The organism is Shewanella sp. MTB7, assembly GCF_027571385.1.
Taxonomy (GTDB): Bacteria; Pseudomonadota; Gammaproteobacteria; order Enterobacterales; family Shewanellaceae; genus Shewanella.
Genome location: NZ_CP085636.1, coordinates 1,902,734 through 2,133,419 on the forward strand (window position 1 = coordinate 1,902,734; position 230,686 = coordinate 2,133,419).

The 230,686-nt window shown below is 41.8% G+C and carries 200 protein-coding genes, 1 other RNA gene and 7 pseudogenes (2 of these 208 cut by a window edge); 120 read left to right on the forward strand and 88 right to left on the reverse strand.

From position 1 onward, the window contains the following. On the forward strand, window positions 1-454 hold the 3' portion of the coding sequence (gene hemH / locus HWQ47_RS07980; RefSeq protein ID WP_269970627.1) for a ferrochelatase. 578 nt of this gene lie to the left of the window's left edge; 454 of the gene's 1,032 nt are visible here — the last part of the coding sequence; its start codon lies beyond the left edge, outside the window; the stop codon is at window positions 452-454. A gap of 44 nt (window positions 455-498) precedes the next feature. On the opposite strand, the gene ruvX is transcribed toward hemH, so the two are convergent. From ruvX to HWQ47_RS08000, 4 genes are all read right to left on the reverse strand, one after another. Next, on the reverse strand, window positions 499-918 hold the full coding sequence (ruvX, locus tag HWQ47_RS07985; protein WP_269970628.1) for a Holliday junction resolvase RuvX: 420 nt from the start codon (window positions 916-918) through the stop codon (window positions 499-501). 83 nt (window positions 919-1,001) lie between these two features. After that, window positions 1,002-1,562: a YqgE/AlgH family protein gene (locus tag HWQ47_RS07990; RefSeq protein WP_269970629.1), complete on the reverse strand. Its 561-nt coding sequence runs from the start codon at window positions 1,560-1,562 to the stop codon at window positions 1,002-1,004. Window positions 1,563-1,599: 37 nt separating this feature from the next. Further along, on the reverse strand, window positions 1,600-1,929 hold the full coding sequence (gene yciH, locus HWQ47_RS07995; RefSeq protein ID WP_269970630.1) for a stress response translation initiation inhibitor YciH: 330 nt from the start codon (window positions 1,927-1,929) through the stop codon (window positions 1,600-1,602). A gap of 163 nt (window positions 1,930-2,092) precedes the next feature. Next, window positions 2,093-2,407, reverse strand: a complete 315-nt coding sequence (locus tag HWQ47_RS08000; protein WP_269970631.1) for a hypothetical protein — start codon at window positions 2,405-2,407, stop codon at window positions 2,093-2,095. A 171-nt stretch (window positions 2,408-2,578) separates the two neighbouring features. Between HWQ47_RS08000 and HWQ47_RS08005 the strand changes: the two genes are divergently transcribed. Continuing rightward, window positions 2,579-3,172 carry a DUF4136 domain-containing protein gene (locus tag HWQ47_RS08005; RefSeq protein WP_269970632.1) on the forward strand — a complete coding sequence of 198 codons (594 nt, stop codon included), beginning with the start codon at window positions 2,579-2,581 and terminating at the stop codon, window positions 3,170-3,172. Between the two features lie 246 nt (window positions 3,173-3,418). Beyond that, window positions 3,419-3,871, forward strand: a complete 453-nt coding sequence (locus tag HWQ47_RS08010; RefSeq protein ID WP_269970633.1) for a DUF924 family protein — start codon at window positions 3,419-3,421, stop codon at window positions 3,869-3,871. A 55-nt stretch (window positions 3,872-3,926) separates the two neighbouring features. Here the strand turns inward: HWQ47_RS08010 and HWQ47_RS08015 are convergent, their stop codons facing one another. Continuing rightward, window positions 3,927-4,805: a LysR family transcriptional regulator gene (locus HWQ47_RS08015; protein ID WP_269970634.1), complete on the reverse strand. Its 879-nt coding sequence runs from the start codon at window positions 4,803-4,805 to the stop codon at window positions 3,927-3,929. Window positions 4,806-4,889: 84 nt separating this feature from the next. Between HWQ47_RS08015 and HWQ47_RS08020 the strand changes: the two genes are divergently transcribed. The 3 genes from HWQ47_RS08020 to HWQ47_RS08030 all read left to right on the forward strand — a co-directional run bounded on the left by HWQ47_RS08020 (window position 4,890) and on the right by HWQ47_RS08030 (window position 7,035). Continuing rightward, on the forward strand, window positions 4,890-5,300 hold the full coding sequence (locus HWQ47_RS08020) for a PACE efflux transporter (RefSeq protein WP_269970635.1): 411 nt from the start codon (window positions 4,890-4,892) through the stop codon (window positions 5,298-5,300). A 210-nt stretch (window positions 5,301-5,510) separates the two neighbouring features. Next, window positions 5,511-6,086, forward strand: a complete 576-nt coding sequence (locus HWQ47_RS08025; RefSeq protein WP_269970636.1) for an OmpA family protein — start codon at window positions 5,511-5,513, stop codon at window positions 6,084-6,086. A gap of 124 nt (window positions 6,087-6,210) precedes the next feature. Continuing rightward, window positions 6,211-7,035 carry a mechanosensitive ion channel family protein gene (locus HWQ47_RS08030; protein WP_269970637.1) on the forward strand — a complete coding sequence of 275 codons (825 nt, stop codon included), beginning with the start codon at window positions 6,211-6,213 and terminating at the stop codon, window positions 7,033-7,035. A gap of 135 nt (window positions 7,036-7,170) precedes the next feature. Here the strand turns inward: HWQ47_RS08030 and HWQ47_RS08035 are convergent, their stop codons facing one another. Beyond that, complete coding sequence (locus HWQ47_RS08035) at window positions 7,171-7,818, reverse strand: trimeric intracellular cation channel family protein (RefSeq protein WP_269970638.1); 648 nt, start codon at window positions 7,816-7,818, stop codon at window positions 7,171-7,173. Between the two features lie 347 nt (window positions 7,819-8,165). Here HWQ47_RS08035 and ltaE point away from each other — a divergent pair, with 347 nt between their 5' ends. Then, on the forward strand, window positions 8,166-9,179 hold the full coding sequence (gene ltaE, locus HWQ47_RS08040) for a low-specificity L-threonine aldolase (protein ID WP_269970639.1): 1,014 nt from the start codon (window positions 8,166-8,168) through the stop codon (window positions 9,177-9,179). Between the two features lie 64 nt (window positions 9,180-9,243). On the opposite strand, the gene HWQ47_RS08045 is transcribed toward ltaE, so the two are convergent. The 3 genes from HWQ47_RS08045 to HWQ47_RS08055 all read right to left on the reverse strand — a co-directional run bounded on the left by HWQ47_RS08045 (window position 9,244) and on the right by HWQ47_RS08055 (window position 13,241). Then, entirely contained in the window at window positions 9,244-10,023 is a 780-nt protein-coding gene (locus HWQ47_RS08045; protein ID WP_269970640.1) for a hypothetical protein, read from the reverse strand. 75 nt (window positions 10,024-10,098) lie between these two features. Then, window positions 10,099-11,703: an alkaline phosphatase gene (locus HWQ47_RS08050; RefSeq protein ID WP_269970641.1), complete on the reverse strand. Its 1,605-nt coding sequence runs from the start codon at window positions 11,701-11,703 to the stop codon at window positions 10,099-10,101. Between the two features lie 29 nt (window positions 11,704-11,732). Further along, on the reverse strand, window positions 11,733-13,241 hold the full coding sequence (locus tag HWQ47_RS08055; RefSeq protein ID WP_269970642.1) for an alkaline phosphatase: 1,509 nt from the start codon (window positions 13,239-13,241) through the stop codon (window positions 11,733-11,735). A gap of 367 nt (window positions 13,242-13,608) precedes the next feature. Between HWQ47_RS08055 and HWQ47_RS08060 the strand changes: the two genes are divergently transcribed. Next, entirely contained in the window at window positions 13,609-15,150 is a 1,542-nt protein-coding gene (locus HWQ47_RS08060) for a BCCT family transporter (protein WP_269970643.1), read from the forward strand. Window positions 15,151-15,194: 44 nt separating this feature from the next. Here the strand turns inward: HWQ47_RS08060 and HWQ47_RS08065 are convergent, their stop codons facing one another. From HWQ47_RS08065 to HWQ47_RS08075, 3 genes are all read right to left on the reverse strand, one after another. Further along, window positions 15,195-15,998, reverse strand: a complete 804-nt coding sequence (locus tag HWQ47_RS08065; RefSeq protein ID WP_269970644.1) for a phosphate/phosphite/phosphonate ABC transporter substrate-binding protein — start codon at window positions 15,996-15,998, stop codon at window positions 15,195-15,197. A 4-nt stretch (window positions 15,999-16,002) separates the two neighbouring features. After that, window positions 16,003-16,218, reverse strand: coding sequence for a hypothetical protein (locus tag HWQ47_RS08070; RefSeq protein ID WP_269971696.1), 216 nt, complete (start codon window positions 16,216-16,218; stop codon window positions 16,003-16,005). 179 nt (window positions 16,219-16,397) lie between these two features. Beyond that, window positions 16,398-16,760 carry a cytoplasmic protein gene (locus HWQ47_RS08075; RefSeq protein WP_269970645.1) on the reverse strand — a complete coding sequence of 121 codons (363 nt, stop codon included), beginning with the start codon at window positions 16,758-16,760 and terminating at the stop codon, window positions 16,398-16,400. Window positions 16,761-17,152: 392 nt separating this feature from the next. Between HWQ47_RS08075 and HWQ47_RS08080 the strand changes: the two genes are divergently transcribed. From HWQ47_RS08080 to cspE, 3 genes are all read left to right on the forward strand, one after another. Then, the gene (locus HWQ47_RS08080; protein WP_269970646.1) at window positions 17,153-18,316 is read left to right on the forward strand and encodes an efflux RND transporter periplasmic adaptor subunit; all 1,164 of its coding nucleotides are present in this window, start codon (window positions 17,153-17,155) and stop codon (window positions 18,314-18,316) included. A 110-nt stretch (window positions 18,317-18,426) separates the two neighbouring features. After that, complete coding sequence (locus HWQ47_RS08085) at window positions 18,427-21,546, forward strand: efflux RND transporter permease subunit (RefSeq protein WP_269970647.1); 3,120 nt, start codon at window positions 18,427-18,429, stop codon at window positions 21,544-21,546. A gap of 687 nt (window positions 21,547-22,233) precedes the next feature. After that, entirely contained in the window at window positions 22,234-22,446 is a 213-nt protein-coding gene (cspE, locus tag HWQ47_RS08090; RefSeq protein ID WP_144040931.1) for a transcription antiterminator/RNA stability regulator CspE, read from the forward strand. 385 nt (window positions 22,447-22,831) lie between these two features. Here cspE and yiaY read toward each other — a convergent pair whose 3' ends face one another. Both yiaY and HWQ47_RS08100 read right to left on the reverse strand, forming a co-directional pair. Beyond that, the gene (gene yiaY / locus HWQ47_RS08095; protein ID WP_269970648.1) at window positions 22,832-23,980 is read right to left on the reverse strand and encodes an L-threonine dehydrogenase; all 1,149 of its coding nucleotides are present in this window, start codon (window positions 23,978-23,980) and stop codon (window positions 22,832-22,834) included. 288 nt (window positions 23,981-24,268) lie between these two features. Next, window positions 24,269-24,748 (reverse strand): YbaK/EbsC family protein, encoded by a 480-nt coding sequence (locus HWQ47_RS08100; RefSeq protein WP_269970649.1) that lies wholly within the window; start codon window positions 24,746-24,748, stop codon window positions 24,269-24,271. Window positions 24,749-25,023: 275 nt separating this feature from the next. On the opposite strand from HWQ47_RS08100, the gene HWQ47_RS08105 reads away from it, so the two are divergent. From HWQ47_RS08105 to HWQ47_RS08115, 3 genes are all read left to right on the forward strand, one after another. Further along, a complete protein-coding gene (locus HWQ47_RS08105; RefSeq protein WP_269970650.1) occupies window positions 25,024-29,235 on the forward strand; it encodes a collagenase in 4,212 nt (1,403 codons plus the stop codon). 222 nt (window positions 29,236-29,457) lie between these two features. Beyond that, window positions 29,458-30,576, forward strand: coding sequence for a TDT family transporter (locus tag HWQ47_RS08110; protein WP_269970651.1), 1,119 nt, complete (start codon window positions 29,458-29,460; stop codon window positions 30,574-30,576). Between the two features lie 138 nt (window positions 30,577-30,714). After that, window positions 30,715-31,095: a VOC family protein gene (locus tag HWQ47_RS08115; protein WP_269970652.1), complete on the forward strand. Its 381-nt coding sequence runs from the start codon at window positions 30,715-30,717 to the stop codon at window positions 31,093-31,095. Window positions 31,096-31,115: 20 nt separating this feature from the next. Here HWQ47_RS08115 and HWQ47_RS08120 read toward each other — a convergent pair whose 3' ends face one another. Together HWQ47_RS08120 and HWQ47_RS08125 are read right to left on the reverse strand one after the other, a co-directional pair. Continuing rightward, window positions 31,116-31,589 carry a LabA-like NYN domain-containing protein gene (locus HWQ47_RS08120; protein WP_269970653.1) on the reverse strand — a complete coding sequence of 158 codons (474 nt, stop codon included), beginning with the start codon at window positions 31,587-31,589 and terminating at the stop codon, window positions 31,116-31,118. Between the two features lie 466 nt (window positions 31,590-32,055). Then, window positions 32,056-32,523: a GNAT family N-acetyltransferase gene (locus HWQ47_RS08125; protein WP_269970654.1), complete on the reverse strand. Its 468-nt coding sequence runs from the start codon at window positions 32,521-32,523 to the stop codon at window positions 32,056-32,058. 269 nt (window positions 32,524-32,792) lie between these two features. Between HWQ47_RS08125 and HWQ47_RS08130 the strand changes: the two genes are divergently transcribed. From HWQ47_RS08130 to HWQ47_RS08150, 5 genes are all read left to right on the forward strand, one after another. Next, the gene (locus HWQ47_RS08130) at window positions 32,793-33,911 is read left to right on the forward strand and encodes an efflux RND transporter periplasmic adaptor subunit (RefSeq protein ID WP_269970655.1); all 1,119 of its coding nucleotides are present in this window, start codon (window positions 32,793-32,795) and stop codon (window positions 33,909-33,911) included. After that, a complete protein-coding gene (locus HWQ47_RS08135) occupies window positions 33,911-37,018 on the forward strand; it encodes a multidrug efflux RND transporter permease subunit (protein ID WP_269970656.1) in 3,108 nt (1,035 codons plus the stop codon). Before HWQ47_RS08130 ends, HWQ47_RS08135 begins: the two co-directional genes overlap by 1 nt. A gap of 446 nt (window positions 37,019-37,464) precedes the next feature. After that, entirely contained in the window at window positions 37,465-41,031 is a 3,567-nt protein-coding gene (locus tag HWQ47_RS08140) for a pilus assembly protein (protein ID WP_269970657.1), read from the forward strand. A gap of 26 nt (window positions 41,032-41,057) precedes the next feature. Next, window positions 41,058-41,363, forward strand: a complete 306-nt coding sequence (locus tag HWQ47_RS08145; RefSeq protein WP_269970658.1) for a TapY2 family type IVa secretion system protein — start codon at window positions 41,058-41,060, stop codon at window positions 41,361-41,363. Window positions 41,364-41,400: 37 nt separating this feature from the next. After that, entirely contained in the window at window positions 41,401-41,796 is a 396-nt protein-coding gene (locus HWQ47_RS08150) for an MmcQ/YjbR family DNA-binding protein (protein ID WP_269970659.1), read from the forward strand. Window positions 41,797-41,819: 23 nt separating this feature from the next. Here the strand turns inward: HWQ47_RS08150 and HWQ47_RS08155 are convergent, their stop codons facing one another. After that, window positions 41,820-42,929: a metallophosphoesterase gene (locus HWQ47_RS08155; RefSeq protein WP_269970660.1), complete on the reverse strand. Its 1,110-nt coding sequence runs from the start codon at window positions 42,927-42,929 to the stop codon at window positions 41,820-41,822. Window positions 42,930-43,886: 957 nt separating this feature from the next. On the opposite strand from HWQ47_RS08155, the gene HWQ47_RS08160 reads away from it, so the two are divergent. Together HWQ47_RS08160 and HWQ47_RS08165 are read left to right on the forward strand one after the other, a co-directional pair. Beyond that, the gene (locus HWQ47_RS08160; RefSeq protein ID WP_269970661.1) at window positions 43,887-44,309 is read left to right on the forward strand and encodes a GNAT family N-acetyltransferase; all 423 of its coding nucleotides are present in this window, start codon (window positions 43,887-43,889) and stop codon (window positions 44,307-44,309) included. Between the two features lie 344 nt (window positions 44,310-44,653). Continuing rightward, window positions 44,654-45,004, forward strand: a complete 351-nt coding sequence (locus HWQ47_RS08165; RefSeq protein ID WP_269970662.1) for a DUF6559 family protein — start codon at window positions 44,654-44,656, stop codon at window positions 45,002-45,004. 90 nt (window positions 45,005-45,094) lie between these two features. Here HWQ47_RS08165 and HWQ47_RS08170 read toward each other — a convergent pair. Continuing rightward, a pseudogene (locus HWQ47_RS08170) lies at window positions 45,095-45,286 on the reverse strand (group II intron reverse transcriptase/maturase); the annotation flags it as partial. A 581-nt stretch (window positions 45,287-45,867) separates the two neighbouring features. Here HWQ47_RS08170 and HWQ47_RS08175 point away from each other — a divergent pair. Both HWQ47_RS08175 and HWQ47_RS08180 read left to right on the forward strand, forming a co-directional pair. Then, a complete protein-coding gene (locus HWQ47_RS08175) occupies window positions 45,868-46,323 on the forward strand; it encodes a hypothetical protein (protein ID WP_269970663.1) in 456 nt (151 codons plus the stop codon). A gap of 182 nt (window positions 46,324-46,505) precedes the next feature. After that, window positions 46,506-47,522: an IS110 family transposase gene (locus tag HWQ47_RS08180; protein WP_269967860.1), complete on the forward strand. Its 1,017-nt coding sequence runs from the start codon at window positions 46,506-46,508 to the stop codon at window positions 47,520-47,522. Window positions 47,523-48,632: 1,110 nt separating this feature from the next. Here the strand turns inward: HWQ47_RS08180 and ettA are convergent. After that, window positions 48,633-50,297 carry an energy-dependent translational throttle protein EttA gene (gene ettA, locus HWQ47_RS08185; protein ID WP_269970664.1) on the reverse strand — a complete coding sequence of 555 codons (1,665 nt, stop codon included), beginning with the start codon at window positions 50,295-50,297 and terminating at the stop codon, window positions 48,633-48,635. An 841-nt stretch (window positions 50,298-51,138) separates the two neighbouring features. On the opposite strand from ettA, the gene glyA reads away from it, so the two are divergent. From glyA to HWQ47_RS08235, 10 genes are all read left to right on the forward strand, one after another. Beyond that, window positions 51,139-52,395 carry a serine hydroxymethyltransferase gene (gene glyA, locus HWQ47_RS08190; RefSeq protein WP_269970665.1) on the forward strand — a complete coding sequence of 419 codons (1,257 nt, stop codon included), beginning with the start codon at window positions 51,139-51,141 and terminating at the stop codon, window positions 52,393-52,395. 148 nt (window positions 52,396-52,543) lie between these two features. Beyond that, window positions 52,544-52,993: a transcriptional regulator NrdR gene (gene nrdR / locus HWQ47_RS08195; protein WP_269970666.1), complete on the forward strand. Its 450-nt coding sequence runs from the start codon at window positions 52,544-52,546 to the stop codon at window positions 52,991-52,993. Between the two features lie 46 nt (window positions 52,994-53,039). Further along, window positions 53,040-54,176, forward strand: coding sequence for a bifunctional diaminohydroxyphosphoribosylaminopyrimidine deaminase/5-amino-6-(5-phosphoribosylamino)uracil reductase RibD (gene ribD, locus HWQ47_RS08200; RefSeq protein WP_269970667.1), 1,137 nt, complete (start codon window positions 53,040-53,042; stop codon window positions 54,174-54,176). A 4-nt stretch (window positions 54,177-54,180) separates the two neighbouring features. Beyond that, entirely contained in the window at window positions 54,181-54,843 is a 663-nt protein-coding gene (locus tag HWQ47_RS08205) for a riboflavin synthase (RefSeq protein WP_269970668.1), read from the forward strand. Between the two features lie 78 nt (window positions 54,844-54,921). Continuing rightward, the gene (ribBA, locus tag HWQ47_RS08210) at window positions 54,922-56,025 is read left to right on the forward strand and encodes a bifunctional 3,4-dihydroxy-2-butanone-4-phosphate synthase/GTP cyclohydrolase II (RefSeq protein ID WP_269970669.1); all 1,104 of its coding nucleotides are present in this window, start codon (window positions 54,922-54,924) and stop codon (window positions 56,023-56,025) included. Window positions 56,026-56,133: 108 nt separating this feature from the next. Continuing rightward, on the forward strand, window positions 56,134-56,616 hold the full coding sequence (ribH, locus tag HWQ47_RS08215; RefSeq protein WP_269970670.1) for a 6,7-dimethyl-8-ribityllumazine synthase: 483 nt from the start codon (window positions 56,134-56,136) through the stop codon (window positions 56,614-56,616). Between the two features lie 8 nt (window positions 56,617-56,624). Next, the gene (gene nusB, locus HWQ47_RS08220) at window positions 56,625-57,029 is read left to right on the forward strand and encodes a transcription antitermination factor NusB (protein ID WP_269970671.1); all 405 of its coding nucleotides are present in this window, start codon (window positions 56,625-56,627) and stop codon (window positions 57,027-57,029) included. A 421-nt stretch (window positions 57,030-57,450) separates the two neighbouring features. Continuing rightward, complete coding sequence (gene thiL, locus HWQ47_RS08225; protein WP_269970672.1) at window positions 57,451-58,410, forward strand: thiamine-phosphate kinase; 960 nt, start codon at window positions 57,451-57,453, stop codon at window positions 58,408-58,410. Further along, the gene (locus tag HWQ47_RS08230) at window positions 58,410-58,904 is read left to right on the forward strand and encodes a phosphatidylglycerophosphatase A family protein (protein ID WP_269970673.1); all 495 of its coding nucleotides are present in this window, start codon (window positions 58,410-58,412) and stop codon (window positions 58,902-58,904) included. The genes thiL and HWQ47_RS08230 overlap by 1 nt, the downstream gene beginning before the upstream one ends. 640 nt (window positions 58,905-59,544) lie before the next feature. Continuing rightward, window positions 59,545-60,975 carry a hypothetical protein gene (locus HWQ47_RS08235; protein WP_269970674.1) on the forward strand — a complete coding sequence of 477 codons (1,431 nt, stop codon included), beginning with the start codon at window positions 59,545-59,547 and terminating at the stop codon, window positions 60,973-60,975. A 91-nt stretch (window positions 60,976-61,066) separates the two neighbouring features. Here HWQ47_RS08235 and dmpG read toward each other — a convergent pair whose 3' ends face one another. The 3 genes from dmpG to HWQ47_RS08250 are packed head-to-tail and all read right to left on the reverse strand — an operon-like array spanning window position 61,067 to window position 63,895. Further along, window positions 61,067-62,089, reverse strand: coding sequence for a 4-hydroxy-2-oxovalerate aldolase (gene dmpG / locus HWQ47_RS08240; protein WP_269970675.1), 1,023 nt, complete (start codon window positions 62,087-62,089; stop codon window positions 61,067-61,069). Window positions 62,090-62,116: 27 nt separating this feature from the next. Then, complete coding sequence (locus HWQ47_RS08245; RefSeq protein ID WP_269970676.1) at window positions 62,117-63,049, reverse strand: acetaldehyde dehydrogenase (acetylating); 933 nt, start codon at window positions 63,047-63,049, stop codon at window positions 62,117-62,119. A gap of 60 nt (window positions 63,050-63,109) precedes the next feature. Next, window positions 63,110-63,895: a fumarylacetoacetate hydrolase family protein gene (locus HWQ47_RS08250; RefSeq protein WP_269970677.1), complete on the reverse strand. Its 786-nt coding sequence runs from the start codon at window positions 63,893-63,895 to the stop codon at window positions 63,110-63,112. A gap of 202 nt (window positions 63,896-64,097) precedes the next feature. Between HWQ47_RS08250 and HWQ47_RS08255 the strand changes: the two genes are divergently transcribed. Further along, window positions 64,098-65,024 (forward strand): LysR family transcriptional regulator, encoded by a 927-nt coding sequence (locus HWQ47_RS08255; protein WP_269970678.1) that lies wholly within the window; start codon window positions 64,098-64,100, stop codon window positions 65,022-65,024. A gap of 74 nt (window positions 65,025-65,098) precedes the next feature. Here HWQ47_RS08255 and HWQ47_RS08260 read toward each other — a convergent pair whose 3' ends face one another. The 4 genes from HWQ47_RS08260 to HWQ47_RS08275 all read right to left on the reverse strand — a co-directional run bounded on the left by HWQ47_RS08260 (window position 65,099) and on the right by HWQ47_RS08275 (window position 69,452). Next, a complete protein-coding gene (locus HWQ47_RS08260) occupies window positions 65,099-65,857 on the reverse strand; it encodes a phosphocholine cytidylyltransferase family protein (RefSeq protein WP_269970679.1) in 759 nt (252 codons plus the stop codon). A 94-nt stretch (window positions 65,858-65,951) separates the two neighbouring features. Next, window positions 65,952-66,719: a CDP-alcohol phosphatidyltransferase family protein gene (locus tag HWQ47_RS08265; protein WP_269970680.1), complete on the reverse strand. Its 768-nt coding sequence runs from the start codon at window positions 66,717-66,719 to the stop codon at window positions 65,952-65,954. After that, window positions 66,716-67,897: a pyridoxal-phosphate-dependent aminotransferase family protein gene (locus HWQ47_RS08270; protein ID WP_269970681.1), complete on the reverse strand. Its 1,182-nt coding sequence runs from the start codon at window positions 67,895-67,897 to the stop codon at window positions 66,716-66,718. The genes HWQ47_RS08265 and HWQ47_RS08270 overlap by 4 nt, the downstream gene beginning before the upstream one ends. Before the next feature lie 631 nt (window positions 67,898-68,528). Next, window positions 68,529-69,452 carry a permease gene (locus HWQ47_RS08275; protein ID WP_269970682.1) on the reverse strand — a complete coding sequence of 308 codons (924 nt, stop codon included), beginning with the start codon at window positions 69,450-69,452 and terminating at the stop codon, window positions 68,529-68,531. A 227-nt stretch (window positions 69,453-69,679) separates the two neighbouring features. On the opposite strand from HWQ47_RS08275, the gene HWQ47_RS08280 reads away from it, so the two are divergent. Further along, entirely contained in the window at window positions 69,680-69,985 is a 306-nt protein-coding gene (locus tag HWQ47_RS08280; protein WP_269970683.1) for an ArsR/SmtB family transcription factor, read from the forward strand. On the opposite strand, the gene HWQ47_RS08285 is transcribed toward HWQ47_RS08280, so the two are convergent. Continuing rightward, complete coding sequence (locus tag HWQ47_RS08285; RefSeq protein WP_269970684.1) at window positions 69,982-70,548, reverse strand: redoxin domain-containing protein; 567 nt, start codon at window positions 70,546-70,548, stop codon at window positions 69,982-69,984. The two genes, HWQ47_RS08280 and HWQ47_RS08285, sit on opposite strands and share 4 nt — an antisense overlap. An 88-nt stretch (window positions 70,549-70,636) precedes the next feature. Then, window positions 70,637-71,383, reverse strand: coding sequence for a hypothetical protein (locus HWQ47_RS08290; RefSeq protein WP_269970685.1), 747 nt, complete (start codon window positions 71,381-71,383; stop codon window positions 70,637-70,639). Between the two features lie 134 nt (window positions 71,384-71,517). On the opposite strand from HWQ47_RS08290, the gene HWQ47_RS08295 reads away from it, so the two are divergent. Continuing rightward, a complete protein-coding gene (locus HWQ47_RS08295; protein WP_269970686.1) occupies window positions 71,518-72,087 on the forward strand; it encodes a MarR family winged helix-turn-helix transcriptional regulator in 570 nt (189 codons plus the stop codon). A 34-nt stretch (window positions 72,088-72,121) separates the two neighbouring features. Here the strand turns inward: HWQ47_RS08295 and HWQ47_RS08300 are convergent, their stop codons facing one another. Beyond that, window positions 72,122-74,359, reverse strand: a complete 2,238-nt coding sequence (locus HWQ47_RS08300) for an acyl-CoA dehydrogenase (protein ID WP_269970687.1) — start codon at window positions 74,357-74,359, stop codon at window positions 72,122-72,124. A 507-nt stretch (window positions 74,360-74,866) separates the two neighbouring features. Between HWQ47_RS08300 and HWQ47_RS08305 the strand changes: the two genes are divergently transcribed. The 12 genes from HWQ47_RS08305 (at window position 74,867) to hydF (ending at window position 91,687) form a co-directional block, all read left to right on the forward strand. Further along, window positions 74,867-77,134 carry a TonB-dependent hemoglobin/transferrin/lactoferrin family receptor gene (locus HWQ47_RS08305; protein ID WP_269970688.1) on the forward strand — a complete coding sequence of 756 codons (2,268 nt, stop codon included), beginning with the start codon at window positions 74,867-74,869 and terminating at the stop codon, window positions 77,132-77,134. A 799-nt stretch (window positions 77,135-77,933) separates the two neighbouring features. Further along, complete coding sequence (locus HWQ47_RS08310; RefSeq protein WP_269970689.1) at window positions 77,934-78,302, forward strand: hypothetical protein; 369 nt, start codon at window positions 77,934-77,936, stop codon at window positions 78,300-78,302. 105 nt (window positions 78,303-78,407) lie between these two features. Beyond that, window positions 78,408-82,388, forward strand: a complete 3,981-nt coding sequence (locus HWQ47_RS08315; RefSeq protein ID WP_269970690.1) for a response regulator — start codon at window positions 78,408-78,410, stop codon at window positions 82,386-82,388. 2 nt (window positions 82,389-82,390) lie between these two features. Further along, window positions 82,391-83,302, forward strand: a complete 912-nt coding sequence (locus tag HWQ47_RS08320) for a diguanylate cyclase (RefSeq protein ID WP_269970691.1) — start codon at window positions 82,391-82,393, stop codon at window positions 83,300-83,302. A gap of 83 nt (window positions 83,303-83,385) precedes the next feature. Beyond that, window positions 83,386-84,534, forward strand: a complete 1,149-nt coding sequence (locus tag HWQ47_RS08325) for a response regulator (protein ID WP_269970692.1) — start codon at window positions 83,386-83,388, stop codon at window positions 84,532-84,534. 495 nt (window positions 84,535-85,029) lie between these two features. Further along, window positions 85,030-86,262, forward strand: a complete 1,233-nt coding sequence (gene hydA, locus HWQ47_RS08330) for an iron hydrogenase large subunit HydA (RefSeq protein WP_269970693.1) — start codon at window positions 85,030-85,032, stop codon at window positions 86,260-86,262. Window positions 86,263-86,275: 13 nt separating this feature from the next. Beyond that, window positions 86,276-86,596: an iron hydrogenase small subunit gene (locus tag HWQ47_RS08335; protein WP_269970694.1), complete on the forward strand. Its 321-nt coding sequence runs from the start codon at window positions 86,276-86,278 to the stop codon at window positions 86,594-86,596. A gap of 14 nt (window positions 86,597-86,610) precedes the next feature. After that, entirely contained in the window at window positions 86,611-87,297 is a 687-nt protein-coding gene (locus tag HWQ47_RS08340; protein WP_269970695.1) for a cytochrome b/b6 domain-containing protein, read from the forward strand. A gap of 83 nt (window positions 87,298-87,380) precedes the next feature. After that, complete coding sequence (hydG, locus tag HWQ47_RS08345) at window positions 87,381-88,826, forward strand: [FeFe] hydrogenase H-cluster radical SAM maturase HydG (protein WP_269970696.1); 1,446 nt, start codon at window positions 87,381-87,383, stop codon at window positions 88,824-88,826. A 3-nt stretch (window positions 88,827-88,829) separates the two neighbouring features. Then, window positions 88,830-89,477 carry a hypothetical protein gene (locus tag HWQ47_RS08350; protein WP_269970697.1) on the forward strand — a complete coding sequence of 216 codons (648 nt, stop codon included), beginning with the start codon at window positions 88,830-88,832 and terminating at the stop codon, window positions 89,475-89,477. Next, window positions 89,449-90,495: a [FeFe] hydrogenase H-cluster radical SAM maturase HydE gene (gene hydE, locus HWQ47_RS08355; RefSeq protein WP_269970698.1), complete on the forward strand. Its 1,047-nt coding sequence runs from the start codon at window positions 89,449-89,451 to the stop codon at window positions 90,493-90,495. The genes HWQ47_RS08350 and hydE overlap by 29 nt, the downstream gene beginning before the upstream one ends. After that, entirely contained in the window at window positions 90,476-91,687 is a 1,212-nt protein-coding gene (hydF, locus tag HWQ47_RS08360) for a [FeFe] hydrogenase H-cluster maturation GTPase HydF (protein WP_269970699.1), read from the forward strand. Before hydE ends, hydF begins: the two co-directional genes overlap by 20 nt. Before the next feature lie 27 nt (window positions 91,688-91,714). On the opposite strand, the gene HWQ47_RS08365 is transcribed toward hydF, so the two are convergent. After that, a complete protein-coding gene (locus HWQ47_RS08365; protein ID WP_269970700.1) occupies window positions 91,715-92,467 on the reverse strand; it encodes a lipid A deacylase LpxR family protein in 753 nt (250 codons plus the stop codon). Continuing rightward, a complete protein-coding gene (locus HWQ47_RS08370; RefSeq protein ID WP_269970701.1) occupies window positions 92,458-92,712 on the reverse strand; it encodes a lipid A-modifier LpxR family protein in 255 nt (84 codons plus the stop codon). Before HWQ47_RS08370 ends, HWQ47_RS08365 begins: the two co-directional genes overlap by 10 nt. A 270-nt stretch (window positions 92,713-92,982) precedes the next feature. Between HWQ47_RS08370 and HWQ47_RS08375 the strand changes: the two genes are divergently transcribed. After that, complete coding sequence (locus HWQ47_RS08375) at window positions 92,983-93,405, forward strand: organic hydroperoxide resistance protein (RefSeq protein ID WP_269971697.1); 423 nt, start codon at window positions 92,983-92,985, stop codon at window positions 93,403-93,405. Window positions 93,406-93,445: 40 nt separating this feature from the next. Further along, entirely contained in the window at window positions 93,446-93,832 is a 387-nt protein-coding gene (locus HWQ47_RS08380) for a DoxX family protein (protein WP_269971698.1), read from the forward strand. Window positions 93,833-93,895: 63 nt separating this feature from the next. Here the strand turns inward: HWQ47_RS08380 and HWQ47_RS08385 are convergent, their stop codons facing one another. Next, entirely contained in the window at window positions 93,896-94,477 is a 582-nt protein-coding gene (locus tag HWQ47_RS08385) for a CBS domain-containing protein (RefSeq protein WP_269970702.1), read from the reverse strand. Window positions 94,478-95,120: 643 nt separating this feature from the next. Further along, on the reverse strand, window positions 95,121-95,978 hold the full coding sequence (locus HWQ47_RS08390; protein ID WP_269970703.1) for a WYL domain-containing protein: 858 nt from the start codon (window positions 95,976-95,978) through the stop codon (window positions 95,121-95,123). 230 nt (window positions 95,979-96,208) lie between these two features. Between HWQ47_RS08390 and HWQ47_RS08395 the strand changes: the two genes are divergently transcribed. From HWQ47_RS08395 to HWQ47_RS08410, 4 genes are read left to right on the forward strand one after another with little or no spacing between them, the layout of a single operon-like run. Further along, window positions 96,209-99,868 carry an ATP-binding protein gene (locus HWQ47_RS08395; RefSeq protein WP_269971699.1) on the forward strand — a complete coding sequence of 1,220 codons (3,660 nt, stop codon included), beginning with the start codon at window positions 96,209-96,211 and terminating at the stop codon, window positions 99,866-99,868. Continuing rightward, window positions 99,865-100,503 (forward strand): hypothetical protein, encoded by a 639-nt coding sequence (locus HWQ47_RS08400; RefSeq protein ID WP_269970704.1) that lies wholly within the window; start codon window positions 99,865-99,867, stop codon window positions 100,501-100,503. The genes HWQ47_RS08395 and HWQ47_RS08400 overlap by 4 nt, the downstream gene beginning before the upstream one ends. Continuing rightward, window positions 100,500-101,798: a hypothetical protein gene (locus HWQ47_RS08405; RefSeq protein WP_269970705.1), complete on the forward strand. Its 1,299-nt coding sequence runs from the start codon at window positions 100,500-100,502 to the stop codon at window positions 101,796-101,798. Before HWQ47_RS08400 ends, HWQ47_RS08405 begins: the two co-directional genes overlap by 4 nt. Further along, window positions 101,798-102,646, forward strand: a complete 849-nt coding sequence (locus HWQ47_RS08410; RefSeq protein WP_269970706.1) for a DUF7281 domain-containing protein — start codon at window positions 101,798-101,800, stop codon at window positions 102,644-102,646. The genes HWQ47_RS08405 and HWQ47_RS08410 overlap by 1 nt, the downstream gene beginning before the upstream one ends. A 221-nt stretch (window positions 102,647-102,867) precedes the next feature. On the opposite strand, the gene HWQ47_RS08415 is transcribed toward HWQ47_RS08410, so the two are convergent. Next, the gene (locus tag HWQ47_RS08415; RefSeq protein WP_269970707.1) at window positions 102,868-103,569 is read right to left on the reverse strand and encodes a hypothetical protein; all 702 of its coding nucleotides are present in this window, start codon (window positions 103,567-103,569) and stop codon (window positions 102,868-102,870) included. Between the two features lie 192 nt (window positions 103,570-103,761). On the opposite strand from HWQ47_RS08415, the gene HWQ47_RS08420 reads away from it, so the two are divergent. Beyond that, window positions 103,762-105,252 carry a hypothetical protein gene (locus HWQ47_RS08420; protein ID WP_269970708.1) on the forward strand — a complete coding sequence of 497 codons (1,491 nt, stop codon included), beginning with the start codon at window positions 103,762-103,764 and terminating at the stop codon, window positions 105,250-105,252. Window positions 105,253-105,382: 130 nt separating this feature from the next. Beyond that, the gene (locus tag HWQ47_RS08425; RefSeq protein WP_269970709.1) at window positions 105,383-106,009 is read left to right on the forward strand and encodes an inovirus Gp2 family protein; all 627 of its coding nucleotides are present in this window, start codon (window positions 105,383-105,385) and stop codon (window positions 106,007-106,009) included. A 54-nt stretch (window positions 106,010-106,063) separates the two neighbouring features. Here HWQ47_RS08425 and HWQ47_RS08430 read toward each other — a convergent pair whose 3' ends face one another. From HWQ47_RS08430 to HWQ47_RS08440, 3 genes are all read right to left on the reverse strand, one after another. Continuing rightward, complete coding sequence (locus tag HWQ47_RS08430) at window positions 106,064-106,624, reverse strand: tyrosine-type recombinase/integrase (protein WP_269970710.1); 561 nt, start codon at window positions 106,622-106,624, stop codon at window positions 106,064-106,066. A gap of 133 nt (window positions 106,625-106,757) precedes the next feature. After that, window positions 106,758-107,171, reverse strand: a complete 414-nt coding sequence (locus tag HWQ47_RS08435; protein WP_269970711.1) for a DUF2787 domain-containing protein — start codon at window positions 107,169-107,171, stop codon at window positions 106,758-106,760. Between the two features lie 176 nt (window positions 107,172-107,347). Then, on the reverse strand, window positions 107,348-107,689 hold the full coding sequence (locus HWQ47_RS08440) for a type IV toxin-antitoxin system YeeU family antitoxin (protein ID WP_269970712.1): 342 nt from the start codon (window positions 107,687-107,689) through the stop codon (window positions 107,348-107,350). Between the two features lie 47 nt (window positions 107,690-107,736). On the opposite strand from HWQ47_RS08440, the gene HWQ47_RS08445 reads away from it, so the two are divergent. After that, entirely contained in the window at window positions 107,737-107,946 is a 210-nt protein-coding gene (locus HWQ47_RS08445) for a hypothetical protein (RefSeq protein ID WP_269970713.1), read from the forward strand. A 267-nt stretch (window positions 107,947-108,213) separates the two neighbouring features. Here HWQ47_RS08445 and radC read toward each other — a convergent pair whose 3' ends face one another. Then, window positions 108,214-108,681: a RadC family protein gene (gene radC, locus HWQ47_RS08450; RefSeq protein ID WP_269970714.1), complete on the reverse strand. Its 468-nt coding sequence runs from the start codon at window positions 108,679-108,681 to the stop codon at window positions 108,214-108,216. Window positions 108,682-108,882: 201 nt separating this feature from the next. Here radC and HWQ47_RS08455 point away from each other — a divergent pair, with 201 nt between their 5' ends. Further along, entirely contained in the window at window positions 108,883-109,086 is a 204-nt protein-coding gene (locus HWQ47_RS08455; RefSeq protein ID WP_269970715.1) for a helix-turn-helix transcriptional regulator, read from the forward strand. 381 nt (window positions 109,087-109,467) lie between these two features. Here HWQ47_RS08455 and HWQ47_RS08460 read toward each other — a convergent pair whose 3' ends face one another. After that, window positions 109,468-109,659 (reverse strand): hypothetical protein, encoded by a 192-nt coding sequence (locus HWQ47_RS08460; protein ID WP_269970716.1) that lies wholly within the window; start codon window positions 109,657-109,659, stop codon window positions 109,468-109,470. Window positions 109,660-109,852: 193 nt separating this feature from the next. On the opposite strand from HWQ47_RS08460, the gene HWQ47_RS08465 reads away from it, so the two are divergent. The 3 genes from HWQ47_RS08465 to HWQ47_RS08475 all read left to right on the forward strand — a co-directional run bounded on the left by HWQ47_RS08465 (window position 109,853) and on the right by HWQ47_RS08475 (window position 113,378). Then, window positions 109,853-110,110 (forward strand): helix-turn-helix domain-containing protein, encoded by a 258-nt coding sequence (locus HWQ47_RS08465; RefSeq protein WP_269970717.1) that lies wholly within the window; start codon window positions 109,853-109,855, stop codon window positions 110,108-110,110. Window positions 110,111-110,464: 354 nt separating this feature from the next. Further along, the gene (locus HWQ47_RS08470) at window positions 110,465-111,139 is read left to right on the forward strand and encodes a hypothetical protein (RefSeq protein ID WP_269970718.1); all 675 of its coding nucleotides are present in this window, start codon (window positions 110,465-110,467) and stop codon (window positions 111,137-111,139) included. Between the two features lie 106 nt (window positions 111,140-111,245). Further along, window positions 111,246-113,378, forward strand: coding sequence for a TonB-dependent receptor family protein (locus HWQ47_RS08475; protein ID WP_269970719.1), 2,133 nt, complete (start codon window positions 111,246-111,248; stop codon window positions 113,376-113,378). A 140-nt stretch (window positions 113,379-113,518) separates the two neighbouring features. Here HWQ47_RS08475 and HWQ47_RS08480 read toward each other — a convergent pair whose 3' ends face one another. Continuing rightward, window positions 113,519-113,755, reverse strand: coding sequence for a helix-turn-helix domain-containing protein (locus tag HWQ47_RS08480; RefSeq protein ID WP_269970720.1), 237 nt, complete (start codon window positions 113,753-113,755; stop codon window positions 113,519-113,521). Between the two features lie 583 nt (window positions 113,756-114,338). Here HWQ47_RS08480 and HWQ47_RS08485 point away from each other — a divergent pair. Continuing rightward, window positions 114,339-115,664, forward strand: a complete 1,326-nt coding sequence (locus tag HWQ47_RS08485; protein WP_269970721.1) for a sensor domain-containing diguanylate cyclase — start codon at window positions 114,339-114,341, stop codon at window positions 115,662-115,664. Window positions 115,665-115,756: 92 nt separating this feature from the next. Here HWQ47_RS08485 and HWQ47_RS08490 read toward each other — a convergent pair whose 3' ends face one another. Then, the gene (locus HWQ47_RS08490; protein ID WP_269970722.1) at window positions 115,757-116,656 is read right to left on the reverse strand and encodes a LysR substrate-binding domain-containing protein; all 900 of its coding nucleotides are present in this window, start codon (window positions 116,654-116,656) and stop codon (window positions 115,757-115,759) included. 472 nt (window positions 116,657-117,128) lie between these two features. Here HWQ47_RS08490 and HWQ47_RS08495 point away from each other — a divergent pair, with 472 nt between their 5' ends. Further along, window positions 117,129-118,907 carry a flavocytochrome c gene (locus HWQ47_RS08495; protein WP_269970723.1) on the forward strand — a complete coding sequence of 593 codons (1,779 nt, stop codon included), beginning with the start codon at window positions 117,129-117,131 and terminating at the stop codon, window positions 118,905-118,907. Between the two features lie 102 nt (window positions 118,908-119,009). Here HWQ47_RS08495 and HWQ47_RS08500 read toward each other — a convergent pair whose 3' ends face one another. Next, a complete protein-coding gene (locus tag HWQ47_RS08500) occupies window positions 119,010-119,564 on the reverse strand; it encodes a beta-lactamase hydrolase domain-containing protein (RefSeq protein ID WP_269970724.1) in 555 nt (184 codons plus the stop codon). A gap of 172 nt (window positions 119,565-119,736) precedes the next feature. Here HWQ47_RS08500 and HWQ47_RS08505 point away from each other — a divergent pair, with 172 nt between their 5' ends. Continuing rightward, window positions 119,737-120,327 carry a TetR/AcrR family transcriptional regulator gene (locus tag HWQ47_RS08505; RefSeq protein ID WP_269971700.1) on the forward strand — a complete coding sequence of 197 codons (591 nt, stop codon included), beginning with the start codon at window positions 119,737-119,739 and terminating at the stop codon, window positions 120,325-120,327. Window positions 120,328-120,865: 538 nt separating this feature from the next. Then, a complete protein-coding gene (locus tag HWQ47_RS28060; RefSeq protein ID WP_442802092.1) occupies window positions 120,866-120,979 on the forward strand; it encodes a recombinase family protein in 114 nt (37 codons plus the stop codon). A gap of 581 nt (window positions 120,980-121,560) precedes the next feature. On the opposite strand, the gene HWQ47_RS08515 is transcribed toward HWQ47_RS28060, so the two are convergent. From HWQ47_RS08515 to HWQ47_RS08530, 4 genes are all read right to left on the reverse strand, one after another. Further along, complete coding sequence (locus HWQ47_RS08515; RefSeq protein WP_269970725.1) at window positions 121,561-121,743, reverse strand: hypothetical protein; 183 nt, start codon at window positions 121,741-121,743, stop codon at window positions 121,561-121,563. Between the two features lie 668 nt (window positions 121,744-122,411). Continuing rightward, a complete protein-coding gene (locus tag HWQ47_RS08520) occupies window positions 122,412-122,534 on the reverse strand; it encodes a class IIb bacteriocin, lactobin A/cerein 7B family (protein ID WP_269970726.1) in 123 nt (40 codons plus the stop codon). Between the two features lie 222 nt (window positions 122,535-122,756). Further along, window positions 122,757-124,910 (reverse strand): peptidase domain-containing ABC transporter, encoded by a 2,154-nt coding sequence (locus HWQ47_RS08525; protein ID WP_442802091.1) that lies wholly within the window; start codon window positions 124,908-124,910, stop codon window positions 122,757-122,759. After that, the gene (locus HWQ47_RS08530) at window positions 124,910-126,157 is read right to left on the reverse strand and encodes an HlyD family secretion protein (RefSeq protein WP_269970727.1); all 1,248 of its coding nucleotides are present in this window, start codon (window positions 126,155-126,157) and stop codon (window positions 124,910-124,912) included. Before HWQ47_RS08530 ends, HWQ47_RS08525 begins: the two co-directional genes overlap by 1 nt. A 421-nt stretch (window positions 126,158-126,578) precedes the next feature. Here HWQ47_RS08530 and HWQ47_RS08535 point away from each other — a divergent pair, with 421 nt between their 5' ends. Beyond that, window positions 126,579-126,773 (forward strand): hypothetical protein, encoded by a 195-nt coding sequence (locus HWQ47_RS08535; protein ID WP_269970728.1) that lies wholly within the window; start codon window positions 126,579-126,581, stop codon window positions 126,771-126,773. A gap of 61 nt (window positions 126,774-126,834) precedes the next feature. Beyond that, a complete protein-coding gene (locus HWQ47_RS08540) occupies window positions 126,835-127,008 on the forward strand; it encodes a hypothetical protein (protein ID WP_269970729.1) in 174 nt (57 codons plus the stop codon). 177 nt (window positions 127,009-127,185) lie between these two features. Here the strand turns inward: HWQ47_RS08540 and HWQ47_RS08545 are convergent. The 4 genes and pseudogenes from HWQ47_RS08545 to HWQ47_RS08560 form a co-directional block, all read right to left on the reverse strand. Then, window positions 127,186-127,739 (reverse strand): annotated as a pseudogene (locus HWQ47_RS08545) (IS6 family transposase); the annotation flags it as partial. Window positions 127,740-127,844: 105 nt separating this feature from the next. After that, a complete protein-coding gene (locus tag HWQ47_RS08550) occupies window positions 127,845-131,294 on the reverse strand; it encodes an Ig-like domain-containing protein (RefSeq protein WP_269970730.1) in 3,450 nt (1,149 codons plus the stop codon). Window positions 131,295-131,490: 196 nt separating this feature from the next. Further along, a complete protein-coding gene (locus tag HWQ47_RS08555) occupies window positions 131,491-131,742 on the reverse strand; it encodes an OmpA family protein (RefSeq protein ID WP_269970731.1) in 252 nt (83 codons plus the stop codon). A gap of 23 nt (window positions 131,743-131,765) precedes the next feature. Continuing rightward, a complete protein-coding gene (locus HWQ47_RS08560) occupies window positions 131,766-132,041 on the reverse strand; it encodes a hypothetical protein (protein WP_269970732.1) in 276 nt (91 codons plus the stop codon). A gap of 493 nt (window positions 132,042-132,534) precedes the next feature. On the opposite strand from HWQ47_RS08560, the gene HWQ47_RS08565 reads away from it, so the two are divergent. Genes HWQ47_RS08565 through HWQ47_RS08575 form a run of 3 tightly spaced genes read left to right on the forward strand, consistent with a single transcriptional unit; the run spans window position 132,535 to window position 135,120 of the window. Beyond that, complete coding sequence (locus HWQ47_RS08565; protein WP_269970733.1) at window positions 132,535-133,284, forward strand: EAL domain-containing protein; 750 nt, start codon at window positions 132,535-132,537, stop codon at window positions 133,282-133,284. After that, entirely contained in the window at window positions 133,281-134,513 is a 1,233-nt protein-coding gene (locus HWQ47_RS08570; RefSeq protein WP_269970734.1) for a DUF3440 domain-containing protein, read from the forward strand. Before HWQ47_RS08565 ends, HWQ47_RS08570 begins: the two co-directional genes overlap by 4 nt. Next, window positions 134,491-135,120 (forward strand): IbrB-like domain-containing protein, encoded by a 630-nt coding sequence (locus tag HWQ47_RS08575; RefSeq protein WP_269970735.1) that lies wholly within the window; start codon window positions 134,491-134,493, stop codon window positions 135,118-135,120. Before HWQ47_RS08570 ends, HWQ47_RS08575 begins: the two co-directional genes overlap by 23 nt. Before the next feature lie 75 nt (window positions 135,121-135,195). Here HWQ47_RS08575 and tsaA read toward each other — a convergent pair whose 3' ends face one another. From tsaA to modA, 4 genes are read right to left on the reverse strand one after another with little or no spacing between them, the layout of a single operon-like run. Beyond that, on the reverse strand, window positions 135,196-135,678 hold the full coding sequence (gene tsaA, locus HWQ47_RS08580; RefSeq protein ID WP_269970736.1) for a tRNA (N6-threonylcarbamoyladenosine(37)-N6)-methyltransferase TrmO: 483 nt from the start codon (window positions 135,676-135,678) through the stop codon (window positions 135,196-135,198). 41 nt (window positions 135,679-135,719) lie between these two features. Next, window positions 135,720-136,808: a molybdenum ABC transporter ATP-binding protein ModC gene (modC, locus tag HWQ47_RS08585; RefSeq protein ID WP_269971701.1), complete on the reverse strand. Its 1,089-nt coding sequence runs from the start codon at window positions 136,806-136,808 to the stop codon at window positions 135,720-135,722. Beyond that, entirely contained in the window at window positions 136,802-137,494 is a 693-nt protein-coding gene (gene modB / locus HWQ47_RS08590) for a molybdate ABC transporter permease subunit (protein ID WP_326515523.1), read from the reverse strand. The genes modC and modB overlap by 7 nt, the downstream gene beginning before the upstream one ends. Continuing rightward, on the reverse strand, window positions 137,494-138,279 hold the full coding sequence (gene modA / locus HWQ47_RS08595) for a molybdate ABC transporter substrate-binding protein (RefSeq protein ID WP_269970738.1): 786 nt from the start codon (window positions 138,277-138,279) through the stop codon (window positions 137,494-137,496). Before modA ends, modB begins: the two co-directional genes overlap by 1 nt. A gap of 173 nt (window positions 138,280-138,452) precedes the next feature. On the opposite strand from modA, the gene HWQ47_RS08600 reads away from it, so the two are divergent. The 3 genes and pseudogenes from HWQ47_RS08600 (at window position 138,453) to HWQ47_RS08610 (ending at window position 141,841) form a co-directional block, all read left to right on the forward strand. Next, the gene (locus tag HWQ47_RS08600; RefSeq protein ID WP_269970739.1) at window positions 138,453-139,238 is read left to right on the forward strand and encodes a TOBE domain-containing protein; all 786 of its coding nucleotides are present in this window, start codon (window positions 138,453-138,455) and stop codon (window positions 139,236-139,238) included. A gap of 308 nt (window positions 139,239-139,546) precedes the next feature. Continuing rightward, window positions 139,547-140,784: pseudogene (locus HWQ47_RS08605) on the forward strand (ISL3 family transposase). Window positions 140,785-140,805: 21 nt separating this feature from the next. After that, a protein-coding gene (locus HWQ47_RS08610) for an IS630 family transposase (RefSeq protein ID WP_443020111.1) occupies window positions 140,806-141,841 on the forward strand; the annotation gives its coding sequence in 2 pieces (ribosomal slippage) (window positions 140,806-141,264 and window positions 141,266-141,841; 1,035 coding nt in all). Window positions 141,842-141,856: 15 nt separating this feature from the next. Here the strand turns inward: HWQ47_RS08610 and HWQ47_RS08615 are convergent. After that, a pseudogene (locus HWQ47_RS08615) lies at window positions 141,857-142,253 on the reverse strand (DDE-type integrase/transposase/recombinase); the annotation flags it as partial. Window positions 142,254-142,295: 42 nt separating this feature from the next. Beyond that, window positions 142,296-143,180: a LysR family transcriptional regulator gene (locus HWQ47_RS08620; protein WP_269970741.1), complete on the reverse strand. Its 885-nt coding sequence runs from the start codon at window positions 143,178-143,180 to the stop codon at window positions 142,296-142,298. 100 nt (window positions 143,181-143,280) lie between these two features. Here HWQ47_RS08620 and HWQ47_RS08625 point away from each other — a divergent pair, with 100 nt between their 5' ends. The 14 genes and pseudogenes from HWQ47_RS08625 to HWQ47_RS08690 all read left to right on the forward strand — a co-directional run bounded on the left by HWQ47_RS08625 (window position 143,281) and on the right by HWQ47_RS08690 (window position 155,276). Beyond that, complete coding sequence (locus tag HWQ47_RS08625) at window positions 143,281-143,688, forward strand: thioredoxin family protein (protein ID WP_269970742.1); 408 nt, start codon at window positions 143,281-143,283, stop codon at window positions 143,686-143,688. Window position 143,689: 1 nt separating this feature from the next. Then, window positions 143,690-144,382 (forward strand): cytochrome c biogenesis CcdA family protein, encoded by a 693-nt coding sequence (locus tag HWQ47_RS08630; RefSeq protein ID WP_269970743.1) that lies wholly within the window; start codon window positions 143,690-143,692, stop codon window positions 144,380-144,382. An 11-nt stretch (window positions 144,383-144,393) separates the two neighbouring features. Continuing rightward, complete coding sequence (locus HWQ47_RS08635) at window positions 144,394-145,167, forward strand: haloacid dehalogenase type II (protein ID WP_269970744.1); 774 nt, start codon at window positions 144,394-144,396, stop codon at window positions 145,165-145,167. Window positions 145,168-145,281: 114 nt separating this feature from the next. Beyond that, window positions 145,282-145,412, forward strand: a pseudogene (locus tag HWQ47_RS08640) (helix-turn-helix domain-containing protein); the annotation flags it as partial. A 292-nt stretch (window positions 145,413-145,704) separates the two neighbouring features. Next, window positions 145,705-146,594 (forward strand): annotated as a pseudogene (locus HWQ47_RS08645) (IS982 family transposase). Between the two features lie 367 nt (window positions 146,595-146,961). Further along, complete coding sequence (locus HWQ47_RS08650) at window positions 146,962-147,513, forward strand: hypothetical protein (protein ID WP_269968414.1); 552 nt, start codon at window positions 146,962-146,964, stop codon at window positions 147,511-147,513. A 50-nt stretch (window positions 147,514-147,563) separates the two neighbouring features. Then, window positions 147,564-148,067 carry a hypothetical protein gene (locus HWQ47_RS08655; protein WP_269970745.1) on the forward strand — a complete coding sequence of 168 codons (504 nt, stop codon included), beginning with the start codon at window positions 147,564-147,566 and terminating at the stop codon, window positions 148,065-148,067. A 374-nt stretch (window positions 148,068-148,441) separates the two neighbouring features. Then, window positions 148,442-150,133: a TcfC E-set like domain-containing protein gene (locus HWQ47_RS08660; protein WP_269970746.1), complete on the forward strand. Its 1,692-nt coding sequence runs from the start codon at window positions 148,442-148,444 to the stop codon at window positions 150,131-150,133. 14 nt (window positions 150,134-150,147) lie between these two features. Next, window positions 150,148-150,909 carry a hypothetical protein gene (locus HWQ47_RS08665; RefSeq protein WP_269970747.1) on the forward strand — a complete coding sequence of 254 codons (762 nt, stop codon included), beginning with the start codon at window positions 150,148-150,150 and terminating at the stop codon, window positions 150,907-150,909. After that, window positions 150,906-151,451, forward strand: coding sequence for a hypothetical protein (locus HWQ47_RS08670; protein WP_269968417.1), 546 nt, complete (start codon window positions 150,906-150,908; stop codon window positions 151,449-151,451). The genes HWQ47_RS08665 and HWQ47_RS08670 overlap by 4 nt, the downstream gene beginning before the upstream one ends. A 79-nt stretch (window positions 151,452-151,530) precedes the next feature. Further along, the gene (locus HWQ47_RS08675; RefSeq protein WP_269970748.1) at window positions 151,531-152,616 is read left to right on the forward strand and encodes a hypothetical protein; all 1,086 of its coding nucleotides are present in this window, start codon (window positions 151,531-151,533) and stop codon (window positions 152,614-152,616) included. Between the two features lie 8 nt (window positions 152,617-152,624). Further along, a complete protein-coding gene (locus HWQ47_RS08680; RefSeq protein WP_269970749.1) occupies window positions 152,625-153,572 on the forward strand; it encodes an EAL domain-containing protein in 948 nt (315 codons plus the stop codon). Between the two features lie 57 nt (window positions 153,573-153,629). After that, window positions 153,630-154,613 (forward strand): OmpA family protein, encoded by a 984-nt coding sequence (locus tag HWQ47_RS08685; protein WP_269970750.1) that lies wholly within the window; start codon window positions 153,630-153,632, stop codon window positions 154,611-154,613. Between the two features lie 291 nt (window positions 154,614-154,904). Continuing rightward, a complete protein-coding gene (locus tag HWQ47_RS08690; protein WP_269970751.1) occupies window positions 154,905-155,276 on the forward strand; it encodes a hypothetical protein in 372 nt (123 codons plus the stop codon). 175 nt (window positions 155,277-155,451) lie between these two features. Here the strand turns inward: HWQ47_RS08690 and HWQ47_RS08695 are convergent, their stop codons facing one another. Further along, complete coding sequence (locus tag HWQ47_RS08695) at window positions 155,452-155,886, reverse strand: recombinase family protein (RefSeq protein ID WP_269971702.1); 435 nt, start codon at window positions 155,884-155,886, stop codon at window positions 155,452-155,454. 312 nt (window positions 155,887-156,198) lie between these two features. Between HWQ47_RS08695 and HWQ47_RS08700 the strand changes: the two genes are divergently transcribed. Continuing rightward, on the forward strand, window positions 156,199-156,477 hold the full coding sequence (locus HWQ47_RS08700; protein ID WP_269970752.1) for a hypothetical protein: 279 nt from the start codon (window positions 156,199-156,201) through the stop codon (window positions 156,475-156,477). A gap of 422 nt (window positions 156,478-156,899) precedes the next feature. Here the strand turns inward: HWQ47_RS08700 and HWQ47_RS08705 are convergent. The 4 genes and pseudogenes from HWQ47_RS08705 to smpB all read right to left on the reverse strand — a co-directional run. Beyond that, window positions 156,900-157,893 (reverse strand): annotated as a pseudogene (locus HWQ47_RS08705) (ISL3 family transposase); the annotation flags it as partial. A gap of 206 nt (window positions 157,894-158,099) precedes the next feature. Beyond that, window positions 158,100-159,293: an integrase domain-containing protein gene (locus HWQ47_RS08710; RefSeq protein ID WP_269971703.1), complete on the reverse strand. Its 1,194-nt coding sequence runs from the start codon at window positions 159,291-159,293 to the stop codon at window positions 158,100-158,102. 163 nt (window positions 159,294-159,456) lie between these two features. Further along, window positions 159,457-159,811: a transfer-messenger RNA gene (gene ssrA / locus HWQ47_RS08715) on the reverse strand. Between the two features lie 139 nt (window positions 159,812-159,950). Next, on the reverse strand, window positions 159,951-160,439 hold the full coding sequence (gene smpB, locus HWQ47_RS08720; RefSeq protein WP_269971704.1) for an SsrA-binding protein SmpB: 489 nt from the start codon (window positions 160,437-160,439) through the stop codon (window positions 159,951-159,953). 244 nt (window positions 160,440-160,683) lie between these two features. Here smpB and HWQ47_RS08725 point away from each other — a divergent pair, with 244 nt between their 5' ends. Then, window positions 160,684-161,115 carry an SRPBCC family protein gene (locus HWQ47_RS08725; RefSeq protein WP_269970753.1) on the forward strand — a complete coding sequence of 144 codons (432 nt, stop codon included), beginning with the start codon at window positions 160,684-160,686 and terminating at the stop codon, window positions 161,113-161,115. Window positions 161,116-161,168: 53 nt separating this feature from the next. Next, entirely contained in the window at window positions 161,169-161,501 is a 333-nt protein-coding gene (locus tag HWQ47_RS08730) for an RnfH family protein (protein ID WP_269970754.1), read from the forward strand. Between the two features lie 85 nt (window positions 161,502-161,586). Here HWQ47_RS08730 and HWQ47_RS08735 read toward each other — a convergent pair whose 3' ends face one another. Further along, window positions 161,587-162,090 (reverse strand): outer membrane protein assembly factor BamE, encoded by a 504-nt coding sequence (locus HWQ47_RS08735; RefSeq protein ID WP_269970755.1) that lies wholly within the window; start codon window positions 162,088-162,090, stop codon window positions 161,587-161,589. Window positions 162,091-162,572: 482 nt separating this feature from the next. Here HWQ47_RS08735 and HWQ47_RS08740 point away from each other — a divergent pair, with 482 nt between their 5' ends. The 4 genes from HWQ47_RS08740 to HWQ47_RS08755 all read left to right on the forward strand — a co-directional run bounded on the left by HWQ47_RS08740 (window position 162,573) and on the right by HWQ47_RS08755 (window position 168,035). Next, a complete protein-coding gene (locus tag HWQ47_RS08740; protein ID WP_269970756.1) occupies window positions 162,573-163,388 on the forward strand; it encodes an SAM-dependent methyltransferase in 816 nt (271 codons plus the stop codon). An 81-nt stretch (window positions 163,389-163,469) separates the two neighbouring features. After that, a complete protein-coding gene (locus HWQ47_RS08745) occupies window positions 163,470-163,676 on the forward strand; it encodes a hypothetical protein (RefSeq protein ID WP_269970757.1) in 207 nt (68 codons plus the stop codon). Window positions 163,677-163,998: 322 nt separating this feature from the next. Then, on the forward strand, window positions 163,999-165,774 hold the full coding sequence (locus HWQ47_RS08750; protein ID WP_269970758.1) for a tetratricopeptide repeat-containing diguanylate cyclase: 1,776 nt from the start codon (window positions 163,999-164,001) through the stop codon (window positions 165,772-165,774). Between the two features lie 785 nt (window positions 165,775-166,559). Beyond that, window positions 166,560-168,035: an HDOD domain-containing protein gene (locus HWQ47_RS08755; protein WP_269970759.1), complete on the forward strand. Its 1,476-nt coding sequence runs from the start codon at window positions 166,560-166,562 to the stop codon at window positions 168,033-168,035. 41 nt (window positions 168,036-168,076) lie between these two features. Here HWQ47_RS08755 and HWQ47_RS08760 read toward each other — a convergent pair whose 3' ends face one another. From HWQ47_RS08760 to HWQ47_RS08775, 4 genes are all read right to left on the reverse strand, one after another. After that, on the reverse strand, window positions 168,077-168,634 hold the full coding sequence (locus HWQ47_RS08760; protein WP_269970760.1) for a nuclear transport factor 2 family protein: 558 nt from the start codon (window positions 168,632-168,634) through the stop codon (window positions 168,077-168,079). A 39-nt stretch (window positions 168,635-168,673) separates the two neighbouring features. Beyond that, window positions 168,674-169,498, reverse strand: a complete 825-nt coding sequence (locus HWQ47_RS08765; RefSeq protein WP_269970761.1) for a zinc-dependent peptidase — start codon at window positions 169,496-169,498, stop codon at window positions 168,674-168,676. 66 nt (window positions 169,499-169,564) lie between these two features. Further along, on the reverse strand, window positions 169,565-171,142 hold the full coding sequence (locus HWQ47_RS08770; RefSeq protein ID WP_269970762.1) for a GGDEF domain-containing protein: 1,578 nt from the start codon (window positions 171,140-171,142) through the stop codon (window positions 169,565-169,567). Between the two features lie 158 nt (window positions 171,143-171,300). Then, window positions 171,301-172,680 carry an ABC transporter substrate-binding protein gene (locus tag HWQ47_RS08775; RefSeq protein WP_269971705.1) on the reverse strand — a complete coding sequence of 460 codons (1,380 nt, stop codon included), beginning with the start codon at window positions 172,678-172,680 and terminating at the stop codon, window positions 171,301-171,303. 562 nt (window positions 172,681-173,242) lie between these two features. On the opposite strand from HWQ47_RS08775, the gene HWQ47_RS08780 reads away from it, so the two are divergent. The 3 genes from HWQ47_RS08780 to HWQ47_RS08790 all read left to right on the forward strand — a co-directional run bounded on the left by HWQ47_RS08780 (window position 173,243) and on the right by HWQ47_RS08790 (window position 174,619). After that, window positions 173,243-173,464 (forward strand): DUF3820 family protein, encoded by a 222-nt coding sequence (locus HWQ47_RS08780; RefSeq protein WP_269970763.1) that lies wholly within the window; start codon window positions 173,243-173,245, stop codon window positions 173,462-173,464. Window positions 173,465-173,606: 142 nt separating this feature from the next. Further along, on the forward strand, window positions 173,607-173,909 hold the full coding sequence (locus tag HWQ47_RS08785; RefSeq protein ID WP_269970764.1) for an NrfJ: 303 nt from the start codon (window positions 173,607-173,609) through the stop codon (window positions 173,907-173,909). 203 nt (window positions 173,910-174,112) lie between these two features. Next, window positions 174,113-174,619, forward strand: a complete 507-nt coding sequence (locus tag HWQ47_RS08790; protein ID WP_269970765.1) for a GNAT family N-acetyltransferase — start codon at window positions 174,113-174,115, stop codon at window positions 174,617-174,619. 323 nt (window positions 174,620-174,942) lie between these two features. Here HWQ47_RS08790 and HWQ47_RS08795 read toward each other — a convergent pair whose 3' ends face one another. Both HWQ47_RS08795 and HWQ47_RS08800 read right to left on the reverse strand, forming a co-directional pair. After that, entirely contained in the window at window positions 174,943-176,676 is a 1,734-nt protein-coding gene (locus HWQ47_RS08795) for a bifunctional metallophosphatase/5'-nucleotidase (protein ID WP_269970766.1), read from the reverse strand. Window positions 176,677-176,784: 108 nt separating this feature from the next. Further along, entirely contained in the window at window positions 176,785-177,873 is a 1,089-nt protein-coding gene (locus HWQ47_RS08800) for a CNNM domain-containing protein (RefSeq protein ID WP_269970767.1), read from the reverse strand. Window positions 177,874-178,102: 229 nt separating this feature from the next. Here HWQ47_RS08800 and HWQ47_RS08805 point away from each other — a divergent pair, with 229 nt between their 5' ends. From HWQ47_RS08805 to der, 8 genes are all read left to right on the forward strand, one after another. After that, window positions 178,103-179,224 carry a bifunctional tRNA (adenosine(37)-C2)-methyltransferase TrmG/ribosomal RNA large subunit methyltransferase RlmN gene (locus tag HWQ47_RS08805; protein WP_269970768.1) on the forward strand — a complete coding sequence of 374 codons (1,122 nt, stop codon included), beginning with the start codon at window positions 178,103-178,105 and terminating at the stop codon, window positions 179,222-179,224. Window positions 179,225-179,257: 33 nt separating this feature from the next. Beyond that, window positions 179,258-180,046, forward strand: coding sequence for a type IV pilus biogenesis/stability protein PilW (pilW, locus tag HWQ47_RS08810; protein ID WP_269970769.1), 789 nt, complete (start codon window positions 179,258-179,260; stop codon window positions 180,044-180,046). Further along, window positions 180,046-180,981, forward strand: a complete 936-nt coding sequence (locus HWQ47_RS08815; protein ID WP_269970770.1) for a RodZ domain-containing protein — start codon at window positions 180,046-180,048, stop codon at window positions 180,979-180,981. Before pilW ends, HWQ47_RS08815 begins: the two co-directional genes overlap by 1 nt. A gap of 78 nt (window positions 180,982-181,059) precedes the next feature. Continuing rightward, on the forward strand, window positions 181,060-182,175 hold the full coding sequence (ispG, locus tag HWQ47_RS08820) for a flavodoxin-dependent (E)-4-hydroxy-3-methylbut-2-enyl-diphosphate synthase (protein ID WP_269970771.1): 1,116 nt from the start codon (window positions 181,060-181,062) through the stop codon (window positions 182,173-182,175). A 175-nt stretch (window positions 182,176-182,350) separates the two neighbouring features. Then, window positions 182,351-183,625 (forward strand): histidine--tRNA ligase, encoded by a 1,275-nt coding sequence (hisS, locus tag HWQ47_RS08825; protein WP_269970772.1) that lies wholly within the window; start codon window positions 182,351-182,353, stop codon window positions 183,623-183,625. A gap of 12 nt (window positions 183,626-183,637) precedes the next feature. Then, complete coding sequence (locus HWQ47_RS08830) at window positions 183,638-184,258, forward strand: tetratricopeptide repeat protein (protein WP_269970773.1); 621 nt, start codon at window positions 183,638-183,640, stop codon at window positions 184,256-184,258. Between the two features lie 11 nt (window positions 184,259-184,269). After that, window positions 184,270-185,457: an outer membrane protein assembly factor BamB gene (gene bamB, locus HWQ47_RS08835; protein WP_269970774.1), complete on the forward strand. Its 1,188-nt coding sequence runs from the start codon at window positions 184,270-184,272 to the stop codon at window positions 185,455-185,457. 162 nt (window positions 185,458-185,619) lie between these two features. After that, the gene (gene der / locus HWQ47_RS08840) at window positions 185,620-187,092 is read left to right on the forward strand and encodes a ribosome biogenesis GTPase Der (protein WP_269970775.1); all 1,473 of its coding nucleotides are present in this window, start codon (window positions 185,620-185,622) and stop codon (window positions 187,090-187,092) included. Between the two features lie 70 nt (window positions 187,093-187,162). Here der and dsdC read toward each other — a convergent pair whose 3' ends face one another. After that, the gene (gene dsdC / locus HWQ47_RS08845; RefSeq protein ID WP_269970776.1) at window positions 187,163-188,116 is read right to left on the reverse strand and encodes a DNA-binding transcriptional regulator DsdC; all 954 of its coding nucleotides are present in this window, start codon (window positions 188,114-188,116) and stop codon (window positions 187,163-187,165) included. A gap of 222 nt (window positions 188,117-188,338) precedes the next feature. Here dsdC and dsdX point away from each other — a divergent pair, with 222 nt between their 5' ends. From dsdX to HWQ47_RS08865, 4 genes are all read left to right on the forward strand, one after another. Further along, window positions 188,339-189,676 carry a D-serine transporter DsdX gene (gene dsdX, locus HWQ47_RS08850; RefSeq protein ID WP_269970777.1) on the forward strand — a complete coding sequence of 446 codons (1,338 nt, stop codon included), beginning with the start codon at window positions 188,339-188,341 and terminating at the stop codon, window positions 189,674-189,676. Window positions 189,677-189,698: 22 nt separating this feature from the next. Further along, on the forward strand, window positions 189,699-191,021 hold the full coding sequence (locus tag HWQ47_RS08855) for a D-serine ammonia-lyase (protein WP_269970778.1): 1,323 nt from the start codon (window positions 189,699-189,701) through the stop codon (window positions 191,019-191,021). Between the two features lie 357 nt (window positions 191,022-191,378). Further along, the gene (locus HWQ47_RS08860; RefSeq protein ID WP_269970779.1) at window positions 191,379-192,005 is read left to right on the forward strand and encodes a hypothetical protein; all 627 of its coding nucleotides are present in this window, start codon (window positions 191,379-191,381) and stop codon (window positions 192,003-192,005) included. A gap of 201 nt (window positions 192,006-192,206) precedes the next feature. Continuing rightward, complete coding sequence (locus HWQ47_RS08865) at window positions 192,207-192,755, forward strand: class IV adenylate cyclase (RefSeq protein WP_269970780.1); 549 nt, start codon at window positions 192,207-192,209, stop codon at window positions 192,753-192,755. Between the two features lie 95 nt (window positions 192,756-192,850). Here HWQ47_RS08865 and HWQ47_RS08870 read toward each other — a convergent pair whose 3' ends face one another. Continuing rightward, window positions 192,851-193,546, reverse strand: a complete 696-nt coding sequence (locus HWQ47_RS08870; RefSeq protein ID WP_269971706.1) for a class I SAM-dependent DNA methyltransferase — start codon at window positions 193,544-193,546, stop codon at window positions 192,851-192,853. Window positions 193,547-193,961: 415 nt separating this feature from the next. Here HWQ47_RS08870 and HWQ47_RS08875 point away from each other — a divergent pair, with 415 nt between their 5' ends. Then, window positions 193,962-194,426 carry a GNAT family N-acetyltransferase gene (locus HWQ47_RS08875; RefSeq protein ID WP_269970781.1) on the forward strand — a complete coding sequence of 155 codons (465 nt, stop codon included), beginning with the start codon at window positions 193,962-193,964 and terminating at the stop codon, window positions 194,424-194,426. 90 nt (window positions 194,427-194,516) lie between these two features. On the opposite strand, the gene HWQ47_RS08880 is transcribed toward HWQ47_RS08875, so the two are convergent. Beyond that, on the reverse strand, window positions 194,517-194,792 hold the full coding sequence (locus HWQ47_RS08880) for a potassium channel family protein (protein WP_269970782.1): 276 nt from the start codon (window positions 194,790-194,792) through the stop codon (window positions 194,517-194,519). Between the two features lie 349 nt (window positions 194,793-195,141). Between HWQ47_RS08880 and HWQ47_RS08885 the strand changes: the two genes are divergently transcribed. Beyond that, window positions 195,142-196,356 carry a hypothetical protein gene (locus HWQ47_RS08885; RefSeq protein WP_269970783.1) on the forward strand — a complete coding sequence of 405 codons (1,215 nt, stop codon included), beginning with the start codon at window positions 195,142-195,144 and terminating at the stop codon, window positions 196,354-196,356. Window positions 196,357-196,772: 416 nt separating this feature from the next. Here the strand turns inward: HWQ47_RS08885 and HWQ47_RS08890 are convergent, their stop codons facing one another. Together HWQ47_RS08890 and HWQ47_RS08895 are read right to left on the reverse strand one after the other, a co-directional pair. Then, a complete protein-coding gene (locus tag HWQ47_RS08890; protein ID WP_269970784.1) occupies window positions 196,773-197,468 on the reverse strand; it encodes a pirin family protein in 696 nt (231 codons plus the stop codon). Between the two features lie 36 nt (window positions 197,469-197,504). Further along, complete coding sequence (locus HWQ47_RS08895; RefSeq protein ID WP_269970785.1) at window positions 197,505-197,948, reverse strand: DoxX family protein; 444 nt, start codon at window positions 197,946-197,948, stop codon at window positions 197,505-197,507. A gap of 147 nt (window positions 197,949-198,095) precedes the next feature. On the opposite strand from HWQ47_RS08895, the gene HWQ47_RS08900 reads away from it, so the two are divergent. Then, window positions 198,096-198,989, forward strand: a complete 894-nt coding sequence (locus tag HWQ47_RS08900; RefSeq protein ID WP_269970786.1) for a LysR family transcriptional regulator — start codon at window positions 198,096-198,098, stop codon at window positions 198,987-198,989. Between the two features lie 6 nt (window positions 198,990-198,995). Here HWQ47_RS08900 and xseA read toward each other — a convergent pair whose 3' ends face one another. Beyond that, window positions 198,996-200,324, reverse strand: a complete 1,329-nt coding sequence (gene xseA, locus HWQ47_RS08905; RefSeq protein WP_269970787.1) for an exodeoxyribonuclease VII large subunit — start codon at window positions 200,322-200,324, stop codon at window positions 198,996-198,998. A gap of 120 nt (window positions 200,325-200,444) precedes the next feature. Between xseA and guaB the strand changes: the two genes are divergently transcribed. The 3 genes from guaB to tadA all read left to right on the forward strand — a co-directional run bounded on the left by guaB (window position 200,445) and on the right by tadA (window position 204,256). Continuing rightward, window positions 200,445-201,917 carry an IMP dehydrogenase gene (gene guaB / locus HWQ47_RS08910; protein WP_269970788.1) on the forward strand — a complete coding sequence of 491 codons (1,473 nt, stop codon included), beginning with the start codon at window positions 200,445-200,447 and terminating at the stop codon, window positions 201,915-201,917. Between the two features lie 129 nt (window positions 201,918-202,046). Next, the gene (guaA, locus tag HWQ47_RS08915; RefSeq protein WP_269970789.1) at window positions 202,047-203,624 is read left to right on the forward strand and encodes a glutamine-hydrolyzing GMP synthase; all 1,578 of its coding nucleotides are present in this window, start codon (window positions 202,047-202,049) and stop codon (window positions 203,622-203,624) included. Window positions 203,625-203,737: 113 nt separating this feature from the next. Beyond that, window positions 203,738-204,256 carry a tRNA adenosine(34) deaminase TadA gene (tadA, locus tag HWQ47_RS08920; RefSeq protein WP_269970790.1) on the forward strand — a complete coding sequence of 173 codons (519 nt, stop codon included), beginning with the start codon at window positions 203,738-203,740 and terminating at the stop codon, window positions 204,254-204,256. Window positions 204,257-204,499: 243 nt separating this feature from the next. On the opposite strand, the gene mltF is transcribed toward tadA, so the two are convergent. Beyond that, window positions 204,500-205,942 carry a membrane-bound lytic murein transglycosylase MltF gene (gene mltF / locus HWQ47_RS08925; RefSeq protein WP_269970791.1) on the reverse strand — a complete coding sequence of 481 codons (1,443 nt, stop codon included), beginning with the start codon at window positions 205,940-205,942 and terminating at the stop codon, window positions 204,500-204,502. 437 nt (window positions 205,943-206,379) lie between these two features. On the opposite strand from mltF, the gene purL reads away from it, so the two are divergent. The 4 genes from purL (at window position 206,380) to cydX (ending at window position 214,390) form a co-directional block, all read left to right on the forward strand. Next, window positions 206,380-210,261: a phosphoribosylformylglycinamidine synthase gene (purL, locus tag HWQ47_RS08930; protein WP_269971707.1), complete on the forward strand. Its 3,882-nt coding sequence runs from the start codon at window positions 206,380-206,382 to the stop codon at window positions 210,259-210,261. A 1,286-nt stretch (window positions 210,262-211,547) separates the two neighbouring features. Further along, entirely contained in the window at window positions 211,548-213,104 is a 1,557-nt protein-coding gene (locus tag HWQ47_RS08935) for a cytochrome ubiquinol oxidase subunit I (RefSeq protein WP_269970792.1), read from the forward strand. A gap of 14 nt (window positions 213,105-213,118) precedes the next feature. Further along, on the forward strand, window positions 213,119-214,258 hold the full coding sequence (gene cydB / locus HWQ47_RS08940; protein ID WP_269970793.1) for a cytochrome d ubiquinol oxidase subunit II: 1,140 nt from the start codon (window positions 213,119-213,121) through the stop codon (window positions 214,256-214,258). A gap of 15 nt (window positions 214,259-214,273) precedes the next feature. Then, window positions 214,274-214,390 (forward strand): cytochrome bd-I oxidase subunit CydX, encoded by a 117-nt coding sequence (gene cydX / locus HWQ47_RS08945; RefSeq protein ID WP_143563192.1) that lies wholly within the window; start codon window positions 214,274-214,276, stop codon window positions 214,388-214,390. A gap of 87 nt (window positions 214,391-214,477) precedes the next feature. On the opposite strand, the gene HWQ47_RS08950 is transcribed toward cydX, so the two are convergent. The 4 genes from HWQ47_RS08950 to HWQ47_RS08965 all read right to left on the reverse strand — a co-directional run bounded on the left by HWQ47_RS08950 (window position 214,478) and on the right by HWQ47_RS08965 (window position 221,431). After that, entirely contained in the window at window positions 214,478-214,753 is a 276-nt protein-coding gene (locus HWQ47_RS08950) for a TfoX/Sxy family DNA transformation protein (protein WP_269970794.1), read from the reverse strand. Window positions 214,754-214,916: 163 nt separating this feature from the next. Further along, window positions 214,917-216,920: a methyl-accepting chemotaxis protein gene (locus HWQ47_RS08955; protein ID WP_269970795.1), complete on the reverse strand. Its 2,004-nt coding sequence runs from the start codon at window positions 216,918-216,920 to the stop codon at window positions 214,917-214,919. A gap of 229 nt (window positions 216,921-217,149) precedes the next feature. Next, entirely contained in the window at window positions 217,150-220,218 is a 3,069-nt protein-coding gene (locus HWQ47_RS08960) for an efflux RND transporter permease subunit (RefSeq protein WP_269970796.1), read from the reverse strand. 79 nt (window positions 220,219-220,297) lie between these two features. Beyond that, window positions 220,298-221,431 (reverse strand): efflux RND transporter periplasmic adaptor subunit, encoded by a 1,134-nt coding sequence (locus tag HWQ47_RS08965; RefSeq protein WP_269970797.1) that lies wholly within the window; start codon window positions 221,429-221,431, stop codon window positions 220,298-220,300. A gap of 147 nt (window positions 221,432-221,578) precedes the next feature. On the opposite strand from HWQ47_RS08965, the gene HWQ47_RS08970 reads away from it, so the two are divergent. Then, a complete protein-coding gene (locus HWQ47_RS08970) occupies window positions 221,579-222,208 on the forward strand; it encodes a TetR/AcrR family transcriptional regulator (protein WP_269970798.1) in 630 nt (209 codons plus the stop codon). Between the two features lie 62 nt (window positions 222,209-222,270). Here HWQ47_RS08970 and HWQ47_RS08975 read toward each other — a convergent pair whose 3' ends face one another. The 9 genes from HWQ47_RS08975 to HWQ47_RS09015 all read right to left on the reverse strand — a co-directional run. Further along, the gene (locus tag HWQ47_RS08975) at window positions 222,271-222,840 is read right to left on the reverse strand and encodes a chalcone isomerase family protein (protein ID WP_269971708.1); all 570 of its coding nucleotides are present in this window, start codon (window positions 222,838-222,840) and stop codon (window positions 222,271-222,273) included. Between the two features lie 57 nt (window positions 222,841-222,897). Beyond that, window positions 222,898-223,377 (reverse strand): DUF2947 domain-containing protein, encoded by a 480-nt coding sequence (locus HWQ47_RS08980; RefSeq protein WP_269970799.1) that lies wholly within the window; start codon window positions 223,375-223,377, stop codon window positions 222,898-222,900. A gap of 172 nt (window positions 223,378-223,549) precedes the next feature. Next, entirely contained in the window at window positions 223,550-226,045 is a 2,496-nt protein-coding gene (locus HWQ47_RS08985) for a 6-hydroxymethylpterin diphosphokinase MptE-like protein (protein ID WP_269970800.1), read from the reverse strand. A 127-nt stretch (window positions 226,046-226,172) separates the two neighbouring features. Beyond that, window positions 226,173-226,712 (reverse strand): acyltransferase, encoded by a 540-nt coding sequence (locus tag HWQ47_RS08990; RefSeq protein WP_269970801.1) that lies wholly within the window; start codon window positions 226,710-226,712, stop codon window positions 226,173-226,175. 3 nt (window positions 226,713-226,715) lie between these two features. After that, on the reverse strand, window positions 226,716-227,474 hold the full coding sequence (locus tag HWQ47_RS08995; protein ID WP_269970802.1) for an oxidoreductase: 759 nt from the start codon (window positions 227,472-227,474) through the stop codon (window positions 226,716-226,718). Then, the gene (locus HWQ47_RS09000; protein WP_269970803.1) at window positions 227,468-228,166 is read right to left on the reverse strand and encodes an acylneuraminate cytidylyltransferase family protein; all 699 of its coding nucleotides are present in this window, start codon (window positions 228,164-228,166) and stop codon (window positions 227,468-227,470) included. The genes HWQ47_RS08995 and HWQ47_RS09000 overlap by 7 nt, the downstream gene beginning before the upstream one ends. Next, complete coding sequence (locus HWQ47_RS09005) at window positions 228,163-229,143, reverse strand: Gfo/Idh/MocA family protein (protein ID WP_269970804.1); 981 nt, start codon at window positions 229,141-229,143, stop codon at window positions 228,163-228,165. Before HWQ47_RS09005 ends, HWQ47_RS09000 begins: the two co-directional genes overlap by 4 nt. Beyond that, window positions 229,140-230,198 (reverse strand): nucleotidyltransferase family protein, encoded by a 1,059-nt coding sequence (locus tag HWQ47_RS09010; protein ID WP_269970805.1) that lies wholly within the window; start codon window positions 230,196-230,198, stop codon window positions 229,140-229,142. The genes HWQ47_RS09005 and HWQ47_RS09010 overlap by 4 nt, the downstream gene beginning before the upstream one ends. 1 nt (window position 230,199) lies before the next feature. Further along, on the reverse strand, window positions 230,200-230,686 hold the 3' portion of the coding sequence (locus HWQ47_RS09015) for an acetyltransferase (protein WP_269970806.1). The gene runs 152 nt beyond the window's last position; 487 of the gene's 639 nt are visible here — the last part of the coding sequence; its start codon lies off the right edge, out of view — the gene reads right to left on this strand; it ends in the stop codon at window positions 230,200-230,202.

Here is a 230,686-nt window from a genome sequence, read left to right on the forward strand (position 1 = left end):
TGCTTTAGTTGAGTCTATAAAACGTGATTTTGAAGCCAATGGTCAGCCGCAGAAATTGGTATTGTCATACCATGGTATGCCTGAGCGTAATTTACACCTTGGTGATCCCTATTACTGTTTCTGTATGCAGACAACTAAGCTGGTTGTTGAGAAGTTAGGACTGACTGACGACCAGTATATTGCGACTTTCCAGTCGCGATTTGGTAAGGCTAAGTGGTTAACGCCCTATACTGATGCGACAATGAGCTCACTTCCTGAACAAAATATTAAAGATATTGCGGTGGTATGTCCTGCTTTTAGTGCTGATTGTTTAGAGACATTAGAAGAGATAGCCGAAGAAAATCGATTGATTTTTGAAGAGGCTGGTGGACAGAAATATCGTTATATTCCGGCACTCAATGACGATGATCTGCATATTAAGATGATGGCGAACTTAGTGAGACCTTATCTTTGAAGCTAAAAAGGGAGCTTTGCTCCCATTGTAGATCTCTTTATTGCTTAGTATAGGCTTTCAAAATAGCTTTCTATGATCAATACCGCAGACATTGCATCGACTTGACCTTTTGTCAGGGCTTTATAGCCACCCATCTCGAACAGTCTGGCCTTAGCATCGGCAGTTGTTAGACGTTCATCTTGTGTCGCAACTTTTACTCCGAATCGACCATTTATTCTGTTGGCGAACTTTTTTGCTCTTTGGGTCATCTCTTGCTCCGACCCATCCATATTTAGTGGGAGGCCGACGACAACTAAGTCAGGTTTCCACTCTTCGATCAATAAGCCTATCTCTTCCCATCTTGGGATCCCATCGACGGCTTTTATAGACTGCAATGGGTTCGCGCTGCCAGTGAGTGATTGTCCTATCGCGATACCTATACTTTTAGTACCATAATCAAAGCCTAAAACTGTTTGTGAACTCATACTCTACTTCTTAGTTGTTTTTCTTAGCTGGGCGGCTTGGTAGCTATATTGATTAATATGTTGACCAAGTCGTTACGGATGGATTATGCGTGACCGGTTTGACTCGACAGCTGCCAGATATCAAAGCCAAGGGATTCGGTCGCTCGTTGCCATCTTTTATCAAAACTAATATCAAACAGTAACTCTTTTGTCGCAGGAGTAGAAAGCCAAGTGTTATCGGCGAGTTCTTGCTCGAGTTGATCTCGACCCCAACCAGCGTAGCCAAGAGCAACGATAAAATTTTCAGGGGCGGCATTACTGCCTAATGCGGTCAGTACGTCTCTAGAGGTTGTCAGCATAATCTCATCGGTTAAACGTTGACTATTGTTCCAGTTAGACTGAGGAGTGTGCAATACAAACCCCCGCTCTGGATTTACTGGCCCGCCATTGAGTACGGTTGAGCCTAGTGAGATCACTGAATCAGATTCATCATCGAGTTGCATCTGCTTTAATAGTTCGTTGACATCGATACCTATCGGCCGATTAATCATTATTCCCATGGCCCCTTTTTCATCATGTTCGCAAAGATAGATCACAGCGCGTTCAAAAAAAGTATCCTCAAGAGAGGGCATAGCGATTAACAAGTGATTTTGTAAACTGTCCATCTTTAGCTCCACAAAGGGATATTCAGGGTGTATTAACTTATCCACCAGCTAGTTTTACTTGGTAGTTTAGTTTTTCAAGTATGGTTTTAAGTTGTTCTCTATTGTCGGTTTGAACTTCAATATTAAACTCTTTAACCGTACCACCACAGCCACATTGTTTTTTAAGTTTTTGAGCTAAGGTTTTGAGTTCTTTTTCATTTAATCCTAAGCCTTTGATTATAGCTACACCTTTGCCTTTTCGACCTTTACTGTCTTTATGGATCCTGACAATACCATCGCCTATTGGCGTTTCTTGGGTCTCTTTTTCAGGGGCTATACGGCCAATATCGGTACTATAGACAAGTGTTGTGTTTGAATCTTTTTGCATGGGAGAGTAATTAATTAGCGACAATTAGACCGAGTTTAACAAAATGGTGAAACTTGTGGGAGTCAATCGCGAAGTTTAAAAGCAAAAAAGACCATGGGATGTGGTCTGGTACCTAAGACAACCTTGGAAATATAGGGTTCAGTAGGAACTTAGTGTGCTTAAACTAACTGTTCAAAGTCCCTATGATGATAGAGATCACTGTGATGAGAGCACAAGGGATCATAAATTTGTGAAATTTTGCTAAGACTATTGTACAAGCTGTCAGCACAAATCCGAATGAGGCCGCTGCATAGCTATTAGTTCCCTCTTGAAAAACCGTGAAGAGTAACCAGAGTAGAACAACTCCAAGTAAAATGAACAGACCTATATGTCCTAAGCTATCTTTGTTTGAGTTGGCTATGGTTTGTGTTGTGACATTTGCTGGGGTAAATTTGTACACTCCGGTCGCAATAATGAAAGCAGCAATAAACCAAAGCATTTGTAATCCTTTAAATTTAGTAATTGATAACCATTATCATTTGCATTAAGGGCTGAGTCAAGTTGAAATGGAACTGTTATGTCAATAAAATTGAGTTGTAAAAGATAACATTGCTAGATGGGATACAAATGTATTAATATATTTCACTTCATAGGATTTGACGAGGTTAACATGAAAAATGTTCAGTTAATTTTAGCAGTATTGTCACTAAGTGCGCTTAGCGCGTGTAGCTCAATGAGATCAAGTTCGGACTACGATCCGGCAATTAATTTCAGCGATATTAAAACTTTTGCTTGGGTTGAACAGAAATCTCAAGACAACAGTTACCATTTAGATGGCTTGATGGACCAACGTGTACGAGCAGCTGTAGATAAGCAGCTTGCACTTAAAGGCCTTAAGCTTACTAATGCTGAAACTGCCGATGTGCTAGTCAATTATTTAACTAAGGTCGATAAGAAGATTAATGTCGATACTTTTAATACTAACTATGGTTATAACCCCTATGGATATGGTTACAACCCATATGGTTATGGCTATGGTTGGGGCATGAGTCGTTCAATGAATACGCAAACTACGGTTCGTGAATATGAAGTTGGTACATTAATTTTAGATATGATCGATAGAGAGTCTGGCAGGTTAATTTGGCGTGGTACCGTTACAGATACCATTCGAAATGAAAATACACCAGGTGAGCGTGTAGGAATTGTTAATGAAGCTGTCTCTTCCATGCTAATGGACTATCCTCCTAAGCCAACGGCTAAATAGTGAGCTAGATTCATTCAATACAGTGTATAGGCGACCCCGTAAAGGTCGCCTTTTTTGTTGGTTATCAAGAGAAGATAAATAGTGTGTGACCGCCAATCTAGACTAAAGTCGAGCATCTAATAGCTTGTACTGAATGATACTCTCAAACCTCTTATATCAATCAGTATTATTTAAAAGCAGACTCAGAGAGAGCTTTTCCTGATACCTGTTTATAATTATTAGCTTATGTCAATTTAAGGTGGCCTTGTGGATCAGTTTTTAAATCAGTGGTTTAGTGAATATAACAAGGGTGAAGGGGTAGTTAAAAGTTCACTTTCGACTCAAACGCAGTCTCATTGGCGTGCCTTGTTAGATGAAGTTAAGTTAGGCAAGCTTAGTGATTGGCAGAAAACTCCGCCAGGTAGGATGTCGTTAATTTTACTTATGGGCCCAGTAGCACATTTACTGGCTGATAGTGAAGTGAATGAATTAAACCGACGTGCTAGAGATTTGTGTATACAAGGTGTCGATTTAGGTTTTGATACTCAGCTCGATCTTGTACAGCGCCGTTGTTTTTACGATCCACTTTTCTATTCTTCAGTGAATAAAGATAGAGAGTTACTGATCCGCCTGCTTGAAGGGATGGAGTCCCAAGTTGACGTTCCGGAAAAAACAGTGTGGTCTACTTGGTATGCACAAGCCTCTTTGCTTAATTCATAAGTGAAATTTCAGGTTTGAATGGTATTATTTTCAAACCTGTATTCCTTTCGTTCATTCACATCTTAAGCAGTCGTCGCAGTATGGTTCGTAAAGCATCGTTGGCTGCAAGCTGCACTGCGCTATGCTGTATTACATCGACATTTGCCTGCCAGCCCAGCTGTTCAAATTGTACCGGTACTTTACACAGTGTATTCGTTTCTAGCGCCTCTATAGCTAAGTGAAGAGGCAGTAAAGCCCAGCCAAATCCAGATTTAGCCAATTCCAATAAGACATAGTAATTATCAGCATACCAGACATCGGGTGAGTGGGCTTGGTTGAACCAAGTAACTTTTGAACCTACAGAGCTTATGACCAATTGTCTATGTAGCTTTAGGATATCAATGTGATTTGAACTCTCTTGAGCTAAAGGGTGAAGGGGACTGACCATGAGTTCAAATTCAACGGTTCCCAATGTTTCGAAGTCGATAGATTCTGGATATAAGTTGTCACTAAATACTAAGCCTGAAGTTGCCCTTTTATCTATAACAAGTTGGATGACATCTTGGCTCGAAGCGCAGAGAAACTCAAGCTCCAGCTCAGGGTAGGCTTGTTCAAGTTCAGGTAGTAACTTGATAAGGTTGGTATAGGGGATCCCTTCATCTATGGCTAGAGTGAGTTTAATTATTTCATCGGATTCTAGAGTATTGATTTGTTGGGAAAGTCGATGGTGTTGAGCGATCACGGCTTTAGCTTGTGGTAATAATTTTTGACCTCTAGCTGTTAATGTTGGATAACGACTCGATCGATCAAATAACTGAAACCCAGCATCTATCTCCATATTCATGATGTTTTGACTGACGGCTGACTGCACTTTACCTAGCTTGCGTGCCGCAGCTGAAAATGAACCGGATTCGACGGTAGCGACAAATGACGTGAGTTGCTCAATAGAAGGCATATCAGTAAAGCTGATGGTATGTGATTATCAATTATCATATATAGAGATGATAATGACTGCAAGTTACTTATTGGAGTCTAAGGTATGCAAACTAAAGAGAGAGTGTTTCACGCGATTATATTTGAGCTAATAGCGTTAGCTATCCTTATTCCGGCAGCCGCTATGTTTAGCAGTAAAGATGCGTCTTCCTTGATAGTTGTTGGTGTTGGCTTAAGTTTATATGCTGTAGTCTGGAATTATTTTTACAATATTTGGTTTGATAAACAGTTTGGTAGCGAGCGGGCAAGCAGAAGTTTATCGTTAAGAATAGGCCATACACTTGGATTCGAGTCTGGGATTATCTTTATTACAGTGCCATTGATTGCTTGGTTTCTAGGTATCAGTTTAGGGGCGGCGCTATTAATGGAAGCCGCTTTTCTTATCTTTTTCTTCTTTTATGCCATCATATTTAATTGGTGTTATGACAACATACGAAGCCGTCTGGTAGCGGGGTAAACTAGGGGATCTAAGCCATTATTTACTTTAACTGTTTATCTGAGCTTTTTTGGGTGTTTTATACTAGCTGTTTACGAATTTGCCAGAAGGTTATAAAATGGTTGCAATTCGTGAGGGTAATGTTGGGAATTGTCTATTTTACTTCCATGAGCTATATAGGGTTCATATAGGATTAATTCTTAGTGTGAAAACTTAAGTTAGTGGGTAGTTATGATAAAGCGTTCTGATGTGAGTTTTATAGTATCTGTAGGATTCCTATTAAGTTTTACTGCTTCGACGTGGGCTTGGGCAGATATGGATGGTGATGGGGTTCCTGATGTTAAGGATGCTTGTCCGCGAACAAAGGCAGATGTATTGGTCGATTCCACGGGCTGTAGCGGACTAGACGTGATTGATCGAGTTTGTTTACTGACTCTGGATAATAAGCTTTACCCAGAGACTTGTACTCAAGTAACTCCTTTGGTGCTGAATTTCGAGTTTGCTAAGGTTGATGTCATGTTTACTCAGTGGCAAGTGTTTACTCGTATTAAGTCTTTCTTATTACTGCATGATGTAAACCTCTGCTTACTGGGTCATACGGATTCAATGGGCGGTGAAGCGGGTAATATGCAGTTATCTTACTTACGAGCCTTAAACGTTAAGCAGATCTTAGTTGATGATTTAGGGTTTGATTCTGAACGTTTTGTTGTTAAAGGGATGGCTGATACTAGGCCAATCGCAAGTAATGACTTGCCCGAAGGGAGAGCTATGAACCGTAGGGTAGAACTGTTTGTCGAATTAGATTAATGCCTGTTATTTTTACAGATAATTATCAATCTGTTGTTTTGAATTAATTCATTAGTCGTATCTGATTAATGAATTTAAAATTAATAAGCCAAACTTTATTTGGCTAATTTGAGGGAGTAAATAAATGGAAAACTTGGAAGGTTTGTTTGAACAAGCACCAGATCTTATCGTGACATATGGCATGAAAGTGCTCTTAGCTATTGTCATTTTTGTTGTCGGTAAATACTTAGCTGGATTAGCTAAAAAGATAACCTGTAAGCTGTTACTTAAGAAAAAAATCGATGAGACAGTCGCCTCTTTCGTCGGGAATATGGCTTGGGGACTGGTACTAGTATTTACCATAGTGGCCACATTAGGTCAGGTCGGTATTCAAACTGCATCTTTGGTCGCTGTAATCGGTGCGGCGGGTTTAGCTGTGGGCCTTGCGCTTCAAGGATCACTGTCTAATTTTGCTTCAGGCGTCTTGATGGTGTTGTTCCGACCTTGCCGTGTAGGTGATTATGTTGAAGCGGCTGGTATTGCTGGTACAGTTAGTGAGATCACTATCTTTTCGACTAAGTTACTTACGCCTGATAATAAGCTCATTATTGCGCCAAATTCTGCAATGATGGACGGTACGATTATTAATTATTCAGCGATGGATACGCGTCGAGTCGATCTGGTCATTGGTGTCTCTTACGATGCTAATTTGGCTGATACTAAGAATATTTTGACTAAGATCGTTGAGAATAACCAGTATGTCTTAAAGGATCCTGTTTACACAATTGCCGTCTCTGAATTAGCGGACTCTTCTGTGAACTTTGTCGTACGTCCTTGGGTAAAAGGCAGTGATTACTGGCCAGCCTATTTTGAACTGCTAGAGCAGATTAAAATAGCCCTAGATGAAGCGAATATAGGTATTCCATATCCTCAAATGGATCTTCATGTGAAGGAAGCTCCAGCAGTATAATCCAATTGAGTTATCTGTTATGAGACACAAAAAGGTCGGCAATAGCCGACCTTTTTGTGTCTGGAGCGTTTAAAATTTTGGAGGTCAAAACATTTATGAGAATTACCATGGATAGAGCATCAGCTATGCAAGCATTTAATGTGAGGCACCATCGTGGCCATGCTCATATTGGTAGTCGAATTTAGGCATTCCCCAGCGAAATTTAATCGCTAACATTCTGAAGCTGAAGCCAAAGGATAGACAGATGGCTAAGTTAATCCATTCTGCCACTTCAAAAGACTTAAGACCGACATAGAGTGCCGCAGTGAGTAGTGCGACTAAAGCGTAAAGCTCTTTCTTAAAAATAAGTGGAACTTGATTACATAAGATATCGCGGATAACACCACCAAATACGCCAGTTACAAGCCCCATTACCACAGCCACAACTGGACCAAAACCTAACATTAAGGTTTTCTGTGCGCCTATGATAGAGAACACTGCTAATCCTAATGCATCGATAGCAAGAAACAACTTAGATAAGTAACGCATCACCGGGGCAATCAACACAGTTAGTAGCGATGCGAGCGCGATGGCAATGAGGTAGTGCACATTTTCAACCCAGATTAATGGGTAATTACCTAACATCATGTCGCGAAGGGTCCCACCGCCTATAGCAGTGGCGCAGCCAATAATGACCACACCAAATAGATCCATCTGTTTTTTTCCAGCAGCTAACGCACCAGTCATCGCTTCAGCAATGATACCGATAAGCCAGAGTAGGCTGATAAATTGAACTTCTTGCATTGAAATAGCCATCCTGAAAAAAGAGAGGGGATTTTGCATGAAAAAATGAAAAAACAAAATAGACATTTATTATTTATTTTGATTAGTTTATCTAATGATTTAAATAATAAATTATGCTTACATCTCTTTTGTTGTTAAGTTGTGACGTTGTTTATTGATAGATATACTAATCTTAACTACTTTATTGTTGTTTAAATCGTTGTTTGGCTGGTATTTTTATCTTAAAGTTTGATTTTGACTAATATGATGAACATGTTAAGCATCAGCTCTTTTAACGCTGGTACAGTGTTAGCAGTAAGGTTAGTATGCCTGTTCTTGAAAGATATTAACTCTTGTGAAGTGAGCTTATGATAGATTTTCGTAGCGATACCGTGACCATGCCAACGTCAGCAATGCGCAAGGCGATGGCCAATGCTGAAGTGGGCGACGATGTGTATGGTGATGACCCTTCGGTAAACCATTTAGAGGCAATGTCAGCCGAAATGTATGGTTTCGATGCTGCGCTTTTTACCTCTTCAGGTACTCAAGCTAACTTGTTAGCCTTAATGTCCCATTGTGAACGTGGGGATGAATATCTCTGTGGTCAACAAGCCCACAATTATAAGTTTGAAGGGGGAGGTGCGGCTGTACTTGGGAGTATCCAACCTCAGCCTTTGAATAATCAGGCAGATGGTTCTATCTTACTTTCAGAGATTAAAGCGGCGATAAAGCCCGATGATATTCATTTTGCTAAGACAAGGCTTCTTAGCCTAGAGAACACTATTGGGGGTAAGGTGCTTCCTCAAGAGTATTTGGCTCAAGCACAAACGTTAGCGTTCGATAATAAGTTGAAAATACATTTGGATGGCGCTCGTGTCGCTAATGCTGCAGTGGCGCAGAATATTGCGATTAGTGATATTACTCAGTATTTTGATTCAGTTTCTATCTGTCTATCTAAGGGATTATGTGCACCAGTAGGATCTATCTTATTAGGAGATGACCGCTTAATTGGTAAAGCTAGACGCTGGCGTAAAATGCTCGGCGGTGGAATGCGTCAAGCAGGGATTCTAGCTGCTGCGGCAAGTTTGGCTATAACAGATCAAGTTGAGCGTTTAGCTATCGATCATGATAATGCTCGTTATCTTGCTGAGCAACTCGCGAATGTAGATGAGTTAAGTGTCGATCTCTCTTTAGTGCAAACAAATATGGTCTATGTTCAGGTCGCCTCTGGAGTTGATGTTACTGTTCTTGCCGCTAAATTGAAAACAAATGGCATACTCATCAGTCCAAGTGCAACAGTCCGTTTAGTGACACATGCTGATATTAGTCGCCAAGATATCGATATCTTTATTACTGAGCTTAAACGTCACTTAATGTCATAAGTAAGCTGACGTTAATAAAGAAAAGTCTGCATCTGCAGACTTTTTTTGTTTGCGACTTCTAACGCTAATGTGAATGCCCACCATGATGTTTACCGTCTGAAATCGAGTTGCCATTACTGTCATAGAAGCCTAAACCTCCATGTTGGATAAAACCTTGAATGATCATTTTAGCGATAAAAGGGTCGGACTCACTGTCGCCGACGTCAGCAAAATCTAAGTCGTTGTACCCTTGGGTCAGCGCATTAACCTCTACATTGGTGATAGGGCTTGCTTCAACTAAGCGATAGGTGATGTTTCCTTGTCCCTGTTTTAATGTGAACTCGTAGGGAAGGTTGAGTGAATCTATCCATCTTAGCAAGATTTCGTGTCCGGCTTGTTGGCCTAAATAATGGCTCACTTGGAAACAGGAAACCTGACTGATTTCACCTCTCTTCAGTTGAGACTTTACCTTTGGCGATACTAAGTGAAATTGCTGCGCGAGGTCGTAGTTTATATTGAGCGAACGCAGATCGCTTGGTCGATAGGTAATAGAGCGGAGCTCTTGTGGGAAGTAACGGATATACTCACCTAAGCGATTCCAAGCTTCGAATGTGGTTGGTGAACGTTTATAGATCACTTGTTGTTGATTCTTTATCAACTGGATTTGTTGTATTGATGCCGCTCCATCTATTCCATTTGATCTCACTATGTCATAGCGCACATCAATACTGATTGGATCTAAATTGTCACAGATAAATGAGGTGGCTTTGGTATTGATTTGCTGTAACGTCTCACTATCTGAATGGGCAAAGCTGGTTTGGCTTATGACAAGTAAAAGGGCCGTAATAAGCAAAGAGTATTTCATAGAAACTCCACAGTGTTAATGTAAGGTTACTCAAAGATATTGAGTAACCTTAAGTTGGTATAGTTAGATTGAGACTTATTGAGCTGCTTCTGCTTTTACTACTAAATTAGCGGCGTGATTAATGACATGGAAAATATGGTTTTGCTCAACCGTACCCTGTATTAAGTGGGCCCCCGGGCCACTCGCAAATATTGCCACATCTTCACCAGCATGGGTTTCGCTCGACAGAGGGATAAGGGCTTCTTGATGAAAACCTGCGTTTTGAGTATCAACATAGTTAAGGTCAATCCGTCCAGCCTCTATAGGATAACCGTAACGCTCATCGCCGCCAGTGCTTAAGTTGGCGTATCCACGGCCATTAGTGTAACCAAGGGTGGTATAAGGTAAGCCATTACTGTCGGTTGAGTGAGTCACTCCAGCTAGACCCGATGAGTCATTGCCCTTAACTAGGCCAAGTATTGGATTGCCTCGTGTCGGGTAACCCGCAATGGTAAATACATGACTGTGATCGGCCGTGACCATCAATAGAGTATCCTTGCTTGAGGTTTTCTCCATGGCGACACGCACAGCTTCAGACAGTGCTATGGTGTCGTATAGGGCTCTTGCAGCATTGCCAGCATGGTGTGCATGGTCGATACGTCCCGCTTCGACAATGAGTACAAACCCTTTGTCATTCTTCTTTAGAATATCAATAGTTTTAGCTGTCATCTCTGCCAGTGAAGGTTCACCTTCTACGCCATCGAGAGTACGGTCAAAGTCATACTCCATATGGGATGAATTGAATAGACCAAGCGCATGGTCAGTGGTGGCTGGATCTATTGCTAAAAAACTATCTCTGTCTTCGACATAAGTTGAATTGGTATATTTTGCTGTCCACTCACTGGTGAGGTTACGGCCATCAAGACGTTTACCGTTTTTACCTTCGGCGTCAGTCAAGGTATTGGGGATAAAGGCGCGGCGCCCTCCGCCCATTACCACATTGATACCGCTGCCATAGCTAAAATCGATAAGTTGACTGGCGATATCTTTACAACCGTGAGTGACCGCTTCTGCAGGTAGGTCGGCATCACTCTCCCAATTACGTTCAGGTGTATGGGCATAAGTTGCCGCAGGCGTTGCATGAGTAATACGCGCCGTAGTAACGACACCCGTAGACAGGCCAGCTATCGCAGCAAGCTCCAATGAGGTCACTAGGTTTTGACCTGAAGTTGATGCACAGTTGCCACGAGTGACACCTTCGGCTTGAGATATGACACCCACATCGGTTTTAACGCCGGTAACCATGGCTGTCATGGTGCCAGCAGAATCTGGTGTTTGTCCGTCAACATTGTAGGTCTTAGTTAATCCTAGATGCGGCAAGGTTTCAAAAGACAGCGAGTTCTCTTCACCTGTTTGACCTTTTAGTTGACCATCGAGAATGCGCGCAGCAGTGACTGTTGATACACCCATACCGTCACCAACGAACAGGATGATGTTTTTGGCAGCGCCGGCTTCATTATTAACTGACGTGCCGGAAGTCTTAGCTACTTGGCGTTGGCCGTCTATGTACCATTCATTGACAGCCGTCCAGTCTTTACCATCGTTGCCATTATTACCCTTGCTGCCGTTATCACCGTCACCGCCACATGCAGCTAGACCAAAGATTGCAGCCATAGAGAGTACTAGAAGTTTCTTATTCATTTGTTGCTCCAAAATTGAGTACTGTTTGACTAGTATTTCGTGCCGTCAAGTGACTGGGCTTGATTGATGATATGGAAGATAACGTTCTGCTCGATAACCCCTTGCACAAGATGTGACCCCGGACCTGTGGCATGTAAGCTAATATCTTCACCTGCGTGAGTTTCGCTGCCCATTGGCACTAAGGCTTGTTGCATAAAGTTTTTATTCAGAGTATCGACAGAGCTGAGATCGTCGCGCTGTCCAATCACAGCCCCGGGGCCATTGGTGTAGCCTAATGTGGTGTAAGGTTTACCATCATCAGCAGTGGCAACATTGCCATCGACATTGTGCACCAAGCCTAAGATAGGGTTACCACGTTTAGGGTAGCCAGCGATGGTGAAAACATGGCTGTGATCTGCAGTGACCATGATTAAGGTGTCATCAGGATTTGTGTTATCAACCGCAGCCTGAACTGCATTTGATAGCTCAACCGTGTCCATTAAGGCACGATAAGCATTGCCCGCATGGTGGGCATGATCGATTCGACCCGACTCAACAATCAGGAGATAACCTTGGTCGTTCTTTTTTAAGATATCGATAGACTTAGTGGTCATCTCAGTTAATGAGGGCTCACCTGCTGCATCATCCAATCTGTCAGCTTCGTACTCCATATGAGAGGAGTTAAATAGACCGAGTAAATGATCCGTTGAGGCTGTGTCGATGGCATCAAAGCCAGCTTTATCCCACACGTAGGTGGCATTACTGTTGTTTTCAGTCCAGCTCTTTGTCAGATCGATACCATCGCTTCGTCTGCCCTTTTTGTCTTCACCATCTGTGACTGTGTCGGGAATAAAGTTACGGCGTCCACCACCTAGTGCGACAGAAAGTGCATTGGCTTCATCGCGCATCACCAGTTGATAGGCGATATCTTTACACTCATTAGCAACAGCTTCAGTTGGCAGGTTGCTGTTAGCTTCCCAGTTACGCTCAGGTGTATTTGAGTAGGTAGCGGCAGGCGTTGCATGGGTAATACGTGCGGTGCTGACAACTCCGGTAGAGAGGCCTTTAGCATTGGCTAGATCGATTAAGGTAATCAGTTCATTGCCTTTAGATGACAAACAGTTTGCACGTAGGCTAGTGTCGGAGACTGATAAGACGCCTGCTTTAGATTTAACACCAGTAGCAATGGCCGTCATGGTGCCTGCTGAGTCTGGGGTTTGTTGATTGGTGTTGTAAGTCTTTACTAACGCTGTATTGGGGAACAGCTCAAAGCTTAGAAAGTTCTCTTCTCCGCCCATGTTGCCTTGCTTCTGCTGCCCTTGAAAGATACGTGCAGCTGTTAAGGTTGAGATCCCCATACCATCACCCACAAAAAGAATGACATTTTTTGCCTTATCTTTGTTCTCTTGTTGTGTTTTTTTGACAAGATTAAGGGCACTGGATATAAACCATTCGCTGTCTGTTTGATTCGAGGGCAGTACGGCAGCATTGGCTGCCATCGTTACAGTTATAGTCACTAAGCTGCATGAAACCAGCGCAGCTATATTTTTCATATTCATCACTATCATCACCCTTATATTATTGAGGTCTGTTTTTGAGCCCAGTTAGTTAACGTGACGATAATCGGATATATATATGACGATGAGAGGACAAAGTGATGGCAGTTTTGTGACATAGAATATTACGCATTTAAGTGAAGCATTCATGTAGGCATGAAGTTGATTAGCATCATCATGGTATCTACTCATTAATATGACTCGCCCTCAATATTGAAATGAACTGACGATTAGAAGTTCTAACCTTAGCTGTGTATCAAAACCTGCGATAATATAAGGAGTGAATAAAATAAGTATAATATGCTAAAATCGCTGCGATTTTAATTTTAGCCTTAACGTTAACCTCTCCTAAATAAATTTAATTACTTCTATGAGAAAACCGTTTGTTCGTCCCAACGATTTATCGAATAAATTTAAGCTAAGAAATTTAAAGATTGTCTTGCTTAACCCTGCCCACCTTAGTAAAGAAGCGATTGGTTTTATCTCATGCCTGCTTTTGGCATCAATTTTTCTACTGTTTCCTGAAACTGCAGTGACCTTAGCGGCCAGCATCTCTGATCACGCAATCAAGGAGTTTGGTTTAGGGTTTATTGTGTTCCCCTCGCTGTTGGTGATTTTGTCACTTATTATCGCCTGCACCCCATTTGGTAAGGTGAGGTTAGGGGGCAAAGATGAAAAACCAGAGTTTGGTTTTCTCAGCTGGACGGCGATGTTGTTTGCTGCGGGTATGGGCTCAGGTCTTATTTTCTGGGGAGTGGCCGAACCTATCGTTCATTTTGCACATCCGCCAGCATTTGTGGCTGATACTTCATTGGTTTCAAATGTCGAAAATGCCAAAGATACAGCCTTGGCGCTGACTTATTTCCATTGGGGAGTGCATGCGTGGGCTGTCTACGCAATTTCAGGTCTAGTGATGGCCTGGTTTGCTTTTAATCGCTCAAGGAGCATGACTATTTCGGCGAGTTTTACCGATAAAGCCAAGGGGGGCAAATTTCAAGTGTTTGACTTTCTGGCTGTCATCGCCGTGATCTTTGGTGTTGCCGGAACCTTAGCCAATACCATCGCTTTGGTGCAAAGTGGTCTACAGCACTTAGTGCCTTGGGACATAGCTGGTTTGATATTTCGTTTAGTCCTGCTATTTGCGATTGCTTTGGCCTTTACTGTCTCTTCGACATTAGGGCTAGAGAAGGGCATTAAACAGATGAGTATTTTTAACTTACTGTTTGTCATTGCTATGCTCGTAGTCATCATTAGCTTGGTGGATCCTTTTGAGCTGGTGAGTACAGTGATCACCTCAACGGCCAGCTATTTAAGTTTACTCCCTTATCTGTCATTTTCTATCGACCCCGAGTCTCGCTCTTGGAGTGAGGACTGGAGTATTATTTACTTTGTTTGGTGGATAGCATGGGCACCTTTTGTGGGGCCATTTATTGCAAGGATTAGTAAAGGCCGCAGTGTGCGTCAATATTTACTTTGCACCATATTTGTCCCAACGATTACTACCATTATCTGGTTTAGCGCGTTCGGTGGCAGTGTGTTTGAGATGAGTATTCTGAATGATGTGATTGCAGCCACCAATAAAGATGTCACCTATGGTCTGTTTACCTTCTTTGAACATCTACCCTACGGCAACATATTGGCTTTGTGTGCGATTCTATTGTTGGTGACCTTTGTTATCACCAGTGCAGATTCTGCAATATTCGTCAGTGGTATGCTGACAAACAGTAACAAATTGCGCTCTAAATTGATGTGGAGCTTAACGTTAGTGGCGATCACTACAGCGTTAATATTGAAAAACGATATCAACCTCAATAAACAGATAGCCATATTAGGTGCTGTGCCATTTACGCTCATTTTACTGGCACAGACCTGTATTTTAATTAGAGAGGTGATAACCCATAAAAGGTACTGATGAGTCAGGTATAACAGATTAAGCAGACTGTTTGGCGTGATACCTTACTGTTTCCAGCTTACTCGCTGGGCTTGTTGAGCCATATGGCGAATAGAGTCGTAGTCACTGTCTTCATTTTTAGTGAAGTGAGATATCAGCACTGAGTCTAATATCTTACGACCTAATGGGTCTTGGTCCATGGTTAACATGGCCTGTCTCAGTGCTTGACGGATTGTTTGTGGAACTTGCTTTGAGATGATGAATGGTGGAAAGCCACTTGGTCCTAAGGTATCGATGATTCGAATCTTGGACTTTAACAAGGGATCTCTGGCTAGCTCTAATTCTAAAACCCAACTGTCGATGGCCGAAGCATCCACTAGACCATTAAGTAGCATCATAAGTGATTGCTGATGAGCACCAGATTCAATAATCTTACCCAAGTAGCTGCTATCCATTCCTTGTGCAGCCAGATGGCTTCTCATCAAATAGCTGCCTGAATGCGAGTTTGGCTCATTGTACGCCCAACTAGCGCCTTGAAGGTCAGCAAAGGTTTGTATGTGGCTGTTAATGGGAACCACAATGTCTGAATAATATACGGCCTGGTTTCGGTAACGGCTGGCTTTAAGTACGGGAGTGGCCAGTAGTTCAATATCACTATCGGGTTTATCAGCTTTCCAGGCGTAAGGCAGGCCGCAGATCCAGCAGATCTCTATCTCACCATTATCGAATCTTTGCTCTCTTTCTTGCCAACTGAGACCTAGGATGGGCTCTATAGAAAGCTGTAACTTAACCGATAGGTACTCGGTTAACGTGTTAACAAAAGGATCGGCGTTGCCCGCCATGCATGAGGTTAATTTTAACGTGTTCATTAGCTTAATCTTTTGTGCTTAGATCGTCATTTATAGATTTAACCGCGTCACGAGAGGCGTGACCGATAGCCTTAGTGACATCTCGGGTGGCGTGACCAATTTCGGTGGTGACTTCCTTGGTGCTTTGACCTATGGCTTTGCCAGTCTCTGTTAATTCAGCACAAGCAGATAGGTTAAAGATAACAGCAAATGTGAATATCAGATTCAATGTTTTTGTCATCATTTTTATTTCAGTGGGGAGTTAGTGGTGTAGATATTATACCAATCTTACTTTATCTGTGAGTAAAAATAGGGTGAAATGGTTTGCTATATTTTAATAGGGAAAGAGGTAAACCGCCTCTGCGTAGAGACGGTATTATAACTTTAAGAAATAAATGAATGCAGTTATAGAAATCAAGGTTAAACGTCAGCTATTTTATTACCATAATCCTCAATAAGATACTGCATTATCTCTTGGACAGAGGTGTCTTTAGTTTCATCGCCCATATAAATCTTAAACGTCACTATGGCGTGACCATCGCCTTTGAGTCGACTGGTTTGCATTGAGAAATAGGCACTTTCAGTGTCGGCTTCACGGACAACAAAACCATCTACTTCTAAAACTCGGTGGCCAGAACGATCATGCCATTTAGTCAGTCTATTTAAACCTATCTCACATGATTGATTGAATTCAACATGGTTTTGCCACGTTGTAGGGTGAGCGGGATCCTTTATGTGCGGGCATCGAACTGTATAGTTGTAAACATGAGAAATTGCTGTCATATGCTACCTACCTTTATGTGCGGATACTAATGCCATCATAGGCATTGCTTTTATGTTCGGTCAACTCTTAATTCGTCTTTACTTATTTCGAATATAGCTTGTTAAGACGTGTCCTCTATAAGCTGGTCTACTTCTTTTTTAACATGAGTTAATTGACGATATCCATGTGCTAGATCTCATTTTAGGTGATTGCTTTCTGCTTGGTTAATAAAGCGACAACTAATAAAAGGTTTTACGTTAATTATGCCCGATATTAAGGCGGTTGATGGCTTTTAACTGGTGCAATCTGTTGTTTTTGTGAAATAAATTTGTAAAGCAGTGTTAAAGGTATTGTTATCTTAGTATAATTTTCTAGGTTAATTATACGTTTACTCAATCTACCGGAGGCCTAAATGGTTGCTCGAACCGTTTCAACATTAAAGTGGTGCTTATTTCTCGTTTTGGGATTGCAGTTAACGGCCTGCGGTGAAGTGTCTGCACCGAAGCAAGCTATGTTACCGAGTGTGATTGTCAATACCGCTAAAACTGAAGAGATCCAATCTAAGACAGAGATAGTGGGTCGTACTCATGCGTCTGAAGATGTGATCATAAAATCTCAAATACAGGGACAGTTATTAAAGCGTGCTTTTGTTGAAGGTGATGATATCAACAAAGGTGATTTATTATTTGAAATAGATCCAGCCACTTATGCCGCTGAACTTGCTCAACATAAGGCAGTATTAAAACAAGCCTTCGCCTCACGTGACGTGGCAGTGATGAATTGGGAGCGAGGTCGTCGATTGTTGCCTGATGGCATGATAAGTGCGCAAGATATGGATGAGTTGACCACACGTAAATTGACCACTGCTGCAGGTGTTGTTCAGGCTGAGGCCGCAGTTCAAGGGGCTGAGTTGCAACTCAGTTATACCAGCATATATGCCCCAATCTCGGGTCGTATAAGCAATGCTAAAGTGAGTACCGGAGACATCATCAGCTCTAACTCTGAGATGGCAAGTTTAGTCCAACTCCAACCTATGTGGGTCAATTTTCAAGTTGCTGAGAAAGCGCTGATCAATGCCCGTGAGAATTTTGCAAAAGCAGCACAGAAAGAGATTGAAATTTCAGATATCGTCATTAGCTTGCGTCTTCCTAACGGCAGCCTTTTTTCTGAAACAGGCTATGTGGACTTTGTCAGTAACCGAGTCGATGCAGCGACAGGCACCTTGCCTATTCGTGCAACATTTAAAAATGAAGGCAAGCTGATGCTGCCAGGCATGTTTGTGACCCTAATCATTGAATCACCTGTCAAAGAAAATGCACTGCTTATCCCCCAGTCTGCTGTTCAGGAAGATCAACAGGGCCGTTTTGTGATGGTGTTAAATGATAAAGATGAAGTTGAAAAACGTATCGTTGAGTTAGGTGAGCGATTTGGTATTGATTGGCGCGTATTAAGTGGTCTTAAAGACGGTGAACGAATCGTGGTTGATGGGTTACAGAAAATTCGTCCAGGCATTCAGGTGAAGGCGGTTGAGCAAGAGATCATCCCTTTTAAAGAGTCTGCATCGGCTCCTCAATAGTCATCTATCAAGATAAGGTTACATCATGATTAGTGAATTTTTTATTGGCTCGGACTTAAGTTTGTCATTGTTTAGAGCTGCATTGGGATTAAAGGTGACAGGGGAATGTCATGATTAGTGAATTTTTTATCAATAGACCGAAGTTTGCTTTTGTCATTGCGATAGTGCTGACGATTGTAGGTCTTATCTCCATTCCTATTTTGTCGGTGTCAGAATTTCCGGAGATCGCTCCACCACAGATTAACGTTTCGACCAGTTATTCCGGTGCCAGTGCCAATATTGTTAAAGATACCATAGCTCAGCCGATTGAAGCTGAAGTCAACGGTGTTGAAGGCATGCTCTATATGCAGTCAAAGAGTGCCAATGATGGCAGCTACTCTTTGAGCGTGACGTTCGAGGTGGGTACAGATCCTGATATGGCTCAGGTTAAAGTACAGAACCGTGTTCAGCAGGCGATGCCAAGGCTGCCCGAAGAAGTAAAGCGTCAGGGCGTTAACGTAGAAAAGCAGAGTGCTAATATCTTGATGGTGGTGAACCTAGTGTCCCCCAATGAGACTTTTGATTCCCTGTTTATTACTAACTATGCGGGGTTGAATGTAACCGATGCGCTAGCACGTCAAGATGGTGTGTCTAAGGTTCAGGTGATTGGTTCGCTCGATTATGCGATCCGAATCTGGCTTGATCCTAACAAGATGGCGAGCTTGGGCGTGACCGCCAAAGATGTCATTGGTGCGCTGCAGGAGCAAAATATCCAAGTGGCAGCGGGCCGTATTGGCGCTGCTCCTGTGGATCCTGAACAACAGTTTCAGTACACACTCCAGACCAAGGGACGCTTGAAAGATCCTAAAGAGTTTAGGGATGTCATGATCCGCGCCAACAACGATGGTTCGAAAGTGATTGTTGGCGATGTGGCTCGTGTTGAATTGGGCTCTCAGACTTATGATGCACAAGGTAAGTTAAATAATAAGCCGTCGGCGATTATCGCTATTTATCAATCTCCGGATGCTAATGCACTTGATGTTGGTGAAGCGGTTAAAGCTGAGATGGCTAATCTGGCTGAGAGGTTTCCACAAGATCTTGATTACGAGGTGTTATACGACACCACTGAGTTTGTTGAAACGTCAATTGATGAAGTTGTGCAAACCCTGTTTATCTCGGTCGCACTGGTGGTCTTTGTGGTGTTTATCTTCTTGCAGGATGTTCGTTCAACACTTATTCCTGCCATTGCGATCCCAGTCTCCTTGATTGGTACTTTTGCCTTCTTGCTCGCCTTCGGGATGAGCATAAATACCGTTTCGTTATTCGCACTGATCTTAGCGATTGGTATTGTGGTGGATGACGCGATTGTGGTGGTCGAGAACGTTACGCGTCTAATGCAAGATGAGGGGCTTTCACCGAAAGATGCCACCATTAAAGCGATGAAAGAGGTGACCGGTCCCGTTATTGCGACCACCTTAGTCTTGCTGGCAGTGTTTGCGCCGACTGCGGTGATGCCTGGTATAACGGGCCAGATGTATGCTCAGTTCTCTGTCACTATCTGTATCTCAGTACTTATCTCATCAATCAATGCGTTGACCCTCAGTCCGGCGCTGTGTGCGTCGCTGTTACGACCACCGAAAAAGCACACTAAAGGTTTCCATGGAACCTTTAATAAATACTTTGAACGTGTGACAGGTAAATATATGTGGTTGGTTTCATCACTGACCCGTAAGCTTGGCTTAGTCTTAGTTGTTTATGCCTGTTTGATTGCGGCTACGGGAGGGATTGCGAAAATCTTGCCATCGGGTTTTGTTCCTATGGAAGATAAGAAAGCCTTCATGGTTGATATTCAGCTTCCTGATGGCGCATCTTTGAACCGTACAGAAGCGGTGATGAAGGAACTTGTTGAGCTGACGTTAGCTGAGCCGGGTGTTGAGAACGTTATTCATGCCAGTGGTTTTAGTATTCTGTCTGGTTCAGTGTCTTCTAATGGCGGCTTGATGATTGTTTCTCTCTCTTCATGGGATGAGCGAGACACGCCTGATATGGTCGAATCTGCCATTGTGGCTAAGTTGCAGGCTAAATATTTGGCGAATCCGTCGGTGAAGGCGATGGCGTTCTCACTGCCTCCTATTCCCGGTGTTGGTAGTGTGGGTGGCTTTGAGTTTGTACTGCAAGATACGCAAGGACGGACACCTCAAGAACTTGCTTCTGTGATGCGCGCTTTGATTATGAAAGCCAATGAGCAGCCTGAGATCGCCATGGCATTTAGTAATTTTCGCGCCGATGTTCCACAGATGTATGTGGATGTCGACAGGGATAAAGCGAAGGCGCTTGGGATATCGCTTAATGAAATATTTACCACTATGCAGACGATGTTAGGGTCTATGTATGTTAATGACTTCAATCGCTTCGGCAAAGTGTTTAGGGTTATTTTGCAAGCTGAAGGAGAGTTCCGTAATTCGGATCAAGATATCTCTAAGTTCTATGTGCGCTCTAACACTGAGGAGATGGTGCCGTTAAGTACGTTAGTTAAGGTGACGCCTATTCTAGGTCCTGATGTGATGAACTCTTACAATATGTTCAACTCCACGACCATTAATGGGTTTCCGGCAGATGGCTTTAGCTCAGGAGACGCTATCACAGCGATGGAAAGAGCGGCAAATGAAACGCTTCCTAGTGGTTACACTTTTGAATGGACGGGGCAAACCTATCAGGAAATTAAGGCCGGCAACTTAGCGCCATTGATTTTTGGATTGGCACTCATATTTACTTATCTATTCCTAGTGGCTCAGTATGAGAGTTGGACTATTCCATTTGCGGTTATTTTGGCTGTGCCTATTGCGGTATTAGGTGCATTTTTAAATATCTTGCTGGTGGGCTCAGATCTGAACCTTTATGCACAAATTGGTTTGGTGCTGCTGATTGGTCTTGCCTGTAAGAATGCTATTTTGATAGTAGAGTTTGCTAAACAGCTAAGAGAAGAGGGTAAGAGTATTCTCGATGCGGGGGAGACGGCTGCAAGGTTACGTTTCCGCGCTGTATTAATGACAGCATTCTCTTTCTTGCTTGGGGTTCTGCCTCTGGTGCTTGCTAGTGGTGCAGGTGCGGGCAGTCGTCGCGCGCTAGGTTACTCCGTATTTGGCGGTATGTTAGCCGCGACGATAGTAGGGACTCTGTTAGTACCAGTGTTCTACGTTATGATGCAGACCATGAGAGAGAAGTTCAAAGGTGAGCCTAAAGGACAATAGTGGCTGTTAAACTGATTTATTAGGGTTAGATTCAAGTAAGAAGATGCAAGTAAATCAGTGAAAGGGCTCGCTAAGTTGGCGAGCCTTTTTATTTCTCAGTCATAATGATACCAATCGGTATAAGAAAGTGATCTACTCAGAGTTTTTTTGGCAAACTAATTCAAGATGAATGGATGACAGAATGGTTACTCCCTTGTGAGGTCATTCAACGCAGAAATAGGCAGCCAAAAACACTCCTTACAGGCGAGTTTTAGCGCATCTGATGCTGTGTTAACGAGCTTAAACGTAGAGCAACTATGTTCCTCACTCGTTGCCTTGCCTCAAAAGCACTAAGATCTCGCTGAGCGATCACATCTTTATACCGATTGGTATTAATCATGAAATTCGACCTTTCAGAAATGCTTGAATGTACGATAGTGCAGCATGTGAGAATTTAAATGACTAAATACCAATTAATACTCTCTGTTGATGTTTACAAATAAAGAAATCGTGATACTATACTCATCGCTCTGTTGTAAGAGTTATTAAAGATAAGAATTAAGTAAAAGTAGAACCCTCAGTCAGATCTTCGCAAGTTTGTCTCGGTAGTGTGTTTCCCTTAGCTTCATCGTAATACTTAATAATTCAGCTTCTTAGCACATCGCATTTCAGCGATACTTTTTAATGAATTTATATAAGGGACACAAAATGTCTAATTCAACTACTGGTACTGTAAAATGGTTTAACGAAGAGAAAGGTTTCGGATTTATTTCTCAAGAGAATGGCGGCGCTGACGTTTTCGTTCATTTCCGTGCTATCAACTCAGATGGTTTCAAGACTCTTGCTGAAGGTCAGAAAGTATCTTTTGAAGTTGAGCAAGGTCAAAAAGGCCTTCAAGCTGCAAACGTAGTACCTATGTAATCTAGATTTTTCTAGACTATAAAAATTAAGACTACCTAAGGGTGGTCTTTTTTTTGTCTGGAATATTTATGCCTAACCACCATAGATGATAAAGATTAGGGATTGCCTAAAGTTTATCAATTATCACAGTGGTAGGCATTGGAATATAAAAAAGCCGAAGACTATTAAATAGTCTTCGGCTTTTTAGCTTGCTAATTCTTTGCAGGGAAATAGCGAACTAAGGCAGCTTACAACAGATGTATCACGGTGTGCTAGTGATTTGTCTGTTCGTTTTGATTTTTACAGTGTAAATATTAGCTGTAATCTTACCGATTAAGTTTAAGTTGCTACTGAATTAGTCGTTGGTAATTTACCTTGTTTGTTTAAATGTAACGTAATTTTCAGATTATAGTGCATTAGTAAAAATTTGGCAGATCTCTTCATGTGTCGCTTGTTTAGGGTTGGTAAAACCACAAGCATCTTTAAGCGCATTTTCAGCCAGAGTTGGAATATCTTTAGCCTTCACGCCTAATTTGGTTAAATTCTCAGGGATCTTTACTGCAACCGCCAGAGCTTTAATCGCTTCAATCGCAGCATTTGCACCTTGAGCATTGTCCATATCTGTAACATCAACGCCCATGGCTTTTGCTACATCTGTTAGGCGTTCTGCTGAGACCTGTGCATTGTATTGCTGAACGTGTGGCAACAATAATGCATTACATACCCCATGTGGTAAGTCATAAAAACCACCAAGTTGATGCGCCATAGCATGGACATACCCTAGACTTGCGTTATTAAATGCCATTCCTGCTAAAAATTGAGCATAGGCCATCTGCTCACGAGCATCGATATTCTGGCCATTATTAACAGCTTCAATTAAATGACCATGAATTAGCTCAATGGCCTTAATGGCACAGGCATCAGTAATCGGGTTGGCTGCAATTGAAACATAAGCTTCTATTGCGTGAGTGAGTGCATCCATCCCCGTTGCTGCTGTTAAACCAGCAGGCTTTGCCAACATGAGCTCGGGATCATTGACCGATAAAATTGGGGTTGTGTGTTTATCGACAATCGCCATCTTAATGTGACGACTTTCATCTGTAATAATACAAAAGCGGGTCATTTCACTTGCTGTGCCTGCAGTAGTATTAATAGCAACTAGCGGCAGTTGAGGTTTAGTTGAGACATCTAGCCCCTCATAGTCCTTGATGCTGCCGCCATTAGTGGCAACGAGTGCGATACCTTTTGCACAGTCATGGGGAGAGCCGCCACCTAAGGAGACAACAAAGTCACAACCATTGGCATTAAGTAGTGCTAATCCAGCTTCAACATTGCCCATGGTTGGGTTGGGTTGAACGCCGTCGAATACTGTTGAGATAATCCCTGCCGCACCGAGTTTTTCGGTGACTTGTCCAACGAGTCCAATTTCAACCAAAGGTTTGTCGGTCACGATTAATGCATGTCGAAATCCTAGTGTTTTAATATCTCCAATAGCTTCATCAACCGCATTTTGACCTAAGACGTTTACTGATGGGATAAAAAATTTAGCAGCCATAAATCCACCTTTTATATTTGAATATTTAAAATTGTAATAATTTATGGTAACTAAAGTACCAATCTTGGTTTACTAAAGGTGTGATCTACTTCTGAAAAATAACGGGAAACGTTTAGGGATTATCTTAAAATCAGATCCGGACTACTAAATTGGTTTTTTTATGACAACAAAACGGAATTTACACACTACTTTTAGAATGTGTATTAGGTTTATTGGTGAGATCATTGATAGTGAATGTGGAGGGCCTAGTCGTTAATCCGTTGTTGACTAGGCAATGTATAGATGAACTTAGTGGACGGTTTGATGACTGAATCTTAAGTGCTTTGAGTCTTTTATCAGGCGGATAAAGTCATCTCTGTTGATACGTAACAAGCTGTGGTGATCGCCTGCTTCTAGGTAAAGCTCTTTAGATTGAATCAGTAAGTCATCATAAACGGCTTCCATATTATAGGCGTTACCAAAAGGGGGAATCGCTCCTTTTTCACAATCTTCGAACATCTGATAGACGGTCTGCTCGTTCATAAGGTGTAGTTCTCGATTTAGTTTCTCTCCTAGCGATCCTAAGCTGATCTTATGATTGGCCAATAACACCGCCATCACTTTTCGTCCTTCGTGATCTTCTAAAATCACAGCTTTAGCTATTTGAGCAGGAGAAATCTTTGCCGCGATTGCCGAGCCAATTGAGCTGAAGCTATGAGAGTGAGAGATGAGATCAAAGTTCACCTCGTTATGGTTTAAGTATTCGTTTAAACGTACAGAAATAGTCATGGTTTAACCTCATAAAGACAGTATGACCTAACAATTATAGTCGCTTTTGCATCAATTCGATCTCGTTACGGCTATTTTTACAAGTGTATATTGGCTATTGTATTCAAAATGGTGTAAAACTGTTGGTGCCGTGTAACAAAATATCAACAAATTCAATGGGGAACATTTGACACTCCCAAAGCTGCAATGGAATGCCGCGAGTTATTGGGGGAAGTCATTAGGCGGTCGCAACCTAATGACAGGTGTCCTGAATTTGTAAAAAGGAAAATATCACTATGATAAGAACAATTAAAAAATTCTCTTTACCCCGATTGACTCGAAATAGGACTGCGCTTGCCAGTGCTATTTTACTTTCCATGCATGTTGGTGCAGTTCAGTCTGCTGAGATGTGCGGTGAGAAAACCTTACCTCGTCAAGGTTTAGTTCCTGCCAACCAAACCCACTGCATTACAGATTACGGTCACTATTTCTATGTCAACGTACCTTATGAAAACAGTGATGTAACTATCTCCACCTCAGGTGGTAGCTTCTCAGGTACAGATGCTGACATCACTTTATATGATGGTAGTGATTGGAGTGGTAACCAAGAACTTGTGAGTGCAACTGCAGGGACCAATGATGAGAGCCTCTCTTTTGTTTCTCGTGCAGGCGATCGTTACTTTAAAATCAATGGCAACATAGCGCAAACCAGTTTATTAGTGACGGTTTCAGGTGGTGATATTCCACCGCCAATGGGTGATTACATTGTTTTTGATACTCATATTCAAGTTGAGCTACCTGCATCTGCAATCTCATCTAAATCTCAATATGGGACGGCTATTGCGACTATTTTAGCGGCAACCTACAGTGACTTTGAAGGGATTGCTAGTGCAGAAAACGATCCTATCTCTGATGTGACCGATGCAGTGCATTATCTGGCCAGTGTTGATGATCTCAGTGATCCCGATCTGAACCAACTACTTTACTTTCTTGGATCTTACAAGTATTACGCGCCAGCAATGACAGAGGCTGAAGCATTAAAGTTAAATCATGCACTGCAAGCCGTGGCTAAGATGTCTGATTTTCTCAGTCCTGCAGGTGGGGTGATTCAGGAAGGGTTTGCTAGGGCTTTAAACAATTTCGAGCGTAATGCTGGTAGCGTTTACTATCAAGACCTATTACCGCACCTACTGGCCACTATTCAATATCACTCGCTTCAGAGTAACCCATTCGCGGCTAGTAACGCAGGCGACGCCATTATGGCTTTGATGGGCGCTATAGGTTCAGGGGCTTATTATGGTGATGCAACGACTAAAGCGGCTTTTAACAAGCGCATGTTAGACGTGCTCTCTGTAATGCGCTCATTTACTTTCTTAGGTGAAACCTCTCTAGATATGCGTTGGTCTGCTGAGGCGGATAAAAAGTGGGTTTTACCTCATAGCTTTATTGCGTTAGGCAAAATATCCAGTATCGCAACGGATGAGGCTAAAGCTCGATTTGATAGCACTGTCTTGGAAGTTCATGGCAAAGTCATTGCAGATATTTCAGTGGAAACCACAGAAACTATCGTGACTAAGAACTACCTTGAATCGGCTGGACGTCAGTGTGAAGCCAGCGATCCCCTATTTGGCTCTTGTGTGGTACCACCAAAAGAGGAGGATATCTTAACGGTAAACCATCAATGTACCGATAAGATCATCATTCGTGCTCAAGCGAGCATCAGCCAAGCCACGTTAGCGCAGTCTTGTGCCGACATGGCATTGCAAGAGTCAGAGTTTCATGCCTTTTTCAACACTGGCGGCGTGCCGGTGAGTGGCGATCAAAATGATACGATTGAAGTCGTGGCATTTGCTTCACCTGAAGATTATGAAAAGTATGCGCCCGAGTTTTTTGGGATCAGCACCGATAACGGTGGAATGTATCTTGAGGGGACGCCAGAAAATGTTGGCAATCAGGCCCGATTCATTGCCATGCAGTGTCCGGACACTTGGGTAGGGAGTTCGTGTCAGTATCAAGATCAAATCTATAACCTAAGGCATGAATTTGTTCATTACTTAGATGGTCGCTATATCAAGAAAGGCTCATTTGGTTCATTTGATTACAATGTTTCTTGGGCTGAAGGCATGGCTGAGTTTATGGCTAATGGCACTGAGCATCCTCGTACGGTCAAATCCGTTAAAGGTAAAACAATTCCGCCACTGTATAACTTGATATTTATGGCCTATGGCTTTGATGAGCTGTATCCATGGAGTTATTACGCCATGAGATACCTGTCAGAGGAGCATCCAACTGAAGTTGAAAGTATTACAACGGCGCTACAATCCGGTGATAATGCTGCCTATATCGAGGTACTTAAAGGTGTGGCTGCTCGAACTGAAGCTGGCTTTGAAGCCTTTGTTTTAGTGCAGTCAGAAGCCATTGCACCGCCTTTTGCAGTGATCCCTGCAGCAAATACCATAGGTTCTTGTGCCTTAACTCAACAGTATGCTCGTCATATTGATGCTGCGAAGACCGAGTATACGGTGACCAATACCACGGATACTCCCGTATCGTTGTTCTGGGTTGATAGTAATAAAGGGACGACGAATTTTGCGAAGAATTATAAGACGCTCAATTTAGGTGATACTTATGCTGCTACCACATGGAGTGAAGGCGACCGCTTAATGCTGAGTGACAGTAATATGAATTGTTTAGGTGTGGCAGTGATGCAGCCTGTGGCGAATGATTTTACTATTGATACAGCGTTAGTTAAAGATGTCGTGCCGGAAGTGATCCCTGAACAAGATACGCTCGGCAGCTGTGAATTGGTTAAGCCACATCTGATTAAAGGTGAGTCCCATCAGTTTACCATCACTAACACCACTGATTATCCGGTTCGTTTGTTCAGAATCGACAACCTGACCGGCAAACCTCAATATGCCAGTGCTGCCACTGGTTTTGATTTTGGTTATGGAACACTTAATCAAGGGGAGAGTTATACCTCCGACATTTGGTATGGCGATCGCCGCTTTATGTTAGCTGATGCGCGTCTTAACTGTTTAAGCGTAGGCGTACTCAATAATGCAACGGCGAACTTCACCATCGATGCCAACATCATAGCGAATGCGGCAGAACCTGAGGTCATCCCTGAGGCAAATACCATTGGCAGCTGTGATTTAATGCAGAAACACCTGACGGGGCCATTTGAGGCGGACTTTTCATTCACCAATAACAGCAATACGCCTGTTCGAGTTTATCGTGTCGATAATGAAACCGGTGAGTTGAGTGATAGCTTTGGCTTTACCACTTTAGTCAATGGCGAAACCTATGACAGTGCAACGACCTGGAAGTGGTTTGGTAACCGCCGTGCAGCAATCACCAATACCAGTGGTCAATGTTTAGGTGTGGCGGTGATGACACAGGAGGGAGTCGTTAATGAGTACCAAATAACCAATGAGCTTGTTGATGGCGGAACCAATCCTATTGTCGATACCGATGGTGATGGGGTTATTGATAGTGAGGATGCATTCCCGAATGATCCGACTGAGACCCTTGATACAGACGGTGACGGTGTAGGTAATAATGCCGATGCTTTCCCTAATGATGTAACAGAAACCCTTGATACAGACGGTGACGGCGTAGGTAATAATGCCGATGCTTTCCCTAATGATGCAACTGAAACCCTTGATACAGACGGTGACGGCGTAGGTAATAATGCTGATGCTTTCCCTAATGATGCAACAGAGACTGTTGATACAGATGGTGATGGCATAGGCGATAATTCTGATGCTTACCCTACGGATCCTAATAATGGTGTGGTACCACATTGCGGCGCAGCAACCATAAGTTCAGGTAAGTTAACTCTTGAGAAAGAGGAGTGTATTACTGGTGGCAAAGGCAGTTATTACGTTTGGGTCGAAGCTGATAATACCGACATCTATATCACGACAGCAGGTGGTGATGGAGATGCAAATATCTACTTTAATGCCGATACTTGGGCATCTTCGACAAATGCTCAGGCAAAATCCGAGTTAAGTGATAATAGTGAGAAGCTACATCTGGTGGCGAATCGTGGCTGGCGTTATATCAGTATCGATACCGCAACTAGCTACTCAGGTGTGACAGTGAAGGTGAGTTTAACGGATCTAGGAACGACACCCGTTGTGCCTCCAATTGATCCAGAGTTACCGAGTACACTTGCTGATATGTGCGCGACTCAGTCAGCACAAGATTACGGAAGCATAGCTAACGCGGCCCCAATTTGTGTTAAAAATGGCCGTTCATCTTTCTACATCAATGTGCCCGTCGGAACTGAAAGCTTGACTGCTGAAACTGGCCACGGTATGGGAGAGCTTGAGTTGTATACCGGAGAAAGTTGGCCAGATGCCAACCAAAATACTGGCAAGTCGGTGAACCCAGGTACGATAGAGAAGGTGGTTGTTCAACAACCAACTTCGGGTTGGTATTATATCTCAGTTCAAAGTATGCCAAGCAGTGAAGATGTGACCTTGAAGGTGACGCTCAATTAGCTTGTAGTATAACTCGATACTTGAGTGCGCTTTCACTAGAGACTATTTAGCAAGCGTTAAGAGCAAAAAAGTGAACTATTTCAGTTCACTTTTTTTATGTTTGTAATCAAAAAAAAGACTTAACTGGGCCAGTGCATTTAGCTATTTCGGCGCTGATTTAAAGTACATACTCGCTAAATTAGGTATAGGATGGGTTAACACTTATTTCGCGAGTAAAAATCTATGTCAACAGGCGATCAAGTAGAGTTAAGCAAGGAGATCGGTCCGAACTGGTTTGCATCAGTGATGGGGACTGGGATTATTGCTAATGCCGCAGTTGGCTTACCAATAGTTGGGGATAAATTAACCTACCTTGGGCTTGTTATATGGCTGCTAGCATCCGTTATGTTGGCTGTTATCTTAGTGTTGAAAATAGCACAAGCCATTATTAAACCTCATGTTATCAAACGTCAATTTAACGATCCTGTCATGGCTCAGTTTTTTGGTGCCCCTCCCATGGCATTGATGACCATAGCTGGGGGCTGTCTTCTCGTGGGACACCATATTTTAGCTGAAGCGACGGTACTAACGATAGCTTGGAGTCTATGGGGGTTAGGGACATTGAGTGGCCTTGCAACTGCGGTTATCATTCCTTATCGCCTGTTTACTCATCATGAAGTTCGCGACGATGGGGCTTTTGGTGGTTGGCTAATGCCAGTTGTTCCCCCTATGGTGTCGGCTGCTATAGGTGCAATGCTAATTCCCCATGTCCAAAATATCGCTTTGCAGCAAACATTGCTCTACGCCTGTTATGCCATGTTTGGTGTCAGTATGTTTTGTGCCTTGATTATTATTACCATGATCTGGAGTCGCTTAGCCCACTCAGGAACATCAGGTGGTGCCCGCGTACCAACACTTTGGATAGTGCTAGGTCCGTTGGGACAATCAATTACTGCTGCAGGCGCGTTAGGAAGTGCTGCACTACTGGTTGTTGAGCAACCGCTAGCGGATAACATGAATAACATGGCTATTATTTATGGGGTTCCTATTTGGGGGTTCGCACTGTTTTGGTCAATATTGGCCAGTTTGCTTACGTTGCGGGCGTTGGGTAAAAAAATGCCTTTTGCACTAACGTGGTGGGCATTTACTTTCCCTGTTGGAACTTGTGTTACTGGTACAACCCAGCTGGCATTGCACACAGGATTAGCGGTATTCCAATGGGCTTCTATTGTCCTATTTGGCGGTTTAATTTGTGCGTGGATTATTGCCGCAATAGGTACGATAAAAGGTTTTAAAGGGGGACATATATTTAAAACGCCTTTGATAGCAACACATGTGATATCCAAGAAAAGGGATAAGTGAATAGATGTTGTTTACCATCCCATATTATCGCGAGTTTAGTATAGATAACGATAAGTGTAGTTTGTGAATATGTTTGATTTCTCTTATTGTAATAAGGCAAAGTTACTGGATCTGTTTATTATAAATAAGGAAAATAAAATGTTTAGTCATATTATGCTTGGCGCCAACGACGTTCAAGAATCAAAGATTTTTTACGATGCAGTTTTAGGTGCTTTGGGTCACGAGCCTGGCATTATTGATGAGAAAGGTCGTTGTTTTTATTTTACCAACACAGGTGTGTTTGCACTAAGTAAACCCATTGACGGGGAATTTGCTTGCCATGGTAACGGTAGTACCATCGGCTTTCAGGCCAAAAATCCTGAGTCTGCTGATGCTTGGCATGTTGCCGGATTAGCTAACGGCGGAACCGCCTGTGAGGAGGCTCCAGGTATTCGTAATGGTATGATAGGTGAGCTTTACCTGGCTTATTTACGGGATCCATCAGGTAATAAAATCTGCGCACTTCATAAAGTGAGCTAATGCTTTATACATGGGTAAAACTAGAGTAGCAGTGCATCATCAATCTCGTGATATTGCGCTGCTGAATCAATCAGGGATTTTGCAGTAAGTCCCGGAACACCATAGACCTGAGTATCGACCCCATATTTTTGATATATCTTCAACATCAACAGATCGAAGTCACCGTCGCCTGAAAGTAAAATAACCGAGTCGACTTCACTGGCCGCCTCCATAATATCGATAGTGATACCTACATCCCAATCCCCCTTAGCACTGCCATCGGCGCGTTGAATAAAAGGTTTGAGCTTGACGTCGAACCCTATGTGCTTGAGTGCATCTTGGAATTTCAGCTGTCCGTCATCACCTTTGTGTATTGCATAGGCTGTTGCTGAGTGTATTTCACCTTCATGACCGATATGTTGCCAAAGTTTGCGGTAATTAAACTGACGTCCATAGGCCTGACGGCAGGTGTAATAGATGTTTTGAACGTCTACAAAAATGGCGATTTTCTTCACATCAAATCCTTGGTAAATACAATATTAACAGAACCATACATTAGAGTGCTTTGGGAGTGAAGCTTTACTGCTTAACAAAAGCCGTAGGATTAATCGCTTTCATCTGAATCAAATTTTTACAGCGTAACTTAGAAAAGTTATTTGTTGCTCCTCGCTCAACTGTTATTATCTATCAGACTGAAAATATAGATGTTAATTTAAGTAGTTGATCACTGGGCTGTATGACTTGTTGTGGGTTAATCTCGGTGTGATTGAACCTGTGAATGGGTATAAAGGTAGTGTAAATGTTGTCGGTATCATCATTATTAATAGCAGCAAATAAAACCGTTTCTTGTATAAAAACTGGCGTAATTGCTGCTGTGATCAGTGTGTGTGGGTTGCTAACTATGGTATTTGAACCGTTAGAGGCATTTTTTGTTCGTGGGATTAGCATGCTCTATTTTCTTTTCTAATCAGATAAGTTTAATCATAGGTGGTTAGCATTTTTCCTTCTAAAGATCATCAAACATAAAGGTCTGTCGTTACAATCGTACTTGTTAAATAATTGACTAATATCATTGGGGACGTTTTGACATTCAACGAACCCATGTTGCTGATAGAAACTGACTAAATGGGGCAACGCAAACAGAAAAGTACCTTCATTAGCTAACTCATTATTAATCCCCAACATCAATTGATGACCTAAACCTTGACCATGATAGTTCGGATGCACCAGCATCCCCGTCACTAAGTTATACACACCCGTTGGACGCAACCTAATGGCAGCGATAATCTCTTGATTTCGGTTATCTTCTATCGATTTTTTTTCGAAATGTAATACCGCAAGTCGCTCCTTTTTTGTCAACCGAGCATAGGGCATATAGTGTTTGTAGAAACGATATGCTTGGGTGCGATTATCGATATCAAGCCAGTGAATTTGCAAAGTGTTTCTCATTATCCTGCCAATGAGAGGATGTTAACAAAATTTCTAGGGTCTATCATCACTGTATCATTACCCGCATTAAGTGTTGTTTTTTTTGTACCTTAAAGCTTGTGTGTTATCAGTTGGTTGCTGCTTGGTTTCAGGTCATGAAATGTTACAAAATCGCAAATAAAAATCAGCTGTTTTTTGCTTAGCTTTACACTGATTTACCCAACAAGGGGGGAATTTTATTTAAAATAGAGTCCACTTACTAAAGCCTGAATCAATTAAGAAATTCCTACATGAAAAAAAGCCTGATTGTTATCCCTTTCGTTTTATTGATTGTTACCATAGCCTCATTCAGCGGTTTTTCAGAAGCGAAGAAACCCGGCGATAAAGTCTCGCGTGCTCTGCGCATTGTCCCTGTCGTGACGGGAGCTGTAGATCAACATCTTCTTTCTCAAACTATCTCTTTAATTGGTAAATTAGAGGCGGATAAATCAGTATTTATTGCGTCTGAAGTCCAAGGTAAAATAAAAGCAATTAACGTGGTCGCTAATCAAGAGATCCGAGCTGGTCAAGTTCTGATCCAGCTTGAAGATGCACGTTCTCAGGCGAGTGTTGCAGAAGCAAATGCTTACCTTAATGATGAGAAGCGCAAGCTGAAAGAGTACAAGAAGTTAATCGATAAAAATGCGATTACTCAAACAGAAATCGATGCACAAAAAGCCAGTGTCGACATTGCTACTGCGCGATTGGCAGCCGCTTTAGCTGAACTTGATTATCATTACATTAAAGCTCCGTTTTCAGGCACGGCAGGTTTATTAGATTTTAGTTTGGGTAAAATGGTCACCGCAGGGACTGAGTTGCTCTCACTCGATGACCTTTTGTCAATGAGACTCGATCTACAAGTACCGGAAAACTACCTATCTTTGCTCAGTGTCGGCATGACCGTGAGCGCGACTAACCGCGCTTGGCCATCGGAACGTTTTACTGGACAAGTGATAGCAATTGATCCAAGAATTAACCATGAAACCTTGAATTTAAAAGTAAGAGTGAGTTTTGATAATCAAAGTAACAAGTTAAAACCTGGCATGTTGATGTCGGCAACGTTAACACTTCCAGCGGTATCAGAGCCCGTTATTCCTGTTCAAGCTATCGAGTATTCAGGCACCAAACGCTTCGTGTATGTGGTCGGTGAAGATGAGTTAGCTAAACGGACTCAAGTAACCTTAGGTGCACGAATTAAAGATGAGGTGGTGATAACCGATGGCGTGAACGTGGGTCAAAGAATCGTGGTTCAAGGCTTGGTTAATATGCGTGATGGACTCAAGGTTGATGATCTCTCTGCTAAACAGTCTCAAATCACTGCTGATGCAAATCAAGGTGTGCAGGGCGAGAAGAAAGGAGACAGACGTTAATGTTAATTTCTGACATCTCTGTTAAGCGTCCGGTTGTTGCGATTGTTTTAAGTTTATTACTTTGTGTGTTTGGTGCTGTGTCATTTTCTAAGCTAGCCATACGTGAAATGCCCGATGTTGAAAGTCCGGTAGTCACTGTGATGACCACCTATGAAGGCGCGTCGGCAACCATCATGGAGAGTCAGATTACTACGGCGTTAGAGGATGAACTCACCGGTATCAGTGGTATCGATGAGATAACCTCCATTACTCGAAATGGCATGTCGCGTATTACGATCACCTTCGATCTCGATTGGGATCTGACCGAAGGGGTGAGTGACGTTCGTGATGCGGTAGCCAGAGCTCAACGTCGTCTTCCTGACGAAGCTAACGATCCAATCGTGTCTAAAGATAATGGCTCAGGTGAACCCTCCATCTACATTAATTTAAGTTCCTCAGTGATGGACCGAACTCAACTTACCGATTATGCCCAGCGCGTACTTGAGGACAGATTCAGTCTGATCACTGGCGTGAGTTCAGTGAATATCTCAGGTGGTCTATACAAGGTGATGTATGTTCAGTTAAAACCTGAACTAATGGCGGGTCGTAACGTGACCACGGCTGATATCATTGCCAGCTTAAAACGGGAAAATATAGAAAGTCCTGGTGGTGAAGTGCGTAACGACACCACCGTGATGACGGTACGGACGGCGCGTCTCTACAATCATCCGCAAGATTTTGACTATCTTGTGGTACGTACGGCGAGTGATGGCTCTCCGGTTTACCTGAAAGATGTGGCCTCGGTATTTATTGGTGCAGAAAATGAAAACTCTACTTTTAAAAGTGATGGCGTACCTAATTTAAGTTTAGGAATTATTGCTCAGTCTGATGCTAATCCTTTATTAGTCGCTAAAGCCGCCCACCAAGAAGTTGATCGTATTCAGGCGTTTTTACCTGAAGGTACGCAACTGGTCGTTGACTTTGATTCTACCGTGTTTATTGACCGCTCCATTACTGAAGTTTACAACACTCTGTTTATTACTGGTGGTTTGGTGGTATTGGTGTTGTACATCTTTATCGGTCAGGCAAGAGCAACATTGATCCCCGCAGTGACAGTGCCAGTCTCTTTGATTTCAGCATTTATAGCGGCTAATTTCTTTGGTTTTTCTATCAATCTTTTGACATTAATGGCGTTGATTCTTTCTATCGGTTTGGTGGTCGATGATGCGATTGTTGTGGTCGAAAATGTGTTCCATCACCTTGAAAAGGGCGAGGAACCACTGCTTGCTGCCTATAAAGGAACACGTGAAGTAGGTTTTGCGGTTGTCGCAACAACGGCTGTGTTGGTGATGGTATTTCTGCCTATCTCATTTATGGAAGGGATGGTTGGGCGTTTATTTACCGAATTTTCCGTTATGCTCGCTATGTCGGTGATCTTTTCATCGATTGTCGCACTAACTTTAACGCCGGTACTTTGCAGCAAGATGTTGAAGGCAAATGTGAAGCCTAACCGGTTTAATCTTTGGATAGATAAGCTATTTAACAAGTTAGAACACAGCTACCGTAGAGCGGTAGCCAAGGCGGTGCGTTTTCGGTTTGCAGCACCTTTGGTGATTCTTTTATGTATCTTAGGCAGCGGTTTGTTGATGCACAATGTGCCATCTCAGTTAGCGCCGCAAGAAGACCGCGGTGTGATATTTGCTTTTGTTAAAGGAGCTGAAGGCACCAGTTATAACCGTATGACGGCAAATATGGATATTGTCGAGGAGAGGTTGATGCCGCTACTTGGACAAGGGGTTATTAAATCTTTTAGTGTACAAGCGCCTGCTTTCGGTGGCCGTGCCGGCGATCAGACCGGTTTTGTGATCATGCAGTTGGAAAATTGGGAAGACAGAAGTATTAATGCTCAGCAAGCCTTAGGCATAGTGGCTAAGGCATTGAAAGGTATTCCCGATGTGATGGTACGTCCTATGTTGCCCGGTTTTAGGGGGCAATCGAGTGAGCCAGTGCAGTTTGTCATTGGTGGTTCAGATTATGATGAACTGTTTAAGTGGGCCCAAATACTGCAAGAGGAAGCCATTCTTAGCCCAATGTTAGAGGGAGCCGATCTCGATTATGCTGAAACGACACCGGAATTGGTGGTCAGTGTCGATCGCGAACGTGCCGCTGAGCTTGGGATCAGTGTTGCAGAGGTTTCAGAAACCTTAGAGGTGATGCTCGGTGGACGAAGTGAGACGACCTTTGTTGATCGTGGTGAGGAGTATGATGTCTACTTAAGAGGTGATGAGGACAGCTTCAACAGCATGGCGGATCTGAGTCAAATTTACATGCGTTCGGCTAAAGGACAATTGGTGACACTGGATTCCATTACTTATATTGAAGAGGTGGCTTCGGCGAATAAGCTGAGTCATACCAATAAGCAGAAATCGATCACTTTGAAAGCGAACTTAGGCGAAGGCTATACCTTAGGTGAAGCACTTAACTTCTTAGATGCTAAGGCGATTGAGATATTACCCAGTGATATCTCGGTAAGTTATACGGGCGAATCAAAAGACTTTAAAGAAAACCAAAGCAGTATGCTTGTGGTGTTTGGCTTGGCACTTTTGGTCGCTTATTTGGTATTAGCGGCACAGTTCGAGAGCTTTATTAACCCTATGGTTGTCATGTTTACTGTGCCTATGGGAGTATTCGGTGGTTTTCTTGGTTTGTACTTAACGGGTCAGGGATTGAATATTTACAGTCAGATAGGCATGATCATGTTGATCGGCATGGTGACCAAGAATGGGATCTTGATTGTCGAATTTGCTAACCAGTTAAGGGATCGAGGCATTGAGCTGGAACAGGCGATTATCGATGCATCGGCTCGTCGTCTGCGTCCTATTTTGATGACCGCATTCACCACACTAGTGGGGGCAGTGCCCTTGATCATGTCAACGGGAGCGGGTTCTGAAAGTCGTATCGCTGTGGGGACTGTCGTCTTCTTCGGTATGGCGTTTGCGACTTTTGTAACCTTGCTGGTTATCCCTGCAATGTACCGCTTAATCTCTGGTGCAACCCATTCACCTGGTTTCGTGGAAGCTAAGCTTAATCAGGCAATAGCAGCACAAAAATTAATTGATGTTAAATAACTTCAATTAATCTCAATGAACTGAAAAAATCAAGATGAACAGGTAAGCAGTCGTGCTTACCTGTTTTTTATTTGTAAGGTATATTTGTTTTATTTTAAATGAGTTAACCATCTTTTTTCTCCTATCTTAAGTTCGCTTAAACTGTTCATTCCAATCAATCCTAAGTTTCAGGTTCTTGTCTTATCCTATCTATCCTTAGTTGTAATTTATCTTTGCCCTCCAATATCACTACATTATCACGCAGTCGAAAGTGTTGATTTTGTGTTGCTATTTAGTTTAATCTTGATGTTAACATGATCTTTGTTGTGCAATTCATTGCTGTCGGTGTGTTGCATTGGAATTTAATACCTCTAGGTGTCATGTTGAAAAGGGATGTAACAGGAGCGTTGTCAACACATCTGTATTTGAAGGGAGTCATTACCGTGCGCATATAAGAAAAACAAATAATGAGAATTTTTATTTATGATTTAGTCACAATTGGTGGCCGCTTTTTTAGCTGTGTAACTGTTTTGTTTTTGCTTTCTTTCTTTATATCGGCAGATGACACTGAACTCTATGTTTATGAAGCTTCAGCACGCAGCGGTGCCCGACCACAGATGCTTATTATTTTTGATAACTCTGGCAGTATGCGAACAACCATTGTTGGGGCTGATAAGCCATATTCCTCTCATGCTGGTGGTATTAGTGGCGATAGTTTAGGTAAGCAAAATAATCTCTATTTCACCAGAGGTGCGACGGCAGCTGAAGATCAACCCAATCCCGCTAATTCATCTGAAACACGTCATTTCCCAGGAGTGATGAATAGCTGTGAAAGTGCTTGGAGTTCGCTTCATCAATATGGTTTTTATACTGGATATTTCAGAGGTTATTCATTCTCTGGTTCAGAAGGGATGTGGAAAGAGTTAGATGATACCGGCAGTGATGATGTGATTGCGGTTGACTGTTTTGAAGATATCCAAGAAGAAAAATGGACCAATGCTGCGAGTGTGGCAAGTGGCTTACCCGTTGACAGTAGTGGTTCTGTATCTAGTCCTCTTTTTTACACTCATGCTAATGCAAGTTCCAGTGAGACGGTTAAGCAAGATGCGAGAGATCTCGCTGAACTTACTGGTTTTGGCACTGGTCGTCCTCTGACAATCTACACTCAAGATTATCTAACCTGGCAACATGGTACTAAGGTCAAAGTAAATATTAGCCGTTTAGACATCGCAAAAAACGCAATTAAAAGTATTATTTTAACGACCCCAAGCGTGGATTTTGGTTTAGCAGTGTTTAATGTCAATGCGTGGAATGAGTTTGAGCGTGATGGTGGCAGAGTGATCTCGGGACTAAAGGAAAACACCGCTACAGTTAAATCCGGTTTGATTAATACCATTGATGGGATTAGTGCCAGTACTAATACCCCTTTGTGTGAAACCTTATATGAAGCATATCGTTACTTTTCTGGGTTAAGTGTCGACTTCGCGAACAGTAACACTGATCTACCTAATGCGGGTTATTACGTTAGTCAGCAACCTCAGGCGGACTCCTCTGTGGTGAACAGTGGCAGCTATATTTCACCGTTTAAAAAATGCCAGAATAACGCCAGCGTGGTGATTATTACTGATGGAGTGCCAACAAAAGATGCTGCAGCAAACGGTTTTATTAATACGTTAACGGGAGGCGTTGATAAATATGGTAGCGAGGCGGGGGGCGATCTTAATTACCTGAGTGCGATGTCAAGTTGGATGAATAAGTATGATCTTAATGCCAGTGAGCCAGGTGATCAAACCGTAAGCACTCATACAATCGGCTTCAGCAAAGGGGCTGCGAGTGCGGCAGCCTTGTTGCAGAAAACGGCTGAGGCAGGTGGAGGCCGCTATTTTGATGCAACCAATGCAAGCTTGTTACAAGGATCACTACAGCAGGTGGTGAGTGAAGCTTTAGATACTAACTCCAGCTTTACCTCTCCAGCTGTAGCGAGTAATAATTTTAATCGAACTCAATCATTCGAATACGCTTATTACTCCATTTTTTTGCCGAATGAAGGCCCAACCTGGCTTGGTAACCTTAAAAAATACAGAGTCTTAGGGAAGGGAGAGGTTGTGGATAAAGCAGGCAAACCTGCAATTGGACTTGATGGGAATATTAAGTCAACAGCTTGCTCTTTTTGGACACCAGATTCAGTTTGTAATGCTGGAGGTGATGGTAATGAGGTCGATAAAGGAGGTGTGTTGTCTGCAATGCAATCTGCTGAATCCAGAACTATTTATAGTAATTTAAACACAGGCTTGACTGAGTTAACAGTAACCAGCGTCACCAGTACCGCAGGCAGTACCGACAACTTGATCAATTATCTTGGCGTGGGTGAAGAGGAACTGCTCTCCCTTTTTGGTTGGGCAAAAGGTTTAGATGTTGATAACAATAAAAACCTAACGACCATCCCTAATCCAAATACTAACTGGCGTGATGATATTATGGGGGATGCACTTCATTCAAAGCCGTTAGCACTTAATTTTGGCACTAAATCGAGTCCTGACGTACGAATTGTTATGGGGACTAACCATGGTTTTCTGCATATGTTTGAAGATGATAGTAGCAGTAATAGTGTTACTGAAAACTGGGCGTTTATTCCCTATGAGTTGTTGCCAAATTTAAAGACACTCAGAGCTAATGTGCCTACTGGAGTTCACTCTGTTTATGGTGTCGACGGTTCACCTGTTGCTTATACCAAAACCAATGATTCGGGAATTGAGAAAGCTTGGTTATTTTTCGGCATGCGTCGGGGAGGCAGCAGTTATTACGCTATCGATATTAGCGATCCTGATAATCCGAGCTTTATGTGGAAAGTGGATGCGTCTTCGCCTGGCATGTCTGAGTTAGGTCAGTCTTGGTCGACTCCAGTTGTGACAACCATTCCCGGACGAAGTGCTGATAGCCCAGTCATTATTGTCGGTGCCGGTTATTCACCATCGGGTAAAGACGGTGCCGGTGTTGGAGCTGATGATATTAAGGGCCGTGGCGTTTTTATACTCGATGCAGAAACAGGGGATTTGGTGCATCAGTTTGGTTCTGCAAGTACTGGTGGGACACAACTGCCTGGGATCTCAGACAGTATTCCAAGTGGGGTTGCAGTTTTAGATTCAAATGCAGATGGGGCTACTGACCGTATTTATGCGACCGATACTGGTGGCAACATATGGCGTATGGATATGCCATCGATTAATACAGATGAATGGTCTGGGTTTAAATTTGCCAGTTTAGGTGGAGGTGTCCAATCTTCAGATCGACGCTTCTATTCAGGACCTGCTGTGGCCCAAACCGTTATCACCAATATCGCCGAGGTGACTGTCGAGGATGGCGAAACGACAACGACAATCAAGACAAAGATGAATATACCCTATGATGCTGTTGTCGTGGGTAGTGGTCATAGGGCGATGCCGTCAGATCTCAGTCGTTCAGATATGTTCTTTACACTACAAGATAGAAATGTTGTAAGCCGCTCTTTCAAAGGCACTGGCGGGGTAGCTATTCCTACAAGTTTAACCTTGGCGGAACTTTATGATGTCACATCATCGCCGCCTGCTGATTCCGATGAGGCTGAGCAGATAAACTTTGGTAAAAAGAGGGGCTGGTATTATCGCTTTTCCCGCACGGGAGAGAAGAATTTATCTCCCGCGACGATAGTCAACGGGCGAGTGTTTTTTACTTCATTTGTGCCACCAGGTGACAATTCTGATAGTGAGCTGTGCATTAGTTCAGGTGCTGGATTTCTATATAACTTCGATCTCCATCGAGGTACCCGAACCTATACCTATATAAGGACGGGAGAATTTGTGCCTGATACGCCACAGCTCATCATTCCCCCACGTGATCCTAATGAAGGTGAGGAAGCCGAGGCGCCAAATATGTATCTTATTGGTATAGGCGCTGCGCTGCCTGGTAACCCCCCAACAGGCTGTGATCCTAGTGATTTGAGATGTGTGGGTGGTGGGTTAAATACCAATAGAATTTATTACTACACATCCGATTAACACTGAGTTGTGTTGAGAGAATTAAGATGAGAAATATATTTTTAGCTGTTAGTTTATCTGTACTGCCTCTTTCTTTTAGCACTTTGGCTGAGGAGCGAGAGGACTTTAAGTGCTATGTGGAAACCACTCAAGGGGAGAAGATTGTAAGGTTTTCCTGGGATCCGAGTAAAACAAAGCTCTATATGGCTAAGTTTGTTGGCAAGCGTTTATCTAAATCGGGGCAAGGGAGTCCGCTTCCTTTATATATCAAAAGCATGATTGAGTGCGTCAAGGCCGAGTACACTTTTGAAAAGTCTCAAGCACGAGCGCTTGAAAAGGTAACATTGAGTTAAATTTTCCGTGATTGATGAACAATGGCTAAGGTTAATTATGAATGTAGAAGCTGCAAGGCAGTACTTGTTAACTAAACCAGAAACAGCATTGGACTTTCCTTTTGGCAAGGAGGTGTCAGTGTTTAAGGTAAAGGGTAAGATGTTCGCCACCCTATCTTTGGGGAAAATGGGTAAAAGCCAAGATGAGACAAGCCAAGACTGGTGGATGAACCTCAAATGCGATCCCGATGAAGCTGCTATATTACGTGATATATTTCCAGCGGTGATCCCCGGTTATCACATGAATAAGGCGCTGTGGAATACCGTCATTCTTGACGGCTCAATCCCACAAGGTGAGATTGAGCGCATGATAGATAACTCTTTTGCTTTGGTCGTTGCTAAGATGCCAAAAAAAGACCAAACTTCGATTGTCTTGCATCTAGCAGAAACTTAATTTTTCGAACTTCAGCCCTGATATTACAAGACTATTCGGTCGCCGTTATATAATCCGCGTGTTAACTTATTATCCTGCATCAGCAGGACTTCACCGGATCCACCATTTTTAATGCTTGAATCGACAGCGAGCACTTTGTTGTTGAACAGTCCCAACACCTGCTCTTGCGAGGTGTGTCCGACAACGACGCGGTTGACCTTGAAGTAGTTAAGGATCTGATCCAGCTCTGTTTCATCGAAGTCTGGTTTGAAATAGCCTCTAAACCAAGTGGGTCCGTTACTTAAGAACAGAAAGTTCAGTAGAGGGTCTTGTGTTAATTCCTCTTTGGATTTGTCTATATTGGCGCGGTATAAGGTGTTAGCTTTTGCGAGAGTGAGTTTACGATCGATCCACTCGCTGCTTATTCCACCGTGAAGAAATAGCGAGTCATTGATCTTCACAAGGGTATTTTTGCTACGAAGCCATTGGCCTATCTCACTGCTATTGTCGTACAGCTCATCATAGGTGCGATTGAGTAGTTTTTCCGCCACTTGGTAACGCTTGTTGACATAACGTAAGTCACCGCGCATGACCATCTGCTCATGATTGCCCATCAATAAGTGCAACTTGCCGCCAGCTTCACCGGCCTGTTTGTCGAGCTTGTACATAAACCACAGCACTTCATTGACTTGATGGCCACGGTCAAACATATCCCCGGTCATGACCATATGGCCGTCACCGAAGGCCCAGTCATTGTTCTGGTCTATGATTTTCTGATTCTTTAACAGTTGAATGAGTACATCATACTGACCATGGACATCACTCAATGCCACAATCTTCTCTATTCCAGTGTAACTATCTGGTTGTATGATTTTGGCATCGTCGTTGAGTTCTGGTTCCGGCAGTTGACCACAGCTAAGCGGACGTTTGAGTCGGTTACCTTTTACTGGAGTGGAAAGCAATCTATCATCACAGATCCAATAGGCATTTTGTTCACTTTTGTGGTGTTTTTCAGCGGTTCTTTTGTTGAACAGATAGGGGCCATCAAAGGAGGATGACGTGTCGCCTGAAATGGTATTTGACTCTCGCTCAGATGCGAATGTTAACGGATTAAAAAGTAAACTAATCAAGCTTAATGTTATTATTTTTTTCAATTAGCATCCCTTGCTGTTATTTTCTATTGGACAGAATACTAGCATTTTCTGTAATCGAGCTTCTAGGCGAAAGCCTATGATAGATATAGAAACGATGTAAAAACGACAAAGGAATAAGCTAACATTCTAGCGGGTTTGATGAGTCAGTTTTAAGAGGTTTGAGCTAAGACGTTTACTCAAGTCTCGTCTAATTGGTCGGTTCAGTTAGCGATGAGTTTACTTTAAAATAGGGGATCAAGGCGGGTTATCTTGCTCATTTGTCATGTGCGAATCCCCTTGATTTTCTTACCTTGAAATGAAGGTTGGTTACATTTTTTATTTTAGCTTCTGGCTTAATTTGGTGTTGGGTGAGTTGTTGAATCTTGTATCTCATTGCTGCTTATCGCCTCCAGCGGGGTATGTGCAGCTACTTCTACGAGACGCCACTAGCACATCCCTGTGGGCTTTACGGCAGCTTCCATGCTGCCAAAACTCGTAGCCGCACCTACACCTGATAATTTATCTCTTCGATTTTGACTTGTCTGAGTAAGTCACTAACACGGAAATGCCCCAAAATGTGTTTCGCAACTCAAAAGGCAAGTTGGCCGAATAAAGCTTTGGCTTTAGAAAAGCTAATGATAAATGGGTTTGCTTAATCTATAAGTTATGCTTGTCTTATCTTTTCTAAGCTGTGTTTATACACAGTGTTATTGATTTTGATCAGATTTCTAGTCAATAGTTGATGAAATTGTGCGCGTATACACTTGTGGCTTAATATAATACTAAGTAACATCAGTCACATAGAAACATGTGAATGTAGATAATAGGTTTGGAAACCGCGCATGCGCGTTTAGCCTAACGGGTTATCTAGAGAAAATCTGATAATATAATTAGATACAGTAGGTTAGCGATGCGCATTTTTACTGGTCTAATGAGGTAAATGCGCATGCGCACTATACAAACGTTAGGAGATTCAAGGTGATTTCATATCAACCTGCCTGTGATTTATCCAAATCGGCAGAAATTACATATAACAATATGCGCCCATATTATGAGCACTATTTAGTTGATTGGGAGCAGCCTAAAATACTCGAACAAATTTTGAGTTTAGATAATTGGGATATCTTATCTGAGGGGGAGGTGGTAGGAGCTATTCGCCTATCATTTGATAGCGACGAGTGTTATTTACGTGATCTTCAAGTCAACGAAGAATTCCAAAACAAAGGTATTGGCGCAGCAGCATTAGTAGAGTCAACTAGATTAGCTCAAGCCTCAGGAGTAAAAAAACTCAAATTAAGAGTTTTTAAAATCAGTCCAGCGCATCACCTATATAAAAGAAACGGTTTTACGTTGATTAGTGAGGATGAAAGGTTCTACTACATGGAGCAAGACATCTCCTAACGAACGACTATGGCGTCAATAACTTATTTTTACCCAGAAAACGTTAATGTCCCTTTGTGCGTTACTGGCGATAAGCAGTAATGATAAGTAGCAAGCCAGTTGACCTACTTTTACTAATCGATAAATGACAGTTACTGATTGCTTTCTATAAGGCATCAATATCAATGCTCACTTTTCAATTTCCAGTGCTCGTTTTTTCTGCGCCATCCTGATAGAGTGTTTATGAATCAATAGCTTTGCCAAGGTGCGGCTTAGATAATAGGTTTATTAAATGTGCATGCGCGTTTTGCCCTGCAAACAGCGCAACGCATAAATACTAAGACGTTATGCGTAAAGGAGTTTCAATGTTCGGGAAGAACTCAACTATTCGTAAGTATAAATATAAACTTCGTCCAGCTCTTGCAAAAAGGTATGGTGGCTCTGCTACATATACTAAAGGTCAAGTTGATAAAACTGTAGAAGCGTTACGCCTCAACGATCGGTATATTCAATATGCTTATTTGATGTATTGTGATGTAAATACATTCAGTACAAATAAATCATCTAATGAATCAACGCAAAGCATGAACGATACAATATCTACGGCTACAGGTTTTGGTATATTAGGGCCATTCTTTGGATCCATTTTTTATGGTGGAGGAAGTGATGATGGTGGTGGCTTCGGTAGTTCAGATGGAGGCGGCGGTGGCGAGTAAATTTACGCATAACGGGTAGCCGGAGGCCTCCAGCCCCCACACCACCCTGCATGCGGCTCCGCACAGGGCGGTTCATCTAGAACGCCTAACCTAAACTTTCTGGTTAGGGTAATGAACTGCGATCCATCCATCTCTCAGTGAATATAATCCCGCCTTCTTAAGATAATCATTACTCAGTGCTTGCTGTATCCCCGGTGTTTTCGAACTTCGCCATGGCCCTTTACTTGTGATACCACAAGCAACAGCTGATTGGATCCTGACGCCACGTTTAAGTAAGTTCTGCCCCAAAACGAGTTTCAAATGATAGATAGTACAGATAAGTTACAAGCCAGTAGACCAACTTTTGCTAATCAATAAATGAGTATTACTAACTGCTTTAGAAAAGACATCAATATCAATGTTCAATTTCCCGCATTCGTTTATCCAACACTAATCTGATAGAGTGCTTATTAATCAATAGCTTTACTTTAGTAAGGCTTAAATAATAGCTCTATTGAATGTGCATACGCGTTTGCCAAATATATGCGTATGCAAATGTTATGTGAAGGAGGAGCGTGCGATTTAAATGTACGGGTTGTGGTACTGACTTCGAATCAAGTGTAGAAGGGGTTTTGCGCCCATCCCCTCGAAATCGGCATTAGGAACATGATCTTGTCAAGTTAGGGTCAAAGAGCACAGGGGTTACAGTGTCAATAATTACGATATCAACCCTAACATTACACTTTTAGAGCTTCAAACTTACGTAACCTTAAAGTAGACCTTAACTTTACATTTTTTAATAAAAACTATATATGTCAGCGATTAAGGAAAAGTTAAGGTTAATTTCGGGGGCTTGGGCACAAAACCCCTAGAAAGGAAACATCATGAGAAACAGTGGCCCTTTATTCAAAACCAATAAAACGAAGAATGAACGAAAGTCTAGGTCCAAAATTATTGGCTCGTACGAGTGGGCATTAAAACAGTCATGGCCAAAAAGTTCGAGCAAGTTTCGTTCTGAGGTCAGTAAGAATTATGACCGGATTAAGTTGGAGAATGAAATTATTCGATTGGAAAATGAAATAGCATTTGGCCATTCAATTACTGGTAGAAGCCTTAACCGTCAAATAGTTCTATCAAAGGTGTTAAGTCAGAGGATTGCAAAAGATTCCCAATTAGCTATTGAGAACAAAAGAAAAGATAAAATAGAAGCAGAGGCAAAAGAGCTAAGGGCGCAGAAGAGACGTGATCAAGCTCAAGGAAGCGCACTTGGTGACTCATTTGACAAACGATATAGCATATTTATGCCTGGGGGAGCTCCGGGGCTCGGTAAGCGGTCGTAATTCACATTACAAGACACTAGCCAGCCCGCTAGGTGGAGCGTTACCGCATACCTGATTGCCATATTTTTCCTAATGGTAATCGTTGTTTTCTGAGCCAAAGCTCTATCTCATTAATAAGATGGTACGCCCCAACCTAGTGTTAAACTCCAGTTTGTCTGGTTAACAAATAAGAGGTGATCATCATGTCTAACTTTCGCGTTATAGGGATTGATTTAGGTAAAAGCACATTTCATCTTATTGCTCATGACTATGCCGGGAGGGAAGTGCTTCGTAAGAAATTAACCAGACCGAGGCTGATTCAATTTTTATCCATTCAAGAGCCAACCATCATTGCAATGGAAGCCTGTGGTGGCTGCCATTGGCTTGCTAGAAAATGTGAGTCATATGGTCATCAAGTTAAATTGATCCCCGCTCAATATGTAAAACCTTACGTTAAAACTCACAAAAATGACTTCATTGATGCAGATGCCATTGCTGAAGCGGCAATGAGGCCCAGCATGAGATTCACATCACCAAAAAGTGAAACCGCACAAGTCGCCACTGTCATTCGTCGTATACGTTCGGGCTACATCAAAGAAAGAACTGCCAGCATGAATAGAATTGGCTCTATGTTGCTTGAGTTTGGTATGAGCTTTCCTAGAGGCCATGCCCATATGAAAAAGCTGTTCCAATGGCTAGCAGATAAAGGTGAACCGATCCCTTTAACATTGATGGTCGAGTTGCAGGAGTTACATGAATACTACAAACATCTGAACGAATTAATAAAAAAACAAGATAAGAAATTGCAGTTGTTACTTAATGAAAACCCATTAATGCAGTTACTACAGTCAATACCTGGTGTAGGGCCAATGACAGCTGCTTGTTGCTTATCAAATGTAGGGAACGCATCAGATTTTAAGAATGGCCGAAATTTTGCTGCTTGGATTGGTCTGGTTCCGTTTCAATACTCCACAGGGGGAAAGACAAGAATGCTTGGCATTTCTAAACGGGGTAATAAAGAACTGCGAGAATTGTTTGTTGATGCCGCACGAGTCATTGTGTCAAGGCCTGAGACATCTGAACGGTATTTTGGTCATTGGTTAACAGAGTTAAGAATGAGGAAACCGTTCAATGTTGCGGTTGTCGCATTAGCAAATAAATTAGCGCGTATAGCTTGGTCAGTAATGACAAGCCAGAAAGCGTTTGAGTTAAGAGTTTAAATCGAGTTACTACCGAGTTTGCAGATGATAAAAATAGATGACAAAACGGTTAGACCACCAGATTGAAGACCTGATGGACAGAACAGCAATTAATATGCTTTCTCGTTTTTGAGGACAATCTGGCGCGGATCTCATCGTAGAGCTGGGACTAATGAAGGTCTCAATAGACTCTGAATACATTAGCGCAAACCAACTCCTGTTATCTTGCTTTATTATTTGCAATAACGGGGCGTACCATACATTTTGTCCAAAACCTTCCTAGAATCACTCAATCTCTGAGTGATTACCAAGGGACTTTGTCGTACAAAACCTAAATCGAAGAGATAAACAATCAGGTGTGAATGCGGCTATGACCTTCGACAGCAAGGCGAGGTTTTACAGGGTGAAACTCTTCGAGCGGGAGATAGGGATATCGAACTGGCCTTTTAACAGGGAGGTTATTGGCTGTCGTAGAGGCTATAGGGATTGAGCTTGCAACGATATCCCTATCTTAATGCCAGTTCAGCATCCATGCTTCTCGTTCGTTAGCTTGAAGCTATGCTTCACTCACCGTGTCATAGAAGTATTTACACATAAGGGGCGTTCATTCACATCAGTGTGATCACGACATTCGTATATCCATATACAGCATATTCTGCAAGCAATAGATATCAACGAAGCTATGCCTATCTGGCAATAACCAAATACGAATTTAGCTAAATGAACCCAAGCTAAAAAGATATTTGAAACTTGCTATTAGGCAAGTCAGCAAGTTTCTGTCCAAAAATGAGATAGCTACTAAAAGAACCTAAATCGAAGAGATAAATAATAAGGTGTAGATGCGGGTGAGGGCGTTGGTGGCATGGATGCCACCGTCGAGCTTACAGGGATTGTACTTGCAGCGTCCCTCAGAAGTATCTGCACATCAGCCTGCTGCAAGCAATAAACACCAATTTAGCTATGGTATTAGTTAAATCACACAAGTACCAAACCAGCCCAATGAACCCAATCAAAAAAGATATTTGAAACTTGTTATCTGACAAGTAATAGCCTTATTAGTCAAAAAACAAAAAGCCACCCTAAAAAGGGTGGCTTAACTATTTCACACTGTACAGTATGCTGAGCTACTCGCTAACTCATGCGCTTGTACTTAAGGCGATGTGGCTCAACCACATCCGTCCCCATGGTTTCTTTTAACCACGTTGAGTACTCGGTGTAGTTACCTTCGTAGAAGTTCACTTTACCTTCATCGCGATAATCAAGGATATGAGTGGCGATTCTATCGAGGAACCAACGGTCGTGAGAGATGACCATGGCACAACCTGGGAACTCAAGTAGTGCTTCTTCCAATGCGCGCAAAGTTTCAACGTCTAAGTCGTTGGTTGGCTCATCGAGTAACAGTACGTTACCGCCCGCTTGTAGCAGCTTAGCTAAGTGGACTCGGTTACGCTCACCACCCGATAGAGTGCCAATGATCTTTTGCTGATCGCCACCGCGAAAGTTAAATCGCCCCACATAGGCACGGCTCGGCACTTCGGTGTTGTTGATACGCATGATATCAAGTCCGCCAGAGATCTCCTGCCAAACCGTATTCTTGTCGTTCATCGAATCACGGAACTGTTCAACTGAAGCAATCTGTACAGATTCACCGAGTTCTACGGTGCCGCTGTCAGGTTGCTCTGCGCCTGAGATCATCTTAAATAGGGTCGATTTACCCGCGCCGTTTGCGCCGATAATGCCGACAATCGCGCCTTTAGGCACATTGAAACTTAGGTTATCAATCAGGACGCGATCACCATAAGACTTAGTCAGATTGTTGATTTCGATAACCTTATCACCCAGACGTGGTCCTGGTGGAATAAAGAGCTCGTTAGTTTCATTACGCTTTTGGTAATCGTTAGTGTTAAGTTCTTCAAAACGCGCCATACGTGCTTTGCCTTTAGACTGACGTCCTTTAGCACCTTGACGTACCCACTCAAGTTCTTTTTGAATGGTCTTTTGACGTGCGCTTTGAGTGGCCGATTCTTGGGTCAAACGAGCATCTTTCTGCTCAAGCCAAGAGGAGTAGTTACCTTCCCACGGAATACCTTCACCACGGTCGAGTTCTAAGATCCAGCCAGCGGCATTATCCAAGAAATATCTATCGTGGGTAATGGCCACAACAGTGCCAGCGTAATCTTGTAAGAAGCGCTCAAGCCAAGCGACAGACTCTGCATCTAAATGGTTGGTCGGCTCATCGAGTAACAGCATGTCCGGCTTTTCGAGTAGCAGGCGGCAGATGGCCACACGACGACGCTCACCACCGGAGAGTACTGCAATCTTTTCATCCCAGTCAGGGAGGCGCAGTGCATTGGCGGCGCGCTCTAAGATGTTATCTAAATTATGCGCATCTTGGGACTGAATAATGGCTTCGAGTTGACCCTGCTCTTTGGCAAGGGCGTCGAAATCCGCATCAGGTTCAGCATACAGTGCATAAACTTCATCTAAACGAGTCAGTGCGTTTTTAGCTATCGATACTGCTTCCTCAACGGCTTCACGAACCGTTTGATTTTCATCGAGTTTAGGCTCTTGAGGCAAGTAACCTATTTTGAGATCTTGCATTGGGCGAGCTTCGCCCTCAATGTCAGTATCAATACCGGCCATAATGCGAAGCAGGGTAGATTTACCTGAACCGTTCAGGCCTAGAACACCAATTTTTGCACCGGGGAAAAAGCTTAAGGAGATATCTTTAAGGATCTGCTTCTTAGGCGGAACAATCTTGCCAACCCTAAGCATGCTGTATACAAACTGAGCCATGATTTTCATCTTCTGTGACATACAATGGCAATGATTCTACTTGATTAAAACGGGAAGCTAAACAGGGTTAAGCGGCTTTATATTAGATATCTCATCTAACGATGAGAAGTGCTCAATGGAAACTGCAAGGAATTTCATGTTCCAAGTACTGTGATTGTGATCCATGGCTGCATGTAGATTATCTATGTGTGATTAACGGTCAAAATGAAAAAGAGTGTTTTCTATAATGACTATCAAAGTAATGGCTTAATGGGATTTTCGAGACAAAACAGGTAGAAATGTTGATGGATATCTCATCTCATCTAACGATGAGAAGTGCTCAATGGAAACTGCAAGGAATTTCATGTTCCAAGTACTGTGATTGTGATCCATGGCTGCATGTAGATTATCTATGTGTGATTAACGGTCAAAATGAAAAAGAGTGTTTTCTATAATGACTATCAAAGTAATGGCTTAATGGGATTTTCGAGACAAAACAGGTAGAAATGTTGATGGATATCTCATCTCATCTAACGATGAGAAGTGCTCAATGGAAACTGCAAGGAATTTCATGTTCCAAGTACTGTGATTGTGATCCATGGCTGCATGTAGATTATCTATGTGTGATTAACGGTCAAAATGAAAAAGAGTGTTTTCTATAATGACTATCAAAGTAATGGCTTAATGGGATTTTCGAGACAAAACAGGTAGAAATGTTGATGGATATCTCATCTCATCTAACGATGAGAAGTGCTCAATGGAAACTGCAAGGAATTTCATGTTCCAAGTACTGTAATTGTGATCAAATGCGCTGTAGAATACCGCGCAACCCTACTATAAGAATTTACAGCTGGAGTAAGAAATGCTGAAAAAAGATATGAATATCGCGGACTTTGATCCACAACTGTTTCAAGCGATTCAAGATGAAACTCGTCGTCAAGAAGAGCATATCGAACTTATTGCTTCAGAAAATTACGCCAGTCCACGTGTTCTGGAAGCTCAAGGTTCTCAGTTAACGAATAAGTACGCCGAAGGTTACCCTGGTAAGCGTTACTATGGTGGTTGTGAACATGTTGATATTGTTGAGGAATTAGCTATTTCTCGTGCTAAAGAATTGTTTGGTGCAACTTACGCAAACGTGCAACCTCACTCAGGTTCACAGGCTAACGCTGCTGTATTTATGGCACTGCTTAATGGTGGCGATACAGTACTGGGCATGAGCTTGGCCCACGGTGGTCACTTGACTCACGGCTCTCACGTAAGCTTCTCTGGCAAGTTATATAATGCAGTTCAATATGGTATTGACGAAACGACGGGTAAGATTGATTACGCCGAAGTTGAACGTCTTGCAGTTGAGCATAAGCCAAAGATGATCATCGCAGGTTTCAGCGCTTACTCTGGTATTATTGATTGGGGCAAGTTCCGTGAAATTGCTGACAAAGTTGGTGCTTATTTGTTTGTCGATATGGCTCACGTAGCAGGGCTAGTCGCTGCGGGCATCTACCCGAATCCACTCCCACATGCGCACGTTGTAACAACAACGACCCATAAGACATTAGCCGGCCCTCGTGGTGGACTTATTCTGTCTGCAATCGATGATGAAGCTATCTACAAGAAGCTTAACTCAGCGGTATTCCCAGGTGGCCAAGGTGGTCCTTTGATGCACGTTATCGCCGCTAAAGCGGTGGCATTTAAAGAAGCACTAGAGCCTGAGTTTACAACGTACCAAGAGCAAGTGGTTGTTAATGCTCAGGCGATGGCTAACACCTTTATTGAACGTGGTTATGATGTGGTATCAGGTGGTACTGATAACCATCTATTCCTGCTTGACTTGATCGCTAAAGATATCACAGGTAAAGATGCCGATGCGGCGCTAGGTCTTGCTAACATTACGGTAAACAAGAACTCAGTACCAAACGATCCACGCTCACCATTTGTGACCTCAGGTCTTCGAATTGGCTCGCCAGCGATTACTCGTCGTGGCTTTAAAGAAGAGCAGTCAGTCGAGTTAACTCACTGGATGTGTGATGTGTTAGATGACATTACTAATGAAGGTACAATTGAACGTGTTAAGAAGCAGGTTCTTGAATTGTGCGCTAAGTTCCCTGTTTACGGTTAACCTTAAGGGTTAAATCAGGTAAACTTCGATGGCCGCTTTTTAGCGGTCATTTTTGTATCTGACGATTGTGATCAAGTAAATGTCGACTCTAAATTAGAGTCGAGACTCTAATTAATTATTTTTATTATATTTTCCTGCTGGAGGCTCAATGCATTGTCCATTTTGCAGCGCAACTGATACTAAGGTAATCGATTCCCGTTTAGTGGCTGATGGCCATCAAGTCAGGCGTCGTCGAGAGTGCGTCGAGTGTCATGAACGATTTACTACCTTTGAAGGCGCCGAGTTAGTCATGCCTCGGGTAGTCAAGCAAGACGGTAGCCGTCAGCCTTTCGATGAAGAAAAATTACGCGGTGGCATGCTTAGAGCGGTCGAAAAACGTCCAGTTTCTATGGAGCAAATTGAGTTGGCTCTGACCAAAATTAAGTCAACGCTTCGTGGGACAGGTGAACGAGAGGTTAAATCAGAAATGATAGGTAATCTGATGATGGATCAGTTAATCAATCTTGATAAGGTAGCCTATATACGTTTTGCCTCTGTGTATCGTGCATTTGAAGATGTTTCTGAGTTTGGCGATGCCATCGCTAACCTACAAAAATAAATGAATCTATTGAACGTGTGTGAATCATCTCAAGGTTGAGAGCTTTATGTGGTCTATAGAAGATATTGAAATGATGAGTCGTGCTATTAAGCTGGCACGCAAAGGGTCATACACCACTCGCCCAAACCCGTGTGTGGGGTGCGTGATAACCAAAGATGGTCAATTAATCGGTGAAGGCTTTCACATTAAAGCGGGAGGTCCTCACGCTGAGGTGCATGCTCTGGCGATGGCCAATCGTGATACTGAATTAGGTGCAAAAGGTGGCACCGCCTATGTCACGTTGGAGCCTTGTAGCCATTATGGCCGCACACCGCCGTGTGCCGAAGCGTTAATTAGAAATCAAGTGGCGCGAGTCGTTGTCGCCGTCGAAGATCCTAACCCACAAGTATCAGGACGGGGGATTGCCATGCTCAGAGAGGCTGGCATTCAAGTCGATGTTGGCTTGCTTAAAGATGAAGCCCGACGGATCAACCCAGGTTTTATGAAGCGAATGGAGACAGGTTTACCTTGGGTAACGGTTAAATTAGCCTCGAGTCTTGATGGTAAAACGGCGCTATCAAATGGTGTCTCTAAATGGATAACGGGTCCAGAAGCTCGCCGTGATGTACAGAGATTACGTGCACGACATTGTGCGTTAGTTACAGGCGTTGAAACCGTATTAGCCGATAACCCATCACTGAATGTTCGTTATAGTGAGCTGGGTTATGTGGCAGATAAACTTAGCGCAACAGAGTTGCACCAGCCCTTGCGAGTCGTACTCGATAGTCGTGCTCGTTTGACTACCGACTTAACCTTGTTTGCTGTTGATAGTCCGCTCCTCTTGGTCTCCTGTGTGGATTATCCTGATTCTGAACAAGCTAAGTGGCCCGCTTATGTCAGCCAGACTACATTGTCTTCTGATGAGTCTGGACGGGTGAGTTTAAGGGCGCTTTTTGAATTTCTTGGTAAGCGTTGTAACTCAGTGCTTATCGAAGCGGGTGCCACCTTAGCGGGCAGCGTTATCGCACAAGGCCATGGTGATGAGTTGGTGCTCTACCAGGCGATGAAAATTTTAGGCTCCAGTGGCCGTAACCTAATCACACTTCCAGATTATGATGTTATGTCAGACGCGCCGAAGATTAAGCTCATAGACGAACGTAAAGTTGGGGCTGATACCCGCTTAACATTAGATATAAGGTCATAAAGTCATGTTTACTGGGATCATTGAATCAGTAGGTTTATTGCGTAAAATTGAACGGCGTGGTGATGATATTCGTCTTACTGTTGCCAGTGGAAAGTTAGATCTGAGTGATGTACGCCTTGGTGACAGTATTGCCACTAACGGTGTGTGTCTGACGGTTGTTGAGTGCATGAGTGATGGTTACGTTGCCGATATCTCTGCCGAAACCGTTAACTTAACCGGTTTTGCTCATTATCAGGTTGGCCGTAAGGTTAATTTAGAAAAAGCAGTAACGCCGACGACTCGCTTAGGTGGGCACATGGTCAGTGGTCATGTCGATGGCGTAGCCAGTATCGATGACAGGCAATACCGGGGGAAGGCGATTGAGTTTTGGCTTACTGCCCCAGCCAGTCTGGCGCGTTACATTGCTCATAAAGGATCAATCACCATCGACGGTGTCAGTTTAACGGTTAATGAAGTAAAAAATAACCGTTTCAGATTGACTATAGTGCCTCACACCGCAGGGGAAACGACGTTAGTTGATCTTAAGGCGGGGGACTCGGTGAATATTGAAGTTGACCTTATTGCACGGCATCTTGAACGCTTAATTAGTTATGCCAGTGATAAGGTTGAGGTTCCTGCGTCGAATGTGACCATGGATCTGTTAGCTCGCTCAGGTTTTTTACGTTAGAGACTGGTAAACACCAGCAATAACAGATTAACTATTTGTATTAGAATTCCTTTAGAACTAAAACATTAAGGCCTTACAATGTCGTTACACAGTATAGAAGAGATCATCGAAGATATTCGCCTCGGTAAAATGGTTATCTTGATGGACGATGAAGATAGAGAAAACGAAGGTGATCTGATCATGGCAGCCGATATGGTTACCGCTGAGTCGGTGAACTTTATGGCTAAGTTTGGTCGTGGTTTAATCTGCCAAACGCTAACAAAAGCACGCTGTCAGCAGTTAAACTTGCCATTAATGGTGACTGACAATAATGCGCAGTTCTCGACAAACTTTACGGTTTCTATCGAAGCAGCGACAGGAGTGACAACGGGGATTTCGGCCCAAGATCGTGCTGTTACTATCCTTGCTGCAGTAGGCAAAGATGCTAAGCCTACCGATATTGTCCAACCTGGCCATATTTTTCCGTTAATGGCGAAAGAAGGTGGCGTACTTATTCGTGCTGGTCACACCGAAGCCGGTTGTGATTTAGCTCGTCTAGCAGGTTTTGAAGCTTCATCCGTTATTGTTGAAATTCTTAATGATGACGGCACCATGGCCCGCCGTCCTGATCTTGAGATTTTTGCTCAAGAGCACGGTCTTAAGATGGGAACGATTGCAGATCTGATCGAATATCGTAATACCAAAGAGACCAATGTTGTTTGTGAAGCTCAATGTAAGCTGCCAACTCGTTTTGGCGAGTTTGATATGTTGACCTTTAGAGATACTATCGATAACCAACTACACTACGTGTTGGTTAAAGGTGAAGTTAAAGAGGATGTACTGGTTCGTGTGCATCTACAAAATACCTTTAATGACTTATTGCACTCAGAGCGTGATCAGCAGCGTAGCTGGCCACTCGAGAAGGCGATGAAGCGCATTGCCAATGAAGGTGGCGTGCTAGTGTTACTCGGAAATCAAGAGCATAACAGTGACATTTTGGCCAAAGTTAAAGCCTTTGAACTTGAAGATAAAGGGCAAGCTGTAGCCTCGCTTCAATGGAATGGAACTTCTAGCTTAGTGGGTGTGGGTTCTCAAATTTTAGCGAGCGTTGGCGTGACTAAAATGCGCTTGTTGAGTTCTCCAAAGCGTTATCATTCGCTATCAGGTTTCGGCCTCGAAGTGACAGAATACATTTCTGAATAGAATTTATAAATTTATAAATAATTGCATGGGGAACAGGGGGCAGGCTGTGCTATCATACCGCCTCTTCCGTGTCCATGCCGGTAAAATCAGCTAATTTAGGTAAGATAAATGAACGTAGTTCAAGGTAATATCGAGTCGAAAAATGCAAAGGTTGCTATCGTGGTATCACGCTTCAATAGCTTTCTTGTTGAAAGTTTGCTTGAAGGTGCGGTCGACACTCTGAAACGCTTTGGTCAAGTCGCTGATGATAACATCACAGTGGTACGAGTACCTGGAGCGGTAGAATTACCATTGGCTGCACGTCGTGTTGCTGCGAGTGGTAAATTTGATGGCATAATTGCATTAGGTGCAGTTATCCGTGGCGGTACGCCACACTTTGATTTTGTTGCAGGTGAATGTAATAAGGGGTTAGCTCAGGTCGCGCTTGAGTTTGATATTCCTGTTTCATTTGGCGTTTTGACTACCGATACTATAGAGCAAGCCATTGAGCGCTCAGGTACTAAAGCGGGTAACAAGGGCGGCGAAGCTGCACTTGGTCTGCTTGAAATGGTCAACGTGCTGCAAGAACTAGAACAGCAGTTGCAAGATTAGGAATAAAGATGAAGCCTTCTGAGCGCCGTAAGGCCCGCCGTTTAGCCGTTCAAGCCATTTACTCTTGGCAGTTAAGTGGAAATAACATTGCTGATGTTGAGCATGAGTTTCTGACTGAACAAAAGATTGAGGGTATCGATGTTGCTTATTTCCGTGAACTATTGACGGGAACAGCGACAAAACAGGCTCAAATTGACGAGCTACTTACCCCTCATATTGAGCGTCCTTTTAATGAGGTTTCTCCTATTGAGAAAGCTGTGTTAAGACTGGCGACTTATGAGCTTACATTCCGTAAAGATGTACCTTATAAAGTGGCCATTAACGAAGCAATTGAATTAGCGAAAACGTTCGGTGCTGAAGATGGTCATAAGTTCGTAAACGGTATTCTCGACAAAATTGTAGGTCGTAAGTAATACAACAAACGGCATCTTATACCAATCAGTATAAGAAGGTGACCTACTCAGAGTGTTTTTTGGCAAACTAATTCAAGGCGGATGGATGATGGAATGGTTATTCCCTTGTAAGTTCATTCAACGTAGAAATAGGCAGCCAAAAACACTCCTTGCAGGCGAGTTTTAGCGCATCCGATGCTGTGTTAACGAGTTTAAACGTAGAATAACTATGTTCTTCACTCGTTGCCTTGCCTCAAAAGCGCTACACTCTCGCTGAGCGGTCACATCTTTATATTGATTGGTATTAGGATGTCGTTTTTTATCTTTCAGTCTCATAAATCAAACTTCTTAGACTTTAAAGATAACAGCGTTATTTTTCGTTATATTAGCCAGATTAAGCGTATGTTTGCTCATTTCACCTAGCTAACGAGTATTTATTTCTGTGAAAGAATTTCAATTAATCGAAAAGTTTTTTACCAAACAAACCTTGTCACGTCGTGATGTAGAGCTAGGCATTGGTGATGATTGTGCCTTAGTGATTCCTGCGGTTAATAAATCAATTGCAATCTCCTGTGATACCTTAGTTGAGAATGTCCATTTCTATCCCGATATTCCCCCTAAAGCTTTAGGTTACAAGTCACTCGCTGTTAATCTTTCTGATCTTGCTTCTATGGGGGCTGAGCCCGCTTGGATGACGCTGGCACTGACCCTACCAGATGTGGATGAGGCGTGGCTGACAAGTTACAGTGCTGGTCTGTTTGAAGCCGCCGAGTACTATAATATCGCCCTTGTTGGTGGTGATACGACCCGCGGGCCAAGGTCAATAACCATTACTGTCAATGGTCAGGTACCGACAGGTACAGCACTGACACGAAATGGTGCTAGAAATGGCGATTGGATTTATGTGACTGGCACATTGGGTGACTCTGCCTTAGGGTTAGATGTGATCCGTGGCAGTAAAAATGTGGCAATTAAGGATAAGGATTATCTGGTTAATCGTCATTATTATCCGACTCCTAGGCTACTGGCTGGACAAGCTCTGCGTAACCTTGCTTCTAGTGCTATCGACCTGTCTGATGGTCTGTTGAGTGATATTCAACATGTACTGAAACTGTCAGGCATGAGTGCGGTCATTGATGTTGATCTCTTGCCATTATCGGATGCATTAAAGCGCTCAGTTAACGATGAGGAAGCATTGAGTTATGCGCTGACTGGAGGTGAAGATTACGAGTTACTCTTCAGTGTTCCTGAAGCTCAAAAAGGGGCGCTGGAAATAGCGTTAGCGAACACAGGGGTTTCATTTTCTCAAATAGGGCAGATATGCACCGGTGATAAATTGAGATTGATCCGCAATGGTCACGCTTATATTCCCACTAATATTGGATTTGAACATTTTTCCTGATGAACATTTTTTCTAAAGATAAAGCGCTGGCTCGCTTATCCCTCGCTAATCCTATCCATTTCTTAGCCCTAGGTTTTGGCTCTGGCAAGATAGCGAAAGCGCCTGGTACCTTTGGTACGCTTGCGGCTATCCCTGTCTATATCATGATGACGCCTTTAAGTCTTCAATGGTATTTGGGCTTGACATTATTAAGCGTGGTTGTGGGTTTTTATATCTGTGGCAAGGCCGCTAAAGATATGGGTGTGCATGATCATGGTGCGATTGTTTGGGATGAACTGGCGGGTTTACTGATCACCATGATAGCCGCGCCTGCTGGTTGGATTTGGGTGGTAGTGGGTTTTGTACTGTTTCGATTTTTTGATATCTTAAAACCGTGGCCGATCCGCTGGCTTGACGCTAAAGTGAAAGGGGGATTTGGCATCATGATTGATGATGTTCTCGCGGGCCTTTTTGCGTTAGCCTGTTTGCAGGCTTTAGCTTACTTCTTTGCTTAATGGCTACACTAGCAACCGCTAAACTCCTCTCTTTGGGCCCTAAATGGGCCCAAGTCATATAATACGCTATTCTCCAGCTTTATAACTCCCTCATTGTTACAGTCTATATTGCAAACCCCTCTGTTTTATTTCTGTTCAACTTTCTGTTTATATAGATTAATTCATCCAAATCTTAATTCATGCTTTGCATTGCCCGTTTCATTTGTTCACTTTCTTTACAGTTATGTTAAAATTGTTTTCAACGGTCAATTCAACTGCTTTTCTGTTGCTTTGTGGTTTAATACTCTGTTTTATGGAGGGTGATGAATTTTAGACGCTTACTTTGATAGGTTTTAAAAATTACTTTGTATGTTTATCCGGCTGTGGCATTAACAAAATATAGCGAGTTAGTCTCTACTTTTCCGGATTTTTCCTGGTGAATTTCGATAGTCTTAGGGCTGTATTTTGAAGTGACTTGGATATATGGTTTGCGTTTCATACCGTGAGGTATAAAAAACAGACGACTATTTTCATGCAAACAGTCCGCATCTGTGTGTCACAGAATGTGAAAATAACAATAAATTAGAATGGTTATATGATGTATTACGACAGAGACAATGTACATTTTTACTCCCGATTTTTGATACGTTTGGCTTGGACTGTGGAAGTTATTGCAGTTTTTATCGGTTTTACAATTTCAATTTTGATGGCTGTTTCAGCGTTTAAATCAATATCAAATTTTGAAAATACAGATGTGATTGATAGCACTTCATCTATTGTTGTTGCGGGATTACCTTTTCTGCTAGTGGCTGTGGTTGAGCTGTGTAAGATCCCGTTAGTGTTTACCTTTATGAACGTGAGAAGTGTGCTTTGGCGCTCTATTTTTCTCTTCTTTGTATTCTTCCTCAGCTTAATCACATTTGAAACTATGCTGAATGGTTTTGAGCGAAATTTCTCTAATCTCAGTCGAGCAATAGACAATAGAAAAAATGAGATTGTGAATGTAGACACTCAAATTGAGCTTATAGAGAAACGTAGAGATCATGTGCAGAAGTTTACTGAGGAGGAGTTAAATGAAGAGTTAAATGTTCAGACTGAACTTCTTGATTTACAACTTTCACAGAATTTATCGCAAGTTGAAAAGGTCAAAAATAAGCAGTTAACCTCAATTGAACACGGCTTTGAGGCCGGGATCAGAAAAGATATCGATCGTTTGATGGGGATTCGAGATGGTTACTATCGTGATTGGAGTCATGAAAAAAGTGTTATTGAAGACAGATTTACTGCAACTATTGTCGGCAATGTTACCGGTAGTAAAGATGAGCGTACGCGTTTGCTCGCTGAATTGAATGCATTAAAAGCTGAGATGAAAACTGCACTAAATGATTCCAATTTTTTTACTGAAACAGGAGTTGATAAAAAATACCGTGCACTTATCAGTGAGAAAGAGCGTCAGCTTGGTACCATTACCACCGGCTATTTAGGCGGCAACGCACTAGAGAAACAATCTCTGATGGAAAATCAATTGCGTCAACAGATAGAGTTTGTAAACACTAAATACCAACGTAGGGTGAATGATGTTAATGAACGTATTGACGCTAAAAAAAGGGAAATAGTTGATCGTTATTCTAAAAATGCTCGTGTAAGGAATGCCATTATTAATCGTGCTAACACTGACAAGAACAATTTCTTCAGTATTAATGAACAAGCGACAGCGGAAGTGGCAGAGTATGAAGAGATAAAGCGCACCGAACTGGAGGACATTTCTCAACGTGTGTTTAAATATGATGAGCAGATCTTTGAGTTGCGTAATGAACAGCGTTTGCTCAACACACAAATAAATCACCTTATTAATCAAAATCAAGTGTATCGTCTGGCCATGTATGCTTATGGTAAAAATGATGCGAGTGAAGTCGATCGCCATATGGTAGGGGTTGTTGCTTTGTTTTGGTTTGGTTCATTAGCGCTGATTGCGGCTGTGACCGGTGTGATGTTGGCGTTAGCAAGTTTTTATCTCAGACGGTTTGCAGTTGAAATGGATGAGAAGCAGAAGCAACAACCACAACTGTTTGAGACTCCTGAAGATAGCTAGTTGTTTGCGGCAGTATTAAAACCATGTCAACGGTTCAAATGAGAGCCAAAGGGATTTTACCTTTTGGCTCTTTTCTATATCTGTTACTTTTTTATCTGCTTCTTTTTGCCAGGTTGATGGCGACATCTTCAATCATATCTTCTTGACCTCCCACTGTTTTCATTTGCCCCAGTTTTAATAGGATTGCTTCGGAGCGAACACCGTACTTTTTAGCGGCTCTTTTGGCATGAAGTAAAAAGGAGGAGTAAACACCAGCATAACCCAGTACCAGTGAATCTCGGTCGACTCTGATCGGTTGCTCCATCATGGGGACGACTATCTCTTCGGCGACGGTCATGAGTTTAAAGATGTCAACGCCAGTGCTAGCGCCCATACGCGTGGCAACGGCATTGAACACCTCAAGTGGTGTATTGCCAGCCCCAGCTCCTAATCCTGCGGCAGACCCATCGATACGGTCTGCTCCTGCTTCTACTGCAGTAAGCGAGTTCGCGACCCCTAGGGCCAGATTATGGTGGCCATGAAAGCCGATTTGAGTTTCTGGTTTTAATCCTTGTCTCAGTGCTGTAATACGCTCAAATACATCATCTTGTAGCATATAGCCAGCGGAATCTGTGCAATAGATACAGTTTGCACCGTAACTCTCCATAAGCTTTGCTTGTGCTAATAATGCCTTAGGTTCGAGCATATGGGCCATCATCAGAAAACCTACCGTGTCTAAATCCAGCTTGCGAGAAAGGGAGATATGCTGTTCTGTTACATCGGCTTCAGTGCATTGGGCAGCGACACGTATCGTGCTGACCCCAAGTTCGTGTGCCATGTGCAAGTGATCGACGGTACCGATACCGGGCAGGAGCAGTGCAGAGATCTTAGCGTGCTTCATTAAAGGTATCACGGTGGAGAGATACTCTTCATCACTGTGGGCTGCGAAACCGTAATTGACAGAGTTACCGCCTAAGCCATCACCATGGGTGACTTCGATTAACGGCACGCCAGCATCATCCAGTGCAGTGGCAAGTAGAGCCATTTCAGTTAGGCTTATCTGGTGACGTTTTGCATGCATACCATCACGTAAACACATATCGTGTAGGATGATATTTTTGTTACTTATATTCATGATATATCCTCAGTATTTGATATTTGTTTAGGAGTGACTAAGAGCAGTATCCGTCGGTTTTACCGTCAACTTTTCGGCAAGCATCTCGCCAGTACGCAAGGCGGCTGAGGTCATAATATCCAGATTGCCAGCATATTCCGGCAAGTAATCTCCTAGGCCTGCCACCTCTAAAAACACCGATACGCGGTTTCCGTCAAATACGGGGCCGTTCTTTAATTTATAACCCGGTACATATTGTTGTACCTGCGCAACCATGGCTAAAACCGAAGCAGTGATCGCTTCTTGGTCAGGCTTATCCTGAGTGAGGCAATGTACAGTGTCGCGCATCATCAGGGGCGGCTCAGCGGGGTTCATCACAATAATGGCTTTACCTTGGGTGGCGCCGCCTATCTTCTCAATGGCGTCAGCTGTCGTGCGGGTGAATTCATCAATATTTTTGCGAGTTCCAGGGCCGGCTGACTTTGATGCTATGGTCGCGACTATTTCACCATAATCGACTTTTTGCACGCGACTAATGGCTGCAATGATTGGGATGGTTGCTTGGCCACCACAGGTCACCATGTTCAAATTATTTGTCCCTGACAGACCCGCACTTTGGGTCATTAAGCTCTCTAGATTAACGGAAGGGACACAGTATGGACCAATGGCAGCAGGGGTCAGGTCGATAACTTTGACGCCCTTGCTCTGGAGTTTGCGATTGTTTTCGCCATGTACATAAGCAGAAGTTGCATCAAAAGCAATCTGGATATTATCGGCCTCTATGTGGTTTAGCAGTTCATCAATACCTAAGTGTGTGGTCTTTAATCCGAAGTCTTTTGCGCGCTTAAGGCCATCGGAGTGTTCATCGATACCCACCATCCATATTGGGTTAAGGGTGTTGCTTCTCAGGGCTTTTATCATTAAATCTGTGCCGATATTGCCAGATCCAATGAGGGCGATATTGATTTTGTTATTGACCATTTTATGATTTCTCATCTTGTTGAAACAAAGTGAATTTAGTCAGCTCTTGGCTACATTAGGTTAAATAAAACGGTAACTCGCACTGCCAATTCCCTCTATCTCAACACTCATGTCATCACCTTGCTGACAGGGGATCATCGCAGCAAGCGAACCAGATAAGATGATGTCGCCAGCGTTAAGGCTTATTCCGTAATCACCTAAGGTATTGGCCAGCCAAGCGACACAGTTTAAAGGAGAGCCCAGTGCGGCCGAACCTTGACCTCTAGCGACCACTACGCCGCTGTTTTTTATCACCATCTGGCAATTTTCAAAATCAACATTCTGGGGAGATACACGCTCATGGCCCAGCACAAACATGCCGCAAGAGGCGTTGTCGGCAACGGTATCTTCTATTTTTATCTGCCAATCTTTGACCCGCGAATCGACAATCTCGAAACAGGCCGCCACACTCTGTGTGGCGTTTATTACATCCTGTGGTGTGACATTAGGTCCTTGCAGATCATCTTTTAAGATAAAGGCTATCTCACCTTCTGACTTGGCTTGGATAAGTGGGCTGGCGAAGGGGATTTCACTGCCAGACTCAAACATCATAACGTCAGTAAGGAAACCAAAATCAGGCTGATGTACCCCAAGCATCTCTTGCACTACTTTACTGGTAAGGCCTATTTTCTTACCTATTACCCGTTCACCGTCATTTAACCTGTGCTGTAAAAAATGTTGTGATATCTGGTAAGCATCTTCGAGACTCAGTGGTGATTTTCGCTCAGTGAGGGGAGGCAACATCTGTTGATTGCGTAATGCGTTATATAATTCTAATCCTAGCTGCTCTAATTCTGCTGGCTTCATCAAATCTTTCCTTTAATGGAGATTAAGCTAATAAACTTATGCTTGATAAACCCACTTTACTTGATTATGTTCTATAACAATAATTGAATAATATTCTTAAAATAATTCATTTTTTGAATGAATAGTATATCGATTACGTGATGGTTTAGTTGTCGGTTCATGGGGCAAACCTTAGCTTAGAATAATAGATAGCGAGTGAATTATGGATATCACTAAGACTCAACTTAATATCAATCATCTGAAAATGATATGCACCATCGCTAAGTCAGAGACGGTGAAGGAAGCGGCTGAGTCTCTGTTTATCACACAGCCAGCGCTTACTAATCGAATTCGTGAAGCTGAGCGTCGTTTAAATACCAGTTTATTTGTTCGGCGAGGTCGTAAGTTAATCATCTCCAACGCGGGCAAACGATTGCTGCATTCGGCGACGATAATTTTGAAGGAGTTAGGACGAGCTGAATATGATATTGCACGTTTATCTGACGGGGTCGAGCAGGTATTGCGTATTGGTTTACCCCATTATGCTTCCTTTAAATGGCTTCCTGCTGTGACCAGCTATTTTGCCCAAGAGTTACCCAATATTGAACTGGAGATCACAGCGACTGCGGCAACGAGGCCACTAAATGCCTTATTTAATGGTGATGTGGATATTGCAATGATCTCGAGCTCTCAACAAAAGTTGTTATTGGATGAAAACCTCTATGAGTCCAGTTTTTTGCTGCAGGATGAGTTGATGGCTTGTTTGTCTAAAGAGCATAAAAAAGCCAATAGTCGATATTTAGTGGCGGAAGATTTCTGTGATGAAACCTATATCACTAATTCGACCATTCCAGAGAAGGACAGGGAGTATGAACTCTTCTTTCAACCGGAAAATGTTCTCCCGAGAAAAGTGCTACAAGTGGGGTTTAATGAGGCAATTCTTGAACTGACTAAAGTTAATCTTGGGGTGACGATTATGTCTAAACACCTGGTCACGCCTTACTTAGAAAACGGCATGATTAAAACCGTACCCTTAGGAGAGGAAGGGTTAAAGATCTATTGGCATCTGGTATATCTTAAACAAAGCAAGATAGCCAAACCAGCCAAGGTATTGACGACTATTTTAAAACAGTATTCAAATAAGAGCTAAAAGATTTGAGGTTTGGAAACCAATAAAAAGGACAGAAACTGTCCTTTTTATTTTAGTTTGTAGAAATAACGAGGCTATTGTTTCGTGATACAGTGATTAAAGATGCGTTCTGCGGTGGCAAAATCTTCTATCGTATCAATTTCGGTCCATTTCAATCCTGTGATATCTAACACATTGAATATCACGTTCTTAGCAATTAGACGCTCATAACCAGCTTCATAATATTGTTGATGATTGGTTTTGTCTTTCATCATCTCTTTTAATTCTGCGAATAATAGCTGTGCTGTTTCATTGCTAATTTTTTCGATGCCAATGGACTCGCCCACGGCATCGTTAGGGTTAACTTCCTTACTTGCTTTAATAACGTGGCCGTTTTCATCAACAATGACTTTAATCTCTTCAGCTTCAAGGTTGATGTTTTTATCGACACATAAGCAAGTTGTGTACTCAGAGTCAATCAGGTTTTTAAGAATTTCAATATCGAAGACCACATCCGCATCGAATTTAATAAAGGCTGAACTTTTAACGAATTCTTCCGTAAGCATCAAAGAGTAGCCAGTATTTGTATTAGCGTAATGTTCATTGGTAATAAAGTGCACATTTAGGTCGGGGAAGTTTTGGCCCACGAAATCTTTAATGTGATTTTCCAGATAACCGAGAACAAAAACAATCTCATTAATCCCGCATGCTTGAATGTGTGAGACCATCATTTCTAAGATTGTTTTATCACCAATTTTCAACAGACTCTTCGGGCAGTTATCTGTTAAAGGACGGATCCTTGAACCAACGCCCGCGGCTAAGATAATGGCTTTAATATTGTTTGTCTTTTTCATTTTGTTACTGTAAACCTTGTTTTGTCACATGCGCTGATGTCAGTACATATGTATATAAAAATGCTCTTTGGGTATGTAAGTTAAAAGAGATCATTTACTTGCCGATGGTCATAGCTTGTTTTCTATCTAATTTAACGCCTCGCTGCCAAGCACGAAGAAGACCATAAAACACTTGGCTAAGCGCAAAAACCCACAACATAGGGGTTAACATATTTAAGATCAAAGCCAGTGATAGCATAAAAATAAACACACCTTCATCGAAAGAGAATATTTTTTTCTGCTCTTTTAAAAACCATCTTATGTTTGCCATCAAACCGAATTCGATACCCGCAGTGTCAGCTATTACTTCCTTTGGCGTGTCGTCTTGAGTTGAGTCTTTTGTCTGCGATGCTTCTAAGTAAATAGTGACATACTTTGAATAGCCGCGTAGCGAGTAAAAGGCAATACCGAAAAGAGCCAAGAAGACAGGGATCACACTGCCTGACTGCTGAAATGCTGCGTAGGCGATGGCACTAAACCAGATGAAAACTTGAATTTGGTCCGTGAGCTTGTCGTAGTAGGAACCTGAAACGGATGACGTTTTACGATAGCGAGCCATCTGACCATCCATGCAATCAAACACATGGCTTAAATGGATCAGAATTGCCGCGATGATGAAATTCTGAACGCCGCCAAGCAGGATAAATACCGCGGCTATAATGGCGGTGATAAATGATATTACCGTAATTTTATTAGGGGTGAACCATTTGATATCCACCACAAAATAATTGAGCACTATGGCCAGTGGCGAGGTCACAAAAGATGACCACCATTCATCGTTTTTGGTTTTGGTTGCCCACAATTTTGCTAGTTTCAGGTTCATAATGCCATCTCAGCTATGTAAGGTTCATTGGATGCTGTGCTATCGGCCTTCATCATCTGTCTAACCTGCAGCTCCCTGGCTTCGGTAGCTGGAAAGTTAATCAAAATCTCTTTTAGGCAATTCAAGAAGTATTGAATATCGAGAATGGATATTTCTCCTATGTTTCCCACCTGAAACACCTTGCCCTTGAAGCAGCCTTTACCTTCATAAATGATGATGGCCTTTTCACGTAATTTTTGACGTAAGACACTGACATTGGCGTTCACAGGCACATTAACGGTGGTAAGAATAGAGCACATATCTTGCTGCTTAATTAAAAACTCGAGACCTATATTAAGCAGGCCCTGTCGCAGCATATTGGCTTTCTCTTTCATGTTTGAGTAGTGCTGGTCGACACCCAGTTCAATTATGTTTGCTAAGGCTTGCTCCAATGCATAAAAAAGATGAACAGCAGGCGTATTGGGAGTTTGGTAGCATGTGCTAATAAACTCATAGAATTTATACAGGTTGAGGTACATGGTTTTCGCAGGAATATCTTTTAGCTTCTCGAACTCAGCGGTTTTGCCCACCACGAAAGAGAGTCCGGCATAAGAACCGATTGCCTTCGAGCTCGAGCTTGATATGAAAGCAATGTTACATTTTTCCATCTCGATGATCTCGGCCCCAGCACTGCTGACACAATCAACCACAAAGGTAGCTCCGTGTTTTTTGGTCAATGCCCCAATGTCTTCTAAAGAGTTTAGCAAACCCGCACAGGTCTCGTGATGAACCATAGCCACCACATCGATAGAATGCTGTGTAAGGTAAGCATCTATGCGGTTAAGATCGAAATGCTCACCCCAGGGGAACTCTATCAAGTGAGTGTTTTCGTTGTGAATTTTAGAAATTTGATGCAGTCTGCCACCAAACTCACCGTTAGATAGAATAAGAATATGTTTATTGCCCACCACCGAAGATAGAATTGATTCATTAGCGGCGGTGCCTGAGCCCGTAATGACGACAGCACGATAATTACTCGGTTTTTCAATTTTTAAAACCTGCAGTAATTTTTGTTCAATGCTATTCAGTAAATGCTCGAATTCAACTTCACGGTGACAGATATCTTCTTTACTGATAGCGACTCTTAAATTTGGAGCGACATTGACGGGGCCGGGCGTGAATAACAAATCTTTTTTCATCTAGTGTGTGTCATCCTATTGTTGCTTAGGTTATCTATTCTTTGGAATGTACAAAAGCTCCCGAGCCGTTTCTGGTCGGTGGGATTCAGCGACGAGAACAAGCAAGCAGGGAGCGGCGGCATGCTCGATGGTTAAAAAGTATTAACCGTCGAGCATGGTATCTGTTTCGTATTGAAGACAGTTTAGTAATGAAAACAATGCTGTTTTGCAGGATATATTTTCGATAAAGGCTTATAAAGCTGAGGTCTCTAACCAGTCTGAGTGAGGTATTGGCCAGTTCAGGTTGTGGAGGTCGATCATCATGGGTATGTTATAAAATGACAATTTAAGCTAATTCTGCGTCAGAAAACGAGCAGAGTCTTATTTTTTTGGATATTACTCCCGAAAAGCGGGTCAAGCAAGTTATATTACTACTTTTGTGATCCATTCAGAGTGTGATCCATTTAAGAAAGAAAATTCTCGGTGGTTCTCTAAAAATGCTTAGCCGCTCTTGGAGGTGAACTAGGTCGTTACATGTGAGGAGAGGGGAGTGACTAGAGGGTTGTAGCTTAGAGCATCATAGAAGCGCAGAATATGATAAACTTCTGCGCTACACCTTTGTTAAACTAAGACTTTATAGATCTAAACGTTCTTAACTGAAGATGAATCCGTACAGATATCCTGCGGTAATGGCCATGCCGATAATGACAATCAAGAAGGCGATAATTAGCTTATTCTTAAACAGAGATTTAAGTAAAATAACTTCTGTTAGACTCGCACCTGCACTGCCAATGATCAGTGCCATGACTGCGCCCAATCCCATCCCTTTTGCGGCTAGCGCTGCGCTAAGTGGGATCACTGCTTCGGCGCGAATATACAGAGGGATACCTATGATTGCAGCTATTGGCACTGCAAATGGGTTACTGTCGCTGGCCACTCTGGCAACAAATTTTGTCGGCATAAAGCCATAGATCATCGAACCAACAGCGATACCGCCAATCAGGTAGGGCAGCACTTTCTTAAAGTCTTTCCAAGTCGTATCCCAAATACGCTGCCACTTGCTGACAGGCTCCGCTTTAGTACCGCATGTGCTACTGCAGCAAGCAGACTTTGGATCTTCATAAGCCTCGGCCTTGATATATTTTTCAAAACCTAACTTCTCTAGGCTATAACCAGCGAGTACCGACACGCCCATGGCTACAATGAAATAAAAGAGAGTCACTTTCAGCCCGAAGGTGACAACAAACAGACCTATGATAATAGGGTTAAGTAAGGGACTGGCGAACAGAAATACCATCATGGTACCAAATCCAGCTTTGGCCCTGAGTAAGCCCTTTAAAAATGGGATTGTTGAGCAAGAGCAGAAGGGGGTGATGGCCCCAAGAAAACCTGCGACAAGGTACCCCTTACCATTTTTTGAACTCAATATATTTTGGATCATGCTTGGTGGAATATACTCTTGCAGCACGCCGACTAGATAGCTGATAACTAAGAAGAGTATGGTGAGTTCTACCGCAAGAAACATAAACATATGCAATGTTTCTTGAATCATATTTATAGTGTTTGGTGTAAACATATAAGGTGCTTCCTTAGGGCATCTCGCCTCTTATTTATCAGCCAACACTTCGCAGAAAATCGCAAAGGAATGACAGAGGAAGGTAGAGACTAATTTAAGCTTATTAGACTATGTTTCTAGAATATTCGAATTGATGTGGCGAATATAATGAGAGTGCTTGCCCCTGTCAATATATTTCTGTTATTCTCGAAATATAAAGTCAATGTATTCGAAATACCGGAGTTAGAATGGAAATAGAGTTTGTTGCTAAGGCATTAAAGGAGTTGGGACACCCAACTAGGCTGGCAATTTTTAAGCGCCTGGTTAAGGCCGGGCATAAAGGGATTCCAGTGGGTGAGGTACAGGAGGAGTTAGGAATACCGGGTTCAACACTTTCTCATCATATTTCAAGCCTTATCTCCGCAGGTTTGGTGAAACAGCACCGTGAAGGGCGGGTGCTGTTTTGTATGCCTCAATATGAAGTACTGCAAGAAGTTATCGATTTTCTACAAGCTGAGTGTTGCAGTGCAGAAATTAAAGTAAAGGTAACTTAAATGGCACAGCCCTCAGGATCGCAGTTTGATGGTGGTTTCTGTTCAGAATCCAGTTTTGAGGAGGGATCTTGAATTGTAGCTGAGCTGACATCAAGGGGTTCAGCCAGTAGTTGCCCAAGAAAGTTTCCTAATTGAAGATCTGAAATACGGCCGAAATGATTGAGTCTGATATTGCCTTGTTTATCGATCACGATTAAGGAGGGAGTCCCTCTTAACATATACGTGTGCATTGTCTTTGGAATAACACCTTGGGTTGACGGAGTATCAATAGCAATAGGGAAAGTGAGTCTGTATTCACTCACAAACGCCTCAAGGGCAGCCTTATTCATCACCTGGTGATGCTCGAAAACAGTATGCAGGCCCAAAACGGTGACTTTTTCATCGGCAAAGAGTTTATGTACTGCTTGTGTTTGAGGTAACCCGTGGCTCACACAAGCGGGACAGAGCATCTGAAAAGCATGTATTAAGACGACTTGTCCTTTTAGCTGTTCCAGAGTGATGGGGTTATCGGTATTAAGCCAGCCGGAAACATCGAGTTCAGGTGCTTGTTGAAAATGTGTCATATGAACCTCACTTTTACGCTGAAACGGATTGACGTCCTTGTCGATAAATTTACTCTCGTTAATTGTTATTTAAATGATTCTAGGTTGTTTACAGATTCACTTTACCGGGTAGGCTGAGATCACCTGAAGCGATGTCAAATACATCAACAACACAGAAAAGTGGTGCATGTACATCGACATTGATACGTAAGCCAGCGGTGACGCCATCAAATTGGGCTTTATTGACGATGCCAATGTCATCAAAAGGCACACGGACTTCTACGGTTTTATCGTTAATGGTGGGTTGCCAGCCTGGACTATCAAGTAAAATAGGCAATCCTGGCCAAGTTTTTGGTAGTCTGGGCTTGCTGCCTTCGGGGATGTCAACAACCCCAAGTGCCCCTTTGCCACACATCTCATTAGGTTGTAATACTACCCAATGACTATGCCAAATATTACCATCATTGTCCGTTTTACCATCTCTGTTTTCATCAAAAAGCGGCGTATCATCGAAATCTGGATGGGTGGCAACCGCTAAGGCAAGGATACCTGCTTTATGCTCGAAACCGACTTCATAGCTGTCAATGTTGGTAGGCCAGACATAGGCGAAAGCTTCACTTCCTGCCAACTTACCTATTTGGGTGGGTTTACTTGAACCCGCTTTCTCGGATACCGCAATATGAAATATGGCGGTATTTCCCTCGGTGGAAATCTTAGTGTGAATGATGTCGAATGGGGCTAATACATTGCTTTGTTGCTCAGCCTTAATACCACCTGTGTGCTCTTGATGAGCTGAAGCACATGCTGTAGATAAGCCTGCAAGTATAAGCGCTGAGATAATGGATATGCGTTTCATGTGTATTCCTTAGAGCAAGTCTATTTATGATTTATTGACAGTAGATTGAAATTTAGTATCGATTCGAAACCATGGTTACATTTACATAGATAAATACACTTGTCAACTATGTTTCGATTCGATACTATGAAGTCATGAATACATTAATTATCCAGCAGCTCTTAGAGCGGCTCAGCAGTTTACTGCGCAGTGAGTCTCGTCACCAATTAGCTGAGTTTGGCCTACAACCGGTACAGTTTGATGCTTTGTGTTATCTGGCTAGCTGCAATCGATACTCTGATACGCCAAAAGCGGTCACTGAGTTTTTAGGACTCACTAAGGGGACCGTGTCTCAATCGATAAAGATTTTAGAGTCAAAAGGCTTAGTGCTAAAAGAAACGGATAGAGTGGATAAACGGGTGACTCATATAGCGGTGAGTGCTCAGGGTCGGGAGCTTGTTGAGAGTTTGATGCCAGCAAGAATGCTGCAGCTTGCTTGCCAAAGCTCCTCTGAGGCTGAGTTGGCTCAAACGGTAGATACCCTACGTAGGACGTTGAGGCAGGTCCAGGATGCTAACGGTTTTAAAAGTTTTGGCCAGTGCCAAACATGTGATTATAACCAAATGTGTGAAGATGGCAGCTACCTTTGTGGTCTGACTAAAGAAGTGTTGTCGAGTCAGGATATTTTGCTGATCTGTGTGGAACATGAAAAACGCAGCCAATAGGCTGCGTTTTGCTTAATTGCCACTTGAAAAATAGTTAGTTGGCTATTTTTAAATCAGCTTTTTCAGTAATTAAATTCATATTAAAATCAAATTCATCAACCCGAATAGCGCGCTCACGTTTAAGATTATAATCGAGTAGCTGTTTATGCTCACTGTCACTGACCACTTTCGCTTCAAGTGCATTATCAAGGGTGATAGAGAAGCGAGTACCGGATTTGAATTGGCGAGTTTTCAAGCCTTTCTTAATCTTAGCGAGTAAAGGCAGACAATCCATCTTGGCTAGATAGGCTTGTTCATTGATGTAGTTACCGTCGCCAACAACTGGCTTGATCAAATGGGTTAGGTTTTTCTTAAACGCGGTATTAAGTTGAGCTTGCTCGGCAAGTTCTCTGACTAAGTTATCATTCACTTTTGGCATTTTAGCCGAGTAAGTTACCGTTAATGCACGCATTAATTTACGTGTGGCCGATGAAGGAAAATTTTCCAAAAAGGCGAGTATTGCTTCTTCTGCTTTACACAGTGACCAACGCGTTGCGTAGTGAAAATAGGGTGCCGCTTGTGAGCGTTGCTCTGCTGGAATGGCTTGCTCGTAATAACGTATCGAGGCCATGGCTGCGTAGAGGTAACTCATCACATCGCCTAAACGGGCTGATAGCATCTCTGCTTGTTTGAGTTTCCCGCCTAATACCAACAAAGAAAAGTCGGCGTACACGGCTAGTTTAGAGGCTAGCTTATTGACTGATTTCTCATATTGGGCAACTTCTGGCAAGTTTGAGCTTGATTGGGCAGTAAACGGCAGTAACCCTAAACGGAAGGCGCGTAAGCTGTTGTTGATGCTGTAGCCGATGGTTTTGCGAAATATACTATTAAACACTTTATCGGCATTAGAATGATTGCTATGGATCGCCTCAACCATACTTTGCATATGTGGATGACAACGCATGACGCCTTGACCGAATATCATTAAATTGCGGGTAAGAATGTTGGCGCCTTCTACAGTGATTGCGATAGGCTGAGCAACATAACCAGAAGCTAAGGTATTTTGTGGACCACGTTGAATCGCCTTACCCGCTTGAATATCCATGGCTGAGTTAAGTATATCTCGGCCAAGCTCTGTCATATGGTACTTTGCTATAGCGGTAACCACAGAAGGCTTAAGCCCAATTCCGAGTCCTTCAGTTGTCAGAACACGCATTGATTCCTGTAGGTACGTTTTGCCTGCTATGTCAGCAAGTTTTTCTTGAATGCCCTCAAACTTGCCTATCGATAACCCAAACTGCTCACGAACGGCGGCATATTCTGCCGATGATTTAAATGAGCATTGGCTTACTGAAGCCCCTAAAGCTGGCAGCGAAATCCCTCGACCAGCGCCGAGACAGGCAACTAACATGGACCAACCACGTCCGATGTTTTTTTGTCCGCCTATGATGAAGTCCATAGGAATAAAGACATTTTTACCTCGAGTGGTTCCGTTATAGAAGTTAACGCCCATAGGATCATGTCGGTTGCCTAATTCGACACCTGAGTGTGATTTAGGGATAAGCGCACAGGTAATGCCAAGATCTTCTTTGCCGCCAAGCAGTCCTTTTGGATCTTGAACCTTAAAAGCGAGACCAAGCACTGAAGCGATAGGCGCTAAGGTTATATAGCGTTTATCCCAGGTGACGGACAGTCCAAGAACTTGATTACCTTCATATTCACCAACAGTGACAATCCCTATATCAGGGATCCCACCGGCATCGGAACCCGCCTCTGGACTGGTAAGTGCAAAGCAAGGGATCTCTTGACCATTGGCCAAGCGAGGCAACCAGAAATCACGTTGCTTGTCGGTACCATAATGCATCAGTAATTCACCGGGGCCCAGAGAGTTAGGAACCATCACAGTTACGGCTACTGCTGAGCTTTTAGCGGCGATAGTGGCCACAATCGTTGAATTGGCATAAGGGCTGAACTCGAGTCCGCCATAGGATTTTGGAATGATTAATGAAAAGAATTTGTTGTCTTTTAGAAAATTTAAAATATGAGCGGGCAGATGTTTATCGCTTTGAATTGCAAAGTCATCAACCATCTCGATTAAGGTTGTAACTGGACCATCTAGGAATGCTTGCTCATCTGTGTTTAATTTGGCGACCGGGATCTCTCGTAGCGCAGAGAAGTCGGGTTTTCCTTGGAAGATAGAGCCTTCTAACCACACATCACCAGCATCAAGTGCTTCTTGTTCTGTGGTGGAAATACTCGGCATTATTTTTTTTAATTGTGTTCTTATGCTCATAATCTTTGCTCATCCGGCCAGAAATTCAGCTCACATTACGACATAAATTTAGTTTTAGATCAATAACTCTAAACGATTATTTTAAACGATCGTTTTATTTTTTAATGGTTGTTGATATGTTATCTGTAAGGTTTCATTAACTTACACGTGTACGCTTAAAATGTTTTTATTGTAATTTAATCTATTCAACAAGATATTTGACAATATAAAGCTACTGTTTGTCTATTCATACACAAGCTGTGTACTGAATAATCGCTAGGTTAAATTTACGCATCTTATGCTTGTGACGTTTTGAAATATCTGTAGTCAATATGCATTTTTTGTATTACTTGGTTAGGCTTTTATTGTTTAAATATTATCTAATATAGAGGATTGGTAGCGCTTATTTTTTTTACTTCAACACAGTTGCGATAATGAGATGCCGATCGCTTTGCAAATATCTCTCCATGGTAGAATCCCGCGCCATAAAATGAGATTAGTTCCTATTTAGATTTGCAAAAGGTGTCGATGATGAAGCTGCTTTCGGTCAACTTACTTACAACTGCAATAAGTACTGCTATTGCTGTTACCTTGGTTCCACAGGCTGTAGCCAATGAGGTTCAAACAACTGAGTCAAACTTTCATGAGATCATTGTGATCTCTGGTTCAAGAATGGAGCAGACGTTAGACCAAGTTGCAGGTTCTGTCGTGGTTATCGACGAAGAGGCGATAGCACGCAATATGAGTACCGATTTTTCTAGTTTATTTAGAAATGAATCGGCCATCGGTGTTAAAGGTGGTGCGGGTAAACCGACCACAGTGACCATTCGTGGTATTGGTGGTAATCGCGTCATGATGGTTAAAGATGGCGTACGCGTTAACAACCAGTATGCTTCACCACTTGGCCCAGGCGCAGAAGGTACAGGCCGCGGTTTGACTGAGGTCGAAGGGCTTAAACAAGTCGAAGTGCTTAAAGCTGCTGCATCGACCATGTATGGCTCTGATGCACTTGGTGGCGTGGTCGTTATGCGTACCAAAGACGCAAGTGACTACCTAATGGGTGATGACTATTACGTGTCGGTTAATGCAGGCTATGCGGGCGTCAACGACGAATACGCGGCAGGTTTCACCAGTGCAGCAGCCTATGGCGGCTTTGAAAACTTATTGACCTATCAACATCGTACCGGCGAAGAACAACCTAATTTCTATGACACTCAGCCAGACAGTGACCTAGTGCAAGATAGTGTACTGTTTAAGAGTAAATACCATTTCAATGAATACACTTCTGTTCAGCTGACCTTAGATTATCTTGAACAGACCCTTAAGCGCTGGGAATACGAATTCGATAAGGTCGGTGAGCTGGACGAAAATGTTGAGAGCAACCGAGATACTCAAGTCATTAATGGTGCCGTGCAGTTAGTGTCAAAGAAGCCGACTCAAATGCACGACACCTTAACGGTAACAGCTTATTTTGGCCAAACCGAGCAATTAGAGCATAGAGACTATTATGAATGGAACAAAGCTGGCACTATTTATGGTTTGAGTGAAGTCCGCGATTATAGCTTTGAAGACCAACGTATCGGGATTAACAGCACCTTCAGCAAGTATATTGGCGGTGATAGCTATGGTCATCAGTTCACCTATGGTCTGGACTATGAAATTTCCACTATGTCACGTCATCGCACGGTAAATAATCCTATTACAGGCGATACTAAAAACCCATTCACCTTTGCCACTACCGACAGCCAGCGCTTAGGTATTTTTGTGCAGGATGACGTCACTCTGTTAGATGGCGATTTGAATTTAATTGCGGGTTTGCGTTATGACTATTTCCGCAACACACCAGATCAACAACAGGCAGTAGACGCTGGTAAAGATCCTGCGAATTTCCAGGCCATGAGTGACAATTTCTGGTCACCGAAACTAGGATTAGTTTACCAATTGGCTGACTCTGTCAGCGTCTATGGTCAGTACGCCTACGGCTACAAGATGCCAACGCCAGATCAAAAATGGGGCGAGTTAGAAGTCGATGCTGGCTCGATGACCGATGTGATGATTCAGGCTAACTATGATCTAGAATCTGAGCAGTCTCATACTTGGGAAATCGGTGTTCGTGGTAATCATAGCGACACACAATATGAGTTAACAGCTTTCTATACTCAGGTAAAAGACTATATTGACTGGCAATATGTAAGTTATAAACCCCCAGTGTTTTTCCCTGAGATGAAACCTATGGAGTTTAAGTACCAGTACTTCAACCGTGATGAAGTGACCTTGTACGGTGCTGAGGCTCAGATTAATCATTGGCTGACTGATAGCGTCGAGCTATGGGGTAACGTCTCTTACACTTATGGTGAAGATGAAAATGGCGATTACCTTAACAGTGTTAGCCCACTCAAGGGGAATGCTGGTATTAACTGGTATACCGATATTGCCAATATGGAAGCAGATTTTGGCGCAGTCGTTCGCTGGGCAGATGATATGAGCCGCACTAATGATATCGAGTTAGCCGAGGATGATATTTGTGCCATGGGCTTATGTATTCCTAAAGAGGAGTTTAATGAGGTCTACGGTACAGCTGGTTATGCGGTTATGGATCTCACATTTGGCTTACGAATTGATGATAACTGGAAGCTACGTGCGGGTGTTTATAATCTATTCGATAAAGAATATATCGATTATACCGATGTTGCTGGTCAATCAGTATTTCTGTTAGGTGCAAGTATGGATTTAGAAAAAGAAGACTTCACTCAGCCAGGCCGTTATTTCAGCGTTAAAGTTAATTATCAGTTTTAATCATCCGCTTAATCATCGTTGCGTTGAGTAATATCTAAAGAAAAATTGAGCGCTCTGACCCAGAGCGCCAATGTCTAAATTCTGCAAAATCCCTTCTGGTATTATCTGAATTCGTTGGCGGTGTAGTTATACCAATTACATTAAGTATCTGTTCATTCAGCGGGAATTCAAAGCGCTGAAGGCAAGGTTAATATTTTGCTTCTCGGCATTTATTCCTGACAATGCTCTACCTCCTATATCCCTATAGTCGTGCAATATCGATATGCACCACATCCATGTGGCTTACGGATGATTGAAGCTAATAGTTATTCTCGGCTCTGGCATACTCGGTAATTGCTCCTGCGTTACTCTACCTCCTGAATCCATTCAGTCGTGCTTCGCCCTATTTTCTGCATCTGACCTCCAGGGAGGGAGGAAATGTCTCATTTTGTATGGAACAAAATAGACCATGCAGTCGTATATCTAAATCATTCAACGCAGTATCTAGGGCTTTGAAACCCACAGTGCAGTGTTATTGGAGTCAAAGGGCGAGCTGTCGTTTCTGGTGATTGCAATTGCGCTTAAATGTCTGGTATTGAGGATCTGCACTTCATGTCTGGTTTAGATATCTGTTTATATTTATTAAATAAATACCCACATGGTGCTATGTGGAAAATTTCAGTTCTTGGACTAAGCTCATTATGAACATCTTACGTACTCAATATGAGATGAATTTGCTTCTGTCTTACTTGGCAAAGAATAGATGTCGTGTTGAGGGGGGATGATTCTAGACGTTAACTGGCTAAGGTGCTGAATCTGTATGGATGAGATATCAAATAACGAAGGCCGTCGTGGAAATAGAAGATATCATTCTCTTAGCTATAGTCTTACTTTATGGTTTCTTGCGCTATCACTACTTCCACTCATTGGTGTTTCTTGGTTTAGTTATGAACAAGCAAAGCAGAGTTTAGTCAATGCGGCAGAAGATGAGTTAACTCAATCATCTGTGTTGACAACACAAGCTATTGAGTCTTGGTTTAACTATCGCTTACTCGATTTAAGAGTCGAAGCTGAATCTCGTCATATGCCTAAAATGTTAGCATATCTAAGTGAGGGTTTAGTTTCGAGCGAGCTGACTCCCACTGAGTATGTGAAAAGCCCTGGTTGGTACAGCAGTGTAAAACCATAACAAAATCATGCAGTTACACTGGTTGAAAGCTATGATTACATTAGTGATATTTACCTGATAGATCCCAACGGCAATATTCTTTACTCGGTCGCTAAAGAAGGTGATTTGGGAGAGAACATCTATAGCCCCGTATTAAGGTATTCGCTGTTTTCTAATAGTGTCCAAAATACGTTAAACACAGGAAAAGCAAGTTTTTCTGGAATAGAACGTTATTCACTTTCCTCGGCAGCTATCTCAAGTTTTATTGTTTCAGCCATGTTTGATGATCATGGTCAAGCTATTGGCGCAATAGCCATTCAGTTACGTTTTGAGCCAGTTTTTACATCAATGAATTTAGCTGTAGGTAACAAGAGTTCATTAACTCACTATTTAGTCGATGAAAATGGTCTCTTGTTATCACCTATTCAAGATAATTGGGATGAAGTGGCTATTAAGTCGATAGATACTGCTCAGTTTAGAGCTTGGTTGGAGAGTCGCTCTAAAAATGATCGAAATGCTAGCTCTGAGGTTATTAAGGCCACGGGAATTGATTCACTCGCCTCAGAGTATTCAGGACCCAATGGCAAAAGTGTTATTGGCTTGCATCAATCGGTGAGTTTAGCTGATGTTGAGTGGTTGCTGATTAGTGAGGTTGATCGTGAAGAAGCGCTGGATGAGATTAATTGGCTTGCGAGAATGACCTTAATACTCGTTGCTATAACGATATTCGTCGTCATATTCACATCAATATTTGTTGCAAGAAAGATAACCAAACCAGTGAAAAAACTTGTCAAAGCCAATCTGGATGTTGCCAAAGGAGTGAATGTCGAACCGATACAGGTTGGCTGTAACAATGAGATCTCTCAATTGGTAGATGCGTTTAATGAGTTACTGGTGACCAGAAGAACCTTTGAAGACTCGCTTAGCCAGGCTAATTTACAGGCCGTTGAGGCACTTAATCGTTTAGAGAACCAAAAGTTTGCATTAGACCAACATGCCATTGTGGCCATCACTGATGTGAATGGGACGATTACTTATGTGAACCGGTTATTTACGGAGATCAGCGGTTATAGTGAGAAGGCATTGATTGGTAGAAATCATCGTTTATTGAATTCAGGTCGCCATCCTAAGGCGTTTTTTACCCAGATGTACAGTGTGATCTCTAAGGGAGAGGTTTGGAGTGCAGAGATCTGTAATCGTGCTAAAGATGGCAGCTATTATTGGGTTGATACAACCATTGTTCCTTTCAATAATGCTGCAGGTGAACCTGAAAGCTATGTCGCCATTCGTACCGACATAACCGAGAGGAAAGAGTCAGATTTACGGGTTAAAAAAGGCCTATCATTAATGCTCTCAGTGATGGAGTCGACCGATAATGGCATCTTAGTCACTGATCCCGATGGGCGTGTGTTGCAGTTTAATCATCGCTTCTGTGATATTTGGTCCATAACACCTGAGACACTGGAGAACCTAGAGCATGGTGAATTTGCCTATATGGATAAGTTACAACTTATCGATGGAGACAGCTTTATAGATGCTATAGAAAGCCTTTATCAAGAACCTGAATTGGAAGGTTTCGATACACTTTTTTTTAAAGATGGCAGAGTGTTTGAACAAGTTTCATTATCGATGAATAGTGGTAAAGAATTTCTGGGACGAGTCTGGAGTTTCCATGATATTAGCCAGAGAATGCAAACTCAGAGTGAGCACCAACAAGCAAAGGAAGCAGCTGAGTCAGCAGTGAAGGCTAAAAGTGAGTTTCTGGCCAGTATGAGTCATGAGATCCGTACACCGATGAATGGTGTCTTAGGTATGCTAGGACTCCTTTACAATTCGAAACTCACTGACTTTCAGCAACGAAGAGTGGGGATAGCCCAATCAAGTGCTCAGTCTTTGTTAACGTTAATCAATGATATTTTGGATTACTCAAAAATTGATGCGGGTAAGCTGGAGCTAGAGGAGTTGGAATTTAACCTAAGAAGTATGTTAGGTGAATTTGCCGAAGGAATGGCGCATCAGGCGCAGCACAAAAACATTGAGTTAATCTTAGATCTTAAAGGGATAGAGCAAGCTTACGTTAAGGGAGATCCTAGTCGTTTGCGTCAGGCTTTGACCAATTTGGTCAGCAATGCGATTAAGTTTACTCAAGATGGTGAGATCACAATACGCGCTAAACTGTTGCCAGCGAAGGATGAAGCTTTGTGGCGGTTTTCATGTTCAGTGACTGATACTGGTATCGGTATTCCCACTGATAAACTGGTGAGCCTCTTCGATTTTTTTAGTCAAGTTGATAGCTCTACAACGCGCAAATTCGGTGGAACAGGATTAGGACTAGCTATAGTGAAACGGATCTGTGGTCTCATGGGGGGCGACATATCAGTAACGAGTGAGGTTGGAAAGGGAAGTTGTTTTGAGTTGGAGGTTGATTTACTCAGGAGTGAGCATTCTCAACTAGTGGTACCTACAGTCAATATTGAACAGCTTAGTTTGCTCGTCGTCGATGATAATCTAACAAACAGAGAGGTTATCATCGAGCAGTTGCAGCTTTGGGGGGCTAGCGTGGTGGGCGCTGACAGTGCCATTCATGCAATTGAGCTTTGTTCTTTCAGAGACCAAGACCCAGGACTACTTCAGTTTGATGTGGCATTTTTAGACATGCAGATGGCAGACATAGATGGTGCAGAGTTAGGTCGGCGATTAAAAAATGATACAAGATTTGCATCGATTAAATTGGTAATGATGACCTCTATGTCTCAAATCGGTGATGCTAAGTTCTTTGCGGATTTAGGTTTTAGTGCTTACTTCCCTAAGCCCACTACAACTAGCGATCTTTTCGACGCTCTGTCTATCATCTTCGATGATGGAGAAGTAATGGAAGGGGCTCAGCCGTTAATTACTCACCATTATCTACAAACATTAAACCATGCCAATGATCATCAAGCATTGGAGCTATCAGAATCGATACATATTCTACTAGTGGAAGATAATTATGTTAATCAACTTGTTGCTACTGGAATATTAGAAGATCTTAATGTTTCTGTGAGCATGGCAGATAATGGATCACAGGCAGTTAAGATGTTACAGGAGGTGAAAACACCTCCCTTTTCTTTAATTTTAATGGATTGTCAAATGCCCGAAATGGATGGGTATGAAGCGACGCGTCAAATTCGTGAGGGAATCGCAGGTGAAGGGTGTCGACAGATCCCTATCATTGCCATGACAGCCAATGCCATGATGGGTGATAAAGATAAATGCCTCGATGCTGGTATGGATGATTATCTAGCTAAACCTATTGATCCTAATAAGTTGCATGCGAAATTGAATCAATGGTTAGTTGTCGATGAAGTTGAACTAGAGTCTAAGGAGAATGAGAGTATTCAATCGCCACCTCATGAAGTGAATACTCTGGATCTCTCAAAACAACACGAGACAAATTTTATCCCTGATGCTCAGCCTGCTTCTATAATTGGTAATAATATGACAGACGATAAAATGATATGGGACAAAGACAGTTTGATGAAGCGTGCTATGGGTAAAGAAACACTTTTCAACTCCATTATTCACTTGTTTATGGAAGATATACCTTCGAAAGTGGAGGATCTTAAATGCGCAGTAAAAAATCAAAATATTAAAGAGGTAAGGCAAATCTCCCATACCATTAAAGGGGTTGCAGCGAACGTTAGTGGTGAATTACTTCGGGAACAAGCTGGGCTTATCGAAATGGCAGCTAAAGAGGGAGATCTTGCTAAGGCGCAAAGTCATCTACCAGAGTTATGTACCGCTTTTGATATTTTGAGCGCGAAGATTACTGAATACCAAAAGCTGCCTGAAATAGATCAAGATACAGATACAGGAGAATTTATGTCGCCTAAAGATGTAGAGCAATATTTGAGTCGACTGATTAAACAGCTTGCTGATGGGAGTTATATCAATGTTGAAGATTTTAGCTCTTTGAATAAGGCATCGGATGATAAGAATGTGCAAAATATTTTCGATCAGCTGCTTATTTATCTCAATGATTTTGATTATCTTGAAGCGAGCTCAGTGACAAATGACTTGGTGGCTATATACAGCAAATTAGCCTTAAGCAATGTAAAGGACTCTTAGTTATGGCTGGTAAAGCGACGATTCTCGTGGTGGATGATACTCGTACAAACATTGAGATATTGGCGGCTTGTCTTCAAAATGACTATCACTTGAAAGTGGCTAGGAATGGTACTCGATGCTTGGAGCTTGCAGAAAAAGAACCTATTCCAGATTTGATACTGCTTGATGTGATCATGCCTGATATGGATGGTTACGAAGTGTGCCGAAAGCTAAAAGCGAACTCTTTAACTCAACATATCCCCATTATCTTTGTCACGGGCAAAGATAGCGATGAAGATGAGGAGTATGGCTTACAACTTGGGGCCGTCGACTATATCACTAAACCCATACGTCCAGCGATTGTAACGGCTAGGGTTGGGACACATGTTATTTTGAAACAACAAAGAGATGAACTTAGAGACATGGCTTTGCATGATCAGCTTACGAGTTTATTCAATCGTCACTTTCTGATTGAAGCTGCAACAAATAAAATATCTCGCCTCTCTAGGCACGGCGGGAAACTATCTATTATGATGATAGATATTGATAATTTTAAGTTAGTTAACGATCAATTTGGACACCAGAGTGGGGATCTTGTGCTACAGGCTGTAGCGCATGTTTTGTCTGATTGTAATCGGAAAGAGGATGTCGTCGCCAGACTTGGAGGTGAAGAGTTTGTGATATTACTGGATCACTGTTCACTTGATGATACACAAGATAAAGCTGAACAACTGCGGTTGAAAATCGAAGAGTTAGATCCCGAACAAATTCATGTCACTGCAAGTTTTGGTATTGCTGAACTGCAATCTGATGGTGAGGAATTCGAACACCTCCTTGCTCGAGCTGATGAAGCTGTTTACTTAGCCAAGGAAAAAGGCAGGAATTGTATTGTTAAAGCCAGCAATGATCTTGAGTCTGAAATTGATATTAAGTAATTAGCCACATGTGTCCAGATATAGGTAACCACCCATCAACACTCAATGTAGTTTAATGGCCTTAAATAGAGGGATTGACCGTTATGAAAGAACGTCCAAAAATATTGATTGTTGATGATACTGCTGTGAGTCGAGTAATGCTTAAGGGGATTCTTGAAGATGAGTATGAAATCTCTGAAGCTGACAGTGGTGAAACCTGTCTCGCTTCAGTAAAGGAGAGCATTCCTGATCTTTTACTGCTTGATGTTGATATGCCTGGTATCTCCGGATATGAAGTGTGTGTGCACTTAAGGAAAGAGGCGGCAACAGCTCATATTCCCATTATATTTGTATCTGGATTGGATACTGTAGAGGAGAGGCTTACAGGCTTTGAAGCCGGTGCAGATGACTATATTATTAAGCCAGCCGAGCCAGAAGAACTGCATGAGAAAGTGAATTTATGTTTAAGTCATCATAGGAAAATGAGCACAGCACAAGAATCGGCCTCAGAGGCAATGGCAATTGCCATGGAAGCCATGACTGTGAGCAGTGAGCTGGGTCAGATAGTTCAGTTTATTAAAGATGTACAGTCAATAGAGTTAGCTGAGGATGTGGGTTTGGCAATGAATAACATCCTATTAAACTTTGGTATGCATGCGGCTTCACGCGTAGATACTGGAAGCATCTCTTTTGTGGGTTGTCAGAAAGATAGCATTGAAGCTGAATTGCTAACTCGTTTTTCTTACTATAATGAACGGATACTCAGTGTTGGGATCCGAACCATCATTAGAGATCCTCATATTGTACTACTGATCAAAGATATGCCGTTAGGTGATGAGAAACGTTGTGGTAGGTTAAGGGATCACCTAGCAGTACTAATGGATATTGCAGATGTACAGTTAGCAAACCTGACAGCGAGAGCAAAAATGCTTGAACAGAGGCAAGTCATTTTTACTCAAGTTATCTCTATGACAGAGAAGCAGATTAAGCAAACTTCAGAGCGGTTAATCACCCATGAAGAATACTCACAAGGTTTAATGCGAGGTATGTTAATTGATTTAGAAGGCATGTTATTTAGTTTAGGTTTAGAGGAAGATCAGGAGAAAAAATTGATGAGTTTGGCGGATGAAACATCGACCAAGTTAGAGGCGAGTCAGGGGCAAAATGAGCTCGTTAATAAAGAACTTGGTTCGATTCTAGAAGGGCTTTATAAGTTCTTTAATACACTTAATAAGCCTAGTGAACCAGTTTAATTAATGATAAAAGTCTGATTACTCATAAGTCCGCTGTGCGTAAGCGAGCAAAAGACTTTTCTAAACTCAGCTCCCAACGTCTGATTTGATTATTTTTTCTTATATTCGATAGAGAGAAAGTCAGTTGAATTGCTTGTCTTGTCTCTTCAATTGTTAGTAAGGTAATGAAAATGCCGAAGTGTTCAAAATAACCCAGTTCAATGTGATTCCCTTTGTTTGGCCAGTGTTTTCTACCGTTCAACTCTGTTTTTTAGCCGCCACCTCAAGATGCTTGTAGGCGTGTCACTCGCGCACGTATAAGAAAATAAACACTGTCGACATCAAATTTATATATAAAAAATCATTTTTTCATCTGAAATAGTCTCAATACTTGATTAAAAGCAATTTAATTAAATGAATAACACACTATATTCCCTGCGCTTTCAGTATATAGCCGTTTTATTTAAAAATTGAACCCTCACAATAAAAAATCATCAAAAGAGAATTACGTAGACTATGACAGCAACCACTTATCAACCTGGAGAGATCCGTGGGTTGATTGAAATTGATGCATCAAAGTGTAAAGGCTGCGATGCTTGTCAAAAATTTTGCCCGACTAACGCGATAGAAGGCTCGTCGGGAGCTCCACACAGCATAAATATCGAAAAATGCTTAAGTTGTGGACAATGTTTAATCAACTGCCCATTTAGTGCGATAAAAGAAACTCACAGTGCGCTAGATGATGTAATTAAAAAGCTCCATGATAATAACACCACTGTGGTGGGTATCATTGCCCCTGCGGTCAGAGTAGCCATTGGTGAAGAGTTTGGTCTTGGCACTGGAGAACTAGTGACGGGTAAACTGTATGGTGCAATGAACAAAGCAGGTTTCAAAATTTTTGACTGCAACTTTGCTGCTGACTTGACCATTATGGAAGAGGGTAGTGAGTTTATTCATCGTCTGCATGCCAATGTTAAAGGCGAACCTAATGCAGGAGCCTTACCGCAGTTTACCTCTTGCTGTCCAGGCTGGGTTCGTTATGTGGAAACTCGTTATCCTAATCTGTTACCAAACTTATCTACAGCCAAGTCGCCACAGCAGATGGCAGGCACAGTCGCTAAAACTTATGGTGCTAAGGTTTATGACATGCAACCGGAGAAAATTTTCACCGTCGCTGTTATGCCATGTACCTCGAAAAAGCTAGAAGCCTCACGCCCAGAGTTCAACTCAGCGTGGCAATATCACCAAGAGCAAGGTGCTAATCTCCCATCATATCAGGATATTGATGCGGTATTGACGACCCGTGAAATGGCTGAACTGCTGAAAGTTCTGGATATCGATCTGGCCACCACTCCAGCATTTGAAGGCGACAGTTTGTTTTCTGAATATACTGGCGCTGGTACCATTTTTGGCACCACTGGTGGTGTCATGGAAGCGGCTTTACGTACCGCTCATAAGGTGTTGACTGGCAACGAAATGGCCAAGTTGGAATTCAACCCTGTTCGCGGCCTTGAGGGGGTGAAAACAGCCTCGGTCACTTTGCATGACACGGAACTAAGTCAAGATGTCACCATTAACGTGGCCGTTGTTCACGATATGGGCAATAACATCGAACCGATTTTGCGTGACATTATGGCCGGTACCTCCCCTTATCATTTCATCGAAGTCATGAATTGTGCCGGTGGTTGTGTGAACGGTGGCGGCCAACCAATTGACGGTAGTGGTTCATCATGGCTTGGTAATATCTAAGGAGTATGTAGCAATGACTAAGAAAAAATATGAATTTGCGGAAGACAGTTTTTTCCTCTCCCGTCGTAAGTTCATGACTATCGGTGCCGCTTTTGTTGCCGTAATGGCCATACCTGTTGGTTGGTTCAGTAGTACGTTGGCTAAGCGTAATGATTACATTAAGGCGCGCAGTGCTGGCTTGTACAAAGATGACACCATTGCCAAAGTGCGCGTTAGCCACGGTAATCCTGCGGTTACTAAATACTACGAAGAGTTCGGTGGTAAACCCCTAGGGCACCTGTCTCACGATCTATTACATACCCACTTTGTTGACCGCACTAAGCTGAACTCTTAATGGAGAAAATGACGATGAATCATGCTCAGCACGACATGAGACCTGTTTTGAAACACCCTCTTAATGTTCGAGTGTTTCACTACATTTTACTATTGAGCTTTTTGCCATTGGCAGCAACCGGCTTACTGTTATTTTTCAAACCATTGTCACAGGAAAGCATGCAGCTGACCTATGATATTCATATCATAGCTGGTGTAGTACTGACATTGGATGCTGTTGCCTTCACCCTAATGGCCTTCGATCGCGTCGTGCTATTTATTGCCCGCTTGTTCAGCTTTTCTATGCGCGATGTAAAATGGTTTATGGTGCTAGGTGGCTATCCACAAAAGTTCCTACTGGGCAAGAAAGTCCCTGTTCCTCCAATGAACAAGTATAACTCTGGCCAGAAATTGTTCGGCATTTGCGTACTGATTGGCGGCACAGTACTGATCCTGTCAGGTTTAGTCTTGTGGTTGATCCCACACGTTGCACCACGTGATTTGGTCTGGGCACTCGGTATGGGACATCTGTTATTTGGTTTGCTATTGACCGCGTTCCTACCAATTCACTTATTTCTAGCGGTATATCGCTTCGATGATTTCAAAGCAATGATGCTACATGGAAATGTGCCTTATCACGATGCGGCTGAATACACCCCGTTTTGGGTACAAGAGGAGATATCTCCTGCTACCACTAGCGGTGACCAACTGATTAATAAGTAGTTACTTGCTTACGTCCAGTGAATCCAGCAGCAGTCATCACTTCGGCGACTGCTGCTTTCTGTATATATTAAGTAGAGATTTAAATGGTTATGACCTCAGCACAGCATTCTCCCCTGTTAAAGCCAACGTATGATCCAAGCGTAAACTTCATTGATGATAGTGCTATTTGGAGTGCTATCGAAAACGCGGAAAATTCAAGCGAAATAGAAATTCGCGTGATTTTGGAAAAAGCCCGTCAATGCAAAGGACTCAGCATCGCTGACACAGCAGTGCTATTGCAGAATCAACACAAGGAACTGGATGAAGAGATTTTTGCTGTTGCTCGTGAGATTAAAAATAAGATTTACGGTAACCGTATAGTGCTATTTGCCCCACTTTATGTCTCAAACCACTGTGCAAACAGTTGTAGCTACTGCGGTTTCAATGCAGACAACCATGAACTGAAACGTAAAACCCTCAAGCAAGCTGAGATCCGCAAAGAAGTGAAAGTGTTGGAAGCCATGGGACACAAGCGTATTCTGGCGGTTTATGGCGAGCATCCCCGTAATAACGTCAACGCTATCGTTGAAAGCATCCAGACCATGTACGACGTAAAAGATGGTAAAGGGGGCGAGATCCGCCGTATTAATGTCAACTGTGCACCAATGAGCGTGGAAGATTTTAAAATTCTGAAGACAGCCGCTATAGGCACTTACCAGTGTTTCCAGGAAACTTATCACCAGCCAACCTATGAAAGCGTCCACCTGAAAGGCAAGAAGAAAGATTACTTATATCGCTTATATGCCATGCACCGAGCCATGGAAGCAGGTATTGACGATGTGGGTATTGGCGCTCTGTTCGGACTTTATGATCATCGGTTCGAACTACTGGCTATGTTGACCCATGTTGAGCAGATGGAAAAGGAGTGTGGCATAGGCCCACATACTATCTCGTTCCCACGTATCGAACCCGCTCACGGATCAGCGATCAGTGAAAAACCGCCCTATGAGGTCGACGATGAATGCTTCAAGCGCATAGTGGCCATTACTCGTTTAGCCGTACCTTACACAGGTTTAATCATGAGTACCCGAGAAGGCGCAGTGCTACGCAAAGAGCTGCTTGATCTGGGCGTATCCCAAATAAGTGCAGGATCCCGTACCTCTCCTGGTGGCTATCAAGAAACCACATCGAATCAGCATGATGCCGAACAATTTAGTTTGGGCGATCACCGCGCGATGGATGATGTTATCTATGAATTAGTCACTGAGTCTAAATCAGTGCCCTCATTCTGCACCGGTTGCTATCGCAAAGGTCGCACTGGCGATCATTTTATTGGATTGGCAAAACAGCAATTCATCGGTAAATTTTGCCAACCCAATGCGCTGATCACTTTTAAAGAATATCTAAACGATTACGCCAGCGAGAAAACTCGCGAAGCAGGCAATGCACTTATTGAGCGGGAGTTAGACAGATTAAGTCCGAGTCGACGTAAGAATGTCATCGCTTATCTGGATAAAACAGACGAAGGTCAGCGTGACTTGTATCTATAACTTATGATTGCACAAGCAACATCAGTGACACCAGGGCTCGATATTGATGCCCTGTGTCAATTGATCCCACAGAGTCAATGTGTGGTTTTTCATGCTGCGCTTTATAGTAACTTTGCTCGTTCCAAGGTTGAGCAAAGTCTACATTTCGCCTTAGCAAGCAACCCAAAGATACAGGTTTATCTTATTGAGCAGGCGTTTGAGCTAACGAATCCTTGGCACGGTGAGTTTGGCCGTATATTACGAGAGCAGATCTGCGTTGATGAAATGCATGATTTATTTTTGCAGTCCCATATATGGTGCCAACTTCTGCTGCAGAAGTACCCCAATCAAGTGCATCATCTTGTGAGTAATCTACTGCCTTGCCAGCCCATTTTACTCATAGATAATCATGTTTTTACAGGTCAATATGCTCATTGTGAAATCGCAGCTCCTCAAGGTGTTTGGTTACACATTGATGGCGGGCTACTTGGCATTAATGTGGCAATGTTCCGTGATTGGTTACAACAAGGCATCGGGGTCAAACGATTAGCTGAACAAATAAAGCCACCACTGGCACAACAACGAACATCAGAACTAACATCCGCTCAAATAGCTGTTTATCGCTATGTGGCGGAGTGTGGGCATGCAATTGAAAATGCAACTAAATTTTAAATCTGAAAAATTAACTCATCATGACATTCTGGCATTATTACAAGGTTGCGATGATGACAGCTTATTTAAACAAGCTCATCAAGCCACGCTTGAGCAATTTGAAGGCCAAGTGTATATGCGTGGCATTATTGAGTTTTCCAATCAATGTCGGAACGATTGCCACTACTGTGGTTTAAGAACCAGTAACCGTCAGGTGAAGCGCTATCGACTGACTCATGGACAAATTATGGCGGCTGCTGAGTCCGCTTATCAAGAGGGAATGGGCACCATTGTTTTACAATCTGGTGATGATTACCGTTATCGAATGAAGGATATCGAGCAGATTATTGTTGAGATAAAGCAGCAATTTGGCTTAGCTATCACCTTATCTCTGGGCGATAGAACATTCGATGAACTTAGTTGCTGGAAACAAGCAGGGGCCGACCGCTACCTGTTAAAAATGGAAACTTTCAACGAGGGCTTATTTAGGCAGTGCCGGCCTAAAAAGTTATTTCAACAACGACTAAAAAAAATCAAATTATTACAAAAGCTAGGCTATCAAACGGGGTCTGGTGTGATTGTAAATTTGCCCGGTATGACGTTAGCAATGTTAGCCGATGACATCATTAAACTCAGTCAATTGAAGCTGGACATGATTGCTTGCGGACCCTTTGTTGCGCATCCGCAGACCCCCTATGCATCGTATCCTGATGGAAGTGTTATTGTCAGTCATAGAGTCAGTGCCATCTTAAGGCTACTCAACCCTGGGGCTAATATTCCGGCCACAAGCGCCCTTGATGCCATACAAGCAGGTGCTAGAGAAGCTGCGCTGCTTCGTGGTGCTAATATAATCATGCCCTCTTTTACTCCTGAGCAAGCCTTTGCCGATTACAATATCTATCCTGGCAAAAACGCCAGCAAGGTAAAACTCATTGAACGTATTAGCGCGATAAAATTAGCCATTTCAACTATTGGATTAACTGCAACCTCGGCCAGAGGTGATGCGCTTAGGAAACATAATGTCAACAATCATAACTAATAGTACGCCTCGCGGGGTACGCTATCAAATTGCCATCATAGGACGTCGCAACACGGGCAAATCTTCATTATTTAATCTAATTACAGGTCAAGATATTGCGATTGTCTCAGATACTGCAGGCACCACGACGGACGCGATTGCCAAGCCCTATGAGTTATTGCCTTTAGGTCCAGTGACTTTCTATGATACTGCCGGGCTTGATGATGAGGGGGAACTAGGATTACTGCGTGTTAAAGCCAGCCGAAAAATAGTGTACCGAGCTGATATCTGTTTATTGGTAACCGATGAGCACGGCTTGAAGGATAAAGAGCTGCAACTTATTGCTGAATTAACCCAGTTGACTATCCCATTTATTATTATCTTTAATAAGGCCGATATTGCTGATATTGCCGCGGATGATGTTAACTTTTGTCAGGAACGGGCATTAATCTACTTATCGGCATCAAGTACTCTGCAAACGGGAGCTGATGAAATTAAGCAAGCCATCTATGACATAGCGCCTGCTGAGCTTAAGCGTGAACCAGTGTTAGCCAGCGACTTGTATCAAGCTGGAGATACCGTGCTATGCGTCGTGCCTATCGATATGTCGGCACCAAAGGGGCGCTTAATTCTGCCTCAGGTGCAGGTATTGCGTGAAGCTCTAGACATGGATGCTATTGCCACGGTAGTAAAAGAAACTCAGCTTCAAGCAGCGCTAAATCAACTGGCCAAACCACCAAAACTTGTTATTGCCGACTCTCAAGTGATAAAGCAAGTGGTACAAATTGTCCCTGACAATGTTCCTCTAACCACCTTCTCAACCCTATTTGCGCGTTTTAAGGGCGATCTTGATGTGTTAGCACAAGGGGCTGATGCGCTAGATAGCCTACAAGATGGTGATAAAGTGTTGATGGCTGAGGCTTGCAGTCATCACTCCCAAGACGATGATATTGGCAGAGTCAAATTGCCCAATATGATCAGGCAATACAGCCAGAGGCAACTCACTTTTGAGATCAAATCCGGACACGATTTCCCCGACAACTTAGAGGACTATGCTTTGGTGGTACACTGCGGCGCCTGCATGCTTAATCGCACCGAGATGTTAAGAAGGGTCAGAGAGTGCCAACGACGAGGTGTGCCGGTGACTAATTACGGTATCGCAATATCAAAAATACAAGGCGTGTTATCTAGGGTGATGCAACCTTTTATGTAGAGGGGGAACAGTTGGAGAGGGAATTTATTAAAGGTACCAGCTAAATAGAAGTGAACCATAGCCATGCCACTTGGCTGAGTCAGCCTGATGTTCTTTTGTATAGGTATTAAAGCTCCAGCCAACCGACCACGTTGGCTGAGACCAAATGATACCTGTGGTAAATCCAGCCTGCTTATTTTCCAGCTTAAGATCTGACTCATAGGGCAGGGAGCCCGCTAAGCTCAAATCGTTGAACCTATAGCCAACAAAGGCTCTACTATAAAGGATGAATGTGTTCCTGTTAGATGTGGAGGTTAGATTTCCCATATGTCCGCGGTGTTGACTTAAACGGCCAAACGAGTCTTCTAAATTGTTGCCCCAACGCAAAGTGAGCCCCAGATCGGTTTCAGTTCGAAAATTACCAGCTTGAGTATGGCTAAAACCACTTAGCTCCCACTGTGTTTGCCCAACAAAAGCATTGTTAAATGCATCGCGTCTCAGTAATAGCCCATCTAACTCATAGGCAAGTTGAAGCGTTACTTGATTCTCTATCTGGTATTGCCAACCTAAAGGAGGCGAGGAGCCTGTGATCTTGTGAACAAACTCCTGTACTTGCTGAGCACCTGATGCGGGGCCTATTACGCCAAGGGAGAACCAGTTTTTTAGTGCCCACTTGTTACCGTAATGGACTGTATGGCTCTCAATAGCTAAATACCCTGCGTAAGGGCGATCTGTACTCTGAGGTGCTTCAAGTTCTATCTCTGCTGGCGTCCACATCTGTTGAGAAAGTTTTAGCCCCAAGCCCGTTCGCCATCGCCTAAATCAAAGGTGAAATACTCTTGCCACTGTAAAGGCCGAGCAAGTTCACTGGGATGGGTCTTAGCTGCGCTTTCCCAGCTCAACATCATGCCATTGGTGTAATTGCCATCGTCGCCAAAGATAATGTCATTATCGAGTTGCAGATGCCACTGACCACTGTATGCCGAGGTTGAAAAGAGCAGAGAACCCAGCGTGCAAAGATACCCTAAGATGAGTTTATATTTCAAAGGCGACTCCGTGAATGTGGGTATAAAAGTTTACAACAGCTTATCGAAAAGAGTTACAGGGAAACAAGCAGTTAAATGTGACGTTTTGTACCCAAGAGGATTATCTATCGATGGAAAATAAATCATGATTAGACTCTCATCGTTGGTGTTATTTATGTTTCGACGTAAATGCATTGCGCACAACTTATCTAGAGTGTACTCTGTGGTTAAATTAAATTGCGCGCAAGTTAATTGTGCTGTCACATTATTCATAAACGCTGGAGATAAATGATGAAGCCGTTATATAAAACAAGTGCAACAGCGAGTGCAGGACGAAATGGTAAGGTATCAACTGATGATGGGTTACTATCGCTTTCATTAAGTTACCCAAAAGAGATGGGAGGAACTGGCGAGGCGACGAATCCTGAGCAGCTATTTGCAGCTGGGTACAGTGCGTGTTTTTCAAATGCGATATTACATGTGGCTCGTGAAGCTAAATTGATATTAAAACAAGCCCCAGTAACCGCAAGTGTCGCTATAGGGGCAAGAGAGGAGGGAGGGTTTGCTTTAACTGTTGCGTTATCTGTATCACTGGATCTGCCTCAAGAGCAAGCTGTTAACTTGGTGACACTGGCCCACCAAATATGCCCGTATTCTAACGCCGTTAGAAACAATATAGATGTTGCATTAACAGTGAATGGTCAAGCCATTTAATATCATAAATAGGGATTGTTAAATGCGCAATGAGATAACCATGAATACCCTATTGTTGACGAGTGGCAGAGTGTTATTGGCACTCTACTTCTTACTGCCAGGTATTATGAAGTTTGTTAGTTGGGATATGCATATAGCCTTAATGGAAAAGCATCATATGTTGATGGTCCCGGTTTTACTTGCCACTGCTGGGGTATTCCAAATTGGTGCAGCTATAGCACTTATTTTAAATCGATATACCTATATTGTCTCTTTGTTACTTGCAGTGTTAGTACTCACTATTAATTTTAATTTGCATGATTTCTGGAACTATACAGGTGTCGAAGGGGCACACGAAATGCAAAACTTTGTGAAAAACCTAGGCATTTTAGCTGGGTTGCTTGTGTTAGCAGGACACGCAAGAATGGAGTTAGATAGAAAGGGATAAATATCTGAGTTTATTTACGCTAAAACAAAAACCACAATTAAGTGGTTTTTTTGTTTGTTAAATCTAAAACAAACGTGCATTTTTAGCTAAATTGGTCTTGAAGATATGCATGAACGAAGGGGGTTGTTCGATATTAATTGGCACTTTTAGTTTGCGTGCTACATCATTGGCTGCGATCAAGCCTCTGATATGATGCTGCTGATGATCGATAACTAAAATATGATGTAAACCATTTTCTTGTAGCGAGCGAACCACATCACTCACTGTAGCAGACGTAAGCTGCTCATAGTCCAATGACATTAACTCCTCTCTCGGGATCATCATATCGGTGACCAATAACTCATCTAAGTTGCTATTAAATTTGTTGGTCATTTTAAGCATTTTACTATTTGACAGCTGATGCTTAGTGATCACTCCTAGAAACTTATTCTTTTTGTCGACGACTAGACGCATAAAGGAATGGGTTTTCTCCATTATCTCTAAGGTTTTCACGGCGCCGGTATTCGAATCTACCACCATAGGTTGGGAGTGATCAAAATCAGTGAATATAGATAAGGCGGGAGAGTTTAGTTGAGTGATCTCACTATTGGTTGACCAAAGCAGATGATCAACCGAGGCTGTGCTGAAAAGTGCTAAATTTCTCATTCATGGGTTTCCTTAAACTGTGAAGGTTAGGTATAGATCGGTCGTGGGATCTATCACTTCTGTGGCGATATTGATGGTTAAGTTGATGGCTAAATGGATAGTCATGGAAATCAACAGTTAGGCGAAAGGGCCATCAAGTACTGAGCTACAGGAGTTGCTTGAACGACTATCAAGTTAGTTTATATAAAGCAAGCGAGTCAATCACATTAATGACAATTAATTTATGTATAAGTAATTGATGCAGTTGTTGTTTATTTGTAACTAATGGCCTTTCTTAGTAAAATTTAGGCATAAAAAAAGCCCCGATACTTTCATATCGGGGCTTTCTTAGTAATTGGTGGAGGCGGCGGGGCTCTGGCTTCTGTCTTATGGTATTGTTTTGATTGACATTTAACATTCCCACTCTCTTTTGGTGTTACTTTAGGTGTTACATTTGTTCGATGGCGCAAACACTATTTGTGTAACCAACCCAAATTATTTTCCTAAATGAGGAAGTAGTGCTCTGGGATGTATATTTTATTTCGTTTTAAAACGTCAAATAAAGTATTTTGGTTGAAAAGTGAATGAGTCTAAAATATAAGTAAGTATTTCGATCATCCCATCTCGCTCTAGGGAGATTCTATCTTGAAATATTCTAATAAATTCATGACAAGTAAAGATCTTGAGCAGAGTATGCTGTCAATTGGTGAACTTTGGGTTGATCTTTCAGTAATTGTTCATCCAGAGTAACGCCCATGCGGCGTAGATAATAATGCAGCAAAGCCTTACGAGTAGTGATTGTTAGCTTACGATAATCCATCGCATAGTCTTCTGCAACGACACATTGTTGTTTATCCGAAAGGTTAGGGTTAGGTATAATATTTACCGAAACTTGATTGTTCCAGTTATCATCATGTTCCCGCGTATTGGGGGATCTATCCATTAAGTCAGGTTCGTTTCTGAAGCGACTAAGCACGAAGTCGCGGAAAGCTGTTTTTTCTTCACAATAGGCCCTCACATGCCATCTAATACCGTCATAGACGAGACTATGAGGGGCGATTATTCGTCCTCGGATTTCAGGTGTAGAGAGCGAAACGTAATCGATATCTATGCGAAGGTTTGCTCTTGCTGCAGCAATTAACCCGCGAACGATTTTCGAAGAAACGACCCTGTCAGGAACATTTAATACTGTTGACTGGGCTTCTCCCCAACTGAAGAATTCGAATGTTTCTTCGTGGTTGTACTGCTGATGAAGCATTGTCAGGTATTCATGAGCAGTGCCTTCAGTAAAGAAAGGTTTAAAATCATCAGCTGGTCTATAGCCTTTAATAGTCCTATCTAGTACTAACTGTTCTCGATCAGTAAGGCTTAGGTATTTGTTGATATCCCTTGAAGCCTGTTGGCGTCCTATACGAAAAGCATCGCATAGGTGGTTTGTCGTAAGGCGTCCTTCCCACTGAGCGATGATTTCGATTAGTCGAAATCTCACTTGCTGATCCCACTTGATATCTTTCTGATTCATAGCTGATGCTCAAAAATGTTACATGTTTATGTATACAGTATATACATGTATACACAAAGTACATATATTAACGGTGGAAATTGACCAATCATTTTTCGAATATGGAAGTATAGATGAGACATAGTTATCAATAGCTTTACGGATAGCAACCCGATTTAGCTTCCATTAGACCCTAATTATTCTGGTAAGATTTCAACCAGGAAAATAATATAAATAGAGAAAAAACAATGATGTATGCTGGATTGAAAAGAGTCGTCACAATAAACTCATACCAGAAAAAAAAGATGTTTTCAGAGTATGATTTCGATTCAGCTACTCAGTTAACAGGTGATAACGGCGCTGGTAAAACATCATTACTGAGGCTTATTCCTTTCTTCTATGGTGCCACAGGGACTCAGATTGTTAGGAAGTCTAACGTTAATAAGCCATTCGCTGAGTGGTATTTACCCAATAACAACAGCTACCTTGTTTTTGAGTTTACAACCGCACGTGGTCAAACTGCTCATGTAATCTGTTGCCGCAACCTAAGCACGAAAGGCGGTATTATGTACCAGTTCGTCAAAGGTGAGTTTGACCAATCCGTGATAATCAAACAAGACCACGAAGAAAAGCCATACGCCATTGCCTGTACCAAATTGGCTGCTGAACTGACAGGTAAAGGTTTCGATTACGAATCTCGTATCACTAGTGTTAAAGAGTACCGCGAAATCATCCAAAACATTAATGCTGGTACTCGAAACAACAAATTCCTTAGTTACTCTCTGTGTTCTGGCCGTAATGACGTTCGCCACATCGAAAAAATCACCGCTGCATTGATTCAGGGGGAGTTTAACATGGTCGACACTAAGGCGCTTTTCCTTGATATTCTTGAGCAAGGTAATAGCAATCTTGAATTCGGTGTTGATGCTAATAAGATTGAACAATGGTGTGATGATTACAGCGGTCTAACAGCTTTCCTTGGCAAAAAAGATGCCTTTACAGAGGCTATTGCCAACAATAAACAGATTGCCTATCTAACTAGCCGACTAGCCAATGCTTTGTGGGTTATTCGTGAAGCATCTGACGAGCTTGCTGAGTCACTTTCAAAAGCGCATCGTGAGCGAGCAGAATACATCGAGACTAGTAACAAACAGATTGAAGACGTCAACACCCAAAAACTCGACAAAGAGATCAGCCACAACTCACTTCAAAACGGCATCCGTAGCCTTGATTCTGAAATTGAAGCACACCACCTAGTGCTGTTGAAATATGAAGATAACGATTACCCAGAGCTATCCATCAAACTTAAACAGCTTCCTGATATGGAAGACAAGTTAGCTTATCAAAGAGATAGTTACGTAGAGCTTGAAGTTAAGGTGATTGACGCAAAAGACAAGCGCGATCGTGATTTTCAAAACCTTGAAAGCAAGTTCAATAATGAAAAGTCCAAGCTCACAGATCTAAAGCTAAAAGCCCAACAAGAGACCAAAGCGAAACAGGCTAAAGTAGATGAGACTTTTCAGCAGCAGTTAAACGAACTGACTAAGCAGCACAACAGCTTCACCAAAGATAAAGTTACTGTGCTCACAGAGTGTAAGGCTAAACTGGCCACTCAAGAACAGCGCCTGAAGAACCCTGATATTGATGAGCTTCTTATCGAGCAGCGCGAGCGGCTTGAATCAGAAAAAGACAAACTTCAAGACCAAGCCAATGAATTCAATAGAGCTGTCAACTTGGCTGAAAAAGAAGACGGTAAACTACATAAAAAACGTGAAAATCTGCTTTCTGATTTAGAGATAGCCTGTAACAATAAGCGTAATGCTGAAGAAAAATTGAAGCTGGTTAACGCTCGACTTGACCCTGAGTCCGGGACACTGTTTTCGTTCCTTGAGAACCACAAGGAGGGGTGGCAAAGCTCTCCACTCGGTAGCATTCTCACAGAAAACCTTTTGATGGATACCACACTTGCGCCATCGATGACCGAAGATTCTGGCAGCTTGTTTGATTTGAGCATCGACACGAGCAATTTACCTGACTGCACGGTGACTAACCAATCGGATGTCGAGGAGCAAGCCAATTTAATGGACTTTATCGATACGCTTGAGGACTCTGAGGCAGATCTGAACAAGCAGATCAAGAAAAACGATGGCGCCATTAAAGACTCAAAGATTGAATTATCACGAATTCGCAGTGAACTTCGAAACACAGATAACGACTTAGCTCAAACTAAGAGCAACCTTGATAATAAAAAAATTGAGATTGCCCGAGCTAAGGAGACTCTGATTGAGCAAGTTAGCTCAAGCATTAAATCGATCCGCCTAAGTATCTCTTTAATTAAAAAAGAGATATTAGAGTCAGAGGAGCGCTTTGAAGAAGCTAGAACGAAGCTGAATGATGATAGGCTTACTCAGAACGGCAATATCGAAACCGCGCTCGCAATCAGTATCGATACCATCGACAAAACGATAAAAAAGAACCATCAGGTGCTAGGTGAGAACAAAGAACGCATCAACATGGAGTACGAACAGCGTCTAAGCGAACAAGGTATTTCCTGTGAAATCTACCAGCGCTACAAGGAAGAGATTGAGCAGCTTGACGACGAGATCAAGAACCTAAAAGCGAAGTCTCAGATAATTAATGCATATGAGACTTGGTTGTCTATCTATGAAATTGACGATCCGAAGCGTCGCCAATCGCGCAACGACAAGCAAAAAGAGCTTGAATCGGTTAATCATGAAATCAAGTCATTTGAAACCAAGCTAAGAGAGCTACGAAGCGAAGATCACCGTATCAGGCAACAGTTCAAAGAAACCACCGATACATTGGAGAAGCGTAAGAGTCGTGCTGATAGTGCCATCTATCGCCTATCCAATTACGAAGCGTTTGAGAGCCAAGAAGAAATTGAAGAGGGCTTTAGTTATAGCGGAGACTTAAACTCACTGCTTAATGAGGTTGAGAGCAAGCTACCTGAACTAGAGAAGCTATCGAAGAAGCGCAAGAAAGACATTCAGCTGATGGAGGCCATCACGCTTAGCCTTGGTGACGGGGAACTTTACCGTTTCTGGAATGAAACCAGTCGAAACACCATTAGTGAAGATATTGTTGCTAGCGACTCTAAGCGCATAGACATCCTTGAGAAAATAATGAATGACATCATCCCACAGGTGATGAGAATAACAATTGATAGTGCCGTCAACATGGGTCGCATGTTAGTAGACTTCAAGGACCGACTACTTAGCTTTGACCGCGACATTAAGAAACTCGGTCGAAATGTTTCTGAAAAAGTAAAGGCAAACAACACTTTCTCGGTGGTAGGTTCTATTGATATCAACGTTGAGAGTTCGCTCTCCAAGCTACAAGGCTGGCAAGACATCATTAACTTCTCTGAGATTTACGAAGACTGGGACCGAACAGGGGCTGCTGAACTGCCGACTAAAGAGTTCTACAACGCCCTAGATACACTGACTTACCATATCAGTGCCGACAAGCTGAAGAAGCCAACCGAGCTCTTTGACATCAAATTCGAAGTGATTGAAAACAACCAGCGTAAGATCGCTAAAACAGATAAAGATATGCGCGACTTGGCCAGTAACGGCACCAACTTGCTTATCCAATCCATGTTGTATCTTGCACTACTCACGCAGCAACGCGGGGCAAGCCTGCTGTCAATCACTTACCCAACCGATGAGATTGGTAAGTTGACCGCGGAGAACCAAGCGAAGCTACTCAAGATGATGGATGCTCACAACTTCAAGGTTGTAGCCGCTCAACCTGATGGCAACAACCGTACAGCCAACCTGTTTAAGAATCTGTACCACATAACGCCTGACAAGAACATTTTCAACAAACCTAAGGTAAGCAAGCTTGCCTTAGCAAAAGTAGCTGAAGCGACCGTAGGAGAAGAAGCATGAAGCGAGTATCACAAGTCTTAGAGTCTTTACTGAGTGGTAGTTTCATCTGTCCAGCGACCGATCGCGAAGCCTACAAGACCATTAAAGACGACCGTACGCGCCGTGAAATCAATCAAGCCTTGACCCTTATGGGGCGAGAGCTTCAATGCACGAGCCGAACCAGCGCCTATTATGTTACTCACAAGGCAATCGACGACCACAATCGCCGTCAGGTAACAACTTTGATGAGTAACGTACACGGTATCATTAGACCTGTAGTTAAGTTCATTGCAACAGTCAGTGAAGCGGCTCAAGTGGAAACTGTGATGATCGGTGGTGATGAGTTAAACGTACCTGTGCTTGCTGTGCAAATCCAATCATCACCAAGCTTAATGGAGAAGCTCGATAGCATTTACCGACTCCCAAAAGTTAGCCGCAAGAAGGTTCGTGAGACAGCCAGCGAAAAACTTGATGTAGTAGTCGAATTTTTGGTTAAAGAGGGGATTGCGCATCTAGTAAATAAAGAACGCCAACTTTATGTGATGACAGGCAAATTAGACTTTGTGTACGAGCTGCTCGACTTCATCGATACGCATGAGAAGATTGTTGAGACCGTCAATAAAGCGAACGAGGAACAAGGGGAGTTCGACTTGTGATTAGTTCTCAAAGCAACGGCAAACATGGTGGCGTCGGCCATATGCTTCTATTAATAAGCCAAGCAAAGAACACCCTGACTCAGGTCTTTGAGAATGGCACGATCCGCGAAACTCATGAGAACGCCAACGACCTGCGCAAGCTAAAAGAAGCCCGTGTTGTTATCGTTACAAGCCGCGGCTACCGTGTTCACCCGAAGATGGAGGCGCTGATGAACTACTTCCTTGAGACAGAAGCAAGTTGGTTCCTTGGAACCCAGCACGCAGAGCGTATTCCAGAAATACAAGATCTAGTCCAAGAATACCTAGAAGCCAAACTTAATGGCAAAAGGGAGCAAGAAGCCGATCGGTTCAACAATCTTGAGGGTGTGGCCTATGAAATTACGTTGGACTTACAAGAATCCTGTCGACGTCTACGCAACCGTATCAGTTATGACTTTGGTTACGGCAATACACTTGTTCAGAAGCACAAAGAGAACCAAGTCGCTATAGAACAGGCTGAAAAGCTCGTTAGCGGCATGAAAGCTTTCTCGTTTAAGCTACTAAGCGACATGGCAGGGGACAACTCTGAGCTAAACACATTGTTCTGTGTTGAAATGCATCATGCTATTCGTAGCTGTCAGCAAGAGCTTGGTTCTATCCTAATCCAACTTCGCGCCCTCATGATGAGGTATCGTAACCGAGAGCGTGATAAAGACCTTATCAATGCTTTTGACCGATTCATAGACGAAGAGCCACACTGGACCCCAGATGAAGAAGTGATTTTGCCCGATGGAATGGCAAAGCATGGAGGCATACCTGAATTCTGGCTATCTGAACCGATTGAGTTTGCACATCATCCAAACCCTGATGACATGGACCAGGAGCCTGAGTTGGCCGACATTGTCGAGAAAATTACGGTACAACCAGTCGAGCAAGAAGATCAACCAGTTATAGTAGAAGCCGAACGTCGAGAGTTTACACTCGATGTTGAGATACAAGAGCTTATCGAAGCTGATATCGATTCCCACTGCGATACTTTTTTTACTAAAGCCTTTATGACTCAGGGGAAATCAAAGGTTTCTGCACTGGATTACTATGAGCATATCCATGATGAACGACCTGAAGATCTTGAGCCACTTACTTGCGCCAAAGATGTATGGTTGTTCAGCCTACTTAACTACCATAGTTCAATGCTCCCCCAAGATCGTAAAGACTTTGTTATTGAGCCTATTGGGACGCATACCTATTATGCTGAGGGCAGCAAAATAGGCTATGGTAACCTTCACCTAGAAGATGTATCTATATCGAGGAAATAGTGAGTAAGATTATTGAAAGTATTACGGGTGGAGATCTACCCCGACTAAAAAAAATCTTCGCTCCAGCCAAAATTCAACATGGGGCCTCCGTAGTTTTGTCGGGAATATTTAAGGTCTTTCACCAAGACTATGGTATGGGTAAAATTGCAGCTGGAAAATTGCAACTAACACCCAAAGATATACGCCAAGTCAGAAAGTTAATTAAAGAGCAGTCAGGATTTGATCTCTTAACTGATCCGATACCGAGTTCTCGAACAGAAATGGCTAAGTACTTCTCGAACGAGAAGTTAAGCAGCACTCCTGTCAAGGACAAGGTGATCAAAGTTTATGGAGTGTTGTCAACTAATATAAATGGTAAGAAATATGAACTAGAAGACGGTATGAACATAGAAATCCCGCTTAACAGTCTAAGGAGTATCGAGCACAGTCAAATTGTGATTATTGAGAACTATGAGGCATTTGCGAAATTTAGAGCCGTTCAATCAGATTTAGATTCTAACCCACTTGTTATATACCGTGGAGATAAAGAGGTAAGTGTTATCTCAAAAGAGATTGCGTTAAGCTTTCCAAATATTGAGCTTGTTGCATGGTTTGACACTGACCCTTCAGGCATATCTTTTGCCTTAGCATCCGTGGCAAGCATGATGCTTGTGCCTGATTTATCAAGTGAAGCACTTTCTAGACACGGTAGAACCCAGCTTTTTGATGACCAATATGAGCTTTGGGAGCGAGCATCAGATAAAATCCCACCAGAATTAAAATTGACTATGTCTGAAACAGGTAAGGGATTAACTCAAGAGTCCATAATTGGCAATAGTATTCCGCTGGTTTTACACCGTCTCAAATAGAGTACAATGTTTGTCAAACCAGAGTTAATCAGTTTTACTCTAAGCGTGTAAAGTCGATAACTCTGAAGTGACTAGGTGTAGGTTGGTAGATTGTATGTAAGCTCCAACTCTTCCATCCCACAACAGACCAGGTATTGATATGTCTCTTGGTCATTGCACTTAACCACCAATCCAGTGCGACCACGGCTTAACAAAACTCGACAGCTTGTTTTAAACCTCGGTTATATATTTATGCTGTTATGGAAAATAGTTATGGCATCATCATACTCATTAAATTTGATCGGTGTATCTTTTCTATGCGACCATTTAATGGTTTCGATTAATAAACTTATATTTTCTTTTAGTAACTCTATGTCTGAATCTTTATTGGATATGATGTTCTCTAGCGATTTGTTCTTATCGTTTTCCATTTTTGATTTGTTTGTTAATACATCTAGCCTTTGTTTGTCTCTAATTATTTTTAGTGTTGTTTCATTCTGTTTTTTTTCAGATTTCAATTTGTATATATAATCTGCTTGTTGGGAAATTGAACCCTCAATCATCATTTCAATTACTTTGTTTTTTTGTTTGTCTTGATATTTGCAAATATCTTCTAGGTTATGCATATGCTTAGGGGTAATAGTGACATTAAGCATTTTTCTTGCCCCTTGTTTCTTACGATAAAGGCGAGCCTTATAAGATTTGTACATTTTTTCCGCAAGTCTTTTGTAAAAAAAAGTTCCTTCGCTACTTGAACCTGTCTGCTTATATTGCAGGTAAACTTGCTCTTTTATGTCAAAAAGAGTCGGGTTTTCGCCAAGTATCATCACTGTACATTTTGATAAGTACCTCTTAATCCAAGTTAACTCAGCAGGCGTTTCAGAGCTTAAAAAGCTGAAGAGCCTGTAAATATCTCCCCTAGTTAATACTACTACCGTCATCATTATCCTCCTGCTTGGCTTACTATTTTCACTTCATTAACTTTAGGTGGTAAGTCGATGCCTGAATTCAACTAGTAGATAAACTAGTTGAGTTTTGCATCAGTTTCAACGAGTATCAATGGGGTTATGGCAATAAACTGTGCTATCTATGCTTTTTTGGTATTTCAGTTTTCAACTAGTTACAGGTGGGCGTGTATGAAGTTACTGAAAAGCATGACTGGAGCATCGCCCGAAACTAGGATGATCTTATTGCTATGGATAGCCATGAGGCGAGAGCTTTACGTGGCCTTGCCTTCGGAATATGCCAAGTATCTTGGTGTGAGTAAAAGAAGCCTAATGAAGGCCATTGAATATTTGCTATCAGAAGGATACATAGAAGAAGTGCCAGGCCTAGCAAAGGGGACGGGCAAAAAGGGAGGAAGTGGGTATGATATTTCTTCTACATCATCACAGTGGTTCGAGGAATCAAGAGCTGAGATATCCTTAAAGGATTATTTTGATAGCGCTTTATATTTGAATATGAATGGGGGTAGTAAAAAGTTAACCTTAGAGTCCCATGTTTTACTTTTAGTACTAATATTTTTATCCGATCAATTTTCAAGAATTTACAATGTTGATTATGAGTATGTTAGTCAATTAACAGGGCTTGAGGTTAAAGTTATAAAGGACAATATATCTACCCTTGTTAATGAAGGCTTTTTGCTTCCGTTAGTCGTCGATTTTAAACCAAAAGGACGTTTTTCGGTTGTTGAGCCCATATACAAACTAATTACACCTCCATGTTTCAATAGTAGATTTAATTTTGAACCTTCATTATTAGGTTGTGACTATGAAAGTAGTTATTTTTACTTTGATGTAATGCTAAGGGACTTGTCAGTTATTTATGATTGTTTAACAAAAGAAGGGGGAGTATCTGTTTTATCGGAAAGTAACTGTGAATATATTTCTAGAAAAATAATGAACATTAATGATCAACATCGTCATATTGATTTTGTAGGTTTCTTGCATTGTAGCTCTAAAATTGGGCATATAATTTTCAATGAAAAAAAACTTAAAGAACACATGTTTATTTGCCAGGATATTTGTATAGAAAAGCATGTTTCACTAGAACTGACTGATGAGGAATTGACTGATAATATCGTATCATTTCTTAAGAGCATATTTCCTTATGATGGAAGCAGTGACTTTAAACCAGATATGCTTAGAAATATGGTCAGTATTTATAGCGTTTATGAAAATAAGCTTGAATTTATCAAACAATGTAAAGACGTTAATGGTTTATCAAACATGGGGCTTTTTTATCACTTGTGGGCAGACTCAATGTTGCCATTTATCAAGAGCCTTTCGTCTCAATTAAAAGTGCTGTCTGAATCAAAGTCCTTGAAGATGGAGGCAATAAGACTGTTACCAAAGTCCAATGCAACGATTACTCAAAGGCCCGTTATCGAGAGTGATGCAGTAGTGATGGGAAATGCTATAGATGAAAAAGGAACAGTGCATCAATTAGTTGTTAAAGATGCTGTTGAGTTTTTTTACAGCAACATAGGTTCAAGTAAAAGTGAGTATTGTGTATTGTGGAAGGATGTTTATGAAAATAACTCCAGAGTATTTATTGGTGAACAGGAGTACGAGATTGCTATTAAATATAACTCACAAATATTTTATTGCCGGGATCGCTTAGTCTAGTGTCAGTCGGTGTTTTTCGGTAATAGTATTATATAGTTAGTTTTTTAACCAGTAACTGTTGCGACTAATTATCATGTAAAATATTACATTGATGCATAACTCTATGTAACTATTCATAGAGGTATCAATCATGTTTCAATTCGAGTCATATCATCAATTAAACACACCATCTCAATATCAGCATATCGACAGTTACTTATCCACTTTTGAGAGGGTACTTCAACAACAGTTTGCATGTAATAATCGCGTAACCTGTATAAGGTTAGATTTAAGGCTTCCTAATAATATCCACTATGAAGACCCAAAAGTAATCTCACGTTTCATCGATGCATTTAAGGAGAGGCTTAGTGCTTGGAGGAACCACCGTATTAAGTTGGGTAAACATCCTCATCCACTTAGATTCGGGTATGTATGGGTTAGGGAGCGCAAAAAATCCCATAATTGGCATTATCATCTAGTATTATTTTTCAATAAAGATACATTTGCTCACCTAGGAACTTTCGACCTTAATCGAGATAATATGTATTCACGTATTGTAGGGGCCTGGTCTAGCGCATTAGGCATGCTTGACATAGAAGTTAAGGCATCAGTTCATATCCCTCAGAATGCTGTTAGCTACCTAGATTTAAACTCAGCAGAGTTTTATGACCAGTTAAATCGCTTTTGGCAGCAGTATACCTATTTGGCAAAAGTGGCTACCAAAGATATAAATGACGGTAACCGTAACATTGGTTATAGCCGAATAGTGTTCAATTAAACAAAAAAGAAAGGAGGACGTTAAAGGTCCTCCGATAACAAAAACAACAAGAGCTCATATCTCTAGGTTAATAAAGTCGTTATCAACATCCTCTTGCTCAATCCCTATGTACCTTAATGTCACGCCTTCAGAACCATGCCTGAGCATCTTCATTACTCTACCAATGTCTTTGGTCTTTTGATAAAGATGATAACCTCTTGTTTTGCGCATGGAGTGTGTGCCTAAGGCTACCTTTAGTTCTTCACCAACGATACGAAAGGCTTTGGTCACTGCGCGTCTTGTTAGTGGTTTAGCCTTAGAGTATTTGGCCTGGGGATTTCGATAAGATTGAAATAGGTAGATATGGTCGGGATGGTTTACTTGAATATCCTGAATAGCTTTTATCACTTTTGCATTCAACTTGATATTGGCTAGCTTGCCAGTTTTAGTTTCTTGGATAACCAATCTATCTTGCTGAAGGTCGCTAAACTTGATGGATAGCAGATCAGAAATACGTAAAGCGAGGTTTAACCCTATGTTCCAAATATCTGCCATCTGCTTACTATATCGAACCTCAAGTAGGTGGCTAATGAGATTTATAGTGTCTAACTTCTTGATTGCTTGGACTTCTACCATGATAGATTCCTTTTTTGATGTATATCGTTTAATTGGGCCCCTAAGAGGCTCAGGGATAGCGGACCCCGCATGTAGCCTAGGTTTGCAGGTTCCCGTTTTGGTAAAACGGGAACCTAACGCATTGACTGCAGTACTAATCTAATTGGATGTAAACGGTATAAGCGCCCATCTCTTGATAAGCGATAAAATTTTCGCTAAACATCGAGACCAACTCTCGAGATTCTAGTTCACCAATCCAACCACTGAACAAGCTATACACTTGCTTGGAGTTAAAGCAGATATCAATGTCCTTAACTAGCTCTGGATAGGGATGGCCGTGATAAGCAAAATCGGTGACGTACACGAGTCGCCAAAGATCTTGCTGTTTCTCTAATCTCACCTCTACCGGATGATAGCCGCCGTTTTCGGCGCTGTAGTCGGGATCGCGAAAGTTCAGCATGATCGCATTAGCCTCTTTGGTCGCGAGGCTTTGAAGTTGTTGTTCAAGCAATTGATAGAATGCGCGAGACATTTTGGGTACTTGAGCTTTGTCGAGTTGAATAGACATGAGTTATTCCTTAAAGAATTAGATAGTAAGGGGCTGCCACCAGCACAAGGCTTGGTGATATTGAAGCGGTTACGGATGTCGTTAAAGGGCTAGCAGTGTTGAATGTTTCCGCTAAAGTTAGCGTGCGATGACGAGTCTTGAGGGGGAGGGCCGTTGTCAGCGTAGCGTTGATTGCCTTAATGTTTAGCTGTGGTTGGATAGATCGCAATATAGAGATATCCGTGACTACCGAGTGTATCGGCCTCACAGGTAAAGCCAGCGTGCTGTAAGGTTATGCTGCGTTGCTGACGCGCATCGAGGTGACCCAGTGATACTTGGTTCTCAAGTTGCTTAATGATCTCTGAGAAGGCGTCGTTGAGTAGCTGACCTTGCTCTGGGGGAAAGCTGCCGACAAAGCCTGAGCGATCCCACAGGAAGTCTAAGCGACTGCCTTGCAGAATAAGCCGCGCACCAAATCGCGGCGTAATATTACGCTGTAAACCCCATTGATAGGGCATAGATGATTGAATCGTTGTCATGCTGAAACTCCTTTGAATATTTGCTTGAGTTGATGTGTTGCTGGTGGATGCAAGGTAACGCTATAGAACAACAGATAAGTGCTGATGGCAGCTATTTACTTAGAGTCATGCACTTAGGTATGTGCGCTCCAATTGGGTTGCTGATTACTGCCATGGTTGTAATAGACACCGTTGATAGTGCGCTGCCAAACATCGGTAGGTTGACCGTGCTCATTGCAGGTACAGTGATAGCGGCAAAAACCAATCTCTTTTGGTAAATGCTCAACCAGATCCCTTGGAGAGACAAACAACAATGTCTTATGCAAGGTGGGGCTGGGTTTGATGATGGGTTGACCTGTTGTCTCACCTCTCTCATTAAGCGGTCTTGCAGATCAATTCAACCATTAATCTTCTACGCAAGTCTGGAAATGCGGCGCAGGCTTCTGCCACACAGGCTTGAGAAAAACTGTCAGTAAATTCAATCATGGTGTACTCCTTATTGGTTTGGCAATCAGTTGATATTTGTCAGTGGTGAGTACGCCGCGCTATAGCAAGCCACGTTCAGCAAATGACACTGGTGTTTTACCTACCACGATATGATCGAGTACTCGTACATCTATCAGCGCCAATGCATCCGTTAAACGTTTGGTGATCAATTTATCAGCTTGAGAGGGCTCTGCTTCACCGGATGGATGGTTGTGGGCAAAGATCACCGCAGCAGCATTAACGGCTAATACGGCTTTAACCACTTCTCTTGGGTACACATTTGCAGCGTCTATCGTGCCGTAAAACAGCTCATTGAACTCAATGAGCTGATGCTGGTTATCAAGCATCATTACAGCGAAGACTTCCCGCTCATATCCACCTAGCTTGTAGGTTAGAAATTGCTTTGTTGCTTCAGGATTACAAAATGCGTCTTTATTGACATACCTCTCAGCAATGATATTTGCTGCGCTTGCCAATATTTCATCTGTGTTTGGTGGACAATGCTTTAATTGACTATTTGTTTGCATGACTTGGTTCCTTAAAGTGTTTTGTAGGTTTATTCACTGTATTGATATAGGTCTAAGAACTTTTCTAGATGCTGGCTATGTAGCAGGAAGGTTTTGTATTTGCAGGTTTTGAAGGGCGGGAATAAAGAGTTAAGTACTCCGTTACAGGTTAAAAATTACTAGTTCTGGTTATTGAATGAGATTAACTATCAGGACCTCATCATGAAACTAATCAGACTCAAAGATGTAATCGCATGCACAGGCTTAGCACGTTCAACAATCTATAAGTACATAGAAGAAGGGGTTTTCCCTAAGTCAGTATCATTAGGTGACCGTGCTGTCGCGTGGGTAGAAAATGAAGTGCAAGAATGGATATTAGAGCGGATTGAAGAACGAGACTTACGGAATGGAAAGGTTAGAGATTGAGGTATGGCATAAATGGAGAGCTTTTTGGCTCTCCATGACGTTAAGCTAAAATGTTTTAGCTATCCGATTCAACCGCCCACTTATAACCAGCAATAACACCAAGCAAAAATAATTCAACTATTGGCTTATGCATTATGAAGTTAAACATAGTTCTGCTCCTTTAATACTTGATAAATACTCACACCAACAGCAAATCCAGCAATAAACGCTATAGGCATAAAGCCTCCTTAATGAATCAGTAAAAAGTAAAAAGCAGCTGGTGGACAATAAATCCACCAGCTGCTTTACTGTCCGTTATTGGTTACAGCATAAAGATGATATATAGGTGAAAATGTTTTTAGTTCTGAAAGGAAAGAGTCTTAAATGACACCATGGCGTAAATTACGATTCTGTATTTTGAGTGCCTTTAATTTTAATATAAACAGTTATTGAATAACCAATCCCGTACATAGCTGCAAACATTCCCCAACCTGCGGCAGCTTCTAGATCCGTCTCAGCAAATGCTATCGTTAACACTAGGCATAATGAGAAAAAGACCATCCCTACAATTGACATAGTTTTGATGACTGACATGTATTACTCCTTTTAACATTGTTTTTGAGTACAACTGGTAAAGAAACCATAGCCATGACTCAGAATTTGATGAACTCATTAATAGGCTAAACTCAAATAACCTCTATAGAGGTCATATGGTAGTTCTTAGTGCGTGGTTAGTCTATCTGAATCTACGTGAAAATCATCAGATATTTATATTCTGGAGATCTCTGTGGATAATGATGAAGTGTTAAAGGTTGGTTTAGCATTCGGTAAAGCGGTAAAACTTCGTCGAATTGAGTTAGGACTTAATCAAGAGGAGCTGGCTGATCAAGCAGATCTTGCACGTTCCTTTATATCAGGTATCGAGCGAGGGGTGGCTAAAGCTACTGTTACTTCTGTATGGAAACTAGCTACTGCTCTTGATTGTAAACCTTCTGATATTTGGGTAGTTGCAGAACGTATATATCAGTCTTCGAGAATATATTAATGCGAGTGCTAAATGGAAATAAATAGTGGGCTATTAGGTTTCATATTGAACTAGAACGTTTGACTTTGGTTCATGAGTAGACATCTATTACTGAACGAATGATAAACCAACCTATCACCTAGTGACGGTATCGATAAATGTAAACCCCAATTTAAGTGATAAAAATTATCACTTAAATTGGGGTTTACATTTGAGTGCTTAATGTTTTTAAATTGATAATTTTGTGATTAACTTATGAAAGATTTGAGTTTTTAGCAATAACTTAAGGCGAAAGTCGTCATAGGGTAATAAAAGAGGGTAACAAAGTGCTTGACCTGTAAATGCAAATGATAATAAATATCATTCAGGTGCTGGTTGGATGTGTATACTCTTATGCTTTGCGAAAATTTACTCAGTTCTCAACTGCTTATACAAGCAGCTGTTTTTGGTATTCAAAACTCGTTTTTCTCACCAGCTACCCATGAAATATTTGTTTATGCTGGGTTTGACTTTCCCATTCTGGATACTGAACATCTTTTAATTTCAGATAAGACTTTTACCCACTACACCGGAGCCGCCTTCTGCTCTGTATTTCTCCTTTTAAACCGGTTAACTAATGATAATCCAGCGAGAACAGGAACAGTTTTAGACTCCAGTTCTGCAGATATTGCGGTCTCGATATTCTCCTACCGAGAGATAGCAAAAAATATTATTTTGGCAAGGAAATATCGCCCTGTTGGCCATCAATGGATCATTTATGGACGAATTAGCAAATTCTGCACATTATATTTACGACACTATATCGATTTAGCAAAACGGGAAACCTTAGTTTGCCTTATGAACGAATGCCCAGATGGGTTCTCGACACTGCCTGATATTGTTGAATTAGCGCATATCTATATGGTTATCGAAAGTGCATTAGACCAGAGCTTATCCCTAAGTTATGGGACACAAGTTACCTACCAAAATGTCCAAACCCTGATTCACAAAATGGCGACTTGCCAAGCAAAAACTCCCATTCTTATAACACCTGAACACCTGAACACCTGAACAGCAGAACTGCTGGCACTAGGGGCTTAAAACCGTCGAATGATTTAAAGACGTTAAAACATCAACTCTAAATACAAAAAGACCAAATGAAACTTAGGAAATACGTATGTTAAACAATAGAAATCTATTCACTTTGAACATGTTAGCACTTGCAGTGTCTAGCAGCTTGAGTAGTTCAACCGTTGTTGCTGAAACCCAAGAGATAGATCCAAAACCGGAAGTGATTGTTGTCACTGGTAGCCTATTAGGAAACTCTGAAGTTGCTGATCTTAAACATTACACAGGTAACCGCTCAATTATCACCTCAGATCAGATTGAACGAACTGCAGCCCGCTCTATCGATACTGCCTTACAACAGGTCCCAGGCATCAAGATTAAAGATGAAACTGGCACAGGCATTTTACCCAATATCTCGGTCCGTGGTTTAGATAGCAGTCGAAGTGGCTATGCACAAATATTACTGGATGGTATCCCGATGACGCTAGCTCCATACGGGCATACGGGGCAATCACTCTTTCCCGCCACCCTCTTTATGATCGATAGAATTGATGTCGCACGCGGTGGTGCATCGGTTCAGTATGGCCCCAACAACGTCGGCGGTGTGATCAACCTTATCTCTAAGCCCATCCCAGCAGATTGGGAAACCAGCTTCAATGAACGTATTACCTTCTTTGGTGACGGCCATAATCTATTTGATACAAATATTAGTACTGGCGGTGCAGTTAATGAAGATTTTTCTATGCGCTTAGATGGCAATATCACCCAGGGCGAGTCCTTTCGCGAGCACTCAGATACAGATATTAGAAATATAATGTTGAAGACAGTTTGGTATATCGACCAACAGAACAGTTTGGACACGACACTTCAATATTATAATGCCTTTTCAGAACTACCAGGGGCACTCAATACGTCTGCTTATAAAGCTGATAGAGCACAATCTCTTCGCCCTAATGATGAGTTTAAAGCCGAGACTAAAAGAGTGTCTATCAAATATAACCATGTACTAGATGACTCCACATTTATCGATTATGGCGAGTTTGATCTCATCACATTTGGTAATAAAAGTTCGCGCAATTTTCAATGGGACTTCTACGATAAGAACAAAGACGTAGATGGTGATTTAGGCAATCATTGGAGTGATACCACCCAAGACGCAACTCATTTGCGCAATTCCCCGCGAGAGTTCACAGTATTCGGAATGGAGCCTAAAGTTAGCTTACTTATCGACGGAGATATTAGTCAACATATCATCGCTGGCGTTCGTTATGTAAACGAAGATATCAGCTACCAACTCAATCATATAGATAAGTCGACGCAGGTGGTGGTCCGACCTCGTGACTGGCAGATGGATACCAATGCAATGGCCTATTACATCAGTAACAAGATTGGTTTCTTCGATGACACGTTATCGGTCACACCAGGCTTAAGATATGAAGATGTCCGCATGACCTTTACTAATATAGGACAAAATTACAGCCAAGATAACCATGTTAAAGAGTGGCTTCCTGGTATCACCTTAGGTTATGAGTTCTCCGACAACTGGTTTGGTTATGCCAATGCACAACGCTCTCTGCGGACGCCGCAAATTTCGCAGTTATGGCCAAAAGGTCAAACACTTGAGTCTGAGCTCTCCTGGAATTATGAAGCGGGTATACGCTTTACCCCCACTGAACGTAGTAACCTGAACCTGGCGTTATATCGCATCGACTTTAAAAACAAAGCTGAATATGACAGAAATATCAGCATGTTCGTTAATATCGGAAAAACCCGGAATCAAGGTGTCGAGTTAGAAGGAACCTATTCTCCTAAATCACTACCGGACCTCATCTTGACTGGCGCCTATAATTACTTGGACACAGAGCAACTGGATGGTCAGTTTGCAGGAAATCAGTTACCTTTTGTCTCTAAGCATCAACTTTCAGCCAGTGTACTCTATAGCATTCATGAAATAGATCTAGGTCTTCTGGCTTATTACTACAGCAAGTCATTTTCCGACCTGGCTAACACAGTCGAAGAGAATGTCTCTGGCACAGCAGGAGAGATCCCTGACTACACAGTGGTGAACTTTAATATAAGTACTGAGTTTTTCAAACAAAACAGCTATGGGCTAAAAGTGGGCTTATCAGTTAATAATCTATTTGATAATGAGTATTACTTTAGAGGATTGGACGTGTCACCAGCTGGTCGTGTACCGTCCCCTGGACGTTCATTTAGTCTAGATTTAGGCTATACATTCTAAAGATAATCATTCGGATGAAAGGCAAGGAAACGGAGGTAGCTCTACAAAAGTGAAGCTACCTCTCTAATATTTTAACAATAAAACTTTCGATTAAACTCTGAAATACTGATTTATAACTATATGTTTTATATTGTGAAAAGTTAGTCTCCGTTAAAGACCTTCAAAAACTCATGTGCGGTTGTTCCGCAAACAATACAGACTTGTTCTAACTCTAAAATTCTAAGTTGTCGTTCACCACTTTCGTATTTAGATACGAAGCTTTGTGGTTTGTCTAACTTTTGAGCAAGTTGGCTTTGGCTTAAGCCCGCACTTTTACGCATCACTTTTAAAGTATTGCGAAGAGATTCCTCTCTTTCAGACCATTTATTATTTTTCATGGTCTGATGATATTTTAGATTGCAACATATCCCGTATTGGGATATATTTTGTGTGTTGCACTTGTAATTAGCTCCATGCTTAAGGAATATAGTTATAAATTTTAGGTGGTTATCTATAAGTGTAGAAGCTAAATGTTCTGATTGCGGCTTTTTAGACGATATTATTCGTTGGGGATGACTCCTGTTTTCGTTATTCGAAGTGTTATATTTTATAAGAAGGCCTCAGAGGTCTTCTTTGCTATCTAGTAGAACTTTATTCTATTTATTTAAATTTCTACTCTATTATCAAGTATAGAAGCTCTAAATATGTTGCTTTACATTTCAAATGATAAATTTCACAAGGTTGATGTCAAATGCTTAACAGTGTGAGTTGTTCTATAACAAATATGGTTTGTTTGTTACAGAATCTTATATTTACATTACTGATATATATACAATAGTTTGGTTGTATGTATAATGCGCACCCTGCTTATATGAGTAAGGTAAAAATCGTAGTTCAACTTTATTATGAATGTTTCTATCTTTTATTTATTGAGTGATAGCTTGATTAGGCTATGCTTAACTATGTGGTGCGTAATTGTAAATGTTAAATAAAGTATTTGCGTTTATCTTTGTAATGATACTTATTTTCATTTCTTATTTTATAACCAGCTCATTAGGTAAAGTGAAAGATGAGGAACGTTTATCTAATACTATTACTGATTTAAATAAAGCAGCAGAGATCATTTTTAATGGTGCATTGATTTCATCTGAAGTATTAAAGGAAATGATTGAACTTTCTGAGGATGAAAATTTCACATTAAAAAAATTCAATCGAGCAGCTAAAAAACTACTTGAAGGCTATAGTCATGTAGATTCAATACTCCTGCTGCCAAATGGCGTAGTGTCTTATGTTTATCCTTATGATGATAATAAAAATGCAATTGGACATGATATTCTAAGTGATGAAAACAGAAAGTTAGGCAGCATGGAGGCAATATCAAAAAAAGATGTCATCATTATCGGCCCAGTCAAATTAGTTCAGAATGGAAAGCAAGCTTTTATTGTTAGAAGAACGGTTCGAACGGATAATGGATTTTGGGGATTTATATCTTCAATAGTGTATTTAGAATCAATAATTGATGTTGTGGATAATGTACTATCAAAACATGGTGTTGATAGCTATTTAGTCTTAGGTTACAACCCTGATTGTAAGGGGGGGAATGAAAAGCTGATAACTTCAAAAGGAAGCTTGGAAGGTTTACCATTAAAAGGTGTGGTTCGTGTTTTCAACACTAGGTGGGAGTTAACTGTATCTAAAAGTAATTCAGATATCTATTTTAAAACTTTAGTATATATCTCACTGTTAACCCTGTTTTTATTAGTACTTTTACCTATAAGGTACTTTAAAAAATATCAAGCTAGTGAGAAGCAAAAAATTATATTTGAGAGCGAGGCTCATACTGATTTTTTAACCGGTTTGCTGAATAGACGCGGGTTTGAACACAGAATTAAAACTTTCCATAACGTAGTGGATTATGGTTCTGTTGCTATCTTAGATATCGATTTTTTTAAGAAAATCAACGATACGTATGGCCACGATGTTGGTGATGAAATTTTGGTAGGCTTTGTTAACTTTTGTAGAGAGCAAGTTTCAGATAAGTACGCCTTATGTAGAAGTGGAGGGGAAGAGTTTATACTGCTAATGCCCGCAACAAAAACTGAACAAGCTAAAGAGGTATGCGATCAATTAAGATTAATGGTTTCAAGGGGCAACTTTGTAGTTGAGAACTTGAGTGTAGAGGTGAGAATAAGTGTTGGTATTGCAGGTTACCGAGATACTAACGAGATAAAGAGTGCTCTGACTTTAGCTGACAAGGCTTTGTATAGAGCTAAGCAAGAGGGAAGGGATCGTGTTTATGTTAGCTAGTTTTCACTACGCTATCTAGATAAATTGAAAGGTACATTTACCTAGATAGTTTGAACAAGTTTTTCTACTGATAGTATTCGAGGCTGGCTTGATTAAGCGTTGTGCTTACAGTTTTTCAAGATCGTATAGTACATTTTGGCGGTAGACTCATGCTGCATTTTTTCATAAGTCGTCACTAAGTGATAAGACGGAGATTTATGATCCGGTATCTCTATATTGAAAGGTTTTATTAACCGTCCATTATTCAATTCTGTCTGTACCAGAATGCTATTTACGTAGGCTATTCCTCCGCCTTGCATTGCTGCTTCAATGGATTGGATAGAGTTCTGAAAAGTTAGTTTTTGCTGTGTTAAGTTGTTACTTAATAGATTCAGCCTTTGTAATACAATATCCCATTGCACTAGTCGATTATTGGTATAGATCAGTGTACTTTTATCGATAGTTTCTTGATCAAAGTGATGTCCTTTGTCCTTCAGGTAATCTGGGTGACAAACGGGAATCATGGTCTCATCAAATAAATGAACCGAGTACATATTTTCCCAAGTATCGTAACCATATCGAATAGCTAAATCTAAGTCTGATTTTGAAAAATCTAAGTAGTCTAGTGTATCAACAAACTCGATGTTGCTGTTGATGTTTGACTTTGCGTCATTCATTAATACTGCCAATAACCAATTCTTAAGTAGAGATGGCGGTACAGCAATCCTAATTTTTGGTCTTTTACCTTCAATTCCAAGATCAATAGTAGCTTCTTCGATATTCTTGAGGATTATAGAGATCCTTGAGTAATACCTAAGGCCATAATTCGTTAACTGTATCTGTCTATTTCCTCTAATGAAAAGAGATTTCCCTATAAACTCTTCTAGTTTATTTATTTGATGACTTACTGCACCGGGTGTAATATTTTGCTCGGCTGCCGCTAATTTAAAACTCTGAAAACGTGCAACAGATTCAAAGTAAATGATAGATTTTATTGGTGGGAGTGTTCTCATTTTATTCGATTCTTCTGAAAGTAATAATGTCAATTAAAATCAACTGTCAGTTCATTTTAATTACTTATGTTTATTGCCTTGTCAGTTTAGTTTTTCTATTTTTAATCAAAATAACTAAACTGACAGGATAATTAAAATAAACCGTTTATTTGTCAGTTTAATTTAATTACTTTGATGTATGTTAATGTTTAACTGTGTGCCGTAAATGTTATTTAGATCTCATTATAAAATTCTTTTTAATTTATTATCTTTCAAGCGTTCTAACTAGAAAGTAGTAGTTGGTAATGAGTGCTTTACGTTTTAATTGTATACATTTTTACGTGCTTTACTCTTTTTTGCCTTTTCATTTATCAATGGGAAGGAGGATCTGACGACAATAATGGTTTCTTAATTATTGAGTTACTACTTTTTCTAAGAACAACAATAAGTTTTTTAGCTCTATTTATAAAAATACTATTTAAAAGGTAAGTTGATGAAACTAATAGCATTATTGTCATTAGTTATTTGTGCAAGCTTTTCTGCTCATGCTGCAGATAATCTTGTCAAATTTCATAATGAGTCGGGCATTGAGTGTAAAGATTGTCACACAACAGGAGTAGATAACATTCAAGATAGTCAGCTTGAACAAGATCAAGCATGTGTTTCTTGTCACGGAGATCTAAATGCCATGGCTACGCAGGAGTTAAAGGAGAAAGATTTATCCGTTCATCATAATCATTTAGTTGATATTGGCTGTACTTCTTGCCATTCAGGTCATACAGAACCTGTGATGAACTGTATCACTTGTCATCAGAGCTTCTCTGAAAAGTTCGAAATGCCTTTCTTGCATGGCAAGTTAGAAGCGTCTAATAAATTTGATGAGGTCGTTCAAGTGCAATTAACTGAAGCGATCATGGCAGGACCTGTTGAAACACATCAGATGATTATCATTGGTGCTGGTTCCGCAGGATACTCTGCTGCGGTTCAGGCAAAGATGTCTGGTTTAGATGATATTGTGATTTATGAGAAACAACCATACATAGGTGGTAACTCTCAACTATCAGCAGGTGGTTACTCTGCAGCTGAAACAATAACTCAGGCACGTTTAGGATATAAGGATGGTGTAGAGCAGTTTTATAACGACACAATGAAAGGTGGTCACAATATTAATGATCCTAAGCTAGTAAAGAAGCTGACAGGAGATAGTGCCGATGGGATTAGCTGGTTGGTAGCATTAGGAGGAGACTTTTCAGCTGCTAGACGTGGAGGTGGGCATACAGCTGACAGGCTTCATAGACCAGCAGGAGGTAAGAAAAATGGGCCTGAATTGATATCAGTACTTCAACGTAATTCAGATGCATTAGGTGTGAAAGTAGAAACCAATAACAAGGTATTGAAGATAGTTCGTGCTAAGAGTGGTGAAATTGCAGGAGTTGTCGTACAAGGCAAGCACTCAGGACTTCGTTTCATAGCTGCTCCAACAGTTGTATTGGCTACAGGTGGCTTTGGTTGGAATAATAAGTTAGTTGCACAATACAGGCCTGACTTGCTTGGCACACCTTCTACCAATGCTCCAGGGAATACTGGTGATGGTATTGGTCTAGCTAAGGAGATAGGCGCGAAGATGGTTGACCTTAAAGAGATCCAAACGTTCCCAACTGCTGGTAATGGAGTGCTAGTAATTACAGGGACAATACGTGGAGCAGGAGCTATTTTGCTAAATCACCAAGGAAAACGTTTCTGCGATGAGATGGGACCTAGGGATAAAGTTTCTGAATGTATTTGGAAGTTAAAAGAAAAAAGTGCTTGGTTAGTTTGGGATGACACGATAATGAATGAAGTCGGTCAAGTTAAAGGGCTTGAACCTTTAGGTATGCTCACCAAAATTGAAAACTATGATGATTTTAAGAAGGTCAATATCGATCCTTCTGTTGCAAAAGAATCTATTGAGCAATACAACATGTACCAAAAAGATGGAACAGATCCAGATTTTGGGCGTGAGTTTATGGCACGTTCACTTAAGTTCCCATTATATTTTGTTGATACAGCTCCTGCTATTCACCACACTATGGGAGGCGTGGGAATAACGCCAGAAGCTCAGGTTAGAGATGAAAATGACCAGGTTATTCCTGGTATGTTCGCAGCTGGTGAGGTTACAGGCGGGGTTCATGGCGCAAACCGCTTAGGCGGAAATGCGATTGCTGATACTGTTGTCTTTGGCCGCCAAGCTGGTAAGTCAGCTGCACATTACATTATTAATAAAAGCAACTAATTAGTAATCGGTTCAAATAGAGCAAGCTTTATGCTTGCTCTATTTTTTACCGTCATACACCTAGAACTTTAAGCTCAGTTATTAACCTAATTGAATTAATTATTATAAAGCTGGTGTTAATTGGTAATGTTTTTCAATAACATTAAAGAAGTTTTTAAGCGAAGGGGACTCAACAAAAGCTGCATTCAGATCGCCCCAAGGTTTCAACTCCGATTTATCAGCTTTGCCATTCTTTATTGCATGATAAAAATAGACCATGGCTGATGCTCGCCAATTAACCGCACAATGGACTAGCACATCTTGCTCGGCAACAGATAACCTATCCATCACAGCAATAAAGTGTTCCATTGTGGCAACAGGTGCAGTCGACTCAAATGCAACGGTGTAATGAATTAAGCCACTCGCACGCGCACTTTTGGGGTCGGCAATAAATCCATTTTTCTGATCCCACTCACTATCATGTGGAATAAGATTAATAACCGTATCCACCCCTGCCACCTTTAACTGCGCGTAATCACTCGACTTAGGTAAACCAGCGCTAATGAGATGATCATTGTGGCTATACATATTGCTCATTTGCGGTAACTTTGCCTGTTCGATATTTGCCAAACTATTTACGCTGAAAAGGCTCAAACTTATTGCGAATAGATATTTCATGTTAATTCCACTTGGTTGATAGTGGCGTTAGGATATATCCCTCAAGCATATGCCAAGGAGAGACAACTACGGTGATCTGTCCCAAATAAATTAAATTTATTCCGCTGAAGAGAAACTAAATTGCCTCCTACTTATCTATATTCTATAACGAATTAATAGAGATCAAAGTGTGATGCAGCAAGGTGAAGTCGGGCAGGGTGATCAGACAAAACAGAATATCGTAGCTGCATTAATGCAAAGCTTACGTTCGGTAACCTATCAACAAGTTAAAGTGGGCGACTTAATGCGGCGCGCAGCCATTGCTCGAAGCACATTTTATCGCCATTTCAGTTCAAAGTTGGATGTTTTACTCTTGCTCCACTCGGGCCGATTTGAACAAATGTTGATTGACTATCAAACCGAGTCCGATTGGTTAGCTGAACAGGCTGGTGATAGCTTGAGGGTATTTATCAAACAGGTGAAAACCAATAGTCAATTACGCCGCTCACTGGGCTATACCTTAGGGGCAGACCGTGAAATGGCCACCAATAAAATCACCCTGCTAATTGAAAAGAAAATAGAAGCTAGCCTGCGCAAAGCGTTTGGTTCAAAAGCACTTACAATCCCATTTTCTATACTTAGTTTGGCCATTGCAGCAAATATTCATAGCCAAGTTAAAGCACTAAAGGAACAGGTTTCAGCAAATGATATTGATCAGTTTATTGATCAATTACACAGGCTAAATCGCGGCCTAATCACAGCGGCTTTACCACAAGATTTGTGAATCGTCACAGATAATCGCGGGACTATACATAAATACTAACTCAATGAATGGTTATGAGATTTATAAGTTGAAAGTTGCTCTAAAGGAGCCATCTGATTCTATAAGGATAAACAGGCTTTTTTGAAGGGCCTTAGTCGTACTAGCTTAAGATGACTAGAGTATTATTGATTGGTGTTGATTCTACATATTCCCATGTATATCTAAAGTCATATTAGGCAAAGCTTTACTACGCAGGTATCAACAAACATTCGTATATTGATACCTGTTTTCTATATCAAAGTGTGGTATCAAATGATGATGACCGTACTATCAGTGAAACGGTTTCAGGATCTGTTGAAGTGATGAAGCGCAAAAAGTTCAAGTTGTTAAAAAATCACCAGATGGAAAGTGACGATATGTTGGTTGTCTTAAAGCTAGATCATTTAGGACGAGATAACATAGGCGTACAAAACACAATTTAAATGCTTACAGTTAAAGGCATCAAGGTTGCCAGTCTTGATCTCCCCGTAGCAGATCTTTCAAGCGCTTAGGTAAGTTGATGCTGCTGATCTTTTCAGCCTTTGCGGAGTTCGAGCGAAACAGGATTAGAGAGCGAACAAAAGAAGGTCTTGAGCGAGCTAAAGCTCAAGGCAAGAAGCTGGGTAGGCCATAAGCCCGCGCCACAACTCTTTCAGTTCAAGCAAAGAAAGCAGAGGGCTTGTTTCAATCTAAAGCAGTAGAAGCTTAGGTTTGGGAATTGCCTCCGTAAAAAGGCACTGGAACAAGTAAAGCTCAATATATAATTTTCTGCTGTTTGACATATTATGGCAGTACCTTGCGAGGTTACTGAGCATCGTAATGAGGCTTGAACCGTGTGTGGTGAAAGTAGCCACATAGGTTCTTAGGAAAGCAGCACTTGGTAACAGGGATCAATCCTTGTTAGAAAAAATACTGCTATGTAAGCTCCCATACGAGTTTATAGATACTAAAGCTTATGAGAACTCTCGACGCTTGATTTCGTTCTACAACATTCCCTTCTATGCAAGAATATGGGAATGCAGATTTATATCGAGCAGTTTTAAGTGATATCCATAGAAAAATCTTAAATGTTCTTTTAAAGCAATGGGGTGAAAGTGATAATTCAGCTAGATAATCAAGCAGACAAGAGCCTTATAGTGCTGCTATTGAATAAGACGTTAGCTACTTATAAAATATCTCAAGTAAGGTGAACAATGAAGGATTTAGTTGACCACTTCATGCCATATATAATAAGAAAGAGAAAAAACCAACAAAAAAAACCATCCCAACTTCGACCATACATAATAATAGTTTTGAAGCGCATAATGACTCCGCCATACCATATTCTACCGGAAGAATCTGCTCTACAACATTGTCCTTAACTTTATCGCTCACCCTATTACACTTGTCTTCTTTCATAATATACACCTCATTATTTATAAGTAATATTCATTAACCAAGCATATTTTTTCTTTACACATTCTATGCCTAACCACAGCTCTACAATAAAAAATTCAAAGTGTAAGTTTCTTATACCAGTTTTCATAGAGTTACAATAACAAGGTACTCAAGTGTTACAAATATGTGATTAATAGATAAGCGAAGTTCTGAAACAAACCACTCCCACAAAATGGCATGTGTCAAGTTTTAATATTAGCTAAACGTTAATGCCAACATAATCGCGCCCTTCTTAATAGTACTTAAAGTAAATGATATTATTGTATATCTTTTTAGTTTTGGGAATAAGTCGGAGCAAATTATTCTATCACCTTTGGTAAGTGATATTTTATTTATGGGAAATAAAAATGTCTTTAACTCATATTCTTCTTTACCTATAACAAGTTTTATTTTTTTGTACGGTAACCAAAGAAACTGTTTGAAGATGAGCTTGTTATCTTTCTTACAGGAAAGTTCCCCACTAACGATCTTATATCTAAATACAATAATGTCCTCTTTCACGTTCAATTTTTTCTCATAAGTAAACATAGAGTCTTTCTGCCGTAAATGTATAAACTACATATATCAAAGAAGTCGATACAAGTAGGGCTGGAAATTTATCAGCCCTATAATTCAACTATACGCTATTGTTACCAAGCGTCATTATAAAGTGTTGAGCTAGCCCAGCCTAATGCTACACGGCCAGCAAATATTGCTACGGGAATCCACCCACCATTCACTTGCTCTATTTCATTCATTGTTAACTCTTGCATAATATCTTTCTTAATTTAAACTCTTTAACGTTATGTTTGCCTAAGTACTTAGCTTCTCGATTAGAGCAACCAGACCTTAAGCGACAGACCAAGGGGGCGGTTTCCCGCTAAAGATGCCGCGCCCTTGCTTTTAACTGATGAAATACTTCGTATTTTTTGCTAGATACTTCACCAATTAAAATTCTTTGCATTTTTAAATTTGCTACTGTCCACCCTCCACCCTCAACTAATTGTTGCATCTCCTCCTGCGTAAAGACCTTTCCTTGATGCATCACCAGCACTCGCTTGGCTTGTTTTATGGTCTCTGGCCTCTGGCCTATGAGCAATAATTACTCGAGTCATTTTCAAATGTTTTATCTGCTCACTGATTTTGGCTTCATTTTCAATGTCCAGATGACTGGTCGCTTCATCCATAAACAGTAAACTAGGTTGTTGGTACAGTGCTCTTGCCAACAAGAGTCGTTGAACTTGCCCACCTGAGAATTGACTGCCCATATCCCCCACAAGGGTGTTGTACCCCATGGTCATTTTACTGATATCACCATCAATGGCTGCCACTTGAGCGCACTGTTGCATCCGCAGATAATTAGGCTCAGGGTCAAAAAAAGTCAGGTTATCCGCAATAGAGCCTGATAATAGGGTGTCATCTTGCATCACTGCCGCAATTTGCTGGCGATACTGGGTTAAGCCGATTTGAGTAATATCTTGCCCATCAAGTAATATGCGCCCCTTACTTGGCATGAGTAGGCCCAGCATCAATTTAACTAATGTCGTTTTTCCACAGCCAGACTCACCAACAATAGCGACCGACTCATTAGAATTAATGATAAATGACACGTTATCAATGATATTAGGTTCATTCTCACCATAGTTGTAACTCACCCCCTCCATTCTGAGCTGACCTTTAACATGAGTTAAAAGCGTTAACCCTTCACGATTGACTTCTTGTTTATGTAAAGCGATATCTGAGATACGATCTAAATGAAGCCGCAACATACGAAATAGAATTAACTGTTCAATTAGGCTCGCTACACGCTCTGTTAACTGATTTTTATATGCAATAAAAGCTAACACCATGCCTATAGTAAGCCCACCACTCATTACCACCGTGGCAGCTAAGTAAATGACAATAATATTCTCTAAACCAAATAAAAGTTTATTCATCGCATCAAAGCTGATGTTTAACTTACCTAGCCGAATATCTGCATTAATCACTTCACTGTATCGGTTTTGCCATAAACTCTGTCTTTGTGGCTCACAGGCAAATAGCTTTATGGTCTGAATACCGCGTATATTTTCAAGGAAATTAGTTTGTTCCTTCGCGTTGGCCTGTATTGATTCTTCTGTCGCACGATGAAGAGGGCGATACAGTGCAAAACGCAGTAAAGCGTAAATAGCGATAGCGGCAACCACAACCAGAGTCAATTTAACGCTATAAATTAACATCATCACTAAAACGGCTATTGACATCACACCATCAACAACGGTTTCAACAAGCCCAGTGGTAAGTCTCTCTCGCACTTGAGCAAGGGATCCAAAACGTGACACTAGAGCACCTATATGACGTTTTTCAAAATAACTCATCGGTAGTCTAAGTAAGTGCCGAAGCAAATTAACGCCCATTTGCATATTGAGTAAACTAGAAATCCTCAATACCAACCAACTACGTACCCCCGTTGTGACAACGTTGATGATGGCGAGTATGCTAAAGCCTAATGCCAATACGATAAGCAGTGGTTTATCTTGACTAATAAGGACTTCATCAACAACCCATTGCATGTAATAGGGGGTAACGAGTGCAAATACTTGTAATAGAACAGATAAAACAAATAGGGCTGATAGTGTTTTACCAATCCCCGTCATTTTGTTCCACAACTGCGATAAGTGCATCTGTTGGCGTTCATCTTTCTGTTCAAACGCTTTAGTGACGGTGAGCTCTAATGCGATCCCGGTAAAGTGTTGTGCAAAATCCTTAAAGGGTAATTTCTTTTTACCTAATGCGGGATCGTTAATGCTGGCTCCAGATTTAGTCACTCCAGTAAGCACAACAAAATGATTCATGTCCCAGTGCAATACGCAAGGCAATGCAAGCCTTCCAACATCTTCGAGTGGGCATTTCAATGCGCGACTGGCTAATCCTAAGTTATCCGCAAGAGCGATTAACTGTTGTAAGCTCATCCCTTTTAAATCAGCAGTAAATCGTTTTCTAAGGGCAGCCATATCAAGTTTATGGCCGTGATAACTCGCGACCATAGCCACGCATGCAAGACCGCATTCAGCCATTTCAGCTTGTAAAATAAGTGGGACTCGTTTTTTACCTGAAAATTCTAATAACTCTAAAGGATCGCTAGGTTGATTAAGTGAGGTATCGTTCATTAGCCAACTCGTCCTTGTAAGCTGTAAATAGGATCAAGTAACCTATCAAGTAAACTTCGTCTATCGAGTACGATATCAGCCTCAAGTAACATGCCACTTTTTAATGGGAATTGATCGCCATAAGCCAGCATACTTTGCATTGATAATAGTGTTCTTATTCGATAAACAGGCTCTGACAATGTAACGGGGACACTTGCTTCGCCATCAAGTAACAAGGCTTTATCAATCCGAGATACACGGCTACTCAAAAAACCAAAGCGCTGATAAGGAAAGGCATCAAGTCGAAGCCTAGCTTCATCACCTGATTTAACAAAACCAGCACTACGAGAGGGTAAAAGCAACTCTGCCACCAATTGAGCCCCTTCAGGGATCAAGCTCATTAAGGGGCGATTAGTGACGATAAACTCACCCTCTACAACTTGAATTGAAGTGACAGTTCCTGCATCCGTTGCACGAATAACATATCTATAGTTGTTTTCAGTTTCATTAATTTGACGCTGAAGTTCCGATCGTTGTCTTGCTCTATCACTGTCCTTAAGTGCATATTGGCTTGGTAATAGCGTTAACGCGGCACGAGCAGTGTTGAGCTGGCTTTGTATTTGTACTTGATTCGATTTTAAGCTTTCAATTTCTTGTCTAATATTAATTAGTTTTTCTTGTTGGGTCTGATAATCAAGCGTGGATAAAAAGCCCTCGTTATAGAGTTTTTCATGTTGAGTTTGTTGTGAAAATTGAAGCTGTAACTTATCAACAAGCAACATATCTAAATTGTCTAATACTGAAAGCGCAGCATAATGATCTGTTATTTCCATATTAAGGCGTTCAGTATCATTTGACTGCATGGTTTTATTAACAGCTTCTTCAGTATTGAGTAGCTTAAGCTGTTGGTTCAACTCATCCATTAAGGATTCTCTTAGCTCTTCTCCTGATAGCATGCTTCGTCTTAATACAATCGTTGCAAGAATAGCCCCCTCTTCAACGTTATCACCTTCAGAGACATGTAACTTTTCAATGTTTCCACTACGATCAGCATAAGTTTTAATCAATCCCTTATCTGGAACTAAATAACCACGGACGGTCTCTTTACGGGCGTAGTGAGAAAAAGAAAGGAATAGGACAATAACCACGATAATGATTAACAAAATGGAAGTTGAAAAATAAATGGAGATAGGTTGCGCTAAAGAAATATCACCATGCAACTTTTGTTTCTGTGCATCAACAGCTTGTCGACGAAAGAATGCAGACATACAACATCCTTATTCTCAAAAACATATCATGGACTTGATAAATGAGTTATTACATTCAATTTACTGACAATACAAAGTAGGCAGTTATGCATTTAAAACATGTGATTAAATTTTAGTCAACAACTTATTCCACATTACGAATAACGACACTCATAACCTGACAACCTCGTTACATATTTAGATGTTTTCTTGCATTTATAAATATATAAAACAAGTTGCATTTAGTAATCCAAAGAGCAGTGATATGATATAAACCATAGAAAACAATTAGATGGGTTGGGTTAGGTTCTTCAAGTTAAGTAAATACCCTTAATACTCATATTTTTATTGTGGTTAATGTTCAAACTGTGGTTAATGTTCAAACTGTGGTATTAGTGAAATCACAAGGGAATTACTGGTAAAAACAATCAGGAGTAAGACAATGCAAGAATTAAAAGATATTAAAATAGAACAAGTGAACGGTGGGTTTTGGCCATTTGTCGGTGGAGTAGCTGGAGGAATAGTCGGGAATTATATTTATGAAAGTATAGGAGGCTCTTCTGGTATTAACTCTGGGTTTTCAGCGTGGGGAAATTGGTCCACAAATAGAGCTCGGCTGATGCAAGATAGACGTTAACAAGTAAACCTACACCTTGTTTATACTAAAAAACAAGGTGTACTGACATAAAGGTAATTATATGGGTAAAAAACATTTAATATCTAGCTTAGGGGTTAGAGTTGGCGTTATTTTTTACCAATTAATAATAAATAACAGTATCGTTGTAATTGATTTGTTTTTTATTGGCTTTTTATCCTTCTTGGTTTCTTATATATTATTATTTATTAAAGATCTTTTAACAGGAAAGTCCTAAACAGGTAATGAAATACTTTATTTTATCAGCTGTTTTTGCCAACAGTTATGTCGCAAACTCACATCGAGCAGCTATAAATTGAGGAGAATGGATCTCTCTGATACGGTTAGGCCACTAAAGAATTAACTTGTTCCCATGAAGTCATATTTTCAATGGTGTCCATTTGTCCTTGCTTAATCATGGACCAAAGCTCAACTCCAACGAGTGTCCATTCGGCGCCTTCCCAAGATTTCCATCCTAAACATTGATGCATTTTACCTTTCACTTTTCGATAACTCTGCTCAACAATATTCTCCAAATATTTAACGGCAAGAACCTCAATGATGAATAGCATGTGGCCAGATAATCAAAGACGAGTATTGATGGCTTCTAATGCTACAGCATTCACACCACTTTTATCAATGACGACCTTAATCAGGTAAACCATGTTGGTTGATAGCTTTATTGAAAAACGCCCGTGCCGCTGGCTCATCGCGGGTTTCACTCAAATAGAAATCGATAATAGCGCCGTATTTTTTCATGGCATGATAATCGTAAACCCAGCGACCTTTAACTTTTACGTATGCCTGATCCATTCGCCAAGAGTCTGATACCCGGTATTTTTTTCTGAATATCACTTCGAGTTGCGGTGAATATTTGTTAACCCAACGGCTTAGCGTTGAGTGGTCAAAATGGATATTTCGCTTAGCAAACATCTCCTCTATTTCAAGATAACTGAGTTTATAAGCCAACTCATCAGTTTGCGACAGAGCCTATCGCTTGGACGCTGCCAAACAAAAAATGCCAGTAAGCTTAGCTTACCGGCATTATAACCATGACTAGATTAGTAAAGATGATTATATTAATTGTGCTCTAATTAATATTAGACTAGGCTCTAATTTATTCGCCTCATTGGTACCGATAATTCCTCCATTATTCGATCCCCATGCAACTACCGAACCGTCTACTTTAACTGCAGCGAAAGATCCGCCAGTTGAATGAATAATCTTCACATTTGAATTTTCGGCAGTGACGGAAGCAGGTGCATTGGTCCCTCCATTATATTTGCTCCCCCACGCTATCACTGAACCGTCAGTTTTAACTGCAGCAAAGGCTCGGGTGGTTAAGTAAATAGCCTTTATGTCAGAACCCGAGGCCGTGATGGATTCAGGAGCACAGGTGTAGGAGCTGCTATCAGATACTCCCATACAGCCACCAGCCTGACTATCTCCCCAGGCAACTAACGTTCCATCGCTTTTAACTGCTAAGAAAGCATTGTCGTTTGAATATATTTTCTGTACGTCTGAGCCTGGAGCTGTGACGGATGTTGGTGCACAGTTGCTAGTTTCGCCCATGCAGCCACCAGAATCGTTATCTCCCCATGCTACTACCGAACCATCGGTTTTAACTGCTGAGAAAGTATATCTGGTTGAATAAATCGCCTGTACATTTGAGTTAGGAGCTGTGACGGATGCTGGTGCACAGTTGTTATTTGTGCCCATGCAGCCACCATAATTTTGGTTTCCCCACGTTACCACCGAACCGTCAGATTTAACTGCTGCGAAGGCTCCATTATTTGAATAAATCGCTTGCACATTTGAGTTAGGAGCAGTGACGGATGTTGGCGCACAATAGCTAAAGCCTCCCGTCGTGCAGCCACCATTGGACTGACTCCCCCACACTCCTACCGAATTGTTATATTTAAGTGCTGCAAAAGAATCATTAGTTGAATAAATCGCCTTTACGCTAGAGATGTCAGTATCTTCTGGTATGTTGCCCCCGTTGGTATTATGTCCCCATGCTATCACTGAGCCATCAATTTTAACTGCCACAAAGGCAAAGTCATTTGAATAAATAGTCTGCAGGTTGGAGATAGATATTGGTGCGCCAGAGCCACCAGCCGTTTCTGACCCCCATGCTATCACTGAGTTGTCGGTTTTAACTGCCACAAAAGCAGTGCCATTTGAATAAATTTTATCTACATTAGAATCAGGCTCAGTAACGGATGTCGGTGCTTCGCCCCCGCTATTTGTACGTCCCCATGCTATCACTGAACCATCAGTTTTAACTGCCGCAAAGGCAACGGAATTTGAATAAATATCCCGCAGGTTGGGGATAGATGTTGGCTCGTTATCGCCGCCATCCCAATTTCCCCATGCTATCACGGAGTTGCCGTCTTTAACTGCTGCAAAAGCTCCTTTGGTTGAATAAATACTCTCTACGTGCGAGATAGTATATTCAACAACATTTTCTGGGGTCTGTTGTCCTACTTTATCGATTCCTGTTACAGTTAGTGTCACATTGTGAAGACTATTAAAAGGCTGATAATCATAGCTTGATAAAGTTGAGACAGGGAGTCCGTTAATGTTCCATTTATATTGGTATTCAGTACACAAGTCACAAGTCACCTTAGCAGTAAGTGTGCTGCCGATAGTCGGTGTGCCCTCAATTGCTAACGCTGTTATCTCAGGAGCGGGTGGTTTGAGAATAGTTATAGTTATAACACCCATTGCATAATTCACTGGGTCGTGATCGTCCTTTACCACATACACCAGTTTGTCTTCGCCATATTTTCCAGTCGTTGGCGTGTATGTCAGTTGACCTTCCTCAACCTTTACAGTGCCAAGCACTCCACCCTCCACCTTGAACAACGTAGCTGTTTTGCTGATTTGAGACTGCCAATCAAGAATAACTGGAGTGTCATATTCTATTTGCATAGTGAAATCAGCGGCATTCAGGGCGTCAGAGGGGGTAACTGTAATGACGACAACACCTTGAGTACTTAATTCACTATCAGATACTGTGTATGTCAGAACATCAACTCCAGTAAAATTTTTTGGTGTGTATGTAATAGTGTGATTGGTCAATGTAGCTGTTGCGGATGAACCTGGTGCAGATAGATTTGATACAGCCAACTTAGTTGAGGCAGTTTCTGCATCATAAATCACATCATCGAGATTGATAATTACGGCTTCGTTACTTAGCGTAGTCGCATTCTTTATGGATGCGGTGGGTGCACTATTACTGACTACAGCATTGAAGTTAACAGTGATGGTGCTCATGGCATACCCACCTTTGTTATCTGTAACCACATAGCTGAATTTATCAATCAGTCCTTGACTGGGTGATGGTGGGGTATAGTTGACCGTTAGTGGGGCTTCCGGGCTGATACTTACTGTCCCCTTAGCACTGAGTACACGGATAATATGAAGTGTATCTCCATCATCATCATGTACATAATTCGCGACATCAATCACAAGAGGATTCTCATCGCCTTCCAATTCACCAGACACTTTGATTTCAGTGGCCGTGGGCACTTTATTTGCCGGTGTCTTGTCGCTCACTGTAACCGTTACAGTTCCGGCGGCGTAGCCTTGTCTGTTATCAGTCACCACATAGGTAAACTGGTCAACCCCAATGAAACTGCCAGATGTATAGCGAATGAGCGTATCATCATATTCAACTGCTCGACCATTGCCATCAAAAACGTGGCTGATCCTCAGTGAGTCACCGTTTTCATCACTAATCAACGGTTTGTCTAGTAAATCAAGCGTCCAAACCGGCATAGTGTTGTCAATGCTCATTAAAAAGTTACTGGCTTCAGGTGCAATGTTTGGCATTTCAGGGTCAATATCCTCTGAACTTATCACTACATAGGCAATAGCGTAACCACCATTGCCATCCTCGACACTGAACATCGCTTGGTCAACACCTATATAACCCGCTGGCTTAAAGGTTAAGGAGTATCTGTTTTCTGCCAGTGAAAAACGCCCAGAGGTACTAATTAACTGCTCAATCGTTAACGCGTCACCATCAGCATCGAAAATATACTTTTGTAAATTAATGTTGATGTTTTGAGTGCTTCCCGTTTTCAGTGTGATATTCTCAGCTGTCGGAACGGTGTTGTCTTTGGGCTTCGCATTAACAGCCACCAAAACATGAGAGGTGGCTACTTTACTGCCGCCCTGCACCTCATAATCCAGTGACGTGACACCCGCCATCTGAGCTAAATAGTTAAATGTGCTGTTAGTTTCATTAGATATATATCCCAACCCATTGGTATCAAGTACCTCCTTCAATGACCAAGTTGCAATGCCCACAGATTCAACAGAGTGAGTCAGGTCAACTTGTCGGTTCTCACCTTCCACTAGTATCATAGCTTGCGGAAATGCACGTAGATATTCAACCACTGGAGGTGGCTCTGGCGGGGAAGGCTTGTCTATCAAGCCTTCATTATCACCGCAACCTATTAATGCCACATTCAGTGAGGCAGCCATAAGACAGAAATAAAATTTATTGTTCTTCATATATAATACTCGCTTATTACGGGGGTATAATCACCGCTCTGGGGAAAAGATTGAATTTATTTTTGAATGGTTGGAATCATCTCAAAAGATCGCACTTGCATGTCGACTCGGCGATTCATAGCCCGACCCGCTTTAGTGGCATTATCTGCAATGGGTAGGCTTTCACCTGCGCCATTCATCTTAATGTGGAATGAACTCACCCCTTGTCGGTAACCGCGCCAGTGCGGCGTTCAGAAAGCCACTGATTATATTCTTCCGCTTCAGTGTTGTCGGTGTGACCCATCACTGTTATGCCGGTCTGTGGATATTGCAGTACTTGGGTATTAATTAGTGTGCTGGCATCATGGGCGAACAAGGTGTCCGCATCATAACCGGACACAATAAAAGTCTGCGTGATAATAGGCTTCTCAACGAGCACTTCGACAATGTGCTCTTGAATAACAGGCATAGCTTTATGTGTATGACCATCACTTAGCTCACACCCTCGGTCGCTAAGTGATGGTCGGCATCGCCCGTTGTTATCTCACTCAATGATTGGGTAAATTGATATTCAACTTCGGTTATTAAATAAGGATTAAATTGATAGCCTAGATGCAGGCCATCAACAATGACATTCAGATCCGTTAATTGAGTATTGTTATTATCCGTCTCATTATAGCCATTGTGAGCAACACTGACACACGCATACCAAAATTGTAGAGGTTCTAAAGTTTCTACTTGCGCAAAAGAAAATGAAGGTGTACGCATTATGATATCCATGACTAATTAAACAAGTAAGTTTAATTTAAAACTAAAAACTAAAAACCGTATTCTAAAAAGACACATTGATAACAAAGGAATATAAATAATGGTTAGTGAAAAAATAAATAATTCTAGAGCTAGAACATAATTAATAACGTTAACTATAAGACTCTAGATTGCAGTGATGGTAATTGATAGGAGGCGTAAAGTAAATGATGATTTCCCTTGTGTTAATTAGTGGGATAATCTATCTAGTAAACATACTAGTATAGTAGTTTTTTCTCATACTCTTGATTTGAAAGTTAATATGTGCACCTATATCCAAGCGCGACAATATTTATTTACCTTTTTGTTCGCTCATCAATTCAGCACTTACTTGTTATTTTATTACGAACTGAAAAAAGTATTTCGACACCGTAAACTTTTAATATATTATAATTTAAACTTAATGTTGCATATACTTATCCGTTATTGTATGAGGAATCAATGCAACTTGTGAATGGGAGATTTTATTATGAGTTGTTACTTCATTGGTAAATGCCGACATGTCTCAGAAAAGTGTTTAAATGCTATTCCAGACATCAAACTTAACTGCAGCCATTCACATGTCGGCCAACATATTGTTGATAGATATGGTGCTCTTTATGGCGTGGAAATTTTAAGTCGACCATTAGAAGATTTAAGAGTATTATCGACTATGGATCATTACTTTTCATTAATGACACCATCGAAACATAATTTCATTTTAATGGAAATTGCAAACAAATTGACTTTTTTCAACGGGAGGAAAAAAGCAAAAAATAATCACTATTTTATCAATGTTGAAAGATTTTCATTACTCGATAACCATGTTGTTAAAAGTCTTTGTCGCTTGAGTCAGTCCTTTCAACGCACAGGATCAACATTGGTTGTGGAGATAACTGAAAGGCATATTGCCTTATCCCCTTACACGATCGAAGCAGAGTATAAGCTAAAAGAAGCAAACATATTGATTGCATTAGATGATTTTACTTACGATGTGCATTCTGAATTGAATGCTGCCAGACATGACTACGTTAAGTTTGATTTAAGGTATATTAGAGATAATCGGTATTTTAATACTTTTGTAGATTGGGCTTTTGAAATAAAAGAATTAGGTGTGAAAATTATTGTTGAATGTGTAGAAACTGAACATGATGCTTTATTAGCACATTCACTGCCATTTGATTATTTTCAAGGATATTATTACGATAATTTCGATGACTTATGAAAATAAAACTGCATATTGATGTCTATGAAGCATCACGTAAAAGGATCAGAACAATATTAGTCGATTGCCCTCATTTCTATGTAGCATTTTCTGGCGGAAAAGATTCAGGGGTATTGTTAAATCTAATTATTGAAGAAGCAAGAGCGTGTGGTCGTTTGCCTGTTGACGTGTTAATCGTTGATCTCGAAGCACAATATCAACATACCATTGACTACATCACTCGAGTTGTAGAACGTAAAGAAATTAATGCTTATTGGGTATGTCTGCCTTTAAGCTTAAGAAATGCTGTATCTCAATTTCAACCCAAATGGATCTGTTGGGATCATCGTATTACCGAACAATGGATCAGGTCCATCCCCCTTCATTCCTCGGTGATCAGTAAGCATGATTATTTTCCTTTTTATTACTTTGGTATGGAATTTGAAGAATTTGTGAATGAATTTGCAATCTGGTACCAAAAACAAAAAAATGCACGTTGTACCTGTTTTATTGCCATTCGTTCCGATGAATCTCTTAATCGTTTTTTGACCATTAAAAATAAACGTAAACAGACACTTTATGATTATAAATGGACAACAAAAGTCAGTGAGCAAGTCTACAATGCTTACCCTATATATGATTGGCATGTAACCGATATTTGGACTGCTAATGGTAGATTTGGTTGGGACTACAATATAATTTATAACTTAATGGCGCTGGCCGGAGTCTCTCTGTCTCAACAACGATTATGTCAACCATTTGGTGACGATCAACGTAAAGGATTATGGCTCTATCAAATACTTGAACCACACACCTGGCAAAAACTTGTCGCACGTGTTGAGGGGTGTAACTTTGGGGCACGTTATAGTAAGACCCAAGGCCGAATCTTGGGCTATTATAAATTTGAACTACCTCATGGATATACCTATAAACAATACAGTAAATATTTACTCAACAGTATGCCACCGCATTTAGCATTGCATTATCGTTCCCGTATTTTTAAATTTCTTATATGGTGGAAACATGCAGCAAAAAAAAATGGCATCAGATCGATCCCTGATTTTGCCGACAAGAAATTAGAATCACAAAAGAAAGTGCCCAGTTGGAGACGTATTTGTAAAGTGCTTATTAAGAATGATTATTGGTGTCGAGGATTATCGTTTGGACAGAACAAAAAAATAACTAACTACAACATCGAGCTCTATAATCATTTTTTTAAGGAACAACATGAATTTAACAGAAAACATTGAAAATTTGTTAGACCAACTGTCTTCGATAAAGACTTCCTTGTTATCAGTTCATGAGAAAGTATATATATTCAATCGGTTATCGGATATTTCGGCGAGTATCGTCAAATTTAACCACCCGGTACTAAATGTTAAATTAATTAGTAGTTCACTTGTTAAGGACAATGATTACAATCCTAATCAAGTTGCTCCTCCAGAGTTTAAACTGCTCAAACATTCAATTCAAAAAGACGGCTTAACCATGCCTATCGTTGTGGGGAAACAACAGGGAGTAAATGAAGTGGTGATCATTGATGGTTACCATCGAAGTCGGTTGTTAAAACATAATCTTGAGTTCAAGAGCTCATTGGCAAGTTATATTCCTGTTGTTATTTTGGATAAAAATATCGACGACAGAATGTCATCCTCCATACGTCACAACATGGCTCGAGGTACTCATCAAGTAGAATTAACTGCCCAGTTAGTGATAAAACTTCGTGACATGGATTGGAGTAATGATGATATTGGACGTGAGCTAGGGATGGACAGTGATGAAGTATTACGGATGCAACAAGTTACTGGGTTAGCAGCTGCATTTAGCCATAATGCATTTTCAATAGCATGGGAATAAATATAACGAGATTTTCGTTTTTCTTATACAGCACGGATTCTATCGCAAACTGGTGAGGTAGTTTGCGATAGAACCTTAAGTAAATCGTTTATCTGAGAGAACAGTAAGAGGATCTAGGCCTCGCTCATACCAGCCATCTCTGGTGTTTTTAATATTATCAAAAGACTGTATATAAGGTTTGATGTCTAGAATTGGTGTTCCATTCAATAGATCTATGCCTCGAACAAAGATACGATTAGCTTCAATTCTCTCAATTCTCTCAATTTCAATAATCGATAATCCGATGGCATTAGGCCGTCTAGGTGAGCGAGTGGCGAAAATCCCTTTATGTTCGTTATCCAGAAAGGGTTTCATCTTAAGCTCATACCCCTCGGATTTATGTATATGAAACACTATGTAAATATGAGAAAAGCCGTTGAGGTCGTCTAAGCCCAACATATATTTCTCATTGAGTATCAGCTCACCTATATCTTTGGATATCCCAGCCCCTTGTACTGGGACATTATCTATCTGTTCGAAGGGGTTTTTTGCATATTCTATGGGGAGAAATTCGATCATTGTTCTCTCTTTTCAAATTGTATTATGATTCTTTCTGTAGATTAGTGAGATTGGGCCAAGTCTGATGTCGTCATACTAACACCTTTTATTTGGGCAAAAAGAGATAAGCCTGGACTTATTCCTAGGTCATCACAGGCCCAGCGTGTGACATTTGCCCATAAATAATGGTCTACAATATCAAGCTTTACCTGAACATTATTCTCACCTTGTGGCTCTAGTACTTGAACAACCTTTACTGGGATAATGTTACGAATGCTGGTTTGTTGAGGAGGAACTAGACACAATGAGATATGGTTAGCGTGAATGCGTACCCTTAACTTAGCCCCCTGATCAGGTAAGATACTGTTTACCCAAAGGCTGATTTCATTATTTAATTTCACTCGTGTCATCGAATAATGACTGTGGACCTCTGCAACGGTGACATCCAGCAATGAACTCTGTTCACTAGCAGGTAACCAGGGCCGCATTTGCTCACTGTCCCACACCTGTTGTAGTGGTCCAATTGCAATAACCCTACCTTGATCTAGTACTAACATATATTCAGCTAACTGGAGAATCTCGTCTAAGCTATGGCTGACGTAGATGATTGGGATCGTTAAGTTGCGAGCCAGATTAGATAAATAGGAAATAAGTTCACGTTTACGCGGTAGATCTAATGAGGCTAATGGTTCATCCATTAACAGCATCTTTGGTCTTGTCAGTAGTGCTCTGCCTATGGCAACTCGTTGTCTCTCACCACCAGAGAGACTGATGGGGTATCGCTTTAAAAGATGTTCTAACCCTAAGAGTTTGACTACCTTATCAAAGTGAACAGGGTCTTTATCTTTGTTGCCATAATTCAGGTTCCCACGCACACGATAATGAGGGAAGAGTCTCGCCTCCTGAAAAACATAGCCTATGCTGCGTTTTTCAGGTGGTAAGTTGATGTGACGAGCGTGGTCATAGAGCGACTCTTCCCCTAGTGTCAACTCGCCTTGGTCTGGCGTCGATAACCCGCCCAAAATATTGATAAGAGAAGTTTTACCAGCTCCACTTCGACCAAAAATGGCACTGATACCATGCATAGGAAGCTGGGCATCAATCGATAATGCGAGATCACCCAATTGTTTGCTTATCTTGATATTTAACATGCTGTCGATACCCGTTGTTGGGCTTTTTGTGTCAGCCATTGAGATATCCCCAGGGACACTAGCGCGATGATAATAGAGATGATGCAGAGTCTGCCTGCTTGGCTTTCTGCACCAGGTGTCTCAATAAAAGAGTACATTGCTAATGGAATGGTTCGGGTTTCTCCAGGAATATTAGAGACGAAGGTGATGGTGGAACCAAACTCACCTAAGCTGCGAGCGAAAGCCAATACCATGCCTGAAATAATACCGGGGGCTGTCAAAGGGAGGGTTATGGTCAAAAAGACCTTCAAAGGACTACTGCCGAGGGTTCTTGCCGCCTGTTCCAGGCGAATATCTACATGCTCGAAAGATTGGCGAATGGCCCGGACCATCAAAGGGAAAGAGACGATAGCAGCCGCGAGAGCCGCACCGTGCCAGTTGAAACTGAAACTGATCCCAAACCAATCATATAGACGTTCGCCGAGAAAGCCTTTTCGGCCCATAGATATTAACAACAGATAACCGATGACAACAGGGGGCAACACGAGTGGCAAGTGGATCACACTGTCTAGCAGTGCTTTGCCTGGAAAATGCAATCGTGCTAAAACCCAGGCGCAGGCTATGCCTGCTGGAAGGCTGAATAATACAGCCACCCCGGAAACCTTAAGGCTTAATAACAACGCCGTGACTTCATAATCTGTGAGCATCATGGTTTTATTTTGAAGCCATATTTGCTGAAAATAGCTTTAGCATCTTGTGTTTGTAGATATTGATAGAAAGCTTTGGCCCCCTCAGTTGGCTGATTGTTGACGAGTGCCAGTGGGTATTCAATCGGGTTGTGACTATTTTCTGGAAAGGTATCAACCAGAACCACTGCTTTGGAAAGCTGAGCATCGGTGGAATAAACAATACCTAAGGGAGCCTCTCCTCGTTCAACTAGAGCCAATGCACTGCGAACACTGCTGGCGCGAGCAAGCAGTGGTTCAGCTTGTTGCCATAGATTCAGGTTGCTTAATGCCTGTTTGGCATAGCGTCCTGCAGGTACATGATCTGGATCGCCCACGGCCAGCCTGCCATTCGCCAGATTTTTATTGAGATCCCAATCTTTACTGATAGTGATATCTAATGGCGAAGCTAAATTTGGTGCTATCAGAACTAAGCTGTTCTTCAGCAAAGTGACCTTTGAGTCACGAGAGACCGCATCATTATCGATAAGATAATCCATCCATTTTTGATTTGCAGATAAAAATACTTGCGCCGGAGCCCCTTGAGCGATTTGTCGCGCCAATGTCGAAGATGAAGCAAAGGAAAAAACGGTTTCACTATGATGCAGTTGATCGAATTTTTGCCCAATTTCTGTTAGCGCATTGGTGAGTGATGCGGCGGCAAATACAATGACTTTCTCTTCGGCAAAACTAGGTAGGCTAACGGTGACTAACAGCATACTTGTTGCTAGATGCTTTAAGCGAGAGCAATACTTCTTTAACTTCATGGAATACTCCTGATGTAAAATAAAATGCGTTATATACTTGTTTATATAGCGATTCGATATATACTTAACTATATAACGAGTAGCAAGTTATTTAGACATAAATCGTGAGCTAAGTAGTCTTTTGCTAACGAATAAGCGACAATTGAGCTATAGAAACTCTATGATGATACCTAATGGATTTAAATGCGCTGCTTACTCTTTCAATTGCCGATAAGGTCGTTGTAAACCCGAAAAGGATCGCTCTGCTAGAACAGATCCGAGTGACGGGCTCAATCAGTCAAGGGGCTAAGTTAGCCGGACTTAGTTATAAGACAGCATGGGATGCGGTTAACGACATGAATCGTCGCCTGTCTGATGCTGTTGTGGTGAGTGAAAAGGGCGGGAAAGGGGGCGGAGGTGCTCAATTAACAGATTTTGGTGAGCGATTGGTGCAGGTTTATGCATTAACCGAGCAAATGCAAGAGATGGTACTGCAGACACTGTTAGATCAAAAAGTACCTATGCAGAGCCTGTTAGATGTGATGGCACATTTCTCATTAAAAACTAGTGCTAGAAATCAACTAACAGCAAATATCAAATCGATTGAGAATTATGGGCTAAACGATCGAATTGTGCTAGAAACTGCTGGTGACAAAGAAATGTTTTCTGTCGTCACCCATAGCAGTACTTGTAAGCTCAGACTCTTAAATAAAACACCTGTGCTACTACTGATTAAGGCTCCCTTGGTTCATTTGTCTGTGAATTTTGTGCCCGACAGTGGTGATAATCAGCTTGATGGTGAAGTGGTAGATATTAAGGTAAATGGTAATTCGGTTGAAGTGAGTCTAAATATTGGCAATACAGAGCCACTTTATGCTTCGATAACATGCCAGCAAGCCAATGAAATAGATCTGAGTTTAGGCCAACGCCTCTATGGAGTCTTTAAGCCTGAGCAGGTTATTATCGCCAGCATGAACTAATTAACCCCAGATCGGTTTAACTTATCACTGCAATAGCGTTGAATTCAGCCGTTGTAATATTAAGTTGCGGCTTACGCTCTTTGAGTCGTTCTGTCGCAAACGGAGATCTTGGCGCTAAAATTTGAGGCCGCAGGATCTCTCTGATACAGTTATACCAATCGGTATAAAGATGTGATCTAATATGAACAGTTAATTTTAATGATTAGGTTACAGGCTCTTCTCCGCTTAGGTGAGTCTATTCATATCAAAGATCATAAATAACATTATTATTTACAACACTTTCTTATTTGTGAATAAGCGAATATACCTTGCCATCATTATCATCCACCCTATTTGGCTTTAAAGGCCAATGTGTACAGTCCTTTTCTATCGAAAAAGATTCTCAGGCGGTTCTTGTACAATGTCGCCGAGATAGGCGGTTTAAGGTTGAAGAGCCAAGAACTGAAAGCCAATGTACCGTCGATCACTACGTAAGAAGACGGGTACATGACTTACCTGTTAGTGGACGTCCTTGTAGCATCGAAGTTGAACTCGCTCAGACCAGAAATAAAGACGGCATAAGGTTAATTGAAGCGACTGAATTCGTTGCCAAAGGAGCGAGATATACAACTCGCTTCTGTAAGTTCATCAGTGGATTATGCCGGTACATGAGTATTCACGCAGTCTCTCAACATTTAGTATTCGTTGGGAGACGGTAAAAAACATTGATAAGGAATATCTACATTCAACTCTGCCAGGCTTGGAGCCAGCGAAGCTTAACAACTTAATCCATATTGGCGTTGATGAAGTAGCCAGAGCCAAAAGGCATGACTACATGACCGTTGTATACGATTTGGTTTCTGGTCATTTAATTTGGGTCGAACACGGTAGAAAAGCAGCAATCCTTATTTCGTTCTTCGAGCAACTCTCAACAACTACAAGAGACGGTATTAAAGCGGTTTCAATGGATATGGGTCAGCCTTATCAATCGGCAGTAAGGAAAATGCTCCCTAACGCAGATATCGTTTTCGACCGATTTCATGTGATGCAAAACTACTGCTTACTCATCAAAAAAGAACGCGCCAAAGCCTTTCGAAATGGTTCTCATGAAGATAAAAAGATGCTCAAAGGAACGTTGTTTCTCTTGCTAAAAAACGCCCATAAGTTGGATGAAAGGCAGTCAGATAGGCTTGGTGATTTACTCGAGAGTAACAAGACTCTCTGCATTGTTTATATGCTGAAAGAGCAGTTACAAGCGATATGGGATGAACCGTGTTACACGTCGATGGTTAAGGCACTTGAAGCTTGGTGCGGTCTTGCTAGGTCAACGAGGATATTGTCCTTGTGTAATTATGCAGACGCACTATTGGATAAAAAAATTGGTGTCTGCAATTACGCAAAATATAGATTAACCAACGCTCGAGTTGAAGCGGGGAATGTCTCTATTGGTTTACTCAGGCGAAGAGCTAGAGGGATACGAGACATTGAATACTTCAAACTCAAGATCAGACAAACATCAGTCCCTGATACCCATTCAACCTTTTATCCAAATATCAAGCTCACCTAAGCGGAGAAGAGCCGGTTACATATGGAAAAGCTTAATACCACTGACTTTCGCTCTCTGGCACGACGAGAGAAAAATGCACAAAAGCGGATCCGTCTTTTGGCATTAGCACATTTCAGTGAAGGGCATAACCGCATTGAGATCACGAGTATTCTTAAGGTGAGTCGTACCAGTGTAAACAAATGGGTAAGTGATTTCTTAACCGACGGTTTAGCGGGCCTTGAGCACAAAACATCACCTGGCCGACCTCCATCTTTAAACAAGACTCAATCTAAACAACTCGCAACATTCATTGAGCAGCAAAGTTTATCTGAAGAAGGTGGCAGACTATCGGGTGCTGATATTAATGAATATATTTTTCAGCACTTTGGTATCAATTATGAACCATCAAGTGTCTATAGAGTATTAAAGCGGCTAGGTTTTTCTTGGATAACGAGTAGGTCAAAACATCCTAAACAATCCCAAAAAGCACAAGAAGCTTTTAAAAAACTTCCGCTTGGAAACGATCCTTAACATCCCCGGTCATATTGCCCTGGCTCAAGTTGATGTTTGGTTTCAAGATGAAGCTCGTATAGGGCAACAAAACACGACGACACGCTTATGGGCAAAAAAAGGAAGTCGTCCAAGAGTCGTTCGACAACAACAGTTTGAGTACGCTTATGTTTTTGGGGCGGTATGTCCGTCGAATGGAAATACCGAAGCGTTGATCACTCCATGGGTAGATAAAAGGTTCATGCGGCAACACCTAAAGTTAATTTCTGAAGCAACTCTTCCAGATCGCCACGCTGTCGTGATCATGGATGGTGCCGGTTGGCATACAAAAGATCTAGATGATGAATTCGATAATCTAACCATGATTAAACTACCTCCCTATTCACCAGAGCTTAATCCTATCGAACAAGTTTGGGGATGGATGAGACAGCGCCATTTAGCCAATAGGTGTTTTGCCAATTATGAGGACATTGTCGAGCAATGCACGCAAGCTTGGAATAGCTTTATTAGTGACATTGATACTGTAAAGAATCTATGCAATCGTTCATGGATAAATCTGACCAGATGATTATACCGATTGGTATTAGACCACTAAAGAATTAACTTGTTCCCATGAAGTCATATTTTCAATGGTGTCCATTTGTCCTTGCTTAATCATGGACCAAAGCTCAACTCCAACGAGTGTCCATTCGGCGCCTTCCCAAGATTTCCATCCTAAACATTGATGCATTTTACCTTTCACTTTTCGATAACTCTGCTCAACAATATTCTCCAAATATTTAACGGCAAGAACCTCAATGATGAATAGCATGTGGCCAGATAATCAAAGACGAGTATTGATGGCTTCTAATGCTACAGCATTCACACCACTTTTATCAATGACGACCTTAATCAGGTAAACCATGTTGGTTGATGGCTTTATTGAAAAACGCCCGTGCCGCTGGCTCATCGCGGGTTTCACTCAAATAGAAATCGATAATGCTCGCGATCTCGCTCTGGGTATCCGATCCCACTTATTCGATTTAAGGCTTTAAGGCTTCAACTAAGAACTCTCTTAGTGCGACTAAGTTGTTGTCAAAACTTTTTCGATGTGCCACGACCATATTTAACGGTGACTTTTCTTTGCGGTAATCTGGCAATAGCGATACTAAACGCCCCGCGGCAATATCCTCACGTACATCTAAGCAGGTTTTATAGACGATACCCATTCCCTTAACGGCCAATAAACGAAGATAATCGCCATCGTCTGATAAATGATTACCACTTACTTTCACCGAAACAGTACTCGTATCTTTAAAAAATCGCCAATGACTGTTTAACATGTCGTCACTGTAAAAGTGTAAACAGTTATGTTTTACCAAGTCTTCCGGCGTTTTCGGCGTGCCATAGCGGGTTAAATAATCAGGTGAGGCGCATAATTCCCGGACAGCATTACGCAGTATGGGTAAACACACTAAGGCCGAATCTTCGGGCTCACCATAACGTAACCCCACATCTACCGTTTGAGAATAAAAGTCTGCGTATTTATCACTTAACTTAACCTTTAAATTGATGTCTGGATGGTATAGTTGGAAATCCATCAAACAGCTAAGCAAAGTGTTTCTACCCAGGTCGGAAGGCACTGATAAGGTAATACTGCCTTTAAGCTTATCCCCTAAAACAGCCCTCTTTCCAATATCTAGGTTTTTCAATGCCTTAAGTGCATAAGGTAAAAAGTTACGACCACTTTGGGTTAATGTTAAACTGCGTGTAGATCGCTGTAATAACCGAGTGTTCAATTCAGCTTCCAGCCGCTTTACGGCGGCACTAGTAGCGGCAGGAGTAATTGACAATTCACGGGCTACGGCAGAAAGATTCTTAAGTTCGCATGCAAGCACGAATATTCTGACGTCAAAAAATTTCATCATGATTTTCAATTTCTCGTTGAAAGTGTTTTCGATTTTAAAGATATTATAAGAAAAAACAATAACCTTTATGCTGTTTGAAATCACCAAAGGAGAGTTACACATGACACTATTTCGTTCCCTAAAACTGGCTACTGTTACCCTGGCTACTTCGTTAATATTAAGCTTGTCGGCTCACGCCAGCAATTTCGAAAAGTTCCCATTTGAAAAAACACTATTTGACCAACTTCAAGCCCAAGGCGATACAGTTCTAATTGATGTATTTGCTCCTTGGTGTCCAACGTGTAAGAAACAACAAGAGGTTATAGGCGACTATTTTGCTGCCCACCCCGATAGCGAGATAAAGGTGCTTGTCGTTAACTTTGATGATCAGCCTCAATGGGTAAAGTTCTTTAAGGCGCCACGCCAATCAAGCCTGTATCTATACAAAAATGGCGAGCAGCTTTGGTTCAGTGTGGCTGAAACCCGTGAGCAAAAGATCTTTTCCGCTTTGAATTCAGTGAGCATGTAATATGGATACCTTTGCCATACCACTAGCGTTTGCCGCTGGCATACTAAGCCTGTTATCGCCCTGTGTATTACCAATGATACCAGTTGTCGCAAGCTCTGCAATGCGCAGTTCTCGCAAGGGTATAATTACCTTAGCGTTAGGGCTGAGTCTATCCTTTGCGTTTGCTGGAACCGTGCTCACTTTCGCGCTGATTAGTTTAGGGCTATCGCCAGAGGTATTGCGTTACTTCTCGGCGACTTTGCTGCTGATTATTGCCGTTGCCATTTTAATCCCAAAAGCTGGAGACTGGCTCACAATAAAACTGTCAATGCTCACTAGTCGACTGCCAAATCATCAAGTTGATGGCGAAGGTGTAATGACACAGTTTGCCGTTGGCGCATCGTTAGGTTTTGTGTGGCTGCCCTGCGTTGGCCCAACGTTAGGGGCAGCTATTGCCCTTGCATCAACAGGTCAAAGTATGGGCTCTGCATTCATCATTATGCTGGCTTTTGGTATCGGTACTGCAATTCCTTTGATTGGTTTCAGCCTGTTAATGAAAAACTCACTGGGAAAATGGATCAGTGGTGGCGCGGCAGCCAAAAAAGTAATGGGGTTATCTTTAATCATTTTGTCATTGACCATTTTCACAGGATTTGATCGCAAATTAGAAGCGTTAGCACTTGAAATTATGCCAGAGTGGCTCTACAACATATAAGAGAATATGATATGAAACTTACTCATTCCGTCATCATACTTGTCGGCTTAACCGCACTCGCCTCATTGGCAAGTGCAACAGATAACCCTGTTAATACGCCTCAAGTTTTACCCAAAGTTATTTTCTTTGACGTTAATGAAACACTGTTGGATTTAGGCAATGTGGCCCAGTCTGTCACTCAAGCATTAGATGGTCGTGACGACTTGGTGAATAGCTGGTTCACTACCATGCTGCATTACTCCTTGGTGAGTAACGCTATTGGTGAATATCATCACTTCGGCGATATTGGCGTAGCAGCGCTGCAATTAGTCGCTAAACAAAATGGTATAGCCATATCTGAGGCTGAAGCAAATCAAGCTATTCAAGCGCCATTTCGTGACTTACAACCTCATCTTGATGTCATTACGGGCCTTAAAAAGCTACAAGCCTCAGGCATTAAACTGGTCACATTGACTAACTCCTCAGATGCAGGCATAGAGAGTCAGTTGAAAAATGCCAATTTAATCCAGTACTTTGACGATTCATTAACCGTTCAACACCTGCAAGTGTTTAAGCCTGATTTACGCGTATATCGGTGGGCGCTTGAACAGATGCAGGTCGAAGCAGATGAAGCTATGCTTATCGCCGCCCATACATGGGACATTGCCGGGGCAGCCAAAGCTGGCATGCAAACGGGCTTTATTCAGCGCTCCGGTCAATATCAGTTTGCGCTAACAAAAAAGGCGGATTATGTGGCGGTTGACCTGATTCAGTTGTCAGAGCAAGTGTTAACCAAGCAGCCATAACGTAGATAGATATTCAGTTACGCAATATCAACGTCTCAGAGTGGGACGTTGATCCCTTGCTCTGTGTAATAAATACAGGAGGCATAACAGGTCTATACACCTCATGTGTAAGGATTGTTATCACCTCGCCTAAGTATGACCGTCGTAGAGGTGGCACGAGTGAAGGTGTCTCATTTAAAATCTTGTATTATTGGTGCGATAGACTCAGAAAAGAAGGTCAACCCGTGCCAGGTAAAACATTAACGGTTCTGTCGCAAACTGATAACTCGTCGCAATAAATTGAGGAGATAGGACCCTCTAGGTCGTTAAAAATCGATATGTTGATTTTAAGCCTACCTTTGCTTGTGTTTTGTAAAGAGTTAAGTCTGCATTACCTCATGTATAAACCCTTACGCAGGTGATTTACACACTCCTAACAAACAAATTACAGAGTAGATTGCTCTTTAATTAATCTGAACTCTGGATAAAAAATTGAACTAATAGCCCTCTTTGTGATCAGATCTTTCGACTAAGATTAATCAATCACGCAGAGGGCATATGGATAATTTAGTGGATGTATTTTGTGATGTCGATGATTTTTGTTCTGTTTTTATTCCTCAATGGGAACAACAATGTCTAACTGATGGGACTCGCAAACGTAAACGCTCCAGTAGAATGGCTATGAGTGAAATAATGACAATAATCATAACCTTTCATATGTCTCACCACTGTGACTTCAAAAACTTTTTACTGGATATTTGGCTCGTTTCTTTAAATCCAAATGTCTCAATTTACTCAGCTACACCCGATTTCTTGAAGTGATGCCCAGAGCAGTAGTCCCACTATGCAGTTACTTTTCCTCTCTAGAAAGTGAGCCAACAGGCATAGAGTTTCAACCAGCATTAAGGTCTCTGTTACAACTTACGAATTCCAAGGCACAAAAGCTTATCAGTCATAGCCAGCCGAGGAAAAGGCAGCATGGGGGGGGTCTATGAGTTCAAGCTTCATCTTATTGTGAATAATCAAGGCGGTATCGTTGCCGCAAAAATAACACTTGAAAATGTACATGACACGAAACCTGTCAAAGAGATGGTAGTTGGCTCCATGGACAAACTTTATGCAGATAAAAGGGTATATCAGTAAAGCACTGACCAGTGACCTATTAGAGCGCGGGATAACCATTATTAATAGCGTGCGTAAGAACATGAAAGTTAAAGCGTTATCATTGTGGGATAGAGCGATGCTCTCCAGACGTTTTATCATAGAGACAATCAATGACCAGTTAAAAGTTAAAAATATCTCTCAAATTGAGCATACAAGACATCGAAGTGTGCATGGTTTCATGCTTAATATGATAGGAGGTTTAGTGGCTTATCAACTCAAAGAGCGTAAGCCACCACTAAAATATCACAACGGTTGAATTTAACGCGATTGCAGTGATTCGTTAAACCGATTTGGAGTTAGTTAGACGTGATATATAATGTAATTATCCCCATAAACCATAAGCGAACTTACTCTCGCCATGAAATAACCTCCGCAGTAACACGTATAATTTAGAAATGCAATTTCATTCAAAAAAGCTAATGGACTACATGTATTATACAAGTGCCTTTTTACCACCCCAAAGTCAACCTAATTTATATATACGGTATTTATGAATCATTATAGGATGCAGGTCGTCGCTAGTGAGTAATATTTATAGTTAGCTATATTACTTAACACTTCGATTGAAATTAACCGTCTTTAATGTACGTAGTCGCTTTAATACAATTAAGTCTCTATGTCCTCTGTCGATGTATACAATAATGGTAAATAATGATGAATAATTTAAAAAAGACACTGCTCGCAACTACACTCCTTTCTGTATGTGGTATCGCAAATGCTGTAGTTACAACGGGTCAATTGAGTTTTAACTTCAGTGGTGTTATTCCCGCGGCGCCGGTGGTGACTGGAACCTTAGAATTTGAAACGGTAACAGGCGCCCCATATGTACCAACAGCAATAGTACTAGAAACCGTCAGCACTGATGCAGGCTTTACATTACGCTCTAATACGGCAGAAAACTTTCGCTTAACAACATCGGCAACGAGCTTTTCAGCAACAGCAGTTACAGCTCAATTGTTAAGTTCAGTTGTTGCCGGTAGTGGTATCAAGGCGGGTGTAACAGCGCCAACATTAGGTATTACCATCAACGGAATGACACTTACTGCAACAGCGCAAGCTATTGGTACCCCTGTCGCTTCATCGACATCACATAATGTGGCAATGACGGCTGAAATTCAAGTGCCGACAGCCGCCGTAAATACAGCAGGTGGTAACGTTACCGCTAACGCCGCAGTTGTATTTGCTGTCGATATTAATGCGTAAATAATATATGTACGCGGCAATGACTGTCGTTGCCGCACTTTTGGAAATATATGATGAGAATAATATTCTTTCTTATGTCATTACTGGCTAGCAGTATGGCTCACGCTATTAATGTCGATAAAATGGTCCTCGTTGCCTCTGATGGACAGATTGATCATATTACTGTAATGAACCCAGATACCTTCCCGGTCTTTGTGCGTGTAGAGCTCTCTGAATTATTGAGTTCAGGTGAGGAGCAAGTATTTAATGAGCAAGATTTTAAACATTGGCCTGTATTTGTTGATAATGATGAATTAATTATTGATCCTAATTCAAGAATAAAAATATCCATCAATAATCTCACTCACATGCTCGGCAACATTCAAGATAAAGACCGCATTATTGGCATTAGCTTTATACCTGAATCTTATCAAGCCAATAATCAATCTACCAAAGCTTCATTAAATATATTGATGGGCTTTAAAGCATGGTATGTGATGCCACATGGCAAAGATATAGTCAGCGGTCATGCGGATGTAATTAAAAATAAAAAGGCAACAATCAATATCAACTGATTAATAAAAAACAGACACAGTGCTCAAGTTTGAAGTTAATGCTTGTAACGTCATGAATGAAATTGACTTAACAAAATGTACCGACTCTATTATGGTATTAGCGGGTAAAACAAAAGCACTAGACTTAAGCGTAGTTACGACAGCAGGTGATATCAATATCAGTATAGCTGATTTTAAAAACAGATTAACGCTTAATAAAATAATCCCTATTAACTAATTTCACCTCAGCTATTTATTTTAGTTGATAGAATAGTTGGGTTAATAAATCACTGCACTGGTAGTTATTAGTTATTTTGTCACGCAATCGATACTTATTCATGCGGACTAATAATTGCTGCCAGCATAATCATCAAATACATTTTAGGCTATTGACTGTGAATAAAAAAATATTACTCATTTTAGTGGTTATGAGTCAATCTTCATTTCCTCAAGCATTAGCAGGTAAAATAAATGGGAGTCCGCTAGCATTAAACAAGAGTGTAGTTTCAGCATTGACCGATAATAATAGATATACAAATATAAAATTAAGTAAACAGTTAAATACTCAATTAAACTCCATTAGCTTATTAACCACCTCCTCGAATAAAGTAGGCAATTATAATAGATTATTGGCCTTTAAACCGCGCATCATTAACGTCATTATCGTCGGCAGTGAAGAGACCATTAAGCCGTTAACGATTGATGCCGAAGTGTCGTTTTATGCAGCCGTAATTAATGATACTCAAACAGTATACAATCACTTTATTCATGCTGGATTATCACCAGAGGGTGCGCAGCGTATTGCAGATGAATTGCACGTGGGCGTCACGCACAGCGAGAGCTGCATGGGTGAACGCAGTGAGTGTAAACTGCCCAATGACCAATTACGATTTGTTAATGACTATTATGGTAAAACCTTGCGCGTATTTATTCCAACGTCATTGTTTACTCAGCAAAGTTACGAACCACGTTTTTTAAACAGTAATGCCACTAATCAAATCGTGTCGAATATCTATGCCAACTATGATAATTCTTTTACTGAAAGTTATTTTGCTAACCTCAATAACTATATTGGTATTGGTCGCGGTTATGCTCGCGTGGATGCCAGAATCAATCAATATGAGCCAAAACTCACCCGAGCTGAATATATTTATGATTTCGACCGCTATACCGCAACGATTGGATTATCTGAGAGCCTAGACTCACAATCGCTTGCTAGCCAAAGTAGTTTGTTGTCTGGCGGCGAATTTACGGGGGTAAGCCTGGCTAAAACCAATAACTTACTGGTCAACACTCAGCGTGAGCAACAGATTATCTTTTATAGCCCATCATCAGGGTTACTGGAAGTATTGCGCAATGGAGAGGTGCTTTATCAGCAGTTTGTCAATGCTGGCCGTGGACAAATTAATTATGCTGTATTGCCCGTAGGCAGTTACAACGTTGATGTGGTCATTAAAGATAATGATACCGTGGTTTATAACAGTAAAGAGTTTATTTATAACCTCAATTTGAAAAACAGTCAGGCATTCTCACCCTATGCCCGTGTGGGGTCATTCTCTCAGAATGAGTCAAACTTCACCTTATTCGAGGCCGGTGCCAGCTGGCCTATCACTAATCATATTAATATGATTGCCAATGGCTATCTGCTCGATAACCGTGCTGGCTATTCATTAGGCGCCAATTACCAATATGAAAACTTTAGTTCTCGGCTGAAGTTCTCAATGACAGATAACGCCTATCAAACTGAGTTTGATGTGAACTACGGTTATCTGAATTTCAGGCTCACCGATAATCGTGGTTTTAATGACACGACGACAGATAATAATCAGGTCAATGAGGCTATTGGCTTACGAGATGGACTTATGGGCAATTTATCGTTGAACTACCCCATTTCATCGACATTGTCGATTTATGGTAATGGCTTTTACTCCACCTCGCCATTACAAGATAACGCTGTTTACAGTGGCTCTATTGGCCTAAATTACCAGCATAGCTCCGCCATTTCTGGCAGTGTCAGTTATGAAGCAAGTAATATAATAATAATCAATTTGCAATCAATATCAGTATTCCATTTACCAGCTTCTTAAATAGTAATACTTCAGTGCGTGTATCTAAGCACAATGATATTCAAACATCACTGAACTATAACGATAAAATCAATGACAATTTGGCCCTCAGTATGTCCAGCTCTGCGCGTTATATTGATAGCAGCGAGCATCATCTTAATAAAACATTCACCGCCGCACTCACCAATAATACCGATTATTATTCTGGCTCTGTGCGTTATAACACCTATGACGGTCAATCGGGTTATGGTGTGAACTTTAGTACCACCCAATTTATTAATTCACGCGGGTTATTTTACAGCAACAATCAATACAGTAAGTCAGCTATCTATATCGATAATCGCTTAAATAAGGTTGGGGATATTGGCAATATCAATTTATACAATGTCGAGCAGCAATATTACTCACAACATGATATTGACACTGATAAGATGATTTATCTCGATGGCTATGACCAATATAAAGTGAAGTACCAATTCGATAAACCTAACCAATATTTCATGGGGGCATCACTCGACGAGCAGGCTACCGTCGATTTATTACCCGGAAAAGTGATGATAATTGATGTAGATATTACCTCATCGAGCCAATTAACAGTCATAGCCCCAACCTACAAAGGGAGCATGCAATGTCGCGGTGAGGCGTGTTTAAGCACATCAGAAATTAAAACGGGTGTATATAAAATGACGGTAAAACCCAACATGCCATTTGATGTCATCATCGGCGAGCAACGTTGCTGGCAAGGCGCACTGAAAGTTGATACTAATCGTGCTGTTATCTGTGGAGGTCAATCATGAACATACGGATATTATTAGGGTTGATGATATTTTTTCCTGTGGCGGCAACAGCCAAGATGAGTATTAGTGACACAATCACACTGAACGTCACAATCCCTAATGCGGCACCCTCTATCACCCTCTTAAACAGTGAAATCACAGATAATAATTACCGAAAACTTAAATGGATGCAGGACTCTAGTGATGGGGTGGGACAAGTTGGGAAATTTGACCCGATATTTTATCAAATACGTACCACATCACCAACGGCAGTCTCAAATTATACCTTTCATGTCAGCAATAAATACTTAAATTGCGTCAGTAATTCATCAGAAAATATTGTCGACAGTCTCCAATTATCAATTGGAGACGTGAACGAAGCCAGCGGAAAGCTGATGTTGAGCGGGGATTATTGGCACCAAGTCACCATACCTGATGGTACCACACACCATATTTCAGAAGTCATGCTGAAAATCAATTTTCCGTGGATGAATATGGTAGACCAAAGACAGCACTGGGATTGCTTTGGCAATATCGTACTACTAGTCGCATCAGAATTATAATTATTAAGTGAATAACATGAAAACACTACACGTCATTATATTATTTATAAGTATTATATTCAGTCATAGTACGTACGCTATGCCTGTTCCAATCACATACAATATCAGCATTGATTATGACCCTATCACCAATCGACTCGAAAATGACAGGATTAGTGGGGGGAATGGTGAACTCTTTTTATATCATGCTGAAGGGCTCATTGTCGTTAGAAATAAAAAAGAAGCTTATAACGGAATCATTGCAGCATTCGCTAATCCACCTGGCGACCGTTTCATAAGACTTTCGAGACGGCACTCTAATTTTAACATTCAATTAAAGGGTACAGCTAATCAGAGTATTACCATTAAAAATACGTTGATAGATTCGTTTATGAATATCCCTGTTGCGTTTAATGGTACTCAATCTGAGATGCCTGGAATTGATTGTAGAGACGTTGGAGCCCCTAGTCACGGTAACAATCAGCCTCTGTATAACGCATATATAAGAAATAATGCAGGAAGTGATTGCAGGGGGGCTTCAAGTAGGACAGTATCCTCTTCCGACCGGGAACGATTTAATCTCAACAGTGGAGCAATGATCTTTTCATTTGATTATGATGATGCATTATTAACGTTTTTAGCACGCCCGACAACAATATCAGGTGATTATACAGGCACAGTTGTATTTGATGGTGAAAGTATCACATCAAGGGGAGGAGGTTCTTTTCAAGAACAATACACGTTTAATTTTAAAATTACCAAAAAACGCTCTTTGTTAAACTTTTCATTTCCAAATTCAGCGAGCAAAACGGCTGATTTTACTCATCAAAATACCTCGCAAGGCCATATAGGACAAGCTAGATTAAACGTCGACATTAATGGCGCCTTTGATTTAGGGGATAAACTTAATTTAACCCTAATATCTACCAATGGCGAAACCAATCAACTGCGAATGAAACATCAAACGACAAACAACTATATTAACTACTCGGCTAGATTTGTTGATCTCCAATTAGGTGACAGTGTTAATTTACAACATAATATTGCCACCTTAATCCGCATCACTAAACACGCTAATTTTTCAGGTTTATTGACTTTTAACTATCAGGCGCCTCTAGGCATTCCTACTGGTAATTATTCTGATACGGTAATTATTATAGCCGCATTCGATATAAGCACTGATTAATGGAGTATATGATGAACGACACTAATAATTATGTTGAAATAAAAATGGCACTTAGTCAATTACAGTCTGATATTATCAATTGTATTATGACGGGCCATTACGAAGAGTTCAAAATATTAGAGCTTCTCTATCATAAAGAAATAACAGCATTAACCCACATTAACTATTTTCCCGCTGATAATCACAATTATATCACCGCTGACAATTTATTGTATATGCACCTTAAAACGGCCATTGCCAGTAGAAAAATCAAACCTTACATTCAACCTATTGTTGATAATAATAAACAAATAATAGGCGGTGAAGTCTTAGCTCGCTGGATGGGAAAGGACAATTTAATCAGTCCAAGTTATTTTATTCCATTGATGGAGGATATGGGACTATTGGTTGAAATGACGGCCAGTTTACTGGAGCAATTAATTGCAGCACCCTATCAATATCCGAAGAAAACGAGATTAAGTATTAACATAACTGAAGAAGTATTAATCGATGAGACAATATTATGTTATATTAACGTACTATCAGCCTCATTCATCATCATCTTAGAGATAACTGAAACCAGTAATTTCAGCTATTCAACAGAAATAATTAATATTATGCATAAGCTACAATTGCAAGGGGTGAAATTTGCATTGGATGATTTTGGTATAGGGTATTCAACCCTCGCTAGTTTTAATCAATATCCCTTTGATATAATAAAAATAGACCGCTCTTTTATCGAAAATATTGTCACTAGCCGTAAGCTACAATTGACGGTGCTCAATATCGCCCAACTTTGCCAACTTTTTAATATTATAGCTGTAGCAGAAGGCGTTGAAACACAAGCGCAAGAAGATTATTTACGATCCATTAATATTAATCATTATCAAGGTTATCTGTACAGCCTTCCATGCCATTTTGAAGAATATTTATTAATGATATCGACAATGAACAATCTGGATCCAATACCAGCATAACCCATCACTCTAACAGCATTGCAATCCAGTTGCGGTCATTACATTTAAGGCTATTTTATGTTAAAAAATTTAATTATGTGGTTATTAATTTTTCCTATTACGGTATCGACAACAATAGCCCGTGCAGCCCCAACTCAACCCGTTTTTGGGTATGCGGGCATGGATATTGGTCATGGTAGTCATGTCAACGCTAATGATATCGTTAAGCATCACCTTGTTGGTGGTGTGCATGTTGGCTATCAATTCAATGATTACCTATCAACAGAGCTTGCATATCAATATTTAGATGATGTTGAAATTGATACGCTTAATGGCGTCAGCACTGCCCACTCTCAACAACTCGCATTGAGCGCAATATTGGGGTACCCAACAGTTCATGATAGCTATCCCTATCTCAAGTTAGGTGTAGCAACATGGCACATCAATGCCAAAGGCCAACAAAATGCTTCCGGCGTGGCGCCACTTTTTGGGCTTGGGTATCGCTACCCCCTGAGCCAACATCTGTCCATGCGCACTGAATATCAGACAACCGTTAATATCGGCAATCATAGCCTCGGTTATACCGATAACCATGTGTTTATGCTTAGTCTTAGTTGGAAAGTTGGTCGTAAAGTGAGCGTGCATAATATTGCCCACATTACAGACAACATACGCCTACAAGACACTAATGAAATAACTCCATCGAACGCTGTTTCAGCGGATAACAATACTTCAACTTCATTTAAAGTAATGTTTGCAACTAACTCCAGTATGTTAATGCATCACTCAGGATTAAATAAGGCCCTTCACTATCTTAAGTTTCATCCCAACACAAAGATTAACATCATAGGCTACAGTGATGATACTGGCGAGGAGAGCTATAACTTATGGCTATCGACACGTCGAGCGCAAGCAGTAGCTGACTACTTCATTAATCAAGATGTAATTAATAAAATTAACATAACCATTATTTCAAAAGGAGAAGTACCGTTAACCGATACTGATGATATTGAATTATTAAGATCCTTAAATAGACGTGCGGAAATTATCGTTATTAATTAATACGCAGTTTGAAACAACATCAACCGTCTGCAATTAGATATTTTCACTATTAACTAGCGCATATAAATAGAAGAATTATATTATATAAAAATGACAAATGACAAAGTAGGTATATAATGAAGCGATTAGCAATATCACTCGCTATTTTTACATCTTTTTCTGCTGCTGCAGAAATCAACGTATCATCACAAGTGTATTTTGAGCACTAAATCTGGTCTGTCACAAACAAATGAGTTGGTTTGTAATTATTTAATGCATTGAAAATTAACAAATTATACTGTTGGCGATTATTTGAAAGAAAATTTTCTAACATCTCACTTAATGTTGCTTTTTGTTCTGGGTCATGGGGAAAAGAGTGAGAAGTTTATGTTTGCATATCTTGATGAAGATGACAGGAAAGAATTTGAGCATTACCTTGGGACAGATCTTGAAGATATGTTGGTTTCAGGCTCTAGGACGAACAGAAGGTTAGAATGTTATCTTGATCAGTCTGAATTTTTTAAATTCAGACTGATCTTAACTGCACTCGTTAAAGACTTTAATTTTCCGTGTGTTCGTTTCACTTCTGCACTGGCTTTGACAATATACTCTGTAACAATGGAAAGTAGTTGTCTTCAAAAAAACATGCAGGATATCGTTTTGCAGGAATTAGGTTTTATCTGAAAGCATTTAATGGAAATGAAATGGTAAAATATATTGTAGGAATGGAGGCCATTGTTGATAGATGGGGAGAGTATATTCGTGAGGCAAGTATCTTTATACTTTGATTATTTTCGAAAGATGGCTTTCATCCTTTAAATGGAGCCTTATTCATGTGTGGCATGATTAAGGCGTTGTTTTATTTGTTTTGGAAGAGAGCTATTCTCTGCTTCAACATGAACTTTAGCAAGAGTAACGAAGCTATCTCTAATCTAACGTTCGTTGCTATAGTGGGAGTCCTCGAACGATAACCTGATAATAAGCTGGTTGGATTGTCTTTTTGGTATTCCTTCTGGCCCCTGTAAACACTCGCAATACCGATATCTAATTTTTCCGCTACTGCTTGACGAGTAAATCCTTCCTTTATCAAGCAGATCACCTGATGTGATTTTGCCCTCGCAGTTGGTTGATGCCCTTTATATTTCCCTTTTGATTTGGCCTTTGCTACACCTTCCATTTGTCGCTCTTTGTGTAGAGTAGTTTCAAATTCTGCAAACACTCCAAGTATGTTAAAAAAAGCATTTCTAGCCGCACTACTGGTATCAATTGGCTGTTCTGTGGCCTTTAAATTAATACCGTTTTCGGGGGATGAGAACCAACGGTACGGAAACGTATGCTAAGCCTCACCGTTACCAATACTTTGTTTGTGATACGCCTAGAGTTACAGATTTTATGACTGAAAGCTGCTTTTTTAGAAGTAACACATACGACCGTTTGTTTGACATTAACCGTAAGTCATTGAAATTTTGGTTAACGTACGTTTTCAGTCGAGTGGACTTCAAACCCCTATGAGTTATCCTTTAAATTACAGATAGTCAACAGAATTGACTGATTGGCAACATGGTGGTAACATTAGGCCACATTAATAGGAAAAAGGAACTTCATTATGAATGCCCATAAATTACTATTCATGGCTATTATATTTCTATTTAGCTCAACAGCTATGGCACAAGTAGTGTCAAAGGCATTAACATTTAGCTTCGTGGGTTATATTCCCCCGACTAAAATAAGTATCGAAACTAAAACTAAAGAATTTAATAAAAATTCGACTATAAACAATGTTAATGACATAAGCCGAATTATGGTTGGTCAGAATTTAAACTCTATCAATGAATTAAAGCTATTTTTAAAAAAACGTAAGTCTACTGCCAAAATAGTTAACTAGTTTTACAAACTCCACTTACATTTGTACAAAATATTAGCACATATCAAAATTGAGCCCCTCCGCCACATGAAACGCAACACGTAGTACCTTATTCAGCGTTCAAATATTGCATAAATATGTCATAAGGTGAATAACGGGGTAAGTCGGGATACGTGTAGAAATGAGTCATAAGCGGCCTTAAATATGCCTCTATCCCTTTCACTGCCTAAGTTTTCTGGCTTGGAGAACAAGTCGCATATTCATCTCTTAATGAACATAAATCTGCTTTCTTTAGATCGTCATTACTATGAACCGTTAGTTTTAGAGTTTTGACTAAAAACGAACGGTTTTATAGTATAAAAAGCTTCTTTCGAAGCCTTTTATACTTTCTAAATTTAAACTATCAAGGCACCTTTTGATGTTTTACCTGCTTTAAAGCTTGGATTACACAAGGACAATATCCTCGTTGGCCTAGCAAGACTGCACCAAGCTTCAAGTACCATTGACTTGTAACACGCTTCATCCGATATCGCTTGTAACTGCTCTTTCAGCATATAAATGATCCAGAGAATTTTGATACTCTCGAGTAAGTCACCAAGCTTATCTGACTGCCTCTCATCCAGTTTATGGGCGTTTTTCAGCAAGAGGAACACCGTTCCTTTGAGCATCTTTTTTCTTCATTAGAACCATGTCTAAAAGCTTTGGCGCGTTCTTTTTTGATTAACAGGCAGTAGTTTTGCATCACATGAGATCGGTCGAAAACGATATCGGCATTAGGCAGCATTTTTCTTACTGTGGATTGATAAGGCTGACCCATATCCATTGAAACCGCTTTAATACCGTCTCTCGTCGCAGTTGATAGTTGCTCGAAGAACGAAATAAGGACCGTGGCTTTTCTACCGTGTTCGACCCAAATTAAATGACCAGAAACCAAATCGTATACCACTGTCATGTAGTCATGTCTTTTAGCTAGGGCTACCTCATCAACGCCAATATGGATTAAATTGTTAAGCTTCGCGGGCTCCAAGCCTAGTAGGTTGAATGTAGATATTCCTTATTAATGTTTTTTACCGTCTCCCAACGAATACTAAATGTTGAGAGACTGCGTGAATGCTCATGTATCGGCATAATCCACTAATGAACTGACAGAAGCGAATGGTATATCGGGCTCCTTTTTGCAACGTATTCAGTAGCCTCAATTAACCTTCTTCCGTCTTTATCTCAGGTCTGAGCGAGTTCGATGCTACCAGGTAGATCGTGTACCCGTCTTCTTATATAGTGATCAACTGTACATCGCCTTTCAGTTCTTGGTTCTTTAAGCTTAAACCGTCCGTCTCGGCGGCATCGTACAAGAACAGAATGAGAGCCTTGTTCTATAGAAAAGGACTGCACACATTGTCCTTTAAAGCTAAATAGAGTGGATGATAATGACGGCAAGGTATATTCACTTATTCACAAATAAGAAAGTGTTGTAAATGATAATGTTATTTATGATCTTTGATATGAATAGACTCACCTAAGTGGAGAAGAGTCCTTTTCCTAATCAAACCCTCATGAGCTAGATCCAAATCTCTATCTCATTTATGTTCAGAAATGAAATAGAAGGACTCTAAATGAGTAGTCAATTATTGGCTACTCTAGCCTTATTCTGGCTGGTGGATATGATCACTCCACCAGCACATAAGCTCTCTACGCCGCTCAATGTAGTCGGCGCGATTATATGCCGCCCTTACTGTATTCTTGTCCACGTGAGCAAGTGACACCTCGATGAGTTCAGCATCAAAGCCTTGTTCATTTAGTGTGGTACTGGCCAATGCGCGTAGGCCATGAGCCACTAAACGGCCTTTGTAGCCCATACGCCTGATAGCCATATTGGCCGTTTCAGTATTGGTGTGAGTGTTAGGGTTCCTATCGGCTGGGAATATGTATTCCAAGTGGCTACTTATTGGCTGCATGCGCTTTAGTAACGCGAGAACTTGTGGTGTTAAAGGGATGATGTGCTCACGCTTCATCTTCATGCGTTCAGGGGGAATAGTCCATAGCTGTTTTTCAAAGTCGATCTCGTTCCACTTAGCCATAGCCGCTTCTGCGGGACGTGTCATGGTGTGTAGCTGAAGCTCAATCAAGCAGCGAGTTGTCAGTTTTATACTGGCGTAAGATAGGTCCTGCATAAACTCAGGTAGCTCACTGGGCTTGATCGTGGGCATTTGGCGCTTCTCTGGGACGCCAAAGGCTGCAGCGATTCCGCTTAGTGGATTAGAGTGAATTCCACCAGTGTTTACCGCAAAGGTCATCACTTCATTAAGCCAGCTGATCACTCGCCTACAAGTTTCTATATGACCCTTTGCCTCTAGCGGCTTGAGCACTTGAATGACTTGTGGGGCTGTTAAGGCACTGATTGGCATCTCACCTAGGGCTGGGAATAGGTATAGCTCTAATCTGCGATATAGTTTTCTAGAGTGATTAGTCGACACTTTTTGTTTTTTTACTTCGAACCAAGTATCAATAACGGCTTTGAGGGTATTAGTCGCATCAGTTTTCACAGCTTCTTCTTGTTGCTGGAGGTGATACAGGGGATCGATGCCTTTAGCAAGAAGCTCTCTAGCTGCTTCTCTTCTTTTTCTCGCTTCCGCTAGTGGCACATCAGGATAAGTGCCGAGGCCAAAGTTGGTACGTTTTTTAGTAACAGGGCGGGTATAGTTGAGCAACCAAAATTTCGAGCCACTTGGTTTTATTCTAAGCATTAACCCACGACCATCAGCTAGGTTGTACTCTTTCTCTTTAGGCTTAGCGTTTGCGACTGCGGTAGCTGTGAGCTGTTTAGTAGAATTGGCCATCATTGTAACACGATTATAGGATTTGGCTTCGATGTTACATTGAGTGTGACATAAAACTCAAGCTGCTACGAGATGCTAGTAGACGTCAGTGGACGCTAAGTCATTGATTATATGAATTGCAGGCAGAAAAAAAGACGTCCTGAGACGTCTTCGTTTCTATATTTGGTGGAGGCGGCGGGGCTCGAACCCGCGTCCAAAAAGCCTACATCCAAGGCACTACATGCTTAGTCTCTCTTTTAATTAACCAAGTACACTCCGAAAGACAGGATTGCAATTGGCGAGTTCAGTACTATTTCGCGGTTCACCCCTGAACGTGGTTCCCTCGCTATCAAATGTGAGATGACCATCTATAAACCAAACCCATTTGAGAAGTTTCGGCAAGATGGCTAGCTAGCCTAAGCTGCTAGAGAGTAGTTAGAGTCGTTTGCAACTATAACGGTGCGGCTTTTTACGAGGCCAACCGCCCCTCGGCATGCTCCCAGGGTTTCGAGAATCTTGTCGAATCCAGAATCGCCCCCAAGTACAATGTGATTGTAACGTGTTGCCAGCTGATTACCAAGCCTGTTTTGCAACTCGTACGATCGTTTGTTCGTTATCTGTACGTTTCGAGTGTTTAACTAGCAAATAACATGATAACTAAACGTTTCTATTACTTAATTACTCGCCACGTACGGCTTTTTTCATTGTGCGAGCCTTTTCGACTTGCCACTCTCTGTCTTTAGTATCTTCACGTTTATCGTGTTCTTTCTTACCTTTACCAAGACCTATCTCAATTTTTACCCATGCGCCTTTCTGCCAATACATGGAGATAGGAACAATAGAGTAACCTTTACGATCGACCAGCCCTTGTAACTTATCTAACTCCTTACGTTTGAGCAGAAGTTTTCGTGAGCGCATAGGATCACAAACAACATGGGTGGATGCGGTATTCAATGGGGCTATAGTACAACCGAAAAGAAAGGCTTCGCCGTCTCTCATAAATACATAGCTTTCAGACAAGTTAACCTTGCCCATACGAATAGACTTTACTTCCCATCCCATTAAGGACAGACCTGCTTCCATCTTCTCTTCGAACTTATAGTCGAATGTAGCACGTTTATTACGCGCTATAGATGCAGAGGAGTTTTTTGAATTTTTCTTAGCCATAGGCTGGCTATTATACTCAGGGAGAAAGTTTTTGGAATTGTTGTTATCGATTAATTGCTTATTTTTGATAAATACCGATGGTTTAGACTGTTTTTTGTGCAGCATTATGTTTTTATGTTGCTTAGGTGGGCACTTCGTTTGACTGACAGAAAATATGCGTTTTCTTATGATCGTGTTAAAATCTGATTATAGAGATAACTTAACCTATTATTTTTTGGTTATAGTGTTTAGGTAATAGAGTCGAATGCCCAAAATATCCCGCAGTGTGTTAGTGCGTTTCAGTGCGATGCAGATGTATGAAATAGTGAATGATGTAGAATCTTACAAAGAGTTTTTACCGGGCTGTGTGGGAGGGAAAGTGTTGGAGTTTGATGGGAAAACCATGCTTGCATCTGTTGATGTATCTAAGGCTGGAATTAGTAAAACTTTTACCACCAGAAATCATATTGTTCCAGGTAAGAGTATTCAACTCGCGCTTGAAAATGGCCCTTTTAAACATTTAGTGGGTGAGTGGCGCTTTACGGAGTTAACTGAAGATGCCTGTAAAATTGAGTTTGAATTGAATTTTGAGTTTTCCAGCACTTTAGTCGATATGGCTTTTGGCAAAATATTTAACGATCTTATGAGCTCTATGGTGACGGCGTTCACCGGAAGAGCAAAAGTTATCTATAGATAATATGAGCGGAGAGTTATGTCTTTCGAGCTCCAAAGGTCTTTAAGAGAATTAAAATGAACATAGAGCAAGAGAATTTTGCCGTTGAGGTTATTTATGCTTTACCGACTCAGCAAAAACGTATTCAAGTCAAAGTTGCACCGGGTACGAGCTGTATCGAAGCCGTAAAACAGAGTGAGATTATCAACTTTTTTCCAGATATTGATCTAGACAGTGTAAAACTTGGGATCTTTAGTCGGTTGGTTAAGCATGATGAGATTTTAGTTCCTGGACAAAGGGTCGAAATATACCGTCCATTAATTGCGGATCCTAAAGATGTGCGCCGTAAACGAGCGGAAAAAGCCAAGGATGAGGGGCGAATTAATAAGATCACAGGTGCAAAGATATAAGCTATTATCTTCTCGTCAATAGAAATAAAAAAGGGGCTAACGCATTTGCGTTAGCCCCTTTTTTATTCAAATATCAATTAAGTTGTTATTCAAATTTTTTACTTGCCTGAGCTTCTGGATCATTTTCTTCAACTAAAGGTTTAGCATCAGGACGCTGCTCTGGAATTAAGGGAATGGCTTGATCCACCTCACCAACATGTGTTGCATCGGGTAGACGGCTTTGATCGAGAGGTGTATTAAACTCCTCTGATAAATCATAGTCCCCAACGACTTTTGTTAGTTGCTCATCTTTAAAATGGATAATCAGCTCTTTATGCGTAATGCTGGCATCGCGACCACTTTTGTAATGGTACACATAGTACCAAGTGTCATCGGCAAAGCTGTCACGTAGGACGGGGCGACCAAGAATATATTCAACCTGCTCTTTGGTCATTTCAACCCGTAGCTTCTCTACCTGTTGAGTTTCCATATAGTTACCCTGAGGAATATCGGGTTTATATATTAACCAGTCAAATACGCTACAAGCACTGAGTGAAATCGAGAGCGCAGCAGCGCCCAAAAGGGTAAGACTTTGCTTTTTAATTGTCATTGAGTACGCTACTTCCTAAAAATCTGCTGGTTATCATACCCAAGCTCTCCCTATGCTGACAAGGGTTATCCTTGCTCTGGTTAACGAAAAGTAATTTGAATTGAATTAATCGGATCTCATGGGATGCCTATATTACTTTAGTTTCAAGAAATCCTATTAAGTCATAGGTATGACAACATGAGACTTTCTTTGTTCCTTAAGCTCTTTTTTATAGGCTCTTGTCGCTACTCATGCCGTAGGGTTTCAGTCAAAATGATTGTTTTTAGTTCCAACGTGCATGTATGTTGCGTAACACGTTGGAATCGATATGGAGTGTGCACCGTAATATTTTGACTGTTTAAAGCATTTTTCTTGTACGAGACGAGTAACTAACATGCTATCTTGCTTTCAATAACTGCTTGCAAAGTATCATAAAAGTTATAAGAATATGATTCAGAATTGGCTATAGAGCTAAACAAATCAGTTGAGGTTTAGAGGTTGCTATGGAGTTAGGCGTTAAGGGCAGGAAAGGGAGCTTGGTCTGTGTCGGAACCGGGCTGAATTTGGCTGGTCAGATCACTGTTCTGAGTAAAAGTTATATCCAAAATGCAGATGTGGTGTTTTCATTAGTGCCTGATGGCTTTGCACAACGCTGGCTAGAAGGCCTTAATGATGATGTACGAAGTCTTCAACCTTTCTATGCACAGGGAGATGAAGTAAAGAGTCGCCGGGATACTTATGACCAGATGGTACAGGCTATTTTAGAGCAAGTTCGTGTAGGCAAGAAAGTGGTATGCGCTTTATACGGACACCCTGGTATTTTTGCCTGCGTATCACACTTTGCTATCGAGCAAGCTAGAGATGAAGGTTATAGCGCCAAGATGGAACCCGGTATATCTGCCGAAGCTTGTCTTTGGGCTGATTTAGGCATTGATCCAGGTAGTTCAGGTCATCAAAGTTTCGAAGCTAGTCAGTTTATGTTTTATAAACATATTCCAGATCCTACCACCTATTTGCTACTTTGGCAGATAGGGATAGCTGGCGAACATACCTTGGCCGAGTTCCATACCTCATCAGATTGTTTGCAAGTATTAGTTGAACAACTCAATGAGTGGTACCCGTTAGATCATGAAATCACAATTTATGAAGCGCCTAATTTGCCAATACAACAACCCAGAATAGATAAGTTAGCCCTAAAAGAGCTGCCTTTCGCTCGTCTGACAGCAATTAGCACTCTATTGATTTCACCTGCTAGCAAGCTTGAGGTGAATCATGCCATATTGGCCAAGCTTGGGATCACAGAAGCGGATTTAGGCTAGGCATGTATGCATTAAAGCTGTGATAAGTTAAGTTAGACGAATAAAGAAATCGCAATCACTAAAATGAAAAGGAAGTAATTGATGTCAAAATTAAATGATCTTTTAGAGAAGTTAAGCTCCGACGCTGATTTGAAGGCTAAGTATCTTGAAAATCCAGAGCAAGTGATGGAGCAAGCAGGTTTGAATGATGCTGAGAAGAAAGCGATGCTAGCTGGTGACGAGAAGGCTTTAAGTGATCTGACTGGTGATAAATCAGCATACCGTAAACATGTAAGAAATCCGGATTAACGTCTAAATGTAGTTTGTATTCTCATATGCTGTGTTTGAGCTTTTTGTTTTCAGTTTCATATGAGAACAATTTATATTGATAGAGTTAAAAATGTCCAATGTCGTGTTTGAAAAAAAGATTCTTACAATTCCTACCAGTTGCAAAGTTGGCGGGAAGTGTGGGAGGGTGGGAGCACAATATTGGACATTCTATGAAAATTGTAATTTGAAGCTCCTTATCCAAAAATTTCATGTGTGCAAAATCAAAGAATGTAACTTAATTTATGCCTATCTATATGTTGTATTACTAATATTTCCTGCTAATGTTTTTGCAGAGAATATTGTGCAAGAAGATAGCGATAATACCCAAGTTAATGTTGAAATACTGAACGAGTCCTTGACTACACTTGAACTTACTCGTACTCAATCTCCTGATGCTGTCTCAAAACAGTTGCTATCATTATCTCCATTATTTTCTGAAATGAATAGAGAGCAACAATATCGCTTTATTTTACTTCAAGCTCACTCATATACCTTATCTGGAGACTTTAATGAAGCTGTCAACCTCTTAACACCTCAATTGTTGAAACCTTTTGATTCTGATCTTATAAAGTATAAAACTAGAACGATGTACTTATTGGCAAATACTTATTCACACTTTAACTATTATGTTGAATCACTAAGAACGCTCCATCAATTGTTACCTCTTCTGGCTGATGTCGACGATATCGAGAGTGAGGTTTATGGCTATACCTTAGCAGTTGAGTTGTTCGGCCAAATGGACTTAAATGATGAAGCGCTTAAGTATGCGAAAAACCTTTATTCAAAGTTTGACACTATAAAGCTTCCAAGGCATCAATGTTTCACCTCTTATAGTTATGCTGAAAGTATTGATGGGGTTTATGGAAAGGATGAAGGTAAGTTATTGGAAATAAAGTCTCTTTATAGTAGTGCTTTAAATTTCTGCAAGAGTGCTAATGAAGAAATGATTATGGCGGCTTCATTGTTAGGTCAAGCTAAAATGTTATTTTTTCTGGGCCATTTTAAAGAAGCTAGACATGAGGTACTACAAGCGATTGAGTTATCAGAATCAATCCCCTATTTATTGGATGTGGCAGATGCACTGATCCTTCTATCTGAAATTGATAGAGTTGAAAATCGTGATGATCTAGCATTGGCCCATACAGAAAAAGCTTTAGAGATTGCTCTAATTGTGAATGATGAAGGCGTATTGGCGAAAGTTTATAAGTCATTATCGGAAATAAATGAAAGTTTAGGCCGAACAAGTAAGGCATTAGAGTACCTTAAGCTTTTTCAAAAGAACCATACAAAGATTTTAGGTGAAACCCAAAACAAGATCATCGCTTTTGAAACAACCAAACTTGATTACCTTGAAAAAGAGCGCCAAATTCGATACCTCAATAAAGATCGCGAGCTTTATACCGCGAAGGCTGAGTTAACTGAATCACAACGTAATAATGAACGTATGATGTTTCTGTTGATCTGTGGCAGTTTAGTGATATTAACTATGTTTGCGATTAGCATGACGTTGCAAAAGCGTAAGTACAAGCGATTGGCTCAATTTGATGTGTTAACCGGGATATATAATCGCGGAACGGGTCAAGACAGAGCAGAAAACAGATTCGTTAAAGATTCTATATCAGATACCGATTTTAGTGTGATCCTATTTGATCTGGATCATTTTAAAAATATTAATGACAATTATGGTCATGCTATGGGTGACTGGGTATTAAAGAAAGTGTGTGAGGTTGTCAGTAAAGAGTGCCGTAGTGGTGATATATTTACTCGCTTTGGGGGAGAGGAGTTTGCACTGTTTATGTCTAATACTGGCAAGGATACGGCCAAGGAAGTGGCTGAAAAGTGTAGGCTTCAAGTTCTAGCGATAGAGACCCGATACTCGGGTCATGAGTTTACGGTCAGCGCCAGTTTTGGTGTCACAACCAGTAACGCTGAGGACTTAAGCCTAGATCCTATTTTACAACGTGCTGACATCGCTATGTATCAATCTAAAAAGCAGGGAAGAGATCGAGTGACTGTTTATACTCAAGAGATGAATGATAACCGTGATAAAAACCCCTCTGAGCTAGGGCTTTCTTGATATTAAATTCACTTTTTTTGAATTTTTTAAATTTATTTTAGAAAAAAACCAAACTAATAATTCATGTTGATCGATAAACGTAAGTCGGTATATCGACTGGTGTTACTTTCGTGTTTTTACATCTTACGTAAAGGTAAAGTTTAAACGCTCGTTTTGATTGTGTTGGTGTGCTGTAGTCGTTAACTATATGAACTAGTTGTCATTATAAGCTTTACGATTAGGTTAGCTAAAAACGGAAACTAATATTGACTACCTGTTAACCGCTTCTTACTATCGTAATTAATCTATTACAGTATGAAATTTAATTACGTAATGTTTTTCGTTGTTTAATTATGGTCAAGTTGTCTGACAAATTGTATATAAACATCAAACTTTAATATAACTCTTCTCACTATATTTATTTCTCTTTTTTTTCAGTGTATTGTGACTCACTATTATTGGTAATACCAATTTCCCTCATGATGTTTATTGGGAGTAATTTTGATTTTGTAGGCTTTTTGATGCTTGCAAATAGACACATTTGTTAGTAGCTTTTGTTCAACATACAGTTTTATTGAGCTAATTTATTTACTGGCTTAGGTATACAAGTTTCAATTTGCTGAATTTCAGCAGTTGTTCCCGTGCGGTATTCCTACGTGCTGTACGGGCTTTTCTTTCCTTTCAACTGTGCTTCATTGCTACGACAATGTTTGCTTGTGTTGGCGACCTTAGCGGGTCGCTTTTTTTTACCTATACTTAGAAACTCAAATAAGCTGTTTTATTTTCCAGAGAATGATTTGAAATCAATGACTCAAAGTACAACTCATCCCAAATCGAACGGAATCGATTACTGGATTAAACGGATTAGTGATCAAGAAATGCCTGCACTATGCTCGACGGTGAAAACCTTGGAGAAGCTGGCGAAAGATGATGTCTCTTCGTTAGGGATACTCGGAAAGAGTGTGATGCACGATAATGCGCTGACTTCTCGAATACTCAGAGTCGCGAATAGTGCCACTTATAGTAAGGGGCATCATCAGATCACCACTGTCAGTCGGGCAACAGTGATGCTTGGCTTCGACAATATTCGCAGTATCTGTATTACCGCTAAACTGTTAAGCAGCTTATTAGAATCTGAGGGGTTAACCCCTTGTGTATACCAACGTTTATTGAAGTTGATGGCAAGGGCCTTTCAGGCTGCGATGCTAGCAAAAATGATGCTTAGGGATCATGAAGAGGAGTTACAGGAGGAGGTATTTATCGCCTCGCTCCTTTATCATTTAGGTGAAAGTGCTTTCTGGAGTACAGGTAGTGAGCAAGCAATAAAACTGGATGTTGCGATGTCTAAGTGCAGTGACGCTAAAGAAGAGAAAGTCATTGTTCGTGAGATCTTAGGCACCTCCTTTAACATGCTGTCTCAAGGGATCGCCAAAGCATGGGGATTGGGAGAGGTGCTACAAAAAGCCTTGAACAGTCCGGAAACAAGAACACCAGAGATCCGCAGTATTTTTCTGGCAAATCAGATCTGTGAAATTTTAACTCAGGAAAATCCATCGGCCAGCGAACTTCAGCATAGGTTACAGCAAGCTGCGACCACGTTAGAGATTGAGGTTGATGAGTTAAAGGGACGTATGATCCGTTGCAGTATGGCCACGAAAAAGCTTGCCGAAGCTTATGGTGCCAAAGTGCTGCTTAAATACCTACCTAACCCTAAAATGCTAACTAAGAACCTAGAGGCTGAAAAAGATAAGCCAACAGAACGTATGCCAAATATGACTGAACAGTTGAAAAGCTTACGTGCATTGACAGATTGTGCCGTGACTAAAGCCGATTTTAACCAAGTGATCACGATTACTTTAGAGGGCATACTATCGGGCGTAGGGGTCGATCGCTGTGGTGTGCTTCTGCTTTCGCCTAATCGTAAAAGATTACAGCCACGTGTTGTATTAGGGGAGGGGTCTGAGCAGATGAAAAATGAATTTATCATTGCGCTAGAGGGAAACAGTTGCTTATTTGGTGAAAGTATTGAGCTGAAACAAACTATGTTTATCGATGACCCAAGTTCTGCAAAATGGCAAGGTTATATGAATGATGATCTTAAGAGTAAAGTCTCAGCCACAGGTTTTATGATCTCCCCTTTAATTGTAGAGCAAAAGGTGATTGGTATGATCTATGCTGACAGGGCCAGTTCGGCGCGGCGTTTAGGCCAATCGGAATATGATAACTTCATCCACTTCTCACAACTTGCTAGTCTGTGCCTTACAGCCGCTTTAGGTCATTGATGACTTGAGTATTTAGGTTGAATTATGTGAGCTAAATTGTCTCATTTACTTTCTGATTTGATGGTTGCCGTTATCTCTTTAGCTATCTTATTCGGAATGGGGAAACTGAGATGGTATTGCGCTATCTTCCAGCCTTTATCTGTTAGAACCAAGGTGCCAGTTCCTCGGCTGATGCCGTAGGATCCACTGTCCAACAGTTCATCAAAGACAATTAACTTATCCAGTCTATCCACTTTAGTTAGCTTTCTATTTGTGAGGGTATAACTCCAGCCTTGTGTTGGGCGAGCGTATTGCTGGAATTCATCCATGGTCCAATGCTCAGTGGCATCAGTGCCGATAAAGATGGCATCGCTAAGGTAGAGAGAAAAATAGCTATCCCAGTCAGCATCACTTGCAGCTTGATGTAAGTTATCTAATACCAGTGCAGCCTCAGCTAATACCATATTTTCATCAAGTGTTTGGGTTGTGGCGGTGTTTTTCAAGGTAGTAGGACTCACAGGAGCTGTGTCAGCTAAAGCGATGTTACTTATTGCAATTGTTAGCAGAAAAGCTGCAGGGAACAGTAGTAATCGAATTATTTTGTTAGCAATACGTTTCATTAATGACCGCATTTATTATTATTGAGTGTGTTTATGACGTTAATGCCAGTTTATTGGATCTAGCTTAAAGAAATGGCTGAGTTCTGTATAGAGTTCTCTGTGCGCGTGGTAGAAATCTTGAGGGCGCTCGAAGAAAACCTCAGTGATAACAGCAAAGAATTCTGCAGGATTTGTCGCACCATAATAGCTGAAAATTGATGGTGTATTCTCTTGGGCTTGAGATTGGAGCTGTGTAAACTCTCGGGTTAATACTTCAGACCAGCTTGAGTAATCGTTTAGGGAGCTTAAAATCGGCGCGCCATTGGCTTTGCCGTCTTCTTGATCCAGTTGATGAGCAAACTCATGGATGACGACATTACTGCCATCTTGTGGATCCGCCGCATCATCTTGGGTTGTTTGCCATGATAGAACGACCTTGCCATTTTCCCAGGATTCGCCCGAGAGTAATCTCTTTTTATCCCCCACCACTCCCCCACTATGTAGTTCATGGTTCTTCACGATAAAAATCGATGGATAGACTAAAATCTGTTTTAGCTTAGGATAAAAGTCGGTATTACGATTTAGCAGTAGTAGACAGGCCTGCGCGGCGATGGTGACACGCATTTCATCATCAATAATTATCCCATCACAGCCGATAAATTCCTTTTCATCAATAAAAATTTGTATCAAGTCTTTGAGTTGTAGTTGAAGGTCTGCCGGTAAAGATCGGAAATAGGGCATTCGTTGCTTGAGAATGCCTCGCCAACTAGATGGGAAAGGATGCTTAACAACTTTTTTTCTATGCTTGGCGACTCTCCATGAGCGAGACGCTATCCAAGCAATAGATGAAAGCGCGAGTATAGTAACGATTATGATTGCGAACATATAACCTTCATATATTTTAACTGACTAATATAAATGAGATAAGGCCTGTTCAGATATAATTCAAGTTTAAAGTGTGTTATTTACTATGTTAACTGTAGACTCGATGCAGTTTTTTCCGGAAGCTTTAGCTTGATAAAGTGCCAGATCAGCTTGATGGATTAACGCTTCTGGCGTTAGCCTAATATTAGATCTTTTTGTATTGACTCCTACGCTTATGGTGATGATTTGTTGGTGTTGTGAGTCAGCATGAGGGATAGCAAGCTTTACGACCGCTTTGCGCATGAGTTCGGCAACATGATGGGCAATGCTATGATCACTCGAGGTCAGGAAGACAATAAACTCCTCCCCACCATATCGGGCAAATATCTGTCCTTGCATCTCCGGCATTCCCTTGATTATAGCGGTTATTTGTCTCAAACATTGATCACCTATAATATGACCATACCTATCATTAAACTGTTTAAAGTTATCGACATCGAACAATATGATTGAGATAAATTGGTTTGAATGGGCTGGAGAAGTTAAAGCTTGTGTCAGTTTATGGTCAAAATAACGTCGGTTGTATGTTCCGGTTAATCCATCCATTTCAGATATCGATTTAACCTGTGCAGCATAACTCCTTAATGTTTCTAATGAGGTCATCATTTGTTGTAACTCTAAATTATCGGCCTGTGGCAATGGTGTATTTTGTTTCTCATTGGCAATGGCTTGCATTGCCTGACTGGTTGCTATTACAGGTTGCATAATGCCTTTTGAAATAAAGTGCCAATTCGTTAGCCAGATAAGAAATGTATAGAGAACTCCTGCAGAAAAGATGAGGACAACAAATGCATTACTGTCTGTTTTCAATTGTTGCCCTTCAATATCAATTTGTTGTTTTATTCGTTGTACCAGTACTGATGAGAAAAGTGCTATTTGTGCAGCGGCATTGGCTTGTATCTCTAAGTGCGCGTTAGCTATTCGACTGCTATTCAATGCATCTCTGCTCGAAATAAACAAGTTGGATGGGCCGATTAAGTTAGGCTGTATTTGTGACAGCCAGTCCTGTTTTATCTCTTGGGCGATAACAGATGAACTTGGATGATGCTTTAGTGCCTGAAAATGTCGCATCGCCTCTCGCTGTAACTGATTATTGATATGATTATCTGCACTTTCATCGACCTCTGCAGCGAGTCTAAAAACTTGCATTCCCTTATGTAAGAAGTCAGATAATTGCCTATGTTGATTTAAGGATTGTTGCAGGTGTGTATATTTTTGCTGGTTAAGTTCAGTGTTGGCTTCTTGATCGAGTTTAGCTAGTTCATTGGATATGGCTCGGGAGAATCCCTTCTCTATTAAATTCATGTTGAGATGAAGGCGGCTTGCCTGTATCTCTGCTTCTTGGGCACTCTCGGTAAGTTGGGTTAAAAGTGGGATCTTATCAACCGCTAACTGTATTTTTTCTAGGTGGTCATTGAGTAATTGAATTTGCTCATTATTGCTGTCTAAACTGATCAGTGATATCAGACTTTTTTCAAGCTCGAACCATTGATGTGACAATTCATTGAGCAGTTCTATACGCTGCTTTTCAGTGTTGAAACTTGTCAGTTTAACAGTGATAAGTTGCAATTCTTGACTGTCCTTTGATAGTTCTAATACGTACATTATTCTACTGACATTCTTGTTTATCATATGGTCCAGTTTTCGCTGCAACCCTTGAGATAAAACAATCGAAGTTAACCCGATCGTTAGTGTTAGTAAGATTGTGATGTACAGCAATAACTTTAATTTTTCTTTCATGCTGCTTAAGGGCTTTTGTAGCCTCATCTTTTTACCACGGGTACTTCACCATAACGGTTTTGAATCTGCTCAATCTTGCTGACTAACTTAGCTGTTTCAGCACGGAGATCGTTATTATTTGATAATTTGAAACAGCTTTTTCTCAACTCTGGATAGATATTTCCCATGGCTGTGCTAGTAAAATGTCCCAAACTGAGGACTTCAGTTGACCAGTTCATATTTGCTTTATGACTGGCGTTAAACGCGCCTCCTATGTGGCGTAACTTTTCGGTTTGAAACTCTGCTGATGTAGCGACATCGGCCCGGCATGGGTTACCTCCCCCCAAGGCATAAGCATATTGAGCTTCAAATGATCCCATGTATTTTAACAGCCAGTAAGCAGCCTGTGGATTGAGGCTATCATAGGCTACAGCGAAGGCGTAAGCACCATTGTAAGGCTTACCACCAGGGACTTGAGCTACAGCTAATCTTGCTCCAGGAACATTTGATTCAACTTTAAAGGAGGCACTCCATAGGTTGTTATAGGCAAAAGGCCACATGGCGACATCACCATTAGCAAGCGCATTTGAGGCTTCTTTAAAAGCAAACTCTTCATTGGCTGGATAGGCATAGTGCATAAGATCTTGATAAATATTGGCGGTGCGAATAAGTACTGTGTTATCTGGTGGGAGTTTGAAAAGCGTTAACTGTTGATTTTGATTGTACTCGGGTTTCATCCAGTAGCCATTTAAGCTCCATAGGATAGAGGAAAATTCATCATTTATGTGGGGACGATTTCCGGACATTAACGCTATGCCGTAAAAGGGTTTTGCTAATATATTATCGCCTAGCGTTTCACCCTTAGTGCGTGTAAAAAAAGCGCTGACATCTTTTAATTCCTGCATGTTGGTTGGAGGAGCAAGAGGGTAACCATATTTTACTTTAAAGTTATATTTTTCTTTGGGATGGCGAAACAAATCGGCTCGGTAATGATTACCCATCACATAGTTGTTGTAAGGGATAGCGTAAATCTCTCCATGATAGGAAAGAATATTGAGTAAAGAGGGGTAATAGGGTTCAAGGTAACTGTTTATTCCTCTTTCACCGCTTGGGTCGTAGAGATTGGCCAGTTCAGATAGAGGCACGGTTAACCCTTTAGATGCCCACTCTTTTGCCCATCCTGCTTCCATAGTGAGTAGATCATATCGGCCTGAACCTTCAATTAAAGATTCAGTTTGAAGTGAATACATCTTATCGAGAGAGGTGGTGATGACATTTACCTTTATTCCGGTTTGTGCCGTAAATTGAGGTAACATTTTTTCCTTTAAATGCACAGTCCAAAAACCTGTCTCTGCGACTAAATTCAATGTTTGTTTATTTTCAATTTCGGGGATTTGGTCGAGTGAAAATTGGGCATAACTCATCGAAAAATGAAAAACAAAGAAAAAGGTAATAAATTTGTTAAATCCCTTACTCACGTGATATTACTCCGTTTTACCACTCCATGTGAGTACATTAATACTATTATGTTGCGAGCTTGTATAGGTAATATTTCGATTCTGTAGTTTAGTCATACTAAGTAGGGAGAAGCTAAGGGGTAATCAACAATAATTGTGCTTAGTTTCTTTTGACGTTCATCATTATTGAGCGAAAAATGGTGCTCGAATAAAAAGCATATTGATTATCATGGTCTTGATTGATGAGTTGTTCATTGTGTGCTTGTGGCATGATTCGAGTCTGGAGGATATTGATATTAAACTATATTTTATTATGACTAACTAAACTAAAAAGCAGTTATTTATTCAAAACAGATATAATTGTTTTTAAAGGAGAGCCTGCTTAAGCGTGTTTTCTAGCAGTGTTGAAATGGCTTTTACTCGCACTAGTAGAAAATAGTGCGAGTTGAAGTTAAGATTTTCAGATCTCTTGTTTGAGATTACAGTTTGATTGGTTAAGCTATTCAAAATGAAGCTAGTGGAAATGAATATGAATGAACAAGTGCTGTTAGAAGCCATTAATCAGAAGATGCCTTTTGGTAAATATGCGGGGCGTAAGCTACTCGAACTACCTGAACCCTATCTGGTTTGGTTTCATTCTAAAGGATTTCCAGAAGGGAAGTTGGGTGAGCAGCTTGCTTTAATGTATGAGATTAAACTCAATGGATTAGAGGGGATGTTGCAACCTTTACTAAAAGTTCGACGAAATTGATTTTTGTTTCTGGTTTTATGATCTTGATCTAAAAGATAGAGATTGCTTCAATATTTGAGTTTTTATTAGAGATTTATTAAGTGCTGCATGTTTTAATGATTTCATCAAATAAATTTAGTATGAAAAGATAAAGGAACAGACAATGATCGCTAAACTTGCAAAACTAATTGCTGTAGCAACACTGGCTTTGGGGATCTCTAGTGCATGGGCACAGGGTGTAATGCATGAAGGTATCGTTATCGATACGATGAATGGCGGTGGTTACACATATGTACAGATCAAAGAGTCTGATAAGACTTTTTGGGCTGCTGGTCCACAAATTGAGATCAATAAAGGTGACAAAGTGGTTGTTCAAGAGCAGATGTGGATGAATGATTTCACAAGTAAAACCTTGAACCGTACATTCGATGAACTTCTGTTTGTTGGCCGTATCGATAAGAAATAAATATCTATTTGGCGGTTTATTTATCGTCGATTCAAGGTATGTAATGGTGGTTGGTCATTCCGATAATCGCCACCATTTTTATAGGTCAATCTTGCTTTAATTGGTTATTTATACCGATTGGCATTACTCAACGATGGTATTCGTATTCGTTGTTGCATAGGTATACAATCTCTTCATTGATAGGCCGCTTAGTTCATCACTTCATGTCATCGAGTTTAACAGTTCTTCCATACGACAAACATTATGCATCAGCAGTGAGTCACATCTTCCATAAGTCAATTCATCATATTGATGATGAATTGTATTCCTATGATGATAAGTCAGCTTGGTCTGCATTACCACGTTCGTCATACCACTGGAACAAGCGTTTGAGCTTGAGTCAGGCTTGGGTGGTGGTAGATATCGATAGTTCTGTTAATGGTAAGCCTAAATGTTGTGGTTTTATCAACGTAGAAACACACTTTTTGAGTCAGGGTTATATCGATAGCTTGTATGTTCATCCTGATTACCAGAGTAAGGGGGTGGCTCATCGGTTATATGCCACGCTAGAAAGCTGGGCATATAAGCAGGGTTTCTCTATGTTGTCGGTGGATGCCTCCAAAGTCTCTAAGCCACTGTTTCTAGCGTGGGGATTTAAGCTACGCCACAGAAGTTATCAAGAGAAGCTTGGGCGTGTGATCATGGGCTTTTTAATGGAAAAAGAGCTATAGCAGTAATATCGCTACTCGCTCTTGGGTTATACCCAAACTACCTGAGAATGCTCGTTTCAGAGGCCTTGTGCGAGTTCAATTCTAGGCGTATTAGAATTAGAATGGTTGATCCCTTTTAAGCTAATGCAACAACGAAGTGTGCTTGCGCAAAGCCTTCACAGATGGGTTTTAATGCGCTTTATACTGCGCTATTGATTTTACCAAGGGAACAACCATTACCTACAATCAATACCTTGCCTAAAGCACATTTAATTCCCACTGAATCCTGCATTTCCAAGTAGCTTGGGTATATATTCTGCCTCTGAGCGCTATTCCGATCCGTATCATAAGTGACTTGTGTAATGAACTTGGGGAGGTAATTCATTGTCGAGAAGGGCTTGCTCTCTTTGTATATAGCGAATAAATGCGAGGGGCAGGGTGAGGCCTTCTATGGGTTCCTGAGTTTTCGCTTGCAGTAAAGGTGAGTAGCCCTCTTTGCCCGATACGGTATAAGCTGAGGAAACTCCGAAGTAATAAACCTGCTTTTCGACGCCAATCCATGCGACGCCATCTTTATCTAAGACTTCCAAAGACAAGATTCTTTTACCTAATGGCTTTCTACCATCGTAACAATACTTCAAACCATAAGTGTAGGGAAAGCTACCTGCACCTGTGCCGGTAACACTGTTATTGGTTGCTGAGTTGATGGCCGATTCTATAGCTGAAAAAAGGTGAATACCTTGGATCTCATAGTGAACTAAAGTCAAGTCGAAGGGGAGTAGTCGTCCGACAACATAGGCTAGTGTCACCTCTCCTTTGTTGAGAGACTGCCTAACCCCTCCTGCATTATGAAGTGCAAAGTCAACTTGAGTGAGCTGACGCTTCGCTTCATGATAGATGCTCTTGCAGACCCAAGGTGCAATTTCACTGCCGTGAGGAAGTGCTTTGCTGGGCAGGCGGGTGTGAATTAAGTTTCTAGGTATAAAGCCTAGAACTTGCTGTTCTAGAGCTGCAATAGCAGGTTTGTATTGTGTATTGATCACCTTGGTTATAGCAGTGTCTTCATTGTCCCATAGAATACCAGGGTGCTGTTTCAGATGCGCTCGTACCTTGTCGTATTCATGTTGGGTGACGTGGTGTTTAGATTCGAGAATAAACTGGTTATCTAACATAAAGTAATTATGCCCATTTAGACTCGTCACTTGTCCAACGGCATTGAATTCAATGTCCGCAAGGCCAATCGTCTCCGCGTGTTTACCTGCGTGTAAGATAGGCGTGTTATTAACACTAACACCATATGGGGTGGCACTGAGCCCAAACTCTTTAAAATCGCCCTGTAGTGTATGTGAGTGCCCACCGACAATGAGACTGATCCCATCGACTTGCCCAGCTAACACTTTATCTTGATCAAAGCCCAAATGGCTCAATACTAAGATATGGTCAATCCCGATAGACTTTAAATGTTGAACTGTTTTACGGGTAGTCTCAATAGCGTTGATGAAATGTGTATCGGGATCGGGACGTGCGATCTCTGCCATTTGATCTAATGTTATCCCAATAATGGCCAGTTGCTTATCTTGTAGTGGCTTAATGACTACCTTAGCTATGCCCAGTTCATGCTGATATTCATAAAGGTTTTTATGTCCTTTAATCGCACTACTTTTGCCGATCACCTCCTGGCTAAGATCCATATTACCTGCCAGTAGAGGAAACTGAATGCTATCGAGAAAAGCACGAATGGGTTCACTGCCAGCATCGACTTCATGATTACCGATCACCATGGCATCAGGTTTTAATAGATTGAGCAGGTGGGCATTAGCCGCTCCTTTGAACTGGTTAAAATAGAGTGAGCCTTGGAAGCTATCACCGCCATGAAGAAATAGAAATGCTTGTTCAGCAACGAGTGCGGACGCTCTAGCATTCTCGACCTGATAATTTATCCTTGCATACCCGCCGCTGTGGCTATAAATCTCGTAAGACTTGCCCTCTTCTTCATAATGTAAGCGGACACTACTACACTCGAAGTGGGAGTGTGTGTCGTTGATGTGCGCAAGTTTAAGGGGGTAACGAATAGACATGTGGAGGGGATCTCTTAGAGCCAGCAGTTGTGAATTGTACACTGGGTGGTGCAAACAAAAAAGGGAAACTCATGTTTCCCTTTTAGTGTTTAAGCTGACGCGATGAAATTAAGAATCTGACTTAGGCGTCTGGATATAAGAGTCAAACTCGCCATCATCAGAGAAGGTGATCCCTTTGTCTGTCATGCGCTTCTTCCATAACTTACGTGCAAGTTGTTGCATATCAGTAACGGGATCGTTGCTGTCGACAATTTCTAGACCCAAAAGCGATTCGATAATATCTTCTAAAGAGACAAGACCCTCACCGGTACCGTACTCATTTACGACCATAGTAATTTTAGTACTACGCTTTGTGAGTAGTTGAAACAGTGGCAATATTTTAGCGGTTTCAGGTACAGCGATTAAATTACGTTTCAGCTCGCCTATGGTCGCTTGTGGCGTTTTACGCTCGGCAAGTAGAATTTCATCTCGGCTGACATAACCAATAACGTCGTCAGGATCTTTATTAAAAATCGGAATACGAGAAAATGGTGTTCCCTTATGTTGTTGGGAAAATTGTTCCTGTGTCATCGAAGCTGGTAGACTAAACATGACCGTTCTGGGGGTCATAATTGCAGTTACTGGCATCTCTTTGACTGATAACATTTGTGTCAGAATTTTTGACTCTTGTTCATCGAGCTCACCTGATTCTTGACCAATTTTAGCCATAGCACTCATCTCTTGACGAATGTATTGGCCTTCATCCCCTTTGCCTAATAATTGTGTTACCTGACGTGACATCCAAATCAAAGGATACATGAGTCGCTCCATCCATAGGAGGGCAACTGAGACTGACGGCGCTAAGCTGCGCCAATAGTTTGCACCGATTGTTTTTGGTATAATTTCTGAGAAAAATAGAATCAAGAAAGTCAATACCGCTGAGAACACACCCAGCATATTATCACCGAATACTTTGGCTGCTTGCGCACCAGCTACAGCCGCACCAACAGTGTGGGCTATTGTATTCAAAGTAAGAATAGAGACCAATGGTGATTCGACATTATCTTTCTGCTTTCTAAGACGATCTGCAGCACTTGGGTTGCTGTGAACCAAGTTTGCAATATAGCTCGGAGTGACAGAGAGTAAAACGGCTTCAAACACGCTGCATAGGAAAGAAACACCGATAGCAACACAAATTATAACAATGAGGGTGATCATTTAAGAGGATTATATTTGCGGACCAATATTAGTCCATCATGATTCTAACATTAAAACAAACCAGTTTCCTATTAAACACGGATTAAACATATTTTATGGGATAGCAGAGGGAAAGGGAGTATCTTAAGTATCAATGCCAGTACTGCTAGTATCACAACTAGCTAAAATAGGGTTCTGTCTGTATAATTCGCCGCCCTGTGGCGTGTATTCAGTGTTGAGGTTAGTCTAAATGAGTGAGAAGAAGATCAATTTATTGGATCTTGACCGTAAAGGGTTAAGGGCATTATTCACTGACATGGGTGAAAAGCCGTTTCGTGCCGATCAATTGATGAAGTGGATTTATCATTTTGGTGTTAGTGACTTCGAAGCGATGACTAATATTAATAAAGTATTACGCGCTAAGCTTAGTGCTCGTTGTGAGATTATTGCGCCAGAAATTTCAAGTTTTCAAAAATCTGAAGATGGCACCATTAAGTTCGCCATTAATGTAGGGCAGGGCCAAGAGATCGAAACGGTTTATATTCCAGAGGGAGACCGGGCTACCTTGTGTGTTTCTTCTCAGGTTGGTTGTGCGCTAGAGTGTACCTTTTGCTCAACTGCTCAGCAGGGATTTAACCGTAACTTAACCGTTTCAGAGATTATCGGCCAGGTTTGGCGTGTCGCTGATTTTATCGGTTTCGTTAAAGATACTGGCGAACGACCTATCACTAATGTCGTTATGATGGGAATGGGCGAGCCACTATTAAACCTTAAAAATGTGATCCCAGCGATGGACATCATGTTGGACGATTTTGGTTTCAGTCTCTCTAAGCGCCGCGTTACGTTATCAACATCAGGTGTTGTTCCCGCTTTGGATATACTCGGTGATGCTCTGGATGTGGCGCTGGCCGTCAGTATTCATGCACCAAATGACGAACTACGAGATGTACTTGTACCGGTCAACAAAAAGTATCCTCTAGAGACATTTTTAGCAGGCATTCGCCGTTACATTGCAAAATCTAATGCAAATCGTGGGCGTGTGACGGTTGAGTATGTGATGTTAGATCATATCAACGACAGTACCGACCAAGCACATGAACTTGCTAAATTAATGAAAGATACGCCCTGTAAGATTAATTTGATCCCATTTAACCCTTACCCAGGCTCTCCTTATGGTCGTTCTTCTAATTCACGTATCGATCGTTTCTCCAAAGTATTGATGGAATATGACCTGACAGTGATTGTTCGTAAGACTCGGGGAGATGATATTGACGCGGCCTGTGGTCAATTAGCCGGCGATATTAGAGACAGAACTAAACGTTTAGCGAAAAAACGCATGCAAGATAGCCAAATATCGGTCACAATAAACTAACTCATTGTAAATTTAGATAGTATAGGCTTGTTAATGACACATGGACTACCCCAAATTATGACTTTTATCGTACTCGGTATAGGGATGGTGGGTGGTTGTGTATCACAAAGTACTTATAGTGGTACCGATGTGCTGGTGACAGAGAGGCCATTTGATAATGTGTTGGCAGCGCAAAAACGAGCTCAGTTGGGGCTTACTTACTTGCGTAGGGGGAATAGCCAGCAGGCTAAATACAACTTAGATAAAGCGGTTAAGTTTGCCCCTAACATCGAAGATGTACATATTTCTATGGCTTTTTATTATCAAACGGTGGGTGATCTTGATAATGCAGAAATGTCTTATCGAAAAGCTATAGATGCTAAAGATGCCAGCGGTGATGGATTCAATAATTTTGGTGTCTTTCTCTGTCAACAAGATAAATATAAAGAATCAGAGAAAATGTTTCTTAGGGCGATAAAGATGCCCAAGTATACCCGAGCGGGTGACAGTTATGAGAATTTGGGGATCTGCAGCCGTAAGGCTGGTGAAATAGATAAAGCGCGTGAGTATTTTAGTATCGCACTTAAATATAACCCCAGAAGTCAAAGCACTCTGATTGAATTAACTGAGATTGAGATAGAACAAGATAATTATTTCGATGCCCGAGTACAATTAGCGCGTTACCATCGTTTCATTGCTCAGTCCGCGGAGAGTTTAACTTTAGGTGTGATGATAGAGCGAGCTTTAAATGATGAAGAAGCCGCCAGAGAGTTTGGCATTTTACTTTTAGCCAAGTTTCCCTCATCTAATGAGGCTAAGCTATATCGAGCCAGTATGCACTGATGACAAATAAGAAAGTCGATATGCTCAAGGATGTAGCAGACAGTAATGAAACCCAAGACACATCCGAAAAAACAACTATTGGATCCCTGTTACTAAGTGCCCGCAAGAAGCAAGGGGCAAGTATTGAAGAAATTGCAGGGCAGCTGCATCTACGGCCCTGTATTGTCCATGACATTGAAGCTGATAACTTCGATGATATGGCCTCCGCTATTTACGTTAAAGGCTATGTGAAGAACTACGCACGTATTGTTCACGTTGATACTGAAGCGATACAAAGGTGCATAGAGCGCCAATTCCCAAAGGCGACAGCGCCTGAAATGCAAAGTTTTTCTCGCAAAACCACACGTCAAGCTAGTGATGGGCGTTTAATGTTTGTCACTTATGTTATTGTCTTTATTCTATTAGCCTTGCTTGTTTTATGGTGGGTACAAAAATCGGATACTCAAGCGAGTGTGGATTTTTCACAGCCTACAATGGAAGAAATGGCTAATTCGATTCCTGAATCTTTTTCAACTGCAGAGTTACCTGATCCAAACAAGGAACGAGACTCTGGTATTGAGAGCTCAGGGATTGATGATTTAGATATTGAGCATTCAGATGCAGTCACTGCTCGGGTTCCTGCTATTGAAAGTGAGACCTTCAGTCAACAACCAGAGCTTATCCAACAAGCCCTTGAGCTTGCTACTGGCGAATCAAGTCTTAGTCTAACGTTAACCGCGGATTGTTGGATCAATGTCACCGATGCCGATGGTAAGACTTTGATTAATGATTTGGAAAAAGCGGGTAGCACACTTGATGTGAAGGGGCGTGAACCGTTCAAATTCACCTTAGGTGCGCCTCAGGCTGTTACCATTAAACTGAACAACAAGAACGTGAGCTTAGCTGATTATCCTAATGGACGAGTGGCTCGATTCAATCTTCCCTTTTCTGAGTAAAACTCAAGTTCAGAACGAAGATTAAATGATGTCGTGCGTAATGGCATCAGCAAGTACCAGACAAACAGAGTAAACAAGATGTACAACGAAAACCCGATAAAAAGACGTGCTTCAACCCGGATCTATGTGGGTGATGTTCCTATTGGTGATGGTGCACCAATAGCGGTTCAGTCGATGACAAATACCTTAACGACCGACGTCGCTGCCACTGTCGCGCAAATTAATGCTCTTGAAAAAGTAGGGGCTGATATTGTACGAGTTTCTGTGCCGACGATGGATGCTGCAGAAGCGTTTAAGCTTATCAAACAACAGACTAATATTCCTCTTATTGCTGATATACATTTCGATTATCGCATCGCACTTAAAGTGGCTGAATATGGTGTAGATTGCCTGCGTATTAATCCTGGTAATATTGGTAATGAGTCTCGAATCAAAAGTGTGGTTGATTGTGCCCGAGATAAGAATATTCCCATTCGAATTGGCATTAATGGTGGCTCTTTAGAAAAAGATTTGATGGATAAGTACAGAGAGCCAACGCCTGAGGCATTGCTAGAATCAGCAATGCGTCACGTGGATATTCTCGACAGACTTAATTTTGATCAATTTAAAGTGAGTGTCAAAGCATCCGATGTGTTCCTTGCCGTCGAAGCATATCGCTTACTGGCAAAACAGATAGTACAGCCACTTCACTTAGGTATCACAGAAGCGGGTGGTTTACGTGCAGGTTCTGTTAAATCCGCTGTGGGCCTTGGTATGCTGCTGGCCGAAGGTATTGGTGATACACTGCGTATCTCTCTTGCAGCGGATCCGATTGAAGAGATTAAAGTTGGATTTGATATCCTTAAATCACTGCGTATTCGTTCACGAGGCATCAACTTTATCGCTTGCCCATCTTGTTCTCGTCAAGAGTTTGATGTGATAAGCACGGTTAATGAACTCGAACGACGCCTCGAAGATATTGTCACACCGATGGATGTGTCCATTATTGGCTGCGTGGTCAATGGACCAGGGGAAGCTCTGGTGTCGGATATCGGTTTAACTGGTGGTAACCGCAAGAGTGGTTACTTCGATGACGGTGTTAGACAAAAAGAGCGCTTTGATAATGATAATATTGTCGATTCACTCGAAGCTAAGATCAGAGCGAAAGCGTCCATTATCAATGCGCGCATTCCAGTACAAGATTTAAGCAAATAACCTAGAGTCATGTATCAACGCTGAGCCTGTCTCGGCGTTTTTTTTGTTAGTTGGAAACAGCCTTGTTTTGCTATCCAGCGAGCGCTCAAAAATGCGCACCTTGAGGTAGCTTAGGTATATGAGATATACTGCACGGCGCTGTTAAATTTATAGTTAAATCGGACGAGTCTATACTGTGGCAAAACAGATCCAAGCTATTCGCGGAATGAATGATATTCTGCCTACCCAAAGTCCTTTATGGCAAAAACTAGAGACCGTATTAAGAGACACTGTTGCCGCATATGGTTACAGTGAAATCCGTACGCCTATCGTTGAAAGTACAGATTTGTTTAAGCGTTCAATCGGTGAAGTTACTGATATCGTTGAAAAAGAAATGTATACCTTTGATGACCGTAATGGCGATAGCTTAACGCTACGTCCAGAAGGCACAGCCTCGACGGTACGTGCGGGTAATGAACATGGTTTGCTATATAATCAAGAGCAGCGTCTCTGGTATATGGGTCCTATGTTTAGGCATGAACGCCCTCAAAAAGGTCGCTACCGTCAATTTAACCAATTTGGTGTTGAAGTTTATGGCATTGGCTCTGCCGATGTAGATGCTGAAGTCTTGATGCTATCTGCCCGTCTTTGGGAAAAACTGGGGATCGCTGATCATGTGACTCTTGAGCTTAACACTTTAGGTGATCCAGCCGAACGTACCACATACCGTAGCGCCCTTATTGAGTTCTTAGAGCAGTTTAAAGAGCAACTTGATGAAGAAAGTCAGCGCCGTATGTACACCAACCCATTACGTGTTTTAGACACTAAAAACCCTGATGTACAGGCATTATTAGTCGATGCGCCTGAGTTGATGGACTTCCTTGGTGAAGAGTCTCGGACACATTTTTCACATTTATGTGAACTCTTAGACGCTGTTGGCATCCAATACGTCATTAACCCTCGCCTAGTACGTGGTTTAGATTATTATAATCGTACTGTTTTTGAGTGGGTTACTACGAGTTTAGGCTCACAAGGTACTGTACTTGCGGGTGGGCGCTACGATGGATTAGTGGAGCAGTTAGGCGGTAAAGATACCCCAGCAGTCGGCTTTGCCATGGGGCTAGAGCGTATCGTTTTGATGCTTGAAACATTAGCGCTAACCAGCGATATTGCTTCAACTGTCGACGTATATGTGACGGCGATGGGTGATGCAAGTAAGATTGAAGCGATAAAAATTGCCGAATCACTACGAAGTGAGTTGCCTAACCTTAGGGTTATGAGTCATTGTGGCGGCGGTAACTTCAAAAAACAGATGAAGCGCGCGGATAAAAGTGGTGCCAAAATTGCGCTTGTTATAGGTGATGACGAAATTGCCAATAATCAAGTTGCAGTTAAGTACCTTCGTGAGAAAAAAGAACAAGAATTAGTTGCACGTGATGGTTTAGCAACTTATATCGCCCAGCAGATTTAAGAGGAAGATTGCGTGGAAATTTATAGCACAGAAGAACAACAAGTAGATGCTATCAAACAGTTCTGGAAAGATTATGGAACATCAATTGTCGTTGGTGCAGTCGTAGGTCTAGGTGGTTTATTCGGTTGGAACTATTATTCTGAACATAAAATAGCTCAAGCTGAATTAGCTTCTGAAGCATTCCAAACCATGACGGCTCCAGCGATGACGGATGCTGGCATGCTCGCAGCAGCTGAGACTTTTGCCCAACAGTACAATCAAAAAGGTTATCAGTCACTGTTATCGCTTATTGTTGCTAAGGCGGCTGTTGAAGCGGGTGATTTAGGTAAAGCTGAAACAACATTGAAAAGTGTCATTGTTACAGCTGCCGATACGAGTTTAGTGATGGTAGCGACAATTCGATTGGCTCGTGTTCAGGCTGAACAAGGTCAAATTGCAATCGCGATTACCACATTAGATCAAGTGTCAGATCCTGCTTTTACCGCGCAAAGAGATGAGCTTAAAGGTGATTTTCTGGTTCGCAAAGGTGATGCTGAACTCGCTAAAGCGGCTTATCAAGCTGCCGTGGATAACGGTGGAGCAACGGCAAGTCCTGCGCTACAGATGAAGCTAGATAATTTGAACAAGGCATAAGGAAGCTGCCCATGAAGTCTTGGTGCAAAACATTGCTCGCATGTGGATTGAGCTTAGGTCTATTATCGGCCTGTTCGTCAAGTGATGTAGATGAAGAGCCAGTTAGTCCTTTGCCTGAGATTGAGGCAAGTGTATTTCCAACCGTAAGCTGGAGCGCATCGACTGGCAATGGCGTCGGCCCATATTATTCACGTCTGCGTCCAGCGGTACGGTATGACAAATTATACGTTGCCGATCGTTATGGTCAGGTGACAGCCTTTGATGAAGCGACAGGCGAAACGGTCTGGCAAAAGGACTTTAGTTCTGCATTTAAGGACAATATTTTAGCTAAGAACAAAGGTGCACAAATTGCGGCTGGTGTGACTGCTGCCCGTGATAAGATCTTTATCGGTGGTGAAAGTGGCTTACTGGGTGCGCTGGATGCTGAGACTGGCGATGTTGAGTGGTCTGTTATTGCCGGTGGCGAGTTACTATCAGTGCCTACAGTTGCTGAAGATCTTGTCGTCGTCAGTACTAGTGCAGGTACGCTTGAAGCATTTAATGTCGATGATGGTGAAAAGCAGTGGGTGTATGAGTCAAAACTGCCGACATTAACACTGCGTGGAACAGGGGCTGCAAACTATGAATCCGGTGGCTTCTTTGTTGGAACCGCCGATGGTAAAATAGCCGTTGTGATTAAGAACAGTGGACAGGCAGCATGGGAACAAGCGATTTATACGCCAAAAGGCGGTAATGAGTTTACCCGCATGGCCGATATCGATATGATGCCGCTCATTATAGGCGATAACCTCTATGCCGTAAGTTTTAACGGCAATTTGGTGTCTATGGAGCTGAGAACAGGGCGGGTAGTGTGGACGCGTAAGTATTCAAGTTTTCATGAATTGGCTGACTCAGGTGTGAATCTGTTTCTTGTTGATGATCATAGTCGTATCTATTCTATTGATAGACGCAATGGTCTAGAGAACTGGAATAACACTGAGCTTGCTAATCGTGACTTAACGTCTCCAGCGGTATTTCATGATTATATTGTGGTAGGTGATTTCGAAGGTTACCTTCATTTTATTGATAAGAATGATGGTAAAATTGTTGGCCGTGTACAGGTCGACAGTTCAGGTCTGTTTAGCCAGCCTTTGGTTGTGGGTGATAACATATACGTTCAAACCCGAAACGGTGAAGTGGCTAGAATAACGCTCCCGTAAATTATTGTTTAGTCGATATATACCCTTCAGGATCACTGAATACAGTATCTTGAAGTGGTTTGGGTATTGCCCCTGGAAGCGATTTCTGGGGGCTTTTTGTTTACTAAATCGAAGTTTTTTCGTTTTTAATATTTTAAAAAATTTGTAGATAGAGGCATAAAAATGATTCCAGTAGTGGCCCTTGTTGGTCGTCCGAATGTCGGTAAGTCGACCTTATTTAACCGCCTAACGCGAACGCGTGATGCTTTGGTGGCCGACTATCCTGGGCTAACTCGGGATCGTAAGTATGGTCGTGCTCATTTGTCAGGTTATGAGTTCATTGTTGTTGATACTGGTGGTATCGATGGTACTGAGGAGGGGATTGAAGTTCACATGGCTGAGCAGTCTATGGCTGCCATTGAAGAAGCTGATGTGGTCTTATTCTTGACTGATGCTAGAGCGGGTCTTACAGCTGCAGATCACGCTATTGCAGACCATCTACGACGTCGTGAAAAAACCACCTTTGTTGTTGCCAATAAGGTTGATGGTATCGATGCTGATTCGGCATGTGCTGAATTTTGGGCCCTCGGCTTAGGCGAAGTCTACCAGATGGCAGCTGCGCAAGGCCGTGGTGTGACCAACATGATTGAATACGCACTTGCTCCTTATGCAGAAGCCTTAGGTCTAACTCGTGATACTGATGAAGGTGATGGCGAAAATGAAGAGGATAAAGAGTATACTGAAGAGGATGCAGAAGCCGATCAAAAGCGTCTGCAAGACTTACCGATTAAACTTGCCATTATTGGTAAACCAAATGTGGGTAAATCTACTTTAACCAACCGTATTTTAGGTGAAGAGCGTGTCGTCGTGTATGACGAGCCGGGTACGACTCGAGACAGTATTTACATTCCGATGGAACGTGATGGGCGTGAGTACATCCTCATCGATACCGCCGGTGTTCGCCGTCGCAGTAAGGTTAATGAAACCGTAGAGAAATTCTCGGTCATTAAAACCCTTAAAGCGGTTGAAGACAGTAACGTCGTATTACTCATCGTTGATGCCCGAGAAGGGATTGCCGAACAAGACTTAGGCCTATTAGGCTTCGTACTTAACTCTGGCCGTGCACTGGTTATTGCCGTCAATAAATGGGATGGCATCGATCAAGGTATTAAAGACAGAGTCAAGAGTGAACTTGATCGCCGTCTAGGCTTTATCGACTTTGCTCGTATTCATTTTATTTCGGCGCTTCATGGTACTGGCGTAGGTCATCTTTTTGAATCCGTTCAAGAAGCCTATGAAAGTGCGACCCGCCGTGTGAGTACTTCTATGTTGACCCGTATCATGCAGATGGCACAGGATGATCATCAGCCACCTATGGTGAATGGCCGTCGTGTTAAGCTTAAGTATGCTCATGCTGGTGGTTACAACCCGCCAATCGTGGTTGTACACGGTAACCAGGTGAAGAGGCTACCTGATTCATATAAGCGCTTTATGATGAACTACTACCGTCGTTCACTGAAAGTGATGGGTACACCAATTCAAGTTCGTTTCCAAGACGGTGAGAACCCATTTGAAGGGTTACACACTAAGAGGCTGACAGTAAGCCAAGAACGTCGTCGTAAGCGTATGATGACGCACATCAAAGATAAAAAGTAGAGTTTGATTCTATTATGAAACCACTCTGAATGAGCTCAGGGTGGTTTCATTCGTTCTTCGTCAGTTCCTGTCAGATATTATCTTGAGTGTGTTTTGCTTTGAGCTTGAGCCAATCCACAAAGAGTTTAGCTTTGGGGTTTAGTTCACGGTCAAGAGAGGCGAGGTAATAAGTCTGTTCGCATCTCACCTGCAAACCTGCAAAAGGGGCGATGAGTTCACCACGGATAATGCGTTTACTGACCAACTGTCCGCGTCCCATAGCGACCCCAGTATGATTCATGGCAGCGATGACCGCTAAATCCGAGCGATCAAATCTTACCGAACGGTCAATCTCTTCGACATTCAACCCTTGTTTGTCAGCCCAAAATTTCCACTCATCACAATCTGAGTCGTACTCCCATGCCTGATTATCATGCAGTAAGGTGCAGTGGCTTAAATGTTCTGGCTTGCCGATAAGATCATGTTCAGCAGCATATTCTGGGCTACAGACTGGCATGATGGTTTCATCCATCAAATGTTGGCAATATAGTTTACTGCGCGGTTGATTGTCGTAATAAATAGCGAGATCTATCTGATCACCATTAAAATTAATATTTTCATTACCAGTAAGAATATTGATGGATATCGCGGGATATTGGCGACAAAAATCAGCAATTTTAGGGACCAGCCAACATTGGGCAATTGATGGTCGAGAGTACACCGTAAGCTTGCCAGACACCTCTTGATTTTTGATCTCAAATACTTCTTGATTCAAACTGCGCAGGCTATCTTTTAACTTTAAAAATAGTCTTTTACCATCTTTGGTTAATTCTATACGGCGATGAAATCGTGAAAATAATTTAAAACCTAGCTCAGCCTCCAGCGCTGTTACTCTATGGCTTACGGCCGAAGGGCTGACACATAACTCTTCAGCTGCCAGTGAGAATGACTGATGACGGGCAACAACTTCAAAGGTGTGTAACTTTGCAAGTTGATAACTGCTGAGCAAGCGGTTGCGAGTAAAAACATCTTGTTGGGAATACATGACTGACTTCTCATTTCTTGATCTTCATATTTTACCTTAGGCAGTGTTTAACCGCTGAACATATCAACGAGGCTGTGATGGGGGTCACGTGATGTGATTTTTCGTGAGTGATGCTGATCTCTTGTCGCAATCTGGCTCATGTCAGTGAAGATTTATATCTTTTGTCACTCCTTAGGGAATTAGCTTTAATAGCGTCACTTTATTTCAATCATGAGAAACACCATGGAGTCGCAACTCTGGATTATCGGTACTTTGCTTAGCAGCATTTTGTTGATTGTTGTCAGTATAGTGAAGTTCAAATTACACCCCTTTCTTGGCCTTTTATTAGCCAGCTTCTTTGTTGGCGGTATGATGGGAATGGCGCCACTGGAGATGATCAAAGCCATGGAGTCTGGCATAGGTGGTACTTTAGGCTTTCTGGCTATCGTCATTGGCCTAGGTACGATTTTGGGTAAGATGATGGAGATCTCTGGCGCAGCGGAGCGTATAGGTTTAACCTTACTTAAGTCTCGCTACCTGAGCCCTGATGTCATCATGGTGCTTGTCGGTCTTATCTGCGGTATTACTTTGTTCGTCGAAGTGGGTGTGGTCTTGTTGATCCCATTAGCTTTCTCGATCGCCCGTAAAACCAATACTTCGCTGCTGAAACTAGCCATCCCATTGTGTACCGCGTTGATGGCCGTACACTGTATCGTACCACCGCATCCTGCTGCACTCTATGTGACGAATGCACTCGGTGCTGATGTAGGTTCAGTTATCATTTGGGGCCTATTAATTGGTCTAGCAGCGTCTTTGATTGGTGGTCCACTGTTCCTTAAGATTTGTGGAAAAAAGCTGCCACACCTGCCAGTTCCTGCTCAATTCAGTGAGGTTTCAGCCCGTAAAGAAAGTGAGCTGCCGGCATTGAGCACGACACTGTTCACTATCTTGTTGCCGATCATCTTAATGTTGGTCAAAACCGTGGCTGAACTTTATATGACGCCAGGCACTACACTTTACACTACGCTGGAGTTTGTCGGTAATCCGATAACAGCCATGTTTATTGCAGCATTTGCTGCTTATTATCTACTTGGTCTGCGTAACAAGATGACCATGAGTACCCTGCTCACCAAAACAGAAGATTCCTTTGCTTCTATTGCCAATATATTACTGATTATTGGTGCTGGAGGCGCGTTTAATGGCGTGCTAAGTGGCAGCGGAATGGGTGACAGCCTAGCGCAAATTTTAGCTAATTTGGACATGCATCCCGTGTTACTGGCTTGGTTGGTTGCCATCATATTACATGCAGCGGTTGGTTCTGCAACGGTTGCTATGATGGGCGCTACCGCGATTGTATCGCCACTGTTGGTGCTTTATCCCGATTTGAACCCTGTGATCGTCACCTTAGCCATTGGTTCTGGCGCGATTGGTTGCACCATAGTGACTGACTCCTTGTTCTGGCTAGTCAAGCAGTATACTGGGGCGACCATGAAACAAACTTTTATGTATTACACCACAGCAACCTTTATTGCTTCTCTAGTGGCGCTGGCTGCAACTTTCGCTTTGTCTTATGTCATTTAACCCTGAGAGTGGATCTAAAATAATGAATACTGTACAACTAATAAAAGATTTCCCTTTGCTTAATCAGCTTATTAAGCTTGAAGAAGTCAGCTGGTTTGAGACTAAAGCGACAGTCTTGGCTGAAGCATTACCTTTTGTAGGATTGAATGAAGATGATGTAGCCGATGCTAGCGCTCGTTTGCAGCGCTTTGCGCCATACCTAGCTCTAGCGTTTCCTGAAACCGCAGTGACTAAGGGCATTATAGAGTCTGAAATGGTGGCAATCCCGCAGATGAAGATGGCACTAGAAAATCAATATGGGCAGAAGATCGCTGGTCAACTGATGCTGAAAAAAGACAGCCATCTGCCTATATCTGGTTCTATCAAGGCGCGAGGTGGTATTTATGAAGTTCTCACTCATGCAGAAAAACTGGCTATCGCGGCGGGGAAATTAACAGAATCAGATGATTACCAGATGCTTTTCACTGATGAGATGCGCAGCTTCTTTGGCGACTACAGTATTGCAGTAGGCTCAACGGGTAATCTGGGTATGTCTATTGGCATCATGAGCGCTAAGCTGGGCTTTAAGGTCAGCGTCCATATGTCTGCGGATGCAAGGCAGTGGAAGAAAGATAAACTGCGTAGCCATGGCGTGATAGTACATGAATATGAGCAGGACTATGGTGTTGCTGTTGAGCAAGGTCGTAAAGCTGCAGAGTCAGATCTTAACTGCTTTTTCATCGACGACGAAAACTCTCGAACATTATTTTTAGGTTACTCTGTGGCAGGTGAACGATTGAAAGCTCAATTTGAGACCTCAGGGATCCCAGTTGATGTTGAGCATCCGCTGTTTGTTTATCTGCCTTGTGGAGTAGGTGGTGGTCCTGGCGGAGTCGCTTTTGGGCTTAAACTTGCATTTGGCGACCATGTTCATTGTTTCTTTGCTGAACCAACTCATTCACCCTGTATGTTACTTGGGGTGCACACGGGTTTGCACGATGGTATTGCAGTACAAGACCTAGGTATTGATAACATTACCGCCGCAGATGGCTTAGCTGTCGGTCGCGCATCAGGCTTTGTTGGCCGTGCGATGGAGCGTATGTTAGATGGCTACTACACGTTAAGTGATCAGCATATGTATGATCTGCTCGGACTACTTGATAAGAGTGAGAGTATTAAACTAGAGCCGTCAGCATTAGCGGGTATGCCAGGAGCGCTCAGAGTGAGCGCTGATTCAGAGTATCAGATTCGTATGGGGCTTACACCTCAAATGATGGCGAACTCTACCCATTTGGTATGGGCAACTGGTGGCGGAATGGTGCCGACAGAAGAGATGGCTAAATATTTAGCCAGATCGGCAAGCTAAATAGACCTAGCAGAGTTAAGACTTTAAGTCTTAACTCTGTCATAAATTTATTTTCGTGAGATCTATTCTACTTCCCTTCAACTGCTCTGAGCTTAACGCTTATCTTATTTTCTCCCTCCTAAGTTCTGATTGTTTTGCACAGTAAGTCATCAATATTAATCGCGGTCTCCTGTTGAAGTATTGTATTGGTAATTTCGGTAAAAGCAGTTGATTAAGCTTGCTCTCAGGGTTTTTGGCTTGCTTAATCGTGTCTCAGTCGATATTTTAGCTAATAATGGTGGCAATGTACCGTAGGCGTAACATCGAAACAAAATCATCATTTCTATATTTTCTTTACCATTCATTAAGGGAGTAATAATGAGATTTATTTTATTGTTTTTGATTACTATAGCGCTGACAGGTTGTTCTTGGGTAGCATGGCGAGGTTATGATGACCCAATAATGACTCCAGCACCTGGCAGTTATGTAAAAGTGCCAGGGGGGTGTTTTGATATTGGCGTTCAGAATTTAAACGCAAAGCAAAAGCTAGCCATTCTTGGGGCGGCAAAGACAGTTTGTTCCGTGTGGATGAGTGAAGGTTTTAAAGCGCGAGTCATGTCACAAGAGTGGCTGGCCAGCTGTGATTTGAAGGCTAGCGACTCTAAAGACTTTATCTCTGGCAGTGAGGTGTACCATTTGTTGGAGAAACAGAGACCAGAAGTATTTTCGGTTAACCCTAAAGATCCTTGGATGGCCATCGCTCAAGCTCAAAGATCCGATACTGACCATACACGTAACAGAGTGGCGATACAGCCTTCAAGGATCAATCTATGGTATGCAGCAGAGGGTGTAGATCGCGGCGCACTAATCAATACGCTTGCCCATGAGTTAACCCACCTTAAGTCATCCCTATTTCGAGACCGCGGTCATGGTTCTAATGACTGCCCCGATGTTAAACTCGTTAGTTACGGTATCGGTAATTTAACTGAAGAGCTGGCCAAATAATCTGAACACGGTTTAAACCAGAGTGTTTCATTGACGCTTACGGGTGTTGATCTTTTTCTCATTAAAGAGGTTAAAGTAAATTCGCTTTGGCCTCTTTATTTGTGTGAAGCTTGGTTCATTTTTATTTATCAAATCTTAATATTAAGCTTATTTGGCTTTTAGATTGTAATGTTAAGTTGAACAGAACATATAGGTGTTGGAATGAGTGTGGAGCATTTTAAGGGTAAATATGAAGTTGAGCTTAAGTATCGGTTGAATTCGAAAACTGATTTTTTGCGAACATTAAATACGCTCTCTTATGAGATAATGTTTGAGGACAATACGGATTCAGATTGGTATTTTGATACGCCAGAGCAGACGCTTCTGTCGGAGAAAAAGAGCCTTTGCATACGAGAAGTTGAACCATTTGGCATCAAGTTGTGGATTGTTAAAGGGCCTGAGCTCGATCGCTGTGAGGCGACCAATATTACCAATTCTGATGCTGCTAAAAGCATGTTGATGAATATGGGCTACCAAGTTTCTCTTGTCATGAAAAAAACACGCAGCATTTATTTTATTGGCCAGTTTCATATCACGTTAGATTATCTTGAAGGGATTGGCGATTTTGCTGAGTTTGCGATTATGACTAATGACGAATCTCAGCTTGAAGCTTATAGGTACGAGCTGGAAGGTTTAGCGCGAAAATTCAGCCTCAATACTGCCGATCTTGAGCACAAATCATATCGCACCCTATTCACTGAAAATCAGTAACAACTTGATATTTAATATATTAGATAACATTGGGATCTCTCTGTACCATGGACGATAGCAGTGCACCTTATCGTCCATGGTACAGAGCTGATTTGTTAGCGCTTTACGCAAACAAATATAGCATTACCAGAAACCTGATCCCAAGGGGCGATTTTGTCATAATTATGTTCAAAAATATGCACCTCAAAATAGGGTTGTAATAGTTGCTCTAGCTCATCAAAACCGATGGCTACCATGGGATGCTCATCATGCCAAACTTGAGTATTATCTAATGTACTTTTTTCAATGCAGAGTTTCAGTGATTGCCTCTCACCTTCTCCGCAGTAATTCCAACCTGAAGTGAAGGTAAAGTGACTGTCACCATATTCAGCAGTGTGTCTAACAAAGATGCTATTATCTATCTCACTTTTGCCCACGGTATTAAAGCAAAATACTCCCTTCTCAGTGAGTGCGTTGTACACACTAAAGATGCAGTCATTCAATTTTTCAATCCCATCACTGTAGTGAATGGAGTAAAGAAAGCAGCTGATTAAATCTAATGGTTGCTCAACGTAAAAGTCACACATATCCCCTAAGATAAACTCAGCCTCTGGGCAGCGCATTTGAGCTAAGTCTAACATGGGCTGATTGATATCTAATCCACGACTTTGAAACCCACTATCGATAAAGTGTCGAATATGAGGTCCTGTACCACAAGCTAGATCCAAATGGGCGATACCACCATTGCCGAATAGTCGATGTAATCTGCGGATATGATCGCTTTGTGCTTGGTAATTGATGTCCGCACACATTAAATCGTAGTAGTCGGATAAGTCAGAATATAACGCGGTTGAAGATGTACTTCTATTTTGAGTGAGGGACAAGGGGTTTTACCAGCAAAATAAAGGGTGGCGAATATTATATTAATCGCCCTAAATTGCGAAGTGGATAGAGAGTGGTTCAGCTGATGATTTTATCAAGATTGTGATGCAACAAACCTTTTAGAGCCTCTTATAACCATCTCTTGATAGTTTTACCCTGTTTGTCTAAGCTCATATCCAGATGAAGCTGGGCTAATGAATGATGAGCTGTTGTGAAATTGTTTAACCTTGAGTTTGGCAATCAAAAGCACGCCTGAGTGACAAAGCACACATAACTAAGCAATATCTGTGGGAGACAATTTGAGTTTACGTATAATCGAGCCCAATTTGCCATAGAGAGTAGAGTATGCAATCCCTTTACCTACGAGATGATTGTGTCATTGTCGCGGTCAATGACGACAATTTAATGCCATTATTAGCGTTATCTCTAGCACCAGCACAGCAAGGGTTTATTGAAACCATCAGTGATTGTTTAGCGGAAGCGAAACATGAGCATCGCTTTATTCCCGTAGCATTATATTATCACCAGCAACTTGTTGGTTTTGCAATGTTTGGTGAGTTTCATGAACCGCAACAGCGGATTTGGTTTGATCGATTTTTAATTGATATTCACTTTCAAGGTCAAGGACTGGGTAAACGTTTTGCTGAGTTAGTGATGAGTTATTTATATCAACGTTATAGCGTCAATGAACTTTATTTAAGTGTGTATGCTGACAACCTTCATGCCATCAAGCTATACCAACAACTCGGCTTTGCTTTCAATGGTGAGCAAGACCACAATGGTGAGTTAGTCATGTGTTGTATCTATTGATAAATGTCCCTTGTTTAAAGTATGGTGTGGCACATATGTTAAAAGGCTTTGTAAACCAATAGCATATTGAAAGCTTGCTACAAACTCAGTTTATGTTGCTTGAATATGAGCTTTAGGCTGAGTTTGGTACTGGATTTGATTGTTGAAAGCACTGGACGAGGTCTCTACTGTTATCGCAACGAGAATTCCGCCAAGCATGATTCCAAAAGCAGCGATAAACACAGAGATTATCTTTGATGCTTTTTTTAGCGGCTTAATATCACCGTATCCAACAGTTAAAGCTGTGATAAAGGCCCAATATATCGCATCAAATTTGCTCCAGGATTCAATGTGTCCAACCATTAGCCCTAAAAATACGATTAACATAACCATCATTATCAATATTGGGGACATAAGGTAAACGCCCAACGAAAATATTTGAATAAATGTAAACCTGCTGTTTTGCAAAGATAATTAACTAGATAGCCAAATAATGCCAACAAGTGCTTTACCACTGAGTTCTGTAAGTACCACGGAGAAAGCAGCAGCGACAATCATAGTTGCTGTCAACTATAGTACTTTCTGTTTATCTACTCGTTCCTGATTTTAATTTAAGGTGTAGTGAGCTTGTTCACTATTAATCTTGTCTCTTATCAGGAGTGAGTAAAATGAAAAAAGTCATATTTTATATATTTTGGATTACCTTCAGTTCAATAATATTGATGGCTCAGGGATCATGAGTATTATTAACTTTGTTATCGTGGCAGTATTTATCGTTTCATTTGTGTTACTCATCACTCCTAAATTAACAAATCAAAAAGCATGGTCCGCTACCGTGACTCCACTTGCTTCAATTATAGGTAGCGGATTTTTAGTTTCAGTGCCACTGCTTGCAAGTGCAATCGGAATTTGGGCTGTATTGGCGATTATAGTGTTGACAGCACTAACTTATTTGATAGGCGGAGCGATCAGATATAATATTCACTTCGGTGATACCATGTTTAAATCTCCTAAAATCAGTCTTGGGATCAAGACTGTAGAAACTTTGTCTCATTTGGTTCTCATTGGTGCATATTTTATTTCTGTCGGCTATTACTTAGTCTTGTTGTCAGTATTTAGTTTTAAACTATTGGGCTTGGATGACCCATTTTTAGGTAAAGTGATTGCTAGTGCTATCGTGGTTCTAATCTGTGCAGTTGGCACATTTAAAGGATTATCAGGCGTTGAGAAAGCTGAAAAATACACAGTTAGCGCAAATCTAGCCGCTATTGCAGCTATGCTCATCGGTTTGCTGATTTTTGGATTTGATTTACCGAATGGATACAGCTGGAGTGCTGCCGCTAAGCAAGATCATGCCTATGATTGGGATACTCTCCGTTTCGTGATGGGCTTGTTAGTCATAGTTCAAGGGTTTGAAATTACGCGATTCATGGGACAGATGTACGATGCTGAAACGAGAATTTCTGCCATGAAACGATCGCAAAAAATCTCTTCAATTGTGTATGTCGTTTTCTTTATTTTGATGGTGCCTCTATTTCCTTATTTTCCTTTAAAAGCTGATGTCGCGGGCGTTATAGAAGTATTAGGTCGGGTAACACCTTGGTTACCATTTATTGTCATGGGGGGAGCGATTGCTAGCCAGTTTAGTGCATCCGTTGCCGACTCTATAGGTGCTAGCGGGTTAATCAGCGATACAACGCATCAGAAGATCACCCCAAAGCGTGCTTATATCCTCATCGGTTTGGCATCGGTGTTTGTCATTTGGGAAACGGATGTTCTGTCTATTATTACTTTAGCCTCACGCGCTTTTGCACTTTTTTATGGGCTGCAATGTGTGGTCGCAAGTTTAATTGCGCGTGATCGCAGTGAGCTTAGACGTTCGTTTGGCTACGGTTTTCTGGCCCTATTGGCATTTTCAATTGCTATTTTAGGCATTCCAGCAGGAGGCTAACTTGTCACGTGCAAATGATGGAGTACAACCACGTTCAGTGAGTGGCTGAATGTGTGGGGGAAGGTTGTCCATCATTATCATTTAATGTCTTCTGTAAGAAATTGATATCAACGAAGCTATGGTATTCAGCAAATCACCAAATACCAATCCAGCCCAATGAACCCAATGGCAGTTTATAGAGGGAGTTTATAGAGGGAGTTTATAGTGCCAGCCATGTTCTATGCGTGATTTTAATTGTTGGACTGACGAAGAAGTCGTTGAGCACTGGCATCAGATATTCAAAGGGACTGACATCACTCAAAAGTTTGCTAAAGGTGAAGTGATGAAAGAGTAAAGCTTAATAGTTTAAAGCATTCGATTGCACAATATCGGAAGTAGATTCTGAGTCAAAAAAGTCCTGTCTGAATCTCTATTGGTTATGGCAGCTCAAATATGAGTGCAGTAACCAGTTCGGTGCCAGTATTTTTAAAAAACAGTTGAGCTTGCTCTTCGACCTTTGCTCCATCGCCTGGCTTAAGTTCAGTGGAGTCTAACGACAGCTGTCCGGATACTAGATGAACGTACACTCGACGGCCTCTCTCTATCTCAAATGTGAGTTGTGACTGTGTATCTAGAATCAATTGATGTAACTTGGCATCTTGCTTAATGAGCAATGTGCCATCTTCACCGGTTGGGGACGCTATGGTCGTTAAGCCAATCTGACGGCCAAAGTTTTTTTGTTGATATCCCGGTTTACCATCAAAAGAGTTCGGTTGGATCCAAATTTGCAAAAAGCGTAATTGATCATCAATAGAGCCATTGTATTCGCTGTGATAAACGCCTTTTCCTGCCGACATCAATTGAAATTCACCAGCGGGAAGGTTCTGAATGTTACCTTCACTATCCTTATGTTCGATAGTACCTTCAATAACATAGCTGATAATTTCCATATCTCGATGGTCGTGAGTATCAAAACCAGCTCCCGGCTGTACTACATCGTCGTTAATCACGCGCAGCTCTGAAAACCCCATGTGTTGTGGGTCGTAATAGTTAGCAAATGAAAATGTATGTTTGCTGTCTAGCCAGCCAAAGTTTGCTCGGCCTCGGTCTTGTGAGTGACGTACTGTGATCATATTCTTTCTCCTTTGGCTAAACCTTATTAATGCTATTTAAGCGAGTTTGTTTACGATAGCGCTATCTAGGCCAAATTTACCAGCGCCTGAGAATGCGAGTGAAATACTGACAGCCAATAGTACTAGACCAAATTCATAGCCGTTGTTTGACATAAATAGGCCATTGTCAGAGTGTACTGCAAAGATCGCTACCATCATGGTAAATGCCGTTAGTAGTGCAGCAGGGCGAGTCAGCAAGCCAAGCAATAGAGCTAGACCACCGAAAAATTCTGCACTTCCAGCTAAGAATGCCATCAGCATACCTGGGCCAAGACCGATTGAGTCCATCCACTGGCCAGTACCTTCAAGGCCATAGCCGCCAAACCAACCAAATAGCTTCTGTGAACCATGTGCCATAAAAATCACTCCTACAGGGATCCTTAGCGCGAGTGCGGCATAACCTGCTTTTGATTCTGTTACTCTTTTGATTAGTGCTTTCATGTTCTCTTCCTCAAATGTTTAAATGTCTGTTTCTTGCTAAGAGTTCGATACTCCTCAAGCATTGAAACCAAGTTTAGATGTGTTAGATTGAAGATAAAATTGGAATGATTTGTACATTTAGTTCAAATTATTTGAATGTGGAGAAGTATGCATCACGCCATTACCATTGACGCGCTCAGGGCTCTGGACGCCATTGATAAAAAGGGCAGCTTTGCGGCAGCAGCTGAGTCACTCTATAAAGTGCCTTCTGCGTTGACCTATACCATTAAGAAGTTAGAACAGGATATGAATGTTGCTCTTTTTGATAGGTCAAAACAAAGGGCGCAGTTAACGCCGGCAGGACGATTGGTATTAGATCACGGTAGGGATATCTTGTTAGCCACTCATCGTTTAATGGATTCGGTACAACAACTTGAATCGGGGTGGGAGAGCAAAATTCGAATTGCACGAGATACCATCATTCCACAATCTCCCCTTTTCTCAGTCATTAAAGAGTTTAATAAACTTAAACAAAATGTGGAGCTCAATCTCGGGGTGGAAGTATTAGGGGGCGGCTGGGATGCCCTCCATAGTCGTCGTGCTGATATTGTCATTGGCGTGACTGGAGAGTTGCCTAAAGGTTTGTTCCAAACCCATAAGATAGGTTCCATTTCATTTGTTTTTGCTGTTTCCCCCAATCATCCATTGGCAAGTGTTGAAGGTGAGCTCGCAAGCACATTATTAAGCGAGTACCCAGCGGTCGTGGTGTCAGACTCTTCGCAGTTACTTCCCGTGAGAGACAGCGGCTTGTTTAAGAGTCGACAAGTGATACGAGTTAACTCTATGGAGTCTAAATTACTCGCTCAAGTTGAAGGGATAGCGATTGGTTTTTTGCCTGAGCATATGGCACGCCCTTACATAAATAAAGGCCTGTTAGTCGAGAAAAACTGCGCAATTCCGAGATCAAATCAAGATATCTTCATTGCCTGGCATAAAGACAATGAAGGTAGAGCATTCGATTGGTTTAAACAAAAGTTATGTGAAATTGAATGGGGGATTTGAGGTTAACTAAATAACTTTTGAGCGTAGCTCACCATCGAGCAATCTTGTGGTGAGCAGATCGCCTGTTTTGATATCTGCAGCATCCAGTAACACTTTACCTGACTCGTCTTGTGTGATGCTGTAACCGCGGCTTAGTGTGGCAAGCGGGCTGACCGTTTGCAGTTGATGGGCGCTGTTTTTTAATCTCATTTCGACATCATGCAACTTGTCTTTCATGCCATCGTTTAATCGTGTTGTTAAATAATCGAGGCGCTTGGATTCAAGGGTTAACCTGTGCTCGGGAGATTGTTGGCTCAGTCTGTGGTGCAAGTTTTGCTGCTTGATGGCTAAGGTATGTAATCGAGTGTTGAGTGCAGCGTTAAGGCGTAACTGCATCTCATCAAACCTTTGTTCGAACTGCTCCAGTGTGCGCTTAGGATCGTGTCGGTGGAGACGGTTTTCAAGATTGCTGGTTCTTTGAATAGTTTTCAGCTGATAGTGCTGCCAACTTTGCTTTAATCGAGATAAACCCGCTGCCAGCTTGTGTGCTTTGTCGTCGGCATCTTTTGAAAGCAGCTCTGCGCCTGCTGAAGGAGTGGGTGCCCTTACATCGGCGACATAGTCGCTGATGGTGGTATCCACTTCATGACCAACGGCTGATACGATGGGTAGGGCACTGTTGTAGATGGCGTGGGCGAGATCTTCGCTATTAAAACACCAGAGATCTTCAAGAGAACCACCACCACGGCTGAGCAGTAACACATCGACTTCTTGTCTGGCATTAGCAAGCTCGATGGCGCGGCAGATTAGTTTTGCTGCGGGCTCGCCCTGAACTTGGGTAGGATAAACCACCACTTCGATGGAGGGATCGCGTCTGGCTAATACATTGAGTACATCTCGGAGTGCTGCTCCAGTGGCTGAGGTGATCACGCCAATTTTACTGATATTAGTCGGCATTGGACGTTTGGTGTCGGTGGCAAACAGGCCTTCCGCTGCGAGCTTCATCTTTAAGGCTTCATACTGCTGGGCTAGCATGCCATCCCCGGCTGGCATCATAGATTCGAGAATAAGTTGATAATCGCCTCTTGGCTCATAAACACTGATCGCCCCTTTTACCAATACTTGTTGGCCGTTGATGGGCTTAAAGGTGACAGAGCGATTCTTGCCTTTGAACATGGCGCAGCGAATTTGCGCGAAATGGTCTTTGAGTGTTAAGTACCAATGGCCTGAACCGGGGGCTGCAAAGTTCGATATCTCTGCATTTAGCCAAACTTTACCCAATTCTCCTTCGAGAAGTTGGCGAACCTCGCCATTGAGACGGGAGACGGTGTAAACATTATTTTTTGGCTTATTCATCAGTTTTTCACGCTTAATGGCACTTTTTTACTATTTTCCATTTACCAAGCCAAATATGCAAGGTATAATCTCGCCGCAATATTTTCACCTTTATTTACTACTCTCTTGGGGAGATGTTGCATGTTAAGATTAAAAAAAGAAGCACTTACTTTTGATGATGTGTTGCTGGTTCCAGCTCACTCTACCGTTCTCCCTAATACTGCCATTCTCAAGACTCGTCTGACTAATACGATAGAACTGAACACACCTATAGTGTCTGCAGCCATGGATACTGTGACTGAAGCTCGCTTAGCGATCGCGATCGCTCAGGAAGGTGGACTCGGTTTTATTCATAAGAATATGACCATTGAGCAACAGGCCGAAGAAGTTCGTAAGGTTAAAATTTACGAAGCGGGTATTGTTCAACAACCTGTCACTGTGACGCCGACCACTACACTCGAGCAACTTAAAGTACTGACTGAGAAAAACGGTTTTGCTGGTTACCCAGTCGTGAATGACGCACATGAACTTGTGGGTATCATAACTGGTCGTGATGTGCGTTTTATCACTGATTGGACTCGTACCGTTGATCAAGTGATGACGCCTAAAGATCGCCTTGTGACGGTACTTGAAGGTACTAAGTTAGATGAAGTTCAAACGCTTATGCATTCTCATCGTGTTGAGAAGGTGTTAGTGGTTGATACTAATTTTAAGCTTAAAGGCCTTATTACAGTGAAGGATTTCCAAAAAGCTGAGCGTAAGCCTAATGCATGTAAGGATGAGTTAGGTCGTCTGCGTGTTGGTGCCGCCGTTGGCGCTGGTCCTGGTAATGAAGCGCGTGTGGATGCTTTAGTTGCTGCAGGTGTTGATATTTTACTTATTGACTCTTCACATGGTCATTCTGAAGGCGTATTACAGCGTATTCGTGACACTCGAGCCAAATACCCCGATCTTCAAATTGTGGGTGGCAATGTGGCAACCGCTGAAGGTGCATTGGCGTTAGTAGAAGCGGGTGTTAATGCCGTTAAAGTCGGTATTGGTCCTGGTTCTATTTGTACTACTCGTATTGTTACGGGTGTCGGTGTGCCACAGATAACAGCCGTTTCAGATGCAGCTGAAGCAATTAAACATCTTAATATTCCTGTTATCGCCGATGGTGGTATTCGTTTCTCTGGTGATTTAGCTAAAGCCTTAGCCGCTGGTGCATCATGCATCATGGCCGGTTCTATGTTTGCTGGAACGGATGAAGCGCCTGGTGAAACAGAGCTTTATAATGGTCGTGCTTATAAGTCTTACCGCGGTATGGGCTCATTGGGTGCAATGACGCAGACTCAAGGTTCTTCAGATCGTTACTTCCAAAGTGACAATGCTGCTGACAAACTTGTGCCTGAAGGTATTGAAGGTCGTGTTGCTTACAAAGGCAAGCTGAAAGAGATTATCCATCAACATATGGGCGGTTTACGTTCATGCATGGGTCTTACCGGTTGTGCAACCATTAAAGAGCTTAATGAAAAAGCAGAATTTGTAAAAATCACGTCTGCAGGCATGGGCGAATCTCATGTCCACGATGTGGTGATTAGCAAAGAAGCACCGAACTATAGCTTTGGTTCATAATTTAATCTGTAAAAGATGATTGAAACGGGCGACATTAGGTCGCCCGTTTGTTAATCCATTTTAGTCAATCTTAGTCTCAACACGAGCTAAGGTAGATATTGGCCATTTAGACAAAATAAAGGTTTCTCCATGAGCAATATTCATGAGCATAAGATCCTAATCTTAGATTTTGGTTCTCAGTACACTCAATTGATCGCACGTCGTATTCGTGAAATTGGTGTTTACTGTGAACTTTGGGCTTGGGACGTTTCTGAAGCACAAATTAAAGAGTTCGCGCCAAATGGCATCATCTTAGCCGGTGGTCCTGAAAGTGTAACTGCAGCAGACTCTCCACGTGCATCAGAGTATGTTTTCAATGCGGGTATCCCAGTTCTTGGGATCTGTTACGGCATGCAAACCATGTCTGAACAGCTTGGTGGTAAGGTTATCCAAGGCGTAGGTGAAGGTGAATTTGGTTATGCACAGGTTGAACTTCAGACTTCGTCTGAACTGTTCAAAAGTATCGAAGATGCAATCAGTGATTCAGGTAAGCCGCTGTTAGATGTGTGGATGAGCCACGGTGATAAAGTCTCTGAGATCCCTGAAGGTTTCGTGACTGTTGCGACCACTGCAACTTGCCCTTATGCAGCAATGGCCAACGAAGATAAAAAATTCTACGGCGTACAGTTCCACCCAGAAGTGACGCATACTCGTCAGGGTATGCGTATGCTTGAGCATTTTGCATTGGACATTTGTCAGTGTGAAGCGAACTGGAAACCGTCATCAATTATCGAAGATGCAATCGAGAAGCTGAAGCTACAGATTGGTGACGATGAAGTGATTTTGGGCTTATCTGGTGGTGTAGATTCATCCGTTGTGGCTATGTTGCTTCACCGTGCTATCGGTGACAAGTTGACCTGCGTATTTGTTGACAATGGTTTGCTTCGTCTCAATGAAGCTGAGCAAGTGATGGATATGTTTGGCGATCACTTCGGACTTAAGATTGTCCATGTTGACGCTGAAAACCGTTTCTTAGATGCGATGCAAGGTGAAGCTGAGCCTGAAGCTAAGCGTAAAATCATCGGTCGTGTTTTTGTCGAGATTTTCGATGAAGAATCTAAGAAATGTGCCAATGCTAAATGGCTTGCTCAAGGCACTATCTACCCAGATGTGATTGAGTCAGCTGGCAGCGCAACCGGTAAAGCACACTGCATTAAGTCACACCATAACGTCGGCGGATTGCCAGATGATATGGAGATGGGGTTAGTTGAGCCATTGCGTGAATTGTTTAAAGATGAAGTGCGCAAGATTGGTCTAGAGCTAGGTCTGCCATATGACATGCTTTACCGTCATCCATTCCCTGGACCGGGTCTAGGTGTGCGTGTATTAGGTGAAGTGAAGAAAGAGTATTGCGATCTACTTCGTCTTGCCGATGCTATCTTTATCGAAGAACTGCACAAAGCCGATCTTTACAATAAAGTCAGCCAAGCATTTACTGTGTTCCTACCTGTACGCTCAGTTGGCGTGATGGGTGATGGCCGTAAATATGATTGGGTTGTTTCACTGCGCGCAGTTGAGACCATTGACTTTATGACAGCCCATTGGGCACATCTTCCTTATGATTTCCTCGGTCGTGTATCGAACCGTATTATCAATGAAGTCGATGGGATCTCTCGCGTTGTCTATGATATTTCAGGTAAGCCACCTGCGACTATCGAGTGGGAATAATCACTTAAAGTGATTATTTTAAGAGAAGTAAAAGGGCTAGGGTACTTGTTACGCTAACCCTTTTGTCATTACGATATCTAAAGCTTAAATAACGTTATCTTATGGGGTGTGGCTTGTCACAAACAGAACGCGATATTCATTATATGAAAATGGCAATGGATATGGCCGTAAAAGCCGAAGAGAAAGGTGAGGTTCCCGTTGGTGCCATATTGGTTAAAGATGACGAGGTAATAAGCGCAGGATTTAATTTTTGTATTGGCTTACATGACCCATCAGCCCATGCCGAGATGCAGTGTTTGCGTCAGGCGGGTAAAGTGATAGAAAATTATCGTCTGTTAGATACCACTTTATATGTCACGCTAGAGCCCTGTGCTATGTGCGCTGGTGCTATGGTTCATTCTCGCGTGTCCCGTTTAGTCTTTGGTGCTAATGATGCTAAAACCGGTGCTGCGGGTACAGTGATCGATCTGGTGCGGCATCCGGTCTTTAATCACCAACTTGAGGTCACATCAGGCGTGTTGGCTGAAGAGTGTGCTGAACAGTTGAGTCAGTTTTTTAGACGTCGTCGAAAAGAGAAAAAAGCGCTTAAGCAACATGAAAAAGGTAACACTTCGAATAATGAAGCCAAGTGATTGAATGATTGGATTAGCCTGAGAGGAAAATGGAAGCTTGAGCAAATTTAATAGATTAACTGCGTGATGATACCGTGCAGTTAATCTAAAAGTGTGATTGATCTTAGATAGCTGGAGGTTGAATGCATGCGAAAAAGAGCTTCTGTCTATTGAGGGTTCTTTGATGCTTTAATTTCAATTGAGATCTGCGTCTTGCGGATACATTGTTTATGGCTCTTCTTTTCATTGGCTATTCCTACTTTGTTATTGTGGCTGTGCACCGGATAACTCATTGACTTCTTGCCCTAACTGCTCGGCAAGTTGAGATTCCTCTCTTAAGGCTTGCTCATCTTCCATTATCTTGTTCTGATTATCTATCCAGACCAAGGTATCGTAATAACGTCTGATGTTATCAACATAATGTACAGCTTCGTTGCCACGGGCATAACCGTAGCGTGTTTGCTTATAATATTTTCGTTTTTGTAGTAAAGGTAGTACTTCTTTCAAATCTCGCCATGCACTTGGATTTAATCCCATAGATTCTGCTAGCTTACGAGCATCTTCTACATGGCCATAACCGATATTATAGGAGGCTAACGCAAACCACATTCGCTCATTATCTGGGATTGATTCAGGCAATCGATTGAGGATATTAATAAGGTACTTCGCCCCTCCTTTAATGCTTTGCTCTGCATCGAGACGATTCTCTATTCCCATCTGTTTTGCTGTTGGCAATGTTAACATCATTAGGCCTCTAACGCCTGTAGGGGAACGCGCATTGGGATTCCAATGTGATTCTTGGTAGGCGGTGGCTGCTAATTTTCTCCAATCTAGATCGCCTGCATAATGTTGAAACCGTTCCTTGTACCTCGGAAGCTTATTGTCAATGGCCCTAAGAAATGCGCGGGTATCCACATAATCAAAACGTTTTACGTGGGCAAAATATTTTTCATCAAGGTGGGCTAAGGTCCCATTAAGTTTCTCTTGATGCCAGAAGTTGAGTAGTTCGCTCATCAACTTATCGCTGTTCTGTGCCGGTAGCAGCCAGACAATGGCTTGTTTTTCTTTTAGGGTTAAACCGGCTCTAAGTTCAGGCATATAGCGTCGGCTTATCTCAAAAGTGGTTGAGTCGGCGATGGTATAGGTGATCTCTCCTCTGGCTATCATGGCCAAAAGCTCCTCGCTGTCTTTATCTTTCTCTTGCTCCCACACGAGTTCAGGGTACATTTTTTGTAGCTGAGACAGGGTTTCAACAAATGAGGAGTCAGTGATCACTGTAATATCATCTTCGAGTTGTGAAATGTCCTTAGGTTGCGGCGAACCCTGTTTATAAACCAGCACTTGGTTGACCCTATATAGAGGAGGGCCAAGCCTGAACTTTTCTCTGCGAGTGGGGGTGTCGGCAAGTCCTGCAGCGATAAAGTCAATCTCTCCTTTACCTAAAGCAAGATAAAGATCTTTGATATTGGAGTAGGGCTTCATCGCTAAATTTAAGTCTAGGTAGTCAGCAAAGCGACTGGCCATCTCATAATCAAACCCTGCCTCACCTTGTCCTGTGGTGACGTAAACTTGAGAACCATAGAGAGTGCCTACATTCAATACTGTTTTCTCAATCACTTTTGGGGTTAACTTTGTTTCTTCCACTGTGACTCTCTGGCAGCCAGCCAGTAGTGTTAGAGTCAGTAAAATAAGCAAAATTCTATTCATAAATACCAAAGTTGTTGTCGGTTACCGAGTCATTTTCAATAAGCAAGTAGACAATTATATCATAGGTAACGTTAAACCCAATTTTTGCCGCGTTTTTCGTGAACCGAATGAATAATTCGGTGAATATTTGTTTATATTATGGTCTAAAGTTTTCCTCGCTAGTGTCTATTATTTTTCGTTATGGGCTATTTTTGCAAAATGAATTCAATGGGTAAAATATGAGATATAACAACTTGAGTCATTATTGGTCGCTAAATCGCCAAAATCACATCATTTATTGTAAAACAAACCATTTATGAGCCGATATTAGTGTTTGTTTGTATTTGTCAGCAAACACTGTTTTTAACAAAATACTACGGGTGATTTGTCGGAAATATTTCCCTATAATAGCGCCAGATCTGACCCTGCAATTATAATTTATAAGGTGAAATGACGTGATGGAGATCATCCGCGGAGCCCCTGCTTTATCAGCGTTTAGAGTTCAAAAATTAATGGAAGCTTTTGACAATGAATTACTTCCTATTAGCGGTATTTATGCTGAATATATCCATTTAGCCGATTTGTCTGAACCTCTTGATAAGAGTGAAGCTGAACAACTCGCCAAACTCCTCACCTATGGTCCAGCTATCGAAGCGCATGAACCACAAGGTTCACTCTATTTTGTGACTCCACGTCCTGGCACTATTTCACCTTGGTCATCTAAGGCAACGGATATTGCTCATAACTGTGGTCTTAACAAAATAAGCCGCCTAGAGCGTGGTGTTGCTTATTACGTTGAGTCGGATGCGCTCAGCAGTGAACAACAAAAAACACTCAATACTTTGATTCATGACCGTATGGTCGAAGTGATGCTGACGAGTTTTGATAAGGCCGACATTCTTTTTGCACATACGCAGCCTAAAGCAGTCGCTAGCGTCAATGTGCTAGTCGAAGGGCGTAGTGCGCTGGAGAAAGCCAATAACGATTTAGGATTGGCACTGGCTGATGATGAGATAGATTATCTGGTTGAGAATTTTATTAAGCTAGGCCGGGATCCTAATGACGTAGAGTTGATGATGTTTGCTCAAGCGAACTCAGAGCATTGCCGTCATAAGATATTTAATGCGGATTGGACGATTGATGGGGTAGTTCAGCCAAAATCTTTATTCAAGATGATCAAAAATACCTTTGAGAAGACGCCTGATGGTGTCTTGTCTGCATATAAAGATAATGCCGCGGTAATGGAAGGCTATGAAGCTGGCCGTTTCTTCCCTGAAGATAATGGTGTTTATGCTTATCACACCGAGCCAATGCATATCTTGATGAAAGTGGAGACCCATAACCACCCAACGGCGATTAGTCCATATCCGGGCGCAGCAACAGGTTCTGGCGGAGAGATCCGTGATGAAGGTGCGACGGGACGTGGATCTAAGCCTAAAGCAGGCTTAACCGGTTTTAGTGTTTCAAACTTAAAAATTCCTGGATTTGTGCAACCTTGGGAAGCCGATTATGGTAAACCTGAGCGTATCGTAACCGCACTGGCTATCATGACCGAAGGCCCATTGGGCGGCGCGGCGTTTAACAACGAGTTTGGTCGTCCAGCGCTACTCGGTTATTTCCGTACTTATGAGCAGGAAGTGTGTAGCCATAATGGCGTGGAAGTCCGTGGTTACCATAAGCCGATTATGCTTGCTGGTGGTCTAGGTAATATCCGTGGTGAACATGTTCAGAAAGGCGAGATCACTGTTGGTGCGAAATTAATCGTATTGGGTGGTCCTGCAATGAATATAGGCCTAGGCGGCGGTGCTGCTTCCTCAATGGCGTCTGGTGAATCGAGTGAAGATCTCGATTTCGCTTCCGTGCAACGTGAAAATCCTGAGATGGAGCGTCGCTGTCAGGAAGTGATCGATCGCTGTTGGCAGATGGGTGACAGAAACCCAATACAATTTATTCATGATGTCGGAGCTGGCGGTCTATCAAATGCCTTCCCTGAGCTGGTTAACGATGGTGGCCGTGGTGCTAACTTTGAATTGAGAAATGTACCTTCAGACGAGATCGGCATGAGTCCTCTTGAGATATGGTGTAATGAATCTCAAGAACGTTATGTTATGTCGGTTGCCCCTGAAAACCTTGACGTATTTGCCGCCATTTGTGAGCGAGAACGTGCGCCTTTCTCCGTTGTCGGTATTGCAACTGAAGCGCGTCATCTAACCTTAAGTGATGAGCATTTTGGTGATAAGCCAATCGATATGCCTTTAGAGGTTTTGTTAGGTAAAGCACCTAAGATGAGCCGAAACGCCGTAACCGTTAAAGCGGTTTCCCCTAAATTAGACCAAGCTAAAATTGAGATAAAAGAAGCTGCTCATCGTCTACTGCGTTTGCCCACCGTTGCTGAGAAAACGTTCCTTATCACCATTGGTGATAGAAGTGTAACGGGTCTTGTTAATCGTGATCAGATGGTGGGTCCTTGGCAAGTCCCAGTTGCTGATTGTGCAGTAACGGCTGCGAGTTATGACGCTTACACTGGCGAAGCTATGTCACTGGGTGAGCGTACACCGCTGGCATTATTAGATTTTGGCGCATCGGCTCGTATGGCGGTAGCTGAATCTATCATGAACATTGCAGGTGCAGACATAGGTTCATTCAAGCGCGTTAAGCTCTCCGCAAACTGGATGTCAGCAGCAGGTCATCCTGGTGAAGATGCTGGTCTTTATGCTGCGGTTAAAGCGATTGGTGAAGAGCTGTGTCCTGAACTGGATCTCACTATTCCAGTGGGTAAAGACTCGATGTCGATGAAGACAGCTTGGGAAGACAAGGGAGTAGCAAAATCAGTGACTTCACCTATGTCCCTGGTGATTACCGCATTTGGTGCAGTACAAGACATTCGCAATACCGTGACACCTGAGCTGCGCACCGATAAAGGTGACACTGAGCTTTTGCTTGTGGATTTAAGCGCAGGTCATAACCGCCTTGGTGGTTCATGTCTGGCTCAAGTATACGGTGAGCTCGGTGATACAACGCCAGATCTTGAAGATGCTAATTTATTGCGTGGCTTCTTTGAAGTGATGCAGCCGCTTGTTCGTGAACGTTCAGTGATTGCTTATCATGATCGCAGCGACGGTGGCTTATTTACTACCTTAGTTGAGATGGCTTTTGCGGGTCACACGGGACTGTCTATTGATCTCTGTTCTATCTCAGGTAGTGATATAGAGCGTTTATATAACGAAGAGCTTGGTGGTGTATTGCAGGTGAGTCGTGCGCAAAGTGAGGCGATTCAAGCTAAGTTTGTCGCTGCCGGCGTTGCTTGTCATGTTATTGGTACGCTGACGCCAGAAGACAAAATCACTATTTGTGATGGCGAGCGTGAGTTGTTTGCTGAATCTCGAACAGCACTGAGAACCATCTGGGCTGAAACGACGCACCAGATGCAGTTATTGCGTGATAATCCGCAATGCGCTAACGAAGAGTTTGAACTGAAACAAGATGTGAACGATCTTGGCTTAACCGTTGATCTTAAGTTTGATCCGAGGGTAGACGTGGCAGCACCTTATATTTTAAAAGGTGTCGCGCCTAAAATGGCAATCTTGCGTGAGCAAGGGGTTAACTCACACTTAGAGATGGCTGCAGCGTTTAATCGTGCAGGCTTTGAAAGTATCGATGTTCACATGAGTGATATTCTCAGTGGACGTATTACGTTAGAGGGATTCCAGGGCTTAGCAGCTTGTGGTGGTTTCTCTTATGGTGACGTATTGGGTGCTGGTGAAGGTTGGGCTAAATCAATTTTGTTTAACGGTCGTGCTCGTGAACAGTTTAGTCAGTTCTTTGAGCGAGACGATAGTTTAACGCTAGGTGTTTGTAATGGCTGTCAGATGCTATCGACCCTAAAAGATATTATTCCAGGCACTGAACATTGGCCTAGGTTTGTACGTAACCGATCTGAACGTTTCGAAGCACGTTTTAGCTTAGTTGAAGTTCAGAAGAGTCCCTCTATTTTCTTACAGGGAATGGAAGGTTCGCGTATGCCTATCGCCGTATCTCACGGTGAAGGTCGTGCTGAGTTTGTCTCACCTCGAGCATTAGCAGCAGCTGAAGCATCTGGCACCATCGCATTGAGATATGTTAATGGCAACGGAGAGATAGCGACTCAGTATCCGCAAAACCCTAATGGTTCGCCTAATGGGCTTTCTGGGCTGTCGAGTGTTGATGGTCGAGTGACGATTATGATGCCACATCCTGAACGTGTGTTTAGAACGGTTGCCAACTCATGGCATCCTGATGGCTGGGGTGAGGATAGCCCTTGGATGAGAATGTTCAGAAATGCACGTGTTGAGCTAGGTTGATAGCTCAATGATGCTATGGGCAACTCTTGGATGAGAATGTCCAAGTATAGTTAAGTTTGCTAAATTAACGATGACTAACATCAATGTGAAAAAAAAGAGCTTCGAATTTTCGAAGCTCTTTTTTTTTCATTTTAAACTGAGAATAAGTGCAATATAAATAACGGGTTGTGTACTAGTTAAAATATCAGCAGAAACTAAACTTTGACAAATAGCGGGTTGGGAGCATTAGGCTACGAAAGTGTAAAAACCCCTTACTAAAAGAGATTAATTGATCATTATAGTATATAAGTGATAGCTAAATGAAGATGGTAAGATTAGATTTATCTGGTGTTAAATAGCAAAAAGCCACCTAACTCATTGAGTCAGGTGGCCGCTTTGCGCTAACAAAACTTCAAGTAAAATTTGTGTGCTAAAAAGCTATTTTATAGCTCTCTAGCTGTATAAAGTTCAACAAAAACACGCTTGTAGTTGTTTACTAGACGATCGAATAAGTTTTTCATTTGGGTATCTCCACACAGTAATTTAAGTGATGTGAGCGGAGTTTGGTTGTGCCGGGCTACTTCACCGGATGAACGAACCGTCTCCTTAACACAGGACGAATGATATGCTTAAACCTTAATGTACTCAAACGAGAAAAATTATATATTATCATTACTAAAACTAATCTTGCATGTAGTGTTTGTATGCTTTAAATATGTTGTATTTTTTATTTTATCATTTATTTCAATTGGTTAATAATTCTGTTGATTGTTTTTGTTTGTAATAAAATTGATGTGTAAATTTATATTGATGTATTTTTTGTAGTAAATGTGACATTTATCTTATTAAGCTAAGTAAAAGTCTATTTAGTCGTCACTGGAGGTCTTCCCTATCATGGATCTGTTTTTTAGTCAATGTTCCTACGCATCGAACTGTGTCCTTAACCACAAAACCCGTTTTAAGCGGAGTGTTTGATTGATTTGAATCAATTTTGAATGGTATAAAATAGGGGTGAAAGCTCAGTTAAATCGAGTTAAGTAACTGAAAATTAGTCTCTAGCTAGTTTTTTACAGTTTTTCTGTGCTTTTGTCGCAATTTCTTGTTTTTTGTGACACTAGTCGGGGACGTGTGGGCGAGAATAGGAAATAATCTGAAAACTCGGCCAATGAATAATAATATGCAGTTTAAACGTTGATACCGCTAAAAGGCGTTGAATACGATTAAAACTAAATTCCTAAATAGGCCTTAGCTATAAGTGATGGGGATCTACTCATAGTTTCAAGGATGTACCACCTAAGGAGTCACTAATGATTTTAGAAGAGGTTGTTGAGTTATCGCGCTTTCAATTTGCGATGACGGCTATGTATCACTTCTTGTTTGTTCCCTTAACTTTGGGTCTCGCCTTTCTGCTAGCGATCATGGAATCACTTTATGTGATGACGGATAAGCAGATCTATAAAGATATGACCAAGTTTTGGGGTAAGTTGTTCGGTATTAACTTTGCTCTTGGTGTGGCCACCGGTCTCGCCATGGAGTTTCAGTTTGGTACAAACTGGTCTTACTATTCCCATTATGTTGGGGATATTTTCGGTGCGCCATTGGCCATCGAAGGACTCATGGCTTTCTTCCTTGAGTCTACCCTAGTCGGTATGTTCTTCTTTGGTTGGGATAGATTTAGCAAGCGTCAGCATCTCGCTGTAACTTGGCTTGTTGCGTTAGGTTCTAACTTATCAGCGTTATGGATTTTAGTTGCTAATGGTTGGATGCAAAACCCGGTTGGGTCTGTATTTAACTATGAAACCATGCGTATGGAGATGACCAGCTTCGCAGATGTTGTGTTTAACCCTGTTGCACAGGTGAAGTTTGTTCATACCGTAGCATCTGGCTATGTCGCAGGCGCCATGTTTGTGCTCGCGATCAGCTCTTACTATATACTTAAGAAACGTGATCTACCGTTCGCACGTCGCTCATTTGCGATTGCGGCAAGTTTCGGTATGGCATCAATTTTGTCTGTTATCGTACTGGGTGATGAATCTGGATATAAAGTCGGTGAAGCGCAGCGGGTTAAATTGGCTGCGATTGAAGCTGAATGGCATACCGAACCTGCACCAGCAGCGTTTACAGTGGTTGGTTTTCCAAATCAAGAAACCATGCACACTGATTATGCGATTAAAATACCTTATGCTATGGGCATTATTGCCACACGTTCATTAGATGAACAGGTGACTGGTATTCATGAGCTGATTGATGATCACGAAGTGCGTATTCGCAACGGTATGAAAGCATATGCCATGCTAACTGAATTGCGTGCTGGTAATGAAACGCCTGAGCTAAGAGCGGCATTTGAAGAGGCGAAAATAGATTTAGGCTATGGTTTCTTGTTGAAGCGTTATACAGATAATGTCGTTGATGCAACGGAAGAACAAATTATAGCAGCTGCTAAGGATTCAATTCCGAATGTCGCGCCTATGTTCTGGTCGTTCCGTGTCATGGTCGGTGCTGGCATGGTGATGTTACTGGTATTCGCCGCTGCATTTTGGCAAAGCACTCGTCATCAAATCGAAGAGAAGCCTTGGGTATTAAAAGCGGCACTGTTTAGCTTGCCACTGCCTTGGATCGCGATTGAGTGTGGTTGGTTTGTGGCTGAATATGGCCGTCAACCATGGACTATCTCCGAAGTGTTACCGACCTTTATGTCAGCTTCAAGTTTATCTGTCGGTGATCTTTGGTTCAGTATCATATCAATCTCAGTATTCTATACTGTGCTACTGGTTATCGAAGCTTACTTGATGATTAAGTTTGCTCGTCAAGGTCCTAGTTGTTTAAAAACTGGCCGTTATCATTTTGAAAACCTTGATGCCTAAGTGGAGATCTGATTATGTTTGATTATGAAATGTTAAGATTGATCTGGTGGGTGCTGATTGGGGTACTCTTTATTGGTTTCGCCGTCACGGATGGTTTCGATATGGGGGTTGGTGCACTTTTACCTATCATAGGTAAAGATGACACTGATCGTCGTATCATGATCAACTCGATAGCCCCTCATTGGGACGGTAATCAGGTGTGGTTAATCACTGCTGGTGGCGCTCTGTTTGCGGCTTGGCCTATGGTTTATGCCGTATCGTTCTCGGGATTCTATGTTGCCATGATGTTGGTACTGTTTGCCTTGTACCTTCGTCCTGTAGGCTTCGATTACCGCTCTAAAATAGAAGATCCAAGATGGCGTAAGTCATGGGATTGGGCTCTGTTTGTCGGTGGTTTTGTGCCACCGCTTATCATAGGTGTCGCGTTTGGTAACTTACTGCAAGGTGTGCCATTCAACTTTGATGAGTACCTACGTGCAACTTACTATGGTGGTTTCTTCGGTCTGTTGAATCCATTTGGTCTGCTTGCGGGTATTGTCTGCGTCAGCATGTTTATGATGCAAGGTGCGACTTGGCTACAGATGAAGACTGAGGGGGAGTTGAGAGTTCGTGCTGCTAATGCGTCTCAAATCCTAGCTATCATTCTATTTGTCTGCTTTGGTGCTGCGGGTGTTTGGTTAGTCAATGGTATCGATGGATATGTGATCACATCTGCTTTTAGCACTTATGATATCTCAGATCCGACCCTTAAAACGGTTGAGATCCAAGCTGGTGCTTGGTTAACAAACTACGATAAATATCCAGTGACCATGATGTTCCCTGTATTGGGGTTATTGATGCCACTTTTAGTCTTGTTAACAAGCCGTTTTAATCGCAGTGGTTTTGCCTTCTTGTTTAGTTCACTAGCTATTGCTGCTGTGATTTTAACCTGTGGTGCGGCTATGTTCCCATTTGTTATGCCGTCTTCACTTGAGCCAAATGTGAGTTTGACTATGTGGGATGCAACAGCAAGTGAAATGTCGTTAACTGTGATGACGTGGGCTGCTATCATCTTTATACCAATTGTACTGAGTTACACTGTGTACACTTATATGAAGATGTTTGGTCGCTTATCTCGTAGCTTTATTGATAATAACAAGACGTCACTATACTAATAAGGAGCCGACATTATGTGGTACTTTGCTTGGATACTTGGTGTATTGCTGGCGTGTTCATTCGGAATCATCAATGCCCTTTGGCTTGAAACGACCGAAAACATGGACAGAGACACTGAAAATAAAGATTAATCACTTACCTCAGTTTACTGATTAAGTTGATAACAAAAGCCTCGTTAATGCATTAAGCGTTACGGGGCTTTTTAATGAGTCTAGAAATTAACCTTCGGAGAGTTTCTCTAACTCCCTTGCTGCATCAAGTGCCAAAACCAACTCTCCTTTGCGAGTGTGAGCGATCTCTTGCCAATGAACACCCTCAAGTGCACCGACCAAGGCGTATAACATATTTAAACTCGATGTATGTCCAGCGCGCTCTAGCCTTATCATGGCGGTTATAGGACCAACGGCGTGCAGTTCAGCGCGAGTGTAAATCCCGATGTTGTTTAGCCAAACTGCGGACTTAGGGCCTAGGCCGCCGAGTTGTTCTACTTTCATTTTTCGTAATTATTGTGAAGCGATAACTGAGACTAACAAGTTTTGGGGATAGAAGGGAGTTGCGTAAGGTGAACCATGGAGATTAGTGTGTTGTTGCCCGAAGAGGGAGAACTTCGGGCAACAATCGATGGAGCGATTTTACAGTGTGAGACCTTGCCTTTTTCTAAGCTTTAAACACACTGATCTGCTGTTTAATCTCAAGTGCTAACTCTGTGAGTCCTTGTGCTGCTTCGACATTGTCACCAGCTCTTTGCTCTCCTTCTCTGGCAAGTTCTGTGATCTGATGAAGGTTACGGGTGATCTCCTCAGCGACAGCGCTCTGTTGTTCGGTAGCACTGGCTATACTGCTCGATGCTATGGCAAGTTCACCGATGCTATTGGTGATCTGGTTCAGTTGGTTGCTTGCCTGCTCGCCTTGAATTGCCGAGGTTTGACCAAGCTGTTGGCTTTGATCCATCTGTTGGGCCGTTACCTTTACCTGAGACTGAAGTTGGTTGATGGTTTTACTAATTTCAGCGATTGAGGTTTGAGTCCGCTGCGCGAGTGTGCGCACCTCATCGGCAACCACGGCAAAGCCTCGACCTTGCTCTCCGGCGCGCGCGGCTTCGATTGCAGCATTGAGTGCCAATAAATTAGTTTGTTCAGCAATGCCATTGATAACCTCTGTGACTTTGCTGATAGCTTGACTCTCTTTAGTCACTTCTTCGACACTGGCATGACTGGTGTTTAATTGCTCACTAAGCTCTGTTAATCCTTTGACCACTAGGTTCAATTGATTGTGGCCTTCTCGAGAAGCTATATCGACTAGCTGACTTTTATGGGCGCCTTCACTGGCATGAGTTGCCACGTCCCTAATCGACATGGACATCTCTTCGATTGCGGTGGCTATCTGGTCGGTTTGAGCCATTAAAGAGAGCGCTTCTAAGCCATTTAGTTTTGCTGTCTCCTGTGCATTTGTCGCTTGGTTTTCTAAGGTGCTGACAGATTGTTGCAATGCCGTGATGAGTAACCTTAATCCCTGTGCCATTGCAGAAGTACTTATGGTGATCCTATCGACCTCATTGTTACTGTTTGCATTAGGTGTATTGAAATCCTGAGAGAGATCGCCTTTACCCAATTTGTCGAGTTGCAGTTGCAATACTTTAAGAGGTCGTAGCGTTCTTACCAAGACGATAAAGAGTAGAATTGTGATAGATATTATGCCTAACACACTGACAATGCTGTTAATTGTTAGCAGTTTCAAACTCTCTTCGTTTAGCTCAGCGGTTTTGGCTATGCCGATTAAGGCCCAATTCCAACCTGGTATATTAACCGTGTAAGCGTACATCTCTTCATTATTGTTGTTGATATAGCGCCATGCTCCCTTGTCGGTTAGCGCTTGAGAAATACTCAAGCCGTCCAGACTTTGTATATTCATCTTAGTATCAGTAGCATAATCTGGATGAGCAACAACAGCTTGATCGTTTTTACGTATGATAAGAAAATGGCCAGATTCTTCTATTGTCAGCTTATTCATTGTTTGTTGTAGCTGACGGATGGATTCAGTGATGTCAAATCCTATATATAAAACCCCAATAACTTCACCTCCTACACTGGTGATAGGGCGGTAAACTGTCATGTAGTCTCTGTCAAATAATTTGGCATAGCCTTCATAAGCTTGCCCTCTTATAAGGGCTGAATACCCTGGATGTCCTTTACCTAAATAGGTTCCAAGTGCGCGTTTACCGTCGGCTTTCTTTAAGGAGGTTGAGATCCGCAAAAAGTCATCACCTTCACGTACAAATAGTGTGGCTGTGCCACCTGTGAGTTTGGAGAAACGATCTACCTTACTTGTTGTAGCGTTGATCTGCTCTTTTTCATGGGCGAGAGCTGGGGTGATCTTGCCTAATACCTTAACGGTTTTATTGGGTTTTCTAAACTGGCCAGGATACATAGCACGTAATACATCAGCACTGCGTCTGGCAAGTATCAACAAGCTTGTGTATTGGACTTCAATGAGCTCTGATGTGCCTTGCATCTGAGTTTGCATTGCTGAGATTGCCTTCTCTTCCAATACTTGAGATGAAGTAAGGTAAGTTATGAAGCCTATGACACTAAAAATGATGACGGTGAGTATTAGCGCTAAAGTACCTATCTGTTTTGCAATCGGCCAGTTTTTATAATTCATGGGAGCTCACTCTTATTATGATAAGCGGTAATGTAAAACACATTAACTTTCAATGAATTGATATAGATCTAAAAGCGGCATTTATTTAATTAAATTAACAAGGTTATTTATTTTCTGTGGACTGCCTTCACTTTCATCATCAGGCAAGAAAGAGGGGGAGGGATACAAACAGGAACACGGATTCTCTGTGCTCCGGTCAACGGTGACTCATTTGACTCTATTAAGCATTCTACTGCAGTTTGGTCGTTAGGTTGCAGCTGATATTTTTCGGTTTCATGAGCAATTGGTACATGGTTGGCACCCAGATAAGCGATAATAAGGTGGTTAACAGTGTTCCGCCTGCAATAGCAATCGCAAAGGGTGGCCAGAAGCCCCCTCCCGCTATGATTAACGGCAGGAAGCCCCCTATTGTTGTAATGGTTGTCGACCCAATATGGCGGCCACAGCTAGAAACCACTTCAACCACTCTTTGTATGTTTCCCTGTCTGGCATCATCTTGGTCTTCGAGTTCGGCCAGAATGACAATGGCAGCATTAATAGCCAAGCCCATTAAGCCAAGCAGGCCTATTATCACAGTGAAACCAAATGGATAACCAAATACAAAAACAGCGAGCAAACCAAGCCCAGCAGATTGGAGGGCACTAAATAGAATGATGGCCGTTAATCTGAACGAGTTAAATGATAACACGACTGTGGCGAGCAACAGCGTGACAACGAGAACCACATTGGACAATAAATTCCCCACAGCTTCATTGCGTTTGGCGCTCTCACCACCGACTTCAATTCGGTAACCTGCTGGCAGCGAAATTTCATTTATTCGAACTTGGGCATCGTCAAGAACTTGTTGGGGGAGTACGCCACTGACGATATAGGCCTCTATGGTATTCACCCTTTGACCATCTCTTCGTGGGATTGCACCACGGCTAACTTCGATTTGATTATTGGTCAGTGCCGATAGCGGGATCCCACTACCAGAGGGGGAGACTAAACTTATCTCTGACAGCTTAGTTTGCTGCTCTCGGGTGCTGTCCTGTAGCCTGACGCGGATAGGAAGTGACTCCGTTTGTTCGAGTATACTTCCTCCATTAATCCCCGTGGTGGCCATCTGGATCTGTTTGGCGATATCAGTCAGGTTTAATCCACTCATTAAGCTGGCATCTTCGTTGATCTGAAACCAAATTTTAGGCGCGCCAGCGCTTAAGGTTGCTCTGGTATGGATCACATCGGGGGTATTGCTCAAAATACGTCGCACTTCATCTCCGATCAGCCTAAGTTGATCCAGATTCGGACCAAAAACCCTGAGCTCTACTGGTGCGTTAAAGGGAGGGCCTTGCTCGAGCATTCGAACTAATATTTGTGCTGCGGGGAAATGGGCATCTAGTTCTTGTTGGAGTTGTGGAATTAAGGTGTTTGCGGTTGCAAAATCAGTGACCTTAACCATGGCTTGAGCATAGTTGCTAGCTCCTTGCTGGCGTTGTAAAAGGTTGTAGTAAAAAGAGGGAGTATTGCCACCGATCACCCAGTCAAGACGAATAATACTTGTAGATAAACGTAAATGTGAATCCATACGTTCAATATAAGCGCGAGTACTGTCGACACTCGCGTGAGGTGGCATATAGACCTCTATTTGAAACATATCCCGATCTGATGGTGGAAAGAACTGTTCAGTCATCTTGCCCGCAGCCATAAAGCCAAGCGCTGGAATGATCCCGATCAATAAGGCTGAGAGGATAGGGCGTTTTAATGCCGTGGTTAACGTAGCCTTAAACAACTTGCTCACCAAAGGAAGATTGATGCCACGTTGATACCAATTCCCTGTACCGTCAGAGCCAAAGCGACCTGCAAGACCCGCAATCAAGGTGTGAGAGATGAGGTAAGAACCCACAAGGGCAAACATCACAGAGATGGCGATGCCACCGACAAACTCCCCTGCAGCGCCAGGCATTAATACGATAGGAGCAAATGCCAACATGGTCGTGATGGTTGAGCCGGCTAAAGGTAGCCAAAGGTGATGTAAGGTTTTAGTGACGGCTTCGAGTCGAGACAGACCCTGTTGACGCCTTTGGGCGATTGCATCGACAATAACAATTGCATTATCGACCATGATCCCAAGTGCAACAACGAGTCCTGTGATTGACATCTGGTGGATCGGTAACCCTATGTATTTCATACAGGCTAAGGTGAATAATGCGGTTAATGGTAGTGACAGTGAGACTATCAATGCATTACGTAGTCCCAGCGTCAGCATGAGCACCACTAAAATGATGATAAAACCGAGTAGCAGGCTACCAATCAATCCACCTAAGCGATCGCTGGTATAGCCCTCTTGATCGAATAACCATTGGATCTCTATATTGGCAGGGATGCTGGTTTGCAGCTCTTCAACTGACACTTTAACTCTCTCTAACCAGAGATCGACGCGGGTATTGTTAAGCATACGAGCCGCAACCATGACACCTTGTTCTTGCTCTATTAGCGCAATTGAGTTGGCTGGTGTTTTAGCTTGTCTTTTAATGGTCGCAATATCGCCTAAACGAATAATCTGCCCGAGTTCATCGACTTTTAACGGAACTTGACGCACTCGTGTGACGGAGTCCAGTTCACCGGAGACTTCGATTAATGCTCGAAAATTATTATTGTTAATTTCACCAGCGGACACTTTAGTGTCGGCATTTTCTAAAATCTGTGCGATAGCCGCTGGAGTCAGTTTGAGTTGGTTGGCCTTGTTACCATCAAGTTGTACTAAGATCTCCTCGGTTGGTGCGCCATAGAGTCTTACAAAATCAGTACCGCTAACAAGCCTCAACCGACTCTGTAGTTCTTTGGCGTAACGGTTAAGCATATCGGTACGAACTTCGCCGCCTCCTTTCCACACTAGCCCTAAGATTGCGGTACTGGCATAGCCTATCTGATCGTCTAACGTGGGGCTTTGTGCTGCACTTGGCAATAAGGGCCTAGCATCAGCAATCAGATCTCTGGCTCTTGACCACACAGGATCGGTATCGAGGACATCATCTTTTAGTTCCAGCTGGATAACTGAAACACCGGGTCTGGAGGTTGATTGGACTAATTTGATCTCTTCAAGTCTACGAAGTTGATTTTCAAGGACTTCGGTGACCAAAGCTTCAACTCGCTCAGCAGATGCACCAGGATATTGAGTGACCACTGACGAGAAACGATTGGTAATATCGGGGTCTTCCATGCGCGGTAAAGTGGATATTGCACCAAAGCCTGCCACAATAAGCAGGGCGATAAATAGGCTTGCTAGCCTACCATTTTCTACAAAAGCCTTAATCATTATCAGTATCCTCTAGAGTATGAGCCAATATCACACTAGCTAGCCTGTCCTTTAACTCAACAAAAGCCTTAATCATTACTTACCTCGCCGCTACGCTGGTGTTGTGTTTTACTTGCTGACCGACAACGAGTTTATGTAGCCCTTGACTGATATAGCTCTCATTAACTTGTAAGGCCCCTTGAATATAGGCCATATCATCTTTGGTATAGAGGATCTCGATATCCCTGCGTTCAACACTGAAGGTGTCTTCTGCTGCAGATATATCTGAACGGTCATTTGGGGTAATGACATAGAGGTTCCATAAACCTCTGATCCCATCGGTTAATGCTGAGATCGGTACCCAGTAGCCAACTTGCTGGATCTGTATTTCATAGACTAGATAGGCTAGCTCACCATTAATGACCTGAGCGTCAATAGGCAAGGATAGTCTTAGTGGAACGGTGCGAGTCACAGGGTTCACTTCTGCACCTATTCCTGCAATTTGTGCTGTGTAATTGCGATTGCCTACGTTTAATTGCACATGTTGCTTGGTCTTGAGTTGTTGTGCAATCTTGATGGGAACACCGACGAAGGCCTGGGGGTTTTTGTCTTGAACTAGAGTAAATATGGGGGTTCCCAGTGCCACGACTTCACCTAGATTGCTGTTTCTCTTGCTGATCACACCGCTAAAAGGAGCTAGAAGAGAGGATTTCTCAATTCTTAATACGTTGGCGTGTTTTGATGCGATAAGTTTATTTTTAGCGGCAAGCAGACTGTTTAATTGGCCTTTAAGCTCATCAAGTTGCTGCTCGGAAGTGTAACCTTGCTTTTGTAATTCCAAACTGCGATCTAACGTACTTTTAGCTAAATTTAGATCGGCATTGTTTTGCGCTAAACTGGCGTCGATCTCTTGCCTTTCAGCTTCCAATAAACGGGTATCTAACTGTGCCAGTAGTTGGCCTGTTTCAACTTGATCACCACTGTCGACGGTTATTTTTTTTAGTTTTCCAGCCAGTTCAAAACCAATTCCAGTGGTGTTTCCTGCTCTTATTGTGCCGGTAAACTCTTGTGCGTGTTGATAGGAGGCGGAGGAAGTTAAGGTTTCTGTGGTGACAGTTTGAAACTTAATTTGGTTGCTGTGGTTAGCCACTTCCCCCTGGCAAGCAGTTAGAAGGCCGATAAACAACGTACTTACTAATATTTTGTTATGGAATATATCGGTTATAATGCTCATCCTAGTACACTGCCTTGGTTAGATTTAAGTAACGAATTTGTTAAATTAGACTGTCTAGTCTATTTTGAAAGAACTAGACTGTCCAGTCTAGTTTGTGATTAAATGTGTTCAAACTATAAAAACCTTGTTAAATAAGAGGTATGGGTAATGACTTCAGTTCCAACTGTTAATTTAAGCCGCAGTGAGCAAAAACGAGTACAAATTCTTGAAGCTGCAATCGATCTTTTCTGTGGACAAGGCTTCCCCAATACCAGTATGGATGAAGTAGCCAAGAAGGCTGGAGTCTCGAAGCAGACGGTGTATTCACACTTTGGCTGTAAAGACGATCTGTTCGTGGCATCAATCGAGTCAAAATGTGTGGTGCACAAATTGACAGAAGATCTTTTTTCCGATCCTCATCAGCCAGAAAAAGCGTTAGCCAGTTTTGGTGAATACTTTAGCGAGATGATTGTCAGTCCTGAAGCACTCAAAGTATTCACTGCGTGTGTGGCACAAGCTGAAACTCATCCGGATATATCGGCACTCTTTTTTAATGCCGGTCCTGAACATCTACTCGAGCTAATGGCAAGTTACTTGAAACTCGTTGAGCAAGGTGGAATATATCAGTTTGATAACCCTAGGAGTTGCGCAGTGCGTCTGTGTTTGATGATGTTTGGTGAAATGCGCATGAAGTTGGAGCTTGGGTTAGAGGTTGAAGATCTTATTGAGGGCCGTGGGGAATATATACAAGAGTGCGTCGATATGTTTTTAAGGGCGTATAAAATCACGAATTTTTAGTCGTGGTTATGGATAATTATTTGAGCAACAAAACGTATGTTTCGCTGCTCTTTCTATGTTAATTATAGACCCAACATGGCTTCTTTTAAGCTCGTTTGAGCGGGCTCATCGCCTAGCCAGATGTTCAACAAGGCTTGTCTGAATATTTCACCTTTGATGGTCGCTTGGATAACGCCATTCTTATAGGCGGTCACGCCTGACGACTTGCTGGTGGCGAAGGTAAATTGGTCACCTTCTTTAATCTCTTCACTAAAGAGTGCCATGAAGGTGTCTATCTTTTGTTGGATAGCAGCTGTTTGTCCTTTGGTTGCATCTTCAAAGCCCTCATTAATGGCATCACGCATCTTGTCAGCGGTGATCATGCCTGACGTGATATTGAGGCGAACGGCAGAATTATCTGCGTTGAGAATACTAGTCACATCGGAATCGGCTGATGTTAGATATAAACTGCCAACATACAGATCGATAAAAAATTTGCTGCGTACACCAGCGCCATTAAGCTGTAACTCTGTTTGAGCTAGCATTATCTGCTTCGGGATTTCAACCCCAGAAACTTCCATTGCTTGAACTTGGGTACCGAAGAGTAGGGTACTGGTCAGTGCGAACCTTGTTATCGTTCGAGTGAGGGACATCATTTAACCTCTTATGGTTTTAATTGGGGAGTTCATCATAGTGCATGAGCGACGAGCTTAGCCTCGGTTGCCTAATTGATACTGGCCATTTTGATGTATAAATGCGGCTTGCTTCTGTTTAGGTGAAATCAACAAAGGGCCATCATCGAAAAATAGGAAGTTCTTCCAGTTACGAACGAACACATCCCATCGAGTTTCGATAACCTGATATTTCTCATAACAAAAATAAACAGTGGCTTCATCTTTCCAGTCAAAAAAATCGGCGAACATTTCAGGCAATGCAGGATCTTCACTATCCCAAGCACTCTGCCAATGATCGGTTTCTTTCCAAGCATCTCCTTTTGCAGCCCAATCGCCTTTAGCGAACCGTTCAGAGTGACTACTTTTATTGCTTATCCATTTGTTCCAAACTTCCATGGAGCTTTTCTGATCCAGTGGCTTGATAAACGCTTTATCTTCATCAGTAACAGGCAGATCTTTATGGTTAAAAATCCATTTACGTTTGTACTGCTCAAGTGGGATATAAGTATGTGACAAGCGGGGTCTCCGGGACAATTGAAGTGTTTAAAAGTACAAGCTGACAAGGCTTGCAGTATAGTGGTCTGCATTATACTGGCTTGTTGTTCTTTTGGAAATAAAAGCCAGAGCAGTACTGGCTTTTATTGGGTGAACCATTAGCAATGATGCTTAATGTTAATTTGACGCAATTTTATAACTGTTTAAGGTGATCTTGTGCGACTTGATTATTTGGATCGGTTTGTAAAGCATGTTGAAAAGCGGTCTTCGCACTCTCTAGCTCATTAACTTCAATCATAAATAAACCTAGTTTAAGCCAAGTCGTTACATCTTCTGAATTCTTGTCTAAATAGTCTAAGTAAGCGGTCACTGACTCTTGAAATTTCCCTTGCAGCTTCAATATGTGCGCATGTTGCGGTATATACTCATCAGAATACGTAGATAGCTGAGCGAGAGCGAATTCAGCAACGTCGATGTTGCTCGTTTTTAGCGCTAAGAGACTGATCTGTTTTAACTCTACTTCAGATTGTAAGGCCTCATCTAACGCTAATAAGGTTTGTAATGCTTCACTGTCTTTCTGCTCTAGCTGTAGCTGATGACAGTAAGTCAGGTGATATAACCGTTTGGCCTCATCGTCGTTTTCAGCAAGTGTTTTAAGGTTTCTTGTCATTTTAAGCAAACCGTGATGATCATTATCCCTAATTAGCACGATTATTTTTTCAAATACATTTTGCATAGACGCAGACTCTTTGACTGTATCTATATATTCTTTTGGTGTGATAGCGAGCTGTTCTAGATACTCACCTTTAATGACATTTAGCTGCTGTTCATATGTATTTATGAGCTCAGGTCGGTCCTTAAAGCAACCATTCATCTGCCAGTTCGTGTGATGTGAAAGCCAGATATTAACTCGACCATGTTGCTGTTCTTTTCTCCAAAACTCTGTGAGTGCAAATAGATTACTTTCTAAGGAAAGCTCATTGACCCTATGGGTCAATCTTATTTGAGTGTCATTAACAAGTTCTAATAGTTGTTTAGCGACCACTAAATAGGCTTGATAATAATCATGAGTCATCTGGTGAACATGAGTTTCATCCCAATCATCAGTTTTTTTGGTCGTCAGAAAATCCGTAAACTCAGCTAAACCATAGGTTTTAATCAATTTAGCAACACTTGAATATTTGTGATTGATTTTTTTATCAATAACACCAATATCAATCGAATATTTCTGTGTCATACCCGTTGGTGACTTATCATCTTTCAGTTGTTTACTTAAACGTAATGCTTTGTCAGATAACTTGATGATGTCTTTTAGGGTATCAGCTAATCGGTTGAACTCTTTTTTAGACGTTAAGTTATTTTTCTTTTTGTCTTCAATGGTTAAGTCGGGGATCAAATTGAGCAATTGCGACGGAGAGCAGTCGGTGGGAGTCAGTTGAATTTGCTCAATGCGTTTATGAGCTATACCGTCAACTTTAGCTGCATTGACAGACAAATTGAGGAATTCGATTTCTGGGTTGACTGATGCTTCTGCAGCTAAGGCTTGCATGGCAAGTTTTAGTTGAATCACGGTTTCAGCTTTCTTATCACCATAGGTATCTACCCACTCCCCCATTATCCCTAAGTTAGGGCCAATGTTAGATTCAACAGAACCTTTGGTGTGGGTAAAACCATCGTCGGTGAAACAGAGGTCAACCCCCGTTAATATGATGCGAGAAAATCCCATTTTAGTCGCTAAATGGACTGAAGCATTCGTCACCGTAGGCCCTAATGTATTGATATTGCCCGTGCTCTCCAGTTGCCAAGGATACTGACAGTCCATAAATAGCGTTTTGCCTTCCCATTGCCCTAACAGTCTTGAACTGACGTGGAATGAATTGACAAATAAGCTGGAGGTCGCAAGTGACATCATGTCTCTATTGACTTCAAAGCTGAAATCATAAGGATCTACCGAGACGATGATGTGAGGTGTAATGCCTTCATGCGCTAGTTTTCCCGCTATTCGCGAGACAGCAATAATAAATAGCTTTTCTCGGTTGCTTTTTATCCAATCAATATTGTCATCTAACGATGGGCCGCCCGCAACAATGAGGCAGCTTTTCCCGTTAAACTTGTTACCGAGTAGTGAAGCTGGCAACATATTCTCAGAAACATTTTTAAATTGCTGTTGAAAGTATTTTTTCTGGGACGAGTTTTGTATCTGTTCTAAATGTTCCGCCTCTAACATTTTAACGATTTGAGTGTTAAGTATGCTGTATTCTGGAAGGTGACTGGAGGTTGCAGCTAAACTTCGATGATGTTTGAAGTTATTTTTAAGTATGTATATGGCATACGTTGTTGATGGAAACTCAGCCTGAAATTCCTCAACACTATAAATAAACAATTTATCAGCTAATTCTTTGGGTATATCAATATTCAGTAAATTGAGTACGGTATCTAACTCAATAAAGATATAGATACTGCCTTTCGCTATACCTTGTTCCAGTAAATAGTTAACCAGTAAACCTGAGTCTAATCCAACGATGACTTGCAACATATCTTCTTTAGCAAAGTCACGTTTAAATTTCTTGTTGTATTGAGTTTTTGAATCAATGGATTCAAACATATTTCGGTTAATACTAGGGAGATAGTATTCATTAAATGGGCTGATTGAGAAAGTGCTTTGTATGTTGGATTCAGCTAAATACATTTGGTCCTCATTGAATTCTAATAGTCACGTCAATAAAGTGGCTTGAATGGTGTTTAGAAACACAAATTATTATCTAGTCAAGCTATTTTCATGCCAGCTTTTCAAAGTGAAAAAAGGTGGATATAAATCACTTAAGCTGTTTTATTATCCGTGCTGGTTGGCCTGCGACAACGGTGAAAGGAGGAACATCTTTAGTGACGACACTACCAGCACCAACGACACTGTTTTGGCCAACAGTAACACCAGGTAGGATAATGGCATTTGCACCGATCCAGGCTCCGGTGGAGATGATTACTGGCTGAATGGGTTTATGTCCTTGGGAGAAGATAGGTTGCTGGGGATCACTAAATTCATGGTTAGCAGTATAGATGTGGACGCCAGAACCGATTAAGACATAATCCTCGATGGTGATGTTGACCGACTTGGGTCCATGTTCGGATCCAAACAACATAGTGCCAGGTCTGAGTACGACCTCGTTGCCGATACTGATATGGTCACAACAGATGGCATAGCTTCCGGGTCTCATCGCACTATTGTGGCCAAATTTAGCAAATTTTTTTCGACACAACCAAGTACCAAGCCGTTTAGAGTGCAGTAAAAGATGAGTAAGAGGGATGTCAGGCCCTATACGCTTTACCTGTAGCCAGTAGTTAATTTTTTTGATCATAGTTTATACCGTAAACCCATCATCAATGATTAAGTTTTGACCTGTGATGTATGTCGATTGATCTGAAAGTAGAAAGGTAATTGAACCGGTCAGATCCTTTGGTGAAAGCATACCATGGCCGTGAGTTTCATTTTTATAGGCGGCTAGGAACTCTTCAGGTTGATTATCGAAAATGCCTCCTGGACTGATACTATTGACTCTAAATCGACTGTCTTTAACGAAGGCTGCCACATATTTATTGAGATGAAGCAGGGCTGATTTGATGGCGGCATACTCGACAGGCATGGTCATTGGCGTGCCATCATAGATGGCAAATTTAGGTGCAACAACCCCGTAAATAGATGAAATGTTAACGACGGACATAGGGGTTTGTTGCTTGATAAATTGTGCTGCACATTGTTGCATAAACAGAAATGATGAACCCAGATGCAAAGAGATATTTTCATTGAAACTGTCCAATGATACGTCTAAAAATGCGGTTCCGTACTGCTTGTTTCTGGGGTAAGTGCAGTTCACTGCTCCATCAATCTCAGCCTGAGACGAAAAGAACTCTTTCATTGCCAGTTCATCTGTAGAGTCTAGTTCGACTAGGCTCAAGCATTCACTTTCAGTCTCCAATAACTCAGCTAATTTACCTGCCACTGATGACATTGAAATGTCAGTTGCTATCACCTTTGCGCCTTGGGTTACAAGAGAGCTTGTCAGTTGGGAGCCAAGTAAACCTCCAGCTCCCGTAATTAGGATTGTTTTACCCTTTAGCATACTTGTCCTTTACAGCTTAAAATAGCTTCAGCTAATTTGAAATCGTAGATATCGTCGATATCTACGGCTCTCTCTTTAGGTATTATAGTATGAGTCACGTTTCCTGCGAAAAGACCAGTTTCATTAAGAATATAGTGCGGTGTTGAGACATAAACTACCGTCGTAATATCGTAAACTTGAGGCACATCTTGTCGACGAAATACAGCGTTACCTTCATTATTAACAAGTTCAATAAAGCCTGACTCGGTCTCTTTGATCATATTAAAGTAGGGGCTACGATTAGATGGAGTTGTCGTAATACAAATATCGGCACGACTTATATGAAGTTTATGCATGGCTGACTTAACATCTTCAACACTTCTTAATGGGCTGGTGGCGGGCAAGCTAATAAATTGTTCAAATTCACCATATTTACTCGTTACCCAGTTCACTGCGTGCTGCCAGGAAAGCCATTCTGGTGAACTATCGCCAGCCAAATGCTCTGGTCTCGGTATCACCTCTGCTCCAGCTGCTAAACCAATGCTGGCAATTTCATGATCATCCGTCGAAATAAACACCCTATCTATGTCGGTGACATTGAGCGCCGTTTCGATGGAATAAACGATAAGTGGCTTGCCGAGTAAATGTTTGATGTTCTTTCTTGGAAGTCCTTTTGACCCTCCGCGGGCAAAAATAAAGGCGTATTTTTTCATTGGGTGACTCCCCATGTCGCCTGCTGCTTAATTTGAGCAATCAAGCTTACGGTCTGACTCGCATCTTCTAAGGATGTCGTTGTACACTCACCGCGTTTAATATTGTTGATAAAGTCAGTGAGCATATTGATGTACATTTGGTTCTTATCCCATTCAGGCGCTGAGTACAGTAGCTGTGTGCCTTCATGACTGTGGTGAGTGACTGTATTGGCTAATAAGTCCCAATGTAGCCGACCTTTTGAGCCGATAAAAGTACACTCTCGTTGTGCTTGCTTCTGGATAAAATCCATGTGAAGCGAGCAAAGGCATCCTTTGTGATTAGTTAATATTAGGTCGGCAATCTCTTCAATGTCTAATCCTAACTCTTTGGTGTTTCTAAGTTGTGCATAGTTGAGTTCCAAAGGGCCAAGTAACCAGTGTAAGTAATCCAGCTCATGGCTTAATTCGAGTAGAGCACCGCCACCAAGCGACTTATTAGCAGAGACTGAATGAGTGTAATGCTTATTCGGCCGCCAATCGGGTAAGTATTGTCCAACACTAGCCTGGCAGTTATATAGCTCACCAATAAAGTCTTCAGATAATAATCGCTTAACCTCAATGGCAGAGCTGAGGTACCGCAAGCAATATCCGACCATAATCTGCCCTGAGTGTGTTTGAGATAGTGCTAAAAGGCGATTGGCGCTCTCTAGTTCGGATGTCAGCGGTTTTTCAATCAGAACCGGAATGTTATGTTGAATTAACATACTGGCATGGGTCTCATGATATGGGCTTGGTGAGGCTACAATCACCAGTTCCGGCTTGTTATCGATGAGCGTTTCAATATTAGAGAGTTGAAGATCGGCAAACTCTATCGGTTCATTTACTATTCTGCCACTGGCAGAAAGAGCAATAACCTTCGCCGTTGGAAAAAGCAATTTCAGGTTTTGTCTATGACGCCTAGCGATATTGCCTAGACCAATTACTGCAATAATTTTCATTGATCAAAGCCAAGTGCACAAATATCAACTTGAGCTTGTTGAAAGTCGCCCATGCGGCCAATATCGAGCCAGTATTCATGGATAGGAAACATCAGTACCTCTCCCTTTTCTGCGATTTTCTGTTCAAGCAGTGTTGGCATATCAATATAGCTGTTAGCAGTAACACTTTTAACAATGTCTTGGTTGATAACATAGATACCCGCATTGATAAAAAATCGTTGTATAGGCTTCTCGACCATATCTGTTATGCGACTCCCTTCACCACTGATCACGCCATAGGGAATTTGGTAGTCATATTCTCGGACACACATAGTGGCGTCGGCATTGTTTTCATCGTGGAATTTAAGCAGAAGTTGAAAATCGACTTTGGTTAAAATGTCACCATTCATGACAATCGTGGGCAATTGAGGGATATTCTTAGGTAGTAGGCCGACGGCCCCCCCTGTTCCTAAAGGCGTCTCCTCATGAACGTAAGTGATGTTTATGCCCCACTGACTACCATCGTCAAAGTGCTGTTTAATTTGTTCAGGCATATAATGAGTGGAAATATAGAAATTGGTGAAGCCTGCTTGGATAAAGTTGGACAGTGCAATCTCGAGTAGTGGCTTATTTCCAACCTTGAGCATAGGTTTAGGACATCTATCCGTAAGAGGCTTTAGGCGCGTACCAAAACCGCCAGCCATAATAAGTACCGGATTCGCATAATGAGATTGCTGCTGTGCACTTTTTAAGGTCTCTAATCCAACAAGAATATCATTCTTAACCAATGGGATTGATAGAATACTGTGCTGTTGCATAAGCTGAAGCAGCTTCTTCTTCGACGTTGACGGCGATGCTATTCTAGGTTGGGTATTCATCACTTGAGTAACAAGCGCATCGAGAGATAAATTATTGAGTAGTCCACGACGAATATCGCCATCAGTGATGATGCCAAGAAGACGGTGATCATCATCAGTCACTAAAGCGACTTGAAGCGCTTGAGCATTGATTAATTGAAGCGCATCACGAAGTGTCTTTTCTGGCGATATTGTTACTTTGCTCAATACTTTATTCATTCTATGACCTTTTCTCTATCTTACTTCGGTAACCATAAGCAATGGAATTATCAGGCATATCTTTGGTCACTGTAGCGCCAGCGGCAACAATGCAGTGTTTTCCAATCGAGACACCTTGAATCACATTAGCGCCAGTCGCTATATGGGTATGCTCACCAATGTGGACGTTTCCACAAATAGTCGCTCCTGGAGCAATGTGGCAATGCATACCGATATGACAATCATGTTCAACAATGGCACCTGAATTAACGATGGTACTCGCGCCAATCACAGCACCAGTTTGTATGATCGCACCGGTTAAAATTTGCGAGCCAACCCCAATCGTGGAATAGGGCGATAACATTGCATTTTGGGATATCACCGTTTCAAATTGAAAGTTTAATTGAGTAAAATAGTTAAAAATCTCATGACGTAAACCTTGTCTAGGCAATGAGCCTAAGCCATTAACTAATTTAACCTCATTCTGAGAGAATTGTAAAATATCATCA

Coding starts and splice junctions, on each gene's coding strand:
- ruvX (WP_269970628.1), bottom strand. CDS start 918: ATGAGTTCACAAACAGTTTTAGGCTTTGATTATGGTACTAAAAGTATA.
- HWQ47_RS07990 (WP_269970629.1), bottom strand. CDS start 1,562: ATGGACAGTTTACAAAATCACTTGTTAATCGCTATGCCCTCTCTTGAG.
- yciH (WP_269970630.1), bottom strand. CDS start 1,929: ATGCAAAAAGATTCAAACACAACACTTGTCTATAGTACCGATATTGGC.
- HWQ47_RS08000 (WP_269970631.1), bottom strand. CDS start 2,407: ATGCTTTGGTTTATTGCTGCTTTCATTATTGCGACCGGAGTGTACAAA.
- HWQ47_RS08005 (WP_269970632.1), top strand. CDS start 2,579: ATGAAAAATGTTCAGTTAATTTTAGCAGTATTGTCACTAAGTGCGCTT.
- HWQ47_RS08015 (WP_269970634.1), bottom strand. CDS start 4,805: ATGCCTTCTATTGAGCAACTCACGTCATTTGTCGCTACCGTCGAATCC.
- HWQ47_RS08020 (WP_269970635.1), top strand. CDS start 4,890: ATGCAAACTAAAGAGAGAGTGTTTCACGCGATTATATTTGAGCTAATA.
- HWQ47_RS08025 (WP_269970636.1), top strand. CDS start 5,511: ATGATAAAGCGTTCTGATGTGAGTTTTATAGTATCTGTAGGATTCCTA.
- HWQ47_RS08030 (WP_269970637.1), top strand. CDS start 6,211: ATGGAAAACTTGGAAGGTTTGTTTGAACAAGCACCAGATCTTATCGTG.
- HWQ47_RS08035 (WP_269970638.1), bottom strand. CDS start 7,818: ATGCAAGAAGTTCAATTTATCAGCCTACTCTGGCTTATCGGTATCATT.
- ltaE (WP_269970639.1), top strand. CDS start 8,166: ATGATAGATTTTCGTAGCGATACCGTGACCATGCCAACGTCAGCAATG.
- HWQ47_RS08045 (WP_269970640.1), bottom strand. CDS start 10,023: ATGAAATACTCTTTGCTTATTACGGCCCTTTTACTTGTCATAAGCCAA.
- HWQ47_RS08050 (WP_269970641.1), bottom strand. CDS start 11,703: ATGAATAAGAAACTTCTAGTACTCTCTATGGCTGCAATCTTTGGTCTA.
- HWQ47_RS08055 (WP_269970642.1), bottom strand. CDS start 13,241: ATGAATATGAAAAATATAGCTGCGCTGGTTTCATGCAGCTTAGTGACT.
- HWQ47_RS08060 (WP_269970643.1), top strand. CDS start 13,609: ATGAGAAAACCGTTTGTTCGTCCCAACGATTTATCGAATAAATTTAAG.
- HWQ47_RS08065 (WP_269970644.1), bottom strand. CDS start 15,998: ATGAACACGTTAAAATTAACCTCATGCATGGCGGGCAACGCCGATCCT.
- HWQ47_RS08070 (WP_269971696.1), bottom strand. CDS start 16,218: ATGACAAAAACATTGAATCTGATATTCACATTTGCTGTTATCTTTAAC.
- HWQ47_RS08075 (WP_269970645.1), bottom strand. CDS start 16,760: ATGACAGCAATTTCTCATGTTTACAACTATACAGTTCGATGCCCGCAC.
- HWQ47_RS08080 (WP_269970646.1), top strand. CDS start 17,153: ATGGTTGCTCGAACCGTTTCAACATTAAAGTGGTGCTTATTTCTCGTT.
- HWQ47_RS08085 (WP_269970647.1), top strand. CDS start 18,427: ATGATTAGTGAATTTTTTATCAATAGACCGAAGTTTGCTTTTGTCATT.
- cspE (WP_144040931.1), top strand. CDS start 22,234: ATGTCTAATTCAACTACTGGTACTGTAAAATGGTTTAACGAAGAGAAA.
- yiaY (WP_269970648.1), bottom strand. CDS start 23,980: ATGGCTGCTAAATTTTTTATCCCATCAGTAAACGTCTTAGGTCAAAAT.
- HWQ47_RS08100 (WP_269970649.1), bottom strand. CDS start 24,748: ATGACTATTTCTGTACGTTTAAACGAATACTTAAACCATAACGAGGTG.
- HWQ47_RS08105 (WP_269970650.1), top strand. CDS start 25,024: ATGATAAGAACAATTAAAAAATTCTCTTTACCCCGATTGACTCGAAAT.
- HWQ47_RS08110 (WP_269970651.1), top strand. CDS start 29,458: ATGTCAACAGGCGATCAAGTAGAGTTAAGCAAGGAGATCGGTCCGAAC.
- HWQ47_RS08115 (WP_269970652.1), top strand. CDS start 30,715: ATGTTTAGTCATATTATGCTTGGCGCCAACGACGTTCAAGAATCAAAG.
- HWQ47_RS08125 (WP_269970654.1), bottom strand. CDS start 32,523: ATGAGAAACACTTTGCAAATTCACTGGCTTGATATCGATAATCGCACC.
- HWQ47_RS08130 (WP_269970655.1), top strand. CDS start 32,793: ATGAAAAAAAGCCTGATTGTTATCCCTTTCGTTTTATTGATTGTTACC.
- HWQ47_RS08135 (WP_269970656.1), top strand. CDS start 33,911: ATGTTAATTTCTGACATCTCTGTTAAGCGTCCGGTTGTTGCGATTGTT.
- HWQ47_RS08140 (WP_269970657.1), top strand. CDS start 37,465: ATGAGAATTTTTATTTATGATTTAGTCACAATTGGTGGCCGCTTTTTT.
- HWQ47_RS08145 (WP_269970658.1), top strand. CDS start 41,058: ATGAGAAATATATTTTTAGCTGTTAGTTTATCTGTACTGCCTCTTTCT.
- HWQ47_RS08150 (WP_269970659.1), top strand. CDS start 41,401: ATGAATGTAGAAGCTGCAAGGCAGTACTTGTTAACTAAACCAGAAACA.
- HWQ47_RS08165 (WP_269970662.1), top strand. CDS start 44,654: ATGTTCGGGAAGAACTCAACTATTCGTAAGTATAAATATAAACTTCGT.
- HWQ47_RS08175 (WP_269970663.1), top strand. CDS start 45,868: ATGAGAAACAGTGGCCCTTTATTCAAAACCAATAAAACGAAGAATGAA.
- HWQ47_RS08180 (WP_269967860.1), top strand. CDS start 46,506: ATGTCTAACTTTCGCGTTATAGGGATTGATTTAGGTAAAAGCACATTT.
- ettA (WP_269970664.1), bottom strand. CDS start 50,297: ATGGCTCAGTTTGTATACAGCATGCTTAGGGTTGGCAAGATTGTTCCG.
- glyA (WP_269970665.1), top strand. CDS start 51,139: ATGCTGAAAAAAGATATGAATATCGCGGACTTTGATCCACAACTGTTT.
- nrdR (WP_269970666.1), top strand. CDS start 52,544: ATGCATTGTCCATTTTGCAGCGCAACTGATACTAAGGTAATCGATTCC.
- ribD (WP_269970667.1), top strand. CDS start 53,040: ATGTGGTCTATAGAAGATATTGAAATGATGAGTCGTGCTATTAAGCTG.
- HWQ47_RS08205 (WP_269970668.1), top strand. CDS start 54,181: ATGTTTACTGGGATCATTGAATCAGTAGGTTTATTGCGTAAAATTGAA.
- ribBA (WP_269970669.1), top strand. CDS start 54,922: ATGTCGTTACACAGTATAGAAGAGATCATCGAAGATATTCGCCTCGGT.
- ribH (WP_269970670.1), top strand. CDS start 56,134: ATGAACGTAGTTCAAGGTAATATCGAGTCGAAAAATGCAAAGGTTGCT.
- nusB (WP_269970671.1), top strand. CDS start 56,625: ATGAAGCCTTCTGAGCGCCGTAAGGCCCGCCGTTTAGCCGTTCAAGCC.
- HWQ47_RS08230 (WP_269970673.1), top strand. CDS start 58,410: ATGAACATTTTTTCTAAAGATAAAGCGCTGGCTCGCTTATCCCTCGCT.
- dmpG (WP_269970675.1), bottom strand. CDS start 62,089: ATGAATATAAGTAACAAAAATATCATCCTACACGATATGTGTTTACGT.
- HWQ47_RS08245 (WP_269970676.1), bottom strand. CDS start 63,049: ATGGTCAATAACAAAATCAATATCGCCCTCATTGGATCTGGCAATATC.
- HWQ47_RS08250 (WP_269970677.1), bottom strand. CDS start 63,895: ATGAAGCCAGCAGAATTAGAGCAGCTAGGATTAGAATTATATAACGCA.
- HWQ47_RS08255 (WP_269970678.1), top strand. CDS start 64,098: ATGGATATCACTAAGACTCAACTTAATATCAATCATCTGAAAATGATA.
- HWQ47_RS08260 (WP_269970679.1), bottom strand. CDS start 65,857: ATGAAAAAGACAAACAATATTAAAGCCATTATCTTAGCCGCGGGCGTT.
- HWQ47_RS08265 (WP_269970680.1), bottom strand. CDS start 66,719: ATGAACCTGAAACTAGCAAAATTGTGGGCAACCAAAACCAAAAACGAT.
- HWQ47_RS08270 (WP_269970681.1), bottom strand. CDS start 67,897: ATGAAAAAAGATTTGTTATTCACGCCCGGCCCCGTCAATGTCGCTCCA.
- HWQ47_RS08275 (WP_269970682.1), bottom strand. CDS start 69,452: ATGTTTACACCAAACACTATAAATATGATTCAAGAAACATTGCATATG.
- HWQ47_RS08280 (WP_269970683.1), top strand. CDS start 69,680: ATGGAAATAGAGTTTGTTGCTAAGGCATTAAAGGAGTTGGGACACCCA.
- HWQ47_RS08285 (WP_269970684.1), bottom strand. CDS start 70,548: ATGACACATTTTCAACAAGCACCTGAACTCGATGTTTCCGGCTGGCTT.
- HWQ47_RS08290 (WP_269970685.1), bottom strand. CDS start 71,383: ATGAAACGCATATCCATTATCTCAGCGCTTATACTTGCAGGCTTATCT.
- HWQ47_RS08295 (WP_269970686.1), top strand. CDS start 71,518: ATGAATACATTAATTATCCAGCAGCTCTTAGAGCGGCTCAGCAGTTTA.
- HWQ47_RS08300 (WP_269970687.1), bottom strand. CDS start 74,359: ATGAGCATAAGAACACAATTAAAAAAAATAATGCCGAGTATTTCCACC.
- HWQ47_RS08305 (WP_269970688.1), top strand. CDS start 74,867: ATGATGAAGCTGCTTTCGGTCAACTTACTTACAACTGCAATAAGTACT.
- HWQ47_RS08310 (WP_269970689.1), top strand. CDS start 77,934: ATGGATGAGATATCAAATAACGAAGGCCGTCGTGGAAATAGAAGATAT.
- HWQ47_RS08320 (WP_269970691.1), top strand. CDS start 82,391: ATGGCTGGTAAAGCGACGATTCTCGTGGTGGATGATACTCGTACAAAC.
- HWQ47_RS08325 (WP_269970692.1), top strand. CDS start 83,386: ATGAAAGAACGTCCAAAAATATTGATTGTTGATGATACTGCTGTGAGT.
- hydA (WP_269970693.1), top strand. CDS start 85,030: ATGACAGCAACCACTTATCAACCTGGAGAGATCCGTGGGTTGATTGAA.
- HWQ47_RS08335 (WP_269970694.1), top strand. CDS start 86,276: ATGACTAAGAAAAAATATGAATTTGCGGAAGACAGTTTTTTCCTCTCC.
- HWQ47_RS08340 (WP_269970695.1), top strand. CDS start 86,611: ATGAATCATGCTCAGCACGACATGAGACCTGTTTTGAAACACCCTCTT.
- hydG (WP_269970696.1), top strand. CDS start 87,381: ATGGTTATGACCTCAGCACAGCATTCTCCCCTGTTAAAGCCAACGTAT.
- HWQ47_RS08350 (WP_269970697.1), top strand. CDS start 88,830: ATGATTGCACAAGCAACATCAGTGACACCAGGGCTCGATATTGATGCC.
- hydE (WP_269970698.1), top strand. CDS start 89,449: ATGCAATTGAAAATGCAACTAAATTTTAAATCTGAAAAATTAACTCAT.
- hydF (WP_269970699.1), top strand. CDS start 90,476: ATGTCAACAATCATAACTAATAGTACGCCTCGCGGGGTACGCTATCAA.
- HWQ47_RS08375 (WP_269971697.1), top strand. CDS start 92,983: ATGAAGCCGTTATATAAAACAAGTGCAACAGCGAGTGCAGGACGAAAT.
- HWQ47_RS08380 (WP_269971698.1), top strand. CDS start 93,446: ATGAATACCCTATTGTTGACGAGTGGCAGAGTGTTATTGGCACTCTAC.
- HWQ47_RS08385 (WP_269970702.1), bottom strand. CDS start 94,477: ATGAGAAATTTAGCACTTTTCAGCACAGCCTCGGTTGATCATCTGCTT.
- HWQ47_RS08390 (WP_269970703.1), bottom strand. CDS start 95,978: ATGAATCAGAAAGATATCAAGTGGGATCAGCAAGTGAGATTTCGACTA.
- HWQ47_RS08395 (WP_269971699.1), top strand. CDS start 96,209: ATGTATGCTGGATTGAAAAGAGTCGTCACAATAAACTCATACCAGAAA.
- HWQ47_RS08400 (WP_269970704.1), top strand. CDS start 99,865: ATGAAGCGAGTATCACAAGTCTTAGAGTCTTTACTGAGTGGTAGTTTC.
- HWQ47_RS08415 (WP_269970707.1), bottom strand. CDS start 103,569: ATGATGACGGTAGTAGTATTAACTAGGGGAGATATTTACAGGCTCTTC.
- HWQ47_RS08420 (WP_269970708.1), top strand. CDS start 103,762: ATGAAGTTACTGAAAAGCATGACTGGAGCATCGCCCGAAACTAGGATG.
- HWQ47_RS08425 (WP_269970709.1), top strand. CDS start 105,383: ATGTTTCAATTCGAGTCATATCATCAATTAAACACACCATCTCAATAT.
- HWQ47_RS08430 (WP_269970710.1), bottom strand. CDS start 106,624: ATGGTAGAAGTCCAAGCAATCAAGAAGTTAGACACTATAAATCTCATT.
- HWQ47_RS08435 (WP_269970711.1), bottom strand. CDS start 107,171: ATGTCTATTCAACTCGACAAAGCTCAAGTACCCAAAATGTCTCGCGCA.
- HWQ47_RS08440 (WP_269970712.1), bottom strand. CDS start 107,689: ATGACAACGATTCAATCATCTATGCCCTATCAATGGGGTTTACAGCGT.
- HWQ47_RS08445 (WP_269970713.1), top strand. CDS start 107,737: ATGCAAGGTAACGCTATAGAACAACAGATAAGTGCTGATGGCAGCTAT.
- radC (WP_269970714.1), bottom strand. CDS start 108,681: ATGCAAACAAATAGTCAATTAAAGCATTGTCCACCAAACACAGATGAA.
- HWQ47_RS08455 (WP_269970715.1), top strand. CDS start 108,883: ATGAAACTAATCAGACTCAAAGATGTAATCGCATGCACAGGCTTAGCA.
- HWQ47_RS08460 (WP_269970716.1), bottom strand. CDS start 109,659: ATGTCAGTCATCAAAACTATGTCAATTGTAGGGATGGTCTTTTTCTCA.
- HWQ47_RS08475 (WP_269970719.1), top strand. CDS start 111,246: ATGTTAAACAATAGAAATCTATTCACTTTGAACATGTTAGCACTTGCA.
- HWQ47_RS08480 (WP_269970720.1), bottom strand. CDS start 113,755: ATGAAAAATAATAAATGGTCTGAAAGAGAGGAATCTCTTCGCAATACT.
- HWQ47_RS08485 (WP_269970721.1), top strand. CDS start 114,339: ATGTTAAATAAAGTATTTGCGTTTATCTTTGTAATGATACTTATTTTC.
- HWQ47_RS08490 (WP_269970722.1), bottom strand. CDS start 116,656: ATGAGAACACTCCCACCAATAAAATCTATCATTTACTTTGAATCTGTT.
- HWQ47_RS08495 (WP_269970723.1), top strand. CDS start 117,129: ATGAAACTAATAGCATTATTGTCATTAGTTATTTGTGCAAGCTTTTCT.
- HWQ47_RS08500 (WP_269970724.1), bottom strand. CDS start 119,564: ATGAAATATCTATTCGCAATAAGTTTGAGCCTTTTCAGCGTAAATAGT.
- HWQ47_RS08505 (WP_269971700.1), top strand. CDS start 119,737: ATGCAGCAAGGTGAAGTCGGGCAGGGTGATCAGACAAAACAGAATATC.
- HWQ47_RS28060 (WP_442802092.1), top strand. CDS start 120,866: ATGCTGCTGATCTTTTCAGCCTTTGCGGAGTTCGAGCGAAACAGGATT.
- HWQ47_RS08515 (WP_269970725.1), bottom strand. CDS start 121,743: ATGAAAGAAGACAAGTGTAATAGGGTGAGCGATAAAGTTAAGGACAAT.
- HWQ47_RS08520 (WP_269970726.1), bottom strand. CDS start 122,534: ATGCAAGAGTTAACAATGAATGAAATAGAGCAAGTGAATGGTGGGTGG.
- HWQ47_RS08525 (WP_442802091.1), bottom strand. CDS start 124,910: ATGAACGATACCTCACTTAATCAACCTAGCGATCCTTTAGAGTTATTA.
- HWQ47_RS08530 (WP_269970727.1), bottom strand. CDS start 126,157: ATGTCTGCATTCTTTCGTCGACAAGCTGTTGATGCACAGAAACAAAAG.
- HWQ47_RS08535 (WP_269970728.1), top strand. CDS start 126,579: ATGCAAGAATTAAAAGATATTAAAATAGAACAAGTGAACGGTGGGTTT.
- HWQ47_RS08540 (WP_269970729.1), top strand. CDS start 126,835: ATGGGTAAAAAACATTTAATATCTAGCTTAGGGGTTAGAGTTGGCGTT.
- HWQ47_RS08550 (WP_269970730.1), bottom strand. CDS start 131,294: ATGAAGAACAATAAATTTTATTTCTGTCTTATGGCTGCCTCACTGAAT.
- HWQ47_RS08555 (WP_269970731.1), bottom strand. CDS start 131,742: ATGCCTGTTATTCAAGAGCACATTGTCGAAGTGCTCGTTGAGAAGCCT.
- HWQ47_RS08560 (WP_269970732.1), bottom strand. CDS start 132,041: ATGCGTACACCTTCATTTTCTTTTGCGCAAGTAGAAACTTTAGAACCT.
- HWQ47_RS08565 (WP_269970733.1), top strand. CDS start 132,535: ATGGGAGATTTTATTATGAGTTGTTACTTCATTGGTAAATGCCGACAT.
- HWQ47_RS08570 (WP_269970734.1), top strand. CDS start 133,281: ATGAAAATAAAACTGCATATTGATGTCTATGAAGCATCACGTAAAAGG.
- HWQ47_RS08575 (WP_269970735.1), top strand. CDS start 134,491: ATGAATTTAACAGAAAACATTGAAAATTTGTTAGACCAACTGTCTTCG.
- tsaA (WP_269970736.1), bottom strand. CDS start 135,678: ATGATCGAATTTCTCCCCATAGAATATGCAAAAAACCCCTTCGAACAG.
- modC (WP_269971701.1), bottom strand. CDS start 136,808: ATGTTAAATATCAAGATAAGCAAACAATTGGGTGATCTCGCATTATCG.
- modB (WP_326515523.1), bottom strand. CDS start 137,494: ATGCTCACAGATTATGAAGTCACGGCGTTGTTATTAAGCCTTAAGGTT.
- modA (WP_269970738.1), bottom strand. CDS start 138,279: ATGAAGTTAAAGAAGTATTGCTCTCGCTTAAAGCATCTAGCAACAAGT.
- HWQ47_RS08600 (WP_269970739.1), top strand. CDS start 138,453: ATGGATTTAAATGCGCTGCTTACTCTTTCAATTGCCGATAAGGTCGTT.
- HWQ47_RS08620 (WP_269970741.1), bottom strand. CDS start 143,180: ATGATGAAATTTTTTGACGTCAGAATATTCGTGCTTGCATGCGAACTT.
- HWQ47_RS08625 (WP_269970742.1), top strand. CDS start 143,281: ATGACACTATTTCGTTCCCTAAAACTGGCTACTGTTACCCTGGCTACT.
- HWQ47_RS08630 (WP_269970743.1), top strand. CDS start 143,690: ATGGATACCTTTGCCATACCACTAGCGTTTGCCGCTGGCATACTAAGC.
- HWQ47_RS08635 (WP_269970744.1), top strand. CDS start 144,394: ATGAAACTTACTCATTCCGTCATCATACTTGTCGGCTTAACCGCACTC.
- HWQ47_RS08650 (WP_269968414.1), top strand. CDS start 146,962: ATGATGAATAATTTAAAAAAGACACTGCTCGCAACTACACTCCTTTCT.
- HWQ47_RS08655 (WP_269970745.1), top strand. CDS start 147,564: ATGATGAGAATAATATTCTTTCTTATGTCATTACTGGCTAGCAGTATG.
- HWQ47_RS08670 (WP_269968417.1), top strand. CDS start 150,906: ATGAACATACGGATATTATTAGGGTTGATGATATTTTTTCCTGTGGCG.
- HWQ47_RS08675 (WP_269970748.1), top strand. CDS start 151,531: ATGCCTGTTCCAATCACATACAATATCAGCATTGATTATGACCCTATC.
- HWQ47_RS08680 (WP_269970749.1), top strand. CDS start 152,625: ATGATGAACGACACTAATAATTATGTTGAAATAAAAATGGCACTTAGT.
- HWQ47_RS08685 (WP_269970750.1), top strand. CDS start 153,630: ATGTTAAAAAATTTAATTATGTGGTTATTAATTTTTCCTATTACGGTA.
- HWQ47_RS08700 (WP_269970752.1), top strand. CDS start 156,199: ATGAATGCCCATAAATTACTATTCATGGCTATTATATTTCTATTTAGC.
- HWQ47_RS08710 (WP_269971703.1), bottom strand. CDS start 159,293: ATGGCCAATTCTACTAAACAGCTCACAGCTACCGCAGTCGCAAACGCT.
- smpB (WP_269971704.1), bottom strand. CDS start 160,439: ATGGCTAAGAAAAATTCAAAAAACTCCTCTGCATCTATAGCGCGTAAT.
- HWQ47_RS08725 (WP_269970753.1), top strand. CDS start 160,684: ATGCCCAAAATATCCCGCAGTGTGTTAGTGCGTTTCAGTGCGATGCAG.
- HWQ47_RS08730 (WP_269970754.1), top strand. CDS start 161,169: ATGAACATAGAGCAAGAGAATTTTGCCGTTGAGGTTATTTATGCTTTA.
- HWQ47_RS08735 (WP_269970755.1), bottom strand. CDS start 162,090: ATGACAATTAAAAAGCAAAGTCTTACCCTTTTGGGCGCTGCTGCGCTC.
- HWQ47_RS08740 (WP_269970756.1), top strand. CDS start 162,573: ATGGAGTTAGGCGTTAAGGGCAGGAAAGGGAGCTTGGTCTGTGTCGGA.
- HWQ47_RS08745 (WP_269970757.1), top strand. CDS start 163,470: ATGTCAAAATTAAATGATCTTTTAGAGAAGTTAAGCTCCGACGCTGAT.
- HWQ47_RS08755 (WP_269970759.1), top strand. CDS start 166,560: ATGACTCAAAGTACAACTCATCCCAAATCGAACGGAATCGATTACTGG.
- HWQ47_RS08760 (WP_269970760.1), bottom strand. CDS start 168,634: ATGAAACGTATTGCTAACAAAATAATTCGATTACTACTGTTCCCTGCA.
- HWQ47_RS08765 (WP_269970761.1), bottom strand. CDS start 169,498: ATGTTCGCAATCATAATCGTTACTATACTCGCGCTTTCATCTATTGCT.
- HWQ47_RS08770 (WP_269970762.1), bottom strand. CDS start 171,142: ATGTACGTATTAGAACTATCAAAGGACAGTCAAGAATTGCAACTTATC.
- HWQ47_RS08775 (WP_269971705.1), bottom strand. CDS start 172,680: ATGAGTTATGCCCAATTTTCACTCGACCAAATCCCCGAAATTGAAAAT.
- HWQ47_RS08780 (WP_269970763.1), top strand. CDS start 173,243: ATGAATGAACAAGTGCTGTTAGAAGCCATTAATCAGAAGATGCCTTTT.
- HWQ47_RS08785 (WP_269970764.1), top strand. CDS start 173,607: ATGATCGCTAAACTTGCAAAACTAATTGCTGTAGCAACACTGGCTTTG.
- HWQ47_RS08790 (WP_269970765.1), top strand. CDS start 174,113: ATGTCATCGAGTTTAACAGTTCTTCCATACGACAAACATTATGCATCA.
- HWQ47_RS08795 (WP_269970766.1), bottom strand. CDS start 176,676: ATGTCTATTCGTTACCCCCTTAAACTTGCGCACATCAACGACACACAC.
- HWQ47_RS08800 (WP_269970767.1), bottom strand. CDS start 177,873: ATGATCACCCTCATTGTTATAATTTGTGTTGCTATCGGTGTTTCTTTC.
- HWQ47_RS08805 (WP_269970768.1), top strand. CDS start 178,103: ATGAGTGAGAAGAAGATCAATTTATTGGATCTTGACCGTAAAGGGTTA.
- pilW (WP_269970769.1), top strand. CDS start 179,258: ATGACACATGGACTACCCCAAATTATGACTTTTATCGTACTCGGTATA.
- HWQ47_RS08815 (WP_269970770.1), top strand. CDS start 180,046: ATGACAAATAAGAAAGTCGATATGCTCAAGGATGTAGCAGACAGTAAT.
- ispG (WP_269970771.1), top strand. CDS start 181,060: ATGTACAACGAAAACCCGATAAAAAGACGTGCTTCAACCCGGATCTAT.
- bamB (WP_269970774.1), top strand. CDS start 184,270: ATGAAGTCTTGGTGCAAAACATTGCTCGCATGTGGATTGAGCTTAGGT.
- der (WP_269970775.1), top strand. CDS start 185,620: ATGATTCCAGTAGTGGCCCTTGTTGGTCGTCCGAATGTCGGTAAGTCG.
- dsdC (WP_269970776.1), bottom strand. CDS start 188,116: ATGTATTCCCAACAAGATGTTTTTACTCGCAACCGCTTGCTCAGCAGT.
- dsdX (WP_269970777.1), top strand. CDS start 188,339: ATGGAGTCGCAACTCTGGATTATCGGTACTTTGCTTAGCAGCATTTTG.
- HWQ47_RS08855 (WP_269970778.1), top strand. CDS start 189,699: ATGAATACTGTACAACTAATAAAAGATTTCCCTTTGCTTAATCAGCTT.
- HWQ47_RS08860 (WP_269970779.1), top strand. CDS start 191,379: ATGAGATTTATTTTATTGTTTTTGATTACTATAGCGCTGACAGGTTGT.
- HWQ47_RS08865 (WP_269970780.1), top strand. CDS start 192,207: ATGAGTGTGGAGCATTTTAAGGGTAAATATGAAGTTGAGCTTAAGTAT.
- HWQ47_RS08870 (WP_269971706.1), bottom strand. CDS start 193,546: ATGTGTGCGGACATCAATTACCAAGCACAAAGCGATCATATCCGCAGA.
- HWQ47_RS08875 (WP_269970781.1), top strand. CDS start 193,962: ATGCAATCCCTTTACCTACGAGATGATTGTGTCATTGTCGCGGTCAAT.
- HWQ47_RS08880 (WP_269970782.1), bottom strand. CDS start 194,792: ATGTTAATCGTATTTTTAGGGCTAATGGTTGGACACATTGAATCCTGG.
- HWQ47_RS08885 (WP_269970783.1), top strand. CDS start 195,142: ATGAGTATTATTAACTTTGTTATCGTGGCAGTATTTATCGTTTCATTT.
- HWQ47_RS08890 (WP_269970784.1), bottom strand. CDS start 197,468: ATGATCACAGTACGTCACTCACAAGACCGAGGCCGAGCAAACTTTGGC.
- HWQ47_RS08895 (WP_269970785.1), bottom strand. CDS start 197,948: ATGAAAGCACTAATCAAAAGAGTAACAGAATCAAAAGCAGGTTATGCC.
- HWQ47_RS08900 (WP_269970786.1), top strand. CDS start 198,096: ATGCATCACGCCATTACCATTGACGCGCTCAGGGCTCTGGACGCCATT.
- xseA (WP_269970787.1), bottom strand. CDS start 200,324: ATGAATAAGCCAAAAAATAATGTTTACACCGTCTCCCGTCTCAATGGC.
- guaB (WP_269970788.1), top strand. CDS start 200,445: ATGTTAAGATTAAAAAAAGAAGCACTTACTTTTGATGATGTGTTGCTG.
- guaA (WP_269970789.1), top strand. CDS start 202,047: ATGAGCAATATTCATGAGCATAAGATCCTAATCTTAGATTTTGGTTCT.
- mltF (WP_269970791.1), bottom strand. CDS start 205,942: ATGAATAGAATTTTGCTTATTTTACTGACTCTAACACTACTGGCTGGC.
- purL (WP_269971707.1), top strand. CDS start 206,380: ATGGAGATCATCCGCGGAGCCCCTGCTTTATCAGCGTTTAGAGTTCAA.
- HWQ47_RS08935 (WP_269970792.1), top strand. CDS start 211,548: ATGATTTTAGAAGAGGTTGTTGAGTTATCGCGCTTTCAATTTGCGATG.
- cydB (WP_269970793.1), top strand. CDS start 213,119: ATGTTTGATTATGAAATGTTAAGATTGATCTGGTGGGTGCTGATTGGG.
- cydX (WP_143563192.1), top strand. CDS start 214,274: ATGTGGTACTTTGCTTGGATACTTGGTGTATTGCTGGCGTGTTCATTC.
- HWQ47_RS08950 (WP_269970794.1), bottom strand. CDS start 214,753: ATGAAAGTAGAACAACTCGGCGGCCTAGGCCCTAAGTCCGCAGTTTGG.
- HWQ47_RS08955 (WP_269970795.1), bottom strand. CDS start 216,920: ATGAATTATAAAAACTGGCCGATTGCAAAACAGATAGGTACTTTAGCG.
- HWQ47_RS08960 (WP_269970796.1), bottom strand. CDS start 220,218: ATGATTAAGGCTTTTGTAGAAAATGGTAGGCTAGCAAGCCTATTTATC.
- HWQ47_RS08965 (WP_269970797.1), bottom strand. CDS start 221,431: ATGAGCATTATAACCGATATATTCCATAACAAAATATTAGTAAGTACG.
- HWQ47_RS08970 (WP_269970798.1), top strand. CDS start 221,579: ATGACTTCAGTTCCAACTGTTAATTTAAGCCGCAGTGAGCAAAAACGA.
- HWQ47_RS08975 (WP_269971708.1), bottom strand. CDS start 222,840: ATGTCCCTCACTCGAACGATAACAAGGTTCGCACTGACCAGTACCCTA.
- HWQ47_RS08985 (WP_269970800.1), bottom strand. CDS start 226,045: ATGTATTTAGCTGAATCCAACATACAAAGCACTTTCTCAATCAGCCCA.
- HWQ47_RS08990 (WP_269970801.1), bottom strand. CDS start 226,712: ATGATCAAAAAAATTAACTACTGGCTACAGGTAAAGCGTATAGGGCCT.
- HWQ47_RS08995 (WP_269970802.1), bottom strand. CDS start 227,474: ATGCTAAAGGGTAAAACAATCCTAATTACGGGAGCTGGAGGTTTACTT.
- HWQ47_RS09000 (WP_269970803.1), bottom strand. CDS start 228,166: ATGAAAAAATACGCCTTTATTTTTGCCCGCGGAGGGTCAAAAGGACTT.
- HWQ47_RS09005 (WP_269970804.1), bottom strand. CDS start 229,143: ATGAAAATTATTGCAGTAATTGGTCTAGGCAATATCGCTAGGCGTCAT.
- HWQ47_RS09010 (WP_269970805.1), bottom strand. CDS start 230,198: ATGAATAAAGTATTGAGCAAAGTAACAATATCGCCAGAAAAGACACTT.